General features: G+C 62.0%; 207 protein-coding genes and 5 tRNA genes (1 of these 212 only partly in view). 125 read left to right on the top strand and 87 right to left on the bottom strand.

Annotated features, from left to right (window positions below):
* The 4 genes from ACWGXF_RS02825 to ACWGXF_RS02810 form a co-directional block, all read right to left on the bottom strand.
* A protein-coding gene (locus ACWGXF_RS02825; protein WP_012837022.1) for a bifunctional nicotinamide-nucleotide adenylyltransferase/Nudix hydroxylase crosses the window boundary here: on the bottom strand, positions 1 to 199 show its beginning. The gene continues 962 nt to the left of window position 1, outside the view; the window shows 199 of its 1161 coding nt (coding positions 1–199); the start codon lies at positions 197 to 199; its stop codon lies off the left edge, out of view.
* Positions 200 to 418: 219 nt separating this feature from the next.
* Positions 419 to 2122 (bottom strand): NAD+ synthase, encoded by a 1704-nt coding sequence (locus ACWGXF_RS02820; protein ID WP_229228080.1) that lies wholly within the window; start codon positions 2120 to 2122, stop codon positions 419 to 421.
* A 16-nt stretch (positions 2123 to 2138) separates the two neighbouring features.
* Positions 2139 to 3344, bottom strand: coding sequence for a nicotinate phosphoribosyltransferase (gene pncB, locus ACWGXF_RS02815; protein WP_054074456.1), 1206 nt, complete (start codon positions 3342 to 3344; stop codon positions 2139 to 2141).
* Between the two features lie 68 nt (positions 3345 to 3412).
* Positions 3413 to 4261, bottom strand: coding sequence for a cysteine hydrolase family protein (locus ACWGXF_RS02810; RefSeq protein ID WP_229228081.1), 849 nt, complete (start codon positions 4259 to 4261; stop codon positions 3413 to 3415).
* Between the two features lie 122 nt (positions 4262 to 4383).
* On the opposite strand from ACWGXF_RS02810, the gene ACWGXF_RS02805 reads away from it, so the two are divergent.
* Entirely contained in the window at positions 4384 to 5067 is a 684-nt protein-coding gene (locus ACWGXF_RS02805; RefSeq protein ID WP_039049571.1) for an NUDIX hydrolase, read from the top strand.
* A 72-nt stretch (positions 5068 to 5139) separates the two neighbouring features.
* Here ACWGXF_RS02805 and ACWGXF_RS02800 read toward each other — a convergent pair whose 3' ends face one another.
* Positions 5140 to 5313, bottom strand: coding sequence for a DUF1328 domain-containing protein (locus tag ACWGXF_RS02800; RefSeq protein WP_003058756.1), 174 nt, complete (start codon positions 5311 to 5313; stop codon positions 5140 to 5142).
* 194 nt (positions 5314 to 5507) lie between these two features.
* Positions 5508 to 6695, bottom strand: a complete 1188-nt coding sequence (gene metK, locus ACWGXF_RS02795) for a methionine adenosyltransferase (RefSeq protein ID WP_039049572.1) — start codon at positions 6693 to 6695, stop codon at positions 5508 to 5510.
* Between the two features lie 126 nt (positions 6696 to 6821).
* Here metK and ACWGXF_RS02790 point away from each other — a divergent pair, with 126 nt between their 5' ends.
* Entirely contained in the window at positions 6822 to 7673 is an 852-nt protein-coding gene (locus tag ACWGXF_RS02790; RefSeq protein WP_034361321.1) for a lysophospholipid acyltransferase family protein, read from the top strand.
* A complete protein-coding gene (locus tag ACWGXF_RS02785; RefSeq protein ID WP_012837029.1) occupies positions 7670 to 8551 on the top strand; it encodes a lysophospholipid acyltransferase family protein in 882 nt (293 codons plus the stop codon). Before ACWGXF_RS02790 ends, ACWGXF_RS02785 begins: the two co-directional genes overlap by 4 nt.
* Positions 8552 to 8601: 50 nt before the next feature.
* Here ACWGXF_RS02785 and ACWGXF_RS02780 read toward each other — a convergent pair whose 3' ends face one another.
* Together ACWGXF_RS02780 and yihA are read right to left on the bottom strand one after the other, a co-directional pair.
* Positions 8602 to 9519 carry an alpha/beta fold hydrolase gene (locus ACWGXF_RS02780; protein ID WP_229228086.1) on the bottom strand — a complete coding sequence of 306 codons (918 nt, stop codon included), beginning with the start codon at positions 9517 to 9519 and terminating at the stop codon, positions 8602 to 8604.
* Positions 9520 to 9563: 44 nt separating this feature from the next.
* Positions 9564 to 10334 carry a ribosome biogenesis GTP-binding protein YihA/YsxC gene (gene yihA, locus ACWGXF_RS02775; protein ID WP_229228088.1) on the bottom strand — a complete coding sequence of 257 codons (771 nt, stop codon included), beginning with the start codon at positions 10332 to 10334 and terminating at the stop codon, positions 9564 to 9566.
* A 77-nt stretch (positions 10335 to 10411) separates the two neighbouring features.
* Between yihA and ACWGXF_RS02770 the strand changes: the two genes are divergently transcribed.
* The 5 genes from ACWGXF_RS02770 (at position 10412) to ACWGXF_RS02750 (ending at position 16496) form a co-directional block, all read left to right on the top strand.
* Positions 10412 to 11035, top strand: coding sequence for a c-type cytochrome (locus tag ACWGXF_RS02770; RefSeq protein ID WP_003061979.1), 624 nt, complete (start codon positions 10412 to 10414; stop codon positions 11033 to 11035).
* 130 nt (positions 11036 to 11165) lie between these two features.
* The gene (locus ACWGXF_RS02765; protein ID WP_452101665.1) at positions 11166 to 13346 is read left to right on the top strand and encodes a cytochrome c biogenesis protein ResB; all 2181 of its coding nucleotides are present in this window, start codon (positions 11166 to 11168) and stop codon (positions 13344 to 13346) included.
* Positions 13343 to 14677 carry a c-type cytochrome biogenesis protein CcsB gene (ccsB, locus tag ACWGXF_RS02760; protein ID WP_256629761.1) on the top strand — a complete coding sequence of 445 codons (1335 nt, stop codon included), beginning with the start codon at positions 13343 to 13345 and terminating at the stop codon, positions 14675 to 14677. Before ACWGXF_RS02765 ends, ccsB begins: the two co-directional genes overlap by 4 nt.
* Before the next feature lie 194 nt (positions 14678 to 14871).
* The gene (msrP, locus tag ACWGXF_RS02755; RefSeq protein ID WP_256629762.1) at positions 14872 to 15864 is read left to right on the top strand and encodes a protein-methionine-sulfoxide reductase catalytic subunit MsrP; all 993 of its coding nucleotides are present in this window, start codon (positions 14872 to 14874) and stop codon (positions 15862 to 15864) included.
* Positions 15864 to 16496, top strand: coding sequence for a protein-methionine-sulfoxide reductase heme-binding subunit MsrQ (locus tag ACWGXF_RS02750; protein WP_256629763.1), 633 nt, complete (start codon positions 15864 to 15866; stop codon positions 16494 to 16496). Before msrP ends, ACWGXF_RS02750 begins: the two co-directional genes overlap by 1 nt.
* Here ACWGXF_RS02750 and ACWGXF_RS02745 read toward each other — a convergent pair.
* Both ACWGXF_RS02745 and lptM read right to left on the bottom strand, forming a co-directional pair.
* A complete protein-coding gene (locus ACWGXF_RS02745; RefSeq protein ID WP_087085062.1) occupies positions 16460 to 17287 on the bottom strand; it encodes an oxygen-binding di-iron domain-containing protein in 828 nt (275 codons plus the stop codon). The two genes, ACWGXF_RS02750 and ACWGXF_RS02745, sit on opposite strands and share 37 nt — an antisense overlap.
* A gap of 74 nt (positions 17288 to 17361) precedes the next feature.
* Positions 17362 to 17610, bottom strand: coding sequence for an LPS translocon maturation chaperone LptM (gene lptM, locus ACWGXF_RS02740; RefSeq protein ID WP_256629764.1), 249 nt, complete (start codon positions 17608 to 17610; stop codon positions 17362 to 17364).
* A gap of 12 nt (positions 17611 to 17622) precedes the next feature.
* Here lptM and cyaY point away from each other — a divergent pair, with 12 nt between their 5' ends.
* Positions 17623 to 17964, top strand: a complete 342-nt coding sequence (gene cyaY, locus ACWGXF_RS02735; protein WP_003061987.1) for an iron donor protein CyaY — start codon at positions 17623 to 17625, stop codon at positions 17962 to 17964.
* Positions 17965 to 18031: 67 nt separating this feature from the next.
* Here the strand turns inward: cyaY and ACWGXF_RS02730 are convergent, their stop codons facing one another.
* Positions 18032 to 20362: a penicillin-binding protein 1A gene (locus tag ACWGXF_RS02730; RefSeq protein ID WP_003061989.1), complete on the bottom strand. Its 2331-nt coding sequence runs from the start codon at positions 20360 to 20362 to the stop codon at positions 18032 to 18034.
* Between the two features lie 349 nt (positions 20363 to 20711).
* Between ACWGXF_RS02730 and ACWGXF_RS02725 the strand changes: the two genes are divergently transcribed.
* The 10 genes from ACWGXF_RS02725 to ACWGXF_RS02680 all read left to right on the top strand — a co-directional run bounded on the left by ACWGXF_RS02725 (position 20712) and on the right by ACWGXF_RS02680 (position 30489).
* Positions 20712 to 21794 carry a pilus assembly protein PilM gene (locus ACWGXF_RS02725; RefSeq protein WP_370466518.1) on the top strand — a complete coding sequence of 361 codons (1083 nt, stop codon included), beginning with the start codon at positions 20712 to 20714 and terminating at the stop codon, positions 21792 to 21794.
* Positions 21791 to 22402 carry a PilN domain-containing protein gene (locus ACWGXF_RS02720; protein WP_012837038.1) on the top strand — a complete coding sequence of 204 codons (612 nt, stop codon included), beginning with the start codon at positions 21791 to 21793 and terminating at the stop codon, positions 22400 to 22402. Before ACWGXF_RS02725 ends, ACWGXF_RS02720 begins: the two co-directional genes overlap by 4 nt.
* A complete protein-coding gene (gene pilO / locus ACWGXF_RS02715; RefSeq protein WP_003061994.1) occupies positions 22402 to 23076 on the top strand; it encodes a type IV pilus inner membrane component PilO in 675 nt (224 codons plus the stop codon). The genes ACWGXF_RS02720 and pilO overlap by 1 nt, the downstream gene beginning before the upstream one ends.
* Positions 23073 to 23624, top strand: a complete 552-nt coding sequence (locus ACWGXF_RS02710) for a pilus assembly protein PilP (RefSeq protein ID WP_034357416.1) — start codon at positions 23073 to 23075, stop codon at positions 23622 to 23624. The genes pilO and ACWGXF_RS02710 overlap by 4 nt, the downstream gene beginning before the upstream one ends.
* A complete protein-coding gene (gene pilQ / locus ACWGXF_RS02705; RefSeq protein ID WP_256629766.1) occupies positions 23621 to 25735 on the top strand; it encodes a type IV pilus secretin PilQ in 2115 nt (704 codons plus the stop codon). Before ACWGXF_RS02710 ends, pilQ begins: the two co-directional genes overlap by 4 nt.
* Before the next feature lie 114 nt (positions 25736 to 25849).
* Complete coding sequence (locus tag ACWGXF_RS02700) at positions 25850 to 26395, top strand: shikimate kinase (protein ID WP_039049583.1); 546 nt, start codon at positions 25850 to 25852, stop codon at positions 26393 to 26395.
* A 55-nt stretch (positions 26396 to 26450) separates the two neighbouring features.
* Positions 26451 to 27548, top strand: coding sequence for a 3-dehydroquinate synthase (gene aroB, locus ACWGXF_RS02695; protein ID WP_256629767.1), 1098 nt, complete (start codon positions 26451 to 26453; stop codon positions 27546 to 27548).
* An 84-nt stretch (positions 27549 to 27632) separates the two neighbouring features.
* Positions 27633 to 28811, top strand: a complete 1179-nt coding sequence (locus tag ACWGXF_RS02690; RefSeq protein ID WP_003062008.1) for a deoxyguanosinetriphosphate triphosphohydrolase — start codon at positions 27633 to 27635, stop codon at positions 28809 to 28811.
* A gap of 155 nt (positions 28812 to 28966) precedes the next feature.
* Entirely contained in the window at positions 28967 to 29584 is a 618-nt protein-coding gene (locus ACWGXF_RS02685; protein ID WP_003062011.1) for a DUF1415 domain-containing protein, read from the top strand.
* Positions 29584 to 30489, top strand: a complete 906-nt coding sequence (locus ACWGXF_RS02680) for a class I SAM-dependent methyltransferase (RefSeq protein ID WP_256629768.1) — start codon at positions 29584 to 29586, stop codon at positions 30487 to 30489. The genes ACWGXF_RS02685 and ACWGXF_RS02680 overlap by 1 nt, the downstream gene beginning before the upstream one ends.
* Positions 30490 to 30534: 45 nt before the next feature.
* Here the strand turns inward: ACWGXF_RS02680 and pgi are convergent, their stop codons facing one another.
* Both pgi and tal read right to left on the bottom strand, forming a co-directional pair.
* Positions 30535 to 32139 carry a glucose-6-phosphate isomerase gene (gene pgi, locus ACWGXF_RS02675; RefSeq protein ID WP_256629769.1) on the bottom strand — a complete coding sequence of 535 codons (1605 nt, stop codon included), beginning with the start codon at positions 32137 to 32139 and terminating at the stop codon, positions 30535 to 30537.
* 12 nt (positions 32140 to 32151) lie between these two features.
* The gene (gene tal / locus ACWGXF_RS02670; RefSeq protein ID WP_003062018.1) at positions 32152 to 33117 is read right to left on the bottom strand and encodes a transaldolase; all 966 of its coding nucleotides are present in this window, start codon (positions 33115 to 33117) and stop codon (positions 32152 to 32154) included.
* Between the two features lie 244 nt (positions 33118 to 33361).
* Here tal and ACWGXF_RS02665 point away from each other — a divergent pair, with 244 nt between their 5' ends.
* Complete coding sequence (locus ACWGXF_RS02665) at positions 33362 to 34207, top strand: SIS domain-containing protein (protein ID WP_003058703.1); 846 nt, start codon at positions 33362 to 33364, stop codon at positions 34205 to 34207.
* 255 nt (positions 34208 to 34462) lie between these two features.
* Here the strand turns inward: ACWGXF_RS02665 and ACWGXF_RS02660 are convergent, their stop codons facing one another.
* The 5 genes from ACWGXF_RS02660 to ACWGXF_RS02640 form a co-directional block, all read right to left on the bottom strand.
* Complete coding sequence (locus ACWGXF_RS02660; protein WP_087864868.1) at positions 34463 to 35200, bottom strand: SDR family oxidoreductase; 738 nt, start codon at positions 35198 to 35200, stop codon at positions 34463 to 34465.
* 119 nt (positions 35201 to 35319) lie between these two features.
* Entirely contained in the window at positions 35320 to 36315 is a 996-nt protein-coding gene (locus ACWGXF_RS02655) for a Bug family tripartite tricarboxylate transporter substrate binding protein (protein WP_034381559.1), read from the bottom strand.
* A 165-nt stretch (positions 36316 to 36480) separates the two neighbouring features.
* Positions 36481 to 37692, bottom strand: a complete 1212-nt coding sequence (gene pcaF, locus ACWGXF_RS02650) for a 3-oxoadipyl-CoA thiolase (protein ID WP_256629770.1) — start codon at positions 37690 to 37692, stop codon at positions 36481 to 36483.
* 60 nt (positions 37693 to 37752) lie between these two features.
* On the bottom strand, positions 37753 to 38394 hold the full coding sequence (locus tag ACWGXF_RS02645; RefSeq protein WP_003058693.1) for a 3-oxoacid CoA-transferase subunit B: 642 nt from the start codon (positions 38392 to 38394) through the stop codon (positions 37753 to 37755).
* A 31-nt stretch (positions 38395 to 38425) separates the two neighbouring features.
* A complete protein-coding gene (locus ACWGXF_RS02640; protein ID WP_034357433.1) occupies positions 38426 to 39127 on the bottom strand; it encodes a 3-oxoacid CoA-transferase subunit A in 702 nt (233 codons plus the stop codon).
* Between the two features lie 103 nt (positions 39128 to 39230).
* On the opposite strand from ACWGXF_RS02640, the gene ACWGXF_RS02635 reads away from it, so the two are divergent.
* The 4 genes from ACWGXF_RS02635 to ACWGXF_RS02620 all read left to right on the top strand — a co-directional run bounded on the left by ACWGXF_RS02635 (position 39231) and on the right by ACWGXF_RS02620 (position 47332).
* On the top strand, positions 39231 to 40067 hold the full coding sequence (locus ACWGXF_RS02635) for an IclR family transcriptional regulator (protein WP_039049589.1): 837 nt from the start codon (positions 39231 to 39233) through the stop codon (positions 40065 to 40067).
* Positions 40068 to 40156: 89 nt separating this feature from the next.
* Positions 40157 to 40864: a transposase gene (locus ACWGXF_RS02630; protein ID WP_003062049.1), complete on the top strand. Its 708-nt coding sequence runs from the start codon at positions 40157 to 40159 to the stop codon at positions 40862 to 40864.
* Between the two features lie 182 nt (positions 40865 to 41046).
* Positions 41047 to 45783: a glutamate synthase-related protein gene (locus tag ACWGXF_RS02625; protein WP_039049591.1), complete on the top strand. Its 4737-nt coding sequence runs from the start codon at positions 41047 to 41049 to the stop codon at positions 45781 to 45783.
* Between the two features lie 73 nt (positions 45784 to 45856).
* Positions 45857 to 47332, top strand: coding sequence for a glutamate synthase subunit beta (locus ACWGXF_RS02620; protein ID WP_452101664.1), 1476 nt, complete (start codon positions 45857 to 45859; stop codon positions 47330 to 47332).
* 168 nt (positions 47333 to 47500) lie between these two features.
* On the opposite strand, the gene ACWGXF_RS02615 is transcribed toward ACWGXF_RS02620, so the two are convergent.
* Both ACWGXF_RS02615 and ACWGXF_RS02610 read right to left on the bottom strand, forming a co-directional pair.
* Entirely contained in the window at positions 47501 to 47989 is a 489-nt protein-coding gene (locus ACWGXF_RS02615; protein ID WP_012837054.1) for a DUF3293 domain-containing protein, read from the bottom strand.
* Positions 47944 to 48141 (bottom strand): hypothetical protein, encoded by a 198-nt coding sequence (locus ACWGXF_RS02610; RefSeq protein ID WP_123974900.1) that lies wholly within the window; start codon positions 48139 to 48141, stop codon positions 47944 to 47946. Before ACWGXF_RS02610 ends, ACWGXF_RS02615 begins: the two co-directional genes overlap by 46 nt.
* 321 nt (positions 48142 to 48462) lie before the next feature.
* On the opposite strand from ACWGXF_RS02610, the gene ACWGXF_RS02605 reads away from it, so the two are divergent.
* The 23 genes from ACWGXF_RS02605 (at position 48463) to ACWGXF_RS02495 (ending at position 74252) form a co-directional block, all read left to right on the top strand.
* On the top strand, positions 48463 to 51273 hold the full coding sequence (locus ACWGXF_RS02605; RefSeq protein ID WP_256629772.1) for a bifunctional glycoside hydrolase 114/ polysaccharide deacetylase family protein: 2811 nt from the start codon (positions 48463 to 48465) through the stop codon (positions 51271 to 51273).
* The gene (locus tag ACWGXF_RS02600) at positions 51239 to 55093 is read left to right on the top strand and encodes a tetratricopeptide repeat protein (protein ID WP_452101663.1); all 3855 of its coding nucleotides are present in this window, start codon (positions 51239 to 51241) and stop codon (positions 55091 to 55093) included. The genes ACWGXF_RS02605 and ACWGXF_RS02600 overlap by 35 nt, the downstream gene beginning before the upstream one ends.
* 20 nt (positions 55094 to 55113) lie before the next feature.
* Positions 55114 to 55665 carry a hypothetical protein gene (locus ACWGXF_RS02595; RefSeq protein WP_012837057.1) on the top strand — a complete coding sequence of 184 codons (552 nt, stop codon included), beginning with the start codon at positions 55114 to 55116 and terminating at the stop codon, positions 55663 to 55665.
* 22 nt (positions 55666 to 55687) lie between these two features.
* Positions 55688 to 57055 carry a PelD GGDEF domain-containing protein gene (locus ACWGXF_RS02590; RefSeq protein ID WP_012837058.1) on the top strand — a complete coding sequence of 456 codons (1368 nt, stop codon included), beginning with the start codon at positions 55688 to 55690 and terminating at the stop codon, positions 57053 to 57055.
* Positions 57048 to 58067 carry a tetratricopeptide repeat protein gene (locus tag ACWGXF_RS02585; protein WP_256629774.1) on the top strand — a complete coding sequence of 340 codons (1020 nt, stop codon included), beginning with the start codon at positions 57048 to 57050 and terminating at the stop codon, positions 58065 to 58067. Before ACWGXF_RS02590 ends, ACWGXF_RS02585 begins: the two co-directional genes overlap by 8 nt.
* The gene (pelF, locus tag ACWGXF_RS02580) at positions 58064 to 59611 is read left to right on the top strand and encodes a GT4 family glycosyltransferase PelF (RefSeq protein WP_256629775.1); all 1548 of its coding nucleotides are present in this window, start codon (positions 58064 to 58066) and stop codon (positions 59609 to 59611) included. Before ACWGXF_RS02585 ends, pelF begins: the two co-directional genes overlap by 4 nt.
* Complete coding sequence (gene pelG / locus ACWGXF_RS02575) at positions 59611 to 60984, top strand: exopolysaccharide Pel transporter PelG (RefSeq protein WP_256629776.1); 1374 nt, start codon at positions 59611 to 59613, stop codon at positions 60982 to 60984. The genes pelF and pelG overlap by 1 nt, the downstream gene beginning before the upstream one ends.
* Before the next feature lie 242 nt (positions 60985 to 61226).
* Entirely contained in the window at positions 61227 to 62036 is an 810-nt protein-coding gene (locus tag ACWGXF_RS02570) for an amino acid ABC transporter substrate-binding protein (protein WP_256629777.1), read from the top strand.
* Between the two features lie 143 nt (positions 62037 to 62179).
* Positions 62180 to 62833 carry an amino acid ABC transporter permease gene (locus ACWGXF_RS02565; RefSeq protein ID WP_003058677.1) on the top strand — a complete coding sequence of 218 codons (654 nt, stop codon included), beginning with the start codon at positions 62180 to 62182 and terminating at the stop codon, positions 62831 to 62833.
* The gene (locus ACWGXF_RS02560; protein ID WP_269476157.1) at positions 62814 to 63590 is read left to right on the top strand and encodes an amino acid ABC transporter ATP-binding protein; all 777 of its coding nucleotides are present in this window, start codon (positions 62814 to 62816) and stop codon (positions 63588 to 63590) included. The genes ACWGXF_RS02565 and ACWGXF_RS02560 overlap by 20 nt, the downstream gene beginning before the upstream one ends.
* Positions 63591 to 63811: 221 nt before the next feature.
* Positions 63812 to 64624, top strand: a complete 813-nt coding sequence (locus ACWGXF_RS02555; protein ID WP_012837063.1) for an ABC transporter ATP-binding protein — start codon at positions 63812 to 63814, stop codon at positions 64622 to 64624.
* Positions 64621 to 65397, top strand: coding sequence for a lipid asymmetry maintenance ABC transporter permease subunit MlaE (mlaE, locus tag ACWGXF_RS02550; protein WP_039049592.1), 777 nt, complete (start codon positions 64621 to 64623; stop codon positions 65395 to 65397). Before ACWGXF_RS02555 ends, mlaE begins: the two co-directional genes overlap by 4 nt.
* A gap of 29 nt (positions 65398 to 65426) precedes the next feature.
* Positions 65427 to 65927, top strand: coding sequence for an outer membrane lipid asymmetry maintenance protein MlaD (gene mlaD, locus ACWGXF_RS02545; RefSeq protein WP_003062074.1), 501 nt, complete (start codon positions 65427 to 65429; stop codon positions 65925 to 65927).
* Positions 65924 to 66721: an MlaA family lipoprotein gene (locus ACWGXF_RS02540; protein WP_012837064.1), complete on the top strand. Its 798-nt coding sequence runs from the start codon at positions 65924 to 65926 to the stop codon at positions 66719 to 66721. The genes mlaD and ACWGXF_RS02540 overlap by 4 nt, the downstream gene beginning before the upstream one ends.
* An 80-nt stretch (positions 66722 to 66801) precedes the next feature.
* A complete protein-coding gene (locus tag ACWGXF_RS02535) occupies positions 66802 to 67434 on the top strand; it encodes an MlaC/ttg2D family ABC transporter substrate-binding protein (protein WP_034348276.1) in 633 nt (210 codons plus the stop codon).
* 19 nt (positions 67435 to 67453) lie between these two features.
* On the top strand, positions 67454 to 67780 hold the full coding sequence (locus tag ACWGXF_RS02530; RefSeq protein ID WP_012837066.1) for an STAS domain-containing protein: 327 nt from the start codon (positions 67454 to 67456) through the stop codon (positions 67778 to 67780).
* 74 nt (positions 67781 to 67854) lie between these two features.
* The gene (locus tag ACWGXF_RS02525; protein WP_034348309.1) at positions 67855 to 68790 is read left to right on the top strand and encodes an ABC transporter ATP-binding protein; all 936 of its coding nucleotides are present in this window, start codon (positions 67855 to 67857) and stop codon (positions 68788 to 68790) included.
* Positions 68787 to 69542 carry an ABC transporter permease gene (locus ACWGXF_RS02520; protein ID WP_003058656.1) on the top strand — a complete coding sequence of 252 codons (756 nt, stop codon included), beginning with the start codon at positions 68787 to 68789 and terminating at the stop codon, positions 69540 to 69542. Before ACWGXF_RS02525 ends, ACWGXF_RS02520 begins: the two co-directional genes overlap by 4 nt.
* Before the next feature lie 73 nt (positions 69543 to 69615).
* Entirely contained in the window at positions 69616 to 69858 is a 243-nt protein-coding gene (locus ACWGXF_RS02515) for a BolA family protein (RefSeq protein ID WP_003062090.1), read from the top strand.
* 92 nt (positions 69859 to 69950) lie between these two features.
* Positions 69951 to 71222, top strand: a complete 1272-nt coding sequence (murA, locus tag ACWGXF_RS02510) for a UDP-N-acetylglucosamine 1-carboxyvinyltransferase (protein ID WP_003062092.1) — start codon at positions 69951 to 69953, stop codon at positions 71220 to 71222.
* Entirely contained in the window at positions 71219 to 71881 is a 663-nt protein-coding gene (gene hisG / locus ACWGXF_RS02505) for an ATP phosphoribosyltransferase (protein ID WP_003062096.1), read from the top strand. Before murA ends, hisG begins: the two co-directional genes overlap by 4 nt.
* 21 nt (positions 71882 to 71902) lie before the next feature.
* Positions 71903 to 73219 carry a histidinol dehydrogenase gene (gene hisD, locus ACWGXF_RS02500; RefSeq protein ID WP_256629779.1) on the top strand — a complete coding sequence of 439 codons (1317 nt, stop codon included), beginning with the start codon at positions 71903 to 71905 and terminating at the stop codon, positions 73217 to 73219.
* A 100-nt stretch (positions 73220 to 73319) separates the two neighbouring features.
* Positions 73320 to 74252 (top strand): hypothetical protein, encoded by a 933-nt coding sequence (locus ACWGXF_RS02495; protein ID WP_370466521.1) that lies wholly within the window; start codon positions 73320 to 73322, stop codon positions 74250 to 74252.
* A 36-nt stretch (positions 74253 to 74288) separates the two neighbouring features.
* Here ACWGXF_RS02495 and ACWGXF_RS02490 read toward each other — a convergent pair whose 3' ends face one another.
* Entirely contained in the window at positions 74289 to 75854 is a 1566-nt protein-coding gene (locus tag ACWGXF_RS02490; RefSeq protein WP_256629781.1) for a serine hydrolase, read from the bottom strand.
* A gap of 156 nt (positions 75855 to 76010) precedes the next feature.
* On the opposite strand from ACWGXF_RS02490, the gene ACWGXF_RS02485 reads away from it, so the two are divergent.
* The 7 genes from ACWGXF_RS02485 to ACWGXF_RS02455 all read left to right on the top strand — a co-directional run bounded on the left by ACWGXF_RS02485 (position 76011) and on the right by ACWGXF_RS02455 (position 80939).
* Entirely contained in the window at positions 76011 to 76283 is a 273-nt protein-coding gene (locus ACWGXF_RS02485; protein WP_012837072.1) for a hypothetical protein, read from the top strand.
* The gene (locus ACWGXF_RS02480; protein ID WP_034361336.1) at positions 76280 to 76720 is read left to right on the top strand and encodes a PIN domain-containing protein; all 441 of its coding nucleotides are present in this window, start codon (positions 76280 to 76282) and stop codon (positions 76718 to 76720) included. Before ACWGXF_RS02485 ends, ACWGXF_RS02480 begins: the two co-directional genes overlap by 4 nt.
* 69 nt (positions 76721 to 76789) lie before the next feature.
* Positions 76790 to 77908 carry a histidinol-phosphate transaminase gene (gene hisC / locus ACWGXF_RS02475; protein ID WP_012837074.1) on the top strand — a complete coding sequence of 373 codons (1119 nt, stop codon included), beginning with the start codon at positions 76790 to 76792 and terminating at the stop codon, positions 77906 to 77908.
* Positions 77905 to 78528 carry an imidazoleglycerol-phosphate dehydratase HisB gene (gene hisB / locus ACWGXF_RS02470; protein ID WP_003058637.1) on the top strand — a complete coding sequence of 208 codons (624 nt, stop codon included), beginning with the start codon at positions 77905 to 77907 and terminating at the stop codon, positions 78526 to 78528. Before hisC ends, hisB begins: the two co-directional genes overlap by 4 nt.
* Before the next feature lie 81 nt (positions 78529 to 78609).
* Positions 78610 to 79278 (top strand): imidazole glycerol phosphate synthase subunit HisH, encoded by a 669-nt coding sequence (hisH, locus tag ACWGXF_RS02465; protein ID WP_012837075.1) that lies wholly within the window; start codon positions 78610 to 78612, stop codon positions 79276 to 79278.
* 58 nt (positions 79279 to 79336) lie between these two features.
* Entirely contained in the window at positions 79337 to 80080 is a 744-nt protein-coding gene (hisA, locus tag ACWGXF_RS02460) for a 1-(5-phosphoribosyl)-5-[(5-phosphoribosylamino)methylideneamino]imidazole-4-carboxamide isomerase (RefSeq protein ID WP_003058631.1), read from the top strand.
* Positions 80073 to 80939 (top strand): D-hexose-6-phosphate mutarotase, encoded by an 867-nt coding sequence (locus ACWGXF_RS02455; RefSeq protein WP_256629783.1) that lies wholly within the window; start codon positions 80073 to 80075, stop codon positions 80937 to 80939. Before hisA ends, ACWGXF_RS02455 begins: the two co-directional genes overlap by 8 nt.
* Before the next feature lie 134 nt (positions 80940 to 81073).
* Here ACWGXF_RS02455 and ACWGXF_RS02450 read toward each other — a convergent pair whose 3' ends face one another.
* The 7 genes from ACWGXF_RS02450 to glmM all read right to left on the bottom strand — a co-directional run bounded on the left by ACWGXF_RS02450 (position 81074) and on the right by glmM (position 91728).
* A complete protein-coding gene (locus ACWGXF_RS02450) occupies positions 81074 to 81943 on the bottom strand; it encodes an alpha-amylase family protein (protein ID WP_256629784.1) in 870 nt (289 codons plus the stop codon).
* 47 nt (positions 81944 to 81990) lie between these two features.
* The gene (locus tag ACWGXF_RS02445) at positions 81991 to 83625 is read right to left on the bottom strand and encodes a DUF2334 domain-containing protein (RefSeq protein ID WP_256629785.1); all 1635 of its coding nucleotides are present in this window, start codon (positions 83623 to 83625) and stop codon (positions 81991 to 81993) included.
* Positions 83626 to 83657: 32 nt separating this feature from the next.
* Positions 83658 to 83981: a hypothetical protein gene (locus tag ACWGXF_RS02440; protein ID WP_012837079.1), complete on the bottom strand. Its 324-nt coding sequence runs from the start codon at positions 83979 to 83981 to the stop codon at positions 83658 to 83660.
* Between the two features lie 102 nt (positions 83982 to 84083).
* A complete protein-coding gene (locus ACWGXF_RS02435) occupies positions 84084 to 86834 on the bottom strand; it encodes an NfrA family protein (protein ID WP_256629786.1) in 2751 nt (916 codons plus the stop codon).
* Positions 86835 to 86844: 10 nt separating this feature from the next.
* A complete protein-coding gene (gene nfrB, locus ACWGXF_RS02430; RefSeq protein ID WP_012837081.1) occupies positions 86845 to 89064 on the bottom strand; it encodes a cyclic di-3',5'-guanylate-activated glycosyltransferase NfrB in 2220 nt (739 codons plus the stop codon).
* Positions 89051 to 90091, bottom strand: coding sequence for a non-hydrolyzing UDP-N-acetylglucosamine 2-epimerase (gene wecB, locus ACWGXF_RS02425; RefSeq protein WP_452101684.1), 1041 nt, complete (start codon positions 90089 to 90091; stop codon positions 89051 to 89053). The genes nfrB and wecB overlap by 14 nt, the downstream gene beginning before the upstream one ends.
* Positions 90092 to 90393: 302 nt before the next feature.
* The gene (glmM, locus tag ACWGXF_RS02420; RefSeq protein WP_003062134.1) at positions 90394 to 91728 is read right to left on the bottom strand and encodes a phosphoglucosamine mutase; all 1335 of its coding nucleotides are present in this window, start codon (positions 91726 to 91728) and stop codon (positions 90394 to 90396) included.
* Positions 91729 to 92515: 787 nt separating this feature from the next.
* On the opposite strand from glmM, the gene hisF reads away from it, so the two are divergent.
* From hisF to tatC, 9 genes are all read left to right on the top strand, one after another.
* The gene (gene hisF, locus ACWGXF_RS02415) at positions 92516 to 93316 is read left to right on the top strand and encodes an imidazole glycerol phosphate synthase subunit HisF (protein WP_003058607.1); all 801 of its coding nucleotides are present in this window, start codon (positions 92516 to 92518) and stop codon (positions 93314 to 93316) included.
* Between the two features lie 69 nt (positions 93317 to 93385).
* Complete coding sequence (gene hisI / locus ACWGXF_RS02410; protein ID WP_370466712.1) at positions 93386 to 93814, top strand: phosphoribosyl-AMP cyclohydrolase; 429 nt, start codon at positions 93386 to 93388, stop codon at positions 93812 to 93814.
* A 4-nt stretch (positions 93815 to 93818) separates the two neighbouring features.
* Positions 93819 to 94217: a phosphoribosyl-ATP diphosphatase gene (locus tag ACWGXF_RS02405; protein WP_003062137.1), complete on the top strand. Its 399-nt coding sequence runs from the start codon at positions 93819 to 93821 to the stop codon at positions 94215 to 94217.
* Between the two features lie 11 nt (positions 94218 to 94228).
* Positions 94229 to 94627 carry a DUF4870 family protein gene (locus tag ACWGXF_RS02400; protein ID WP_003062140.1) on the top strand — a complete coding sequence of 133 codons (399 nt, stop codon included), beginning with the start codon at positions 94229 to 94231 and terminating at the stop codon, positions 94625 to 94627.
* Positions 94628 to 94896: 269 nt separating this feature from the next.
* The gene (locus ACWGXF_RS02395) at positions 94897 to 95940 is read left to right on the top strand and encodes a patatin-like phospholipase family protein (protein ID WP_256629787.1); all 1044 of its coding nucleotides are present in this window, start codon (positions 94897 to 94899) and stop codon (positions 95938 to 95940) included.
* 100 nt (positions 95941 to 96040) lie between these two features.
* Complete coding sequence (locus ACWGXF_RS02390; protein ID WP_003062146.1) at positions 96041 to 96409, top strand: histidine triad nucleotide-binding protein; 369 nt, start codon at positions 96041 to 96043, stop codon at positions 96407 to 96409.
* A 121-nt stretch (positions 96410 to 96530) separates the two neighbouring features.
* A complete protein-coding gene (gene tatA / locus ACWGXF_RS02385; RefSeq protein WP_003058595.1) occupies positions 96531 to 96767 on the top strand; it encodes a Sec-independent protein translocase subunit TatA in 237 nt (78 codons plus the stop codon).
* Between the two features lie 22 nt (positions 96768 to 96789).
* Entirely contained in the window at positions 96790 to 97311 is a 522-nt protein-coding gene (tatB, locus tag ACWGXF_RS02380) for a Sec-independent protein translocase protein TatB (RefSeq protein WP_003062149.1), read from the top strand.
* Positions 97312 to 97467: 156 nt separating this feature from the next.
* Complete coding sequence (gene tatC / locus ACWGXF_RS02375; RefSeq protein WP_034361342.1) at positions 97468 to 98280, top strand: twin-arginine translocase subunit TatC; 813 nt, start codon at positions 97468 to 97470, stop codon at positions 98278 to 98280.
* A 196-nt stretch (positions 98281 to 98476) separates the two neighbouring features.
* Here tatC and ACWGXF_RS02370 read toward each other — a convergent pair whose 3' ends face one another.
* A complete protein-coding gene (locus ACWGXF_RS02370) occupies positions 98477 to 99637 on the bottom strand; it encodes a Do family serine endopeptidase (RefSeq protein ID WP_039049604.1) in 1161 nt (386 codons plus the stop codon).
* A gap of 364 nt (positions 99638 to 100001) precedes the next feature.
* Between ACWGXF_RS02370 and ACWGXF_RS02365 the strand changes: the two genes are divergently transcribed.
* The 3 genes from ACWGXF_RS02365 to pdxA all read left to right on the top strand — a co-directional run bounded on the left by ACWGXF_RS02365 (position 100002) and on the right by pdxA (position 103313).
* Entirely contained in the window at positions 100002 to 101327 is a 1326-nt protein-coding gene (locus ACWGXF_RS02365; protein WP_229228143.1) for an MFS transporter, read from the top strand.
* A 103-nt stretch (positions 101328 to 101430) separates the two neighbouring features.
* Positions 101431 to 102183 carry a Nif3-like dinuclear metal center hexameric protein gene (locus ACWGXF_RS02360; RefSeq protein WP_179625540.1) on the top strand — a complete coding sequence of 251 codons (753 nt, stop codon included), beginning with the start codon at positions 101431 to 101433 and terminating at the stop codon, positions 102181 to 102183.
* Positions 102184 to 102254: 71 nt separating this feature from the next.
* The gene (gene pdxA, locus ACWGXF_RS02355; RefSeq protein WP_080771220.1) at positions 102255 to 103313 is read left to right on the top strand and encodes a 4-hydroxythreonine-4-phosphate dehydrogenase PdxA; all 1059 of its coding nucleotides are present in this window, start codon (positions 102255 to 102257) and stop codon (positions 103311 to 103313) included.
* 158 nt (positions 103314 to 103471) lie between these two features.
* Here the strand turns inward: pdxA and mscL are convergent, their stop codons facing one another.
* The gene (gene mscL / locus ACWGXF_RS02350; protein WP_003062168.1) at positions 103472 to 103906 is read right to left on the bottom strand and encodes a large conductance mechanosensitive channel protein MscL; all 435 of its coding nucleotides are present in this window, start codon (positions 103904 to 103906) and stop codon (positions 103472 to 103474) included.
* Between the two features lie 149 nt (positions 103907 to 104055).
* On the opposite strand from mscL, the gene petA reads away from it, so the two are divergent.
* The 6 genes from petA (at position 104056) to ACWGXF_RS02320 (ending at position 108336) form a co-directional block, all read left to right on the top strand.
* Complete coding sequence (gene petA, locus ACWGXF_RS02345) at positions 104056 to 104658, top strand: ubiquinol-cytochrome c reductase iron-sulfur subunit (RefSeq protein WP_003062170.1); 603 nt, start codon at positions 104056 to 104058, stop codon at positions 104656 to 104658.
* A gap of 14 nt (positions 104659 to 104672) precedes the next feature.
* Positions 104673 to 106088, top strand: a complete 1416-nt coding sequence (locus tag ACWGXF_RS02340) for a cytochrome b (protein WP_003062172.1) — start codon at positions 104673 to 104675, stop codon at positions 106086 to 106088.
* A 17-nt stretch (positions 106089 to 106105) separates the two neighbouring features.
* Positions 106106 to 106861, top strand: coding sequence for a cytochrome c1 (locus tag ACWGXF_RS02335; RefSeq protein WP_003062174.1), 756 nt, complete (start codon positions 106106 to 106108; stop codon positions 106859 to 106861).
* Positions 106862 to 106961: 100 nt separating this feature from the next.
* Positions 106962 to 107573: a glutathione S-transferase N-terminal domain-containing protein gene (locus ACWGXF_RS02330; RefSeq protein WP_003058564.1), complete on the top strand. Its 612-nt coding sequence runs from the start codon at positions 106962 to 106964 to the stop codon at positions 107571 to 107573.
* A gap of 99 nt (positions 107574 to 107672) precedes the next feature.
* The gene (locus ACWGXF_RS02325; protein ID WP_256629789.1) at positions 107673 to 108176 is read left to right on the top strand and encodes a ClpXP protease specificity-enhancing factor; all 504 of its coding nucleotides are present in this window, start codon (positions 107673 to 107675) and stop codon (positions 108174 to 108176) included.
* 84 nt (positions 108177 to 108260) lie between these two features.
* A tRNA-Thr gene (locus ACWGXF_RS02320) sits at positions 108261 to 108336 on the top strand.
* A gap of 56 nt (positions 108337 to 108392) precedes the next feature.
* On the opposite strand, the gene ACWGXF_RS02315 is transcribed toward ACWGXF_RS02320, so the two are convergent.
* Complete coding sequence (locus ACWGXF_RS02315; RefSeq protein ID WP_003062178.1) at positions 108393 to 108698, bottom strand: hypothetical protein; 306 nt, start codon at positions 108696 to 108698, stop codon at positions 108393 to 108395.
* A 315-nt stretch (positions 108699 to 109013) separates the two neighbouring features.
* Here ACWGXF_RS02315 and secA point away from each other — a divergent pair, with 315 nt between their 5' ends.
* The 4 genes from secA to ACWGXF_RS02295 all read left to right on the top strand — a co-directional run bounded on the left by secA (position 109014) and on the right by ACWGXF_RS02295 (position 115049).
* On the top strand, positions 109014 to 111773 hold the full coding sequence (secA, locus tag ACWGXF_RS02310; protein ID WP_003062180.1) for a preprotein translocase subunit SecA: 2760 nt from the start codon (positions 109014 to 109016) through the stop codon (positions 111771 to 111773).
* Between the two features lie 347 nt (positions 111774 to 112120).
* Positions 112121 to 113350, top strand: a complete 1230-nt coding sequence (gene argJ, locus ACWGXF_RS02305; RefSeq protein ID WP_256629790.1) for a bifunctional glutamate N-acetyltransferase/amino-acid acetyltransferase ArgJ — start codon at positions 112121 to 112123, stop codon at positions 113348 to 113350.
* Between the two features lie 280 nt (positions 113351 to 113630).
* The gene (locus ACWGXF_RS02300; RefSeq protein WP_256631304.1) at positions 113631 to 114566 is read left to right on the top strand and encodes an ATP-binding protein; all 936 of its coding nucleotides are present in this window, start codon (positions 113631 to 113633) and stop codon (positions 114564 to 114566) included.
* A 12-nt stretch (positions 114567 to 114578) separates the two neighbouring features.
* Complete coding sequence (locus ACWGXF_RS02295; RefSeq protein WP_052052682.1) at positions 114579 to 115049, top strand: NUDIX domain-containing protein; 471 nt, start codon at positions 114579 to 114581, stop codon at positions 115047 to 115049.
* 117 nt (positions 115050 to 115166) lie between these two features.
* Here ACWGXF_RS02295 and ACWGXF_RS02290 read toward each other — a convergent pair whose 3' ends face one another.
* The 8 genes from ACWGXF_RS02290 to ACWGXF_RS02255 all read right to left on the bottom strand — a co-directional run bounded on the left by ACWGXF_RS02290 (position 115167) and on the right by ACWGXF_RS02255 (position 121989).
* Entirely contained in the window at positions 115167 to 115376 is a 210-nt protein-coding gene (locus ACWGXF_RS02290) for a DNA gyrase inhibitor YacG (protein ID WP_039049611.1), read from the bottom strand.
* Positions 115377 to 115479: 103 nt separating this feature from the next.
* Positions 115480 to 116235, bottom strand: coding sequence for a cell division protein ZapD (gene zapD / locus ACWGXF_RS02285; RefSeq protein WP_039049612.1), 756 nt, complete (start codon positions 116233 to 116235; stop codon positions 115480 to 115482).
* An 87-nt stretch (positions 116236 to 116322) separates the two neighbouring features.
* A complete protein-coding gene (gene coaE, locus ACWGXF_RS02280) occupies positions 116323 to 116949 on the bottom strand; it encodes a dephospho-CoA kinase (RefSeq protein WP_229228151.1) in 627 nt (208 codons plus the stop codon).
* A 3-nt stretch (positions 116950 to 116952) separates the two neighbouring features.
* Positions 116953 to 117822 (bottom strand): prepilin peptidase, encoded by an 870-nt coding sequence (locus ACWGXF_RS02275; RefSeq protein WP_003062192.1) that lies wholly within the window; start codon positions 117820 to 117822, stop codon positions 116953 to 116955.
* Positions 117822 to 119039, bottom strand: coding sequence for a type II secretion system F family protein (locus tag ACWGXF_RS02270; protein WP_003062193.1), 1218 nt, complete (start codon positions 119037 to 119039; stop codon positions 117822 to 117824). Before ACWGXF_RS02270 ends, ACWGXF_RS02275 begins: the two co-directional genes overlap by 1 nt.
* Positions 119040 to 119063: 24 nt before the next feature.
* Positions 119064 to 120806, bottom strand: coding sequence for a type IV-A pilus assembly ATPase PilB (gene pilB, locus ACWGXF_RS02265; protein ID WP_039049614.1), 1743 nt, complete (start codon positions 120804 to 120806; stop codon positions 119064 to 119066).
* Positions 120807 to 120943: 137 nt separating this feature from the next.
* Positions 120944 to 121020 (bottom strand) — tRNA-Pro (locus ACWGXF_RS02260).
* 39 nt (positions 121021 to 121059) lie between these two features.
* Positions 121060 to 121989 carry a polyprenyl synthetase family protein gene (locus ACWGXF_RS02255; protein ID WP_003062198.1) on the bottom strand — a complete coding sequence of 310 codons (930 nt, stop codon included), beginning with the start codon at positions 121987 to 121989 and terminating at the stop codon, positions 121060 to 121062.
* A 344-nt stretch (positions 121990 to 122333) separates the two neighbouring features.
* On the opposite strand from ACWGXF_RS02255, the gene rplU reads away from it, so the two are divergent.
* The 4 genes from rplU (at position 122334) to proB (ending at position 125441) form a co-directional block, all read left to right on the top strand.
* Entirely contained in the window at positions 122334 to 122645 is a 312-nt protein-coding gene (rplU, locus tag ACWGXF_RS02250) for a 50S ribosomal protein L21 (protein WP_003058536.1), read from the top strand.
* Positions 122646 to 122661: 16 nt separating this feature from the next.
* On the top strand, positions 122662 to 122919 hold the full coding sequence (rpmA, locus tag ACWGXF_RS02245) for a 50S ribosomal protein L27 (RefSeq protein ID WP_003058534.1): 258 nt from the start codon (positions 122662 to 122664) through the stop codon (positions 122917 to 122919).
* 156 nt (positions 122920 to 123075) lie between these two features.
* Positions 123076 to 124191: an Obg family GTPase CgtA gene (cgtA, locus tag ACWGXF_RS02240; RefSeq protein WP_039049615.1), complete on the top strand. Its 1116-nt coding sequence runs from the start codon at positions 123076 to 123078 to the stop codon at positions 124189 to 124191.
* Between the two features lie 110 nt (positions 124192 to 124301).
* Positions 124302 to 125441, top strand: a complete 1140-nt coding sequence (gene proB, locus ACWGXF_RS02235; RefSeq protein ID WP_012837105.1) for a glutamate 5-kinase — start codon at positions 124302 to 124304, stop codon at positions 125439 to 125441.
* A 52-nt stretch (positions 125442 to 125493) separates the two neighbouring features.
* Here the strand turns inward: proB and ACWGXF_RS02230 are convergent, their stop codons facing one another.
* On the bottom strand, positions 125494 to 126198 hold the full coding sequence (locus tag ACWGXF_RS02230) for an RNA pyrophosphohydrolase (protein WP_034357533.1): 705 nt from the start codon (positions 126196 to 126198) through the stop codon (positions 125494 to 125496).
* Between the two features lie 94 nt (positions 126199 to 126292).
* Here ACWGXF_RS02230 and ACWGXF_RS02225 point away from each other — a divergent pair, with 94 nt between their 5' ends.
* Together ACWGXF_RS02225 and ACWGXF_RS02220 are read left to right on the top strand one after the other, a co-directional pair.
* Positions 126293 to 128035: a proline--tRNA ligase gene (locus ACWGXF_RS02225; protein ID WP_057091559.1), complete on the top strand. Its 1743-nt coding sequence runs from the start codon at positions 126293 to 126295 to the stop codon at positions 128033 to 128035.
* Positions 128036 to 128047: 12 nt separating this feature from the next.
* On the top strand, positions 128048 to 128701 hold the full coding sequence (locus ACWGXF_RS02220; protein ID WP_012837108.1) for a lytic transglycosylase domain-containing protein: 654 nt from the start codon (positions 128048 to 128050) through the stop codon (positions 128699 to 128701).
* 110 nt (positions 128702 to 128811) lie between these two features.
* Here ACWGXF_RS02220 and ACWGXF_RS02215 read toward each other — a convergent pair whose 3' ends face one another.
* The 8 genes from ACWGXF_RS02215 to hemA all read right to left on the bottom strand — a co-directional run bounded on the left by ACWGXF_RS02215 (position 128812) and on the right by hemA (position 137231).
* Positions 128812 to 130194, bottom strand: a complete 1383-nt coding sequence (locus tag ACWGXF_RS02215; RefSeq protein WP_012837109.1) for a hemolysin family protein — start codon at positions 130192 to 130194, stop codon at positions 128812 to 128814.
* A 97-nt stretch (positions 130195 to 130291) separates the two neighbouring features.
* The gene (locus ACWGXF_RS02210; protein ID WP_452101662.1) at positions 130292 to 130750 is read right to left on the bottom strand and encodes a ribonuclease HI family protein; all 459 of its coding nucleotides are present in this window, start codon (positions 130748 to 130750) and stop codon (positions 130292 to 130294) included.
* A 33-nt stretch (positions 130751 to 130783) separates the two neighbouring features.
* The gene (gene grxD / locus ACWGXF_RS02205) at positions 130784 to 131104 is read right to left on the bottom strand and encodes a Grx4 family monothiol glutaredoxin (protein ID WP_003058519.1); all 321 of its coding nucleotides are present in this window, start codon (positions 131102 to 131104) and stop codon (positions 130784 to 130786) included.
* Positions 131105 to 131231: 127 nt separating this feature from the next.
* Positions 131232 to 132107 carry a peptide chain release factor N(5)-glutamine methyltransferase gene (prmC, locus tag ACWGXF_RS02200; protein WP_256629792.1) on the bottom strand — a complete coding sequence of 292 codons (876 nt, stop codon included), beginning with the start codon at positions 132105 to 132107 and terminating at the stop codon, positions 131232 to 131234.
* A 13-nt stretch (positions 132108 to 132120) separates the two neighbouring features.
* The gene (locus ACWGXF_RS02195) at positions 132121 to 132654 is read right to left on the bottom strand and encodes an SUKH-3 domain-containing protein (RefSeq protein ID WP_452101661.1); all 534 of its coding nucleotides are present in this window, start codon (positions 132652 to 132654) and stop codon (positions 132121 to 132123) included.
* Between the two features lie 9 nt (positions 132655 to 132663).
* Positions 132664 to 134640 (bottom strand): PEP/pyruvate-binding domain-containing protein, encoded by a 1977-nt coding sequence (locus ACWGXF_RS02190; protein WP_256629794.1) that lies wholly within the window; start codon positions 134638 to 134640, stop codon positions 132664 to 132666.
* An 80-nt stretch (positions 134641 to 134720) separates the two neighbouring features.
* On the bottom strand, positions 134721 to 135800 hold the full coding sequence (gene prfA, locus ACWGXF_RS02185) for a peptide chain release factor 1 (protein WP_003058512.1): 1080 nt from the start codon (positions 135798 to 135800) through the stop codon (positions 134721 to 134723).
* Positions 135801 to 135926: 126 nt separating this feature from the next.
* Positions 135927 to 137231, bottom strand: coding sequence for a glutamyl-tRNA reductase (hemA, locus tag ACWGXF_RS02180; RefSeq protein WP_039049621.1), 1305 nt, complete (start codon positions 137229 to 137231; stop codon positions 135927 to 135929).
* A gap of 72 nt (positions 137232 to 137303) precedes the next feature.
* Here hemA and ACWGXF_RS02175 point away from each other — a divergent pair, with 72 nt between their 5' ends.
* Entirely contained in the window at positions 137304 to 137579 is a 276-nt protein-coding gene (locus ACWGXF_RS02175) for a hypothetical protein (RefSeq protein WP_003065972.1), read from the top strand.
* A gap of 89 nt (positions 137580 to 137668) precedes the next feature.
* Here the strand turns inward: ACWGXF_RS02175 and ACWGXF_RS02170 are convergent, their stop codons facing one another.
* A complete protein-coding gene (locus ACWGXF_RS02170; protein ID WP_012837116.1) occupies positions 137669 to 138574 on the bottom strand; it encodes a LysR substrate-binding domain-containing protein in 906 nt (301 codons plus the stop codon).
* A gap of 158 nt (positions 138575 to 138732) precedes the next feature.
* On the opposite strand from ACWGXF_RS02170, the gene ACWGXF_RS02165 reads away from it, so the two are divergent.
* The 4 genes from ACWGXF_RS02165 to ACWGXF_RS02150 all read left to right on the top strand — a co-directional run bounded on the left by ACWGXF_RS02165 (position 138733) and on the right by ACWGXF_RS02150 (position 143613).
* Positions 138733 to 139722 (top strand): tripartite tricarboxylate transporter substrate binding protein BugE, encoded by a 990-nt coding sequence (locus ACWGXF_RS02165; protein WP_003058506.1) that lies wholly within the window; start codon positions 138733 to 138735, stop codon positions 139720 to 139722.
* Positions 139723 to 139733: 11 nt separating this feature from the next.
* Positions 139734 to 140627 (top strand): N-formylglutamate amidohydrolase, encoded by an 894-nt coding sequence (locus ACWGXF_RS02160; RefSeq protein WP_452101660.1) that lies wholly within the window; start codon positions 139734 to 139736, stop codon positions 140625 to 140627.
* 190 nt (positions 140628 to 140817) lie between these two features.
* Positions 140818 to 142446, top strand: a complete 1629-nt coding sequence (locus tag ACWGXF_RS02155; RefSeq protein ID WP_452101659.1) for a tetratricopeptide repeat protein — start codon at positions 140818 to 140820, stop codon at positions 142444 to 142446.
* A 183-nt stretch (positions 142447 to 142629) separates the two neighbouring features.
* Positions 142630 to 143613, top strand: a complete 984-nt coding sequence (locus ACWGXF_RS02150; protein WP_232096867.1) for a Bug family tripartite tricarboxylate transporter substrate binding protein — start codon at positions 142630 to 142632, stop codon at positions 143611 to 143613.
* Between the two features lie 201 nt (positions 143614 to 143814).
* Here ACWGXF_RS02150 and ugpQ read toward each other — a convergent pair whose 3' ends face one another.
* From ugpQ to ugpB, 5 genes are all read right to left on the bottom strand, one after another.
* Positions 143815 to 144591 carry a glycerophosphodiester phosphodiesterase gene (ugpQ, locus tag ACWGXF_RS02145; protein ID WP_039049626.1) on the bottom strand — a complete coding sequence of 259 codons (777 nt, stop codon included), beginning with the start codon at positions 144589 to 144591 and terminating at the stop codon, positions 143815 to 143817.
* Between the two features lie 198 nt (positions 144592 to 144789).
* On the bottom strand, positions 144790 to 145797 hold the full coding sequence (locus tag ACWGXF_RS02140) for a sn-glycerol-3-phosphate import ATP-binding protein UgpC (protein ID WP_003065985.1): 1008 nt from the start codon (positions 145795 to 145797) through the stop codon (positions 144790 to 144792).
* Between the two features lie 65 nt (positions 145798 to 145862).
* A complete protein-coding gene (gene ugpE, locus ACWGXF_RS02135) occupies positions 145863 to 146711 on the bottom strand; it encodes a sn-glycerol-3-phosphate ABC transporter permease UgpE (protein WP_003065986.1) in 849 nt (282 codons plus the stop codon).
* Between the two features lie 2 nt (positions 146712 to 146713).
* The gene (gene ugpA, locus ACWGXF_RS02130; RefSeq protein WP_003065988.1) at positions 146714 to 147595 is read right to left on the bottom strand and encodes a sn-glycerol-3-phosphate ABC transporter permease UgpA; all 882 of its coding nucleotides are present in this window, start codon (positions 147593 to 147595) and stop codon (positions 146714 to 146716) included.
* A 122-nt stretch (positions 147596 to 147717) separates the two neighbouring features.
* The gene (gene ugpB, locus ACWGXF_RS02125) at positions 147718 to 149031 is read right to left on the bottom strand and encodes a sn-glycerol-3-phosphate ABC transporter substrate-binding protein UgpB (protein ID WP_003065990.1); all 1314 of its coding nucleotides are present in this window, start codon (positions 149029 to 149031) and stop codon (positions 147718 to 147720) included.
* A gap of 503 nt (positions 149032 to 149534) precedes the next feature.
* Here ugpB and ACWGXF_RS02120 point away from each other — a divergent pair.
* From ACWGXF_RS02120 to ACWGXF_RS02045, 16 genes are all read left to right on the top strand, one after another.
* Positions 149535 to 153452, top strand: a complete 3918-nt coding sequence (locus ACWGXF_RS02120; RefSeq protein WP_034357568.1) for a DUF3683 domain-containing protein — start codon at positions 149535 to 149537, stop codon at positions 153450 to 153452.
* A gap of 111 nt (positions 153453 to 153563) precedes the next feature.
* Positions 153564 to 154001 carry an HIT family protein gene (locus tag ACWGXF_RS02115; protein WP_034389225.1) on the top strand — a complete coding sequence of 146 codons (438 nt, stop codon included), beginning with the start codon at positions 153564 to 153566 and terminating at the stop codon, positions 153999 to 154001.
* A gap of 74 nt (positions 154002 to 154075) precedes the next feature.
* Positions 154076 to 154495, top strand: a complete 420-nt coding sequence (locus ACWGXF_RS02110) for a gamma-butyrobetaine hydroxylase-like domain-containing protein (protein WP_003065996.1) — start codon at positions 154076 to 154078, stop codon at positions 154493 to 154495.
* Positions 154496 to 154738: 243 nt separating this feature from the next.
* Positions 154739 to 155470, top strand: coding sequence for a bifunctional demethylmenaquinone methyltransferase/2-methoxy-6-polyprenyl-1,4-benzoquinol methylase UbiE (gene ubiE / locus ACWGXF_RS02105; protein ID WP_003065997.1), 732 nt, complete (start codon positions 154739 to 154741; stop codon positions 155468 to 155470).
* A 51-nt stretch (positions 155471 to 155521) separates the two neighbouring features.
* Entirely contained in the window at positions 155522 to 156523 is a 1002-nt protein-coding gene (locus tag ACWGXF_RS02100) for a Tim44 domain-containing protein (RefSeq protein WP_452101658.1), read from the top strand.
* Positions 156524 to 156662: 139 nt separating this feature from the next.
* Positions 156663 to 157274 carry a hypothetical protein gene (locus ACWGXF_RS02095; protein WP_003065999.1) on the top strand — a complete coding sequence of 204 codons (612 nt, stop codon included), beginning with the start codon at positions 156663 to 156665 and terminating at the stop codon, positions 157272 to 157274.
* Positions 157271 to 158839 carry a ubiquinone biosynthesis regulatory protein kinase UbiB gene (ubiB, locus tag ACWGXF_RS02090; protein WP_012837124.1) on the top strand — a complete coding sequence of 523 codons (1569 nt, stop codon included), beginning with the start codon at positions 157271 to 157273 and terminating at the stop codon, positions 158837 to 158839. The genes ACWGXF_RS02095 and ubiB overlap by 4 nt, the downstream gene beginning before the upstream one ends.
* A 35-nt stretch (positions 158840 to 158874) precedes the next feature.
* The gene (locus ACWGXF_RS02085) at positions 158875 to 160326 is read left to right on the top strand and encodes a sodium:solute symporter family protein (RefSeq protein WP_039049628.1); all 1452 of its coding nucleotides are present in this window, start codon (positions 158875 to 158877) and stop codon (positions 160324 to 160326) included.
* 101 nt (positions 160327 to 160427) lie between these two features.
* Positions 160428 to 160697, top strand: a complete 270-nt coding sequence (locus ACWGXF_RS02080) for an FmdB family zinc ribbon protein (protein ID WP_039049629.1) — start codon at positions 160428 to 160430, stop codon at positions 160695 to 160697.
* A gap of 14 nt (positions 160698 to 160711) precedes the next feature.
* Positions 160712 to 161356 (top strand): DUF502 domain-containing protein, encoded by a 645-nt coding sequence (locus tag ACWGXF_RS02075; RefSeq protein ID WP_003058473.1) that lies wholly within the window; start codon positions 160712 to 160714, stop codon positions 161354 to 161356.
* 18 nt (positions 161357 to 161374) lie between these two features.
* Positions 161375 to 163180, top strand: a complete 1806-nt coding sequence (gene aspS, locus ACWGXF_RS02070; protein WP_012837127.1) for an aspartate--tRNA ligase — start codon at positions 161375 to 161377, stop codon at positions 163178 to 163180.
* Positions 163181 to 163423: 243 nt separating this feature from the next.
* Positions 163424 to 163927 (top strand): dihydroneopterin triphosphate diphosphatase, encoded by a 504-nt coding sequence (gene nudB / locus ACWGXF_RS02065; RefSeq protein WP_256629799.1) that lies wholly within the window; start codon positions 163424 to 163426, stop codon positions 163925 to 163927.
* Positions 163928 to 163941: 14 nt separating this feature from the next.
* The gene (locus ACWGXF_RS02060; protein WP_003066010.1) at positions 163942 to 164706 is read left to right on the top strand and encodes an endonuclease/exonuclease/phosphatase family protein; all 765 of its coding nucleotides are present in this window, start codon (positions 163942 to 163944) and stop codon (positions 164704 to 164706) included.
* 205 nt (positions 164707 to 164911) lie between these two features.
* On the top strand, positions 164912 to 165634 hold the full coding sequence (gene folE, locus ACWGXF_RS02055; protein WP_003073932.1) for a GTP cyclohydrolase I: 723 nt from the start codon (positions 164912 to 164914) through the stop codon (positions 165632 to 165634).
* A gap of 195 nt (positions 165635 to 165829) precedes the next feature.
* On the top strand, positions 165830 to 166720 hold the full coding sequence (locus ACWGXF_RS02050) for a DMT family transporter (protein WP_256629800.1): 891 nt from the start codon (positions 165830 to 165832) through the stop codon (positions 166718 to 166720).
* 78 nt (positions 166721 to 166798) lie between these two features.
* Complete coding sequence (locus ACWGXF_RS02045; RefSeq protein ID WP_003066017.1) at positions 166799 to 167446, top strand: LysE family translocator; 648 nt, start codon at positions 166799 to 166801, stop codon at positions 167444 to 167446.
* A 192-nt stretch (positions 167447 to 167638) separates the two neighbouring features.
* On the opposite strand, the gene ACWGXF_RS02040 is transcribed toward ACWGXF_RS02045, so the two are convergent.
* The 5 genes from ACWGXF_RS02040 to ACWGXF_RS02020 all read right to left on the bottom strand — a co-directional run bounded on the left by ACWGXF_RS02040 (position 167639) and on the right by ACWGXF_RS02020 (position 173023).
* Positions 167639 to 169126: an ABC transporter substrate-binding protein gene (locus ACWGXF_RS02040; RefSeq protein ID WP_256629801.1), complete on the bottom strand. Its 1488-nt coding sequence runs from the start codon at positions 169124 to 169126 to the stop codon at positions 167639 to 167641.
* Between the two features lie 170 nt (positions 169127 to 169296).
* Positions 169297 to 170127, bottom strand: coding sequence for an ATP-binding cassette domain-containing protein (locus ACWGXF_RS02035; protein ID WP_202787864.1), 831 nt, complete (start codon positions 170125 to 170127; stop codon positions 169297 to 169299).
* Complete coding sequence (locus ACWGXF_RS02030) at positions 170124 to 171152, bottom strand: ABC transporter ATP-binding protein (protein ID WP_202787863.1); 1029 nt, start codon at positions 171150 to 171152, stop codon at positions 170124 to 170126. Before ACWGXF_RS02030 ends, ACWGXF_RS02035 begins: the two co-directional genes overlap by 4 nt.
* Before the next feature lie 6 nt (positions 171153 to 171158).
* Positions 171159 to 172064 (bottom strand): ABC transporter permease, encoded by a 906-nt coding sequence (locus ACWGXF_RS02025; protein ID WP_256629802.1) that lies wholly within the window; start codon positions 172062 to 172064, stop codon positions 171159 to 171161.
* Positions 172061 to 173023: an ABC transporter permease gene (locus tag ACWGXF_RS02020; protein WP_256629803.1), complete on the bottom strand. Its 963-nt coding sequence runs from the start codon at positions 173021 to 173023 to the stop codon at positions 172061 to 172063. Before ACWGXF_RS02020 ends, ACWGXF_RS02025 begins: the two co-directional genes overlap by 4 nt.
* Positions 173024 to 173198: 175 nt before the next feature.
* On the opposite strand from ACWGXF_RS02020, the gene ACWGXF_RS02015 reads away from it, so the two are divergent.
* Complete coding sequence (locus ACWGXF_RS02015) at positions 173199 to 173459, top strand: YfhL family 4Fe-4S dicluster ferredoxin (RefSeq protein WP_003066028.1); 261 nt, start codon at positions 173199 to 173201, stop codon at positions 173457 to 173459.
* Positions 173460 to 173539: 80 nt separating this feature from the next.
* Here the strand turns inward: ACWGXF_RS02015 and pth are convergent, their stop codons facing one another.
* From pth to ACWGXF_RS01980, 7 genes are all read right to left on the bottom strand, one after another.
* The gene (pth, locus tag ACWGXF_RS02010; protein WP_256629804.1) at positions 173540 to 174178 is read right to left on the bottom strand and encodes an aminoacyl-tRNA hydrolase; all 639 of its coding nucleotides are present in this window, start codon (positions 174176 to 174178) and stop codon (positions 173540 to 173542) included.
* Between the two features lie 129 nt (positions 174179 to 174307).
* Positions 174308 to 174931, bottom strand: coding sequence for a 50S ribosomal protein L25/general stress protein Ctc (locus tag ACWGXF_RS02005; protein WP_012837137.1), 624 nt, complete (start codon positions 174929 to 174931; stop codon positions 174308 to 174310).
* Positions 174932 to 175087: 156 nt separating this feature from the next.
* Positions 175088 to 176047 carry a ribose-phosphate pyrophosphokinase gene (locus ACWGXF_RS02000; protein WP_003066035.1) on the bottom strand — a complete coding sequence of 320 codons (960 nt, stop codon included), beginning with the start codon at positions 176045 to 176047 and terminating at the stop codon, positions 175088 to 175090.
* 44 nt (positions 176048 to 176091) lie between these two features.
* Positions 176092 to 176168: transfer RNA gene (locus tag ACWGXF_RS01995), tRNA-Gln, on the bottom strand.
* Positions 176169 to 176198: 30 nt separating this feature from the next.
* Positions 176199 to 177062, bottom strand: coding sequence for a 4-(cytidine 5'-diphospho)-2-C-methyl-D-erythritol kinase (gene ispE, locus ACWGXF_RS01990; protein ID WP_039049637.1), 864 nt, complete (start codon positions 177060 to 177062; stop codon positions 176199 to 176201).
* 59 nt (positions 177063 to 177121) lie between these two features.
* Complete coding sequence (locus ACWGXF_RS01985; RefSeq protein ID WP_003066040.1) at positions 177122 to 177643, bottom strand: lipoprotein insertase outer membrane protein LolB; 522 nt, start codon at positions 177641 to 177643, stop codon at positions 177122 to 177124.
* Positions 177640 to 179427, bottom strand: coding sequence for a tetratricopeptide repeat protein (locus tag ACWGXF_RS01980; protein WP_003066042.1), 1788 nt, complete (start codon positions 179425 to 179427; stop codon positions 177640 to 177642). Before ACWGXF_RS01980 ends, ACWGXF_RS01985 begins: the two co-directional genes overlap by 4 nt.
* 50 nt (positions 179428 to 179477) lie before the next feature.
* Here ACWGXF_RS01980 and mutM point away from each other — a divergent pair, with 50 nt between their 5' ends.
* From mutM to mutY, 3 genes are all read left to right on the top strand, one after another.
* Positions 179478 to 180317: a bifunctional DNA-formamidopyrimidine glycosylase/DNA-(apurinic or apyrimidinic site) lyase gene (gene mutM, locus ACWGXF_RS01975; protein WP_256629806.1), complete on the top strand. Its 840-nt coding sequence runs from the start codon at positions 179478 to 179480 to the stop codon at positions 180315 to 180317.
* A 267-nt stretch (positions 180318 to 180584) separates the two neighbouring features.
* Positions 180585 to 182582, top strand: a complete 1998-nt coding sequence (locus tag ACWGXF_RS01970; protein WP_256629807.1) for a dynamin family protein — start codon at positions 180585 to 180587, stop codon at positions 182580 to 182582.
* Positions 182583 to 182586: 4 nt separating this feature from the next.
* A complete protein-coding gene (gene mutY, locus ACWGXF_RS01965; protein ID WP_003066048.1) occupies positions 182587 to 183654 on the top strand; it encodes an A/G-specific adenine glycosylase in 1068 nt (355 codons plus the stop codon).
* A gap of 63 nt (positions 183655 to 183717) precedes the next feature.
* Here the strand turns inward: mutY and ACWGXF_RS01960 are convergent, their stop codons facing one another.
* The 7 genes from ACWGXF_RS01960 to ACWGXF_RS01930 all read right to left on the bottom strand — a co-directional run bounded on the left by ACWGXF_RS01960 (position 183718) and on the right by ACWGXF_RS01930 (position 191288).
* On the bottom strand, positions 183718 to 183999 hold the full coding sequence (locus ACWGXF_RS01960) for a hypothetical protein (RefSeq protein WP_256629808.1): 282 nt from the start codon (positions 183997 to 183999) through the stop codon (positions 183718 to 183720).
* Entirely contained in the window at positions 183996 to 185420 is a 1425-nt protein-coding gene (creD, locus tag ACWGXF_RS01955) for a cell envelope integrity protein CreD (RefSeq protein ID WP_256629809.1), read from the bottom strand. Before creD ends, ACWGXF_RS01960 begins: the two co-directional genes overlap by 4 nt.
* 107 nt (positions 185421 to 185527) lie before the next feature.
* Positions 185528 to 186982: a two-component system sensor histidine kinase CreC gene (gene creC, locus ACWGXF_RS01950; RefSeq protein ID WP_256629810.1), complete on the bottom strand. Its 1455-nt coding sequence runs from the start codon at positions 186980 to 186982 to the stop codon at positions 185528 to 185530.
* 5 nt (positions 186983 to 186987) lie between these two features.
* On the bottom strand, positions 186988 to 187671 hold the full coding sequence (locus ACWGXF_RS01945) for a winged helix-turn-helix domain-containing protein (protein ID WP_012837146.1): 684 nt from the start codon (positions 187669 to 187671) through the stop codon (positions 186988 to 186990).
* Positions 187672 to 187700: 29 nt separating this feature from the next.
* Positions 187701 to 188624 carry an RNase adapter RapZ gene (gene rapZ, locus ACWGXF_RS01940; protein ID WP_012837147.1) on the bottom strand — a complete coding sequence of 308 codons (924 nt, stop codon included), beginning with the start codon at positions 188622 to 188624 and terminating at the stop codon, positions 187701 to 187703.
* Between the two features lie 4 nt (positions 188625 to 188628).
* Positions 188629 to 190386, bottom strand: a complete 1758-nt coding sequence (recN, locus tag ACWGXF_RS01935; RefSeq protein WP_054073496.1) for a DNA repair protein RecN — start codon at positions 190384 to 190386, stop codon at positions 188629 to 188631.
* Between the two features lie 2 nt (positions 190387 to 190388).
* Complete coding sequence (locus tag ACWGXF_RS01930; protein ID WP_003066061.1) at positions 190389 to 191288, bottom strand: NAD kinase; 900 nt, start codon at positions 191286 to 191288, stop codon at positions 190389 to 190391.
* Between the two features lie 29 nt (positions 191289 to 191317).
* On the opposite strand from ACWGXF_RS01930, the gene hrcA reads away from it, so the two are divergent.
* The 3 genes from hrcA to ACWGXF_RS01915 all read left to right on the top strand — a co-directional run bounded on the left by hrcA (position 191318) and on the right by ACWGXF_RS01915 (position 192647).
* Positions 191318 to 192325: a heat-inducible transcriptional repressor HrcA gene (gene hrcA, locus ACWGXF_RS01925; RefSeq protein WP_003066063.1), complete on the top strand. Its 1008-nt coding sequence runs from the start codon at positions 191318 to 191320 to the stop codon at positions 192323 to 192325.
* Between the two features lie 52 nt (positions 192326 to 192377).
* Positions 192378 to 192454, top strand: a tRNA-Ile gene (locus tag ACWGXF_RS01920).
* 116 nt (positions 192455 to 192570) lie between these two features.
* A tRNA-Arg gene (locus ACWGXF_RS01915) sits at positions 192571 to 192647 on the top strand.
* Positions 192648 to 192700: 53 nt separating this feature from the next.
* Here ACWGXF_RS01915 and ACWGXF_RS01910 read toward each other — a convergent pair.
* The 5 genes from ACWGXF_RS01910 to ACWGXF_RS01890 all read right to left on the bottom strand — a co-directional run bounded on the left by ACWGXF_RS01910 (position 192701) and on the right by ACWGXF_RS01890 (position 199745).
* A complete protein-coding gene (locus ACWGXF_RS01910) occupies positions 192701 to 195046 on the bottom strand; it encodes a CHASE2 and HATPase_c domain-containing protein (protein ID WP_256629811.1) in 2346 nt (781 codons plus the stop codon).
* Between the two features lie 116 nt (positions 195047 to 195162).
* Positions 195163 to 196869 carry a FecR family protein gene (locus ACWGXF_RS01905; protein ID WP_256629812.1) on the bottom strand — a complete coding sequence of 569 codons (1707 nt, stop codon included), beginning with the start codon at positions 196867 to 196869 and terminating at the stop codon, positions 195163 to 195165.
* A gap of 73 nt (positions 196870 to 196942) precedes the next feature.
* A complete protein-coding gene (locus ACWGXF_RS01900) occupies positions 196943 to 197653 on the bottom strand; it encodes a response regulator transcription factor (protein ID WP_087864714.1) in 711 nt (236 codons plus the stop codon).
* Positions 197654 to 197732: 79 nt separating this feature from the next.
* A complete protein-coding gene (locus tag ACWGXF_RS01895) occupies positions 197733 to 199034 on the bottom strand; it encodes a tryptophan--tRNA ligase (RefSeq protein ID WP_256629814.1) in 1302 nt (433 codons plus the stop codon).
* 42 nt (positions 199035 to 199076) lie between these two features.
* A complete protein-coding gene (locus tag ACWGXF_RS01890; RefSeq protein WP_003066089.1) occupies positions 199077 to 199745 on the bottom strand; it encodes a site-2 protease family protein in 669 nt (222 codons plus the stop codon).
* Positions 199746 to 199971: 226 nt separating this feature from the next.
* On the opposite strand from ACWGXF_RS01890, the gene ACWGXF_RS01885 reads away from it, so the two are divergent.
* Entirely contained in the window at positions 199972 to 201228 is a 1257-nt protein-coding gene (locus ACWGXF_RS01885; protein WP_039049647.1) for a methyl-accepting chemotaxis protein, read from the top strand.
* 1 nt (position 201229) lies between these two features.
* On the opposite strand, the gene ACWGXF_RS01880 is transcribed toward ACWGXF_RS01885, so the two are convergent.
* From ACWGXF_RS01880 to ACWGXF_RS01870, 3 genes are read right to left on the bottom strand one after another with little or no spacing between them, the layout of a single operon-like run.
* Complete coding sequence (locus ACWGXF_RS01880; protein WP_012837153.1) at positions 201230 to 201553, bottom strand: hypothetical protein; 324 nt, start codon at positions 201551 to 201553, stop codon at positions 201230 to 201232.
* Positions 201554 to 201563: 10 nt separating this feature from the next.
* Positions 201564 to 202208: an L-threonylcarbamoyladenylate synthase gene (locus tag ACWGXF_RS01875; protein ID WP_012837154.1), complete on the bottom strand. Its 645-nt coding sequence runs from the start codon at positions 202206 to 202208 to the stop codon at positions 201564 to 201566.
* A gap of 18 nt (positions 202209 to 202226) precedes the next feature.
* Positions 202227 to 203090, bottom strand: a complete 864-nt coding sequence (locus ACWGXF_RS01870; protein ID WP_012837155.1) for a 3',5'-nucleoside bisphosphate phosphatase — start codon at positions 203088 to 203090, stop codon at positions 202227 to 202229.
* Positions 203091 to 203279: 189 nt separating this feature from the next.
* Here ACWGXF_RS01870 and ACWGXF_RS01865 point away from each other — a divergent pair, with 189 nt between their 5' ends.
* Together ACWGXF_RS01865 and ACWGXF_RS01860 are read left to right on the top strand one after the other, a co-directional pair.
* Entirely contained in the window at positions 203280 to 205025 is a 1746-nt protein-coding gene (locus ACWGXF_RS01865; protein ID WP_256629815.1) for a methyl-accepting chemotaxis protein, read from the top strand.
* Between the two features lie 311 nt (positions 205026 to 205336).
* Entirely contained in the window at positions 205337 to 207055 is a 1719-nt protein-coding gene (locus tag ACWGXF_RS01860; RefSeq protein WP_054073518.1) for a methyl-accepting chemotaxis protein, read from the top strand.
* A 69-nt stretch (positions 207056 to 207124) separates the two neighbouring features.
* Here ACWGXF_RS01860 and recJ read toward each other — a convergent pair whose 3' ends face one another.
* The 4 genes from recJ to ACWGXF_RS01840 are packed head-to-tail and all read right to left on the bottom strand — an operon-like array spanning position 207125 to position 212257.
* The gene (gene recJ, locus ACWGXF_RS01855) at positions 207125 to 208864 is read right to left on the bottom strand and encodes a single-stranded-DNA-specific exonuclease RecJ (protein WP_054073519.1); all 1740 of its coding nucleotides are present in this window, start codon (positions 208862 to 208864) and stop codon (positions 207125 to 207127) included.
* Entirely contained in the window at positions 208861 to 209832 is a 972-nt protein-coding gene (locus ACWGXF_RS01850; RefSeq protein WP_054073520.1) for a phosphoglycerate mutase, read from the bottom strand. Before ACWGXF_RS01850 ends, recJ begins: the two co-directional genes overlap by 4 nt.
* Before the next feature lie 52 nt (positions 209833 to 209884).
* A complete protein-coding gene (locus ACWGXF_RS01845) occupies positions 209885 to 211210 on the bottom strand; it encodes a sulfatase family protein (RefSeq protein WP_256629817.1) in 1326 nt (441 codons plus the stop codon).
* Between the two features lie 45 nt (positions 211211 to 211255).
* Complete coding sequence (locus ACWGXF_RS01840; protein WP_452101657.1) at positions 211256 to 212257, bottom strand: Bug family tripartite tricarboxylate transporter substrate binding protein; 1002 nt, start codon at positions 212255 to 212257, stop codon at positions 211256 to 211258.
* Positions 212258 to 212417: 160 nt separating this feature from the next.
* On the opposite strand from ACWGXF_RS01840, the gene ACWGXF_RS01835 reads away from it, so the two are divergent.
* The 3 genes from ACWGXF_RS01835 to lolD all read left to right on the top strand — a co-directional run bounded on the left by ACWGXF_RS01835 (position 212418) and on the right by lolD (position 214902).
* Positions 212418 to 212888: a MarR family winged helix-turn-helix transcriptional regulator gene (locus ACWGXF_RS01835; protein WP_039049836.1), complete on the top strand. Its 471-nt coding sequence runs from the start codon at positions 212418 to 212420 to the stop codon at positions 212886 to 212888.
* 78 nt (positions 212889 to 212966) lie between these two features.
* The gene (locus ACWGXF_RS01830; RefSeq protein ID WP_003066109.1) at positions 212967 to 214220 is read left to right on the top strand and encodes a lipoprotein-releasing ABC transporter permease subunit; all 1254 of its coding nucleotides are present in this window, start codon (positions 212967 to 212969) and stop codon (positions 214218 to 214220) included.
* Positions 214213 to 214902, top strand: coding sequence for a lipoprotein-releasing ABC transporter ATP-binding protein LolD (lolD, locus tag ACWGXF_RS01825; RefSeq protein WP_003066112.1), 690 nt, complete (start codon positions 214213 to 214215; stop codon positions 214900 to 214902). Before ACWGXF_RS01830 ends, lolD begins: the two co-directional genes overlap by 8 nt.
* On the opposite strand, the gene ACWGXF_RS01820 is transcribed toward lolD, so the two are convergent.
* A complete protein-coding gene (locus ACWGXF_RS01820; protein WP_452101656.1) occupies positions 214836 to 216425 on the bottom strand; it encodes a methyl-accepting chemotaxis protein in 1590 nt (529 codons plus the stop codon). The genes lolD and ACWGXF_RS01820 overlap by 67 nt on opposite strands.
* A 169-nt stretch (positions 216426 to 216594) precedes the next feature.
* Here ACWGXF_RS01820 and ACWGXF_RS01815 point away from each other — a divergent pair, with 169 nt between their 5' ends.
* From ACWGXF_RS01815 to ACWGXF_RS01775, 9 genes are all read left to right on the top strand, one after another.
* Positions 216595 to 217416 carry a TatD family hydrolase gene (locus ACWGXF_RS01815; protein WP_256629821.1) on the top strand — a complete coding sequence of 274 codons (822 nt, stop codon included), beginning with the start codon at positions 216595 to 216597 and terminating at the stop codon, positions 217414 to 217416.
* Positions 217417 to 217516: 100 nt separating this feature from the next.
* Positions 217517 to 218053: a DNA-deoxyinosine glycosylase gene (locus ACWGXF_RS01810; protein ID WP_012837165.1), complete on the top strand. Its 537-nt coding sequence runs from the start codon at positions 217517 to 217519 to the stop codon at positions 218051 to 218053.
* A gap of 15 nt (positions 218054 to 218068) precedes the next feature.
* Positions 218069 to 218932 carry a spermine/spermidine synthase domain-containing protein gene (locus ACWGXF_RS01805; RefSeq protein WP_012837166.1) on the top strand — a complete coding sequence of 288 codons (864 nt, stop codon included), beginning with the start codon at positions 218069 to 218071 and terminating at the stop codon, positions 218930 to 218932.
* Positions 218933 to 218999: 67 nt separating this feature from the next.
* A complete protein-coding gene (locus ACWGXF_RS01800; protein WP_256629822.1) occupies positions 219000 to 219362 on the top strand; it encodes a FlxA-like family protein in 363 nt (120 codons plus the stop codon).
* Positions 219363 to 219468: 106 nt separating this feature from the next.
* Positions 219469 to 221271, top strand: coding sequence for a GspE/PulE family protein (locus ACWGXF_RS01795; protein WP_256629823.1), 1803 nt, complete (start codon positions 219469 to 219471; stop codon positions 221269 to 221271).
* 191 nt (positions 221272 to 221462) lie between these two features.
* A complete protein-coding gene (locus ACWGXF_RS01790) occupies positions 221463 to 221951 on the top strand; it encodes a tripartite tricarboxylate transporter TctB family protein (RefSeq protein WP_012837169.1) in 489 nt (162 codons plus the stop codon).
* A gap of 15 nt (positions 221952 to 221966) precedes the next feature.
* Positions 221967 to 223478, top strand: a complete 1512-nt coding sequence (locus ACWGXF_RS01785) for a tripartite tricarboxylate transporter permease (protein ID WP_012837170.1) — start codon at positions 221967 to 221969, stop codon at positions 223476 to 223478.
* A 126-nt stretch (positions 223479 to 223604) separates the two neighbouring features.
* Positions 223605 to 224912 (top strand): DUF3422 family protein, encoded by a 1308-nt coding sequence (locus tag ACWGXF_RS01780; protein WP_034356463.1) that lies wholly within the window; start codon positions 223605 to 223607, stop codon positions 224910 to 224912.
* Positions 224913 to 225018: 106 nt separating this feature from the next.
* Positions 225019 to 225816: an SDR family oxidoreductase gene (locus tag ACWGXF_RS01775; RefSeq protein WP_039049839.1), complete on the top strand. Its 798-nt coding sequence runs from the start codon at positions 225019 to 225021 to the stop codon at positions 225814 to 225816.
* 66 nt (positions 225817 to 225882) lie between these two features.
* Here ACWGXF_RS01775 and ACWGXF_RS01770 read toward each other — a convergent pair whose 3' ends face one another.
* Complete coding sequence (locus ACWGXF_RS01770) at positions 225883 to 226782, bottom strand: DMT family transporter (protein ID WP_012837173.1); 900 nt, start codon at positions 226780 to 226782, stop codon at positions 225883 to 225885.
* Positions 226783 to 226785 lie beyond the last annotated feature (3 nt).

Raw genomic sequence — 226785 nt, 5'->3', positions numbered from 1 at the left:
CCTGCCAGGCGCTGCCCAGCACCACCACGACCTGGCGAGCCCGCTCCAGTGCGGCATGCAGCAAGGCCATATGGCCGTTGTGCAGTGGCTGAAAGCGGCCGATCAGCACGGCGGTATGCAGGGGCACGGAGGTGGGCAGGATCTCGGGGGCGGCGGCGATGACACGCTTGCTGGAGGTGTTGGGACTGGCTTGAGGCATGAGAGCGAAACCCGTACAGAAATCGGCGCCCGCAAGGGCAAATATTGGTGAAAACGCGCTAAACACTTACTGGGTAAGCGAGAGTAGCTCACATTTTTAAATGTTTAGCCAGGCCCGGCACGGCCAAAGTCGGCATTCGAGACAGGCTGCCAGGCGCTCGACCACACCCAAGGTGCTGCAAGGCTTTGCCACCATGTCTCAAGCGGGTGCCGGGCATTGCTATTCGTAGTGTGCCGCAATCGGCATCTGCCGGCCCGTGCCAAAGGCCCGTGGGCGTACTCTGAGCATGGGCGGAGCCTGGCGGCGCTTGTATTCGCTGCGGAACACCAGCTTCTGCACGCGGGCAATGGTCTCGGGCCCGCCGGCCTGGGTGCGCAGCTTGGCCACAAAGGCCGCGGCCTGCGCATATTCCTTGTTCGACAGATGCTGGCCCTCGATATGCCATTTGAGAATCTCGTCGAGCACGGCATAGGGCGGCAGGCTGTCCTCGTCCTTCTGGCCGGGAGCCAGTTCGGCCGAGGGCGGCTTGTCGATGATGGCCTGCGGGATCAGCTCGCGGCCCGCATGGCGGTTGATATGGCGTGACAGCTCGAAGACCTCGGTCTTGTACAGATCGCCGAGCAGACCCAGACCGCCGTTGGTGTCGCCATAGAGGGTGCAATAGCCCACCGAGACTTCGGACTTGTTGCCCGTGGTCAGCAGCAGATGACCGAAGGCATTGGAGAACTCCATCAGCGTGGTGCCGCGTGCGCGGGCCTGCAGATTCTCCAGCGCCAGACCCTTGAGCGGTTCGCCAAAGCTGGCCTCGAACTGGCGTGCATAGGTGGTGACCAGCTCCTTGATCGGATGCTCGTAGAGTCTGATGCCCAGATTGCGGCACAGCTGCACGGAGTCGTCGACCGAGCCCGCCGAGGAGTAGCTCGACGGCATGGTGATGCCGACCACGTTGTCCGCCCCCAGGGCATCGACGGCCAGGGCCAGCGTCAATGCCGAATCGATGCCGCCCGAGCTGCCCACCACCACCTGCTGGAAGCCGCAGCGGCGCGCATAGTCGCGCAGGCCCAGCACGATCTGCTGGCGGTAGAACTCCATGGTGGGCAGGCCTTGCGTCGGCACGGCAGGCAAGGCCGTGCCGTCACAGGCCTGAAACCGGCCCTGCGCATTCAGCTCCAGCGTGCAGACATCTTCTTCGAAGCGCCTGGCTTCAAAAACCAGTCCCGCCTCGGGCTCGACGGCAAACGATGCGCCGTCGAACACGATCTGGTCCTGGCCGCCGATCTGGTTGATGTAGAGGATGGCCAGCTTGTGGCGCGCCGCCGCCTGGGTGAAGACCTCATGGCGCTGCTCGCGCTTGCCCAGGTGGCTGGGGCTGGCGTTGATGCTGATGACCAGATCGGGGGCCGCATCGCCCATGCGCACGAACGGGTTGGTGGCGTAGTCGGCGCCCTGGTCGTTCCAGCCGTCCTCGCAGACCAGAAAGCCCACCTGGCAGTTGCCCACGCGCAGCACCTTGGCCGTGTCGGCCCCGGGCTCGAAGTGGCGGCGCTCGTCAAAGATGTTGTAGGTGGGCAGCAGTTGCTTGTCGTACTGCAGGCGGATCTGTCCGTTCTTGAGCACCAGCAGGCTGTTGTGCAGCGGTTTGCCGGGGCCATCGTGGCGAGTGGGCGCTCCCACGACCCAGTGCAGATCGGGGAACTGGCACGTGGCCTGCAGCAACTCCTGCAGACCTGCATCGAGTCTTTGCAGAAAGCTGGGCTCGTCCAGCAGGTCGCCGGGGTAGTAGCCGCACAGCGACAGCTCGGAAAACACCACCAGATCGGCCTGTTCGGCCGCCGCCCTGGTTGCGGCTTCTCTCATGCGGCGGATATTGCCGCTGATGTCGCCCACCATGTAGTTGAGCTGGGCGAGGGTGACTTTCAGCATGGTTTTCTCCAGGGAATCAGGCGGCCTTGGCAGCAGGCTCAGGAATGTTGAAGACCTGGCGCAGATAGGCCAGATAGGTCTCGTCGTTGCACAGCGTCTTGCCGGGCGAGTCCGAAATCTTGGCCACGGGTTGGCCGTTGGCATGGGTCAGCTTCATCACGATATTGATCGTGGTCAGTCCCATGTCATTGGTCAATCGCGTGCCTATGCCGAAGCCGCACTGGATGCGATCGGCAAAGCGGTGGTAGAGCGCCAGTGCCGTGTCCAGATCGAGTCCGTCCGAGAACACCAGGCGCTTGCTCTGCGGCGCAATGCGCAGCTTTTCATAGTGGGCAATGGCCTTCTCGCCCCACTCGAAGGGATCGCCGGAGTCATGGCGCAGGCCGTCGAAGAGCTTGGCAAAGTACATGTCGAAGTCGGCCAGAAAGGCGTCCATGCCCACGGTATCGGTCAGGGCGATACCGAGGTCGCCGCGGTATTCCTGCACCCAGTCCTCGAGGGCGGCCACCTGGAAGTCGCGCAGGCGCACGCCCAGGGCCTGATAGGTCTGCAGATACTCATGGGCCATGGTGCCAATGGGGACCAGGTTCAGATCACGAGCCAGCAGCACGTTGGACGTGCCCTTGAACCACTGCGCGGTCTCCTGGGCAAAAGCCTGCACCACCTCGCGTTGCCAGGCTCCCGAGAAGCGGCGGCGCACGCCGAAGTCGAACAGCTCGAAGGGGTTGCGCAGCCTGGCCTCGACAGCCAGATGCTTGAGCTGGGCCAGCTTGACCTGGAGGCGCTTGCGGCCTTCGACAAGGGCGGCATCGGCATCGAAGCGGCGAAAATACAGCTCGTTGACGATGGCCAGCACATAGATCTCGAAGCCCATCACATGGACTTGCGGGCCCTTGGCCACGATATGGAGCCGGTCGCCTTCGGCCCAGGCGCGGATGAAGGCGCGCTGGAACTGGAAGATGCGCAGAAAGTCGATGAAGTCGCTCTTCATGAAACGCAGGCCGGCCAGGTAGTCCAGCTCGCCCTGGTCAAAGCGCAGGCTGCACAGGGCGTCCAGCTCGCGTTCCACCTCGGGCAGCAGCTCGGCCAGCGGGAAGGCCGTGGGCGTGCGGCAGACAAATTCGTACTCGGCCTCGGTCTGGGGGTGGCGGTGCAGCATGGCCTGCCACATCGTGAATTTGTAGAGGTCGGTGTCCAGCAGGCTGGTGATGATGGGCTTCATGCCGTTCTTCTTTTCAAAAAATATGAGCTGCTAGCGCTTTATCCATGGGAGCTAGAGGCCGATTTGTCTCATAAGCCAAAGCTGGCACTGGTTTCGCAGCGTACACCGGTTGCGCGCATGCGCTGCAGGAAGTCCTGGTGCGCGGCCTCGAATCCGGCGACCGGGCTCATGCAGTCCGTCAGCAGCACGATACGCGAGTAGTCGTTGCTGCCCCAGTGCTCCACGATGTGCTCGGTGGTGGCGCGCACGCAGTGGCTGCTGGCCTCGCCCGCGATCACCAGGGTGCTGCTCTGGCGCAACTGGGCCAGCAAGGCGGTGTTCAAGCCGGTCTCATCATCCTGCGGGTCGGGAACCTCGGCACGAATGGCGCTGTAGTGCTCGGTCCAGGGGTTCATGCCCTTGAAGACATTGCGGGTGGCACGGTGCTGCAGCTCCTGCCACTGGCGGCAGGCCGCGAGCACGCCGGCATGCATGCCATGGCCCCAGCTGCCTATCTCGCAGTGCAGCGGCCAGACCATGAGGGTGTAGCTGCCCTGGGCCTCCAGCTGATCCAGGTATTGCAGAGTGCGTTCGCGCTCGGCAGCGTTGCGCGGCGCATAGTCGCCGGCACGCACCTGCGCTGCCGTGATCGAGGTGAATGGCAGGACGGCATGGCCATCGCGCTGCTGCCAGAAGGCGGGGTGGGCAATGTCATAAGCCTGGTGCGAGTCCAGAGTGATGGTGATCTGGTCCAGCTTGTCTCCCTGGGCTGCCATCCAACTGCTCAGGCGCTGCATATCGGCATGAGCGCCCGCCACCGCAAGGCTGGGTGCTATCAGCTGATGAGTGTCTGGTGAGCGGGGGCACCAGTCGGCAGGCAGGTCGCAGAAGTCGTTTTGCGGGTCAATGATGAGCAGCTGGGCTTGTGGATGACTCATGGTGTTCAGCTTTCATGCGAGATGCAATGTCTGCAGTCTAAAACACTTAAAATATTTTTGCAACTAAGTATTTTTAGATTGCTGTGAAATAATCAGGCAAGAAAAACTAAGTTGGTAAAAAAGTGAATCAAAGCAGTGAGCACAGGGAAGCCGTGCAGGTGAGTGTGGATGTGGTGCTGCTGACCCTGGTGGAGCAGCAGCTGCATGCCGTGCTGCTGCGTCGTCAGGCGGCGCCTTTTGCCGGGGTGTGGGCCTTGCCTGGCGGCTTTATTCATACCGATGAGGATGCGGACGCCAAGGCCAGTGCGGCGCGCGTGCTCAGAACCAAGGTGGGCATAGAAGGTGCATATCTGGAGCAGCTGGCCACTTTCAGCGGCCCGGCACGCGATCCGCGCGGCTGGTCGGTGGCAATCGCCTATTGCGCTCTGCTGCCCGTGCAGAACCTGCCCCCCGATCGCTTCGATATCAGCGTGGTGCCGCTCTCGGCTCTGCCGCAGCTGCCGTTCGATCACCGTGCCATTCTGGACGCAGCCTTGGAGCGCGTGCGCAGCAAAAGCCTGTATTCCTCCTTGCCCGTGCATCTGTGCGGCGAAACCTTCACGCTGCCGCAGCTGCAGCAGGTCTATGAAAACATTCTGGGCGAGCCGCTGAACAAGGTCAGCTTCAGGCGCAAGATGGACGAGATGGACTGGCTGGAAGCCGTGCCAGGGGCCATGCAAGGTGGCGGGGCGCACCGGCCCGCCCAGCTTTACCGGGCCAAGCCCGGCTTCAGCCAGACGCTGGCGCTGACTGCCCGGGGACTTTGAGGCCAGCCTGCATGAAAAATGCCTGCACAAGGCAGGCATTTGGGTTGGTGTTTCGGGGGCCGGCTGCGTCGACTAGCTGACTGCGCCGATGCCCAGCAGGGCAAGAACCACGAAGATCACGGCAACGGCAATGAAAATAAAGAACAGGATCTTGGCTATGCCGGCTGCGCCCGCGGCTACGCCGGTAAAGCCGAAAACACCGGCCACCAGGGAAATGATGGCAAAAATAATGGCCCACTTGAGCATCGGAACTCCTTTGTCTGAAGCGATGTCTCGAGACTAAGTCGCCAGGCGCGGACCCATGGTGCTCATTTGGGGAAAATCCTTGTCGGCTTGATCCGACAACAAAAAAGCCACCGCGATGGTTCGCGATGGCTTATTGACGAGGCTTGAGGGCTCAAGCCCTCATATCCTCAGGCCCGCTTTTGCGGGTGTCCGAATCACTTCAGACCGGCAGCGGCGCGCAGCAAAGCCGCCTTGTCGGTGCGTTCCCAGGTGAACTCGGGCTCTTCGCGACCGAAGTGACCGTAAGCTGCGGTCTTGCTGTAGATGGGGCGCAGCAGATCCAGCATCTGGATGATGCCCTTGGGGCGCAGGTCGAAATGCGCGGCCACCAGCTTGGCGATTTCCGCATCGGGAATCACGCCCGTGCCTTCGGTGTACACGGTGATGTTCATGGGGCGGGCCACGCCGATGGCGTAAGCGACCTGCACCTGGCACTGGCGCGCCAGACCGGCGGCCACCACGTTCTTGGCCACATAGCGGGCGGCGTAGGCGGCCGAGCGGTCCACCTTGGTTGGATCCTTGCCGGAGAAGGCACCGCCGCCATGGGGGCAGGCACCGCCGTAGGTGTCCACGATGATCTTGCGGCCGGTCAGGCCGCAGTCGCCCTGAGGGCCGCCCACGACGAAGCGACCGGTGGGGTTGATCAGGTACTTGGTCTCTTGCAGCCACTCGGAGGGCAGCACGGGCTTGATGATCTCTTCGATGATGGCTTCGGTGAACGATGCCTTCATCTTGGTTGCCGTTTCCGACTGATCGGGGCTGTGCTGGGTGGACAGCACCACGGTGTCGATGCTGTGGGGCTTGCCGTCCACATAACGCAGGGTCACCTGGCTCTTGGCGTCGGGGCGCAGGAAAGGCAGGCGGCCATCCTTGCGCAACTGGGCCTGGCGTTCCATCAGGCGGTGTGCGTAATAGATGGGCGCGGGCATCAGCTCGGGCGTTTCGTCGCAGGCATAGCCGAACATCAGGCCCTGGTCGCCAGCGCCGGTGTTCAGCTCGTCATCGCTGGCCTTGTCCACACCCTGGGCGATGTCCTGGCTTTGCTTGTCGTAGGCGACGAGTACCGAGCAACCCTTGTAGTCGATGCCGTATTCGGTGTTGTCGTAGCCGATGCGCTTGATGGTGTCGCGTGCGACCTGGATGTAGTCCACATTTGCACCGGTGGTGATTTCACCGGCCAATACCACCAGACCGGTGTTGGTCAGTGTCTCGGCAGCCACGCGGCTGTGCGGGTCTTGGGTGAAAATAGCGTCCAGAATCGCGTCAGAGATCTGGTCGGCGACCTTGTCGGGGTGGCCTTCAGAAACCGATTCCGAGGTAAACAGAAAATCGCTGTTCGCCATTGATATAACTCCTTGTAGCTTGGGCAATTGCGTTGCCCGAGCTTCGAAGTCTGGCGAACGCTTTAGCAGTTTTGTTTTTACGTCGCCCTGCAAGTTGCTCTTTAACTCAGCGACCCCGCTATTCTAATGCCTTCCCTGTTTCGACTGTTTGCTGCACTGCCTTTATGGCTATTGCATGGCCTTGGTGCGGCCATGGGGTGGGTGACCTGGGTGCTATCTCCCACCTATCGGCGCCGATTTGCAGCCAATGCGGCGCAGGCTGGCTATGCATTTGCGCAGGTCAGGGCTGCGGTGGGACATGCGGGTCGCATGGTGTTCGAGATGCCGCGCATCTGGCTGGGCCAGTTGCCGGATTGCGATATCGTCAATGGAGCCGTGGCCGAGCAGGCCTATGCGCGTGGCAAGGGCATTGTGTTTCTCACGCCGCATCTGGGTTGCTTCGAGATGTCCGTGCAGGCCGCGGCGCGGCGCTGGTCGGACCGGCATGGCGCAATCACCGTGCTCTACCGCCCCGCACGTCAGGGCTGGCTGGCCGAAATTCTGGAAACCGCGCGCAATCGTCCTGGCGTTCAGGCCGTTCCCACCACTCTCGCGGGTGTGCGCCAGATGATCAAGGCGCTGCGCCAGGGTGCGGCCGTGGGGCTGCTGCCCGATCAGGTGCCGCCCAACGGTCTGGGCATCTGGTCGCCTTTTTTCGGCCGTGATGCGTATACGATGACATTGGCGGCACGCCTGGTGCTGCAAACCGGGGCCACGGTCATCGTGGCGCGGTGCGAGCGCAAGTCCTGGGGGCGGGGCTACACGCTGTATCTAGAGGAATTGCCTGTGCCCGAATCTCAATCGCTGGAAGCCACCGTGGCGCTGATCAATCACGCCATGGAAACCACCATCCGCCAGTCTCCGCAGCAATACCTGTGGGGCTATGGCCGCTACAAGCAGCCGCGTGAAGACAAGCAACTCTCGGGGGAGAAGGCATGAGCGCCAGCAAGATCGCTATCGGCTGCATGCATGTGCTGGCCAAGCTGCCGCTGCCCGTGCTGCGTGGCCTGGGCAAGTGTGTGGGGCGTGTGCTGTTTGTGGTGGCGGGCCAGCGCCGGCGCATCGCACTGCGCAATTTCGAGCTGTGCTTTCCCGATGTGCCTGAGGCGCAGCGCAAAGCCTGGGCGAAAGAGTCTTTTGAGGTCTTTTGCCAGACTTTTCTCGATAGAAGCTGGCTGTGGTTCGGATCGGAGGAGCTGGTGCGCAGCCGTGTCAAGCTGGTCGGAGCCACGCATGAGCTGGAAGGCGATACGCCCACCATCGTCTTCGCGCCGCATTTCTACAGCATGGATGCCGGTGGCCTGGCCCTGCCGCTCAATACCGAGCGCGAGTTCACCTCCATCTTTGCCACCAATCCCGATCCGGACCTGGATGCCTGGTTCATGAATGGCCGTCAGCGCTTCGGCAATGTGAAGATGCTCAATCGTGCCGATGGCGTCAAGCCCATCATCCAGTGCCTGCGCAAGGGCGGGCTGCTGTATCTGCTGCCCGATATGGACTATGGCAAGAACGATTCGGTGTTCGTGCCCTTTTTTGCGGTGGAAAACACGGCCACGATTCCCTCGCTTTCGCGCTTTGCGCGTCTGGGCAAGGCCAAGGTGGTGGCGCTCTACAACCGCATGACGCCTGAAGGCTATGTGGCCGAGTTGACGCCGGCCTGGGAGAACTTCCCGACCGACGACCATGTGGCCGACACCGCCCGCATGAACCGCGAGCTGCAGGCCGCCATCATGACCATGGTTCCGCAGTATTACTGGGTGCACAAGCGCTTCAAGACGCGCCCCGATGGCGAGCCATCGCTGTACTCCGGGAAATAGGCGTCAAATCGTTTCCATGCCTGATGGCATGGGCGCCAGAGGCTTCCTTTTCAGGAGCGAGCTGGCGCTGAAAGAAACTCCGCCAGAGCGCGCTGCACGGCCTCCGGCCTCTCGTGGACCACCCAGTGACTGCAGCCTTGCAGATGCTCTATCGCAAGCTGCGGCACCCATTGCTCCAGCCCATGCAGCAAGGCGGGCTGCAGTGCCAGGTCGCTATCGCCCCAGAGAATGCGCACCGGCACAGGGATGTGCAGCATTTCATCGGGCAGGCTGAGCTCGCGAATGTCCTGCAGCTCATCGGCGCTGCCGCCGGGTCGGGGCGGTACCAGCGGGCTGGCAGCGTAGAACATGCAAGCACCGTGCACGCCCAGATCCCAATGCTCGCGGTATTGCTGCTGACGCTCGGGCGTCAGCCATGCGGGCATGCTGCCGTCGGGGTTCTGAAAGAATCCCAGCATGCGCTGCCAGCCGTTTTCAGCCAGCAGCTCGGGGGCGTCGGGCCGGCGCAGAAAATGCATGTACTGGCTGGCGGACTGCTGCACAGGGTTGGACTGAAGTTCGCGCAAGAAGCTGCCGGGATGCGGGGAGTTGAGTATGAGCAGCCGTTCAAGCTGCTGGGGATAGCGGTTGGCCAGGCCCCAGGCCACGGCACCGCCCCAATCATGGGCAATCACGCAGGCAGCGCGCTTGGCAGGGCTTTCCAGCGCAATCAGGGCGGCAAGATCCTCCACCAGGTATTTGGCACGGTAGTCGCTGATGGATGTGGGTTGGCTGGAGCGGCCATAGCCGCGCAGATTGGGCGCCACGCAGCGGTAGCGGCTGCCGAATTGCTCAAGCAGCGCATCCCAGATGAAAGCGCCTTCGGGGAAACCGTGCAGAAACAGCAACAGGGGCTGACCCGGCTCGCCGCTGGTGCGGCATTCCAGTTCAACCCCTGTGGACAGGGTATGCGTGCAAGTCATGACCATGAAGCTCTCCTTTTTGTAGCTTCTGGCGCTTGCAAGATAAGCGCCTATGGCTGATTTTGCGCAGGTGTCTCGTCTGCGGGCGTCGCTTGGGTGACGGGAGCCGCCTGGGGCATTCCCGCCTGGGGCGTCCCCGCCTGGGGCAACCCCTCGGGGTGGCACCAGTGCCACAGCAACTGGGCCACATCGTCCACGCCCTGCTTTTTGAGGGCGGAGAACAGGCGCACCTCGCCACCGCCCGCATTGAGCTTGGTGATGGACAGGATCTTGGCCTGCTCGGCGCGGGTCAGCTTGTCGGCCTTGGTCAGCACGATGAGGAACTTCAGACCTTGCTCCACGCGCGGACGGATGGCATCCAGCAGGGCTTCGTCGAGTTCGGTCAGACCCAGGCGCGGATCGCACAGCAGCACCACGGCGGAGAGGCTTTCGCGGCTCATCAGATAGTTGAGCATGACGCGCTGCCAGCGCTCCTTGTCGGTGCGCGAGACGGCAGCGTAGCCGTAGCCGGGCAGGTCGGCCAGCACGGCATCGGTCACGCCCTGCTTGCCCAGAGCAAACAGGTTGATGTGCTGGGTGCGGCCAGGCTTCTTGGAGGCGAAAGCCAGCTGCTTTTGCTGGGTCAGCGTATTAATGGCGGTGGACTTGCCGGCGTTGGAGCGACCGACGAAGGCAATCTCGGGAACCTCGACCTTGGGCAGCTGGTTGAGCTGGGCCGCAGTCGTGAAAAAGCGCGCGGTGTGCATCCAGCCCATCGCAAGCTTGCTGTCGATCAAAGAAAGTGTTTTTCCGGCAGTGGTATCCGGGGAAGCATGGGTCATGACGGTAACTATTTCAGGGAGGCCCATTGTAGAATTTGACGGATTCGCGCTCTCAACAATAGACCCAGCCCCTTGATATGAAGTTGCTTGCCTCTTTGCTGACTGCTGCCATTTTCGCAGCACCTGCCTTCCCCGCATTTTCGGCGGGAGAAACACCTGTGAAGGCGGATGCTGCCAAAGGGCAAGCCAGTTATGGGGCGGTTTGCGCCGCCTGTCACGCCGCAGACGGCAATTCCACCATTCCCCTGCAGCCCAAGCTGGCAGGCCAGCACCCCGAGTATCTGGTCAAGCAGCTGCGCGAGTTCAAGGATGGCAAGCGCAACGACCCGGTGATGAAGGGCTTCGCCGCCACGCTCAGCGATGGCGACATGCAGAACATTGCGGCCTGGCTGCATACCCAGGCACCCAAGAACGGCTTCTCCAAGGACAAGGACTCCATCGCCCTGGGTGAACGCATTTATCGCGGCGGCATTCAGGATCGCCAGATTGCCGCCTGCGCGAGCTGCCACAGCCCCAACGGCTCCGGCATTCCGGCCCAGTACCCGCGTCTGTCGGGTCAGCATGCGGAATACACCGTGAAGTCGTTGACGGACTTCCGCGACGGCAAGCGCAGCAATAGCATTCCCATGGCCCAGGTTGCTGCCAAGCTTAATGATCGCGAAATCAAGGCCGTGGCAGACTATATAGCTGGCTTGCGTTAAAAATCCTTTTCACCAGATGCGCGGGTGACTCCGGGAACTTTCAGGCATCTGGCACCCCCCAAGTCAGGCGGGCCCATCGGCTAGTTCAGCAGATGGCCCGCCTTTTTGCGTTCGGCTCTATCTCATCCTCATGTCAGACCTTCCACTTCGCGATCGTGACTCCTCTCGCTCACAGGCAGTGCGCGCGACTCTGGAGTTGCTGGCCTCCATGCGCTTTGCGATTTCACTGCTCACGGTGATCTGCATCGCATCGGTCATCGGCACGGTGCTCAAGCAACATGAACCGCTGGTCAACTATGTCAACCAGTTCGGTCCCTTCTGGGCGCAGCTGTTTCTGGCGCTGAAGCTCAATGCGGTCTACAGCGCCTGGTGGTTTCTGCTGATTCTGGCCTTCCTGGTCATCAGCACTTCGCTGTGCGTGAGCCGTCATGCCCCCAAATATCTGGCCGACATCCGTAACTACAAGGAGAATCTCCGCGAGCAAAGCCTCAAGGCTTTCCATCATCGCGCCGAGGCGGATGTGGCTGGCAGCACCGAAGAGGCGGCCAAGCGCATCGGCCAGCAACTGGTGTCTGGCGGCTGGAAGGTCAAGATGCAGCAGCGCGACACGGCGGCCGGGCCCGGTACCGGCTGGATGCTGTCAGCCAAGGCCGGTGCGGCCAACAAGCTGGGCTATATCGCCGCGCATTGCGCGATCGTGCTGATCTGCATTGGCGGGCTGTTTGACGGCGACCTCATCGTGCGGGCCCAGATGCTGCTGGGCGGCAAAACGCCTTATACCGGCGGCGGCATGATCTCGGACGTGGCGCCAGAGCATCGTCTGTCGATCAAGAACCCGACCTTCCGCGGCAACCTCATGGTGTCCGAAGGCACGCAGTCCGGTACTGCGATCCTGAATCAATCGGATGGCATCTTGCTGCAAGATCTGCCATTTTCGGTGGAACTCAAGAAATTCATCGTGGAGTACTACTCCACCGGCATGCCCAAGCTGTTTGCCAGCGATATAGTGATTCATGACCGCGCCACCGGCGAGAAGCTGGAAAAGCGCGTGGAAGTGAACCATCCGGCCAGCTACAAGGGCATCGAGATCTACCAGAGCAGCTTCGATGACGGCGGCTCCAGCGTCAAGCTGCATGCCGTGCCCATGGATGGCGTCTCCCAGCCCTTCGACGTGGAGGGCGTGATCGGCAACTCCACCGAGTTCGTGCGCAAGCTGGCCGATGGCCAGCAGGACAAGGTGACTCTGGAGTACACGGCGCTGCGCACCATCAATGTGGAGAACTTCGGCGGCCAGGACAAGGGCGGTGCCGGCACCGATGTGCGCAAGGTCGATCTGAAGCAGGCTATCGACGAGCGTCTGGGCGCTGCCCACAAGACCACGGACAAAAAGGATTTGCGCAATATCGGCCCCAGCGTGGGCTACAAGCTGCGCGATGCCTCGGGTCAGGCGCGCGAGTTCCAGAACTATATGCTGCCCGTGGACACGGGCGAGGGCCAGCCCGTCTTCCTGCTTGGCGTGCGTGAGAACCAGGCCGACCAGATGCGCTATCTGCGCGTGCCTGCCGATCCTGAAGGCACGATGAACACCTTCATGCAGCTGCGCCAGGCCATGCAGAGCAAGACCCAGGCCGAAAAGGCGGCGCGTGCCTATGTGCAGCGGGCGGTCGATGTCTCCAAGCCCGAGCTGGCCGAGCCGCTGACGCAGTCCGCTCTCAAGGCGCTGGAGCTGTTTGCCGGTCAGGACGCCAAGCTCAAGGGCCCTGACGGCCGCCAACTGGGGGGTCTGCAGGCGATATCGGACTTCATGGACAGCAATGTGCCCGAGGCCGAGCGCGAGCGCGCCGGCGAGGTGCTGGTGCGGATTCTCAACGGCGTGCTGTTCGAGCTGGCCCAGCAGGTACGCCAGCAGGCAGGGCTCAAGCCTTTCGAGAACGACGAGAAGACCCAGGCCTTCATGACGCAATCGGTGTTCTCGCTCAGCGATGCGCAGTTCTATCCGGCACCCGTGGTCTTCATGCTGCAGGACTTCAAGCAGGTGCAGGCCAGCGTGTTCCAGGTGGCGAGAGCTCCCGGTAAAAACATTGTTTACCTGGGTTGCCTCTTCCTGATCATCGGCGTTTTTGCCATGCTGTACGTGCGTGACCGCCGCATCTGGATCTGGCTGACCCCTGCGAATGGTGGCAGCCATGCGAACATGGCCTTGTCCACCAACCGCAAGACCATGGATGGCGACCGCGAATTCGTCATGCTGGCCGACAAGCTGATCGGGGCCAAGCCCTTACAAAAGAAGACTCCCGGAGGTTCTGTATGAACACCGCAACCACGACATTGACTCTGAATGAAGGCTATTTCGCCCGCCGCAACTGGTTTGACTGGTTGTTCGCGGTCGTGGTGGCCGTGGGCCTGGGCTATGCGCTGCAGCGCTACGCCGCCTATATGGATGTGTATGAGAAGGGCATTTTGCTGGCGACCATCCCGGCCATGATCTGGATGGGCTGGTTCTGGCGCCCGCTGGCGGTGCTGATGCTGACCGTGGCCGGCTTCTCGCTGATGGCCATCGGTCTGTACCAGGGAGGAGATGGCGGCGAACTGGCACGGTCGGAGACTGTCTTCGGCCTGAAGTACTTCCTCTCCAGCCAGTCCGCCATCCTGTGGATGAGCATGGTGTTCTTCATCAGCACGGCGTTCTACTGGATAGGCGTGTTTGCCAAGGGCGAGCGCTCGGTGATGTCGCTGCTGGGCTCGCGCCTGGCCTGGCTGGCCGTGGCCATGGCGCTGATTGGCACCATGGTGCGCTGGTACGAGAGCTATCTGCTGGGTCCCGACATCGGCCATATCCCCGTCAGCAATCTCTACGAAGTGTTCGTCATGTTCTGCTGGATGACGGCCATTTTCTATCTGTACTACGAGCAGCATTACGACACGCGTGCCCTGGGCGGCTTTGTGATGCTGGTGGTCAGCGCGGCCGTGGGCTTTCTGCTCTGGTACACGCTGGTGCGCCAGGCCCATGAGATTCAGCCCCTGGTGCCGGCTCTCAAGAGCTGGTGGATGAAGCTGCATGTGCCCGCCAACTTCATAGGCTACGGCACGTTTGCGCTGTCGGCCATGGTGGCGTTTGCCTATCTGATCAAGCTGCAGGCCACCGAGACCAAGTGGTACAAGCTTGCGCCGCTGTGGCTGCTGGGCGTGGTGCTGTGCTTCGAGCCCATCGTCTTTCGCAAGGGCGCGACCGAGAACGGCGGCAGCTACTGGATGGTGTACTTCGGCATCTCGGCCCTGATCGTGGCCGGCATCCTGCTCTCGCGCAAGCGCATTGCGGCCCGCCTGCCTGCGTTCGAGATTCTGGACGACGTGATGTACAAGGCCATCGCCGTGGGCTTTGCCTTTTTCACCATCGCCACCGTGCTCGGCGCCCTGTGGGCGGCCGAGGCCTGGGGCGGCTACTGGAGCTGGGACCCCAAGGAAACCTGGGCACTGATCGTCTGGCTCAACTATGCAGCCTGGCTGCATATGCGCCTGATGAAGGGCCTGCGCGGCACGGTGTCCGCCTGGTGGGCGCTGGCGGGTCTGGCCGTCACCACCTTTGCCTTCCTGGGCGTGAACATGTTCCTGTCGGGCCTGCACAGCTACGGCGAGCTGTAGGTCGCGTAACAAGCACTCCAAAAAACAGGAGCTGCTTGCGCTGATTGAGTAAGGATTTCAGGTTGAAAACAATCTGAAACCATTGATCATCAAGCGCAAGCAGCTCCTTTTTTATTAAGCACTTCGGGGGAACTTTGCTGACGCAGAGGACTTCCAAATCGCACTACTCTTGATTGTCGTTTGGGAGCATTCCTATGCTGATTCGTCACAGCAACCAAGGCTTCGAGCATCCGCTGGGCAGCGAGATCACGCCTCAGACCCAATACATGCAGCGCCGGGACTTTCTGCAGACCCTGGCCATGGGGGCGGCGGGCGCCACCTTGGCCGGCTGGGCCGGCCGCGATGCGCTGGCTGCGGCCGATCGCGTGCATCTACCCGCCCTGAAGGGCGTGGCCAGCAAGGTGGCCGGCGCCATGACCGTGGAGGCGACCACCAGCTACCAGGACGTGACCAGCTACAACAACTATTACGAGTTCGGGCTCGACAAGGACGAGCCTGCACGCAATGCGCACACGCTCAAGACCCGGCCCTGGACGGTGCGCATAGAAGGTCTGGTGCAGAAGCCGCAGACCCTGGATATCGAAAGCCTGCTCAAGCTTGCGCCCATGGAGGAGCGCATCTACCGCCTGCGCTGCGTGGAGGGCTGGTCCATGGTCATCCCCTGGGTCGGCTACTCGCTGTCCGAACTGCTCAAGAAAGTGCGGCCGCTCTCCGGCGCCAGGTATGTGGAGTTCGTCACCCTGGCCGACAAGGCCCAGATGCCAGGACTCAGAAGCGGCGTGCTGGACTGGCCCTATACCGAAGGCTTGCGGCTGGATGAGGCCATGCACCCGCTGACGCTGCTGGCCTTCGGCATGTACGGCGAGGTACTGCCCAACCAGAATGGTGCGCCTCTGCGCCTGGTCGTGCCCTGGAAGTATGGTTTCAAGAGCGCCAAGTCGCTGGTGGCGATCCGCCTGACCGACAAGGAGCCAGGCACCGCCTGGAACAAGGCGGCACGCAACGAGTACGGCTTTTATTCGAATGTGAATCCCGAGGTCGATCATCCGCGCTGGAGCCAGGCCACCGAGCGGCGCATCGGTGAGGGCGGGTTGTTCGCCAAGCGCCGCAAGACTCTGCTGTTCAACGGCTATGGCGATCAGGTGGCGTCGCTGTATGCGGGCATGGACCTGAAGAAGTTCTACTGATGCAGGCCTGGTTGCTCAAGCCCTGGGCCAAGCCACTGGTCTTCATGCTGTGCCTGCTGCCTTGCGCATGGCTGTTCTATGCGGCGTTCACCGACGGGCTGGGGGCCAATCCGGCCGAAGCCCTGCTGCGCAGCACGGGCGACTGGACCCTGCGCTTTCTCTGCATCGTGCTGGCGGTGACGCCGCTGCGCCAGATCAGCGGCTGGAATCTGCTGGTGCGTTACCGGCGCATGCTGGGCCTGTATGTGTTCTTCTACGCCTGTCTGCACCTGCTTTGCTATGCCTGGTTCGACATGGGGCTGGACTGGGGCGATATCGTGGCCGATATTCCCAAGCGCCCGTTCATCTTGGTGGGTTTCAGCACCTGGCTGCTGCTGCTGGTGCTGACCGTCACCTCGCCAAAGTTCATGCTCAGGGCTCTGGGCGGCAAGCGCTGGCAATGGCTGCACCGTGCCGTCTATGTGGCGGTGCCGCTGGCCTTGCTGCATTTTTTCTGGATGCGCGCCGGCAAGAACAATTTTGGCGAGGTGGCCGTCTATGCGACCATTCTCGGTAGCTTGCTTGGCTGGCGAGTGCTGCGTGCACTCAGAAGCAATCAACCTGCCACGGCGCGCAGCGGCGGACGTACCTGACGCGAGACCGGGTCGATCTCGGCTGAAGGCAGCTGGTAAGCGCGCTGGTCGAACAGGTCGATGCCGCATTGCAGGCCTTCGAGCCAGTTGAACAGGTCGCCAATCGCCTGTTTGCCCATGATGGGCGCGCCATGCTGGGGCACGATCATGTCTATGGGCAACTGCCGTGCCATCTGCACCCATAGCCTCAGAATCTTGTTGGAGACCATATAGCGGCGGTGAAAGCCTTCCATGCGCGAGATATGGGGAGCGAGGTCGGTGACGGGCTTCTGCGCTTCTGCGCCGGTGGTCAGAGAAACGCCGAGGTCGCCCGTGAACAGAATCTTGCTGATGGGGTCGTAGAAGTGAAAGTTCCCCTCGGCATGGAGAAAATGCGCGGGCAGCAGCACCAGCTCGCTATGGCCCAGAGGCAGGCGTCCGCCCGAGTCAGGCACGCCGATGACGCGGTTTTCCGTCTTGCCCACCTTGGTGAAGTGCGGTGCAAAGCGCTCCCAGATGCGCGAGATGACCAGTTGTGCGCGCGTGCTGCTCATCCAGCGATCCAGCGAGGCGATGATGTCCGGGTCGGCATGCGAGGCAATCAGATAGGCGAGCTTTTGCGGCGGGAAATGCCGCGACATGCCCATGAACAGCTCGTTGAAAGCCAGGTTGCCGCCGGGATCAATGATGGCGCCCGTGCCGTTGTCCACGATCAGGAACTGGTTGGCCTGAATGGCCTGACCGTCCTCTTCGATGAGGTCGGTGAACATCAGACAGACGTGGTTTTTGTCGCGATAGAGCTCAATGGACATGGCAGTTTGTCAAAGGACAAGATGCCATCACTCTAGAGAGTAAGTCCGGGCGCCATGTTGATGTGCATCAAGCCTCAGGGCTTGGTATCGGTCTGGGGAATCTCGTTGGCCTCTATCGGCGTGGCTTTCGTTGCAGGTGTTGCTGCGCTGGAAGGCTTGGTGGAAATGCCCAGCGTTTCGGGCAGCGTGGCGCGACCCTGCGCCGCAGGATCTGTAGGCAGATAGAGTGGGCCTTTTTGCCCGCAGGCGGAAAGTGCTGCCAGGGACGCCGCACAAGCCGCAAGGGCAATGCTCCTGACTAAAATTTGGTTGGCTTTCAACATGGGCAAATTGTAATGACTGACCTTGAATATCTGGATCGCGCCGACCAACTTCTGCTGGCTGTGGAGCAATGCTGTGATCGCATCAATGACGAAACCGATGCCGACCTTGATGCCCAGCGTGTGGGCGGCATGGTGACTTTGGTGTTTGCCAATCGCAGCCAGATTGTCATCAACCAGCAAAAACCCCTGCATGAAATCTGGCTGGCGGCCAAGGCAGGTGGCTTTCACTATCGCTTTGACGAGGACAAGAAAGTCTGGCTGGACACCAAGGGTGCTGGCGAGTTCTTTGCCAATCTGACGCAATATGCAAGCGAGCAGTCGGGCATGGCTCTGGAGTTCAAGGCCCTGGCCTGAGTCTTCAGGGCGCTGGAATAAAAAAAGCCTGCCTCGACGAGAGGCAGGCTTTTTGCTTTGCGAGGGCTTAGTTTCTGAACAGGTCCAGAATGCGGCTGCGCTCCTCTGCGGCAGGCGGCTGGGTGGCACCCGGGCCTGCGTTGCCAGGATCGGAGGCGCCTTCCATACCGAGGCTGGAGACGCCGCCGTTGCGGGCGTTTTCTTCGTAATACCAGTCGCCGCCCATATTGACCACGCCGGGCGGGGTCTGCACTTCGGCCACTGGCACACCCTTGAGTGCGTGCTGCATGAAATTGATCCAGATGGGCAGGCTCAGGCCGCCACCGGTTTCGCGCGAGCCCAGGTTGCGCGGGGTGTCGTAGCCAATCCAGGAGACTGCGGCAATGCTGGGCTGGTAGCCGGCAAACCAGGCGTCCACCGAGTCATTGGTGGTGCCGGTCTTGCCATACAGGTCGGGGCGCTTGAGTGTGGCCTGGGCACGTGCAGCCGTGCCCACGCGTGCCACATCATTGAGCAGGGTGCCGGTGAGGAAGGCATTGCGCTCGGGGATGGCCTGGGGCAGTTCCTTCACCGCTGGCGGCGTGAACTCGGAGAGGATGCGACCCTTGTGGTCTGTCACTCGGGCAATCAGCCAGGGGTTGATGCGGTGGCCGCCGTTGGCAAACACCGAATAGGCTCCCGCCATCTGCAGCGGCGTGACGGAACCGGCGCCCAAAGCCATGGTCAGGTAAGCGGGCTGTTTGGCGGCTTCAAAGCCGAAGCGAGTCGCCCATTCCTGTCCGGTCTTGGGGCCGATGGCCTGCAGCAACCGGATGGAGATCATGTTCTTGGACTTGTTCAAGCCCGTGCGCATGGTCATCGGGCCGTCGTAGCGGCCGTCGTAGTTCTTGGGCTCCCAGGGCTGACCACCGGTGGTTGCCGCACTGAAGAAGATCGGTGCGTCATTGATCATGGTGGAGGGCGAGAAACCGTGCTCCAGCGCTGCCGAGTAGATGAAGGGCTTGAAGCTGGAGCCCGGCTGGCGCCAGGCCTGGGTCACGTGGTTGAACTTGTTCTTTTCGAAGTCGAAACCACCGATCAGCGCGCGGATCGCGCCGGTTTGCGTGGACATGGCCACAAAAGCGCCTTCGACTTCGGGCAACTGGGTGATTTCCCAGGCACCCTTGGCGTTCTTGATGGCGCGGATCACGGCACCGGGGCGGATCTTGATATTGGGCGGTGCCTTGGGGCTGAGGCCGGATTCGGCGGGCTTGAGGTTGTCGCCCGTGATCTCGAAATGGGTACCGTCCGCACGGGCCGCGACAATCTTGCGCGGCGAGGCTTCCAGCACCACGGCCGCAACCACATCGCCGTTGTCGGGATGGTTGGCCAGGGCATCGTCAATGGCGTCTTCCAGCTCCTGAGCGTTGGCTGGCAGAGTGATGAACTTCTCGGGGCCGCGGTACTTCTGGCGGCGTTCGTAGTTCATGATGCCTTCGCGCAAAGCCTTGTAGGCAGCCTCTTGTTCACCGGCATTGAGAGTGGTGTAGACGTTCAGGCCGCGGGTATAGGCGTCGCTGCCGTATTGGGCAAAGATCAGTTGACGGGCCATTTCAGCCACGTACTCTGCATGTACACGGGTCGAATTGGCGGCAGTACGCAGCTTGAGCGGCTCTTCGCGGGCCTGCTTGGCCTGATCTGCCGTGATGAAGCCGTTTTCCTCCATGCGCTCGATGATGTAGAGCTGGCGGATGCGGGCGCGCTTGGGGTTGCTGATCGGGTTGTAGGCCGATGGAGCCTTGGGCAGGCCTGCCAGCATGGCGGCTTCGGCCACCGTGATGTCCTTGAGCGGATGGCCGAAATAGGCTTCACAGGCTGCTGCAAAGCCATAGGCACGGTTGCCAAGGAAAATCTGGTTCATGTAGATCTCGAGGATCTGCTCCTTGGTGAGCAAGTGCTCAAGCTTGAAGGTCAGCAGGATTTCGTAGATCTTGCGGGTATAGGTCTTCTCGGAAGAGAGGTAGACATTGCGTGCGACCTGCATGGTGATGGTGGAGGCGCCCTGGCTCTTGACCTTGCCCAGGTTGGCCAGCGCAGCACGCAGCATGCCCTTGTAGTCCACGCCGCCATGCTCGAAGAAGCGGGTGTCTTCGATGGCCAGCACGGCATCCGTCATGACCTTGGGGATCTCGTTGATGGGCGTCAGGGTGCGACGCTCCTCCCCAAATTCGCCCAGCAGAGCGCCTTCGCTGGAGTAGACCCGCAGCGGTAGCTTGGGGCGGTAGTCTGCAAGTTCGGAGACGTCTGGAAGATTGGGGTAAGCCATGGCCAGCGCCACGGCCACGGCCAGCAACACGGCCAGGGCGGCGGCGACGGCAAGTCCGATCAGCCAGAAAATGGAACGCGGCAGCCAGTGCATGCGTTTTTTGGGAGTTTGAGACCCAGGCGCAGGTGCCTGGTGAGCAGAATGTTCTGATGGCGGCATTTCGCAGTATTGGCAAGGGGTAGGGCATTATAGAAATGCCGCCCGGAAAAGCATCGTGGCGGCCGGGTGGGTGCCGCGCTTTGATTGAATCCTAAATCACAGGGTAAGCACCAGTATGCGCAAGGGCTGAGGTTCTTGCGGTTTGACGTTACACAAGTTTGTCTTTTTTTGACCACGAAATACGGTGAAAAGCGCTGCAGCAAAGCATGTGCTGCTATAGCTTGCTGCTAGGATTCCGGGGTATTGCTGGCTTTTGTTTCCATTCTTACAAACCTGGGGGGGCATGTTGATTGCTCTGAGTTCTTTATTCAGCCGTCAGCCTGCACCTTTGCTTGGCATTGATGTCAGCTCCTCCAGCGTGAAGCTGGTCGAGCTGGCCAAAAGCAAATCCGGCGAGTGGCAACTGGAGCGTTGTGCGATTGAGCCTCTTGAAAAGGGCTGGATCACCGATGGCAATATTGAGAAATTTGATGAGGTGGCGGAGGCTGTGCGCCGCCTGGTCAAGAAAAGCGGAACGCGTACAAAGCAAGTGGCCATGGCACTGCCTGCCGCTGCGGTGATTACCAAGAAGATCACCTTGCCAGCCGGCTTGACCGAGCTGGAAATGGAAGTTCAGGTCGAGTCCGAAGCCAATCAATACATTCCGTTCTCGCTCGATGAGGTGAGCCTGGATTTCTGTGTCATAGGTCCGTCGCTGGTGTCGCCTGGCGATGTGGATGTGCTGATCGCTGCATCGCGCAAGGAAAAAGTGCAGGACCGCCAGGGCCTGGCCGAGGCAGCCGGTCTCAAGCCCATGGTGATCGATATCGAGCCCTACGCTGCCCGAATGGCGGCAACGCGTCTGGTGTCGCGTTTGCCCAATGCCGGGCGTGACGCCGTCGTGGCGCTATTCGAGGTGGGGGCCATGACCACCAGCATGCAGGTGCTTCGCAATGACGAGGTGCTGTATGAGCGTGATCAGGCCTTTGGCGGCGCACAGCTTACCCAGTTGATTGCACGCCAGTACGGTTTTTCTCCGGAAGAGGCGGAGGCCAAGAAGCGCAGCGGCGAATTGCCGGACGACTACGCGGCTGGTGTGCTCAAGCCCTTTGTGCAAAGCCTGACCCAGGAAGTGGCGCGAGCGTTGCAGTTCTTCTTCACGAGTACTCCCTATAACCGCGTCGATCATGTTTTGCTGGCAGGTGGATCGTCGTCCCTGCCGGGGCTGGTGGATGCCGTCAGCCAGCAGACGGGATGTGCCTGCAGTCTTGCCAATCCCTTCGAAGGCATGGAAATTGGCAGCGGCGTGCGTCTGAAGAAGATGGCGCGTGAAGCGCCGTCCTATCTGACCTCTTGCGGTTTGGCCATGCGGAGGTTTCGAGAGTGATACTGATTAACCTTTTACCGCACCGCGAGGCGGCCAAGAAACGCCGTAAAGAGGCGTTTCAGGTCAATATGGTGCTGGGCGCACTGGGTGGACTGCTGATTGCAGCACTGATTTACTGGTACTTCCAGATGATGATCGAGGGCCAGCAGAACAAGAACAATCTGCTGCGCTCCGAAATCAAGGTCCTGGAAACACAGATCAAGGAAATCGAGGGGCTCGAGGCCGAAATCACCGCTCTGCGTGCACGGCAGAAGGCGGTGGAGGATCTACAGTCCGACCGCAACCTGCCGGTGTACATGCTCAATGAGCTGGTCAAGCAACTGCCGGACGGTGTCTACATCAGCAGCATCAAGCAAGAAGGCCTGTCGGTGACCATGCAGGGAACTGCACAGTCGAATGAACGTATTTCCGAGATGCTGCGCAATCTTACGGATGGCTCGCCCTGGTTCTCCAAGCCGGAGCTGATGGAAATTGTGGCCAAGACTGTTGATGTGACTGCCAAGGATAAGCGCCGTGCAGCTGCATTCACATTGCGCTTCAATCTGACCAGGGCCAGCGATGCGGAGAAAAATCTGCTTGCTGCAAGCTCTTCTGTGAAGGCGCAGTAATGGCAAAAAAGAAGAAATCTCTGGACATCGATTTCGCTGCGCTGCAAGAGAGGATTCAGCGCCAATTCCGGAATCTGGACCCCAATGACCCTTCGGTCTGGCCAGCCTTGCCCAAGGCACTGCTGTATGTGGCCGTTGCAGTCGCTGTCGCTGCCTTGCTGTGGTTCGTCGTTCTGAAGGATTACGAGGCAGAGCTCGACGCCGAGCGTGCGACCGAGGTGACTCTGCGCGAAGACTACTCCAAGAAAATGGTCAAGGCGGTGAGCCTGGAGGGCTTGAAGAAGCAGCGCGAGCAGGTGCAGCAGTATGTGACGCAGCTGGAAAAGCAACTGCCCAGCAAGGCGGAGATGGCTGCTCTGCTTTCCGATATCAACCAGGCCGGCTTGGGGCGTAGTCTGCAGTTTGAAGTATTCCGCCCTGGCGCCATGGTGACCAAGGAGTACTACGCCGAGCTGCCAATCACCCTGAAGGTGACGGGGCGCTATCACGACATCGGTGCTTTTGCCTCGGATATCGCTTTCCTGTCCCGTATCGTGACCTTGAACAATCTGTCCATCGCCCCGGGCGGCAAGGACACGGATGTGCTGTCCATGGATGCCACGGCACGGACCTTCCGATATCTGGATGCGGACGAAGTCAAGGCGCAGCGTGACGCGGCCAAGGGGAAGAAATGAGCAGAGCATTCTTGAGCCCTGTCTGGCTGGTCCTGATGAGCAGTGCTTTGCTGGCGGGCTGCACCTCCTCCGAGGAGGAGCAACTGCGTGAGTGGATGGCCCAGGAGCGTGCCAATGCCAAGCCTCGCGTGACTCCTCTGGAGGAGCCCAAGCCTTTCAAGCCCCAGGCCTATACAGGGGCTGACGGCATGGATCCCTTCAATCCGCTCAAGCTGATCCAGGTGCTGCGCAAGGAGTCTGCGCAATCCAACATCAGCACGGCGTTGCTCACGCCAGAGCTGAGTCGCCGCAAGGAGCCGCTGGAGGCCGAGCCGCTGGACACCATGACCATGGTGGGCAGTCTCGACAAAAAGAACGTGCCCACAGCCTTGGTCAAGGTCGGCGGCCTGCTCTATCAGGTACGTGTCGGCAACTATCTGGGGCAGAACTACGGAAAGATCACCAAGATTACGGAAAACTCCATCCAGCTAAGAGAAATTGTCCAGGATGGCGGTGGTGACTGGATTGAAAGAACAAGCACTTTGGAGTTGCAGGAGGTCGGCAAATGATGGGTATTAATCGCAGCACTATGGCGAAGGCCCGTTGGGGTCTGACCCTGAGCGGCCTTTTGCTTTCTTCGGCAGCTTGGGCGCAAGCCCGCATTGAGGCTGTTACAGGTGCTTTGCAGTCAGGCTCCGAGGTCGTCCGTGTCGAGCTGTCCGAACCGCTGGCTGCTGACCCGACCGGATTCGTGGTTCAGTCTCCGGCGCGTATCGCTCTGGATTTTCCGGGTGTGAGCAATGGCTCGGGCAAGTCGTTGCTTGAATTCAATCAGGGCAATCTGCGCTCGGCAAATCTGGTGGAAGCATCGGGTCGCTCACGCCTGGTATTGAATCTGAAGACGGCTACGACCTATCGCTTGCAGCGCCAGGGCAAATCTTTGCTGATCTTGCTTGATCCCGCAGGTGCCGCGACAACCGCTGCAGCTGCGGCTCCTGTCATGGCTCCGGTGTTCGAGAACAAGACGGCAGCCTCTGATGCCGCTCCGATTCGCGGTATCGACTTTCGCCGTGGTAGCGATGGCTCCGGCCGGGTTGTAGTCAGCCTTGGCAGCAGCCAGGTGGGGGTGGATCTGCGGCAGGAGGGCAAGGGCCTGACGGTGGACTTCCTGCGTACAGCTCTGCCTGAAAATTTGCGCAAGAAGCTCGATGTGGGGGATTTCGGTACGCCTGTGCAAACGATATCGACCACTCAGCAAGGCGATCGTGTTCGGATGCGCATTGACCCTGTGGGTGACTGGGAGCACAGCGCATACCAGAGCGACAATCAGTTCGTGGTGGAAGTGCGCCAGAAAAAGGTCGACACCAGCAAGTTGACGCAAGGCCCGGGCTACAGTGGCGAAAAGCTGTCGCTCAATTTCCAGAATATTGAAGTGCGCTCTTTGCTGCAGGTCATCGCGGACTTCACCAACTTCAATATCGTCACCTCGGATACGGTGACAGGTGCCTTGACTCTGCGTCTGAAGGATGTGCCTTGGGACCAGGCTCTTCAGATCATCATGGATGCCAAGGGGCTGGGCATGCGCAAGTCCGGCTCCGTGCTCTGGATCGCTCCCAAGGACGAGATTGACGCGCGGACCAAGCGTGACTATGAAGCGGCCATGGAAATCCAGAAGCTGGAGCCTTTGCGCACGCAAGGCTTCCAGCTCAACTATGCGAAGGCGGCAGACATTCTGCAGCAGATCACGACTTCGACAGGCGGCGGCGGTGCAGGCGGTACAGGGTCCAGCACGCGCTTTCTGTCGTCGAGAGGCTCCGCCATTTCCGAGCCACGCACCAATCAGCTGTTTGTGACGGATACGCCGACCAAGCTGGAAGAAATGAAGGCTTTGCTGGCAACGCTGGATGTGCCGGTGCGCCAGGTCATGATCGAAGCCCGCATTGTGGAGGCACGCGATACCTTTGGGCGTTCGCTGGGTGTGAAGTTTGGCGGAGGGGCTGTTGGCAGCAATGCCTCTATGACATCGTCTCAGTTCCTGCCTGATAGCAGCTCGGGATCAAGCTCCAAGTTCCCCAGTGGCAATTTTGTCAATTTGCCCGCCAGTGTTTCGGGAATCAACACTGTGGGTCAGGTCGCATTCTCTGTCTTCAATAGCTCGATGACACGTTTCCTGTCCCTGGAGCTGTCCGCTTTGGAAGCAGAAGGCGACGGCAAGATCATCTCCAACCCCCGTCTGGTGACGGCAGACCAGAACAAGGCCTTGATCGAGCAAGGCACGGAATACCCATACTCCGTGACTGCGCCGAATGGCGCCACGACCATCTCGTTCAAGAAGGCCGTGCTGAAGCTGGAAGTGACTCCGCAAATTACCCCTGAAGGCGACATCATTCTGGATCTGGATGTGAACAAGGACAGCCGCGGTGAGACCACGACTCAGGGCGTCGCCATTGATACCAAGCATGTCAAGACCCAGGTGCTGGTCGAGAATGGCGGCACGGTCGTGATTGGCGGTATCTTTGAATTGGAGGAGACCAACCAGCTCAACAAGGTACCGCTGTTCGGAGATCTGCCTGTGTTGGGGCATTTGTTCCGTAGCAACACCAAGGCTTCGAGCAAGCGTGAAATGCTGGTTTTCATCACTCCCAAGATGCTGAACCAGGCGCGCAGCACCAGCAAATAACTGTTATCAGTTTTTACATAGGGCCCGCACGAGTTGATGCGGGCCTTTTCATTTGTAATATCTGCGGGCTGCGAGAATCATGGGCTGGCCAGATTGGCGGATGACGGTAACGCGATGACTGTTCTAAAGAAATTTCATATTGCCCTTGTGGGTTTGCCAGGCTCCGGCAAATCCACCATCGGACGCTATTTGGCCAAGCGTTGGTCTATGCCTTTTGTGGATGTGGATGTGGCCATCGAAGAGCATATCGGCTGCACGATTCGCGATTTTTTTGCCAAGGAAGGCGAGTCCAGATTCAGGGATGTAGAGCAGGAGGTGCTGGCAGCGCTGCTGGCGCGACCTGAGAAAACGGTGGTTGCCACAGGTGGCGGTGCCGTGCTGAAGGCTGAAAACCGGCAAGAACTGGCCGAGCATGCACAGGTGGTCTATCTGAGTGCATCACCGCATGAAATTGCCAAGCGCCTGCAGCGGGATACTCAGCGTCCCTTGCTGCAAGTGGACAATCCTTTGCAGCGCTTGCTGGATTTGCATGCCATCAGAGATCCGCTCTACAAGGAGGTTGCGGATTTTGTGGTGGCGGGCAGCGGCCTGTCCGCCACGCAGGTGGCCCAGCGAGTGGCCATGCAGATTGAGCTCGGTCAGCATTCCGGATTGCGCTGAAAAGCTTGTTGGTCAATACACTGCGAGTGGTTCCTGCTATGTATTTTGAGAGAGGTTGAACGTGGAAACGGTGCATATTGATCTGGGAGAGCGCAGCTATCCCATCGTGATTGCAGAGGGCTTGCTGGCCCAGAGCTCCACTTGGCAGGCATTGCCCAAGGCGGCGGCGGCTCTGGTCGTGACGAATGATGTCGTGGCCCCGCTTTATCTGTCTGCGCTCAAGCAGGCCTTGAGCGGTCAATACGCCCAGGTTCACGAGGTGGTGTTGCCCGATGGCGAAGCGCATAAAGACTGGCAGACTCTGAACCTGATTTTTGATGCCCTGCTGCAGCATGGTTGCGACCGCAAGACGGTGCTGTTTGCACTGGGCGGCGGTGTTGTGGGGGATATGACGGGCTTTGCTGCCGCCAGCTATATGCGTGGCGTGCCTTTTGTGCAGGTGCCGACCACGCTGCTGTCCCAGGTCGATTCTTCGGTGGGGGGCAAGACTGCCATCAACCACCCGCTGGGCAAGAACATGATTGGGGCCTTCTACCAGCCGCAGCTGGTGCTCTGCGATCTTGCTACGCTGGATACCCTGCCCGAGCGCGAGTTGAGCGCAGGTCTGGGGGAAATCATCAAATACGGCCCTATTGCCGATATGCAGTTTTTCGACTGGCTTGAGCAGAACATGGGTGGCCTGCTGCGCCGCGATCGCGACATGCTCGCCCATGCCGTCAAGCGAAGTGTGGAGATCAAGGCCTGGGTCGTGGGGCAGGACGAGAAGGAAGCGGGTCTGCGCGCGATTCTCAATTTTGGTCATACCTTCGGTCATGCGATCGAGGCCGGCATGGGCTACGGCAACTGGCTGCACGGTGAAGGTGTGGCGGCAGGCATGGTGATGGCGGCGGAGCTGTCCCAACGTCTTGGCCTGGTGGAGGCGAGCTTTGTCTCGCGTCTGCGCAAGCTGATTGAGCGAGCGGGCTTGCCGGTGCGCGCAGCGGTCATCGATGTTCAGGACAATGCTGGTCGCTATCTGGAGCTGATGCGGGTCGACAAGAAATCCGAAGCCGGTGAAATCCGCTTTGTGCTGATCGATGGTCCCGGCAAGGCGGTGATGAGGTCGGCACCCGACGCTCTGGTGCGTGAAGTGATCGACAGTTGCTGCGCTTGATGGATGGCGCTATGTGAGCAGACCCTGGGGGAAGCGAGCCCATAGCTGTTAGAGTCATTGCATCGAGTTGTTGAGGCGATTTGCATGACCGCTCTGGCTTCCTACGCCTGCCATCCCCAGCAAAGCCGCGGGCGTCGCTTTGCTGAGCCCCCGGCTCCCACGCGCAGCGACTTTCAGCGCGATCGGGACCGCATTGTTCACTCCTCGGCATTCAGGCGACTGGTTTACAAGACCCAGGTCTTTGTGAACCATGAGGGCGATCTGTTCCGAACCCGGCTCACGCATTCTCTGGAAGTGGCACAACTGGGGCGCTCCATCGCGCGTTCTTTGCGGCTGGATGAAGACCTGGTTGAAGCCATCTGTCTGGCGCATGATCTGGGGCACACACCTTTTGGACATGCGGGGCAAGACGCGCTCAATGAGTGCATGAAGCCCCATGGCGGTTTTGAGCACAATCTGCAAAGTCTGCGTGTAGTGGACAGGTTGGAGGAGCGTTATCCAGCCTTTGACGGTCTGAACCTGACTTTTGAAACGCGCGAGGGAATTCTCAAGCATTGCTCGCTCAGCAATGCGCAATTGCTGAATGCACGTGAGCCCGGTGGCGTGGCTCAGCGCTTTCTGGATGGCACTCAGCCTTCTCTGGAGGCACAGCTATGCAATCTGGCGGATGCGATTGCCTATAACGCCCACGATGTGGACGACGGCGTTCGATCGGGTCTGATCACCATGGCCCAGTTGCGTGAAGCCGTGCCTTTGTTTGCCCGCTATTACGCCTCGACATTGGCGGATTGGCCCGATCTGGCTCTGCCGGATGCTCAGCGCAAGCTGCTCTATGAGAGCATTCGCCGCATGCTCAGTGACCAGGTCTATGACGTCATCCATCACTCACAGGCCGGTATTGAGCAGGCGGCTGTGCGCTCGGTGCAGGAGGTTCGTCAGCACGGCCGGACGCTGATCGGTTTCAGCGAAGAGATGAAAGCGCAGTCTCTGGTGCTAAAGCAGTTCTTGTTCAGGCAGCTCTATCGGCACCCTCAAGTCATGCAGACCATGAACAGTGCCCAGCAAGTTGTGAAAGAGCTGTTTGCTGCTTATATGGTGGAGCCTGAACGCATGAAGCCGCGCTTTGTTCAGCGTGCCCATATCGTCACTACCCTGCATGAACGTGCGCGAGTGGTGGCAGACTTTATTGCGGGTATGACGGATCGTTATGCGGCGCGAGAGCATGAGCGCATCACCGGGCTCAGGCTGCTGGGCGAGGCCTGAAGGAAGCTCCTCAACGGTCTTGCTGCCAGTGGCGAGCATGGCACAGGCCGGATCGCTAAAATAGCGGTTCTGTGTATCTAGAGCCGGAATATTTCCCGCCCAGTGCGCATTCTTTGGGGGCGATGGCCCCCGTTTGCATTTTGGAGGGCCCTGTCATGACCGAAACTTCAACCATCGCCGATCAGGCTTTCCCGCCGGAGCTTGTGATTGCGGATACCGTGCGCTGGCTGGAAAAGGCCGTGATAGGTCTCAACCTATGCCCTTTCGCCAAAGGCGTGCATGTCAAGGCTCAGATCCACTACGCCGTCAGCGATGCGACCGATGCGGAGGCTGTTGCCGAGGCTCTGCATCGCGAGCTTGAGGCCCTGGCCGAAGCCAACGCAGAAAAACGCGACACCACACTGCTGATACTGCCCCATGCCCTGCAGGATTTTCTGGACTTCAATGACTTTCTTGAAGTGGCGGATGCCATGATCGAGGAGCTGGATCTGGGCGGCATCTTGCAGGTGGCCTCGTTCCATCCTCAATTTCAGTTTGAGGGCACGGATGTGGACGACGTTACCAACTGCACCAATCGTGCTCCCTATCCCATATTGCACTTGCTGCGCGAAGACAGCATCGACAAGGCTGTGGAGGTGTTTCCGGAAGCCGAAACGATATACGAACGCAATATGGAAACGCTGGAAAAGATCGGCATCGAAGGCTGGCTGGACCTGGATGTCGGGGCTCGCTGCCCCGTGACCGGCCATGGTCAGACGAAGGCAGAGAAGTGATGGGCAAGACCGATAAAAAGCAGAGCCTGCAAAAGCCCGCCAAAGCAGGGGCACTTGATATCGCCGAGCAACTGGGGCTCAAGCCCGGCCAGAGCCTTGAGTTGCTCAAGGCCCTGCATATTCTGACGCGCGAGGGCAAGCTCAATCAGGATTCGCGCCGCAAGCTCAAGCAGGTCTATCACCTCTATCAGTTCATCGAGCCTTTGCTTGCCGAGCTGTCCAAGGATGGGCATGCCGTGACATTGGCTGACCATGGTGCGGGCAAGTCCTATCTGGGGTTCATTCTTTACGACCTGTATTTCAAGGCCTTGGCTCAGGGCCGGATTTTCGGTATCGAGACGCGTGCGCCTTTGGTCGAGGCATCCCAGAAGCTGGCGACTGAACTTGGCTTCGAGCGCATGGAGTTTCTCAATATGTCGGTGGCCGAGTCCACGCGAGCAGACTTCATGCCTTCGCAGTTTGACGTGGTCACGGCCTTGCACGCCTGCGATACGGCGACCGATGATGCGATAGCCTTCGGGCTGGAAAAGCAGGCCAAGGCCATGGTGCTGGTGCCTTGCTGCCAGGCCGAGGTGGCTGCATGTCTGCGCCAGACCAAGGCCATGAGCCTGGCGCGCACTCCGCTGGCCGAGTTGTGGCGTCACCCGATCCACACTCGCGAGATGGGCAGTCAGATTACCAATGTGCTGCGCTGTCTGTATCTGGAGGCTTGCGGCTACCAGGTCACGGTCACCGAGCTGGTGGGCTGGGAGCACAGCATGAAAAACGAATTGATTGTGGCCCGTTATACGGGGCAGAAAAAGCGCAGTGCAGCGCAACGCCTGCGTCAGTTGCTCGCCGAGTTTGGACTGGAAGGTCTGGCTGGCGTGCGCTATCCCCATTTGCAGCAAACCAGCGCGGCCTGAGCAGGCTTGAAGCATGAGCTCTGCCGGGCTCGCTGCTTGTGATGCTCAGTGACTCTCCATCAGGCGCTTCATCAGCTCCTGCGTTGACGCGTCCACTCCTTCCCAGTCATTGTGGTTCTGGCGGGCATGAAGCTGCTTTGCCAGCTTCTTGCCCAGTTCCACACCCCACTGGTCGAAGCTGTTGATGTCCCAGATGGCGCCAGAGACAAAAATGCGATGTTCATACAGCGCAATCAAGGCGCCCAGAGAGGCGGGATCCAGTCTTTCAAGCATCAGGAAACTGCTGGGGCGATTGCCGGGGCAGTCTTTTTCCAGACCTTCGCCGCAGCGCCCCACCATCAGCGCCTGGGCCTGGGCAATCGCGTTGACCACCAGGCTTTGATGGTGCTCGCCCAGGTATTTGCCCCCGTCGCGCAGGGCAATGAATTCGACCGGTATGACATCCTGCCCCTGGTGCAGCATCTGGAAAAAAGCATGCTGCCCATTGGTGCCGGGCTCGCCCCAGATCACCGGTGCCGTGGGAGCTGTGAGCCGAACGCCATTCTTGTTGATGCTTTTGCCATTGCTCTCCATCTCCAGTTGCTGCAGATAGGCCGTCAGGCGGCGCAGTCCATGGCTGTATGGGGCAATGCAGCGGCTGGAAAACTGGCAGAAATTGCGATACCAGATGTCCAGCAGTCCCAGGCGCACCGGGAGATTGCTCTCCAGAGGGGCTGTGAAAAAGTGGGCGTCCATCGCGTGCGCGCCGCCCAGCAGAGCCCTGAATTGCGCCGAGCCTATGGCGATGGCGATAGGCAAGCCGATGGCGGACCATAGCGAAAAGCGTCCGCCTACCCAATCCCAGAAGCCCAGAGTGCGCTGTATGCCGAACTCTGCAGCCGCCTGTGTATTGGTGGTGAGGGCTACGAAGTGTCGGTCGATCGAGCATGGGGCCTGCGGATCTTCGCTGCCGCCATGATCGAGAAACCACTGCCTGGCCGAGCGAGCGTTCAGCATGGTCTCGGCCGTGGTGAAGGATTTCGAGGCAATCAGAAACAGCGTGCTTTCCGGTTTGACCCGGCGCAGCACATGTCCCAGCTCGTGGCCGTCCACATTGGAGACAAAGTGAAAGTTCTTGTCCTGGTCTATCCAGTCCTCAAGGGCATTGACCACGACTTCCGGACCCAGGTGCGAGCCGCCGATGCCGATATTGACGATATCGGTGATCTGTTGGCTGTCCCTGATCTGATCGGCCAGGGCGAGCATGCTATCCAGCGTCTCGTGCACCTCATGCAGAGCTGAACGCATGTCCCGGGGCCAGGACCGAAGAACGGGGGACTGGGCGAGCTGCCCGCCGTTTGCAGGAGTGCGCAGCAACCAGTGCATCGCGCTGCGCTGCTCGCTGGTATTGATGGCTGCGCCGGCCAGCATGGCGTCGCGCTTGCTCGAGAGCTGGCTCTCGGTTGCAAGCTGCCTCAGCAAGGCCTCGGTCTCGCCAGTCCAGAGGTTCTTCGACAGATCGGCGAAGACATGCGGCGCCTGCATGCTCAGGGCGTCAAGACGTTGCGGGTCTTGTGCAAAAGCCTGGCGCAAATCCAGATGCTGGATCTGCGACCGGTAATGGGTTTGCAAAGCCTGCCAGGCAGGCAGCTCGTGACAAAGAAGTGTCAAAGGAAATTTCCGTCAATCTGCAGCCGCTTGCTGCATCAATGCTTCCAGCTTCAGGGTGTCCGCGGTGAAAGCGCGAATGCCCTCGGCCAGCTTTTCGGTGGCCATGGCATCTTCGTTCAGCGCAAAGCGAAACGAGGCCTGGTCATACAGAACGCGTTCCTGCGGCTGGGCTCTGGCCTTGTCCGGGTCCAGGGCGCGGGTCAAAGGCATGGCGTCGTCCTGCTGTGCGCGGAGCTGGGCCAGCAGCTCAGGTGCAATGGTAAGCAGATCGCAGCCCGCCAGAGCCAGAATCTGGCCGGTATTACGAAAGCTTGCACCCATGACCTCGGTGGAAACATCGAAGTGCTTGTAATAGTCGTAGATTTTCTGTACGGAGCGCACGCCCGGATCATTGGCGCCGGCCATGGTGGCTTCATCCCACTGCGCGCCGGCCTGCTTTTTGTACCAGTCGTAGATGCGGCCCACAAAGGGCGAGATCAGTTGGACCTTGGCCTGGCCGCAGGCAACGGCCTGGCAGAAGGAGAACAGCAGTGTCAGATTGGTGTGAATGCCGCGCTGCTCGAGAATGCGGGCCGCTTCAATCCCTTCCCAGGTGGCGGCGATCTTGATGAGCACACGCTCGGTGTGGATGCCGGCCGCCTGATACAGCTCGATCAGTCGCTCGGCGCGCGTGACCGTGGCCACGGTGTCGAAAGACAGGCGGGCATCGACTTCGGTGGAAACACGGCCGGGTATGGTGTTCAGAATCTCGCAGCCGAAGCGCACCAGCGTCCGATCCATGATTTCGTCAAGCCCCCGGTCTTTGAATTGCGCCACGGTGGCGCGCATCAGCGGCGCATATTCGGTCTTTTGAACCGCTTTGAGAATCAGGGATGGATTGGTGGTGGCATCTTGCGGTTGAAACTGCGCCAGTTGATGAAAATCACCGGTGTCCGCGACCACGGTCGTGAATTGCTTGAGCGCCTCCAACTGATTCATGTCCATCCTTTGCTGTGTTTCAAACTAACCAGCAAGTGTAGAGCGTGAATCCCTGATTGAGAATGTGCTTGCAGATACTCCGTTTGAGGATGCATCAAGGCAAACCCTGCTGAATATGCGCGCTCGCCTATTTATTTGCGGAAATATTCAAGTTTTGCTGCCATTTTGCGAGGCATGAGGCGCTTCGGTCTTATGCTCGCTTTTTTCTGCACTCATTCATTGCCTCCACCTCATCTGCGCCAATATGCTTGATCGGATTACTGCCTCCCTTCCGTCCCTGGCGCCTGCAGAGCAGCGTGTTGCACGCCTGGTACTGGCCGATCCGCGGGCCTTCGCGCATCTGCCGGTGCGAGAGCTGGCAGTGCGGGCACATGTCAGCAAACCCACGGTGGTGCGCTTTTGCCGCAGCATGGGCTATGACGGCCTGGCGGACTTCAAGCTCAAGCTCGCGGGCAGCGTCAGCGAAGGCGTGCCCTTCATCCATCGCAGTGTGGACAGCGATGACAAGACCAGCGATGTCATGGTCAAGGTGGTGGACAACGCGGTTGCCGCTTTTCTGCAGTACCGCAATGCGGCCAGCACGGCGGCCATAGAGCAGGCTGCGCAGGCGATTGCCGCGACCTGGCAGACCGGCAAGCGCATCGAGTTTTACGGCGCCGGGAACTCGGGCATCGTGGCGCTGGATGCCCAGCACAAGTTTTTCCGCCTCGGTGTGACCAGTCTGGCCACCAGCGATGGTCATATGCAGGTCATGAGCGCGACATTGCTGGGTCCGGGCGACTGCGTGGTCATCATCTCGAACTCCGGCCGTACGCGAGATCTGATGGATGCGGCGGATATCGCTCGCAAGAACGGAGCCACCACCATCGCCATCACGGCCAGCGGCTCGCCTCTTGCCTCCGCTTGCCAGGTGCATCTGGCTGCCGATCACCCCGAAGGCTACGACCGCTACAGTCCCATGGTCTCGCGGCTGCTGCACCTGCTCATCATCGACGTGCTGGCGACCTGTGTGGCTTTGCGCATCGGGCCGGCACTTCAGCCGGCGCTGGAGCAGATGAAGAACAATCTGCGCGCCAAGCGCTATACCTGAGGGCCAGCAAAGGCGCGGCCTGTGCGCGTCGAGATGCCAAGCAAGAGGGCTCTCTTATTGAGAGCTTCTGTCGCCTTTCCATAAATGGTTTCACGCATAAAACACATTGAAATCATTCTGGGGGAGGCGCTTTAAGCTATCAAAATTTAAAAAGCATCCAGATCCCGCAAGCTTGCAGGGTGCGCGCCGGACGAGGGTGATGCATCTGCGGCTCGGGGACTTGGCTTGCCCGGGCAGCAGCTCGTATCGAGCCGCTTACACGGAGGCGACGCCCACGGTCATGCCGCCGCAGACATAGAGCACCTGTCCGGTCACAAAGCCGCTGCGCTCGTCGAGCATGTAAGACACGGCATGGGCCACATCCTCGGGAGTTCCCACCCGCTTGACGGGTACGGAAGCAATGATCTTCTGCGTGCGCGGGGCGTCGGGCGGATTGGCCTTGTCGAACAGCTCGGTGCGTATCGGGCCGGGGCCTATGGCGTTGGCCGTGATGCCCCATTGGCCCAGCTCCAGCGCCCAGACGCGGGTCATGCCGATCAGACCGGCCTTGGTGGCAGCGTAGGCTGTGCGCAAGTCCTTGCCCAGCGCGGCGCGCGAGGACATGTTGACGATGCGCCCGAACCCCGCTTGCTTCATGCCGGGCAGCAGGGCCTGCATGCACTGGAAGGCGCAGCGCAGGTTCAGCGAGACGGCCAGGTCGAACTCGGCCAGGGTCTGCGAGGCGGCGTCGTTGGGTACGACCACGCCCACGTTGTTGATCAGACGCGTGATGGGGCCGGTTTCCAGAGCCTGACGCAGGGCGCGGGCCGTGTCCTCGGCGTTGCTGAGGTCGGCCTGTATGCCGCCGGGAACGTGATCGACCACGCGGTCGACGATGATGGGCTCGTAGCCGTCGGCGCGGCAGCGCTCGGCAGCGGCGGCGCCGATGCCGGCTCCGCCACCGGTGATCAACACGCGAGGGCGGTCAGTAAGGGAGGCGCTCTGGGAAGACATGGCAATAACTTTCAGACGGAAAACGGGGCGGTTGCGACAGGTGCGGGCCTGGGAGGGCAACAGCAGCCACCGGCATGCGCCGGCAGTGCTGGGGCCGGGACAGGCGGCACCTGGGTGGGTCAGACGCTGGCGCCGGAGTCCTTGACGACCTTGCCCCACTTCTTGGCTTCGGCGTCGATGAACTTGGCAAAGCCTTCCTGGGTGTCGATCACGACTTCGCCGCCCTGGTCGTTGATCTTCTTGATCACGGCGGGATCCTTGAGCACCTTGGCAATGGCGGCATGCAGCTTTTGCTGGATGTCGGCCGGTGTCTTGACAGGCACGAAGAGACCGAACCAGGAAGTGGCTTCATAGCCGGGCACGCCGGCTTCGGCCACTGTGGGCACATCGGGCAGCTCGGGCGAGCGCTTGGCCGTGGTCACGGCGATGGGGCGCAGCTTGCCCGATCGCACATGCTGGATGGCCGAGGGCATGTTGTCGAACATGATGGCGATCTGGTTGCCCAGCAGATCGGTGATGGCCGGCGCGCTGCCCTTGTAGGGCACATGCACCATGTCCAGATGGGTCATGGACTTGAACAGCTCGCCAGACAGGTGGATGGAGCTGCCCGAGCCCGAGGAGCCGAAATTCAGCTTGCCGGGATTGGCCTTGGCGTAGGCCATCATTTCCTTGACCGTCTTGAAGGGCTGGCTGGGGTGGGCCACCAGCAGATTGGGCACATTGGCGACGCGGGTCAGCGGAGCGAAGTCCTTGACCGGGTCGAAGGGCATCTTTTTGTACAGGGCTTCGTTGATGGCGTGCGTGCCCACCGTTCCCATGAACAGGGTGTAGCCGTCACCGGCTGCGCGGGCCGCGGCCTGGCCGCCGATATTGCCGCCCGCGCCGGGGCGGTTGTCGATGATGATGCTCTGGCCCAGTTCGGTGCTCAGGGCCTGGCCCACCACGCGCGCCAGGATGTCGGTCGTACCGCCGGCCGAGAAGGGCACGATCATGGTGATGGGCTTGCTGGGATAGGGCGTCTGGGCCATGGAGGGAGCAGCGCCCAGAGCGAACAGGGCGCTTGCTGCCAGGGTCTGCAGGCTGCGGCGGCGAGACAGGGAAAGGGAATTGGACATCTAGGTCTCCGGAAAAAGGCAAGACACCGCCGGCCAAAGGCCGGGGCGCGGGCTGCCGCGGTGGCACACCTGCGAGAGAAGGTGCACGCCAGCGGTCGTTGTTTGGGTGTAAGAGGCAGGGGGCGGCAGCAGGCCGGACTTGGCCGGTCCCTGCCGCAGTCGGGATCAGACGCGTTCGAGCACCACGGCGATGCCCTGGCCCACGCCTATGCACATGGTGCACAGCGCATAGCGGCCGCCGAAGGCATGCAGCTGGTTCACGGCCGTGGCGGCCAGGCGGGCGCCCGATGCGCCCAGGGGATGGCCCAGGGCGATGGCGCCGCCCCACTGGTTGACGCGGCTGTCGTCGTCGGCAATGCCCAGGTCGCGCAGCACGGCCAGGCCTTGTGCGGCAAAGGCTTCGTTGAGCTCGATGACATCCATCTGCTCAAGAGTCAGTCCTGTCTGGGCCAGCACCTTGCGCACGGCGGGAGCGGGGCCGAAGCCCATGATGCGCGGCGCGACGCCGGCCACGGCCATGCCGATCACACGGGCACGCGGCACCAGGCCGTATTGCTTGGCGGCTTCCTCGTTGGCCAGCAGCAGGGCGCAGGCACCGTCGTTGACGCCGCTGGCGTTGCCGGCCGTGACCGAGCCGTCAGGGCGTACCACGCCCTTGAGCCTGGCCAGGGCCTCGATGGTGGTGGCGCGGGGGTGCTCATCCTGGCTCACGACGATGGGATCGCCCTTTTTCTGGGCGATGGAGACGGGCACGATCTCGCGTGCCAGATGGCCGGCAGCAATCGCAGCCGCGGCCTTTTCCTGGCTGGCCAGGGCCATGCGGTCCTGGGCTTCGCGTTCGATTCCGAAATCGTCGGCCACGTTTTCGGCGGTCTCGGGCATGGAGTCCACGCCGTACTGTGCTTTCATCAGCTTGTTGACAAAGCGCCAGCCAATGGTGGTGTCGTAGACGGCATTGTTGCGGCTGAAGGCGGACTCGGCCTTGGGCATGACGAAGGGGGCGCGGCTCATGCTCTCCACGCCGCCGGCGATCATCAGGCGGGCTTCGCCGGACTTGATGGCACGCGCGGCCGTGCCGACAGCGTCCAGACCCGAGCCGCACAGGCGGTTGATGGTGGCTCCGGGCACATCGATGGGCAGGCCGGCCAGCAGCGCCGACATGCGCGCCACGTTGCGGTTGTCCTCGCCGGCCTGGTTGGCACAGCCATAGAGCACATCGGCCACGGCAGTCCAGTCCACATTGGGGTTGCGCTGCATCAGCGCTTTGATGGGCAGGGCGCCCAGATCATCGGTGCGCACGCTGGACAGCGCGCCGCCGTAGCGACCGAAGGGGGTGCGGATGGCGTCGCAGATAAAGGCTTGGTTCTGGTTGCTCATGACATGTCTCCGTTATAAAAATCGAGCTTGGGGTCTAGGCCGGATTGGCCTGAGGGCCGTTCAGGCCGCGATGGGCAGGCCCACGATGCGTTCGAGTTCGGCGTGCTCCAGGCCTTCGACCTTGTCGATCAGGCGCAGCCCCTCGGGTGTGCATGCCAGGGTGCACAGATCGGTGTAGATGCGCTTGACGCAGCCCAGGCCGGTCAGCGGGTAGCTGCACTGGGCCACGACCTTGCTCTCGCCCTTTTTGGTGAGCAGATCCATCATCACCCAGGTCTGCTTGGCGCCAATGGCAAGGTCCATGGCTCCGCCCACGGCGGGAATGGCGCCGGGCTCGCCGGTGCTCCAGTTGGCCAGATCGCCCGTGGCCGAAACCTGGAAGGCTCCGAGTACGCAGATGTCCAGGTGGCCGCCGCGCATCATGGCGAAGCTGTCGGCGTGGTGGAAATAGCTGCCGCCGGGCAGCAGGGTCACGGGCTGCTTGCCGGCATTGGTCAGGTCGTAATCTTCGGAGCCGGCCGCCGGTGCCGGGCCCATGCCCAGAATGCCGTTCTCGCTTTGCAGAACAATTTCGCGTCCTGCGGGGATGTGGTTGGCCACCAGGGTGGGCTGGCCTATGCCCAAATTCACATAGGCACCGTCATGAATGTCCTGGGCCACGCGCAGGGCCAGTTCGTCCTTGCTTCGTTTTTGATAGCTCACGCTTGTATCTCCTTGCTGGACCTTGGCGGGCTCAGGCCGCCTTCTTGAAGCCGCCGGCCTGGGTGGCCACGCGCTCGATCTTCACCACCTGGCTCACATAGATGCCCGGGGTGACCACGGATTCGGGATCAAGCTGGCCGAGTTCCACGATCTCATGCACGGTGGCCACGGTGAACCTGGCGGCCGAAGCCATCACGGGGCCGAAGTTGCGCGCCGACATGCGGTAGGTCAGATTGCCCCAGCGGTCGCCTTTTTCTGCCTTGATCAAGGCCACATCGCCATGGATGGGGTGCTCCAGCACATAGTGCTTGCCGTTGATCTCGCGCGTTTCCTTGCCTTTTGCGAGTTCGGTGCCGTAGGCCGTGGGGCAGAAGAAAGCGCCTATGCCTGCGGCGGCAGCGCGCATGCGCTCGGCCAGATTGCCCTGGGCCACCAGTTCGAGCTCGATCTTGCCGCTGCGGTACAGCTCGTCGAAGACCCAGCTGTCCACCTGGCGCGGGAAGCTGCAGATGATCTTGCGCACCTGGCCGGTCTTGAGCAGGGCGGCCAGGCCGGTGTCGCCATTGCCGGCATTGTTGTTGACCACGGTGAGCTCGCGTGCACCCTGGGCGATCAGGCCGTCGATCAGCTCGCCGGGGATGCCCGAGGTGCCGAAGCCGCCGATGAGCACGGTGGAGCCGTCTTGAATGCCGGACAGGGCCTGAGCGACCGAGTCGGCGATCTTGTTGATCATGGGTGTCTCCAATTTTCTACACAAAGATCTGCGCCATTGGCGCTAAAATGTTCGTATATAGAACATTTGTTCGCTAAAAGAATTGTAGAAAAGGATGATGAAAATGGAGACTGTAAAAACCACATCAGGGAAAACCCAGGTCGAGGGCGAAGCGGTCTCGCTCAAGCCCGGTGACAGCTATGTGCAGTCCTTTGCCAGGGGGCTGGAAGTCATACGTTCGTTCAGCGCCAGGGCGCCCGAGCAGACGCTCAGCGAGGTGGCTGCCGCCACGGGTCTGACGCGTGCCGGTGCCAGGCGCATCCTGCTGACGCTGCAGACGCTGGGCTATGTGCGCAGCGACGGCAAGTACTACGCACTCACTCCGCGCATCCTGGATCTGGGCTTTGCCTATCTGAGCTCCACGCCGCTGTGGAATCTGGCCGAACCTGCGATGGAGGCGCTGGTGGACGAGGTCAAGGAGTCATGCTCGGCCGCCGTGCTCGAAGGTCTGGACGTGGTCTATGTGCTGCGCGTGCACACGCACAAGATCATGAGTACCAATCTGGGCGTGGGCTCGCGACTGCCTGCCTTCTGGACATCCATGGGGCGGGTGCTGCTGGCGGCGCTGCCCCCCGATGAGCTGCGGGCGCTGATGGCCCGGCGCGAGCAGCGCGCCTTCACGCGCCACACGCTGACCGGCGACGATGAACTGTATGCCGAGATCGCCCGCGTGCGCGAGCAGGGCTGGGCCCTGCTCAACCAGGAGCTGGAGGAGGGCCTGATCTCGATTGCCGCCCCCATACGCAACGCGCGCGGCCAGACGGTGGCGGCGCTCAACATCAGCGGCCAGGCCAACCGCACCAGCGAGCAGATGATGCGCGAGCGGTTGCTGCCGCAGTTGCTGGCCGCTACGCGCCACATCAGTCAGTTGCTGAGTGCTTCGGGTCGCATGCATCTGTGATGTCTGGCGCCTGAGGACGCGTCGGCCCTGGCGCGACGCTTCATAATGACCGAAACGCCTTCTCTGTCGCCCCTGCTCAAGTCCGCTCCATGGCCCGTCTTCCCCGTCTCACGCTGGCAAACATGCCGCACCACATCATCCAGCGTGGCAACAACAGCGGCGAGATCTTTGTGGACGCGCAGGATCGCCTGGTCATGCTGGACCTGATGCGCGAGATGGCGCGGCGCTTCGAGGTCGATGTGCATGCCTATGTGCTCATGCCCAATCACTTCCATCTGCTGCTGACGCCCAGGACGGAGCAGGGCGTGCCCCAGTTCATGCAGGCCGTGGGGCGCAGCTATGTGCGCTACTTCAACAACCGCCACGGACGCACCGGTACGCTGTGGGAGGGGCGCTATCGCTGCACCGTGCTGCAGGCCGAGCAATGGCTGATGGCCACCATGGTCTCCATGGATCTCAACCCCGTGCGCGACGGGCTGGTGCAGCGTGCGGTGGACTGGCCCTGGTCCAGCTATGCGCATAACGCAGGCCTGCAAAGCGATGCGCTCATCAGCCCGCATGCGCTTTTCTGGGCTCTGGGCAACACGCCGTTTGCCAGAGATGCCGCTTATGTCAGAGCCGTGGAGGCCGGTCTGGATGCCGATACCCAGGCGCAGATCAGCCATGCCGCACTGCGTGGCTGGGCTTTGGGCGAGCCCGATTTCATTGAAAATTTGCAACAGAAAACCGAGCGGCGCGTGAAGCGGCAGAAGGCCGGCAGGCCTGCAGCACGCACAGCTTCGGTGCACGAAGACTAGGCGGTTCTTCCAACCCCTTGTTTTTATTGGATTGCTTCACTCAATTTTTATATGTCCCTAATTAAATGCAAATAAAAAAAGTTGGGAATTAATTGGAATCTGACCCTAATTAAAACTTATTGCATAACTTCATGTCCTGTCGTAATCTTGCGTTCCCCGCGATTGATATAAGAGGATTCCCCATGACGACTGCTGCCGAGATCAAGTATCTCCAGGACCACGGTCTGTACTCCAAGAGCAACGAACACGATGCCTGCGGTCTGGGCTTTGTGGCCCATATCAAGGGCCAGAAGCGCCATGACATCGTGCTGGGGGCACTGAAGATCCTCGAGAACATCGACCATCGCGGTGCAGTGGGTGCGGACCCTCTGATGGGTGACGGCGCCGGTATCCTGATCCAGATCCCCGATCAGCTCTACCGCGAAGAAATGGCCAAGCAGGGTGTGGCACTGCCCCCCGCCGGCGAATATGGCGTGGGCATGATCTTCCTGCCCAAGGAACATGCCTCGCGCCTGGCTTGCCAGCAGGAGATGGAGCGCGCCATCAAGGCCGAAGGCCAGGTGCTGCTGGGCTGGCGCGATGTGCCGGTGAACCGCGACATGCCCATGTCGCCCACCGTGCAGGAAAAGGAGCCCATCCTGCGCCAGGTCTTCATCGGCCGTGGCGCCGACGTCATCGTGCAGGACGCGCTGGAGCGCAAGCTGTACGTGATTCGCAAGACGGCCTCGGCCGCCATCCAGAACCTGGGCCTCAAGCACAGCAAGGAATACTACGTTCCCAGCATGAGCAGCCGCACCGTGGTCTACAAGGGCCTGCTGCTGGCCGATCAGGTGGGCGTGTACTACCGTGATCTGGCCGACGAGCGCTGCGTCTCGGCCATCGGCCTGGTGCACCAGCGTTTCTCCACCAACACCTTCCCCGAGTGGCCTCTGGCTCACCCCTACCGCTATGTGGCCCACAACGGTGAAATCAACACCGTGCGCGGCAACTACAACTGGATGCTGGCGCGCGAAGGCGTGATGGCCTCTCCCGTGCTGGGCGAAGACCTGCAAAAGCTCTATCCCATCAGCTTTGCCGGCCAGTCCGACACTGCCACCTTCGACAACTGCCTGGAACTGCTGACCATGGCCGGCTACCCCATCAGCCAGGCCGTGATGATGATGATTCCCGAGCCCTGGGAGCAGCACGAAGCCATGGACGAGCGTCGCCGCGCCTTCTATGAATACCACGCTGCGATGATCGAGCCCTGGGACGGCCCCGCCTCCATCGTGTTCACCGATGGCCGCCAGATCGGCGCCACGCTGGACCGCAACGGTCTGCGCCCCTCGCGCTACTGCATCACCGACGACGATATGGTGATCCTGGCTTCCGAAGCCGGCGTGCTGCCCGTGCCCGATAGCAAGATCGTGCGCAAGTGGCGCCTGCAGCCCGGCAAGATGCTGCTGATCGACCTGGAGCAGGGTCGCATGATCGAAGACGAAGAACTCAAGGCCAACGTCGTCAACACCAAGCCCTACAAGCAGTGGATCGAGAACCTGCGCATCAAGCTCGACGAGGTGGAAATCCCCGCCGACTTCAAGGCACCCGCAGCCAAGACCGAGCTGTCCCTGCTGGACCGCCAGCAAGCGTTCGGCTTCACGCAGGAAGACATCAAGTTCCTGCTGACCCCGATGGCCGAAAAGGGCGAGGAAGGCATTGGCTCCATGGGCAACGACAGCCCGCTGGCCGTGCTGTCCGACAAGAACAAGCCGCTGTACAACTACTTCCGTCAGATGTTCGCCCAGGTGACGAACCCCCCCATCGACCCGATCCGCGAAGCGATCGTGATGTCGCTGGTGTCGTTCGTGGGCCCCAAGCCCAACCTGCTGGACATCAACCAGGTCAACCCGCCCATGCGCCTGGAGCTGCAGCAGCCCGTGCTCGACTTCGAAGGCATGGCCAGGCTGCGCGATATCGAGAAGCGCACCAACGGCAAGTTCAAGAGCTCGACCATCGACATCACCTACCCGCTGTCCTGGGGCAAGCAGGGTGTGGAAGCCAAGCTGGCCTCGCTGTGCGCCCACGCCGTGGACGAGATCAAGGGCGGTGCCAACATCCTGATCATCAGCGACCGCAACATGAGCGCCACGCAAGTGGCCATCCCTGCGCTGCTGGCGCTGTCCGCCATCCACCAGCATCTGGTGCGTGAAGGCCTGCGCACCACCGCCGGTCTGGTGGTGGAAACCGGCACGGCCCGCGAAGTGCACCACTTCGCCGTGCTGGCCGGCTACGGTGCGGAAGCCGTGCATCCCTATCTGGCGATGGAGACCCTGGTCGACATCTTCAGCCGCGAAGCTGCGCCCATCACTGCCGACAAGGCCATCTATCACTATGTGAAGGCCATCGGCAAGGGCCTGTCCAAGATCATGTCCAAGATGGGCGTGTCCACCTATATGTCCTACTGCGGCGCCCAGCTGTTCGAAGCCGTGGGTCTGAACAGCGAGACCGTGGACAAGTACTTCACGGGCACGGCCAGCCGTGTGGAAGGCATCGGCGTCTTCGAGATCGCCGAGGAAACCATCCGCAACCACGAAGCTGCCTTCAGCGACGACCCCGTGCTCGAAACCATGCTGGATGCCGGCGGCGAGTACGCCTGGCGCGCCCGTGGCGAAGAGCATATGTGGACGCCTGACGTGATCGCCAAGCTGCAGCACTCCACGCGTGCCAACAACTTCAGCACCTACAAGGAATACGCCCAGCTGATCAACGATCAGACCAAGCGCCACATGACGCTGCGCGGCCTGTTCGAGTTCAAGTTCGATCCCGCCAAGGCGATTCCCGTGGACCAGGTCGAGTCGGCCAAGGAAATCGTGAAGCGCTTTGCCACGGGTGCCATGTCGCTGGGTTCCATCTCCACCGAAGCCCATGCCACGCTGGCCGTGGCCATGAACCGCATCGGCGGCAAGAGCAACACCGGCGAAGGCGGCGAAGATCCCAAGCGCTATCGCAACGAGCTCAAGGGCATCCCCATCAGCAAGGGCGAAACTCTGGCCTCCATCATCGGCAAGGACAAGGTCGAGTCCGATATCGAACTGCAGGCCGGCGACTCGCTGCGCTCCAAGATCAAGCAGGTCGCGTCCGGTCGTTTCGGCGTGACTGCCGAGTATCTGGCCTCTTCGGACCAGATCCAGATCAAGATGGCCCAGGGCGCCAAGCCCGGTGAAGGCGGTCAGCTGCCCGGCGGCAAGGTCTCCGACTACATCGGCGCACTGCGTCACTCGGTGCCCGGTGTGGGCCTGATCTCGCCTCCTCCCCACCACGACATCTACTCGATCGAAGACCTGGCGCAGCTGATCCACGATCTGAAGAACGTGGCTCCGCACGCCAGCATCAGCACCAAGCTGGTGTCCGAAGTCGGTGTGGGCACGATTGCCGCAGGCGTGACCAAGTGCAAGAGCGATCACCTGGTGATCGCAGGGCACGACGGCGGCACCGGCGCCTCACCCTGGTCCTCCATCAAGCATGCGGGCGGCCCCTGGGAAATCGGCCTGGCCGAGACCCAGCAGACCCTGGTGCTGAACCGTCTGCGCGGCCGTGTGCGTGTGCAGGCCGACGGCCAGATGAAGACCGGCCGCGACGTGGTCATCGGTGCTCTGCTGGGTGCCGACGAGTTCGGCTTCGCCACGGCTCCGCTGGTGGTGGAAGGCTGCATCATGATGCGCAAGTGCCACCTCAACACCTGCCCCGTGGGCGTGGCCACGCAAGATCCCGTGCTGCGTGCCAAGTTCACCGGCAAACCCGAGCATGTGGTGAACTATTTCTTCTTCATCGCCGAAGAAGTGCGCCAGATCATGGCCCAGCTGGGTATCGCCAAGTTCGACGACCTGATCGGCCGTTCCGACCTGCTCGACACCCGCAAGGGCATAGCGCACTGGAAGGCTCAGGGCCTGGACTTCAGCCGTCTGTTCGCCCAGCCCGAAGTGCCTGCCGACGTGGCCCGCTATCACGTGGAAAGCCAGGATCACCTGCTGGACAAGGCGCTGGACGTCAAGCTCATCGAGCGCTGCAAGCCCGCCATCGACAACGGCGAGAAGGTGCGCATCATGGAAGTGGCGCGCAACGTCAACCGCTCCGTCGGTGCCATGCTTTCGGGCGCGGTGACCAAGCATCACGCCGAAGGCCTGCCAGACGACACCATCCGCATCCACTTCGAAGGTACGGGCGGCCAGTCCTTCGGTGCCTTCCTGTGCAACGGCATCACGCTGAACCTCAGCGGCGAAGCCAACGACTACACCGGCAAGGGCCTGTCCGGCGGCCGTGTGGTGGTGCATCCCAGCCATGAGTTCCGTGGCTCGACCACCACCAACACCATCGTGGGCAACACCGTGATGTTCGGTGCCACCAGCGGTGAGGCCTTCTTCAGCGGCGTGGCCGGCGAGCGCTTTGCCGTGCGTCTGTCCGGCGCCACGGCCGTGGTCGAAGGCGTGGGTGACCACGGCTGCGAATACATGACCGGCGGTACCGTGGTCGTGCTGGGCAAGACCGGCCGCAACTTCGCGGCCGGCATGAGCGGCGGCGTGGCCTATGTCTACGACGAGGACGGCAAGTTTGCCGAGCGTTGCAACACCGCTTCGGTGAAGCTGGAGAAGGTGCTGCCGCACGACGAGTTTGTCTCGCGTGTCGATCCCGGCATCTGGCACCGCGGCCAGAGCGACGATCAGCAGCTGCGCAATATGGTGGAGGCTCACAGCCGCTGGACGGGTTCCAAGCGTGCCCGTGATCTGCTGGACAACTGGGCCGCAGCGCGTGCCAAGTTTGTCAAGGTGTTCCCGACCGAGTACCAGCGTGCACTCGGCGAGATCTTTGAACGCAAACAGAAGGAAAAGCAAGCTGCGAAAGCGCCAGCAGCTCCTCAGAAAGAAGCAGTAGCCGCCAAGTAAACACGGCTCCAAGCGGTGGCGGCCAGGCGGCCACCGCACTGCAAGCGAACACAGATTTCAAGGATTAAAGATCATGGGAAAGACCACCGGCTTCATGGAATACGAGCGCATCGAAGAGGGCTATGCCCCCGTTGCGGAACGTCTCAAGCACTACAAGGAATTCGTCATCGGCCTGACCTCCGATCAGGCCAAGGTGCAGGCTGCACGCTGCATGGACTGCGGCACGCCGTTCTGCAACAACGGCTGCCCGGTCAACAACATCATTCCGGACTTCAACGACCTCGTGTACCAGGGTGACTGGAAGAACGCCATCACCACGCTGCACAGCACCAACAACTTCCCCGAGTTCACGGGCCGCATCTGCCCCGCACCCTGCGAAGCTGCCTGTGTGGCCAATATCAACGGCGACGCCATCGGCATCAAGTCCATCGAGCACTCCATCATCGACCGTGCCTGGAGCGAAGGCTGGGTCAAGCCCCTGCTGCCCAAGCACAAGACCGGCAAGAAGGTGGCCGTGGTCGGTGCCGGCCCTGCAGGCATGGCAGCGGCCCAGCAACTGGTGCGCGCCGGCCACGACGTGACCCTGTTCGAGAAGAACGACCGCGTGGGCGGCCTGCTGCGCTACGGCATTCCCGACTTCAAGCTGGACAAGGGCTTGATCGACCGCCGTGTCGAGCAGATGGTGGCCGAAGGCCTGAAGATCCGCACCGGCGTGCTGATTGCCGGCAAGGAGGGCCTGGGCAAGGATTCCAAGGTCACGAACTGGGCCAAGGAAACCATCAGCCCCGAGCAGCTCAACGCCGAGTTCGATGCCGTGCTGCTGACTGGCGGCTCCGAGCAGTCGCGTGATCTGCCCGTGCCCGGCCGCGATCTGGAAGGCGTGCACTTCGCGATGGAGTTCCTGCCCCAGCAGAACAAGGTCAGCGCGGGCGACAAGCTCAAGGGCCAGATCCGTGCCGACGGCAAGCATGTCATCGTCATCGGCGGCGGTGACACCGGCTCCGACTGCGTGGGCACCTCCAACCGCCATGGCGCCAAGAGCGTGACCCAGTTCGAAGTCATGCCCATGCCGCCCGAGCAGGAGAACAAGCCCCTGGTCTGGCCTTACTGGCCGATCAAGCTGCGTACCTCGTCCAGTCACGACGAAGGCGTGGTGCGTGAGTTCGCCATCTCCACCAAGGAATTCGGCGGCGAAAAGGGCAAGGTCAAGAGCCTGACCACCGTGCAGGTCGAGTTCAAGGATGGCAAGCTGAGCGAAGTGCCCGGCACGGAAAAGGTCTGGCCCGCCGATCTGGTGCTGCTGGCCATGGGCTTTGTGAACCCTGTCGCCACCGTGCTCGAAGCCTTTGGCGTCGACAAGGATGCACGCGGCAACGCCAAGGCCAGCACCGATTTCATTGGCGGCTATGCCACCAGCGTGCCCAAGGTGTTCGCTGCCGGCGACATCCGCCGCGGCCAGTCGCTGGTCGTGTGGGCGATTCGCGAAGGCCGCCAGGCGGCCCGTGCCGTGGACGAGTTCCTGATGGGCGCCAGCGAACTGCCTCGCTGAGCCAAGGCATATTCAAGATTTTCACAGGCGCCCACCGGGGCGCCTTTTTTATGCCCCCAATCGACTAGTAGCTGAATTGATAGCTGCATGCGATTTATGAATAACGATTTCTGATAGGTTCGTAGCTGATAACTAGGAAGGGCGTGTGCAAGCTGCTATCAAAATGTTTTATCTGAGCCATAGCAGCTGGGGGATGGCATCGGCGCCGCACCAGAGCACGGCGTTCTGCTCCCATTGCTCGCCCCAGGCGCGGGCCGTGGGGGCGTCCATGCCCCATATCAGCACGCTGGCTTCGCCGGGCCACAGGCCTTGCGGATCCAGACCCTGGCCTTCGGAAAATATCCAGGCGCCGACGCGCAGCGTCTGGCGCAACTGCTGCATGCGCCTGGCGTTGTCCGCATCGGACAGCAACTGCCCCCGAGGATTGCAGGCCGTGAGAAAGCTTGCGCAGTCCACCTGGTGTGCGCTGTAGTGCGTGAGCAGCAGGGGCTGGAGTCTGTCGACTTGCAGCCGCCAGTCCAGCCCGCTCTGATCATGCACGCGATATTCGGCGCGATGGTAAGCCTGCTGCAATGAAGAGGGAAGCTGCGTGTCCTGCATGCCCGTCAGATTCAGGGTGTGGCGGCCGAGCTTTGTCGGTGCCAGGTGTCCGCGCACATGCGTTCCACATCAAGCTCCGCCTTCCAGTCCGGCAATTGCCCGGCCGGCGAAAGATCGATCTCGTATTGCGCCGCATCGCTGTGGTTCTGGTTCATGGTCAGTCGTCCGGAGATTCGGCCCAGATGGTGCTGTGCCACAGTGTCACCCACATTGGCTTCATCCGCTGGACAGCAGCCGGGACGCCGATTCGCGCACGGCCCTGGTGCGCGGTGCAGTGATCCGGGGAGCCTTGCTTGCACCCCTTTCTGACCAGTCAAGCCGAGCGAATTTCCTCCGCGCTTCGTTTGGGTCATTGGGGGTCATTGGGTTTGAGTATTTTTCGGGGTTTTTAGTAGGTATTTGGCAGCGTACCTGCACAGAATATTCGTGAGTCAGTCTATATATTTAAAAGTTAATAACAATTCAAAAATGCATATTAATTTATGATAACTATCAATTAACGTGTAAACCAACATCATGAGGCCCTGGTCGTGAATGCTTTTCTGCGGAGTTGCGTGTTCTGCTGCGCCTTGCTGTACGGCTGGTGCAGCCAGGCTGCGGAGCCGTCGGTTGCCATCTACTATGGAGCCAAGGCTTCGCTGAGCGAACTCGGTCTTTACGACATTGCCGTCGTAGAGCCCGACCATGGCTACGACCCGCAGCGTTTGCGCGACCAGGCGCCCGGCAGCGAACTCTATGCCTATGCCTCGGTGGCCGAAGTGCTGCCGGAGCGGGCCTACTTCAAGAAGCTGCCGGCCGCATGGCAGATGGCGCGCAATGGAGCCTGGCGTTCCATCGTGATCGACCAGACCCCGGCGCAGTGGCCGGAGTTCTTTGCTCAGCAAGTGATTGCACCGCTCTGGGAAAAGGGCTACAGAGGTTTTTTCCTGGATACCCTGGACTCCTACCGCCTGGCCGCACACTTCGATGAAGCGGCGCAGCAGGATGGCCTGGTCCGCGTCATCGATACCTTGCACAGCCGCTTTCCCGGCATCAAGCTGATACTGAACCGCGGCTTCGAGATCGTGCCGCGAGTGCGCGACAAGATTCAGATGGTGGCGGCCGAGTCGTTGTATCGCGGCTGGGATGCCAATCTCAAGCGCTATGTGGAAGTTCCTGCCAAGGACCGCGACTGGCTTCTGCAGCAGCTGCAAACCATACGGGAGCGCGACAAGCTGCCGGTGCTGGCCATTGACTATGTGGCGCCGCATGACCGCGACACTACACGGGCCACCGCACAGCGCATTGCGCAGCTGGGCATCATTGCCTGGGTGAGCGATGCCGGTCTGCAGACCCTGGGCATGGGGCGGGTCGAGGCCGTGGCGCGTCGGATACTGGTGCTCTACAACGGAGCCGACGATCCCGCGCTCGATTACGCATCGGCCCATCGCTTCCTCGAGATGCCCATCAACTACATGGGCTATGTGGTCGACTATGCCGATGTGCGCTCGGCACTGCCCACTGACGTGGGACGGGATCGCTACGCAGGTGTGGTGAGCTGGTTCGGCGGGGCCATTCCCGACACGCGCTTCAAGGATGTGCGCAGCTGGATGGTGCGCCAGGTCCAGCAGGGTATGCCGCTGCTGATGATGGAGGCGCCCGGCGTGTCCCTGGATCGTACGCTTGCGAGCACGCTGGGCGTGCGCGCCATGGAGACCGTTCCGGCCTTTCCGCTGAAAAAGGCCGAGCAGGCGGCTGCCATGGGGTTCGAGACCGAGCCCGGGCTGCCGGCCCACGACTACACGGGCTGGCTGCTGACGCCGCAGCTGCAGCAGCAAAGCCGGCAACTGCTGTCCTTTGACGATGCCAAGGGCCGACGCTTCGTCTCTGCCGCCATCACGCCCTGGGGCGGTTTTGTGATGACGCCTTATGTGCTGACGGACGTGCCGGGCACCGAGCAGTCGCGCTGGGTGGTCGATCCTTTCGCGCTGCTCAAGCAGGCATTGCGGCTTGAAGACATTCCAGTCCCCGATGTGACCACCGAGAACGGCCGCCGTCTGCTGCTGGCCCATGTGGATGGAGACGGATTCCCGTCCAAGGCCGAAGCGCCCGGTGCACCCTTTGCCGGAGAGATGCTGCGCCGCGAGATCCTCGAGCGCTACCGCATTCCCCACACGGTGTCCGTGATCGAGGCCGAGGTTTCGCCCAAGGGCCTGTATCCGCAATGGGCAGATCAGCTCGAGGGCATTGCCAAGCGCATCTTTGCCATGCCGCATGTGGAGATCGCCAGCCACTCCTATTCCCACCCCTATCTCTGGGATCGCTCCGTAAGCCATGGACTGTTTGCCGAAAGCAAGGAAGCCAGCCTGAACCTCAGCATTCCCGGCTATGAAATGGATCTGCGCCGGGAGATTGTGGGTTCGGTCGACTATATCAGCCAGCGCTTGGCTCCCGCAGGCAAGCCGGTCAAGGTGTTCCTGTGGACCGGCGATACGGCACCCGGCGCCGATGCGCTGGCCATCTCCGATGCCGCAGGCCTGCTGAACATGAATGGCGGGGATACCTCGATCATGCGCAGCAATCCGTCCATCACCGAGGTCAAGAGCTGGGGTATACACAAGGGCGGGCATCTGCAGATCTATGCACCGGTCACCAACGAGAACATCTACACCAATCTGTGGCATGGCCCGTTCTACGGCTTCGAACGCGTTATCGAGACCTTTGAGATGACTGATGCGCCGCGACGCTTCAAGGCGGTGGACATCTATTACCACTCCTATTCGGCCAGCAAGCAGGCCAGCCTCAAGGCCTTGCACAAGGCCTATCAATGGGCGCTGAGCCGCAAGCTGCATCCGGTCTACGGCTCGGAATACATACGCAAGGTAGAGGATTTCTACCAGTTTGCGATCGGCCGGGACGGCGAGGGCTGGCGCCTGCGCGGCCCCGGGCGATTGCGTACGCTGCGCCTGCCGCCGGGTCTGGGCACTCCTGTGATGGCCGAAAGCACGGGCGTTGCCGGCTATGCGCCGGGTGTGGACGGCAGCTATCTGCACCTGACCGGCGGCGTAGCCCGGATGGTGGTGCGTACAGGGGTCGCACCGACTACCTCAACCCCCTATCTAGTGGATGCCAATGCTCGCCTCAAGGACTGGCAGACCCAGGCCGACGGCAGTCTGCGCTTCACGCTGGAAGGTCATGTGCCGCTGGAGCTGCGCATGTATCTGCCGCCTGGCTGCTCGCTGAGCGCTGCCGCTGCCAGTTCCTCCATCAGCGCGGTTCCCGCTGCGGACCGCTCCTCCATCCGCTCCTTCAGAAGTGCCAGCCACAGTGCCCAACTCCAAGCGCAATGCCGTGCGCTCTGAGCGCCCGACCACGGTTCCTCACTGGCTGATCGCACTGCTGGCAGTGCTGATCGGAGGAGCCTTGTGGATGTTGTTCCCCAAGCAGGCGCTGGAGCGTCGGCTTGCCGATTCGGCGGACGATTCCGAGCTTTCGCTCAACTACCTGAGCAATCTGCTCAAGAGCGACCCGGGAAATGAACGTCTGCAGAGCCTGCTCAAGGTCAAGCAACAGCGGATCGAGGCCATGCGACAGGCCCAGGAAGAGGCGCTCAGGCAGGCTCTGCCCAGCGCCGCGGCCCAGGCCTGGGATCGTTGGCAGACGCTGTACCAGCGCTATCTGGAAACCAAGCAGCGGGGCCATGGATCAGATGGACAGGTCAGGCAGCTGGCACCCGCGGTGATGCAGGCGCTCAAGGCCGTGCCGCGCGACGATCTGAGCCAGGAGCAAAGCCTTTATCTGGCATCCTCGGCGCTGGTGCTGAACGATGAGTCACAGGCCCTGGAAATTTATGAGGAGCTGGCCCGTAAACAGGTGTCTCCTGAGCGCAAGGCGCGCGTGTACGAGGCCGCTGCACGTCAGACGCTGGGGTTGTCCATGTACGAGCAGTCCTCCCTGCTGTGGCGCGAGGCCAGCGCGGCGGCGCCGGAGGTGCAGCAGTCGCGCGAGTACATGTGGCAGGCCTTGCAGGTGCTGCAGGCCGGCAATCGTGCCCAGCAAGCACTGGTGCTGGCACGCGAGCAGGAGGAGCTGCTGGGCAGCGATCCCGAGACGCTGCGCCGGCTGATAGGCCTGGCGCGTGCGGCCGGCGCTTCGGCCGAGGCCGAGCGCTATGCCAAGCAACTGCTCAAGTTGTCGCTGCTGCAGCAATGGCTGGACATGCGGGCCGTGGCTGATAGGGGCGGCGGGGCCGATGATGGTGCCTGGGCGCTGCATCCCGTGCTCTGGAAGGCTCCGGGCTGGACGCTGCGGCACACTGCCGCACCGGCTAGGAAAGAGGCTCCGGGACTTCCGTTCGACGACAAAACCTATGAGCTGGGCTACCAGGTATTCCTCGAGAACCGCAATCTCGAGGATGCCTGGCGTGTGGCCGCGGCTGCCGTGCACCAGGCTCCGGGGAATATGGTTTGGCGCGAGCGTCTGGCCCAGGTGGCGGAGTGGAGCGGCCGCCAGCAGGTCGCCCTGGACAACTGGCTGGCCATTGCCCAGGCCACGCAGCGTGAGGTTGCCTGGCAGTCTGTGATGCGACTGGCGCCGGGCTTGTTCGACGATCGCGCGCTGGTGGAAGGCATCAAGCACGAACTGGGCCGACGTCCCGGCGATGCGGCACTGCAGCAGGCGCTGGTGCAGGCCTATGAGCGCCAGGCCGAGCCGCAGCCGGCGATCGACTATCTGCAAGCCCATGGGAACACGCCGCAGGCGCAGATTCTGCTGGCCCAGTTGGCCGAGCGTGCCGGCCAACCCGTGGTGGCGCTCAATGCCTGGAAACGCCTGCTCCGCGATCCGGCGCAGCGCGTTCCGGCCCATGTGATGCCGGCCGCGGTGCTGGCATTTCTGCAAGGTGAGCGCGCGCTTGGCCTGAGTTGGCTGGATGATGCCCAGGCACGGGTGCCGGCCGATATGGGAGCTGAAGCCGAGGCCGAATACTGGCGACTGCTGGGCGAGGTGGCGCAGAAACAGCAGCAGGAGGCCCTGGCACTGGGCGCTTTCAGGCGTTTGCTGGAAATGCAGGATGCCAAGGTGCGCGATTTCGACGAGGTCATCAATCTGCTGATTCGCAGCGATCGCGGTGAGGCGGCTCGGGTGTCGCTGCGCGCATGGCATCAGTTCCACGATCCGCGCCATTTGTCCCAGGCGCTCTATATGCTGGAAGATCTGAACGAGTGGAGCCATGCGGGTCAGCAGATCGATCGCGCCTTGGCCGACACCAAGACGGCCGGTTTGCTGCTTCAGCAGCCGGCTTTTCTGCACGCCGCAGCGCTTTACTACCAGCATGTGGGACAGGCAAGAAAAGCCCTGGAGCTGCTGCAAAAGGGCCTGGCCCTGGATGGGGGCTCGACCCTGATGCGCCAGTCGCTGCTGTGGCTGCTGATAGATACGCAGAATGCCGCGCTGCTCGCGCCGATGCTGGCCCAGGCCGAGCCGGCCTGGGCCCAGGATCCGGAGATGCACGATGCGCTGGCGGCTGCCTATATGGCTCTTTCCCGCCCGGCCGTGGCCCTGCAGCGCTATCTGCGGCCCCATCTGCAGGAGAACGGCGACGACTTCCTCTGGATGATGAACTACGCCGATGCGCTCGAGCAAAACCAGCAGGTGGATCTGGCCTGGCGGCTGCGGCGCGAGCTGTGGGTCAGGCAGGCACTCCAGACGCGGGATGTCGGGTTGGCCGATACTTCGGCAGGCCGAGCCTCGGGTGGCAAGCTGCGTCGCTGGCTGAACCCCGAAGACCTGGACAAGGTGCAGAGTCAGGCCCGCAACCGGTTGATGCTCTCACAAGTGCACGGCGATGACGAGCTGGTCCTGCTGCGTGAGCTCATGCGCATGGACCGCGATACGGGCCGGGAGCTTTCCCCGGCGGCCGTGGAGCTGGCCATTGCCTGGCTGCAGGACAAGGGAGAATATTCGACCGAGCGGGGCTATCTGTGGCAGCAGTACGCCTTCAGCCGCAGCAAGCGGGCGAACCGGCCACTTTGGGCCGAGATCACCGTGGCACTGGCCGAAAAGGATCATGCCCAGGTCGGCCAGTTGTTGGAGCAATACGATGCCAGTCTGTCGCGCTACGACCGCATCAATGCGGCGACCCTGACGGGCGACGGCAGGCTGGCGCAGTCTGCCGCCTTCGAGACCCAGCACGACCAGCCCGACGACGACAGCCTGCATCTGGCTCTTACCGAGCAACTGCTGGCCTTCAGCGACCATGCAGGCCTGCAGTTGCATAGCCGGCGGCTGGATGGCATAGACGAGCGGGCACGGCGCCTGAGTTGGCATCTGGCGTTAAGTCCGCGCTGGGCGCTGGACATCGATGCCGATCACACGCGCCGCAGCGTGAACGGCCGCGGCTTTGTACAGGCGCCTTCGTCCGAACATGGCCTGGGCCTGCGTCTGACGCGCAAAACTCAGGGTTCCAGCAGCGAGTTCATGCTGGGCCAGCGCCAGGGAATGAACAGCTATGTGCCCATGCAGTTTTCGCACACCCAGATACTGGACAGCCGCCTGAGCCTTCAGGCTGCGCTGGGCCGCGACCTGCCGACGCAGGAAACGCTGCCCATGCGCATGGGGGGCATGAAGGATCGCGTGGCCGTGGGTGCAATTTACAGGCTGTCGCGGCTGGATCAACTCAGCCTGGAGTATGCCCATGAGCGTTTCCATGTGCAGACCGGTGCGCGCGTGGGCCTGGGCAACCAGACCACGCTGCAATACACCCATAGCTATCGCGGCGAGGCACCCCTGGTCCAGTTCGACGCCTTCACCTCCTGGCATCGCTACAGCCGCAACAGCCCCGGGGGACTGAGCGGCCGGGATGCGGCGGTGCTGCGCTATCTGCCGTCGGGAAGCGAGGCTGGCATCGACTATCTGCTGCCCGGCAATTTCCGTTTTTCGGGGCTGCGGATCTCGGCCAATATGCCTTATGCACAGGAGTACTCGCGCGCACTGCGGCCGTTTGCCAGCCTGGCCCTGACTCGCCACAGCATCAACGGCACGGGCTACGACCTGAGCTTCGGTCTGGCCACCAGCGTGCTGGGGGCGGATCACCTGATGCTGGGACTGAATTTCTCCAAGTCGGGTGTGAACACCACGGGCACCACCCGCGAGCTGCAGCTCGCCTACCGCCTCCATTTCTGAAGATTTCAAGGAGCTCTCCCATGACTCACCGTACTGTTCTCTCCTCCCGCATCCGCATGCTCACGGGCGCAGCCCTGCTGGGGCTGCTCGGTGCTTGTTCCACGCTGGACCAGGGCAAGTCCCCGGCCCTGGAGAGGAACGCCAACTGGGCGGTGCTGCCGTTCGAGAACCATACGGAAACGCCCATGGCAGGCAGCCGGGCCGAAAGCATTGCCACGGCTTTGTTGAGCAGCCGCGGCATAGGTGCCGTCAAGCGCTATACAGGCGAGGCGCAGCAGGAGACGCTGTTCGATGGCCGCGATGCCAAGCGGCGCGAAGATGCGCTGGCCTGGGCACGCAGTGAGGGTGTGCGTTATGCCTTGCTGGGGGCGGTTGACGAGTGGCGCTACAAGGTCGGCGTGGACGGTGAGCCAGCCGTCGGCGTGGCCCTGGAGATCGTCGATGTGGACAGCGGTGCCACGGTCTGGAGCGGTGCTGGCGGTCAAAGCGGATGGAGCCGCGAGGCTTTGTCGGCTGTCGGGCAGAAGCTGATCCGCAAACTGCTGGGAACGGGCCTGGCCGGCGCCCGGTAAGCATTGAGCAGGATTTCCAGTCATGCAAGATCACGCCACGACACCTGCTGCCACGCCGGATTCCGCGCGCCGCGTGGGCATTGCTGCGGAATTCAGAAGCTCGCCACTGGGGTTGCTGGTGCAAACCAGCGAGCGCCCCGGAGTGGTGGCGGCCGAGACCTTACTGCTGCCACTGCTGGCATTGCTGATAGGTTATGTTTTTAGCCGCAACGACCCGCTCTGGGTGCGTGCCGAGTTTCCCTGGTCCTGGCTTGCGCCCATGATCGTGGCCTTGCGCTATGGGCCCATCGGGGGATTGTCGGCGGCCGGTGTGCTGTTGCTGGGCTGGCTGGGTTTCAACCGTGAGGATCTGAGCCGCTTTCCCGAGCAGTACTTTCTGGGTGGCTTGATGGTGGTGATGATCGTGGGCGAGATTTCGAGTCTCTGGCGTGCCCGCATACGGCGCGAGCGTACCGCGCAGCACTATATGGATCAGCGCACCGAACAGCTCATACGTCAGCACTATCTGCTGCGTCTGTCACATGACCAGCTGGAGCAGGAGCTGATCGGCCGCCCGGTGTCGATGCGCGATGCACTCAGCGGGCTCAGTGCGCTCGGCGGCGCTCCTGGCGATGCGCAAAGCCTGCTCAATCAGCTGGCACAGTTCTGCCAGATCAGTGCGGCCTGCCTGGTGGCTGTGCGCGACGACAGGATCGAGCCCCAGCCGATTGCCCAGCTGGGCGGTGCCCATGAGGTCCGGCCCGAGGATCCGCTGCTGCGCCAGGCGCTGGAAGCCCGCATGCTGACCCATGTCTCCCAGGGCCTGAGGGATGCGCAACAGACCCGCTATCTGGTCGTGGCTCCGATGCTGGATCTGGGGGGGGAGATCTATGGTCTGCTGCTGGTGGAAGAAATGCCCTTTTTTGCTCTGCAGGAGGAGACGCTGCAGACCATCAATCTGCTGCTCGGCTATTACACGGACAGCGTGGCAGCCAATCGTCTGGCCCAGCCGCTGCTGCAGGCCTATCCCCTGTGCCCGCGGCCGTTCGCGTCCGAGCTGCAGCGCATGGAGCATGTGAACCGCAGCGCCGGCCTGTGCAGCGTGGTCGTGGCGCTAGAGCTTTCACCGCAGGCGGTGCAAAGCCAGATGGCTCAGCAGCTGATGCGCCTGGAGCGCATGCTGGATCGCTCCTGGCTGATCGAAGGTCGGAACAGGCAGTGGCTGGCCATCCTCATGCCGCTTGGTACCGGGGCCACGGCTGAGGGCTATCTGAATCGTATCGAAGGCTGGCTGGGTCAGCGCGGCATGGACTCCCTGGGAGCGGCCGGCATTTTTCCCCGCACTGTCTTGCTGGATCGCTGCTCGGCCCTGAGCGTGCTGGAGCAGATTGACAGGATGGCCCATGATTAATGTCAAGCTGGCACTGTCCGCTGTGCTGGCGGAGGTTGCCTCCTGGAGCAGCCTGTGGCTGCTGCACAACCACTCCGATGCTGCATTGCTCAGCTATCTGGCAGCGCATGCGCTGGCCAGCGTGCTGCTGGCGCTGTGCCTGTCTCCGTTCCTGATGCTGGCGGCAGGTTCCCGGCGCCAGCGCCTGCCGCTGGTCGCGCTGATGGCCTTGCTCTCCTATGCCGTGCCGGTGGTGGGCTTTGTCGGTTCGGTGATTGCGACTGTGGCGTTACTCCGACGGCGCGGCTTGACGGCGCGCAGGGAATTTTCATCGCTGCCGCTGCCTGAGTTCGACCCGCACCAGCAGGCGAGCGGAAGCCGGAGGCAGGCGGGCTTGCAGTCTTTTCTGGCCAATCAGGCGGTTCCCGTGCCCTTGCGCATGCGTTCCCTGGCTGCCCTGGGTCATGTCTCGGGGCGTATTGCCTCGCCCATGCTGCGCATGGCGCTAAGCGACTCCAGCGATGATCTGCGTTTGCTGGCCTACAGCATGCTGGATGCCCAGGAGCGCCAGTTGAGCCAGTCCATACACCAGGAGCTGCAGGCCCTGGAGCGCGCGCGTACGGTCGAAGGAGAGACAATCGGCCCCCGCGGTCTGAGAGCAGCCTGGGCGCTTTCTGATCTGTACTGGGAGCTGATTTACCAGGGCTCGGCGCAGGGTGATGTACGTGACCATGCCATCAAGCAGTCGTTGCATTATTGCAACCGGGTGCTGTCTCAGCACCCGGATACCGCCCTGCTGCAGCTGCGCAAGGGGCGCTTGCTGCATCTGCTGGCCGACGACGAAGGTGCCCAATCCTGCTATCAGAGGGCACTGGAGCTGGGTCTGCCGGCGCCCCGCGTCATTCCCTACCAGGCCGAGCTGCTGTTCAAGCAGCGTCAGTTCGCCAAGGTGCAGGAGCTGATGCGCAGACTTGAGGATCAGCAGGTCATGCCTCGTCTGCGCCCCTGCATCCAGTACTGGAGTGCCTCATGAGTTCTCTTCCCAAGGCTGCGCGGGCCGATATCGCCCTGCTGCTCGAGGGCACTTTCCCCTATGTCAGCGGCGGCGTGTCGAGCTGGGTTCACCAGATCCTTCAAGCCTACCCGCAGCATAGCTTTGCCATCGTCTTTATCGGAAGCCGGCGCGAGGACTATGGCGATTTTCGCTATGAGCTGCCGCCCAATGTGGTGCATTTCGAGGAGCATTTCCTCTATGGTCATGCGTCGGGCAAACTGCGGCCCACACCGCGCCGGGGCGACCCCGAGGTCATGTCCAAGCTGCAGCAATTGCTGCAGGCACTCGAGCGACGGGATGAGAGCCCGGCAGGCAGGGCGGAGGTGCTGGCCGCCATGCGCGCCGTTGCCATGGAGCTGCTGCCGGGCGGCAGCTTGCCGCAGGAAGATTTTCTGCACAGCGAATATATGTGGGAGCTGATACAGGACAGCTACCGGCGCCATTGCACCGATCCGTCCTTTGTCGACTTCTTCTGGACGGTACGCATCATGCTGCAGCCGCTGTGGCTGCTGGCGCGCATCGCCCGGGAGCTGATTCCGGTACGTGTGCTGCATACGGTCTCCACAGGTTATGCGGGCTTCCTGGGCGGCATGCTGCACCATCTGCGAGGGCTGCCGCTGGTGCTGTCCGAACATGGCATCTATACCAAGGAGCGGCAGATCGACCTGCTCCAGAGCCAGTGGATACGCGATAACCGCAATGTCTTCCAGCGCGACCCCATGGAAGTCTCCTTTTTCCGTCAGATGTGGATCCAGTTCTTCGAGTGGATGGGGCGTTTTTGCTATGAGGCAGCCGATCCCATCATCGCGTTGTTCGAGGCCAACCGTCTGCGTCAGGTGGCCGACGGCGCCGTGCCAGCGCGCACCAGCAACATTCCCAATGGCATTAGCGTGAAACGCTTTGCGCCGCTGCGTGCCCTGCGTCCGGCCGTGACACCACCCATGCTGTGCCTCATAGGCCGCGTGGTGCCGATCAAGGACATCAAGACCTTCATCCGCGCCATGCGCCGCGTGGTCAATCACCTGCCCGAGGCTCAGGCTCTGATCGCCGGCCCCATGTCCGAGGACCCGGCCTATGTAGAGGAATGCCGCAATCTTGTGGACAGTCTGGGCCTGCAGGCGCAGGTGCACTTTCTGGGCATGCAGAAGATCGACGAGTTGTTGCCGCGTGTCGGGCTGGTGGTGCTCTCGTCCATCAGCGAGGCCTTGCCTCTGGTGCTGCTGGAGGCGCAGGCGGCAGGCGTTCCCGTGGTCAGCACCGACGTGGGCTCCTGCCGTCAGCTCATAGAAGGGCTGGAGCCCGAGGACCGTGCATTGGGCGCTTGTGGTCGCGTGGTCGGTATCGCCAACCCTGCGGATCTGGCCGATGCGGCGCTGGAGTTGCTGAAATCGCCCGAGGCCTGGCAGGAAGCCAGTGCTGCCGGGATTGCACGCGTTGAGCGCTACTACTCCGATCAGTTGCTGTTCGACCGCTACCGGCAGGTCTATGACCGGGCCATGCAACATTCCAAGGAAGATCACTGATGGCCGGCATTGGCTTTGAACTGCGCCACCTGCTGCGCAAAAACACGCTGACCAGCCTGCTCCAAGCCTATGCCTATGCGGGCGTGATCGGCTCGGGTCCCTGGGTGTTCTCCATCATCGGCATTTTGCTGGTAGGGGTGTTCAGCCTCAGCGTCGTGGCGCCGCCGCTGCTGGTGACCCAGTTTCAGACCTCGGTGACCTATCTGGTGGCCTGCAGCCTGATACTGACCGGTGCGGCGCAACTGATGTTCACGCGCTTTATTTCGGATCGGCTGTTTCTCAAGCAGGATGAAACCGTATTGCCCAATCTGCACGGCTTGCTGTTGCTGATCATGGCAGCCGCCAGCGGCCTGGGGACGCTGGCCCTTTTCGTGGTGCTGCCAGGCCAGAGCCTGCTGTACCGGATGCTGATGCTGGCCGGTTTCACGCTGATGTGCGTGGTCTGGATGTTGACCGTTTTGCTGTCCGGCCTCAAGCATTACAAGGCCATCTCCGCGCTGTTCGGGGTCAGCTATGCGCTTATTGTCTTGCTGTCGCTGCCTCTGCGTCGCTGGGGACTGGAAGGGCTGCTGAGCAGCTTCGTGTTCGGCAATATCGTGCTGGTGGCTGGCATGTGGGCCATCGTGCTACGCGCTTTCCCGATCAAAAGACGCTGGATCGCCTTCGATTTCATGCAGCGCTCGCTGATCTTTCCGGTACTGATTGCGGTCGGCCTGCTCTACAACCTGGGTATCTGGGCCGACAAGTTCATGTTCTGGTATTTCCCGCCAACCTCGCAGCAGATCATTGGCGGGCTCAGGGCCTCGCTGATCTACGACCTGCCAGTTTTCCTGTCCTATCTGTCCATCATTCCTGGCATGGCAGTGTTCCTGGTGCGCATAGAAACCGATTTCGTCGAGTACTACGACAAGTTCTTCGATGCGGTGCGCGGCGGCGGCTCCCTGAACTACATACAGTCCATGCGCAACGAGATGGTGTATGCGATACAGACGGGCCTGGGCGAGATCGCCAAAGTGCAGACGCTGGCGGTTCTCGTGACCTTTGTCGCCGGTCCGGCCGTGCTGCATCTGCTGGGCATATCGCAGTTATACCTGCCGCTGCTGCATGTGCAGGTGGTCGGTACCGGTCTTCAGGTGGGGGTGATGGCTGTGCTCAATGTGTTTTTCTATCTCGACGAGCGGCGCATCGTGCTTTTGCTCTGTGCACTGATGGTGGTGCTGAACATCGTCTTTACCGGCATCTCGCTGGCGCTGGGGGCGGCTTTCTACGGCTATGGTTTCTGCCTGGCAATGCTGGCAACCCTGTGTACAGGCCTGTTTCTGTTGACGCGCGAATTGGATCGGCTGGAATACAAGACTTTTATGCTGCAGTAACCGGGCCGGCTGCAGGTCTCGGCAGCTGCAGCCCCGAGTTCGCCCGGGTGCAATGGCTGAAAGGCACGATCCATGTTCCGAACAAGTTCATGGTTTTGCGACCGGCGAGTGACGTTCTGTCCCGTCTGCGCGACAATAGCGGATTCGGCGCTGGCGGCAGCCCGGCTTCGGGGCGGCTGCGGTGGCCCCGGACGGGAGACAAAGCCCCTGCCTCCGCTTTTTCCACTTCAAATTTTGACGCCATGAAAAAACGTACCCTGCTGGCCTCGGTGGCCCTGACTGCAATTTTGGCTGCCTGCGGCAAGAACGAGCCCGCAAGCAACACCGCTGCAGCTCCTGCGCCCGCTCCTGCGGCAGCTGCCGCCAAGCTGGTGGTGGGCCTGGACGACAACTTCCCGCCCATGGGTTTCCGTGACGAAAAGAACGAGCTGGTCGGTTTCGACATCGACATGGCCCGTGAAGTCGCCAAGCGCGCCAATATCGAAGTGGAGTTCAAGCCCATCGACTGGAATGCCAAGGAAGCCGAGCTGCTGGGCAAGCGCGTGGACGCTCTGTGGAACGGCCTGACCATTCTGGAAGAGCGCAAGGAAAAGATCCTGTTCTCCGACCCCTATATGGTGAACAAGCAGATCATCATCGTGAAGGCCGGCTCTCCCATCAAGGGCAAGGCTGACATGGTCGGCAAGATCGTGGGTGCCCAGGAAGGCTCCAGCGCCGTGACCGCCCTGACCAAGGACAAGGAACTGTCGGACAAGTTCAAGGAAACCAAGCTCTTCGGCGACAACATCGCTGCCATGATGGACCTGGAAGCCGGCCGTCTGGACGTGGTGGTGGTGGATGAGGTGGTGGGTCGCTACTACGTCAACAAGAAGCCCGACAACTACGTGGTGCTGGCCGAGGACTTCGGCACCGAAGACTACGGTGTGGGTTTCCGCAAGGACGACGAAGCCACTCGCAACAAGGTCAACAATGTGCTGACCGAAATGAAGAAGGACGGCAAGGCTGCTGAAATCGCCCAGAAGTGGTTCGGCGCCGACGTCATCAAGCACTAATCCCTTTTTGACGTACTGCACCGGCAATGCCTGGCATTGCCGGTTTTTTTTGCGACGACAATGCGTGCAAACACTTCCTCCTGCGCACGCTCGTGCCTGTGGCGGGCTTTCGATAGCTGCAGCGCCACACTGAAGGCCATTTGATGGACTATGTAATCTCGCTCCTGGGGCCCATGTCGGCTGGTGCCCTTGTCACACTCAAGCTGTTTTTCATCACGCTGGCGCTGTCCATTCCCATGGGTCTGGCGCTGGCGCTGATGCGCATCTCCAGCATCAAGCCGCTGAGCAGCGCCGTGGGCGCCTATATCTGGCTGATGCGTGGCACGCCGCTGATGCTGCAGCTGCTGTTCGTGTACTTCGCGCTGCCCTTTGTGCCCTACATCGGTGTGCGCCTGCCCGACTTTCCTGCCGCCGTGGTGGCGTTTGCGCTGAACTATGCGGCCTACTTTGCGGAGATCTTCCGCGCCGGCATCAAGTCCGTGGACCGAGGCCAGTACGAGGGCGCCAAGGTGCTGGGCATGACCTATGCCCAGACCATGCGCCGCATCGTGCTGCCCCAGATGTGGGCCCGCATCCTGCCGCCCGTCAGCAACGAGACCATCACCCTGGTCAAGGACACCTCGCTGATCTATGTGCTGGCACTCAACGATCTGCTGCGCGTGGCGCGCGGCGTGGTGCAGCGCGACTTCAGCTTCACGCCCTTCATCGTGGCTGCGGCCTTCTATCTCATCATGACCCTGGTGCTGACCTGGGGCTTCCAATATCTTGAGAAAAAATATGCCAAGTACGACGCCTGACGTGATGATTTCCGCCCAGGGCATCCACAAGGCCTTTGGCAACAACGAAGTGCTGCGCGGCGTCTCTCTGGAGCTGCTGCGCGGCGAGGTGGTGGCCGTGATCGGCCCGTCCGGCTCGGGCAAGAGCACCTTTTTGCGCTGCCTCAACCACCTGGAGACGATTGACCGGGGCACCATCAGCATTGAAGGCGAGGTGTTGGCGCGCTCCGAGGGCGAGGCCAGGGCTCAGTATGTGAGCGATGCCGAAATCCGCAAGATCGGCCGCAAGATGGGCATGGTGTTTCAGTCCTTCAATCTGTTTCCCCACCTCACGGTGCTGGAAAACATCATCGAGGCGCCCGTCATCGTCAAGGGTATGAAGCGCGAAGACATCATTCCCAAGGCCGAGGCCCTGCTCGCCAAGGTGGGGCTGGCCGCCAAGCGCGATGCCTATCCCAACCATCTCTCCGGCGGTCAGAAGCAGCGCGTGGCGATTGCCCGTGCGCTGGCCATGGAGCCGGACATTCTGTTGTTCGACGAGCCCACCTCGGCGCTGGATCCCGAGCTGACCGGCGAGGTGCTGCGCACCATGCGCGAACTGGCCGAGGAGCACATGACCATGCTGGTCGTGACCCACGAGATGGGTTTTGCGCGAGAGGTGGCCAACCGCGTCATCTTCATGGACGGTGGCTACATCGTCGAGCAAGGCCCGTCCGAAGCATTCTTTGTTGCGCCTCAGCACGAGCGTACCAAGGCGTTTCTGCAGAATATGTTGTAAATAAGTCGCAGCTGCTGATGCGGTTTCATATCGCAAAAACAGCAGTTTGCGAATGCGCAACAAGCACTTAATGCTCCTGAAACAGGAGTGATTGCTCTGCAATTCAAGCCAGACCTTGAAGAAACATTCGCGAATGTATGTTTACTTGGGGCTAACCCGAGCTTTTTGCCGAGCTTGTCGGCACAATACCAGTTTGCTTTCTCTTGAGCGGCTATTCACGCATGTCACCCAACGCACCCTTTGTGGAACTGCGCAATGTCACCTTTGGCTATGGTGACCGCGTCATCCTGCGCGATCTGTCCCTGCAAGTGCCGCGCGGCAAGGTCACGGCGCTGATGGGCGCATCGGGCGGTGGCAAGACCACGGTGCTGCGTCTGATCGGCGGGCAGAACCACGCCCAGCAGGGCCAGGTGCTGTTTGACGGCCAGGACGTGACCACCATGGATGCGCAGCAGCTCTACGCCGCGCGTCGCCGCATGGGCATGCTGTTTCAGTTCGGTGCGCTGTTTACCGACATGAGCGTGTTCGACAATGTGGCCTTTCCGCTGCGCGAGCACACCGATCTGCCCGAAGAGCTGATTCGCGACATCGTGCTCATGAAGCTGCATGCCGTGGGCCTGCGCGGCGCGCGCGATCTGATGCCTTCCCAGGTCTCGGGCGGGATGGCCCGCCGCGTGGCACTGGCCCGCGCGATTGCGCTGGACCCCGAGCTCATCATGTACGACGAGCCTTTTGCGGGCCTGGACCCTATTTCGCTGGGTACCTCGGCACAGCTGATCCGCCAGCTCAACGATGCCATGGGCCTGACCTCGATTCTGGTCTCCCACGATCTGGAAGAAACTTTCCGCGTGGCCGACCATGTGGTGATTCTGGGAGCCGGCAGCGTTGCCGCCCAGGGCACACCCGAAGAGGTGCGCGCCAGCACCGACCCGCTGGTGCAGCAATTCATCCATGCCAGACCCACGGGGCCTGTGCCGTTTCACTATCCGGGCGTCAGCGCCGACGAGGACTTTGGCAGCAGGAGGCGTGCATGAACTTTTTCGCACGCATTGGCCTGGCAGTGCGCTGCCAGCTGGTCAACATGGGGATTGGCGCACGCCTGCTGTGGCGCCTGCTGGGTTTGATGGGGCCGGCGCTCAGGCGCCCGCGCCTGATCGGCGACCAGATTCACTTTCTGGGCAATTATTCGCTGGCCATCATCGGCGTCTCCGGTCTGTTCGTGGGCTTTGTGCTGGGTCTGCAGGGCTATTACATCCTGCAGCGCTATGGCTCGGCCGAGGCGCTGGGCATGATGGTGGCCCTGAGCCTGCTGCGCGAGCTGGGGCCCGTGGTCACGGCCCTGCTGTTCGCGGGTCGTGCCGGCACGGCCCTGACGGCCGAAATCGGCCTGATGAAGGCCGGCGAACAGCTGTCTGCAATGGAGATGATGGCGGTGGACCCCGTCAAACGCATTCTGGCGCCGCGCTTCTGGGCCGGGCTGATCACCATGCCTTTGCTGGCTGCAGTCTTCAGCGCCGTGGGTGTGCTGGGCGGCTGGCTGGTGGGCGTGGTGATGATCGGCGTCGACAGCGGTGCTTTCTGGGGCCAGATGCAGCAGGGCGTGGACTGGTGGAGCGATCTGGGCAATGGCGTGCTCAAGAGCTTTGTCTTCGGCCTGGCCGTGACCTTTGTGGCCCTGCTCGAAGGCTATGCGGCCAAGCCCACGCCTGAAGGAGTTTCCCGTGCCACCACCCGCACCGTGGTCGTGGCTTCGCTAGCGGTTCTGGGCCTGGACTTCCTGCTCACCGCAACCATGTTCAGCATTTGAGGCTGCTCAGCAGATAGAGGTAAAAAATCATGCAGCAAAAGAAAAGTGATGTCTGGGTCGGCCTGTTTGTGCTGATCGGTGCTCTGGCCCTGGTGTTCCTGGCCTTGCAGTCGGCCAATCTGCTGAGTCTGAATTTCCAGAAGACCTATGCGATCACGGCGCGTTTTGACAATATCGGCGGACTCAAGCCCAAGGCGGCGGTCAAGAGCGCCGGCGTGGTCGTGGGCCGCATCGAATCCATTGCCTTCAACGACCAGACCTTCCAGGCCGACGTGGCCATGAGCATGGAAACCCGTTACGCCTTCCCCAAGGACAGCTCGCTGAAAATTCTGACAAGCGGCCTGCTGGGTGATCAGTACATTGGTATTGAAGCGGGCGCCAGCGAAGAGAACCTCAAGGCAGGCGACCGTGTGACGGCCACCCAGTCTGCCGTGGTGCTCGAGAATCTGATCGGTCAGTTTCTCTACAGCAAGGCGGAGCAGGGTGGTGATTCCGGTGGTGCCGCAGCCAACGGGGGAGCGAAAGAATGATGACTACAACAAGCCCACAGACGAAATTGACGTCAGACGAGAACCAGGCGCTCAGGCGCGTTGCGCTGGCAGCCAGCGTTTCCGTGGCCGCATTGCTGTCCGGCTGCGCCACAACCACAGGCCCTGCCAACCCAGCCGACCCGCTGGAGTCCATGAACCGCAGCATCTATTCCTTCAACGAAGGCGTGGACGAGGCGATCTTCAAGCCCGTGGCCACGGCCTATCAGAACGTGACGCCGCGCGTGGCGCGCCAGGGCGTGACCAACTTCTTCGACAACCTCGGCGATGCTTGGTCCTTCGTCAACAATGTGCTGCAGGGTCAGGGCCAGGGTGCCTACAACTCCATGGTGCGCTTCAGCGTGAATACGGTGCTGGGCATAGGCGGTCTGTTCGACATCGCCAGCGAGGCCGGCATCGAGCGCCAGAAGCAGGACTTTGGCCAGACTCTGGGTCGCTGGGGCATGCCCACGGGTCCGTATCTGGTGCTGCCTTTCTGGGGGCCGTCCACGGTGCGGGATTCGGCCGGCCTGGTGGTCGATGCCTTCGGCTATCCTGCCAACACCATGGATGACGTGCGCTGGCGCAACAGCCTGTTCGGTCTGCGCATGGTCAACAACCGTGCCAATCTGCTCAAGGCCGGCGATGTGCTGGACTCTGTTGCGCTCGACAAATACAGCCTGGTGCGTGATGTCTATCTGCGCTCACGCATTGGCGGCGCGGCGTCCGGCGGCGATGGTCGCCTCGAAAACTATGATGACGACAACGCCGGCAAGCTGCCCCCGGAAGGCCAGTGAGCCGGTAGAGCTTGGTTACAAACATGATGCACAGGTTGCGCGAGTGCGGTGACACTTGCGGGCCTAGGAGAAAAAACGCAATGAAGATTACTCGTCGCATGTGGGGCATGGCAGCAGGTGCCGTGCTCGCTCTGAATCTGGGTCTGCCCGCAGCCCAGGCTGCTGAGGAAGCGCCCGATGCACTGGTCAAGCGCGTCTCTGCCGATGTGCTGGAGACCATCAAGAAGGATGCCTCGCTGCGCAACGGCGATTCCAGCAAGATCAATGCACTGGTCAACGAGAAGGTCATGCCCTATGTGGACTTTCGCCGCATGACATCGGCCGCTGTCGGTCCGGCCTGGCGTCAGGCCACGCCCGAGCAGCGCCAGAAGCTGCAGGATGAGTTCAAGGCCCTGCTGATTCGCACCTATGCGGGGGCCCTGTCCCAGGTCGGCGATCAGACCATTACCGTCAAGCCTGTGCGCATGGCAGCCGGCGACACCGACGTGCTGGTGCGTACCCAGGTCAATGGCCGTGGCGACCCCGTGCAACTGGATTTCCGTCTGGAAAAGCAGGCCACGGGCTGGAAGCTCTACAACTTCAATGTGCTCGGTGTGTGGCTGGTGGAAACCTATCGCAACCAGTTTGCGCAGGAAATCAATGCCAACGGCATTGACGGCCTGATCAAGACCCTGGCCTCGCGCAGCTCCATGCCGGCCACGGCGACTAAGTAAGCAAAGCGCTTCAGACGTCATGGCCCGCTCAGCTAGCAACCCTCTGCAACTGCCCAAGGAACTGACCTATCGTCAGGGGCGCGACTGTCTGCTGCGTCTGCGTCCGCTGGTCACGGGCCATGCGGATGCCCGGGTGGTGCTGGATGCCAGCGCCGTCAAGGTTTTTGACTCGGCGGCTCTGGCCGTGCTGCTGGCCTGCCGGCGCGCAGCCCAGGAGGTGGGCAAGCAGCTCATTGTCGAAGGTCTGCCCAAGGGGCTGCAGTCCATGGCCGCGCTGTATGGCGTGGACGGCTTGCTGATGCCCGCTCCCGTGCCCGATGCGGCCGCCACCGCTCAGCAGGGCTAGGCTGACGAATCACTGTGTCCGGCTAAGCCCCGCCAAGGCAGAGGCTGTGGGCAAGCCCTAGAATCATGGGCTCCATGTCCGCAGTCTCATTCCAATCCGTCTCCAAGACCTACCGCACCCCCAAGGGGGATTTTCAGGCCCTCAAATCGGTGAGCCTGGATATCGAGGAAGGTGAATTCTTCGGTCTGCTCGGCCCCAACGGCGCCGGCAAGACCACGATGATCAGCATCCTCGCCGGACTGGCTCAAGCCACGGGCGGGCGCGTGCTGGTGCAGGGCAGCGATGTGCAGGCGAACTACGCCGATGCACGCCGCAAGCTGGGCATCGTGCCGCAGGAGCTGGTGTTCGACCCCTTCTTCAATGTGCGCGAGGCCTTGAAGTTCCAGTCCGGATATTTCGGCGTCAAGAACAACGACGACTGGATCGACGAGCTGCTCGACAGCCTGGGCCTGACGGACAAGGCCCACAACAATATGCGCCAGCTCTCGGGCGGCATGAAGCGCCGCGTGCTGGTGGCCCAGGCCCTGGTGCACAAGCCGCCCATCATCGTGCTGGACGAGCCCACGGCCGGCGTCGACGTGGAGCTGCGCCAGACGCTGTGGCATTTCATTGCCAAACTCAACAAGCAGGGCCATACGGTGCTGCTGACCACTCACTATCTCGAAGAGGCCGAGGCCCTTTGCAGCCGCGTGGCCATGCTCAAGCGCGGCGAGATCATCAAGCTCTCGCCCATGAGCGAGCTGCTCAAGTCGGCTTCCAGCAATGTGTTGCAGTTCAAGACCGATAGCGCCCTGCCCAAGGCCGTGGCCGACAGAGCGCGTGTCACCGGTCGAATCGTGCAGATTCCCGCAGCCCATGCAGTCGATGTGGAGCAACTGCTGGCCGCTTTGCGCGAGGCGGGTGTGACCCCCGAGGATGTGGAAATCCGCCGCGCGGATCTGGAGGATGTGTTCATCCACATCATGAATGAAGGCTCCAGGACACAGGCTCCTGCAGGAGGTGTCCAATGAACGGCTGGCAGACCCTGCTCAAGAAGGAAGTGCTGCGCTTCTGGAAGGTGAGCTTTCAGACCGTGGCCGCACCGGTGCTCACGGCCGTGCTGTATCTGCTGGTTTTCGGCCATGTGCTCGAAGGCCGGGTCATGGTCTACGACCGCATCCCCTACACCGCGTTTCTGATTCCCGGCCTGGTGATGATGAGCATGCTGCAAAACGCGTTTGCCAACAGCTCGTCCAGCCTGGTGCAGAGCAAGATCATGGGCTCGCTGGTGTTCGTGCTGCTCACGCCGCTGTCGCACTGGGCCTGGTTCAGCGCCTATGTGGGAGCGGCCATTCTGCGCGGCCTGCTGGTGGGTCTGGGCGTGTTTGTGGTCACCTTGTTCTTTGCCGTGCCCGATTTTGCCGCGCCGCTGTGGATTCTGGTGTTCGGCTTTCTGGGCTGCGCCCTGATGGGTACGCTGGGTCTGATCGCCGGCCTCTGGGCCGAGAAGTTCGACCAGATGGCGGCCTTCCAGAACTTTTTGATCATGCCCCTGACCTTTCTGTCCGGCGTGTTCTATTCCGTGCACTCGCTGCCCGGCTTCTGGCAGGCGGTCAGCCATGTCAACCCGTTCTTCTACATGATCGACGGCTTCCGCTACGGCTTCTTCGGCCAGAGCGATGTCTCGCCCTGGCTCAGCTTCGCCATCGTGGGCGCTGCCTGGCTGGCCGTGAGCGCGCTGGCCGTGCACCTGCTGCGTATCGGCTACAAGATTCGTAACTGATTTTTAGAATTGACGCAGGGCTGCTTGCGAGACAATGACCGGTTTCGCCAGCTTTTGCGCATAAAGGTTCCCCATGACTGCAGACCAACTCAAAGACCTGATCGCCGCCGGCCTGCCCTGCGAGCATATTGCGCTGGAAGGCGATGGCCGACATTGGTTTGCCACCATTGTGTCTGCACAGTTTGAAGGCCAGCGTCTGCTGGGCCGCCAGCGCCTGGTCTATGCCACGCTGGGCAACCGCATGGCCACCGATGAAGTCCATGCCCTGTCCATGAAGACCTACACCCCGGCAGAATGGGCTGCTGCCCAGGCTTGATGCGAGTCGAGACGCAAGATTGATAGCTGTCAGCACTTGCTACATAAGCGCTGAGTGCATTTTTTACCTATAAACATTCAAGGCTTGAAGCCATGGACAAACTCAAGATCCACGGTGGTCGTCCCCTCAAGGGCGAAGTAATCATTTCCGGTGCCAAAAACGCCGCTCTGCCTGAAATGTGTGCCGCACTGCTCACGGCCGAGCCCGTGCATCTGCACAATGTGCCGCGTCTGCACGATGTGGCCACCATGCGCAAGCTGCTGGCCAATATGGGTGTGCAGACCGAAACCCATGGCGAACGCGGCGGCATGAGCTTTGTGGCACCCGACAGCCTGGTGCCCGAAGCGCCTTACGAGCTGGTCAAGACCATGCGCGCCTCGGTGCTGGCCCTGGGTCCGCTGCTGGCCCGCTTCGGCCACGCCAAGGTGTCGCTGCCCGGTGGCTGCGCGATCGGCTCGCGCCCCGTGGATCAGCACATCAAGGGCCTGCAGGCCATGGGCGCCATCATCACCGTGGAAAACGGCTATATGCATGCCAGCCTGCCCGAAGGCTGGAAGCGTCTGAAGGGCGCACGCATCACCACCGACATGGTGACCGTGACCGGCACCGAGAACTTCCTGATGGCCGCGGCGCTGGCCGAAGGCGAGACGGTGCTGGAAAACGCCGCCATGGAACCCGAAATCACCGATCTGGCCGAGATGCTGATCAAGATGGGGGCCAGGATCACGGGTCACGGCACCAGCCATATCGTGATTCAGGGCGTGGACAAGCTGCATGGCTGCGAGCATCAGGTGGTGGCCGACCGTATCGAGGCCGGCACCTTCCTCTGCGCCGTGGCGGCCACCAGCGGTGAAGCCTTGCTGCACCACGCGCGTGCCGACCATCTGGGCGCCGTGATTGACAAGCTCAAGGATGCGGGCGTGAGCGTGGACTGCGTGGATGGCGGTCTGAAGGTGGCCTCCTCCGGCAAGCTCAAGGCCCAGGGCTTTCGCACCACCGAATATCCGGGCTTTCCCACCGATATGCAGGCCCAGTTCATGGCGCTGAACCTGGTGGCCGAAGGCACCAGCATGGTGACCGAGACCATCTTCGAGAACCGCTTCATGCATGTCAACGAGATGGTTCGCCTGGGCGCGCGCATCACCACCGACGGCCGCGTGGCGACCATCGAAGGCGGCAAGCGCCTGTCCGGAGCCACCGTGATGGCGACCGACTTGCGCGCTTCGGCCAGTCTGGTGATTGCCGGTCTGGTGGCCGAGGGCGAGACCATCGTCGATCGCATCTACCACCTGGATCGTGGCTACGACCGCATGGAAGACAAGCTGCGCGCCCTGGGCGCCGATATCGAGAGAATTTCCGCATGAGCACCGCAACGCCTGTGACCATAGCCCTGTCCAAGGGCCGCATTTTTGAAGAAACCGTGCCCCTGCTGGCCGCCGCCGGCATAGCGGTGACCGAGGATGTGGAAAAGTCGCGCAAGCTGATTTTCGACACCAACCGTCCCGATGTGCGCGTGGTGCTGGTGCGTGCTTCGGACGTGCCCGTGTACGTGCAATATGGCGGCGCGGACCTGGGCGTCTCGGGCCTGGACTCGCTGATCGAGCATGGCGGCCAGGGCCTGTACCAGCCGCTGGACCTGCAGATTGCCAAGTGCCGCGTCAGCGTGGCCGTGCGCAACGGCTTCGACTATCAGCTGGCCGTCAAGCAGGGCGCGCGTCTGCGCATTGCCACCAAGTACCCCGAGATTGCCCGCAACTTCTTTGCCAAGAAGGGCGTGCACGTGGACATGGTCAAGCTCTACGGCTCCATGGAGCTGGCGCCGCTGACCGGCATGGCCGATGCCATCGTCGATCTGGTGTCCACCGGCAACACGCTCAAGGCCAACGATCTGGTCGAGGTCGAGCCCATCATGGACATCAGCTCGCGTCTGGTCGTCAACCAGGCTTCGCTCAAGCTCAAGCAGGCTCCGTTGCGCCACATCATCGATGCGTTTGCGCAGGCTGTTGCCGCCAAGAACAACTGATTTTTCCTACTGGTGAATACTATGGAATTCGTAGCTGCCCCCGCCCGTCTATCAACCGCTGATGCCCAGTTTGAGCATGATTTTGCGCAGCGTCTGCATTGGTCGGCGGACACGGATGCAGCCATCGAGCAGCGGGTGGCCGACATCCTGGCCGATGTACAGCAGCGCGGCGACGCCGCCGTGCTGGAGTACACGGCACGCTTTGACGGCCTGCAGGCCGATTCCATGGCGGCGCTGGAGCTGACCAAGCAGGAGCTGAAAGACGCCTTCGACAGCCTCCCAGCCGCCGAGCGCGAAGCGCTGGAGTCGGCGGCACGCCGTGTGCGCAGCTATCACGAGGCGCAGAAAAAGGCCAATGGCGAGAGCTGGAGCTACCGCGACGAAGACGGCACGCTGCTGGGCCAGAAGGTCACGCCGCTGGACCGCGTGGGCATCTACGTGCCGGGCGGCAAGGCCGCCTATCCGTCCAGCGTGCTGATGAACGCCATTCCCGCCCATGTAGCCGGTGTGCAGGACATCATCATGGTCGTGCCCACGCCCCAGGGTCAGAAGAACCCGCTGGTGTTGGCTGCGGCCTATGTGGCTGGCGTGCACCGCGCCTTCACCATCGGTGGCGCCCAGGCCGTGGCTGCCCTGGCCTACGGAACGGCCACCGTGCCCAAGGTGGACAAGATCACCGGCCCCGGCAATGCCTATGTGGCCAGCGCCAAGAAGCGCGTGTTCGGCATCGTGGGCATCGACATGATTGCCGGTCCTTCTGAAATCCTGGTGCTGGCCGACGGAACGACCCCGCCCGACTGGGTGGCCATGGATCTGTTCAGCCAGGCCGAACACGACGAGCTGGCCCAGTCCATCCTGCTGTGCCCCGATGCGGCCTATCTCGATGCCGTCCAGGCCGCGATCGACCGCCTGCTGCCCGAGATGCCGCGCAAGGCCATCATCGCCAAGAGCCTGAGCGACCGCGGTGCACTGATTCTGACCAAGGACATGGAAGAGGCTTGCGCGATCAGCAATCGCATCGCGCCCGAGCACCTGGAAGTCTCCAGCCGCGACCCGCACCGCTGGGAGCCTCTGCTCAGGCACGCCGGTGCCATCTTCCTGGGCGCCTATACCTCCGAGAGCCTGGGCGACTACTGCGCCGGCCCGAATCACGTGCTGCCGACCAGCGGCACGGCGCGCTTTTCCTCGCCGCTGGGGGTGTACGACTTCCAGAAGCGCAGCTCCATCATCGAAGTCAGCGAGGCCGGTGCCCAGATCCTGGGCAAGACCGCAGCCGTGCTGGCCTATGGCGAAGGCCTGCAGGGCCATGCCAGGGCTGCCGAAATGCGTCTGAAGTAAATCGGCGAGCGCTTGTCCCTTGAAGCCGTGGCCAGCCCACGGCTTTTTTCATTTTCGGGCAGGTCCACATGCCCTCCGTCCCGAGGCAATTGATCTCCAGATGTTTCCTGGTGCAGGAAAGCGCGGATTTGCGGTGACACTCGGCGGGCTGCGTGGCAGCGCAGCATTCCATAGCCAATCACAACAAGGGAGCGTGAAGATGAATCAGGTCATGAGTTCCTGGCCGCAACGCGGCTGGCGGCTGCTGGGCGGACTGTTGCTGGCCGCGGGGCTGGCCGCCTGCGGTGCACCGCCTTCGGCGCAGGACGCCTTGCAGGTCGCAGAGAGCGCGGCGGCAGCGCCGCCCACGCCCAGGGTTGAGTCCACGCTGGGCACGCAATGGGGCGAAGGGAGGGAATCGGTCACACGCACCGTGGAAGCTGCGCGCCTGGACCCCGAGCGCCCGCGCACCGTGGCGCAGCTGCGCTACTCCGATGAGGCCAGCATCCGCCGCGCCCTGGGGCGCAGCATCGATCAGCAGCTCAGCGTGCAGCTGGCCGACGGCGATGTGGAGTGGGTGGTGCAGGACGGGCAAGGCCGGCCGCTGCCCATCTACACCATGCGCGGAGCTCGGGACTATCAGTTGGCCGGCCGTCATGGCGAGCGTTACGAGCTGGTCTACAGCAACCGCAGCCAGCGTCACTATGAGGTCGTTGCCACGGTGGACGGCCTGGATGTGCTCACCGGCCAGGCCGGCAGCGTGCACAGCGCCGGCTATCTGCTGCGTCCCGGCGAGACCCTGCGCATCGAGGGTTTTCGCAAGAGTCAGCGTGAAGTGGCGGCCTTTCGTTTTGCTGGCAAGGAGCGCGCCTATGCCGGCAATACCCCGGCTGGCGACGCGCGCAACGTGGGCGTGATCGGGGCGGCACTGTTCGAAGTCCGACTGCAGGGGCGCGATGCCGCTCAGCCTGCGCCAGAGCGCCGCGGCGCGGCCGAGCCTGCGGCTTTTCCCGCCGACGGCAGATATGCCCCGCCGCCGCAGTATCGGCGCTGAGGGCTGTGGCGCTGCCGCCTGCGGCCGCAGCGCCTGTCAGATGCGCCTGCTGAACTGGCCCAGTCCGTCGTCGTCATAGAACTCCAGCCAGAGGCTTTGGGCCGGCGCTGCGTCTCCTGCCTCGAAGACCGCCAGCGAAATGCTGTGCGGAGCCGCGCTTTCGTTGCCAGGAATGAAGCAGAACTGGCTGCCGCTCCAGTGCTGCAGCACATAGGTCTGGGCTTGCGGGCCTATGCTCAGCTGCAGCCGGTTGTCGACGAGGCTGACCTGTACCGGGCCATGGTAGGCGTTGTCATAGCTTCCCGCATAGCGCTGCAGCGCGCCCGGAGGCTGAGGCGCAGACGGGGGCTGCTGGCCCAGCAGGGATCCCGTGGGCGCCATCAGCGGAGCGATCTTTTCACTGTACAGCGACCACCAGTCCTGCGTGAGGCGGCCGGTTTCCATCAGGTCCACGAACTGGCGGCACAGGGTTTCGGGAACGCCGATGGGAATGCCGTTGGTGAGCACGATGACGGCAGCGTCCAGCGAGGGAATGAGCATGAAGCAGGTGGCCGCGCCCAGCATGAAGGCGCCCGAATGGCTGAGGAACTTCAGCCCGCCATCGGTTGCTGCGACATTGAAGCCGAAGCCGTAGTGTCCTCCCGGCGCCTGGGCCTGCCAGGCGGCTTGCAGGGCTGCAGGGGCGACCAGCTGCTGTCCCTGCCAGCGCCCCTGCGCCAGCAGCAGAGACAGCCAGCGCGCCATGTCGTTGACGCTGGAGCTGGCGCCGCCGGCCGGGGACTGGGGGTCGGCATTGCGCGGCGTGCCGCGCTGCCAGCTGCCGTCATCGGCGCGTACATGGGGGCTGGCACGGTTGGCCTGCTGCATGAATTCGGCATAGACCGATGTGGTTCGCGTCATGCCCAGAGGCGCATACAGGGTCTGGCGTGACAGACTCGCCCAGTCGGTATTGGCAGCGCCTGCAACGCCCACTGCGGCGGCGGTCAACCCGGCATTGGTGTAGGCGTATTCGCTGCGCAGCGGCTTGACGGGCAGCAGGCGCAGCCGCTCCAGCACCACCTGCTGGCCGTTGCCCAGCTCCTCAAGCTTGTCGCCCGCATGGTCGGGCAGGCCGCTGCGGTGGGCAAACAGATCGCCCACGGTCAGCACCGCGCTGCTGCCCGGATTGCGCAGCGCAAACCAGGGCAGCAAGTCCTTCATGCGGCTGTCCCAGGAGACCCGTCCCTGGCCGACCTGGCGCGCCACCACGGTGGCAGCCAGGGATTTGGAGACCGAGGCCAGCTGGAACACGGTGTCGGCATTCACGGCCGCACTGCCGCCGGTCTCGCAAAGCCCCAGGCCTTGGGCGGCAAGCGTTTGCGCGCCTTGGACCACGGCCCAGGCCATGCCCGGAACACCGCTGACGCGGCGCAGCGTTGCGGCCAGCTCGGGCAGCCGCCGGGCCGCCTCCGCGGCGCTCAGGCCTTTTGCTGGTGCATCGTCTCCGCCGCAGCCCGCCAGAGCCAGCCCGGAGCCGGCCGCGATGCCCAGGCCGGCTCCGGCGCGGACGGTGCGATCGAGCATCTGGCGTCTGGTCCATGCAGTCTTGGATGGCTGGCTCATGATTTCTCCTCCCGGTTGGTGGGTCTGCGCTTGCAGAGGGGCAAGGTTCTGGCGAACTGTTTTTTGCTCCGCAGTATGGATTCCTGCAGGTCATTCTGGCAATTTGAAATTTGACACGAATTTCGTGTTGCACGAAATTCGTGTACTATGCAGGCCATGAAGAACGTCACCATCACCGTCGAAGACAGCGTGCTTGACTGGGCGCGCATTGAAGCGGCCAGGCGCGGCAGCAGCGTCTCGCGCATGCTGGGTGACTTCATGGCCGAGCTGATGCAGCGCGAGGATGCCTACGAGCGTGCCTATCTGGCCTGGCGCACCGATGAGCGCACCTGGCAAGCTGCCGGCCAGTCTGCCAAATCCCTGGCGCGCAGTGCCAGCAGCAAGCGTGCTGCTGCGCACAGCAATGCCGAAACCGAGGTGGCCAGGTGAACCCCGTATTTGTCGATACCTCGGTGCTGATTGCTGCGGAAGATGCGGCTGGCGGTGCGCTGTATGCGGCCACGCTGGAATGGCTGGATCTGCTGTGGCGCAGCCGTAGCGGCCGCACCAGCAACCAGGCGCTGGTGGAGTTCTATGACCAGGCCACCACCGCAGTCCTGCCCCTGCCTCAGGGCGATGCCCGCGCAGCCATCCGCCGCTACCAGACCTGGACGCCCTGGAAGACCGACGCCGCCACGCTGGAGACGGCCTGGGCGGTGCAGGCCCGCCATGCGCTGGACTTTGGCGACTGCCTGGCCGTGGCCTGCGCCCAGCACAGCGGCTGCAACCAGATGCTGAGCCTGCATCTGCCCCATGGGGCAGAGTTTGGCGGCGTAACCGTGGTGCACCCGCTGGAGCAAGCCGCCACGCAGAATCTTGAGGCTTGAGCGCCACAATCGCAGCGATCGGTATCGACTGCATTGGCCAACGCAAGCCTTGTGTGAAGGAGTGAACCCATGACTGCTCAAGACATCCAGACCAAAGCCCTGCAACGCATTCGCGCCGATGTACGCGCCATGCAGGGCTACCATGTGCAGCCCGCGCAAGGCCTGCTCAAGATGGACACGATGGAGAACCCCTACCGTCTGCCGCCCGAGCTGCAGAAAAAGTTGGGCGAGCATCTGGGCGGTCTGGAAATCAACCGCTACCCCGGCGAGCGCCAGGAAGTGCTCAAGCAGATGCTGGCCGACTACGCCGGTGCTCCGGCCGGCACATCGGTGCTGCTGGGCAATGGCTCGGACGAGATCATCACCCTGCTGGCGCTGGCCACGGCCCAGCCCTGCAACAATGCCCGCGCCAAGATGCTGGCGCCCATGCCGGGCTTTGTGATGTATCCGCTGTCTGCCAAGCTGCAGGGCCTGGATTTCGTGGGCGTGAATCTGACGAGCGACTTCGACCTCGATGTGCCGGCCATGCAGGCCGCCATCGCCGAGCACCAGCCTGCCATCACCTATATCGCCTATCCCAACAATCCCACCGCCACGCTGTGGGCCGAGGACAAGGTTCAGGCCGTGATCGACGCCGTGGCCGAGGTTGGCGGTCTGGTCGTGATGGACGAGGCCTACCAGCCCTTCGCCAGCCGCAGCTGGATCACCCGCATGAAGGCAGACCCCGCGCGCAACGCCCATGTGCTGCTGATGCGCACGCTGTCCAAGTTCGGTCTGGCCGGTGCGCGACTGGGCTATCTGATCGGCCCTTCGGCCATCGTCAACGAGATAGACAAGGTGCGCCCGCCCTACAACATCAGCGTGCTCAACTGCGAGACGGCGATTTTTGCGTTGCAGCACGAGTCCCTGTATGCCGAGCAGGCCGCCGCCATCCGCGCCGAACGCCAGCCGCTGATCGATGCCCTGGCCCAGCTGGACGGCGTGCAAAAAGTCTGGCCCTCCGAAGCCAATATGGTGCTGTTGCGCGTGCGCGACGCCGGCAAGGCCCAGATCGAGATGAAGCAGCGCGGCGTGCTGGTCAAGAACGTATCGGCCATGCACCCCTTGCTGCACAACTGCCTGCGCCTGACCGTGGGTACCCGCGAAGAAAACGCCCAGATGCTGGCGGCACTGAAAGAAAGCCTATGAGCAATATCGTCCCCTCCATCGCCCAGAACCTGCCGCGCATTGCCGAAGTGCAGCGCAACACGGCCGAGACCCGCGTCGCCGTGCGCGTCAACCTCGACGGCACTGGCAAGGCCAGCCTGAACTCCGGTATCGGCTTTCTCGACCACATGCTGGACCAGATCGCGCGCCACGGCCTGATCGACATGGACATCGAATGCGCGGGCGATCTGCACATCGACGGCCACCACACGGTCGAAGACATCGGCATCACCCTGGGCCAGGCCTTTGCCAAGGCCATCGGCGACAAGAAAGGCATTCGCCGCTACGGTCATGCCTATGTGCCGCTGGACGAAGCCCTGAGCCGCGTCGTCATCGACTTCTCGGGCCGTCCCGGTCTGCACATGGATGTGAAGTTCACGGCCGGCAGCATCGGCCAGCTCGACACGCAGCTGGTCTTCGAATTCTTCCAGGGCTTTGTCAACCACGCCGGCGTGACCCTGCACATCGACAACCTGAAGGGCTTCAACGCCCACCACCAGTGCGAAACCATCTTCAAGGCCTTTGCTCGTGCCATGCGCTTTGCGCTGGAGCATGATGAGCGCATGGCGGGCGTGATTCCCTCGACCAAGGGTGCTCTGTAATCAGGAGCAACTTGCGCCTGTTTACACTGCACTTCAAAGCTGTTTGTCTTTAAAAACCAATCTCCATAAGCGGTAGCTGCTATGAGTTTGAAGAACAACACCGTGGCCGTGGTCGATTACGGCATGGGCAATCTGCGTTCGGTCTCGCAGGCGGTGCGCACGGCCGCAGCCGATACCGGCTGGGACGTGGTCGTCACGGCCGATCCCGATGTGGTCCATGCCGCCAACCGCGTGGTCCTGCCCGGTCAGGGGGCCATGCCCGACTGCATGCGCGAGCTGCGCGAATCGGGCCTGCAGCAGGCCGTGCTCGATGCGGCTGCCAACAAGCCGCTGTTCGGCGTCTGCGTGGGCATGCAGATGCTGCTCGACCACAGCGACGAAGGCGATGTGCCGGGCCTGGGACTGATTCCCGGCAATGTGCGCAAGTTCGATCTCGAAGGCCGAATGCAGGCCGATGGCAGCCGTTTCAAGGTGCCGCAAATGGGCTGGAACCAGGTGCAGCAGACGCAGCAGGGCGGAAAGCCCCATGCGCTGTGGGCCGGCATTCCAGACGGCAGCTTCTACTACTTTGTGCACAGCTTTTATGCGCAGGTGCAACACAGCGCGCATTGCGCGGCCGAGACCGACTATGGCGGCCTCTTTGCATGTGCCGTCGCACGCGATAATATTTTCGCAACCCAGTTCCACCCCGAGAAAAGCTCGGACCAGGGGCTGGCGCTGTTCCGCAACTTCCTGGGCTGGAAGCCCTGAAGTTTTTCTTTGTGCACTGGCCATTTCTGACGGCCAAACTTGCTAGCAGATCACCATCATGTTGCTCATCCCCGCTATCGACCTCAAGGACGGCCACTGCGTTCGCCTGATTCAGGGTGATATGGACCAGTCCACCACTTTCGGTGAAGACCCCGCAGCCATGGCCGCCAAATGGCTGGATGCGGGCGCCCGTCGCCTGCACCTGGTGGACCTGAACGGCGCCTTTGCGGGCCAGCCCAAGAACCTGTCGGCCATCAAGAGCATCCTCAAGGAAGTCGATGGCGAGATTCCCGTGCAGCTGGGCGGCGGCATCCGTGATCTGGACACCATCGAGCGCTACATCGATCTGGGCATCGAGTACCTGATCATCGGCACCGCTGCCGTGAAGAACCCCGGTTTCCTGCAGGATGCCTGCAGCGCCTTTCCCGGACACATCATCGTGGGCCTGGACGCCAAGGACGGCAAGGTGGCGATCGACGGCTGGAGCAAGCTCACCGGCCAGGATGTGATCGAAACCGCCAAACGCTTCGAGGACTGGGGCGTGGAATCCATCATCTACACCGACATCGGTCGTGACGGCATGCTCAGCGGCATCAACATCGACGCCACCGTCAAGCTGGCCCAGTCGCTGAAGATTCCGGTCATCGCCTCGGGCGGTCTGGCCGGCATGGCCGACATCGAAGCGCTGTGCAAGGTGCAGGACGAGGGCGTGGAAGGCGTTATCTGCGGCCGCGCCATCTATACCGGCGATCTGGACTTCGCCGCCGGCCAGGAGCGTGCGGACGAGCTCACGGGTGAGTGATTTGACCTTTCAGGCCCAGGTCGTTGACTGGAAAGGGCTTTCTGCCATTGCCTTGAGGCTGGGTCAGGGGGATTCGGTGCTGATCTGCCTGCAGGGCGCCCAGGTACTGTCCTGGGTCGGCCTGGGGCAGGAGCGCCTGTTCCTCAGTCCCAGGGCAGCCCATGACGGCCAGAGCGCCATTCGCGGCGGCATTCCGGTCTGCTTTCCCCAGTTCAATCAGCGTGGTCCCTTGGTCAAGCATGGCTTTGCGCGCCTCAGTCACTGGCAGGCCGATGCTGCGAGCCCATCGGGCGAGGATGGTGCGCAGATCTCCTTGCGCCTGACGGACAGCGAAGCATCGCGCGCCGTCTGGCCGCACGCCTTTGAAGCCGTGCTCACGGTCGAGCTCAGGCCCGGCGCATTGCGTGTGGAACTGGCCGTGCATAACCGCGGCCGGCAGGACCTGTCTTTTACCGCGGCTTTGCACGGCTATCTTCGCGTTGCGCAGGCCGAGCAGGCCAGCTTGCACGGTCTCGAAGGTTTGAGCTACTGGGATGCTGCTGCGGCTCAACCGGATACCCATGTAACGCAGCAAGGCTGCGTCAGCTTCGGTGCGGAGACCGATCGCGTCTATCCACGTGCGGCTGCAGCCCTGCAGCTGCAAAGCTCGGGCCGGCCCTGGCTGCAGCTTGCCCAGGATACATCCTGGAGCGAAACCGTGGTCTGGAATCCAGGCCCTGCTCTGTGCGCCACACTCAAGGACATGGAGGCCGACAACTGGCAGCAGATGCTGTGCGTGGAGGCTGCGGCCATTGATGCACCTGTGGTTCTTGGACCCGACCAGCGCTGGAAGGCGGCGCAAACCTTCGAATGCTTTTGAGGCTTTGAACGGAGCGGGGTGATGCCACCCCGAGCCTGGGCCTGTCCTTGTGCGCAGACCTGTTGGCCTTCAGCCTGCCCAGCCCTGTTGACGGCTCCATGGGCCGCAGCTGTAGAGGCAGGGCGGACGGCGACTCATCGGGATTTGCTGCCCAGGGCATCCGCCAATGCATCGACCAGAGGCGGGTTCAGATAATGCGGGCCGTCGAAGGCAAAGACCGTCCAGCCTTGGTAGGCCGCCAACTGCGGCAGGAATTCTTCTGCCATGGCGCTGCGAAATCCGCCGCCCGGCGCAGGCCGGAAGGCCTCGGCAATCACGCGAACACGCGCCTGGCCCAGATGGGCGGTCAGCATCTGCAGGTATTCGCGTGCCACGCTGGGAGTGCGCGCGTGTACGCCGACTCCATCCTGGAAAAACACGCCCACATCTTCGGGTATCCAGCGCATGATCCAGTCAACCAGCGCCTGGGGACCCATATTGGCATTGTCATAGGCGCTGATCCACAGCGGACGCGGCAGCTTGTTGAGAACCTCGGTGAGAAGACTGGGCGCAGCCCAGGTCGGATCGACTTCGACCGGGAAGTACCAGCCGGCAACCCGCAGTGGCAGTGCCGTGATCGCGGCTTTCAAGGCATAGGACTGCATGGCCAGATCAGCGAGACCGGCGCGGGCCTTGGCCTCGTCATGCATGCCGGCCAGGCCGAGAATCAGCTCCTGCGCCCAGGGCTCGGCCGCGATGCGCTCCCAGTCCGGGAGGTTGCGGCTCATGGAGGGCAGGTAAGTACCGGGCACCAGACTCAGATTGTCCACAGCCGTCCATTGCACCAGCAGGCGGCGGATGCCCAGACGCTGCCATGATCCATGGGGCCGTAGAGTGTCGGCACTGGGCTGCCAGACCATGCCGGGCAGACGCAGGCTGGGCTTGGCCTGTGCCTCGGGAAGGCTGCAGCTCAGCGCCCAGGCCAGGCCCAGCGCCTCGCGTCTGGTGCATTGTTCCATCGTCATATCTATGGATCGAGCCGCTTTCTCCTTTCGGAGAAAGCGCTTTTCTTTCATGGCAGCTGACTCGGAACCGTCCAGGTGAAGCCCAGATTGGAGATGCCGCTGACAAGGCTCTTGAAGTCCGCCAGGCCAGGGGTTCCAACCTGTGGCTCCAGCCAGAACGGGTGGAAGAAGAACGAGGCATAGCCGTCACGCACCGTCTTCACATACTGGGCATTGGTGAGAATGTCCTGCCATGTGTAGTTGAAGGAGGAGGTCGGGTCGATCAGGTGGATGTCGTACTCGATGTTCCCCAGGCTTTCCGGCAACACTTTCTGCCCGTAGTAGTCGGTCTGGATGGGGTAGGGGAAGATCTGGCCCACGGCAAAATCCTTCTCCACCGATGCAGTGAAGTTGGGGTTGTCTGCGGTGTAGTACACCACGCGCTGATAAGTCTTGGGGAAGACCTGCGTACTGGCCTTGGATGCCAGCGCCGAGCCCTGGTAGTGCGGGGTTTCCCATGCTGTAGCGCGATATCCGTTCAGAGAAAGCTCCAACAGACCGGCCCGGTAGCGCCCCAATGCCCAGGTGGTCGAGTCTTCCGGCAGGGGCTTGTTGTTGACGATGTCCCAGAATTCGTAGTCATCGCCACTCACGGCCGTATAGCGGTTGCGCACATTGCTGTACTGGTGCGTGTAGCCATGCATCACGATTTCCCCGCCACGTACCAGCGCATAGTTGAGAGCTCTCTTCAGATTGGTGGCCAGCGACATCGGCACCTGCATTGGCACCCCCGAGTTGTACACGCCAAGAGGATCTTTGTAGTACGGAATGGTCGCAATCGAAAACGGTATCCGCTGCTGGTAGAGGTAGTCCGTCAGCGATTTCATCGCTGCCACGCTGACATTGGCACTCACATCTTCAAGACGGACCATGGCCTTGTGGCTCTCGGCATGGTTCACCCCCAGCATGTCATGCAGCATGTCTGCCAGCACGAGATAGCGATCGCGTGGTCCGATATAGCTGAACGGCAGATCCGCCACATACCAGAAGTTGCCCGACCTCACCACATAGGGCGCCTGCTCGCCGGTCTTGGGATTGGACATGGAGACCAGATTCTGGGCCTTGGTGGTGTCGGTGATGGCCGTCACCCCGACATCGGGATCCGCATTCACGGCTCCGGTGGTGCTGTCGTATGCGTAGTATTTGACAAAGGGCAGGTTTTTGTAGGTGATGGTGTCAAAGAACCCCGGCGTGGTGTTGCTTGATGTCGGAGCGGCATTGAGTCCTCGCAGCGCCGTCAGGTTGAAGCCATAGCGGGACTGGAAGCCGTAGGTCGGGTCCCAGGCAAACTGCCAGATGTTGTACTTGAACCAGACAATGGTCTTGCTCGAGCTGGCGGCATCGGTCATGAAGGCGGCGGGAACCGGGTTGTCGTAATACGCGCCCAGATAGAACGTGGCGTCGTAGCCGCTGAGCTGGCCTGCCGTGTAGTTCTGCACCGGGACCATATCGACCTTGCTGTCGAAATGTCCGAGCAGATTGCGCAGCATGATGGCATAGCCCATCCCGAGCTTGGTGTAGGCCGTATTGGGCGGCGCGTCATAAAGAATCAGCGTGCGCGGACCTGTTTGCGCAAAAGCGCCAGGGCTCGCAAAGAGCATGGCGAGCAGCCATGCCCCAAGAATGCGTCCTAGGGTTTTCATGAGACTCTCCTGAAATCAGTACACGGTGAGGTCTATTGCTGCTGACCGCGGAATGGGCCACCCGGATTGGGCTTGTCCTTCGGGGGATTGCCGGGGGAGGGGTTGCCGGGTTTGATAGGCGGCTCATCCAGCGTGTCATCCCGTGTGAAATCCTTCTTGAAATGTCCTTTGTGGTGATGCGCACGTTCGTTGCGCTTGCGCTCTACGGGGGAAGCGCCGACATCCATGCGGATCTGGGAGGTCCCAGGCGGCAATGGCGGCGGCATGACGTTCGAGGCCAGGGTCCAGTTGGCCCAGGTCAGCAGTGCCAGCGCGAGCAGCGCGCGCGTGGCCTGCCTTTGATCATGGGAGTGCATGAGAGTCTCCTTTCTGGAGTGCAGAAAGAAAAAGTGTCGAACAACACCATCCCCACAAACTCTAAAAATGGCGATGGGTTCGGGCCTTAAAGGCGTGCCATCTCAAAACACCAAGGCGGCACGTAGAAACACGCCTTTCCCTCGGTCGTCCCCGGCCAGCCGGGCGCGATACTGCAGGGAGAGGTCGAGGTAGGAGCGAGGTGCATGGTCACGGTCCTCGCGGAACCAGAAACGCATGCTCACACCAACGCCAGCGCCCACCGAGCTTTGCTTGCCAGAGGCTGTGCGTTCAGAGTTGTAATCAGCGCCCAGGACTGCATGCGGAAACAGCACCAGTCTTGAGTCGCTCCCCCCCATTCGGAAACTGCGCCCTGCTTGGGCTTCGAAAGTCGCGTAGTTCTGCTTGCGATGAATGAAGCGACCTACTTCGGCATACATATTGAACGTGTTCCAGCTGGGCACATCCACGCGCAGGTCGGTGCCCATGCCGCCCGAATATCCCATGCGCAGCAACCAGTCGTTGCTGGACAGCGAGCCGATGCGCACGCGCCGCTCGGCCGCGAGTATGAGGTTGTGATCGCTCAGCGGCTTGGCACGAATACCGACGGCACCCTGGGTGGTCTCTCCGCCCGTGGGCACATCGTGGCGGCTGTAGACCGTTTGAGCAGCGCCGCCGTACAGCTCCCAGAAGCGGCCGTCGCCGAACTTCTGCGGGCGCCAGTACACCTCGCTGACGAGCTGGGCCACGTCGCCATAGAGGCCGGGCTGGGCGCCCGCCGCGCCCAGGGAAATGCCTCGATAGCCCAGCAAGGTGTTGATGCCCCAGGAGCGGTCCCGGTCGGCAACTTCACGTCGTGTCTCATATTGCTGCTGCGGCGTCATGGCGAGCCGGCCTTCATGTGCAGCGGCAATGGCCTGCTTGAAGTAGTCGATGGACTGATCGTTCTCGGCCAGCCTGCTGGCAGCGTAGGCGCCATCGCGCAGCGCCGTGTCCGGCAGACGGCTCTGGTCCCGTGCGCGGTTGAAGATGGACAAGGCACTGCGATCATCCCCCACGCGAATGGCCAGATAGGCCAGATTGGGGTCGGCACTTTGCTGCAGCTCAGGCTCCGAAACGGCCTGTGCAAAGCGTGCAGCAGCCTCGTCTCGCCGCCCCAGCTGAAGCAGCAGATCCACCTCGCTGGACAGCGACAGGCCGCCCATTTGCAATGCCGTCCGTGCGTCGGCGTTGGCGGCCTCGGTCATGCCCTGCTCGTGGCGCAGACGACTGCGCAAGGCCAGCACTTCGGCTGCATCGGGCTGTAGCTGCAGTGTTTGATCGACCTCCTCAAGCGCCTGCGCCTTCTGGCCTGCAGCCAGCAATGCCTGCAGGCGAAGCTGACGGTAGGGGAGATGACCGGGGTTGAGCTGCACGGCAGCTCCGGCCTTTTCTGCCGCCAAAGCATATTGCCCATCGCTGTAGGCTTGATAGGCCTCATGGGCGACTTTGTATGCCGGGTCTGGCGCTTCCTGCCCGGGCCAGATTTCGCAGCCGGGGACATCGCCGGCGCTGAAGCAGTTGACCAGGGGAAGTGGCAGCTCGTAGCTGCGTGACATGGTTGAGGAGCGCAGCATCTTGAGCTGTTGCCGGCGGCTGCTGATGTCGGCATTGCTGTCCGTCTCCAGCGCCTGCACAAGCCGCTGGGCTCGTTCTGTCTGGCCGGCTGCCAGCGCTGCATCCAGGGCTATCACGCCGTAATTCTGCCGCTCCGACCGCGACAGATGGGGGGCGGCAAGCGCTGCGTCGAAAGCCTGTTCGGAGGCCATGCCGCGACCTTGGACATGCAGGGCCACGCCCTGCAGTACCTGCAGTGAAGGATCATGCTGCAGCGCCAGCCCTTGCTCTGCCACACGCTGCGCCTGGGCCGCCTGCCCATCCTGAAGCAGCAAGCCCAGCCACTGAAGCCGGGGAGCCAGTGCATCCGGTGCTGTCCGGACGCTGGTCTCGGCATACCTGAGGGCCTTGGCCATGTCGCCTTGCTCGCGTGCCTGCAAGGCCTGCTCGAAGGGACGCAGTGCGCGGCGCTGACGTATGGATGTGCGCAGCATCTGCCAATCGGAGTCCGACTGCAGCTGCTTGACCTTGTCCAGCCTTGTTGCCCGGGCTTCGGCCTCGTCGAAGTGCCCGTTCTCGACGAGCAGGTAGACCAGCAGGCGCTGATAGTCCAGACGCCCGGGGGCCGCAGCTACGGCCTGCCTTGCCAGAGGCAAGGCCGTGGCGAAGTCGCGCCGCTCGGTTGCGGCATAGGCCTGGCTGGCCTTGGCGTAACCCGCAGGCATGGCCTGTGTTGCCGGGCTCTTGCGCGGGCGCGGCGTGGTGTCCGTTGTCGAGGTGGCTGCCTTTGTCGGCTCCGGTGCTGTCGCTGCTGAAGGCGTGGCTGTGCCTGGCGTCTTCGGTGGCTCCTTGGCCGCAGGAGCGGGCAGGGCTTGAGACTCGGGCTGTCTGGCCGGAACGGCTCCCTGATGCATATCGCGCAGAGCCTGGGCCAGACGCGCATCGCCAGGGTGGCGCTGAAGCTGAGCCTTCAGCACAGCTTCAGCCTGTGCGGGTTGACCAAAGCGGCGATGGGCTGCCGCCAATTGCAGGGCGATCTCGGTGTTGTCCGGTGCCAGACGCTGAGCCTGCTGCAGCTCGGAGATGGCACGCTGACCATCTCCGCGCGCCATGGCCTCATACGCCTTGTCGATCCGGGGATAGACCTGAAAGCGCTGTCTGGGAGTGATATCCGGACCTAGATCCACCGTCTGCGCCAGACCATCGTATGGGGTGGCGCATGCCAGGGAAAGAACCAGAATAGGACGAGAAAGCTTCATATATTGGCACCTAAGCAACGGACACGATCGGGGCGGCATCAAGGCGGCGCAAAAGTTGCGCCATGGTGACCTGCAGCTGTTGCTGCAGTCGCAGTGCTTCATCCAGCGTTGCCTGCGTCAACGCCCCCTGGTTCACCAGGAACAGGCCCAGGCTGTCATCGCTTTGCTCATGTCTGAGCAGCAAGGCATTCAGCACGGCCGTGTCGATGCGGCCCAGGGCCTGAAGCACTTCGCCCAGCATCAGCTGCCGCGACACATAGAATTTCCACAGCTCTTTCGCCTGTTCGGCGGATACGCGTTTGCGCTCCACGGCCCAGGCCAGCAGTTCGCGAGCCGGCTCCCCATGCTGTCTTGCATACAGACGCCGCAGCTCGACCGTGACCTCTCCCTTGGGGGCAATGAGGTAGCGCACGGGCCTCTCCAGCTTGCGCTCCAGGGCTGCATGCGAGACCGGGTCTATGACCGACTCGCTGGCCAGGATCAGTGCTTCTCCCTCCTCGCGCAGCGGCACCACGCTGTAATGCAGTGCCAGATGTGCAGGCACCAGTGCCGCGATCTCGTCGGGGATCAGGCGCTCTCCCAGAAACTCCCAAGAAACGCCTGCCTGCTGGGCCACTGCAGCGGCCAGCTGTGCAGTGCTGATCAGGTCCTTGTGCACCAGCGCACTGCCCAGGCGCAAGCCGGGAGTGGGGCGCAGCAGCGCTTCCTGCAACTGGCTCTCTGTCAGGGCACCTTGTGCGATCAGTATCTGTCCCAGGGGCTGGCGCAGTCGGGGTCCCTCTCCCAGCATGGGGAAGTCATGGTCGGTCTTGGCCCAGGCCATGCGCCGGATATCCTTGGCCTGCAGCGCCTGGGCGATGGCCCGCCAGTTGGCCAGAAAGTTCACCAAATTGCCCCATAGCAGGCGCGGAAGCGACATCAATCCCTGGACGATGCCGTAGTAGCTGGTGACGAAGAACATGCGCTGGACAATGCGGTTGAGCATCAGCACGAAGTTCGCGGCCAGCAGCGCATACAGCCACCAGTCGCCCTGGAAGATGGAGAGAAACCGGTAGCTGTCCGGTACCAGGCGCTGGTAGAGCCAGATGGCAATCAGCTGCATCGCCAGCAGCATGGCCAGAAAGCTGGCGAAATTGGTGAGGGCCCCTTTGCGGTCGCGCCAGAGAAAATAGTTCAGCACACCGCTTTGGGTCCAGCGCAGGGTCTTGAAACCCTGGATCACGATGCCCGTGATCCAGCGGGACTTCTGTCGCACCGCCGCATTCAGCGTATCGGGGAAGAACTCCCGCACGCAGATGACGCTGGCTTCACGCGCGCTGCGCCCGTGTCGGCGTGGCTGGTCGGGATCGGTAGGCTGGTCCGCGTCATGCACGGGAAAGCGCACGAAGATCTCGCGCATGCCCAGCTGCTTGAGCCGGAAACCGATGTCGTAGTCCTCGGTCAGGCTCTGGGTATCGAAGGCTACGCCATCGCCCATCTCCAGCAGCGCCGTGATGGCGCGGCGGCTGAAGCAGGTGCCGACCCCGGCGCTGGGCACCTGACCCACCAGGGCCTCGCGCACCACGATGTCCTTGGCATGCAGCTCGGCAAACTCGTCCAGATAATGCCCGCCGGTGAATTCGCGCAGTGGCCGCTCCAGGGGGTAGACCGGCAGCTGGATCAGATCCTTGCGATCCACGAGAAAGTTGAACAGTCTCAGCTCCAACCTGGACAGCACGTCTTCCGAGTCATGCAGGATGAAGCCTGCAAACTCTATGCCCGAGCGCTGCTCGAACTGGAAGATGGCATCGAGCACATTGTTGAGACAGTCGGCCTTGCTGGTCGGCCCGGGGCGTGCGCAGACCACGCTGTGCACATTCGGGAAATGGGCTCTTACCTGCTCCACATCGGCGTGGGTCTGGGGGTCGTTGGGGTAGGTGCCGATGAAGATGTGGTAGTTCTCATAGTCCAGCGTGGTTGCCGCCAGCTGCGCCATCTTGCCGATCACGCCATGCTCCTGCCAGGCGGGCACCATGATGGCCAGCGGCTTCTCGTCCACGCCGAGCAAGGCCTTGTGATTCATCTGCTCGTGGCGCGAATACACGGTCAGTGCACGCCAGGTGCGCCGCCCCCAGTAAAAGAGGTCGATGAACAGATCGTCCAGTCCGCTGATGAAGATCACCACCGCAATGACGATGGCGATGCTCTTGAGCACATAGAGGTATCCGGTGAACAGGTCAAGCCAGGACATGGCGCGTCCTTTCAGCGGCTTTCTGTGCCAGGCCTGCGTGATCAGGCCTCAGCATCTGGTGCAGTCTTTTCTCGGTGCGCTGTGCTGCAGTCCCGTCACCAAAGGGGTTGCTGCTGGCCTGCATGCTCCGGTAGGCAGCATCGTCATGCATCAGGTGGCGCACGGACTGAACGATCCTGCTTCTGTCGGCTCCAACCAAGGCGGCGCAGCCTGCTTCCAGCACCTCGGGACGCTCGGTCTCGTCGCGCAAGACCAGCACCGGTACCTTGAAGGTTGGCGCCTCTTCCTGCAGTCCGCCGGAATCGGTCAGCACCAGCCAGGCATCGGCCAGGGCCTGCTGCATGGCCAGATAGTCCAGAGGCTCCGTCAGCTTGACATTGGGAAGTCCGCCCAGCAGCCGGTGTACCGGCTCCTTGACCACCGGATTGAGGTGAACCGGGAACAGCACCGGCATCTGGGGAAACTCGCGCGCGATCTCGGCAATCGCTTCGCATACATGGTCCACATCGGGGCCCCAGTTCTCTCGCCTGTGCATGGTCACCAGAATATGGCCTTGGCCCTGCATGCGGCGGTGGATGTGGTGATGCTGGCTGGCCCAGAGCTGGGCATCGACGACGGTGTTGCCGGTGAGTTCGATCTTTTCCTTGGCCACGTTTTCGCGCTCCAGCGCCTGCTGGGCCCTCGGGGTGGGGGCCAGATGCAGGCTGGCGATGCGCCCTATCATTTGCCGCAGGCCTTCCTCCGGAAAAGGTCGGTGCAGGTTGTAGGTGCGCAGGCCGGCCTCGACATGGACGACGGGCACCTTGAGATAGAAGCCGGCCAAGGCACCCTGAAACGCGCTCTCTGTGTCGCCCTGAACGATCACTGCCTCACAGCTCGTATCCGTCAGCACGGACTCCAGCTGAGTCCGGCAGCCTGTGGCGAATTCCAGCAGTGAACTTCCTTGCCTTTGCAGCACATGATCGGGCTGGATATGAAAGCAATCCAGCATTTGCGCGGCCATGTCGCCATGCTGGCCGGTGTGCAGCCAGATGGGGCGGGCCCAGTGCGTCTGCTGCAGTGCGTGATAGACGGGGCCAGCTTGATGATTTCGGGCCTGGTCCCGGACACGATGAGCAACTGCGCGATGTCTGGCTTGCCGTGAAGAGCCTCGGAGTCCTGATTCATTGCGTTCTCCCTTTGAGTCAATTGGTATCAGACGTTCTTCATTCGCACCTGCTCAAAATCATCTTTCACGCTCTGCTTGGGGTATGTCAGCCAGCTCCTCGTGCAGGCCACAATTGGTGCCGGCTTTATCTGCTGCATGAGCGGCGCAGCCGCATCGGCGGGCTAACCGTCTCTGGCAGCCGTGACCAGTCGCTCGGCACAGCGGCTGGCCTGATCGCCATCCTGTGCCTCCACCATCACATGCAGCAGCGGCTCCGTGCCGCTGTGACGCACCAGCACACGCCCGGTGGAACCCAGTTCGGCCTCGACCTGCGCCTGCACTCGTGCCAGCAAGGCATTGCTGCGCCAATCCCGGTCTGGCGACCAGTGCACATTGAGCAATGCCTGAGGGTAGAGCTGCACTGGCAGCAGCCATTGCGATAGCGTGCGGCCGGTGCGCACGCAGGCCTGCAATATCTGCAGTGCATTCACCAGACCGTCGCCCGTGCTGTGCCGGTCCAGTATCAGCAGATGGCCCGACCCCTCGCCGCCGAAGGTCCAGCCCCTGCGGCTGAGCTCCTCAAGCACGTAACGGTCGCCGACCTTGGTGCGCATGAAGTCCACATCCAGCACCCCGAATGCCCGCTCCACCGCCATATTCGTCATCAGCGTGCCGACGGCGCCCGCAATGCTCTCGTCATGCTCCAGGCGGTCGGCGACGATCAGGTACAGCAACTCGTCTCCGTTATAGAGCCGGCCGGCGGCATCGACGACCAGCAGGCGATCCGCATCGCCATCCAGGGCGATGCCGAAATCCGCACCGCAACCGGAAACAGTCGTGGCCAGGAGCTCGGGATGTGCGGCTCCGGCCCCCTGGTTGATGTTCATGCCATCGGGAGCGCAGCCTATGGCCACCACTTCGGCACCGAGTTCATGCAAGACCATGGGCGCTATCTGATAGGCCGCACCATGGCCGGCATCGACCACGATCTTCAGCCCTCGCAAGGTGAACGCATGGTCGCAAGTGCTCTTGCAAAACTCTATATAGCGGCCGGCGGCGTCATCCAGGAGCTGGGTTTTTCCGAGTGCGATTGCCGGGACCCAATGCGGCTCATCCAGCAGCATTTGCTCGACTGCTACCTCCCAGACATAGGGCAGTTTGGTGCCTTTGGCACTGAAGAATTTGATGCCGTTGTCCTCGAAGGTGTTGTGGCTGGCGCTGATGACCACTCCCAGACTGGCACGCAGGGCCCGCGTGAGATAGGCCACTCCCGGTGTTGGCAGCGTCCCAAGCAGCACCACATCCACTCCAGACGAATTGAAGCCCGACACCAAGGCGCTTTCGAGCATGTGACCCGAGATACGCGTGTCCTTGCCAATCAGCACCGTCGGGCGCTCTTCGTTGCGATGAAGCATTCGTCCGACGACATGGGCGAGATGCAGAGCGAAGTCCGGCGTGATGGGGAAATACCCAGCCCGCCCGCGGATTCCGTCGGTACCGAAATATTGGCGTCTCATATCCATGATGATCACCTGTGCCTGAATACATTCATCGAACGGGATGGGTTTCCGGGTCCGGTCAATTATTTATGGGGACAACACTGTCGAAATATTAAAAACTATTGATTTATTTTTTTCATAGTTTCACTAGCAAAAACAATCCGAACAAGAATGCAGCGTAAAAAGAAACATCTTTTTACGCCATCAATATCTGGATGCTGAATTGGGGTTTTATACACAATATTTAAGGTATTTCGCTTCCCGGTCGAGACTGCTTTGCATTGCTGTCAACCCTAGCGTCAGGCGGCTTGCCGAAGCCCAGCCCGCAATAGCTTTGCTTGTCACGCAGTCATATGCCGCTCTCGGCAGTGCGGCTTCTCGCAGGCGTGAAGGCTTCTCATTGAGAATATCGGTGCCTTTGTTTTCGGATCGCTTGTGGCATGCCTGGTAAGGAGTGGGCGATGGTCCTATCTGCGCCAGTTAATCGCAGCCGGAATATCGATGCAGGAAAGAGATTGCGGCTGAAAACAATAAATCGTGAGGCCGGCTCTGTGTTTACTGTTATTCAATTGGGAGCACAGGGATTTTGTGCCGCTTTATGGATTGGGGCTGCTGCTGAGTTGAATCGTTTCAAATCGAGCAGGTTTGACTCGCGATGCGATGGCTGTGGCCGGGCGGCGTGCCGCCGGAGCCAGCTGGCAATGCCATGGCCGCGGCAGGGGGGCGCCGTCGGCAGATGCCCTAGGCAGCGGCGAGGCCGTGGTATCTTTGGCCTCCTTGTTCGTAGATATTCCGAGACTGGTCCATGCTTGCCAAACGCATCATTCCCTGCCTTGACGTGACCGGAGGCCGCGTGGTCAAGGGCGTCAATTTTCTGGAGCTGCGCGATGCAGGCGACCCGGTGGAAATTGCCGCACGCTACAACGCCCAGGGTGCAGACGAGCTGACTTTTCTGGACATCACGGCCACCAGCGATGGCCGTGACCTGATTCTGCCCATCATCGAGGCCGTGGCTTCGCAGGTATTCATTCCGCTGACCGTGGGCGGTGGCGTGCGCAGCGTGGAAGATGTGCGCCGCCTGCTCAATGCCGGAGCCGACAAGACCAGCTTCAACTCCGCCGCCATTGCCAACCCGGACACCATCAATGCCTGCAGCGACAAGTACGGCGCGCAATGCATCGTGGTGGCCATCGACGCCAAGCGCCGCACGCCCGAGGACGAGCAGCGCATCGGCCCCGGCGGCACGCCCATGGGGCCGGGCTGGGATGTGTACAGCCATGGCGGGCGCAAGAACGTGGGGCTGGATGTGGTGCGCTGGGCCGAAGAGATGGCCAGGCGCGGTGCCGGCGAGATCCTGCTGACCAGCATGGACAAGGACGGCACCAAGAGCGGCTTCGATCTGAAGCTCACGCGTGCCGTGGCCGATGCCGTGGCCGTGCCCGTGATCGCCTCGGGCGGTGTCGGCAATCTCGAAGATCTGGCCGATGGCGTGACCATTGGCGGCGCCGATGCCGTGCTGGCCGCCAGCATCTTCCACTATGGCGAGTACACCGTGCAGCAGGCCAAGGAATGCATGCGCGCGCGCGGCATTCCCGTGCGTCTCTAAAGTTGTTTTGAGAGCGGCTTGCGCAGGCTACAAGCGGCTTTCCATATGTTTTATGGTTGATGTTGGCTGCTGGCCTGCGCTGACAGCTATACAAAGCAAAGGTCTGCAATGAGCTGGCTCGATCAAGTCAAATGGGATGCGCAGGGTCTGGTGCCCGTGATTGCGCAGGAGCAAAGCAGCGGCGACGTGGTCATGTTTGCCTGGATGAACCGTGAGGCACTGGAAAAGACCGCCGAGCTGGGGCGTGCCGTCTACTTCAGCCGCTCGCGCAACAAGCTGTGGTTCAAGGGCGAGGAGTCCGGCCATGTACAGACCGTGCACGAGATGCGCATCGACTGCGACAACGACGTGGTTTTGCTCAAGATCACGCAAGAGGGGCATGATCCCGGTATTGCCTGCCATACCGGCCGCCACTCCTGCTTCTACAGCGTTTTCAAGGACGGACAGTGGCTTGCTGTCGATCCGGTCTTGAAAGATCCTGCTTCCATCTACAAATAAAGTCATGTCTGAACAAAACACCGCGTCGGTCGAGGGCGCACTGGCCCGTCTGGCCGCCGTGATCGAAAGCCGCAAGGTCGCCAATGGTGGCGACCCTGAAAAAAGCTATGTCGCGCGCCTGCTGCACAAGGGGCCTGACGCCTTTCTGAAGAAGATCGGCGAAGAGGCCACCGAAGTCGTCATGGCCGCCAAGGATGTCGATCATGGCGCGGACAAGGGCAAGATCCTCTATGAAGTGGCAGATCTGTGGTTTCACTCCATGATTGCGCTGTCGCACTACGGACTGACACCCGCAGAGGTGGTGGCCGAGCTGGAGCGCCGCGAGGGCACCAGCGGTCTGGAGGAAAAAGCCCTGCGCAAGGCCCAGGAACGCGCTGCTCAGGAAGGGGCGGCCAAGCAATAAGGAGGAAGCGCATGAATGACGATCGCGACATCATCGATGTAAATAGCAGCAGCTCTACCGAGGTCGAGGGCCTGAAGGCCTGGGGCTGGGTCAGCTATCTGCTGCACCTGGTCGTGGCCGTGGCCGCCGTGCTTCCGGGCGCGCAGGTCAGTGTGCTGCTGTTGCTGATTGCAGTCGTCATCGATCTGGTCAAGCGCGATGATGCGCGCGGCACCTGGCAGGAGAGCCATTTTTCCTGGCGGCTGCGCAGCGTGCTCTGGGCCATCGTGCTCTATGCGGTGACTTTCCCGTTCTTCCTGCTGGGCCTCTTGATCTTCAATCCTGCCTGGGTGCTGATCTCCATCTGGTTCCTCTACCGCATCGTCAGCGGCATGATCGCCATGAACAAGAATCGCGCGATCCAGCCCTGAACAGCACTTGCCAGACACCCAAGCCCCGGCTTTACGGCCGGGGCTTTTTTGTTTTTGCAAGCGGTTGTGCTGCGCTGCAACAGATTCGGGGTGGCAGGCTGACACGAGTGAGGGCCTGTGCAATGCTCGCTGTGCTGGATAAGCTCCAGGACTTGCGCAGATTCGGATCGGGCATGGTGTTTTGTCCATGGATATGCCCGCTGTGCATTCTTTGCTTGCGTGAGTCCCAAGCCCCTTGCTTGGTTCATCAACCCTCACAGGATCGTGCCATGGCTGCAGAGACTTCCCACACCCTCAACCTGGCCCTGCAGGGCGGGGGATCGCATGGTGCGCTGACCTGGGGCGTGCTGGATGCATTGCTGGATGACGACGGACTGATCTTCGAAGGCATCAGCGGCACCAGCGCCGGTGCCATGAACGCCGTGGCGCTGGCCCATGGCTTCGCGCAGGCGGCCGTGCAGGAAAAGAAAGTGGACGATGCCCGTTACCTGGGACGGCAGCTGGCGCGCCAGTCTCTGCGCGAGCTGTGGGAGGGCGTGGGCACCATGGGCAGCGTGGGCAAGATGTTCTGGGCCGCACCGTTGCCGGGCAGCAAGCAGTTCATGGGCGTGCTCAACCAGTTTCTGTCGCCCTATCAGACCAATCCGCTCAATATCAACCCGCTGCGACAGCTGCTCACCCGGGTGGTGGACTTCGAGACGCTGGCGCATCCCGAACACCCCAGCGTGGTGCCCAAGCTCTTCATCTGCGCCACCAATGTGCGCACGGGTGCCGGCAAGATCTTCAAGGGCGAGCAGGTGACGGCAGACGCCATCATGGCATCGGCCTGCCTGCCGCAGCTGTTCAAGGCGGTGGAGATTGACGGGGAGTGCTACTGGGACGGCGGGTTCTCGGGCAATCCGGCCCTGTATCCGCTGATCTACGAGACCAGGAGCAGGGATATCCTGCTGGTGCAGATCAATCCCAAGGAGTCCGATGTCTCGCCCGATACGGCCCGCGAGATCATGGATCGCATGAATGAAATCACCTTCAACGCCAGCTTGCTGGCCGAGTTGAGGGCTATCGAGTTCGTGGTCAAGCTGCTGGAGCAAAAGCGCCTGGACCCCGAGCGCTACAAGCATGTGCTGATGCACCGCATCGACGGGGGCTCCGTGCTCAAGCCTTTTGGCGCCTCGAGCAAGGTGCGCGCAGACATGGGCATGGTGCGCAAGCTGTTCGAGCTGGGCCGGGAGCGCGGCCAGCAATGGCTACAGCTCAACCGCGAGCACCTTGGCGTCAAGCAGACGCTGCGATTCAACGAGAATATAGGATAGTCCCCGGAGGCCTCCTCAGGGGATGACGCCCTTGTCTGCTTCATGGGCCATGGGCAAGGCAGGGCGCCTGGAATACTGAACTGTCGAGATACAAGAGACCATGCACGACCACGATTACGACCCTCATTGCATTTTCTGCCGCATCGCCAAAGGGGAGATTCCTTCGCGCAAGGTGTATGAAGACGAGGAGCTGTTCGCCTTCCATGACATTCACCCTGGTGCGCCCGTGCACTTCCTGGTGATTCCCAAGAAACACATCCCCTCCATGGCCCAGGTCGGCGCCGAGGATGTGCCCCTGCTGGGTCGCATGATGGCGCTGGCTCCCAAGCTGGCGATGGAGCAGGGCTGCAACCCTTATCCCGATGGCGGTTTCCGCATCGTGGTCAACACCGGCAGCGAAGGCGGGCAGGAAGTGCACCATCTGCACCTGCACGTCATGGGCGGCCCGCGCCCCTGGCTCAAGGGCTGATCCGGCGGCGCAGCGGGCCTGCACGCGGCGATAGAGCTGTGCGCTGCAGGCTTTTTGGGTGATTGATTCGTATCTGTCACAAGCCCCGTCTAAAATGGTTTGCAATTTCTAGGAGATTCTCATGGGCTCGTTTTCTATCTGGCACTGGGCGATCGTGCTGCTCATCGTGGTTCTGGTGTTCGGCACCAAGAAGCTCAAGAACATTGGCTCCGACCTGGGCGGCGCCGTCAAGGGCTTCAAGGACGGCATGAAGGACGGCGCGACTGACGCCGACGCCAACGCTGCGACCGGCCAAGTGGCCAACCAGCAGGCTGCCGAAAAGGCCACCATCGACGTGGAAGCCAAGCAAAAGAGCTGATCGCGGCAGGACTGACATTTAGATGTTTGATATTGGCCTGTCCAAAATGGCGCTGATCGGTGCCGTGGCCCTGGTGGTCATCGGTCCCGAGAAACTGCCGCGCGTGGCCCGCATGGTGGGCACCTTGCTTGGCAGGGCACAGCGCTATGTGTCCGACGTCAAGGCCGAGGTCAACCGCTCCATGGAGCTCGATGAGCTGCGCAAGATGAAGGACACGGTCGAGACTGCCGCGCGGGACGTGGAGTCCAGCATGCGCAATCAGGCCTCCGATCTTGAAAAGGACTGGAGCGATGCGACCAAGGACCTGCGCGACGACTCGAACATGACTTCGGCTTCGTCCTTCGGGTCCTATGACGCAGAAGGTGGCTACACCGGTCTGGATACGCACAGCAGCGTGGTGCCCAGCTATCGCCATCCGCGCAAGAACTGGCGCGTCAAGCGCGGTGCCGTGCCCCAGTGGTACAAGGCCCGTGCCGGGGTACGCAGCAAGGTCCAGTCGGGTGCGGCACGCGTGGCGCGCTTTCGCCCCAAGAAGTTCCATTGAACATGCAGCTCAGCAGCCTGCCGGCCGCAAGGTCGGCCAAGGCCGGCCCCAGTGGGCCGGCCTGGCTGCCCGCATGTCGCTCTTTGCCCGTGATCCGCGGGCGTTGTTGTTTCTCAAGCGTGTGGAGCCGATCGGGCTCCGACGCGGTTTTGCACCATGTCCGAACCCTCTAAAGAAGACGAACTCGCCGGTACGGAGCAGCCGTTTGTCCAGCACCTGATGGAGCTGCGTGACCGCCTGCTCTACAGCCTGTATGGCGTTTTGATCGGCGTCGGGCTGCTGATGTTCTGGCCGGGCCCCGATGGCCTGATTGACTTCATCGCCCTGCCCATCAAGGAGCATATGCCGCCCGGCGCCAAGCTGATTGCGGTGGGCGTTTTCTCGCCCTTCTTTGTGCCGCTCAAGGTGCTGATGATGGTGGCCGTGCTGCTGGCGCTGCCCTGGATCATGTACCAGATCTGGGCCTTTGTGGCACCGGGCCTGTACAGCCACGAGAAGAAGTTCGCCCTGCCGCTGATCCTGTTCGGCAGCTTGCTGGCCTATGCCGGCATTGCCTTCGTACAGTTCTTTGTGCTGGGCAATATGTTCAAGTTCATCCAGCACTTCACGCCGGCCAGCGTGGCGGCAACACCCGACATCGCCTCGTATGTGGAAGCGATTCTGTCGCTTTACATCGCTTTTGCGGCGGCTTTCCAGGTGCCCATCGTGGTGATGCTGCTGGTGCGCTTTGGCCTGGTGGAGATTGAAAAGCTCAAGGCCTTTCGCGGCTATTTCGTGGTGCTGGCCTTTGTGATTGCGGCCGTCATCACGCCGCCCGATGTGATTTCCCAGCTGGCCCTGGCCTTGCCCATGTGCCTGCTCTACGAGATCGGCATTCTGGGGGCCGGCTGGTTCAGCCGGGTATCGCGTGCGCCCGATGCCGAGGAAGGCACGGGCACGGAAGTGGAAAAATCCACTGACGGCCACTGATCTTCGTTCCCGACCTCCTGCAAAGCCCTTGAAGCGATTCAAGGGCTTTTGTTTTGATAGCTGTCAGAGCTTTACCTGCAAGCGTTAGAGCCGTATTTTCTAATGGTATGTGATGGCCCGCTGCAGCCTGCAACAGGCCGCACCATGAAAAAAGCCAGCGACCGGCGCTGGCTGGTGGACTTGTTGGCAGTACCCGTCAACGACGGGGACGGCTCTGCTGCTGCAAGGTGCTGGCTGCTGGGCGGGCTCCCGGAGTGATGTCCAGCATGACTTCGCTGTCGCCGCGGCGCACATCGAACTTGGCGGCTTCGCCGGGCTTGAGCGAGGCCACGGCCGTCAGCAGCTCGGAGACATTGCGGGTCGCGGTCTCGCCCACCTTGACGATCACGTCGCCGGGGCGCATGCCGGCCTGGGCGGCGGGGCCGGCCTGCAGCACGCCGGTGATGATGACGCCGGCATCGGCCTTGACGCCAAAGGTCTCGGCCAGCTCGGGTGAGAGTTCGTTGGGCTCCACGCCGATCCAGCCGCGCGTGACCTTGCCGTCCTTGACGATGCCGTCCAGCACCATCTTGGCTGTGGAGACGGGAATCGCGAACCCGATGCCCATGCTGCCGCCAGAGCGCGAGTAGATGGCCGTGTTGATGCCCAGCAGATTGCCGTTGGCATCCACCAGCGCACCGCCGGAGTTGCCGGGGTTGATGGCAGCGTCGGTCTGGATGAAGTTCTCGAAGGTGTTGATGCCCAGCTGGCTGCGGCCCAGAGCGCTGATGATGCCGCTGGTCACTGTCTGGCCCACGCCGAAGGGGTTGCCGATGGCCAGCACGCGGTCGCCCACAGCGACCTGATCGGAGTTGCCCAGCACGATGACGGGCAGCTTGTCGAGCTCGATCTTGAGAATGGCCAGATCGGTCTCGGGGTCTGTTCCAATGATCTTGGCCTTGGCCTGACGGCTATCGGTCAGCGTGACCTCGATATCGTCGGCGCCTTCCACCACATGGTTGTTGGTGAGGATGTAGCCATCTTGACTGATGATGACGCCGCTACCCAAACCAGATTGCTCTTGCGGACCCTGATCGCCAAAGAAGAACTGGAACCAGGGGTCGTTGGCGCGCGGGTGGCGAACCGCCTTGCTGGTGTTGATGCTGACCACGGCGGGCGAGGCCTTGCGCGCGGCAGGCGCAAAGCTGCCGGGAGCGACTTCACCCGCTGGAGTGGATGGAGCCTGCAGCAGCGAAACACCGGCACTGCTACGGATATTTCCGCGCTGAAGCCAAGTGGGCTGTAGGGTAGCCACTACAAAATAGATAGCCACCAGCACGGTGACGACCTGCGAAAACAGCAACCAGGTGCGTTTCATGTAATGCGTATAGGTAGTGAGGGGAACAAGCCCACATTGTGAAGCATGGCTGCGCCAGGCGTCGAAGCGAACATTTGCTTGCAAGCAAATGCATAACGCAAAGCATTGCAGAATGCAGGGCCCATGGCTATAGGACTGCAAGCACCTAAAGTTTTATGTGTCCAGGATATATGAGTGGAAACCCTAGAATGTTTTTTCGACTGCGCTTACGCCGCCGTTACTGAAGTGACTGCCCACAAGGTGCTCATATTCAGTCTGGTGTGGCTTTGCATCTGAAGCCCGCCGCAATCGGTCTGCCACTGCACGTTGACCCGTGATCAGCGGCCTTATCCGCGCTGTCCTGTTGTTCGATCTAGGAAACACCATGACTACGCTTGACCACGCTGCATCGGCTGACGCGCCGGCTGCAGCGCCGAATCGTCTCCTGAACCGGGAGGACTACAAGACCCTGGGCTTATCGGCCCTGGGCGGAACGCTGGAGTTTTACGACTTCGTGGTGTTCGTCTTTTTTGCCAATGTGATCGGCAGCCTGTTCTTTCCAGCCTCGCTGCCGGAGTGGATGCGCCAGCTGCAGACGCTGGGCATTTTCGCGGCCGGTTATCTGGCGCGCCCCATCGGCGGCATCTTGATTGCCCACTTCGGCGACATCCTGGGCCGCAAGAAGATGTTCACGCTGTCGGTGTTCCTGATGGCCGTGCCCACACTGGTCATCGGCCTGCTGCCGACCTATGAAACCATAGGCTTGGCCGCTCCCATCCTGCTGCTGCTGATGCGCGTGATGCAAGGTGCTGCCATCGGCGGTGAAATGCCCGGTGCCTGGGTGTTCGTGGCCGAGCATGCTCCCCAGAAGCGTTACGGCTTTGCGATCGGCGCACTGACCTCCGGCATTACCGGCGGCATTTTCCTGGGCTCCATCATCGGGGTGTGGCTCAACAGCACCTACAGCCAGGGCGAGATCCACGACTGGGCCTGGCGCCTGCCCTTCATCCTGGGCGGTGTCTTCGGTCTGGTGTCGGTGTATCTGCGCAAGTTCCTGCACGAGACTCCCATCTTCCAGGAGCTGCAGGCCCGCAAGGCCGCCGACCGCGAACTGCCGATCAAGACCATCCTGCGCGACCACCGCGAAGCCTGTGTCGTCGTGGCACTGATGACCTGGGTGCTGTCCACGGCGATCGTGGTGGTGATTCTGTTCACACCAGCCTATCTGCAAAAGGTGTTCCACATCGAACCTGCCATGGCCCTGAAGGCCAATGCAGTGGCGACCGTGACGCTGACCATAGGCTGCGTGTTCTGGGGCTGGCTGTCCGACAAGATCGGCACCAAGCTGACCATGCTCATCGGCTGGGGCGGCATGACGGCCACGGCCTATCTGTTCTACCTGAACCTGCCTGGCAACGAGGCATCGCTGATCTGCAACTATGCGACCGTGGGCTTCTTCGTGGGCTCCATCTCGCTGCTGCCCGTGGTGGGCGTGCGGGCCTTCCCGCCCGAGGTGCGCTTCACCGGTCTGTCCTTCTCCTACAACATGGCCTATGCCGTGTTCGGCGGTCTGACACCGATGCTGGTGTCCGTATGGCAGCAGGTGGATGTGATGGCTCCCGCCCACTATGTGGCGGCCATGGGCGTGCTGGGCATGGCCATGGGCTTCTGGCCCCTGGCCTGCAAGGGCTGGCAAGCCAAGAAGGCTTGAAGTCACTTGTTCTGATAAAAAAGGGCAGCTCTGAGCTGCCCTTTTTGCGTCTGTCAAAGCCTTGCTGGCCGGGTCTGCGTGCGGGCTTGGGCACAATCGAGCCATGAGCATTGAGCGAAACACCCTGTTATCCGTTTTCAACGGGCTGCTGCAGCCCGAACGTTTCAAGGACTACGGACCCAACGGCCTGCAGGTCGAAGGCAAGAGTGAGATTCGTCGCATCGTCAGCGGTGTGACGGCCAGTCGCGCCTTGATCGAGGCGGCGATCGAGGCCGGGGCCGATGCCGTCTTCGTGCACCACGGTCTGTTCTGGCGCGGCATGGATGGTCGCATCACGGGCTGGCTCAAGGAGCGCATCCGTCTGCTGCTGGCGCATGACATCAATCTGTTTGCCTATCACCTGCCGCTGGATGCCCATGCCGAACTGGGCAATAACGCGCAACTGGGTGCCAGGCTCGGCGTGCGGGGCCAGGCGGCCTTTGGCGAGCAGAACCTGGGCTGGCTGGCCGATGTGGACTTTGCCGATGCCGCCGCCCTGGCAGGGCATGTGCAAAGCGTGCTGGGGCGCAAGGTGACGCTGGCCGGTGCGCAAGAGCACAAGCCGATCCGCAGGCTGGCCTGGTGCACCGGAGGGGCGCAGGGCTTTTTCGAGTCCGCGATTGCCGCCGGCGCCGATGCCTATATCACCGGCGAGATCTCCGAGCCCCAGATGCATCTGGCACGCGAGATGGGCGTGAGCTTTATCGCTGCCGGCCATCATGCAACCGAGCGCTACGGCGCGCCGGCCGTGGCGGCCCATGTAGCCCGGGAGTGCGGGCTGGAGCACCGCTTCATCGATATCGACAACCCGGCCTGATCCGCCTCAGCCTTTCACTTTGATGACTGCAAGCACTTTGGAACAGGGGGCTTGCGGCAACTCTGATGCCTATGTCCGTCATTGCTTCAACCCAAACCATCGCCATCACCCAGGGCGACTGCGCAGGCATAGGGCCTGAAATCATCGCCAAGGCCTTCCGGGCTGCGCCGCAGGCCATGCGTGGCTGTTTTGTGGTGGGTGAGTTGCAGACTCTGCGCCGTGCCACAGCGCTGGCCGCCCGGGCCGCTGACGGCGATCAGGCCATCGCCCAGCCCGTGGTGGTGATCGATGAGCCGGGCGAAGCCTGGTCTGTTCCGGAGGGTGCTGTTGCACTGCTGAACCTGCCGGGGCTGGCGGGGCCTCAGCCCTATGGTCGGATTTGCGCGGCTGCCGGGCAGGCCGCGGCGCAATGCGTGGTCTGGGCCGCGCAGGCGGCTTTGCGTGGCGAGATTGCCGCCATGGTTACGGCTCCCTTGCATAAAGAGGCACTGCATCTGGCCGGCGTGACTTTTCCTGGGCATACGGAGCTGCTGCAGGCCGAGGCGGCCGTCCATGCGGGCGTTTCGCTGGAGCAGATGCCGGTGCGCATGATGCTGGCCAATGACGAGTTGCGCACCGTGCTGGTCAGCATCCATGTGTCGCTGCGCGAGGCCATCGAGGCCGTGACCGGGCCGCAGATTCTGCAGACCTTGCGCATCACGCATCAGGCGCTGGGCAGGAACCTGGGGCGCGCGCCTCGCATTGCTGTGGCTGGGCTCAATCCGCATGCGGGCGAGGGCGGTATCTTTGGACGTGAGGAAATCGAAATCATTGCCCCGGCGATCGCGGCAGCGCAGGCCGAAGGCATGAATGTGCAGGGACCGTTTGCGCCGGACACGGTCTTCATGCGGGCGCGAAATACGCCGGCCCACCCGGGTGAATTCGATGTGGTGTTGGCGATGTACCACGACCAAGGGTTGATCCCAGTCAAATATTTGGGTGTGGAAAAAGGCGTCAATGTGACCCTGGGTTTGCCGTTGGTACGCACCAGTCCCGACCATGGCACGGCTTTTGATATTGCCGGTCAGGGCGTGGCCGATGAGGCCAGCCTGCTTGAAGCCGTGCATATGGCCCGCAGCCTGGCGAGTTGATGGGACTTCAACTGCGGGTTCACCAGTCGTCAATGCTTCAGGCATCCAGGCACTTGCAGGAAGGATTCATGCATTGTGCTGGGTCGCGCCGAATGCTCGATGCCATGAAAAAAGCCTGCTGGAGGTCAGCAGGCTTTTTCTCACTGGGCTGAACGCTCTCAGGCCTTGCGATTGAGGCTGTCGCGGATCTCGCGCAGCAGCTGAATGTCTTCGGGCGTAGCGGGCGCTTGCTCCGGTGCAGGCGGAGCCTCGCGTTTGAGGCGGTTTATCTGTTTGACCATCATGAAAATGATGAAGGCCAGAATCACGAAGTTCACCGCAACCGTGATGAAGTTGCCATAGGCAAATACGGGAATGCCGGCTTTTTTCAGTGCATCCAGAGTGCGTGGAACTCCTTCGGGCATGGTGCCCAGAACGACGAATAGGTTGGAAAAATCCAGCTTGCCAAAGAACAGGCCCACCAGAGGCATGATGAGGTCGTTGACCACGGAATCAACGATTTTCCCGAACGCGCCGCCGATGATCACGCCCACGGCAAGATCCATGACGTTTCCCTTGATTGCGAACTCGCGGAATTCTTGCATCATGCCCATAAGCAGTTCCAGTCACTAAGAGTTTGAGATAGCGCAGTATTGCGTGACTTTGGCGGTTGTCAACGTCGGACTGGGGCTGGAATAACCATAACCCCACCGCTAGAATTTGCAGTTGACCCCAAATCAAGCGATGTACTTCGAGGAAATCCATGAGTGACTCTCCAGTCGACTCCAGCAAGCGCACGTGGATCATCACGTCAGCATGTGCTGGTGCCGTGGGCGGTGTGGCAACGGCCGTCCCTTTCGTGAGCTCCTTCCAGCCTTCTGAAAAAGCCAAAGCAGCAGGCGCTGCGGTAGAGGTGGATATCTCCAATCTCAAGGATGGTGAGAAGCTCACCGTCGAGTGGCGTGGCAAGCCGGTGTGGATCATCAAGCGCACACCCGAGCAGCTCAAGGACTTGCCCGGCCTCGATGGCGAACTGGCAGACCCGACCTCGGCGCGTCATCCCGAAGAGTTCACTCCTCCCTATGCGCGCAATGAAGCGCGCTCCATCAAGCCTGAAATCCTGGTGGTCGTGGGCATCTGCACGCATCTGGGCTGCTCTCCCACCGACAAGTTCGTCGCCGGGCCTCAGCCTTCGCTGCCTGCAGACTGGAAGGGCGGTTTCCTGTGCCCATGCCATGGCTCCACCTTTGACATGGCCGGCCGGGTGTTCAAGAACAAGCCAGCGCCGGACAACCTGCAAGTGCCGCCACATATGTATCTGTCCGACACCAAGCTGCTGATTGGTGAAGACACCAAGGCAGCCTGAGGGAGACAAGAACAATGGCTCACGAATTCAAGCAAATCGACCCGAACTCCACAACCGGAGCGAAGGCCATGAACTGGCTGGAGAACCGGTTTCCGACGGCATTCGATGCGTACCGCGTCCATATGTCGGAGTACTACGCTCCCAAGAACTTCAACTTCTGGTACATCTTCGGCTCGCTGGCGCTGCTGGTGCTGGTGATCCAGATCGTCACCGGCATCTTCCTGGTGATGCACTACAAGCCCGATGCCGAAAAGGCATTTGCTTCGGTGGAATACATCATGCGTGATGTGCCCTGGGGCTGGCTGATCCGCTACATGCACTCCACAGGCGCCTCGGCGTTCTTTGTGGTGGTCTATCTGCATATGTTCCGCGGTCTTCTGTACGGTTCTTACCGCAAACCGCGTGAGCTGGTCTGGATCTTCGGCTGCGCCATCTTCCTGGTGCTGATGGCCGAAGCCTTCATGGGCTATCTGCTGCCCTGGGGCCAGATGTCGTACTGGGGCGCCCAGGTGATCGTGAACCTGTTCTCCGCCATCCCCTTTGTCGGTCCCGATCTGGCTCTGCTGATCCGTGGCGACTATGTGGTGGGCGATGCGACTCTGAACCGCTTCTTCAGCTTCCACGTGATCGCCGTGCCTCTGGTGCTGCTGGGTCTGGTGGTTGCGCATTTGCTGGCGCTGCACGATGTGGGCTCCAACAATCCCGACGGTATCGAGATCAAGGGCCCGAATGCGCCCAAGGATGAAAAGGGCCGCCCTCTGGATGGCGTGCCCTTTCATCCTTACTACACGGTGCATGACATCTTTGGCGTGACGGTGTTCCTGTTCCTGTTCTCGGCCGTGGTGTTCTTTGCGCCCGAGTTCGGCGGCTACTTCCTGGAGTACAACAACTTCATCCCTGCCGACCCGCTCAAGACGCCCAATCACATTGCCCCTGTCTGGTATTTCACGCCCTTCTATTCGATGTTGCGTGCCATCACCAGCGAGATGATGTATGTGCTGATCGCCTGCGTGGTGCTGGGTGCCGGCTACGGCATTCTCAAGTCGCGTCTGCCCGGTTTTGCCAAGGGTGCTGTCGCCATCGTGGCCCTGGGTGCCATCGCCATGATGCTGTCCATCGATGCCAAGTTCTGGGGCGTGGTCGTCATGGGTGGTGCGGTCATCATCCTGTTTGCCCTGCCCTGGCTCGATTGCAGCCCGGTCAAGTCGATCCGCTATCGCCCCAGCTGGCACAAATATGTGTATGCAGTGTTTGTGGTGAACTTCGTCGTCCTGGCCTATCTGGGGGTGCAGCCTCCGTCGCCGGTGGGCGAGAAGGTGTCGCAGGTCGGCACGCTGTTCTACTTCGGCTTCTTCCTGCTCATGCCCTGGTGGAGCCGCTTGGGTGAAACCAAGCCCGTGCCCGAGCGTGTCACCTTCAAGCCTCACTGAAGCAGGAGAGAACAAGAATGAAGAAACTGATTCTGACCCTGGTTGCAGCCCTGGGTATTGCCGGTGCAGCGCAAGCTTCTGAAGGCGGCATCCACTGGGACAAGGCGCCAGTCAACACCAGCGACACGGCATCCCTGCAAAATGGTGCCAAGATCTTTGTCAACTACTGCCTGAGCTGCCACTCCGCTGCCTTCATGCGTTTCAATCGCTTGAAGGACATCGGTCTGACCGATCAGGACATCAAGGACAATCTGTTGTTCACCACCGACAAGGTGGGTGAGACCATGAAGGCAGCCATCAATCCAAAGGAAGCCAAGGAGTGGTTCGGTGCCAACCCTCCCGACCTGACCGTGATCGCGCGCTCGCGTGCCGGCTCGGGCGGCTCGGGCGCTGATTACCTGTATACCTTCTTGCGTACTTTCTACAGGGATGACACCAAGGCCACGGGCTGGAATAATCTTGCCTTTCCCAGCGTAGGCATGCCGCATGCGCTGTGGGAGCTGCAGGGTGAGCGTCGCGCCATCTTCGAAGAGCATGACGACCATGGAACTAAGACCCAGGTCTTCAAGGGTTGGGAGCAGGTGTCTCCTGGCAAGATGAGCGCAGTGCAGTACGATCAGGCAGTTGGCGATCTGGTGAATTACCTGCAATGGATGGGGGAGCCGGCTCAGAACACCCGAACCCGTATCGGGGTGGGCGTGTTGATTTTCCTGGCCTTCTTCATCTTTATCGCTTGGCGCCTGAATGCCGCGTTCTGGAAAGACGTGAAATAGGCTTTGCCGCCGTGCAGAAGTTGTCTGCAGCCAAACCGTGTTAGTGCAGAGTGGGGTGCCGTGGGCAACCCACTCTTTTTGATTTTTAGGAGTCTCCACCATGATGGTGCTTTATTCGGGAACGACTTGCCCCTTCTCACACCGCTGCCGCTTTGTGCTGTTTGAAAAAGGCATGGATTTCGAGATCCGCGATGTGGACTTGTTCAGCAAGCCCGAAGAAATCGCCGTGATGAACCCCTATGGTCAAGTGCCAATCCTGGTCGAGCGCGACCTGATTCTGTACGAGTCCAACATCATCAACGAGTACATCGATGAGCGCTTTCCCCATCCCCAGCTGATGCCTGGCGACCCTGTGGACCGTGCCCGTGTGCGCCTGTTCCTGCTGAACTTCGAAAAGGAACTGTTCGTGCACGTGAGCGCTCTGGAAGAGCGCAACGTCAAGGGCAATGAAAAGGCTCTGGAGAAGGCTCGTGCCCATATCCGTGACCGCCTGACCCAGATGGCGCCCATCTTCCTGAAGAACAAGTACATCATGGGCGAGAACTTCTCCATGCTGGATGTGGCCATTGCTCCCCTGCTGTGGCGCCTGGACTATTACGGCATCGAGCTGTCCAAGAATGCTGCCCCTCTGCTCAAGTATGCCGAGCGCATTTTCTCGCGCCCCGCTTACATTGAAGCACTGACTCCCTCTGAAAAGGTCATGCGCAAGTAATTGCACATGAGCTCAGAGCGGGCATGTTGAAGGGCTTTCCTTCATCTGCCCGCTTTTTTGTCTTTGCAATCTTCTGGATTTGATTCGTCAGGAAATGAGATGACAGCCCCTGAAACGACTTCAACCCGTCCGTATCTGCTGCGGGCATTGTTTGAATGGTGTACCGACAATGGTTTGACGCCGCATATTGCCGTGCGCGTGGACCGCAGCACCCAGGTGCCCATGGAGTTTGTGCGTGATGGTCAAATCGTGCTCAACATCAGCTATGACGCGACCAGCGGCCTGCTGATCGGCAATGAGTATGTTGAATTCAAGGCACGCTTTGGTGGCCAGCCACGGGAAATCATGGTGCCTGTGGCGAACGTCATGGCCATCTATGCCCGCGAGACCGGCCAGGGCATGGCCTTCCCGCCCGAGGAGGACGACGATGCGCCATCGATGGAGGATGCCGAGCCCGACATGGAGTCGGATGAGGAGTCCTCGGCCGAGCGTGTGGTGCAACTGGTTCCCGTCAAGGCGGAAACAGAAGCTTCCGGCGAAGATGATGCTCCTCGTACGCCGCCACCCGCAGGTGGTCGTCCGGCGCTCAAGCGTGTGAAGTAGTCCGGCCAGTGTTTTTGCCGGCAGATCGGGAAATTTCAGGATTCTTCTTTTGGGGCTGAATTTCTACGTTAGAATTCAGTCTTCGCCGGTTTAGCTCAGTTGGTAGAGCACCCGCCTTGTAAGCGGTAGGTCGTCAGTTCGAATCCGACAACCGGCACCAAACAAATAGGTCTCTTCGGAGGCCTTTTTTGTTTTTCTGCCTCTAAAAAGGTCTTGTCAGGCCTGAACCTTGATGCGGATGCTGTTGACAGCCCAGCCTTTGGTGCGCAGATGAGCCGCCATGGCCGGCAGCAATTGGCGCACTTTGGCAGCAGCAGCGTTGTTTTTAACAATCAGGCACCAGCCGTCTTCATCAATGGGGCCGGCCTGCAAGCTGGCGCGCAGCATGGGCGGAACCAGGGGTAAAACGGCTTTGAGCCGGTTGCTGGAGTCCTGAGTCAGTGCTGCCAGGCGCGCCAATGTGGGAGAAGACTCCATGGCATTGATGGCAGTTACGGCGTGATGGCGGCGAACAATGGTCATGCGAGCGGCAAACAGTTGGGCAAGGGCAAGCCCGAGCTTAGCTCAGCCGGGAATGAATGCCGCAGTGCCGGCTATTTGCGCGTGCGGTGCAATCCCATACGTGCTCTGGAGTGGCGAAAAGCCAAGGCAGGCTTGCGCGGTTAGAATCATTTTTTGGTCCTGTCCCTGTTTGGGGTGCGTCAGGAGGTTTTTTCACCCATTTCGGGTGTGGCTCTTGACTGCCGCAGGGACGGCCCCATCTGAAGACCAACAATCAAGGGATTCTGGACACATTGCTTTGCGCAACAGGCAAAAAAGCAATGTGCCTTCGCACGCATGGCCACCAATTTCCTCACCAAACTGTTCGGCAGCCGCAATGACCGGTTGCTCAAGCAATACCGTAAAACAGTCGCTCGCATCAATGCGATGGAGCCTGAGTACGAAAAGCTCAGCGATGAGGCATTGCGCGCCAAGACGCAGGAGTTCAAGGACCGCGTTGCCAAGGGCGAGGCGCTGGACGAGTTGTTGCCCGAAGCCTTTGCCGTAGTGCGTGAAGGCTCCAAGCGCGTCATGAAGATGCGTCACTTCGACGTGCAGATGCTGGGCGCCATGGCGCTGCATTACGGCAAGATTGCCGAAATGCGCACCGGAGAAGGCAAGACGCTGACCGCGACGCTGCCCGTGTACCTCAATGCCCTGTCGGGCGAGGGCGTGCATGTCGTGACCGTCAACGATTACCTGGCCAATCGCGATGCCACGACCATGGCTCGCCTCTACAACTTCCTCGGTCTGTCGGTGGGCATCAACCTGCCCAATCTGTCGCGCGAACAAAAGCAGCAGGCATACAACTCCGACATCACCTACGGCACGAACAACGAATACGGCTTCGACTACCTGCGTGACAACATGGTGTACGAGCCCGGCGACCGCGTGCAGCGCGTGCTGAACTACGCCATCGTCGACGAGGTGGACTCCATCCTGATCGACGAGGCGCGTACTCCGCTGATCATCTCCGGTCCGGCCGAAGATCACACGGCCATGTACGTGGCCATGAACCAGATCGTGCCGAACCTGGTGCGTCAGGAGGGCGAAGCCGATCCCCGTACGGGTGAAGGCGTGACCAAGCCCGGCGATTTCACGGTCGATGAGAAATCCCATCAGGTCTACCTGACCGATCAAGGCTATGAAGCGGCCGAGCGCCTGCTGGCCCATGCCGGCCTGATCGCCGAAGGCTCGTCCCTGTACGACCCCTCCAACATCTCTCTGGTGCATCATCTGTACGCCGCGCTGCGTGCCAACCAGCTGTATTTCCGCGACCAGCACTATGTGGTGCAGAACGACGAAATCGTGATCGTGGACGAGTTCACCGGCCGTCTGATGGCCGGTCGTCGCTGGAGCGATGGCCTGCACCAGGCCGTGGAAGCCAAGGAAGGTGTGGCCATCCAGGCCGAGAACCAGACCATGGCCTCGATCACCTTCCAGAACTACTTCCGTCTGTACAAGAAGCTGTCGGGCATGACCGGTACGGCCGACACCGAGGCCTACGAATTCCAGGAAATCTATGGCCTGGAAACCGTGGTGGTGCCGCCCAACAAGCCCAGCAAGCGCCAGGACCAGCTCGATCGCGTCTACAAGACCACCAAGGAAAAGTACGACGCGGCGATCAAGGACATCCGCGAGTGCTACGAGCGCGGCCAGCCCGTGCTGGTCGGCACGACCTCGATCGAGAACTCCGAAATCATCGACCAGCTGCTGACGCGCGAAAAGCTGCCCCATCAGGTGCTCAACGCCAAGCAGCATGAGCGCGAGGCCGACATCATTGCCCAGGCGGGCAGCGAAGGCATGATCACCATCGCCACCAATATGGCCGGTCGTGGTACCGACATCGTGCTGGGCGGCAATATCGACAAGCAGCTCAAGGCCATCGAGAGCAACGAGGCGCTCAGCGAGACCGAGCGCCAGCAGCAGATCGAGCAGCTGCGTGCCGACTGGCAGGTGGCCCACGACAAGATCGTGGCACTGGGCGGTCTGCGCATCATCGCCACCGAGCGTCATGAGTCGCGCCGTATCGACAACCAGCTGCGCGGCCGCTCGGGCCGCCAGGGCGACCCCGGCTCTTCGCGTTTCTATCTGAGCCTGGACGACCAGCTGATGCGCATCTTCGCGGGCGACCGAGTCAAGGCCATCATGGACCGCCTGAAGATGCCCGAAGGCGAAGCCATCGAGGCCGGCATCGTGACCCGCTCCATCGAGTCGGCGCAGCGCAAGGTCGAAGCACGCAACTTCGACATGCGCAAGCAACTGCTCGAATATGACGACGTGGCCAACGACCAGCGCAAGGTGATCTACCAGCAGCGCAACGACATTCTGGATTCCACAGACCTGAATGGCATGCTGGCCGCGATGCGCGAGGACGTGATCACCGACCTGGTGCGTCAGTACGTGCCGGCCGAGTCCATGGAAGAGCAGTGGGATGTGCCCGGCCTGGAGAAGGCGCTGGCCAGCGAATGGCAGATCGATCTTTCCTTGCAGCAGGACGTGGCGGGTTCCGAATCCATCACCGACGAAGACATTCTGGAGAAGGTCGTCAAGGCGGCCCACGATCTGTTCGACGCCAAGGTGGCCATGATCGGCCAGGAGAACTTCACGCAATTCCAGCGTGCCGTGCTGCTGCAGAGCTTCGACACCAACTGGCGCGACCACCTGGCCGCGCTGGACTATCTGCGCCAGGGCATTCACCTGCGCGGCTATGCCCAGAAGCAGCCCAAGCAGGAATACAAGCGCGAGGCTTTCGAGCTGTTCCGCCAGCTGATCGATCAGGTCAAGACCGAAGTCACCCGCGTGCTGATGACGGTCCAGGTCCGCTCGCGCGAAGAGATGGACGAAGCCGCCGTCGCCATGAACGAGCGCGGTGCGCAGAGCCTGGAGCACATGAGTTATGCCTCGCCCTCGGAAACCGAAGGCATGAGCATCGAGGACGACGTGATGCTGGCCGAGCCTCTGGCCATGCCCGAGGGCGTGCACGTGGGCCGCAACGACCCTTGCCCCTGCGGCAGCGGCAAGAAGTTCAAGCTTTGCCACGGCAAGCTGTCCTGACCCCCTGAGGCGCTTCGCGCATTGCTCCAAGGGGAACTCACGGCCCAGCCGTGAGGATGGCTCTGGCTTGGGTAGTGCGTCTCAAGCTGCATTTACAACACGGGCATTGGCCCGTGTTTGCATTTGTGCGTTGGCTTTTTACTCGGGCAATGCCAGTAAAGCCTGAGGTCGGCTTGATTGTTCCGATAATGGGGAACGTTTTAACTTTCGACCCCTAGGCTGCTGCACGGGGCGCGCTCTTGGCCGGAGACATCGAGCAAGAGCCGCCTCGCGGCGAAGATGTCGTCCCCCTCAGGGGGAAGCCGCGCAGCGGCTCAGGGGGAGGCTTTCCTCAGGAACATACAGAAATGTCCGTGAATCTTTCCGCTCCCGTCGCCGCTGATCTGCTGGCGATCAATGGCGTTCGCATTGGCGTTACCGAAGCCGGCGTGCGCAAGGCCAATCGCAAGGACCTGACGGTGTTCCTGCTCGACGAAGGCGCCTCGGTGGCCGGCGTGTTCACCCAGAACCGTTTCTGCGCCGCTCCCGTGCAGATCTGCCGCGAGCATCTGGCGGCCGGCACCGGCATCCGCGCCATGGTCATCAACACCGGCAATGCCAATGCAGGCACCGGCGCCGCCGGTCTGGCCAATGCCCGCGCCACCTGCGCGGCTCTGGCCAAGGAGCTGGACCTGAACGCGGGCCAGATCCTGCCTTTTTCCACCGGCGTGATCATGGAAGAGCTGCCCGTGGACCGCATCGTGGCGGGCATGCCCAAGGCCATTGCTGCTGCCAAGGCGGATAACTGGGCCACGGCTGCCGAAGGCATCATGACCACCGACACCTTGCCCAAGGCTTTCAGCCGCAGCGTCAGCATTGGCGGCAAGACGGTTGCCATCACCGGCATCAGCAAGGGCGCGGGCATGATCCGCCCCAATATGGCGACCATGCTGGGCTTTCTGGCTACCGATGTGGCGATCGCACCCGAGCTGCTGCAGCCCCTGGTCAAGGAGTTGGCCGACGGCTCCTTCAACCGCGTGACCATCGATGGCGACACCTCCACCAATGACTCGTTCGTGCTGATCGCCACCCACAAGGCAGGCAATGCCCAGATCAAGGAGCTCTCCAGCGCCGAAGGCGAGCAGCTCAAGGCAGCATTGCTGGAAGTGGCACAAAAGCTCGCCCAAGCGATTGTTCGCGATGGCGAGGGCGCCACCAAGTTCATCAGCGTCAAGGTCGAGGGCGGCAAGAATGAGGAAGAGTGCCGTTTGGTTGCTTACTCCATTGCCCACTCGCCCCTGGTCAAGACGGCCTTTTTTGCTTCCGACCCCAACCTGGGCCGCATCCTGGCCGCTGTGGGCTATGCCGGCATTGCCGACCTGGACCAGACCAAGATCGATCTGTACCTGGACGATGTGCATGTGGTGGTCGACGGCGGCCGCAATCCTTCTTACAAGGAAGAAGACGGTCAGCGCGTGATGAAGCAGCAGGAGATCGTGGTGCGCGTGGTGCTGGGTCGTGGCGATGCCGCGCAAACGGTATGGACCTGCGATCTGAGTCACGAATATGTGACCATCAATGCTGATTACCGGTCGTAAATGATCACCCCCTGAGCGGCGGCGCCTGGGCGGCTCCGCCGCTTCCCCCTCTCTCTACGCGCTGCGCGCTATGGGAGGGGGACGACAGCCTCGCTGCGCGGCGGCGCTTGCTCGCTGTCTCTGGTTTGGGGTGCGCCAGTTTTAAAGTGATAGGGCTATAAATTAAGCAGCTGCTATCGCTTGTATTTAGTTGATTTCAGTTATTTTTCTCATTGAAATCAAGCAGTATCAAGCGCTAACAGCTATAAAAACAGATGGAGATTCGATCGTGCAAGATGTGATGAACCCTTTGGAGCGCCTGGTCGAGCGTGCCGAGCAATTGATGCAGCGCATCGAGTCCGTGCTGCCCCAGCCCCTGCAGGCACCCGCCGACTGGGATGCGGCGATTGCCTGGCGCTACCGCAAGCGCGCCAACGGCTGCGGCGTGCTGGAGCCGGTGCGCCATGTGGGCGCCATGCAGCTGTCCGATCTGCAGAACATCGACGTGCAAAAGGAAAAGATTGCGCGCAATACCGAGCAGTTCGTCAGCGGTCGCACGGCCAACAACGTGTTGCTGACGGGTGCGCGCGGCACGGGCAAGTCCTCGCTGATCCGTGCCTGCCTGCACAGCTTTGCGCCCCAGGGCCTGCGTCTGATCGAGGTGGACAAGGCCGATCTGACCGATCTGCCCGACATCGTCGACGTGGTCGCCGGCCGCAGCGAGAAATTCATCATCTATTGCGACGATCTGAGCTTTGAAGAGGGCGAGCCCGGCTACAAGGCCATGAAGTCCATGCTGGATGGCTCGGTTTCCGCGGCCACGCCGAATGTGCTGGTCTATGCCACCAGCAATCGCCGCCATCTGCTGCCCGAGTACATGACGGACAACCTGGCGCAGCAAAAAGGCGAGAACGGCGAGATCCATCCCGGCGAGGTGGTGGAGGAAAAGATTTCCCTGTCCGAGCGCTTCGGTCTCTGGGTGAGCTTCTACCCCTTCAGCCAGGACGAGTATCTGCGCGTGGTGGCGCAGTGGCTGTCTGCGCTGGGCGTGGACCAGGCCACCATCGAGGCGGCCAGACCCGAAGCCCTGGTCTGGGCGCTGGAGCGCGGCTCGCGCAGCGGCCGTGTGGCCCACCAGTTCGCGCGCGACTACGCGGGCCGCAACGAGCGCCCCGTGACGGTCAAGAAGCGCATTGAAGATGTGGATGGTCTGGCTGAAGAAGCAGACCTGGAATGAAGAAAGAGTGTTGTGGAAGTGACTGCTGAAACACAGGCGCAGCGCAAGCACACGGAAGTTGCCGTGGGCGTGCTGTTGCGCGAATCCGATGGGGCGCTGCTGATTTCAAGCCGCCCTGCAGGCAAGCCTTATGCGGGCTATTGGGAGTTTCCTGGCGGCAAGCTGGAGGCCGGCGAGAGCGTGGAGCAGGCTTTGCGCCGCGAGCTGATCGAAGAGCTGGGCGTGACCATTGGCCAGGCCCATGCCTGGAAGGTGACCGAGCATGACTACCCGCATGCGCTGGTGCGTCTGCACTGGTGCAAGGTGACGGAATGGACGGGCGAGTTCGAGATGCGCGAAGGCCAGCAGATGGCCTGGCAGCAGTTGCCGCTTGATGTGCACCCCGTCCTGCCGGGCGCCTACCCCGTGCTGCAATGGCTGAGCGAGGAGCGCGGCCTGGTCTTTGATCAAAGCCATTACGAGGCGCAGCAGCCTCTGGCCTGAAACGGTATGCTCTTAAATAAAGAGCGCCTTGCGCTGGTTGAATCTCGATTTACTTGGTCAATCAAGCTGAAATCAAGACATGCCAGGTGCAAGGCGCTCTTGTTTTTGCAGCCTCGCTTAGTTTTCCGTGCGTGGATCACCAAATGGCGCATCTTCGGGAGGCGTCTGAGCCGGAACGCGGAATTCTTCATTGCCCCAGGCGCCCAGGTCGATATTGCGGCAACGCTCGCTACAGAAGGGGCGGAATTTGTTGCTGGGCAAAAAAACGCTGGGGCCGCCGCAGGTCGGGCATGTCACCATGGTGGGGGATTGCTTGTCAGTGCTCATGGCGTAGATGTATCACAGCTGGAAAACACGGGTGGCCGACCCTGAAAGCCATTGAGCCGCAATGTGCGGCTCAATCGGGACGAGAAGACTGCCGAGGACTTACTTATGCGCAGAGCGTGAGCTCGAAAGTGGCGTCGTCATTGCAGGGCTGGGGCTTGCTGCCATGGGCCAGCTTGAGCAGGCGCACCGACACCAGCAGGCGGTTGCCGCTGATCTCCGGCACCAGATTCAGATGTGGGTCTATGCGCAGGCGCAGCAGCTGGAAGCTGCGGCCGGCCGGCATGGCCTGCTGGAACACGCCTTGCTCGGCCACCACGCGCTGGGGAATGCCGGTTTCGCGCAGCAGCTGCAGGATCAGCTCAAGCGCCTGACCCAGCGGGGTCAGCTCGCCGGCCCAGTCTTCGAGGTCGCGCTGGCGGTAGCGCGGATCGAGGTTCTGCCAGGCGTGATAGGCCGGCAGGTCAAAGCTGCAGGTGCCGCCGGGTATGCCCACACGGCTGCGTATGGACATCAGCCATTCGTTCTCGGTCAGCGCCTGGCCGGTCTTGCCGGTCTGTGCATTGATGGTGGCAAAGCAGCTCTCCACCTGGCGCGCCACCTGGTGCAGCATGTGCTGGGAAATATCGGGGTTGTCGCGCAACACGTCCAGCAGGTGCTTCTGGCGCTCCAGGTCCTTGATGATGTCGGCCCGCAGATCGCTGCGCGAGGCCACATCCATGATCTCGAAGATGGTGATCAGGGCGAAATGATGATCGACCGAATGCGCGCGGGTCAGCAGCTCGCGCAAACGGCGATACAACTGCTCAAGACGCAGATAAGTTCTCAGACGCTCGTTAAAAGGATATTCGTACAGGATCACGTTTGCTGGGCTCCTCGGGGTGCACAGGAATCAGCGGTCAACGTGCACATGCGGCGATCACACGCACAGGCCAAGCCATGGTCTGCATCATAGCCCGAACCATGCAGCGATTTGATCGGTATATGCGTGGAGAGTTCCGATTGTGACCCCGTCATCGTTATAGATGACCCAGTCGGCCGTGGCCAGACGCTGGGCACGCGTGGCCTGGGTGTCGATGATGGCCTGCACGGCCTCGCGTGTGAGAGCGCTGCGCGCCATGACGCGCTCTGTCTGCGTGCTCTCGCGGCAGTCCACGACCAGCACGCCATCCAGGCGTGTTCGCCAGTGGCCGGACTCGACCAGCAGCGGAATGTCGTGCACGATGAGCTTGCTGCCCGCAGCCACGGCCGCTTCATGCTGCTGCCGGGTCTGCTCGGCGATCAGGGGGTGGAGAATGGCTTCCAGGCGCTGGCGCGCGGACGGATCGGCGAAGACCAGCTCGCGCATGCGGGCGCGGTTGAGGGCGCCCTGTGCGTCGATCAGATCGGCACCAAAAGCCTGAGCGATGAGGGGCAGGGCCATGCCGCCGCTTGCCGTCAGGCTGCGCGAGATATGGTCGGCATCGATCAGCGTTGCGCCGCATGCCTGCAGCCTGGCTGCTACCGTGCTTTTGCCGCTGCCGATGCCGCCCGTCAGCCCCAGTCTGAATGGTGAGCGCTCGGGTGCGACTTTCATGGCTTACAGGCCTGCAAAGCTGAGCACCGCCTGCGGGCCCCAGATCAGGCTGACGAAACCGCCGCCGGCAAGAAAAGGGCCGAAGGGCACATAGCCGCCTTCGCGCAGCTTGCTGTTGATCTTGAGCGCAATGCCGATGACGGCGCCCACGACCGATGCCATGAGAATGATGGGCACCAGTGCCTGCCAGCCAAACCAGGCACCGAGTGCGGCAAACAGCTTGAAGTCGCCGTAGCCCATGCCTTCCTTGCCTGTTGCCAGCTTGAAGGCCCAGAAGATCAGCCATAGCGACATATAGCCTGCGACGGCGCCCCACAGCGATTGTTGCAGAGGCACGCTGGTCCACTGCAGTGCGGAGGCGATCAGGCCGGCCCAGAGCAGGGGCAGAGTGATGGAGTCCGGCAAGAACGTGGTGTCCCAGTCTATCAGTGCAAGCGCCAGCAGCGCCGCGCTGAAGCCGCACCAGGCAAAGCCGGTGGCGGTCAGGCCGTCGCGGCCCAGGCAGAAGGCAAACAGCGCGGCGCAGACCAGTTCAACCACAGGGTAGCGCAGGCTGATGGGGGTTTTGCACTCGGCGCAGCGTCCGCGCAGAAACAGATAGCTGAGCACGGGAATGTTCTCGTACCAGGCGATCTGATGGCCGCAATGCGGGCAGCGCGAACGAGGCTGGCTCAGCGTGATGGCAGGCTTGGCCGGCGGCAGCTCGATTCTGGCGCCCTTGTCCTTTTGTTCCTCGGCCCATTGCGCACCTTCGGCATGCCATTCCTGCTCCATCATCAGAGGCAGGCGGTGGATCACCACATTCAGAAAGCTGCCGATCAGCAAGCCCAGCACGCCGCCGGCAGCGGCATTCAACACCAGTTCGGAAATCATCAGACCACTTGACCCAGCTTGAAGATAGGCAGATACATGGACACCACGATGCCGCCGATCAAGGTGCCCAGGAAGACGATGATGATGGGCTCCATCAGGCTGGAGAGGCCCGCCACCATTTCGTCGACTTCGCTTTCATAGAAATCGGCTGCCTTGCCCAGCATATGGTCGATGGCGCCCGATTCCTCGCCGATGGCACACATCTGCAGCACCATGGAAGGGAAGATATTGGCATTGGCCATGGCCACGGTCAGGCTGGTGCCCGTGGAGACTTCCGACTGAATCCTGTCGGTGGCGTTTTTGTAGAGGTAGTTGCCCGAGGCGCCTCCCACGGAGTCCAGCGCCTCGACCAGCGGCACGCCGGCGGCAAACATGGTGGACAGCGTACGTGTCCAGCGGGCCACGCAGGACTTCTCGATCAGCACGCCGAAGATGGGCAGCTTGAGTATGGTGCGGTCCATGAACTGCTGTACGCGCTCGTTGCGCTTCCAGGCCTGCATGAAGAAATAGATGCCGCCGCCCAGCACGCCGAAGATCAGCCACCAGTACTGGACAAAGTAATCGCTGATGCCCATCACCAGCAGCGTGGGCGCGGGCAGGTCGGCGCCAAAGGAGGTGAAGACCTCCTTGAAGGCCGGGATCACGAAGATCATGATCACGGTCACCACGACGAAGGCCACGATCATGACCGACGTGGGGTACATCAGCGCCGACTTGATCTTGGACTTGATGGCTTCCGTCTTTTCCATATAGGTGGCAAGACGGTCCAGCAGCGACTCCAGAATACCTGCGGCCTCGCCGGCCTCCACCAGGTTGCAGTAGAGGCTGTTGAAGTAGAGCGGAAACTTGCGAAAGGCGGCGCTCAGCGAAGTGCCGGTTTCCACATCGGAGCGGATGTCGTTGAGCAGCTTGGTGACGTTGGGGTTGGTGTTGCCCCGGCCCACGATGTCGAAAGACTGCAGCAGCGGCACGCCGGCCTTCATCATGGTGGCCAGCTGGCGCGTGAACAGCGCAATGTCCTTGGGCTTGATCTTCTTGCCGCCGCGGGTCCTGCGCTTCTTGATCTTGGACGGAGTCACGCCCTGGCGGCGCAGCATGGCCTGGATCTGGTTTTCTCCGCCGGCACGAGTCTCGCCGCGAACGATCTTGCCGTTGCGGTCCTTGCCTTCCCACTCGAAGAGAAATTCCTTGATTCCCTTGGACGCTGCGCTTGCCATGGCGTTCCCTCACTGATACTGGTTTTATTCGTTGGTGACCGCCAGCACTTCTTCGAGTGAGGTCAGACCCAGCTTGACTTTATGCAGGCCCGAGCCGCGCAGAGAGCGTACTCCTTCGGCCTTGGCCTGTGCGGCAATCTCCAGGGCGCTGCCGTCACGCAGGATGATGCGCTGAATCTCTTCGCTGATGGGCATCACCTGATAAATACCGACACGTCCCTTGTAGCCGTTGTTGCAGGCAGGGCAGCCGACAGGCTTGTAGCTGACCCAGCTGCCGTCGAGTTCGGCTTCGTCGTAGCCGGCATCGATCAGGGCGTCGTGCGGTATGTCGGCGGGTTCCTTGCACTGCGCGCACAGGCGTCGCGCCAGACGCTGGGCGGTGATCAGAATCACGCTGGAGGCAATATTGAAAGGGGCGATGCCCATATTGCGCATGCGCGTCAGCGTGGTCGGAGCGTCATTGGTGTGCAGCGTGGACAGCACCAGGTGCCCGGTCTGGGCAGCCTTGATCGAGATGTCGGCGGTTTCCAGGTCGCGGATTTCGCCGACCATGATGATGTCCGGATCCTGGCGCAGAAAGGACTTGAGCGCAGCAGCAAAGGTCAGGCCGGCCTTTTCGTTCACATTTACCTGGTTGACGCCGGGCATGTTGATTTCGGAAGGGTCTTCGGCGGTGGCAATGTTCACGCCCGGCTGGTTGAGCAGGTTCAGGCAGGTGTACAGCGACACGGTCTTGCCCGAGCCCGTGGGGCCGGTGACCAGAATCATGCCGTAGGGGCGGTTGATGGCCTTGAGCAGGCGCTCTTTCTCCTCGGGCTCGTAGCCGAGGGCATCGATGCCCATCTTGGCCGAGCTCGGGTCCAGAATACGGATCACGATCTTTTCGCCAAACAGCGTGGGCAAGGTGCTGACACGAAAGTCGATGACGCGATCGGGGCCGACCTTGAGCTTCATGCGGCCGTCTTGCGGAACGCGTTTCTCCGAGATGTCCAGGCGCGAGATCACCTTGATGCGCGAAGCCAGCTTGTCCTTGATCGCGATAGGAGGAGAGGCAATCTCGCGCAGTTCGCCGTCGATGCGAAAGCGCACGCGGTAATTGTGTTCGTAGGGCTCGAAGTGCAAGTCGGACGCGCGCATATTGAAGGCGTCCAGCAGCATCTTGTGCAGAAACTTGACGACCGGCGCATCCTCGACCTCGGCGCCGACGGCATTGTCTTTTTCCTCGGGGGCATCCTCGATCTTGACGTCGTCAAAGTCGAAGTCCCCTGAGCTGGAATAGGAGTCCAGGGATTCGCTGACGCTCTTGCCGGTCTGCTCGACGAGCTTTTGCAGCTTGTCGGCCTCGACAACCACCCAGTCCACCAGTAACTGAGTCGTGAACTTGATCTGCTCGGCTGCTTCCTGCTGAGTAGGGTCTGCCGTGGCGATGGTGAGCCGATTGCCGCGCTTGCTGAGTGCCAGCACGCGATAGGCGTTGCTGATTTTCGGGTCCAGCAGCTCGCGCGGAAGTTGCTGGGCGTCGATGGCGTTGAGGTCCAGCAGCGGAGTGCTGAACATCATGGAAATGGTTTCGGCAATTTCCAGTGCGCTGATTTCACCAGACTGGCTGAGCTCGGTGATGAACGGGGTCTTGCCTGTGGCGGCTTTCTTGGCTGCGTTCTCGGCGGCTTGCTGCGAAACCTTTCCTGCAGAAATCAGGGCCCTGCCTAAACCTGGGATGGCAATGGGCGCAGGAGTGTTCTTTTGCAGAGTGTCGGCAGCAGCCATGTATCCAGGTCTGGGAGGGGAGTAGAGGATCTATCCTACCATTCTTGTTGTGGCAAACGGCAGGTCGCCAGGCGCGCATGCATGCGTCAATGCCGCGTCATTGAACATGGCGCAAGAAACTGCGACAAAAATGAGATTGGTCGGGGTGAGAGGATTCGAACCTCCGGCCTCTACGTCCCGAACGTAGCGCTCTACCAGGCTAAGCTACACCCCGCAGGCTTTGTTTGTCGAACACCGTGGTGCACCTGGCGATTCAGGTGCGGCGCTCCAAAAGCTGAGAGGCCAATTGTAGCAAACTTGCGGTGTATGCATTGCTTGGCAGCGAGGCCAGTGCATCAATGGCGCGCTGGGCTTCCGCGTGCGCGGCGGCTCGGGCGACGTCCAGGGCACCGGTGCTGCGCACGATTTCCACCACGGCATCCAGTTGATCCGTAGAGCCTTGTTCGATGGCGTTGCGCACGATGGCGGCCTGCTCGGCGCTGCCGCGCTGCATGGCGGCGATCAGTGGCAGGGTGCATTTGCCTTCGCGCAGGTCATCGCCCAGGTTCTTGCCCATTTCCTGAGTGTTGCCGGTGTAGTCCAGCACATCGTCAATGATCTGGAATGCCGTTCCAAGTGCCTGGCCATAGGCGGCACAGGCCTGCTCCACTTCAGGCGTGGCACCGGCCAGTACGGCTGCCAGCTGTGCGCTGGCCTCGAAGAGCTGGGCGGTCTTGGAGCGGATGACGTGCAGATAGCCGGCTTCATTCAGCGAAGCATCATGGGTGTTGATGAGCTGCTGGACTTCGCCTTCTGCGATCACGTTGGTGGCGTCGGACAGGATTTGCAGCACGCGCATGCTGCCCACTTCCACCATCATCTGGAAGGAGCGGGTGTGCAGAAAGTCTCCGACCAGAACACTGGCAGGGTTGCCAAAGGTCTCGTTGGCCGTGGCCCTGCCACGACGCAGCGTGGATTCGTCCACCACATCGTCGTGCAGCAAGGTCGCGGTGTGAATCAGCTCCACCACGGCGGCCAGAATGTATTTGTTCTTGCCCTGATGTCCAAGGGCGCCGGCGATCAGCAGCAGCAGGGCCGGGCGCAGGCGCTTGCCGCCCGCGGCAATGATGTATTGGGAGATCTGTGCGATAAGGGGGACGCTGGTTGTCAGTCGCTGAGCAATGACGATATCCACTTCGCGCATGTCATCTGCGATCAAGGCAAGCGGATTGGATGTGGAAATTTCTGTAGTCAAGGTGATGAACCGCCAAGTGGACTCACGATTATAGGAAGATGCAACAGGGTTTTGCGTGGTGTCCTCAGAGCCCGTTCAAGTGAACAGAGGCTTTGCGGGCAGTCTGTGGCATTGCGGTCGCTTGCAAGGAGCAAGCCTTGCCGCGCACCTGCGCCTGGCATCCCATTCCGCGCGGCCACCGGAGATCCTGAATCGCTTCCTAGGGGTATGCCAGCAGAAAAAATGCATGCGTGCTAGAATTGCCGGCTCCGTGGAAATCATTTCATGGAACTCTCAGACTTTAGAGGTTTTCAATGTACGCAGTCATAAAAACCGGCGGCAAGCAGTATCGCGTTGCAGCTGGCGAAAAGATCAAGGTAGAACAGATTGCTGCGGACGTAGGCCAGGAAATCGTGATCGACCAAGTTTTGGCCGTCGGCAACGGCGCTGAAATCAAGGTTGGTGCCCCCCTGGTGTCCGGTGCATCTGTAAAGGCAACTGTGGTTGCTCACGGCAAGCACGACAAGGTGCACATCTTCAAGATGCGCCGTCGTAAGCACTATCAAAAGCGCCAAGGCCATCGTCAGCAGTTCACCGAACTGCAAATCGTGGCAATCGCTGCTTAATTTTAGGAGCTAAGTCATGGCACAGAAAAAAGGCGGCGGCTCTACGCGTAACGGACGTGATTCCAAGCCAAAAATGCTGGGCGTGAAGGCCTTTGGTGGCGAGCTGGTGACAGCTGGTTCCATCATCGTGCGTCAGCGCGGCACCAAGTTCCACCCCGGTGAGAACGTTGGCGTGGGCAAGGATCACACCCTGTTTGCACTGGTTGACGGCCACGTGTCGTTTGGTGTGAAGGGCGCTCTGTCCAAGCAAACAGTCAACATCACGGCTGCATAAGTCGTCTGTGACTCCAACAAAGCCCCGACTTGTCGGGGCTTTGTTGTTTGAAAAGGCTCCAGGCAGCAGATTTCTGGCAGATGGGGCATGGTAATAGAGCACTCAAGTGTGGCCCGGAGCTTCTGGTGCACACTGATTTTGTAGACTGGATGCCTCATGAAGTTCGTTGACGAAGCTTTTATCGACATTGCAGCTGGTGACGGCGGCAATGGCTGCGTGTCTTTTCGGCACGAGAAATACAAGGAATTTGGCGGCCCCGACGGTGGCGACGGCGGCCGTGGCGGTCATGTGTATGCCGTGGCCGATGTGAACCTGAACACGCTGGTGGATTACCGCTATTCGCGCCGCCACGAGGCCAAGCGCGGCCAGCACGGCATGGGCTCCGACATGTTTGGTGCAGCCGGTGACGACATCACGCTGAACATGCCTGTGGGCACCATCATCAGCGATGCGGATACCGGCGAAGTGCTGTTCGAGCTGCTGGAGCCCGGCCAGGTCATCACCATCGCCAAGGGCGGTGACGGCGGTTTCGGCAATCTGCGCTTCAAGAGCGCCATCAACCGAGCGCCGCGCCAGAAGACTCCCGGCTATCCCGGCGAGCGCCGCAACCTCAAGCTGGAGCTCAAGGTGCTGGCCGATGTGGGCCTGCTGGGCATGCCCAATGCGGGCAAGTCCACTTTCATCACGGCCGTCTCCAACGCCCGTCCCAAGATTGCAGACTATCCCTTCACCACCTTGCATCCCAATCTGGGCGTGGTGCGCGTGGCCGCCGAGCAGAGCTTTGTTGTGGCCGACATCCCCGGTCTGATCGAAGGAGCTTCCGAAGGTGCGGGCCTGGGCCACCAGTTCCTGCGCCATCTGCAGCGCACGCGTCTGTTGCTGCATATCGTGGACATTGCACCGTTCGACGAGGGCGTGGACCCGGTCGAGCAGGCCAGGGCCATCGTGGCCGAGCTCAAGAAGTACGACGCCGAGCTCTACGACAAGCCGCGCTGGCTGGTGCTCAACAAGCTGGACATGGTTCCCGAGGAAGAGCGTGCTGCCAAGGTCAAGGACTTCGTCAAGCGCTTCAAGTGGAAGGGCCCGGTCTTCGAGATCTCGGCGCTGACCCGTGAAGGCTGCGAGCCGCTGATCCGCAAGATCTTCGAGCATGTGCATAACCAGCAACTCGCCGAGCAGGCACCCAAGGAGATCGATCCTCGCTTTGCGGGAGGTGAGGATTCTGGTCTGGATATGACCGATCCGCGTTTTGCTTCTTACGATCCGGAATAAGCTAGAGGGTATAACCCAGCAGCGCACTTGGTGCGCTGTTTTGCTTTGAATTTAATAGCTTATTGCGCTTTATCCATAAGCGCCAGAGGCTTAAAACACTGTAAATTCTCATGTCTTCCAACGTGCTGCGTGATGCCCGTCGCATCGTCGTCAAAGTCGGCTCCAGCCTGGTCACGAATGAAGGTCGTGGTCTGGATGAGGCCGCCATTGAAGAGTGGAGCCGCCAGCTGGCGGCATTGGTGAATGGTGAAGACGGCGTCAAGCGCGAAGTCATCATGGTCTCCAGCGGTGCCATTGCCGAAGGCATGAAGCGCCTGGGCTGGGCCACGCGTCCGACCGAGGTGCATGAGTTGCAGGCCGCTGCTGCCGTCGGCCAGATGGGCCTGGCCCAGATGTACGAGACCAAGCTGCGCGGCGAAGGTGTGCCCAGCGCCCAGGTGCTGCTGACCCATGCGGATCTGGCCGATCGCGAGCGCTATCTGAACGCCCGGACCACGCTGCTGACGCTGCTGCAACTGGGCGTGGTGCCCGTCATCAACGAGAACGACACGGTGGTGATCGACGAGATCCGCTTCGGCGACAACGACACCCTGGGCGCGCTGGTGGCCAACTTGGTCGAGGCCGATGCACTGGTCATCCTGACCGACCAGCGCGGTCTCTACAGCGCCGATCCGCGCAAGAACCCCGATGCCAGGTTCATCGACGTGGCCGAAGCCGGCAACCCCGAGCTCGAAGCCATGGCCGGCGGAGCAGGCCTGTCCATCGGTACGGGTGGCATGATCACCAAGATCCTGGCGGCCAAGCGTGCGGCGGGCTCCGGTGCTTCCACCGTGATCGCCTGGGGACGTGAGAAAGACGTGCTGCTGCGTCTGACGCGTGGCGAGTCCATAGGCACGCTGCTGGTTGCCAACACGCACAAGATGCAGGCGCGCAAGCAGTGGATTGCCGACCATCTGCAGCTGCGTGGTTCGGTGACCGTGGATGCGGGTGCCGTCTCCAAGCTGCGTGATGAAGGCAAGAGCCTGCTGCCCATAGGCATGATCACCGTGGAGGGTGATTTCTCGCGCGGCGAAGTGATTGCCGTCCGTGATGAGAACGGTGTCGAGATCGCTCGTGGTCTGGCCAGCTATGCCAGCGCCGAGGCGCGGCTGCTGTGCCGCAAGAGCTCCTCGGAGATTGAGTCGCTGCTGGGCTACTCGGCTGGTCCCGAAATAATGCACCGCGACAATATGGTGGTGGCAGGACACTGAGCCCAGGCCGCCGACAAAAAAGCCGTAATGCTGTGAGGCATTACGGCTTTGTTCATTGCAGAGGCTTGTGATCTGGCGGATTGTCTATGCCGGTCTGCGGGTCCGGGTCAAAACTGGCACCGGGCGGCAGCTCTATGCCGGGGTTGATGCGAAAGCTCCCTGTGCGGGCAGGGTACATGACCTGATGGTGCTGCCCAGGATGGGGAGTGCCGCCAGTGGTCTGGCCTGCTTCCTGATCGCGTGGCCGCATGCCGCTGCGCAGATAGCGATTGCGCTGCTGCTCGCCGCGCGGCAGAAAGCGCGCCAGCTCGGTCAGCGCCATTTCATAGACGCCGCGTTTGAATTCGACCACCACATCCAGAGGAACCCAGTAGTCATTCCAGCGCCAGGCATCGAACTCAGGGTGGTCGGTGGCACGCAGGTTCAAGTCCCAGTCATGCCCGACCAGTTGAAGCAAAAACCATATCTGCTTCTGGCCTTTGTAATGCCCGCGCGCGTCGCGGCGGATGTACCTGTCTGGCACCTCGTAGCGCAACCAGTCCCTGGTGCGGGCAACCACGCGAACGTGATTGGGCTTCAGCCCCACTTCCTCGTGCAGCTCGCGGAACATGGCTTGCTCGGGTGTCTCACCCCGATCAATGCCACCTTGCGGAAACTGCCAGCTGTGGGTGCGAATGCGTTTTCCCCAGAACACCTGGTTTCTTTGGTTGAGCAGGATGATGCCGACGTTCGGGCGAAATCCGTCCCGGTCAAGCATAATCAAACCCCAAATTTTTGAATTGTGTTCATTATGCATGGCCCCTTGTGATCGACAAGCGGGCCATGCCTATTTCCACTGAATTGCCAGTTCCATGAAAGCCTCCCAATTTCTCATCTCCACCCTGAAAGAAGCTCCGGCCGACGCCGAAGTGGTCAGCCACAAGCTCATGATGCGGGCTGGCATGATCAAAAAGCTGGGTGCTGGCATTTACAACTACATGCCCATGGGCCTGCGCGTGATCCGCAAGGTCGAGGCCATCGTGCGCGAGGAAATGAACCGCGCCGGCGCCATCGAAACCACCATGCCCGTGGTCCAGCCTGCCGAGCTGTGGCAGGAAACCGGCCGTTTCGAGAAGATGGGCCCCGAGCTGCTGCGCATCCAGGATCGTCATGGTCGTGATTTCGTGATCCAGCCCACGTCCGAAGAGGTGGTCACCGATATCGCGCGCCAGGAGTTCAAGAGCTACAAGCAACTGCCCAAGAACCTCTACCAGATCCAGACCAAGTTCCGCGACGAGCGCCGTCCGCGCTTCGGCCTGATGCGCGGTCGCGAGTTCATCATGAAGGACGCCTATTCCTTCGACAAGGATCGCGATGCGGCCCAGATCAGCTACCAGACCATGCGCGAAGCCTATAAGCGCATCTTCGACCGCTTCGGCCTGCAGTACCGCGCCGTGCGTGCCGACTCGGGCGCCATCGGTGGCGATCTGAGCGAGGAGTTCCAGGTCATCGCTTCCACGGGTGAGGACGCCATCGTCTACTGCCCGAACAGCGACTACGCGGCCAATATCGAGAAGGCCGAGAGCCTGGCGCCCACCCAGGCCCGTCCTGCCGCCGCCCAGGCCATGCAAAAGGTCGCCACGCCCGGCAACAGCACCTGCGAAGCCGTAGCCGAGCAGCTGGGTCTGCCTCTGGCGCAGACCGTGAAGTCGCTGGTGCTGGCCACGGACGAGCTCGACGACAAGGGTCTGATCGTCAAGTCGCAAGTGTGGCTGCTGCTGCTGCGCGGCGATCACGAGATGAACGAGATCAAGGTCGGCAAGGTCGAGGGCCTGGCGGGCTTCCGTTTCGCGACCGTGGGCGAGATCGAGGAGCACTTCGGTGCCAAGCCCGGCTATCTGGGCCCCATCGGTCTCAAGAAGCCCGTGAACATCGTGGTGGACCGCGATGTGGCCGTGATGGCCGACTGGGTCTGCGGTGCCAACGAGGAAGACTTCCACATCACCGGCGTGAACTTCGGCCGCGACCTGCCCGAGCCCGCCGTGGTGGCGGATCTGCGCAATGTGGTGGCTGGCGACCGTTCGCCCGACGGCGCGGGCGAGCTGGCGATCGAGCGCGGCATCGAGATCGGTCATGTGTTCTATCTGGGCACCAAGTACTCCAAGGCCATGGAAGCCACTTTCCTCGGCGACAACGGCAAGCCCCAGCACTTCGAGATGGGCTGCTACGGCATTGGCGTGACCCGCCTGCCCGCCGCTGCCGTGGAGCAGAACCACGACGAGCGCGGCATGATCTGGCCCGATGCGATTGCACCGTTCACCGTGGTGATCTGCCCCATCGGCATGGGTCGCAGCGAGGCCGTGAAGACCGAGGCCGAGAAGCTCTACGGCGAGCTGCTGGCACTGGGCGTGGACGTGATATTGGACGACCGCGACGAGCGCCCCGGTGCCATGCTGGCCGACTGGGAGCTGATTGGCGTGCCCCACCGCGTGGTGCTGGGCGACCGAGGCCTGAAGGAAGGCGTGGTCGAGTACCAGCAGCGCCGTGACACGGAAGCCACAAAGCTGGCGACGAATGAGGTGCTGGCTCACCTCAAGAGCCGCCTGGGCCTGTAAGCTGCTGTTTCCATGCCCGAAACCCTGCTGAGCCGACGCCACTGCCTGAGGACTGCCGCTGCGTTGGCCGCTCCGGCAGCCGGCTGGCTGTGGCCGCAGGCGGCCTGGGCCGGCGGGCAGCTCGAAGAGCCGCTGGCCGACTCCGTGCGTACGGCGCTCAGCGCGGCCGTGGCGGGCTCGGGCGCGCCGCCCGAGCTGGAGTTCGCCTCCACAGCGGCGCGCATGAGCTATCTGCGCTGGCTGGTGGCCAGCAGCGACAAGCTGGCCAAGCGCAAGCCCGACCTGCAGGCGCGGCGCGAATTCCTGCAGACCGTCTGGTACGAGTCCAAGCGCGCGGGCCTCGATGTGTCCATGGTCATGGGCCTGATACAGGTGGAGAGCGGCTATCGCAAATACGCCATCTCCAGCGTGGGCGCGCGTGGCTATATGCAGATCATGCCGTTCTGGATGCGGCTGATCGGTGACGGCGATATCGGCAAGCTGTTCCACATGCAGACCAATCTGCGCTTTGGCTGCGTGATCCTGCGCCACTACATGGACCGCGAAAAAGGCGATGCCTACATGGCACTGGGCCGCTACAACGGCAGCCGGGGCCAGCCCCAGTATCCGAATGCCGTGTTCGGCGCCCAGCGGCGCTGGCTGGTGGAAGAGCCGCAGCCGGTCTGATGCCGTGACGATATACAGAAAAAAAGAGAGCGCCTGGCGCTCTCTTTTTATTGGTTTCAGCAAGAAAAGAACCTGAAGTCCTTTCAGGATAAACGCAAGAAGCTACTGATTCAGGAGTGGCTGCTCTTGCCAGCCTGGGACTGGGCAGCGCTGCCCTGCACCTTGGCCGCTGCGGCCGCCGAAGGTGCGGCAGATTCGGCCGCGGGCTCGGGCAGATGGGTCACCATGACCTGGTCGATGCGATAGCTGTCCACGTCCAGCACCTCGAACTTGAAGCCGCCCCAGGTGACGGTATCGGTGCGGCGCGGCACGCGGCGCAGCATGACCATGAGAAAGCCGGCCAGCGTTTCGTACTCGTCGTCATGCGGCATATCGTCCAGATGCAGCACGCGCATCACGTCCTCGATGGGCGTGATGCCGTCGATCAGCCAGGAATGCTCGTCGCGGCGGATGATCTGCTCCTCGTCGGCCGGGCCGACCAGATCGCCCATCACCGTGCTCATCACGTCGTTGAGCGTCACCACACCCACGACCAGGCTGTATTCGTTGACGATAACGGCAAAGTCCTCGTGCACCATGCGGAACTGCTCCAGCACCTCGGCCAGCGTCAGGCGGTCGGGCACGATGAGCACCTTGCGGATCAGGCTGTCGTCGCTGAGCGACAGCGGCTGGTTGTTGAGCGCGCGCTGGAACAGGTCCTTGGCGTCCACATAGCCGATCACATGGTCGATATCGCCGTCGCAGACCGGGTAGGTGGAAAAGGGCTCCTCGGCAATGCGGGCGCGGATGATGGCGTCGCTGTCGTCGCGGTAGAAGAAGGCCACGCTGTCGCGCTGGGTCATGGCAGAGGCCACGGTGCGCGAGTCCAGCTCGAAGACATTGGCAATCACCTGTTGCTCGCGGGCGGCCAGCACGCCGGCCTTGGTGCCTGCTTCGGTCATGGCCAGGATGTCGTCGCTGGTGATGCGCTCGTCGCGCGTCGCGGGCAGGCCCAGCAGGCGAAACAAGGTGTCGGTCGCTAGGTTGTAGAACCAGATGATGGGCTTGAAGATCACCACAAACCAGCGCATGGGGGCGAGCACGCGCACCACATAGCGCTCGGGCTCGTTCATGCTGATGCGGCGCGGCAGCAGGTCGGCCAGCAGGATGAAGGCCGAGGTGACTATGAAAAACGAGAGCAGGAAGCCGAGCGTCGCCGAGAGGCTGGGCGAGAACCAGATAGAGAAGAACTCGGTCAGTGCGGGGCTGAAGGCCCCCTCGCCGACGATGCCGCCAAGGATGGCGACGGCATTCTGTCCCACTTGCACCACGGTGAAATATTCGCCCGGCTGCTCCTGTACGCGCAGCGCATGCTCGGCTCCCTCGTTGCCGTCGTCGGCCATCTGGCGCAGGCGCAGGCGGCGCGAGGCGGCCAGAGAAATCTCCGCCACAGAGAAAAAGGCGCTGAGCAGAATCAGCAGAACAATCACCGCAAGGCTTTGGGACACACTCATAGGCAGGGCTGCTGCGGCACCTGGCAGTGCCTGCGGCCGGTTATCAAGGAGTCTCTATTCGACCACATAAAGCCTGTGGCAGGCAGCTGTACTGGCTTCAGGGCTGAAGCGCGGCAGGCGAACGGGCCATGCGTGCCAGCGCATCGGCCTCGGTATTGCGGTGTCTGGGCACCCATTGCAGCACCAGCTCGTCAAAGTCCTGCATCTGTGCGCGGGCGGCCTCGAACAGATGGTTGAGCCGGGCGATGGGCCGCGCCGGCTTGGCCGTGGGCGGGCCGAGCTGCTCCAGCAACACCTGGGAGTCGGTGCGCACGGTCAGGCTGAGCGTGCCGAGATCGCGTGCCAGCTTCAGGGCGGCCATCAGCGCGCGCAGCTCGGCTTCGTTGTTGCAGCCGCTGCGGTGCAGATCCTGCGATAGCGTATGGCGGCTGCCATCGGGCAGCTGCAGCAACACGCCCAGGCTCATGGGGCCGGGGTTGGGCAGGGCACTGCCATCGATATGGATGCAGCAGTGGTGAGGGGGAACAGGTTTGGGGGGCGGCATGAAAAAAGCCACCGGGGTGCCGGTGGCTTGCAGACGGGGTTGGGCTTACTTGGCGGCCAGCACTTGCTGCAGCTCGCCCGATTCGTACATCTCCATCATGATGTCCGAGCCACCGATGAATTCGCCCTTGATGTAGAGCTGGGGGATCGTGGGCCACTGGCTGTAGTCCTTGATGCCCTGGCGGATTTCCTGGTCTTCCAGCACGTTCACGGTGGCGATGGACTTGGCATCCACGCCGCAGGCCTTGAGGATCTGGATGGCACGGCCGGAGAAGCCGCACTGGGGGAAGCTGGCGTTGCCCTTCATGAACAGCAGGATGTCGTTGTTCTTGACCAGGTCGTCGATGCGTTGTTGAGTGTTGCTCATAGTGGGCTCCGGATTTTGGAAATGGCGGTACCAGCCGCGATGTCTGCAATTATTTCACCGACCGCAAGGAATGCGATGCTGTGAGGAAATCTTGCTGACAGGATATTTTGGGGTGAAGGTCTGGAAATCAAGCCTTGCCGCTCCGGCAACCGCCCGTGCAGCGTGCAATGCCGGCCAGGTCGTGGCGGTGCTGGACCTGCTCGAAGCCGGCCGCCTGCATGAGCTGCGCCACGTCTTCGGCCTGATCCCAGCCATGCTCGAAAAGCAGCCAGCCACCAGCCTTCAGGTGTGCCGGGGCCTGGTCGATGATGCTGCGTATGTCCTCCAGCCCGTCCGCGCCGCTGGCCAGGGCTGACAGCGGTTCGTGGGTCAGCGCCGCCAGGTGTGGGTCGTCGGCGCGGATATAGGGCGGATTGCTGACGATCAGATCGACGGGTTCCAGCCCGTCCAGAGGCTCCAGCCAGCTGCCATGGGCGAACTGCACGGGCAGTTGGAGTCGGGCGGCATTGCTGCTTGCCACAGCCAGGGCATCGGCGCTGGCGTCCACGGCGATGACCCGGGTTGAGGGGCGCTGGCTTTGCAGAGCCAGGGCAATGGCGCCGCTGCCGGTGCCCAGATCCACGACGCGGTGGGCGGCGCCTTCGGGCAGCAGTTCCAGCGCCCAGTCCACCAGGGTCTCGGTATCGGGGCGCGGGTCCAGCACCCTGCTGTCCACGGCCAGATCCAGGCCGTAGAACTCCTTGCTGCCGGTCAGATAGGCCACGGGCGCGCCCTGCTGGCGCAGGGCGCACAGCTGGTCCCAGCGTTGCTGCTGCTCCTGACTGAGGGCATCGCAGTCATGCGTGATGAGCCAGGCGCGGGCATGCGCTGGCTGCTGCATCAAGTGCAGCAGCAGCATCTGTGCATCGACACGCGCCAGGCCTTGGCGGGCGGCTTGCTGCAGGGCTTGAGCGACGGAGAAAGTGGGGGGCGAGGGTTCGGTCATGGATTGGCCGGCGGCCATCTTCTTCTGAAATTCAGCAAGGGTATATCTCGGGGTCGCCCGCCTTGTAGAGCGTGCCGTACAGCTGGGTCGACGACCGGCCGGGCTCCAGCATGGGGCGCGAACGTATTCCCAGCAACAGATGCTCCAGCGCCTGCTGAATATTCTCGCCCTCGAAGCTCATGCCTACAAAGGACCAGGAAAAGCAGCGTCCATCGCCCGCCATCAGCAACTGGCCGTGGGAGTGGTGAACTTCGGCAACTGCCATCAGCCTGGTGTTCAGGCGCTGTTCCCAGGAGAGCAGGGCGTCGTCTGCATCTTCCCCGGTGAAATACGCTTCGAGCCAGTCAAACTCTATATCGCTGCTGGCGCATTCCCGTCCCTTGCCCACCTGGCCTATGTGCAAGCCCGCAAGGTTCTGCAGCGCAGCCACGGCGGGGTGGCAGGCCAGAGCGGGCTGTTGGTCCAGAGCGCTCCGGATAAGCGCGGGTATGGCGACTTCTCGCTGCGGGGTCCAGCCCCGGGCTTGCAGCAGCTCGATGACGACAGGTGACTCGAAATTCAGCATGGCGGATTCTTAACGTCCGGGCGCCGAGATGAAGGGACGCGACTGCAGGATGATGAGTTGATCGCCCTGCACGGCCCACTCGATGTCCTGGTCCTTGCCGCCAAAGCGTTGCTTGATGCTGGCTCCTGCGCGGGCCAGTCGCTGCACCAGTGCGTCGCTGAGCACGGCGCGGCCGGCAGTCACGGCCACTTCGCGCACGCCGCCCCTGGTGTCCAGCTGCAGCGCCACATCGTCCTGGGAACGGTTGAGCACCTGCACGGCCTTGCTGCGGCTGGAGTAGAGGATTTGCTCCGCGACCCGCTTGCCCTCGACCACGCGGATGCCTATGCCGCGCTTGGCGGCGATATAGCTCATGTGGCGGTGCGAGGCATCGAAGGGGTCGCGGGTGATCATCACGCCAGAGGCGGAGGAGTCCACGGCTTTTTGCACAAACACCGACATCATCAGCTGCGCATCGTCGATGCCCGCTGCCTGTCTGGCTTCCCAGGCCTCGAAGTTGTAGATCGAGGCCCAGACCTTGCGCACGGCGGCGACCAGGTCCGTCTCGCTGCGCACATTGGGCACGGTGGTGTAGAGGCCTGCTCCGCTGAAGTTGGGCAGGTCCTCGGAGCTGGAAGAGCTGCGTACGAACACGCCCTGGCTGCCCAACTGGCCGGACCAGCGCTGTGCCCAGCCATCGGCCGCGGCCGGGCTGACGGGCCATTGCTCGATTTCGGCCTGCAGCGCGGACAGGGCCTGCCTTCGGATACCGGCATCCGTCGCGAAGCCGGGCTGTTGGCTCATGCGGGCAATGCGCTCGGCCAGGCCGTTGGAGCGCATGAAGTCGGCATAGGCGGCAAACGGAATGCAAAAGCCATCGGGCACGCTGACGTCCGCGAGGCGGGCGGACTGGATCTCGCCCAGATTGGCGGCCTTGGCACCGCAGCGGCGGCGGTCCGCGCTGCGCAGAGCGGCCAGAGGCACCAGTTCGCTGCGACGCAGATCGGGCTGCAGCAAGACCTTGCGGCCCTTGGCCGGCGGTTGCTGGGCCTGCTTTTCGGCGCTCTGTTGTTCGGCAGCCGTGGCGGCGCGCAGCGCAAAGCCGGCGGGCTGCACGTCGATATGCACCCAGCGGCCGTTGAAGTCCGCGTATTGCTCGGCGGCTTTTTGCACATAGGCATTGGGTATGCCCCAGCCGCGCGCCAGCAGATTGACATGGGACAGCACCGTGGAGGGGCGCTCCGTCACCACGCCGGCCACGGGCGGCAGGCTGATGGGTACTTCACGCAACAGCACGATGTCCCTGGGCTGGAGGTCATTCACGGCTTCGGCCTGATTCAGGATGCGCAGCCGGCCCACGGCCTGGCCCTGGTTCAGCGGCAGATAGGTCTGGGCTCCCAGCAACTGGGCCTGGGTGACCGCTGCAACACCGGCCTGCTGGGCCACGGCTTCCTGCTGCGTGGAGTTGGCCTTGAAGCGCACAGGGGCGAAGAAGCCGGTTTTCAGCGCGGCCGCCGTGGTCTGCAGCAGCTCGGGCGTGAGCTGGTCGCCTTCCCAGAACTCGTAGCTGTAGTCCTTGAGCACGGGCTGCCAGCTCAGCGTGCCGAGAATGAAGCGACGGCCCGGCTCGCGGTAATTGCGGTTGAGCTCTGGCTTGCCGCCCTGTAGCAGGCTTTTGGCGCGCAGAAAATCTTCGTGAAACGCGTAACGCGGCGTGTTGATGAAATGCAGCGGTGCGCTCTTGCTGTGACGGTCGATCACAAACAGCACATGGGGCATGGCGCTGGCCGGGTCGAAGATGCGGGCCACGCGATCGAAATCGGCGCGGCTGGTCAGGGCCGGCAGGCTGGCAGGAGCGTTGCGGTTGCCGCTGGCGTCGACCGGGCGCCCCGCACCCGAGTCATAGGCCGATGGCTTGCGCAAGGCCTGAGCCTGGGCGGCGGTCGATGTGAACAACAGGCCGGATAGCAGAGCAGAAACCAGAACCGGCAAAAAGCGCTGTGTCATCTTGAAATTGTTCCCATTTCTGGCGAAGCGTTCGAACGGACCCGGCTCGAGCCGGCTGCAGCCTGCCGGTGCCTGCAGACTCAGGAAGCTGCCAGCTCCGCCAGCAACTCGGCCTCGCGTGCATGTTGCAGGGCCTGGATCACATCGCCCAGATCGCCTTCCATCACGGCCAGCAGCTTGTACAGCGTGAGGTTGATGCGGTGGTCGGTGAGGCGGCCCTGGGGAAAGTTGTAGGTGCGGATGCGGTCGCTGCGGTCGCCCGAGCCGATCAGGCCCTTGCGCATGGCCGCTTCCTTGGCGGCCCGCTCGCTGCGTTCCTTTTCCTGGATGCGGGCCTGCAGCACCTGCAGGGCCTTGGCCTTGTTGCTGTGCTGGCTGCGGCCGTCCTGGCATTCGGCCACGATGCCCGTGGGCAGGTGGACCACGCGCACGGCGGAGTCGGTCTTGTTGATGTGCTGGCCGCCGGCACCGCTGGCGCGAAAGGTGTCGATGCGCAGATCGGCGGGATTGAGCGTGATGGCCTCGGCCTCGTCGGGCTCGGGCATCACGGCCACGGTGCAGGCGCTGGTGTGGATGCGTCCCTGGGTTTCGGTGGCGGGCACACGCTGCACGCGGTGGCCGCCCGACTCGAAGCGCAGCGCGCCGTACACATTGTCGCCCTCGATGCGCAGCACCACTTCCTTGTAGCCGCCGATTTCGTTTTCGCTGGCGCTCATCACCTCCACCTTCCAGCCCACATTGGCGGCGTAGCGGGTGTACATGCGGGTCAGGTCGCCGGCAAACAGGGCCGATTCGTCGCCGCCCGTGCCGGCGCGGATTTCGACAAAGGCGGGGCGGGCATCGTCGGGGTCCTTGGGCAGCAGCAGGCGCTGCAGTTCGTCCTCGAGCTTGATCAGCTCGGCCTCGCCGCTGCCGATCTCTTCCTGAGCCATTTCGGCCATGTCGGGGTCGTCCAGCATTTCACGCGCGGCGGCGATGTCGGCTTCGGTCTGCAGGTAGCGCGTGTAGCGGCTGGCAATCGCCGTCACATCGGCATGTTCGCGCGAGATGGTGCGGTACTGCTTCATGTCGCCCATGATGTCTTCGCGCGAGAGCAGAAAATCCAGCTCCTGCAGGCGTTGGGCATAGCGTTCGAGCTGGTTGCGCAAAAAGTCTTGCATAGGGGGTACCGAGGGCTTGGGAAAGGTGAAGGGGCTCACCTTTGTGGAGTCAGGGAAGAGGGCGGGCAGGCCACGGTCGGGCCTTGCGCTGCGCGAGGACGGCAGCGACCAAGCGGGCGAGCGTCGCTAAAGCTTGCTGGGGTTGCGGCTGGCGCGCAGGAACAGGCGGGAGACGGTGTCCGCCGTCTGGGCGCGCTCTGCGGCGTCGCCCTTGTGCAGCTCGGCCATGGTGCCGTGCAGCATTTTCTGTGTGAGGCCGCGCGAGAGCGCTTCCAGCACGGTATCGATGTCTTCGCCCTTGGCCAGCAGCTTTTTGGCACGGGCAATTTCCAGCGCACGCCATTCGTCGGCCTGGGCATTGACCTGCTGGATCAGCGAGACCGCGCCACCCACGGGATTGCGCTGGTCCATCCACTGCATAAAGCTCTGCACGCCGGTGTCGATGATGACTTCGGCCTGTTGCACGGCGGCCTGGCGCTGGGCCTGACCGGTACGCACGACGGTTGCCAGATCGTCCACGGTATAGAGGTAGACGTCGTTGAGGTCTTTGACCTCGGATTCGATATCGCGCGGCACGGCCAGATCGACCATGAAGATGGGGCGGCGCTTGCGCTTCTTGAGGGCCGACTCCACGGCACCCAGGCCGATGATGGGCAGGGTGGATGCCGTGCAGCTGATGATGGCGTCGTACTCGTGCAGATGCTCGGGCAGGTCGGCCAGACGCATGGTGCCGGCGCCGAACTGGGCGGCGAGCTTTTCGCCGCGCTCCATGGTGCGGTTGGCGATGGTGATCTGCCTGGGGTTGCGGGCAGCGAAGTGGGTGGAGACCAGCTCGATCATCTCGCCCGCGCCCACGAAGAGCACGCGAATCTTGCTGAGGTCTTCGAACAGCTGGCCGGCCAGGCGTACGGCAGCGGCAGCCATGGAGATGCTGTGCGCACCGATCTCGGTGGAGCTGCGCACTTCCTTGGCCACGGCAAAGCTGCGCTGGAACAACTGGTTGAGCGTGGTGCCCAGGGCACCCGCAGTCTCGGCCGCGCGCACGGCGTTCTTCATCTGGCCGAGGATCTGCGCCTCGCCCAGCACCATGGAGTCCAGCCCCGAGGCCACGCGGAAGGCGTGGCGGGCGACCGAGCCATCCTGCAGCAGATACGAGTGCTGGCGCAGCAATTCAGGCGCCACGCCGCCGCTGTTGGCCAGCCAGTGCATGGTGTGATCCATGGCGGGGGCGTCGGCAGCGCAGTAGATCTCGGTGCGGTTGCAGGTGGAGAGGATGGCGGTTTCCACGGCGCTGTGAGCCCGGCCAGCGTGGGACAGAGATGCGCGCAGGCCTTGCAGCGTCGGCGCGATCTGATCGAGCGCGAACGCAAAACGGCCCCGCATATCGAGCGGAGCCGTGTGGTGATTGATACCTAAAGCCCAGACTGCCATAACAGGGGATTATAAAATTTAGTACCGAATTGGGCACCCCCCGGGCTCAAAGCCTTGGAATCGATTGTTGCCATGGATTTTGTTGCGAGCGTTAATCATTTACTCAACTTCCTCGCCCCTGCGTTTTTTCTCGCTCTGGGCCTGGCAATCTGTGCTCGCTTTTTAAAGCAAAACAAGGCTGGAGCCCAATCCTTTATTGCACAGGTAGCTATTAATTTCATATTGGGTGTAGCGGTTTTGCTGCTCAGTCTCTGGCTGTTTTCACGCGACGGCAAGATGCTCGCTTATGCCGCACTGGTCTGCACAAGTGCCTGCTGCCAGTGGGTGCTTTCCAGAGCCTGGCGCTGATTGGCGTACCGGCCGGAAAGCTGTTTTGCGTGAAATCTTGATCTGACTCAAGAGAGCCTGTTGTATTCGCGCCAGTGTCCGGCCAGGCCTCAGTCGCTGACGGCCCTGGGCTCGGCCTGCTCCAGTATCCAGCTGCGAAACTGCTTCAAGGCCTCCGTGGGGGGGCGGTTGCCTTGCTGGCACAGAAAGTAGCCGCGCTCGATATGCACCGGCGCATTCAGTGCCAGAGCCACGCGTCCCGAGGCCAGATCTTCTTCCACCAGGCAGCGCTGTACCATGGCCACCCCCATGCCCGCGGCCACGGCCTGCACCAGCAGGGCCACGGTCTCGAAGTCCGCAACCGGGGCGGGGCAGGACTGGCTCATGCCCCGGGCCTGCATCCAGCTGGCCCAGTTGCCAGGGTAGTTGGTGTGAAACAGCAGCGGGCGGTTCAGCAGATCCTGCTCGCTGCGGATGGGGTTCGGTCCCTGCAGCTCGCGCGGGTGGCAGATGGGAATGAGGTCGCGGCCGATCACATACTCGGCCTCCACGCCTGCCGGCCAGTGCTGGCTGCCGACGCGAATCCAGGCATCGATCTCCGGCGCATTGAGCGGATCGTCGCGCCGGTAGGGCGCGAAGGAAAGCATGATTTGCGGATAACGGCGGTTGAAGTCGGGCAGGCGCGGAATCAGCCAGTGGCTGAACAGCGTGGGAATGACCGACAGGCGCAACTGCGGCCCGTGGCGGCGCCTGCGGGCGGCGGCCGACGCGGCCTCTATCGCCATCACGGCGGGCTCTATCGCCTGCAGATAGTCCTGTCCAGCCGCAGTGAGCGCGTTGCGTCTGCCCAGGCGCTCGAACAGGGCAAAGCCCAGATGTTCCTCAAGCCTGGCAATGGCCCGGCTGATGCCGCCCTGCGTCACATACAGCTCCTGCGCAGCGAGCGAGTAACTGCCCAGGCGGGCGGCCGCGGCAAAGGCGTGAAGTTCGGAGAGGGATGGAGAGTGCATGCGCATGAGGGTTTGGATTATGACGGCTGGTAATACTTGCGTGCCGTCTTGTCGCTTTTCGCCATGCGGCCTGGGGCACAGAATGAAACAAAGGTCGGAGCGTCCGGTGAAATGCTCTGAACCGGCCCATAACCAGTCTTTCAAGAGATCCAAGGAGAAGCCGCATGGCCATTCGTCGTACCGTTCTGTCGTCCATTGCCGCCTGCGCAGCGGCAGCCGCGCTGTCCCCTGCGTTCGCTGCCAATGCCGCAGCGGACTACCCCAATCGCCCCATCCGCCTGATCGTGCCCTTTGGAGCCGGTGGCTCCACCGACATGGTGGCGCGCTTGCTGGCCGACAAGATGGGCCAGATACTGGGCAAGGCCGTGGTGGTGGATAACCGCGGCGGAGCCGGCGGCTCCATCGGCGCTTCGGAAATCGCCAAGGCCGCTCCCGACGGCTACACCATCGGCATGGCCACGGTGTCCACCCATGGCTCCAACCCGGCCATCTTCCGCAAGCTTCCCTATGACGCGATCAAGGACTTTGCTCCCATCACCAATGTGATGAGCGTGCCCAGCGTCTTCGTCGTGAACGCCAGCGTGCCTGCCAAGACCATGAAGGAATTCATCGCGCTGGCCAAGGCCAACCCCGACAAGTACACCTTTGCCTCGCCGGGCACGGGTTCCCTGGGTCATGCCAATATCGAGAACTTCATGAATCTGGCGGGCATTCAGTTGCTGCACATTCCCTACAAGGGGGCGGGCCAGGCGATTACCGATGCGCTGGGCGGGCAGGTCAATGCCATGACGGACAACCTGCCCTCGACCCTGCCGCATATCAAGGCCGGCCAGCTGCGTCCCCTGGCCGTCCTGGCCCTCAAGCGCAGCGATGTGCTGCCCGATGTGCCCACCTATACCGAGCTGGGCTACCCCCAGATGGGCGACGGCGGCTGGTTTGGCCTGGTGGCGCCTGCGGGCACACCCAAGCCGATCATCGACAAGCTCAATGCTGCGGCGCACAAGGTCATGGCTTCGCCCGACTATCTGGAAAAGCAGAAGTCCATCTCCGGCGAGTCCATGGGCAACACGCCCGAGCAGTTTGCCAAGCAGATCAAGACTGCGATCGAGCGTTACACGGCCGTGGCCAAGCGCGCCAATATCAAGCTGGACTGATGAAGGCTTCAATGTCTGTGCCTGATTTTCTGCAAGCCAGACCGGCCGAGCCGGTGCTGGTGCACCCGGCCCGGGGCGAGGTTCTGCCCATAGTCTGCGACTCGCCGCACAGCGGCACGGCCTACCCCGAGGACTTCGGCACCGTCGTGCTCATGAGTCTGCTGCGTCGCGGCGAGGACACGCATGTGGCCGCGCTCTGGGACCGCTGGCCCGAGTTCGGAGCTACATTGCTGGAAGCGACTTTTCCGCGCACCTATGTCGACCCCAATCGCAACGAGTCCGACCTGGACCCTGCGCAGATCGAGGGCGAGTGGCCGGTGCCGCTGTCGCCCAGCATCAAGACTCAGCAGGGGCTGGGCCTGATCTGGCAGCGCATCAGCAAGGCCGGCGTGGCCACTTCTTTGTATGAGCGCAAGCGCACCGTGGCCGAAGTGCAGCACCGTATCGAGCGCTACTGGCGCCCCTATCACGCGGCGCTGGCGCAGGCCATCGACGACAGCGTGGCGCGCTTCGGGGCCGTGTGGCACCTGAATCTGCACTCCATGCCCAACGATGTGTACCAGCGACTGGGGCGCAGCGATGCGCCGCCGCTGGCCGACTTCGTGCTGGGCGACCGCGACGGCACGACCTGTGCGCCCGAGTTCATCCATCTGGTGGGCGATACGCTCAAGGGCTTTGGCTACAGCGTGGCCTATAACGAGCCCTACAAGGGCGTGGAGTTGATCGGGCGCATAGGCCAGCCGCAGCTCAATCGCCACTCCATGCAGATCGAGATCCGTCGCCCCGTCTATATGGATGAGGACACGCGCGAACCGAATGCCGGCTTCGAGCCGCTGCGCACGCATTTTGCCGAGCTCATGCAGGTGCTGGCGAACTATGTGCGCCAGCAGATGACCAGAGGCTGAAACCTGTTCATCGCTCCAGGCCCGGCGTTGCCGGGCTTTTTCATGTCACGGTCAAATGTCAAAAAAACTGTGGCGAGGATGCCGCGATTGAGGGATTCCTTATCGAAGCTGCTATCAGAATCAGTTACGCTCGCAGGTTGGTGTCATCGTATGTCTGATGTAACAACAAGCGTCTAGGAATCGTACCGGAATGAAGTTCACTCCCATCGCAGCGCTGGTCATGTCGAGTCTGGCGGCCTTTGCCCAGAGCGCATCCGCGCAAACCGGTGCGGAAGGTCGCATGAATTTTTTGCGCGATTCCAGAGCCGCCACATCGGGCCCCCAGTTTGAATTCAGCCGTCTGCAATACGGCCCGCTGCCGATTGCCGGCACACGCGTGGCCTCCACGGCCGGTCCGCTGCAGGCTGCCGAGCGCGGCGATGCCAAGGCGCAGAACCAGCTGGGCGAAATGTATGTGCACGGCCAGGGCGTGCCCCAGAATGCCGCCACGGCTGCGCAATGGTTCCGCAAGGCCGCAGCTCAGGGACATGCGGGTGCCCAGAACAGCCTGGGGGCGCTGTATGCCAACGGCCAGGGCCTGCCGCAGAACTATCGCGAGGCTGCCCAGTGGTATGGCCGCGCGGCGCAGCAGAGCAATGCCGTGGCCCAGTACAACCTGTCCCACCTCTATCAGGAAGGTCTGGGCGTGCCCCAGAGCTTCAGCACCGCAGCCCAGTGGCTGGAAAAATCTGCCGCTCAAGGCCATGTGACGGCCCAGTTCGAGCTGGGCCAGCGCTACCTCAAGGGCAATGGCGTGGCCGTGAACTACATGACGGCTGCCGACTGGTTCAAGAAAGCGGCCGATCAAGGCCATGCGGAAGCGCAGAACCAGCTGGGCTCCATGCTGTCCGACGGCGTGGGCGTGAAGCTGGACCCCGTGCAGGCCGCTCAGTGGCTGCAGCGCGCTGCCGAGCAGGGCGATGCCAGGGCCCAGAACAGCCTGGGCCGCATGTATATGGATGGCGTGGGTGTCCCGCGCGACTACAAGCTGGCGGCTTCCTGGTTCCAGAAGAGCGCCGAGCAATGGAATGCCGACGGCCAGAACCATCTGGGTCGTCTGTATCTCTACGGTCTGGGTGTGGAGCAAAGCCCTGCCTATGCGGCGCAATGGTTCCAGCGCGCGGCTGACCAAAATCATGCCGATGCCCAGTACAACCTGGGCACCATCTATGCCGAAGGCCTGGGCACGCCCCAGAACTACGGCACGGCTCTGCAGTGGTATCAGAAGGCGGCCGAGCAAGGCCATGCTGCCGCCATCAACAACGTGGGTACGCTGTACGCCGAAGGCCGTGGCGTTGCGCAGAACTATGCGACGGCCATGCAGTGGTTCCGCCGCGCGGCCGACAAGGGCGATGCCTTGGCCCAGTTCAACCTGGCGCGTCTGTATGCCGATGGCCAGGGCAGTGCCGCCAGCCCCGCTCAGGCGATGAAGTGGTATGCCGCGGCAGCCGAGCAAGGCCATTCCGGTGCGCAGAACCGCCTGGGCGTGATGTACGCCGAAGGCCAGGGCGCTGCGCGCGACTACGGCAAGGCCGTGCAGTGGTATCAGCGTGCGGCCGAGCAGGGCGATGCCGCTGCCCAGTACAACCTGGGCATGGTCTATGCACAGGGTCAGGGCGTGCCGCGTGACAATGCCAGGGCCTACTTCTGGTACAACCTGGCGGCCATGGAGCTGGGCGGCGATGCCGCCAAGCGCCGCGATGAAGCGGCCAACAAGCTCAGCATTGCCCAGGTAGCCGAGCAGCAGAACAAGGCGCTGGCCTGGCAACCCAAGCGCTGATTGCCGCTTTGCACTCAGGCACCCAAGCGCTTCCCTCGAGAAGCGCTTTTTTATGCCGGCCGGCTCTCGCCATGGTTCAAATCATGGCTCGAATGCAGCGATCCAGCACAGGCTGGCTGCCAGATCAGCCTGCCCGGACAGCGCTTTGTGCGGCCGGTGATTTCTAAAACCAAGGAGACAACAATGAACAAGACTTCAATGAACATACTGGCCGGCCTGATGGCTGGTGCAGGCCTGCTTTTGTCCGCGGGCGCACAGGCTCAGGACGCCTTTCCCACCAAGCCGATTCGCATCGTGCTGGGCTTTCCCGCCGGCGGCCCGCTGGACCAGCATGCCCGTCTGCTGACCGACAAGCTGCAAGGCGTGCTCGGTCAGCCGCTGGTGGTGGATTACAAGCCCGGAGCGGGCGGCTCGGTGGGGGCGCAGGACGTGATGCGCTCGCCCGCCGACGGCTACACGCTGATGCTGGCCAATACCGGCGTGATGGTCATCAACCCTGCGCTCTACAGCAAGCTGCCCTACAACACGCTCAAGGATTTCACGCCGATTGCCCGCACCGCCATGCAGCCGCTGGCGCTGCTGGTCAACAACAAGGTGCCGGCCAAGACGCTGACCGAGTTCACGAGCTATGCCAAGGCCAACCCCGGCAAGATCAACTTCGGCTCGGCCGGCAACGGCGGCATCAGCCATCTGGTGCCCGAGATGTTCAAGAGCGCCGCAGGCGTGGATCTGGTGCACATTCCCTACAAGGGCAGTGCGCCTGCGTTCACCGATCTGATCGGCGGCCAGGTGCAGTTCATGGCCGAGAGCATTCCTCAGGCTGCGGCCTATCACAAGCAGGGCAAGGTGCGCGCTCTGGCCGTGACCAGCAAGGAGCGCAACCCCGCGCTGCCCGAGGTGCCGACCGCCATCGAGTCCGGCCTCAAGGGCTTCGAGGTGGTGGGCTTCTATGGCTTCCTCGCGCCTGCCGGTCTGCCCAAGGAGGTGACGGCCAAGCTGAGCAATGCCTTCCAGCAGGTGATGAACATGCCCGACGTGAAGAGCCGCATGGTGGAGCAGGGCGCCGATCCGGCCTTCCTCGGCTCTGAAGCCTTCGGCAAGTTCCTGGCCGGCGAGACGCCGCGCTGGGCGGCAGCCGTCAAGGCCTCGGGCACGAAACTGGATTGACACCCCCTGAGGCGCTTGCGCGGCTGCCCTGATTTGTCAGTGCCAGTATTGGAGGTGGTGAACGCAAAAAAGCCCGGTCACTTTGGGTGGCCGGGCTTTTGTTTTGCTATGGGTATCGAAGCTGTTTGCGCTTGATTTGAAAGGAATCCAGCATTGATTGATGCTGAAATTCAAGGTAGATCTGCGTAAGCAGCTACTGATTTACAGCTGATCGCCTGTCTGCGCGGGGCTGAACATATCCACGCGGTCGGTGATGATGCCGTCCGTGCCCAGGTCGATCAGGCGTTGTGCGGCCCATTGGTCGTTGACGGTGTAGCTGCTGCAGTAGAGGCCTGCGCCATGCACCTTGGTCACCAGCTCGGGTGTCCACAGCGCATGGTTGAGCACCATGGCGCTGCAGTCCAGCTCCAGGGCCAGCTTCAGGTCGGCGTCGCCGCTGGCGTCGGCCAGCTTGTCCACCAGCAGGCCGCGCGGAATATGGGCTGCGGTCTCGCGGGCGCCCTTGAGCGATTCGGACTTGAACGAGGTGAACAGCGGCTGTACCTCGGTTTGCGGCCAGATGCGCTGCATCAGCTCGCCGCAGGCGCGGCCGGTTTCCAGTTCCTGGCCCGGGGTCGGCTTGATTTCCACATTCAGGTGCAGATGGTTGGCCAGGCACCAGCGTGCCAGGGCCTCCAGCGTGGGCAGGGCTTCGCCCGCATAGGCGCGCGAGTGCCAGCTGCCGGCGTCGAGCTGGGCGATCTCTCCCATGCTCAGTGCGCCGCCAATGCCGTGGCCGTTGGTGGTGCGTTCCAGCGTGGCGTCATGCATCAGAAACAGCACGCCGTCCTGGCTGAGCTTGGCATCGCATTCAAAAAAGCGGTAGCCATGTTGCGCGCCCAGACGGAAGGCGCTCATGGTGTTCTCAGGTGCCAGCTTGCCGGCGCCGCGGTGGGCCACCCAGCGGGGATAGGGCCAGGGTTTCAAAGCAGTAGTCATGATCAATCCAACAAAGGTTTGCGGCTCAACACTTTTCTGCGAGTTTGGCGCTGCGCCTGGAGCAGGCAGCATTCAAACAGGAGATACCGAGGAAGGGCCTGGGCCGGCCGCGCCGCCCCGCACCGAGGGTGTCGTCCCCCTCCGGCGTTCGCGCCAGAGAGGGGGAAGCGGCGAAGCCGCTCAGGGGGGTATTTCGATTTATACGCGTTTGCCGGTTTCGGCGTTGAACCAGTGCAGGCGGTCTTCGCGTGCCGAGATGCGGGCCGTTTCACCGGGCTTGGGATAGGGCTTGCCTTCTTCCACGCGCACGGTGACGTCTTCGTCGCCCACCTTGCCGTAGAGCAGGCGTTCGGCGCCCAGCAGTTCCACGGTCTGGACCTTGAACTCCACGCCGCCGGCTTCCACCAGGTCGATATGCTCGGGACGGATGCCCAGGATCATGCCGGGCTTGCCGTTGGGCGAGTGCTTGAGCAGGTTCATGGGAGGAGAGCCGATGAAACCAGCCACAAAGGTGGAGGCGGGCGTGTGATAGACCTCTTCGGGCGTGCCGAACTGCTCCACATTGCCGCCGTTCATCACCACCATGCGCTGGGCCAGGGTCATGGCCTCGACCTGGTCATGGGTCACGAACAGGCTGGTGATGCCCAGCTCGGCGTGCAGCTTCTGGATTTCCAGGCGGGTCTGGCCGCGCAGCTTGGCGTCCAGATTGGACAGGGGTTCGTCGAACAGAAAGACCTGGGGCTGGCGCACGATGGCGCGGCCCATGGCCACGCGCTGGCGCTGGCCGCCGGAGAGCTGGCGCGGCTTGCGGTCCAGCAGATGGCTCAGCTCCAGAATCTTGGCAGCCTTGTCCACGCGGCGCTTGATCTCGTCCTCGGGCACCTTGGCGAGCTTCAGGCCGTAGGCCATGTTCTCGTAGTTGCTCATATGGGGGTAGAGCGCGTAGTTCTGGAACACCATGGCGATATTGCGCTTGGCGGGCTCCAGGTCGTTGACCTTGTTGCTGCCGATCAGCAGGTCGCCGTCGGTGATTTCTTCGAGGCCGGCGATCATGCGCAGCAGGGTGGACTTGCCGCAGCCCGAGGGGCCGACCAGCACGATGAATTCGCCGTCGTTGATTTCGACGTTGATGCCGTGAATGACGGGCACGGCGGACTTGCCGGAGCCGTAGCGCTTGACGATGTTCTTCAGGGAGATGGATGCCATGAGAGGTATTCCAGGTATTCGTTCAATGGGTCAAAAGAAGGTGGTGGAGGCAGTGGGGGCGAGCTTTATTTCTCGGTATCCACCAGGCCTTTGACAAACCACTTTTGCATCAGCATCACCACGGCTGTCGGGGGCAGCATGGCCAGAATGGCGGTCGCCATCACAATGTTCCAGTCCACGGCGGCTTCACCGCCGGCCAGCATGCGCTTGATGCCGATCACCACGGGGTACATGTCTTCCGAGGTGGTCATCAGCAGCGGCCACAGGTACTGGTTCCAGCCGTAGATGAACTGGATCACGAACAGCGCGGCAATCGAGGTCTTGGACAAGGGCACCAGGATGTCCTTGAAAAAGCGCATGGCGCCGGCGCCGTCGATGCGCGCGGCCTCCACCAGCTCGTCCGGCACGGTCAGGAAGAACTGACGAAACAGGAAGGTGGCGGTTGCCGAGGCAATCAGGGGAAGGGTCAGGCCGGCGTAGCTGTTGAGCATGCCCAGCTCGGCCACGACCTTGTAGGTGGGCAGGATACGCACTTCCACGGGCAGCATCAGCGTCAGGAAAATCGCCCAGAAGCAGACCATCTTGAACGGGAAGCGGAAGTAGACGATGGCAAAGGCCGACAGCAGCGAGATGGCGATCTTGCCCACGGTGATGACCATGGCCACGACAAAGCTCACCCACATCATCTGCACGACATTGGTGTTGGAGCCGAGCTTGCCCGAACCGAGCAGGGCTTCGCGGTAGTTTTCCCACATATGCGAGCCGGGCAGCAGCGGCATGGGGGACTGCACGATGGCGTCCGCCGTATGGGTGGATGCGACCAGCGCCAGATACAGCGGAAAGGCCACGATGGCCACACCCAGCAGCAGCACGGCGTGGGAGATGAAGGCAAGCCAGGGATTACGATCGACCATGATCAGTACTGCACTTTCTTTTCAACATAGCGGAACTGGATCACAGTCAGCACGACAACAATCAGCATCAGGATCACGGACTGGGCTGCGGAGCCGCCCAGGTCCAGCGCCTTGAAGCCGTCCTGGTAGACCTTGTAGACCAGAATCGATGTGGACTGGCCGGGGCCGCCCTGCGTGGCTGCATCAATGATGCCGAAGGTGTCGAAGAAGGCGTAGACGACGTTGATCACCAGCAGGAAGAAGGTGGTGGGCGAGAGCAGCGGCAGCTGGATGTTCCAGAAGCGGCGCCATGGGCCGGCACCGTCGATGGATGCGGCTTCGATCAGTGCCTTGGGGATGGACTGCAGCCCGGCGAGGAAGAACAGGAAGTTGTAGGAAATCTGTTTCCACACCGAGGTGATGACGATCAGGGCCATGGCCTGGTTTTCGTTCATCAGATGGTTCCATTCATAGCCCAGCTTGCCCATGTAATGGGTCACCACACCGATGGAGGGCGAGAACATGAAGACCCACAGCACGCCTGCGATCACGGGAGCCACTGCGTAGGGGATGATCAGCAAGGTCTTGTAGACCATGGCAAAGCGGATGATGCGATCCGCAAAGATGGCCAGAGCCAGCGAAACGGCAATGCCGACGCCGGCCACCAGCACGGAGAACAGTGCTGTGCGCTTGAAGGAATTCAGATAGGTGGGGTCGGCGAACAACTGGCGGAAGTTGTCCAGGCCAACCCATTCGGTACTCATGCCGAACGCGTCTTCCATCTGGAATGACTGGAGCACAGCCTGACCGGCGGGCCAGAAGAAGAAGATGCCGATGATCAGTAGCTGGGGGGCGATCAGCACCCAGGGAAGCCACTTGGATCGGAAAAGAACGCGTTTTTCCATGAGGAGTTACAAATAAAAAAACCGCCGGAGCCTGGGTGCAGTCAACGGGGTATTTGGGGGTGCAGAGCCTTGTTTGAAGGCCCCGCAGGCCTTGGCGGCACCCTTGCGGGTGCCTGGAGGGTTTACTGTTTGTAGGAGCGCTCGAAGCGAGCCAGCAGTTCGTTGCCGCGGCTCACGATGGAGTCCAGCGCCTGCTTGCCGGTCTTCTTGCCAGCCCACACCTGTTCGAGTTCTTCGTCCTCGATGGTACGGATCTGCACGTAGTTGCCCAGACGGATGCCGCGCGAGTTGTCGGTCACCTTGCGGATCATCTGCGTCACGGCGGTGTCGGTGCCGGGGTGCTTGGCGTAGAAACCGGACTTTTCGGTCAGGTCATAGGCCGCCATGGTCACGGGCAGGTAGCCGGTGCGCTGGTGCGAAGCGGCCTGCACCTTGGTCTGCGACAGGAACTCGAAGAACTTGGCCACGCCCTTGTACTCTTCGGCCTTCTTGCCTGCCATGACCCACAGCGAAGCGCCGCCGATCACGGTGTTCTGGGGAGCGCCCTTGACATCGGGATAGTAGGGCAGGGGAGCCAGGGCGTAGTTGAACTTGGCGTTCTTGGCCACATCGCCGTAGAAGCCGGACGAAGTCTGGATCATGGCGCATTCACCGGCGGTGAACGAAGCCTGGGAAGTGGAGGCGCGGCCCTTGTAGACAAACTCGCCGGCCTTGGCTGCTGCGGCCAGGTTGTCGATGTGCTTGACGTGCAGAGGCGAGTTGATCTTCATGCGCGCCTTGTAGCCGTTGGCGCTCAGACCGTTGTGCTCGGTGGCGAATTCCACGTTGTGCCAGGTGGAGAAGGACTCCAGCTGGGTCCAGCCTTGCCATGCCAGGGTCATGGGGCAGCTGTGGCCGCTTTCCTTGAGCTTCTTGGCGGCAGCAAAGACTTCGGGCCAGGTCTTGGGGGCGACGTCGGGGTTCAGGCCGGCCTTCTTGAAGGCGTCCTTGTTGTAGTAGAAGATGGTTGTCGAGCTGTTGAAGGGGAAGCTCAGCATCTGGCCGTTGGGGGCCGTGTAGTAACCGGCCACGGCGGGGATATAGGCCTTGGGATCGAAAGCGACGCCGGCGTCATGCATCACCTTGCCCACGGGCACGGTCGCACCCTTGGAAGCCATCATGGTGGCGGTACCCACTTCAAACACCTGCAGGATGTGAGGGGCGTTGCCCGAGCGGAAGGCTGCAATCGCGGCCGTCATGGATTCGTCGTACACGCCCTTGAACGTGGGCACGACCTTGTAATCCTTCTGGCTTTCGTTGAACTGCTTGGCCAGGTCATTGACCCACTCGTTATTCACGGCAGTCATCGAGTGCCACCATTGGATTTCGGTGACGGCTTGTGCCGAGAAAGTAGTAGCGGCGACGGCGGCGGCCATGGCCAGTTGCTTGAATTGCATGAAGGCTCCTCTAACGATCGTTGACGAAATATGCGGTGATGCACACTAAGTCATCCGTATGACATATGGATGTCATTGTTTGCATGGGCAACGCGCCGCACCATGGGCAGAACCCGCAGTCACAAGCCTTTGTATGACGATCCGGTGACATTTGATGGTGCGCGAAGCTGCGCCATTCTAGGTCAACGGCATTTCGTTTGTTGTTGGTAGTCTTTCGTATTGAGTTGTTTTTGATTCGGAAATGTATGATTTTTGTCTAAATAGCCTATGAAAGATTCATCTACCCTTTGGCTGCGTGCAGCGGTGAACGGGTTCGCAGCGCCTTTGTGCACTGTCATTCAGCGAATCGCCGGGGAAATGCCGGTGGGGCTTGCTGCTTTGGCGATAGCAGGGCTGGCCACTCAGAACCCATAGCAAAGCATGGCTGAGCCGCCGTCGCTTAAAATCGTCATCCCACTGGCTTAGGGGCGCCACACAGAGGGCGCCCGACACGGTCTACCCCCATGAATGTACCGATTGCGTTGGCTGCCGCCCTCCAGGCCCAGGCTGCCGAACCCGCACGACTGCGCGAGATTCCCTATAACTACACATCGTTCTCTGACCGTGAGATTGTGATTCGTCTGTTGGGCTCATCCATGTGGGATGTGCTCAATCAGCTGCGTCAGGAACGCCGTACCGGCCGATCCGCCCGCATGCTCTACGAAGTGCTGGGGGATATCTGGGTTGTGCAGCGCAATCCCTATCTTCAGGACGACCTGATCCACAACCCCGACCGCCGCAAGTCGCTGGTCGAGGCGCTGGAGCATCGCCTGGCCGAGATCGACAAGCGCCGCGAGCCCAACGAGGATGCGCTGCGCGATCAGCTGGTGGGTCAGCTGGTGGAAGCGGCCCACCGCGCCGTGCATGAATTCAACGCCACTTTTGTCGAGGCCGAGCAACTGCGCCGCCGCGCGCAGAAGACGCTGCGTCGCTATACCGCCAAGGACAACATCAAGTTCGACGGTCTGTCGCGCGTGGCCCATGTGACCGATGCGACCGACTGGCGCGTCGAATACCCGTTTGTCGTGCTGACGCCCGATACCGAAGCCGAGATGGCCGGTCTGGTCAAGGGCTGCATCGAACTCGGTCTGACCATCATTCCGCGAGGAGGCGGTACCGGATACACGGGTGGTGCCATACCTTTGACCTGGCGCTCGGTGGTCATCAACACCGAGAAGCTGGAAGCGCTGACCGAAGTCGAGATGCGCATGATTCCCGGCGTGGATCACGAAGTTCCCACCATCTACTCCGAAGCCGGTGTGGTGACCCAGCGTGTGGCCGATGCGGCCGAGCGCGGCGGCTTTGTGTTCGCCGTGGACCCGACCTCCATCGAGGCCTCCTGCATAGGCGGCAATATCGCCATGAACGCGGGCGGCAAAAAGGCTGTGCTCTGGGGTACTGCCCTGGACAATCTGGTGTCCTGGCGCATGGTCACACCCGATGCGCAGTGGCTGGAGGTCACACGCCTGGATCACAACCTCGGCAAGATCCATGATGCCGAGATGGCCTGTTTCGAGCTGAAGTACTTCGAGGCGGACGGCAAGACCCATGTGCGCACCGAGCGCCTGGACATCCCCGGTCACACCTTCCGCAAGGAAGGCCTGGGCAAGGACGTGACCGACAAATTCCTCTCGGGCCTGCCCGGCATCCAGAAGGAAGGCACGGACGGCCTGATCACCAGCGCGCGCTGGGTTGTGCACCGCATGCCGGCGCATACGCGTACCGTTTGCATGGAATTCTTCGGCAATGCCAAGGATGCCGTGCCCTCCATCGTCGAGATCAAGGACTATATGTTCGCCGAGCAAAAGCGCTCGGGCGTGCTGCTGGCCGGCCTTGAACACCTGGACGACCGCTACCTCAAGGCCGTGGGCTACGCGACCAAGAGCAAGAAGGGCAACGGCCGTCTGCCCAAGATGGTGCTGCTGGGCGATATCGCCGGTGACGATGCCGACGAAGTGGCCCGCGTGGCTGCCGAGGTGGTGCGCATCGCCAATTCTCGCAACGGCGAGGGCTTTACCGCCGTCAGCGCCGAGGCGCGCAAGAAATTCTGGCTGGACCGCAAGCGCACGGCAGCGATCTCGCGCCACACCAACGCCTTCAAGATCAACGAAGACGTGGTGATTCCTCTGCCGCGCATGGCCGAGTACACCGATGGCATCGAGCGCATCAATATCGAGCTGTCGCTGCGCAACAAGCTCAAGCTCTGCGACGAGCTGAGCGGCTTCTTCAAGCACTCCGATCTGCCCCTGGGTAAGAGCGACGATGCCGGCGACATCCCCAGTGCCGAACTGCTGGAAGACCGCGTGCAGCAGGCCCTGGCGCTGGTGGCCGAGGTGCGCGAGCTCTGGCAGGGCTGGCTGGACGGCGTGGCCACGCTGTTCCCCGAGCTGCAGGATCACCGCCTGCGTGCGAGCTGGAAGACCCAGCTCAAGGAGCCGCTGTCCAAGATTTTCGCGGGCGCTGCCTTCCAGCCGCTGCGCGAGTCCGTCAACGAGATTCACCAGACGGTGCTCAAGGGCCGTGTCTGGGTGGCCCTGCACATGCACGCCGGCGACGGCAATGTGCACACCAACATCCCCGTCAACTCCGATGACTATGAAATGCTGCAGACCGCGCACGAAGCCGTGGCCCGCATCATGGAGCTGGCGCGCAGTCTGGACGGCGTGATCTCGGGCGAGCACGGCATCGGCATCACCAAGCTGGAATTCCTCTCGGATGCCGAGCTGGCTCCGTTTGCCGATTACAAGAAGCGTGTGGACCCCGAAGGCCGCTTCAACAAGGGCAAGCTGATCCGCAACGAAGAGTGGGATGCCCTGGCGCACCAGAGTCACGACGGTCGCTCGCCGCGCGAGTCGCTGATGTTTGCCGATCTGACCAATGCCTACACGCCCAGTTTCGGCCTGATGGGTTATGAATCCATCATCATGCAGCAGTCGGACATCGGCGCCATCGCCAACTCCGTCAAGGACTGTCTGCGCTGCGGCAAGTGCAAGCCCGTGTGCGCCACCCATGTGCCGCGCGCCAATCTGCTGTACTCGCCGCGCAACAAGATCCTGGCTACCTCGCTGCTGGTGGAGGCCTTCCTCTACGAAGAGCAGACACGCCGTGGCGTCTCCATCAAGCACTGGCAGGAATTCGAAGACGTGGCCGACCACTGCACGGTCTGTCACAAGTGCTTCAACCCCTGCCCGGTCAAGATCGACTTTGGCGACGTGACCATGAATATGCGCAATCTGCTGCGCAAGATGGACAAAAAGAGCTTCCGTCCCGGCAACAAGCTGGCCATGGCCATGCTCAATGCCACCAACCCCGACACCATCAAGTTCATGCGCACGGCCATGGTGGGCGTGGGCTTCAAGGCCCAGCGCCTGGCGGCCGACGTGCTGGGGGCTGTCGCCAAGAAGCAGACCGCACATCCGCCCGCATCCGTGGGCACGGCTCCCATCAAGGAGCAGGTGATTCACTTCATCAACAAGAAGCTGCCCGGCGGTCTGCCGACCAAGACGGCGCGCGCCTTGCTGGATATCGAAGACAAGGATTACGTGCCCATCATCCGCGACCCGCAGGCCACCAAGTCGGATACCGAGGCAGTGTTCTACTTCCCCGGCTGCGGCTCGGAGCGCCTGTTCAGTCAGGTGGGTCTGGCCACGCAGGCCATGCTCTGGCATGCCGGCGTGCAGACCGTGCTGCCGCCCGGTTATCTGTGCTGCGGCTATCCCCAGCGCGGTTCGGGTCAGTTCGACAAGGCCGAGAAGATGATCACGGACAACCGTGTGCTCTTCCACCGTGTGGCGACCACGCTCAACTATCTGGACATCAAGACCGTGGTGGTGAGCTGCGGTACCTGCTATGACCAGTTGCAAGGCTACCAGTTCGACAAGATCTTCCCCGGCTGCCGCATCATCGACATCCACGAATATCTGCTCGAAAAGGGCATCACGCTGCAGAACAAGGGTGCTTACCTGTACCACGACCCCTGCCATACGCCCATGAAGCAGCAGGACCCGATGAAGACCGTCAAGGCCTTGATGGGCGACAACGTGCTCAAGAGCGAGCGCTGCTGCGGCGAATCCGGCACGCTGGGGGTGACGCGTCCCGATATCTCCACGCAGATCCGTTTCCGCAAGACCGAGGAGATCCGCAAGGGCGAGGCCGCGCTGCGCGACAACGGTCAGCTCGGCGCCCAGGACAACGTCAAGATCCTGACCAGCTGCCCCAGCTGCCTGCAAGGCCTGAGCCGCTATGGCAACGATCTGAACAATGGTCTGCTCGAAGCCGACTACATCGTGGTCGAGATGGCGCGCGACATTCTGGGCGAGAACTGGATGGCCGAGTATGTCAATCGCGCCAACCAGGGCGGTATCGAGCGTGTGCTGGTGTGATGCCCCCTGAGTCGCTCCGCGCCTTCCCCAAGGGAGGCCGGGGCGGTCCTGCCTCGGTGTCTCCGGCCTTTGCTGGGGTCACATCGAGAAGCATTGCAATGGAGATTTCAGATGCTGGTTGAAAATTGTCCTCTGTGTGCAACCGATGGCGGCGCATTGATCTGGAGCGGTGAGAAGCTGCGCGTGATCCGCGCAGCGGAAGCTGGCTTTCCGGCCTTCTATCGCGTGGTCTGGAATGAGCATGCGGCCGAGTTCTCGGATTTGAGCGCGGCGGATCGCATTGTCTGCATGGATGCCGTGGCCCTGGTGGAGCGTGTGCTGCGCGAGCAACTGGCTCCGACCAAGATCAACCTGGCGGCTCTCGGTAATATGGTGGCGCATCTGCACTGGCATGTGATTGCGCGCTATGACTGGGACAGCCACTTTCCCGCTTCCGTCTGGGCTGCGGCCCAGCGCGAGCGCAATGAAGAGCGCGAAGCCGAGATCGCACGCCAGCTGCCTCAGGTGGATGAAGTGCTGCAAAAGGCGTTGGCCCTCTGGGCCGCGTGATGTTTTTCATCTCCGTCGGGAGATTCAAAGGGCAGCTTGAGGCTGCCCTTTTATGCATTGATTAGGAGAGAACCATGGCAGGACTGCAAGCCAATACTCCCACCCCCCAGTCATTGACCGTGCATGGCGCATCGCGCGTGCTGGAGGTTTCTTATTCGGACGGCAAGACTTTCCGCATCCCGTTCGAGTTGCTGCGCGTGTACTCGCCCTCGGCCGAGGTGCAAGGCCATGGCCCGGGCCAGGAAGTGCTGCAGACCGGCAAGCGCGATGTGGGCATCAACACCATAGAGCCGGTCGGCAACTACGCCATCAAGCCCTTCTTCAGCGATGGGCACGAAAGCGGTCTGTACACCTGGGAATACCTCTACCAGCTGGGCAGCCAGCAGGATGCTCTGTGGCAGCAATATCTGCAGCGCCTTGAAGAGGCCGGGATGGAGCGCGACACGCCCATGCCCGAGAAGGGCGCCGGCGGTCATGGCTGCAGCGTGCATTGAGCTTTGACTCCCAGGGGCTTGCATGTCGGCTCAAAAGCCGGCAGCAACGTCCCGTACACGCCACATAGCCCATGCGTACGGTACAGGGTTATTGAGGCTGGTGCTATATTTCCAATAGCTGGCAGCGCATGTGAAATAAGCGCTCAAGGCGAATTCTTTCAAAAAACCATAGTGCTTCAAAGCCTGTAGCCATACGGGGTTGTCGCTGTACGCGCAAGCACTGCCTGCTTAGCATTCTTTGTTATGAGCTCCACACACTTCGGATTCCAGACTGTTGATGAAAGCGAGAAGGCATCGCGCGTACGCGGTGTGTTCGACTCCGTGGCTTCCAAGTACGACGTCATGAACGACGTGATGTCGGGCGGTCTGCACCGCGCCTGGAAGGCTTACACGCTGATGGTGGCCAACCTCAAGGAAGGCGACAAGGCGCTGGATATCGCAGGCGGCACAGGAGATCTGTCCCTGGCTTTTTCCAAGAAGGTGGGCGCCAGCGGTCAGGTGGTGCACACCGACATCAACGAAGCCATGCTGCGCGTGGGGCGTGACCGTTTGACCGACAAGGGCGTGATCCTGCCCACGCTGGTCTGCGATGCGGAAAAGCTGCCTTTCCCCGACAACTATTTCGATCTGGTCAGCGTGGCCTTCGGCTTGCGCAATATGACGCACAAGGATGCAGCGCTCAAGGAAATGAACCGCGTGCTGCGCCCAGGCGGCAAGCTACTGGTGCTGGAGTTTTCCAAGGTGGCCAAGCCGCTGGAGAAAGTCTATGACTGGTACTCGTTCAAGATTTTGCCGACCATGGGCAAGATGATTGCCGGCGACGCCGAAAGCTATCGCTATCTGGCGGAGTCCATCCGCATGCACCCAGGCCAGAAGGAGCTCAAGGCCCTGATGCAGCAATGCGGCTTTGGCCATGTGGACTATCACAACATGACAGGAGGCGTCTGTGCCTTGCATGTGGGAATCAAATGTTAAGTGCGCCCTGTGCGCAGATTTGTAGCGACTTTCTATAAGAAGGGAGATGAGATGAAGAAACTTTGGTCAATTGCCTTGGTGGCAATGCTGGTGGTGGCACATGGTCAGGCCGATGCAAAACGCATGGGCGGTGGCTCATCGTTCGGCAAGCAGTCGGGCAACGTCACTCAACGCGAAGCGTCTCGTGCTCCCGCTCAGAATACCCAGCAGGCTCCGCAGCAGAGTGCGGCGCAGCAAAGCCGTGCTGCTCCGCCTGCAGCGGCTCCGGCCGCTGCACCCAAGAAGCCATGGGGCGCCATGCTGGGCGGCCTGGCCGCAGGCCTGGGCCTGGCCTGGCTGGCCAACTCGCTGGGCATGGGCGAAGCCTTTGCCAATATGCTGATGTTCGGTCTGCTGGCCATGGTGATCATGGTGGTGGTCGGCATGATCATGCGCCGTCGCAAGGCAGCACCTGCCGTGCAGAGCACCAGCAGTCCATTCGCCTTTCAGGGCGCAGGCAATCTGGGCGGTGATGTGAATGCACCTCAGGCACGCCAGTACAACCCCGAAAAAGTGGGCAATGACGCGTCGGCTCGTCCTTGGGAACAGAACCATATTCCCGAAGCCGCAGCTGCAGCTGGCGGCTCCATGATCGGCTCTGCCCTGTCGGGTTCGCAGAACTGGGGCGTGCCTGCAGACTTCGATGCCGAAGGCTTTCTCACGGCAGCCAAGCGCAACTTCGTGACGCTGCAGTCGGCCTGGGACAGGTCCGACATCACCACTCTGCGCTCCATGATGACCGACGAGATGCTCGCGGAAATCCGCAGCCAGCTGTCCGAGCGCGAGAGCCAGCGTGCCGGTGAACCCAACCACACCGACGTATTGATGATCGATGCCCAACTGCTGGGCATCGAAGATCTGGGCAATGGCTATATGGCCAGCGTCGAGTTCTCCGGCATGATCCGCGAAGAGGCATCGGCAGGCCCCAGCCCCTTCCGTGAAGTCTGGAACATGACCAAGCCCAAGAGTGGCACCAGCGGCTGGCTGGTGGCAGGCGTGCAGGCGTTGCAATAAGCGCTGCAGGAGGAGATTGCTCGCGGCCCATGCAAGGGGCACCGAGCAAGGGCCGCCCCGCAGCGATGGTGCCGTCCCCCTTGGGGGGAAGGCGCAAAGCGCCACAGGGGGGAATCAATTTCATGAATAATCGGGGACTATGGCAACACAGTCCCCTTTTTCTTTTCTGGGCGGTCTCGTCGAACGCGTGATGGCCGGTCCCCAAGCTCCCGAATGGCTGGTGAGTGAAATGCACCAGCGTCTGGTGCTTTTCCTCAATCACGTGCTGATGCAGGAAAAAGAGGCCATGGACCGCCTCGTGCGCCAGAAGGGGCGTATTGCGCGCGTGCAATGGCGCCAGTATTCGGTCGCCTTGCTGGTCACTCCTGCTGGCCTGTTCGACGTGGCTCCTGCGGAGGCTGCGCCCGATCTGATGCTGGAAGTCACCGAGACCTCTCCTCTGTCGCTGGCCCAGACGGCCTTGCGTGGCGACAAGCCCAGCATTCGCATCGAAGGCGATGTGCAGTTTGCCGCCGAGATCAATTGGCTGGTGGATAACGTCAAGTGGGATGTGGAGGAAGATCTGGCTCGCCTGATTGGCGATGTGCCGGCCCACACCATTGGCAAGGTGGCACGCACGGCCGCACAGGGGCTGCGTCAGTTCGTCGGCGCACGCATGGGCAGCAAGTCTGCCTCTGCTGCCGATGTCGCCAATCCTGCCGGCACGGCACCCGTGGCAGCCATGCCCGGGGCCGATTACACACAGCCATGAGCCGCTTTCTGCGGGGCTGGGCCATCCTCTGGGTGGTGTTTCGTTATGGACTCGATGAGCTGGTGCTCTCCGGGATTCCCCATCCGCGCCTGCGCAGCCTGCGCGGCGTGCTGACCTTTGGCCGCAAGCTGGACAAGCCACGTGGCGTGCGCCTGCGCGAAGCGCTGGAAGAGCTGGGACCCATCTTCGTGAAGTTCGGTCAGGTGCTGTCTACGCGCAGCGACCTGATGCCGCCCGATGTGGCCGAGGAACTGGCCAAGCTGCAGGACCGCGTGCCGCCGTTCGATTCCCAGATCGCGGTGGACACCATCGAGCGTTCCTTTCGCAAGCCGCTGGAGCAGATCTTCATCAGCTTCGAGCGTGAGCCCGTGGCCAGCGCGTCCATCGCCCAGGTGCACTTTGCCAGGGTTCGCGACAAGTCCGGCGTCGAGCACGATGTCGCCGTCAAGGTGCTGCGCCCGGGCATGAAGTCCGTGATCGACAAGGATCTGGCACTGATGCACATGATGGCGAGCTGGCTGGAAAAGCTCTCCCATGATGGCAAGCGGCTCAAGCCCAAGGAAGTGGTTGCCGAGTTCGACAACTATCTGCATGACGAGCTGGACCTGATCCGCGAAGCCTCCAATGCCGCGCAATTGCGCCGCAATATGGAAGGGCTGGATCTGGTGCTGATCCCCGAGATCCACTGGGATTACTGCCACACCGATGTGATGGTGATGGAGCGCATGAAGGGCGTGCCCATCAGCCAGGTCGAGCGCCTGCGCGAAGCCGGCGTGGACATCCCCAAGCTGGCGCGCGATGGCGTGACCATCTTCTTTACCCAGGTGTTCCGCGACGGCTTCTTTCATGCCGATATGCACCCGGGCAACATCATGGTCAGCCTGGAGCCCGATACCTTCGGGCGCTATATCTCGCTGGACTTCGGCATCGTCGGCACGCTGACCGAGTTCGACAAGGAATATCTGGCGCAGAACTTCCTGGCCTTCTTCCGCCGCGACTACAAGCGTGTTGCCGCCTTGCATGTGGAAAGCGGCTGGGTGCCGGCCACGACGCGCGTCGAGGAGCTGGAGGCGGCCATCCGCGCCGTCTGCGAGCCTTATTTCGACCGGCCGCTGGCTGAAATCTCGCTGGGCATGGTGCTGATGCGCCTGTTCCAGACCTCGCGCCGTTTCCAGGTCGAGATCCAGCCCCAGCTGGTGCTGCTGCAAAAGACCCTGCTCAATATCGAAGGCCTTGGCCGTCAGCTCGACCCCAACCTCGACCTCTGGAGCACGGCCAAGCCCTTCCTCGAGAAATGGATGCTGGACCAGATGGGGCCGCAGCGCCTATGGCATGAGCTGCAGGCGCAGGCGCCGCGTTACGCCAAGATCCTGCCCGACATTCCGCGCGTGCTGCACCAGTATCTGTCCAGGCATGGCGCCGGCAACGACAGCGAGACCCTGCTCAAGGAGCTGCTGCAGCAGCAGAAAACGACCAACCGTCTGCTGCAGGCCATCCTCTGCGGCGGCATCGGTTTCGTCATCGGGCTGGTGGTGCTGCAGGTTCTGCTGCGCATCCGCTTCTGAGCTTTCCCTTTCTTTAGAGTTCGAGGAGTGCCAGCGTGCTGCTCTCATTGGTGATCGTCTACCTGTTAGTGACCATCGGCATTGGTCTGTGGGCCGCCAGACGCGTGAAGAACACGGCGGATTTCGCCATTGCCGGCCGTCATCTGCCGCTCTACATGATCATCACCACCACCTTTGCGACCTGGTTCGGGTCCGAGCTGGTGCTGGGCGTGCCTGCCAAGTTCATCGAAGGCGGACTGCATGCGCTGGTGGAAGATCCATTTGGCGCGGGCATGTGCCTGATTCTGGTGGGTGTGTTCTTTGCGGCCAAGCTCTACCGCATGAATCTGCTGACCATCAGCGACTACTACCGCTCGCGCTATGGCCGAGCTATCGAGGTGGTCTGCTCGCTGATCATCATGCTCAGCTATCTGGGCTGGGTTTCGGCCCAGGTCACGGCGCTGGGCCTGGTGTTCAACCTGCTCTCGGGCGGTGTCGTCAGCATTCCCATGGGCATGACGATAGGCGTGCTCTCCGTGCTGGTCTACACGCTGTTCGGCGGCATGTGGTCCGTGGCAGTGACGGATTTCGTGCAGATGATCATTCTGGTCGCCGGCCTGCTGATACTGGCCTTCTTTGCCGGTGACATGGCGGGCGGCGCGGGCAAGGTGGTCGATCTGGCCACCAGCCGGGATCTGTTCAAGTTTCTGCCCGAGCCCTCGCTGCATGAAATCGTCTTCTTCATCGGGGCTGCCGTGACCATGATGCTGGGCTCGATTCCGCAGCAGGACATCTTCCAGCGCGTGATGTCGGCAGACACCGAGAAATCGGCCGTGCGCGGCACCATCATCGGTGGCGCCTGCTATGTGATCTTTGCCTTCGTGCCCATGTTCCTGGTGGCCAGTGCGCTCATCATCATGCCCGCTGAAGCCACGGCCCTGCTGGCCGATGATCCGCAGAAGGTGCTGCCCACCCTGGTGATGGACAAGATGCCGTTTGCCATGCAGGTGCTGTTCTTCGGCGCGCTGCTCTCGGCCATCAAGTCCTGCGCGTCGGCCACCTTGCTGGCTCCCAGCGTGACTTTTACCGAGAACATCTGGCGCCAGTTCCGTCCCTACACCACGGACAAGGACAATCTCAGGACCATGCGCATCAGCGTGCTGGTGTTCGCGGCCTGTGTGCTGGCCTATTCGATAGCCATGGAAGGCACGCCCATCTATGAGCTGGTCGCCAGCGCCTATCAGGTGCCGCTGGTGGGGGCCTTCGTGCCACTGGTGTTCGGCCTGTACTGGAAGCGAGCCACCACCCAGGGCGCCATCAGTGCCGTGGCGCTGGGCATCGGTGTGTGGCTGGTCTTCATGGTCACGCCCGCGCTCAACCAGGCTTTTCCACAGCAGCTGGCTGGTCTTTTGGCTGCGGTTGCCGGCATGCTGGCGGGCTCGCTGCTGCCCCAGTGGGTCAGCAACCATCACCGTGAAATCGAGTCCCTGGCCGAGATCAAGGCTTGAGAGATCAAGCCGGCTGCACCGGGGCTTGCTTGCGCAGCGCAGCAAAACCAGGGGCGGCGCCTATAATTGAGGGTTTTTGCACTTTCCCCGTTTTTAGCGCTATGCCTATCTATGCATACAAGTGTGGCTCCTGCGGTCACGCCAAGGATGTGCTGCAGAAAATCTCGGACGCGCCGCTGACCGTGTGCCCAGCTTGCGGGGCCGAGGCCTTTTCCAAGCAGCTCACCGCTCCGGGCTTTCAGCTCAAGGGTTCTGGCTGGTATGCCACGGACTTCAAGAACAGCGGCAGCAAGCCGGCTGCAAGCACCTCTTCATCCAGTGACAGTGCCGCTGCACCTGCAGCAGCTGCCCCTGCGCCCGCCAATTCCTGAGGCTTACCCACACTATGTCTGCATTGCGCAAGTGGCTGATTGCCGGTTTGCTGGTCATCGTTCCCCTGGTGATCACGCTGGGCGTGCTCAACTGGATCATCGGAACGCTGGATCAGACGCTGGCCATTCTTCCCGAAGCCTGGCAGCCCGACAGATTGCTGGGCATGCATATTCCGGGCTTTGGCGTTATTCTGACCTTGCTGATTCTGCTGCTCGTGGGCGGCATTGCCAGCAATTTCATCGGCCGCAAGCTGGTGGGCTGGGGTGATGCGCTGGTGCGTCGCATTCCCGTGGTGCGCTCCATCTATTCCAGCGTCAAGCAGGTCTCGGACACCGTGTTCTCCGACAGCGGCAACGCTTTTCGCACGGCGGTGCTGGTGCAGTGGCCGCGCGAGGGCGTATGGACCGTGGCTTTCGTCACAGGCCAGCCCAGCGGTGAAGTGGCGGCTTTGCTGCGCGATGAATATGTGAGCGTCTTCGTGCCCACCACACCCAACCCCACCGGGGGTTACTTCGTGCTGGTGCGCAAGAGCGAATGCATCGAGCTGGAAATGAGTGTGGATGCGGCGCTCAAATACATTGTTTCGATGGGCGTGGTGGCTCCGCCAGACCTCGCCTTGATCGAAGAATCCAAACAAACAACCTTGTCGCACCCCTAAGGTGCAGGAAGAATTTTCATGGCAATGCGTTCTCAATACTGCGGTCTGGTGACCGAAGCCCAAATGGGCGAAACCGTGACCCTGTGCGGCTGGGTGAACCGCCGCCGTGACCATGGTGGCGTGATCTTCATCGACCTGCGCGACCGTGAAGGCTATGTGCAGGTGGTCTGCGACCCCGACCGCGCCGAGATGTTCAAGGTGGCCGAAGACGTGCGCAACGAGTTCTGCGTGCAGGTCAAGGGTGTGGTGCGTGCGCGTCCCGCCGGCACCACCAACGACAAGCTCAAGAGCGGTCAGATCGAAGTGCTGTGCCATGAACTGAACGTGCTCAACGCTTCCGTCACGCCTCCTTTCCAGCTGGACGACGACAATCTGTCGGAAACCGTGCGCCTCACGAATCGCGTGATGGATCTGCGCCGTCCCGTGATGCAGCGCAATATGATGCTGCGTTACAAGACCGCCATCCAGGTGCGCAACTTCCTCGACAAGGAAGGCTTCATCGACATCGAGACTCCCATGCTGGGCAAGTCCACGCCTGAAGGCGCCCGTGACTACCTGGTGCCCTCGCGTGTGCATGACGGCGAATTCTTCGCGCTGCCCCAGTCGCCCCAGCTGTACAAGCAGATGCTGATGGTCTCGGGCTTCGACCGCTACTACCAGATCACCAAGTGCTTCCGCGACGAAGACCTGCGCGCTGATCGCCAGCCTGAATTCACGCAGATCGACTGCGAAACCTCTTTCCTGAACGAAGAGGAAATCCGCGCCATCTTCCAGCGCATGATCAAGGAAGTGTTCCAGACCCAGTTGAACGTGGATCTGGGCGAGTTCCCCATCATGACCTACCAGGATGCGGCCTTCCGCTTCGGTTCGGACAAGCCCGACCTGCGCGTCAAGCTGGAGTTCACCGAGCTGACCGACATCATGGGCGATGTGGACTTCAAGGTCTTCTCCACCCCCGCCACCACCAAGGGCGGCCGTGTCGTGGCCCTGCGCGTGCCCGGCGGCGCTGCCATCTCGCGTGGCGAGATCGACGGCTACACCGAGTTCGTCAAGATCTACGGTGCCAAGGGTCTGGCCTGGATCAAGGTCAACGAAGTGGCCAAGGGCCGTGAAGGCCTGCAGTCGCCCATCGTCAAGAACCTGCACGATGCAGCGATTGCCGAAATCCTCAAGCGCACCGGCGCCCAGGATGGCGACCTCATCTTCTTCGGCGCCGACAAGGAAAAGATCGTCAACGACTCCATCGGCGCCCTGCGCCTGAAGGTCGGCCACAGCGAATTCGGCAAGAAGAGCGGCCTGTTCGAAGACAAGTGGGCGCCGCTGTGGGTGGTGGACTTCCCCATGTTCGAGCATGACGAGGAGTCCGGTCGCTGGGTGGCCGTGCACCACCCCTTCACCTCGCCCAAGGACGGTCACGAAGACCTGATGGACACCGATCCCGGCAAGTGCATTGCCAAGGCCTACGACATGGTTCTGAACGGCTGGGAACTGGGCGGCGGCTCGGTGCGTATCCACCGCGCCGACGTGCAGGCCAAGGTGTTTGAAGCCCTGAACATCACGCCCGAGCAGCAACGTGCCAAGTTCGGCTATCTGCTGGACGCGCTGCAGTACGGTGCGCCTCCCCATGGCGGCCTGGCCTTCGGCCTGGATCGTCTGATCACGCTGATGACCGGCTCCGACTCCATCCGCGACGTGATTGCCTTCCCCAAGACACAGCGCGCCCAGGATCTGCTGACCCAGGCTCCCTCGCCTGTGGACGAGAAGCAGCTGCGCGAGCTGCACATCAAGCTGCGCAACCCCATGGTGGTCACCACCGAGGCTTGATTGCCAAGCTCCCCGTGAACAGCGCCGGTCGCTGTTCACCGCTGGGCGCCAGTTCGCGAAAGCGGCTGGCGCTTTTTTGTTGCTTTGAAATCGGGAGCTGCTTGCGCCTGTCAATCTTGAAATTCAGATGGTTATCAGTCTGAATTCAATGAATGGAGAGCGGTTGAAGCTATGAATATTGATGGCTATCAAGCAGCAGGGCGACTCAGCCTGCTGTCATGCTGGCCGCGCTAATATGCTGCGATGGAAGTCAGGCCCTACAAGATTCCGCAGTCCGTGCTGGTCGTGATCTACCGTGAAGACGGGCAGGTGTTGCTGCTGCGTCGAAGCATTGCCGCGCTCGAGGGAGAGCCTTTCTGGCAATCCGTCACGGGCAGCAAGGACAGCCTGGACGAGGACTGGCATGAAACCGCCGTGCGCGAGGTGCTTGAGGAAACCGGCATCAATGCGCTGGCGCCGGACTGTTGCCTGACCGACTGGGAACTCGAGAACGTCTACGCCATCTATCCTCAATGGCTGCATCGTTACGCGCCGGGCGTCAGCCATAACCAGGAGCGTGTCTTCGGCCTCCGTGTGCCGCATCACATGACCGTGCACTTGAATCCCAGGGAGCACACCGCACATGATTGGCATGATTGGCGTGAGGCAGCCCAGCGCTGCTTTTCTTCTTCCAACGCAGAAGCTATTTTGCTGTTGCCGCGCTTCGAGCCGGCGCTGGTCGAGCGCCGCTGCAGGCCGCAGCCTTGAAACCAACAGTGCCTATGTCTGAAGTTCAGTTGTTTACGCCGCCAGAGCCGCAGATCCTGCGCGTGGCCACCTACAACATTCACAAGGGTGTGCAGGGCCTGGGCCCTGCCAGGAGGCTGGAGATTCACAATCTGGGACTCGCGGTGGAGCAGCTCGATGCGGACATCGTCTGCCTTCAGGAGGTTCGCAAGATGAACCGCAAGGAGGAGCAGTATTTCGACCGCTGGCCCAATGTGCCGCAGGCCGAGTATCTGGCTCCCGAAGGCTATGAGTCCGTCTATCTGACCAATGCCTACACCCGGGATGGCGAGCACGGCAATGCGCTGCTCAGCCGCTGGCCCGTGATCGGCTACCAGCATGAGGACATCTCTGACCACCGCTTCGAGCAGCGCGGCCTGCTGCATGTGGAGCTGGACATCCACGGCAAGCGCGTGCACTCCATCGTCGTGCACCTGGGTCTGATTCCGGGCAGCCGCATTCGCCAGATTGCGTTGCTGCAGCGTTTCATCGAACGCGAGGTGCCGCCCAATGCACCGCTGGTGGTGGCGGGCGACTTCAATGACTGGGGCAACCAGATCAAGCGCATGCTGGCGGGTTTCGGCCTGTTCGAGTACGAGGAAACGCAGGGCATTCTGACCTACCCTTCGCGGCTGCCGATTGCTCAGCTCGACCATATCTATGTGCGCGGCCTGACCCCGCTGGGGCTGCAGGTGCCCAAGGGGCGCATCTGGTGGCGCATGTCGGATCATCTGCCGCTGATCGCAGAGTTCAAGCTGTAGCAGCCCTGATCCCGGCCCCGCGCCTGCTGCTTGGGCGGGCGCGACAGCCTCGCCGCGCGGCGGCGCTTGCTCGCTGTCTCCGGTCGGGTGCATGCTTATTTTGAGATTGCTCCTGAAACCATAGCTTCCAACGCCTTGTAAACATGCATCTGGACGGCAAATCCTTTGTAGCTTCGGGAAGTTGATTCACTGGTACCATTCTTGAATGTTCAGAGATCTCGCCGACATGAAAAAAGACAACTCAGCCGAAGGAACACCCGTTTCGGTCAAGATCCGCGAGCGGCTGCAGGCAGCTAAGAAACGTTTCCACGCCAACGACAACATTGCCGAATTCATTGAGCCCGGCGAGCTGGAGAAGCTGCTGGACGAGGTGCAGGAGAAGATGCAGGGCGTGCTCGACTCCATGGTCATCGACACCGTGCATGACCACAACACGCGCGCCACGGCCCGCCGTGTGGCCAAGATGTATGTGAATGAGGTGTTCCGCGGCCGTTATGTGCATCAGCCGGCCATCACTGAATTCCCCAACGCCGAACACTTGAACGAGCTGATGATCGTCGGCCCGATCACCGTGCGCAGCGCCTGCAGTCACCACCTGTGTCCCGTGATCGGCAAGATCTGGATCGGCGTGCTGCCCAACAAGAACACCAATGTGATCGGTCTGTCCAAGTACGCGCGTCTGGTGGACTGGATCATGGGTCGCCCACAGATCCAGGAAGAGGCCATCATTCAGCTGGCCGACCTGATCATGGACAAGACCCGACCCGACGGGCTGGCCGTGGTCATGGAGGCCTCGCATTTCTGCATGTCCTGGCGCGGCGTGCGCGAGATGGATTCCAAGATGCTGAACTCCGTCATGCGCGGCGCTTTCCTCACCAACTCCGAACTGCGCCGCGAATTCCTGTCGCTCATAGCAGCCCGCAAGTAAATGATCCCCCTGTGGCGCTTCGCGCCTTCCCCCGAGGGGGGACGACGCCTTCGCTGCGGGGCGGCCCTTGCTTGGCGTCTCTCACATGTGCTGCGCCAGTTTCATCACGGACTGGCCATGTTCGGCCAGATGAAGCACTGAATTTTTCCTTTCAAAAGGCTGCGCATCGCGCGGCCTTTTGCATTTCCGGCTCTCATGTCCCTGCAAGCGTTCACTCTCATCATTCTGGCCGGCCTGATCCATTCGGGCTGGAATATCGTGGCCAAGAAGGCGGGTGGAGATGCCCGTTTTTCGCTCTACACCGCCATCTGCAATGCCGTCATCTGGCTGCCGCTGGGCTGGTGGCTGGGCAAGGATGTGGTGCCGGCCTGGGGCTGGATGGAGTGGGCCTTCGTCACCGCCAGCGCCGTGCTGCATGTGGCTTATTTCGTGGTGCTGCTGCGCGGCTACCGCGTGGCCGATCTCACCGTGGTCTATCCGCTGGCGCGCGGCAGCGGGCCACTGATCTCATCGCTGGTGGCGGTGATGTTTTTGGGGGAACAGATTTCAACGCTGGGGGCTGCCGGCATTGCGGGCGTGGTGCTGGGTGTGTTCCTGATCGCGGGCGGTCCGCGCATGATCGTGGCCATTCGCGACGGACAGGACCTGGAGGCGCGTCAGCGTGTGCTCGCGGGCCTCTACTATGGCCTGCTGACGGGCTTGTTCATTGCCAGTTACACCGTGGTGGACAGCTATGCCGTCAAGATGCTGCTGATGTCGCCGATTCTGGTGGACTATATGGGCAACCTGATCCGCCTGGTGATTCTGGCGCCGCTGGCCGCCCGGGACTGGCCCGAGACCAAGCGCCTGTGGCGTCTGCAGTGGCGTTACGCGGCAGTGGTGGCTTTCTTCAGCCCCATTGCCTATGTGCTGGTGCTCTATGCGGTGCAAAGCGCGCCCATCTCTCACGTCGCTCCGGCGCGCGAGGTGTCCATGTTGTTCGCAGCGCTGATCGGCGGCAGGTTGCTGGGCGAGGGCGACCGCGCCTTGCGCATTGCCGGGGCCGTGATGATTGCCCTGGGCGTGACGGCACTGGGGCTGGGTTGAAGTGAGTCGTTTGTCGAAAAGGCCTGTAGCCCTTGTCGATGAATCGCAAATAGCTATTGTTTTTGAAGAGAGCTGAAAATGCCGACCTGGGAAGTCCTGATCACATTCTTTGGCGTGGCCTTGCTGCTGGGCCTGAGCCCCGGCCCCGACAACCTGTTTGTGCTGGTGCAATCGGCACAGCGCGGCTGGCGCGTAGGGCTGTGCGTGGTGCTGGGCCTGTGTCTGGGCATTGTCGGACATACGGCCGCCGTGGCGCTGGGACTGGCGGCCGTGGTGGCCACATCGCCCATGCTGTTCACGGTGCTCAAGCTCTGCGGCGCCGCCTATCTGGCCTATCTGGCCTGGGGTGCATGGCATGCGCCGGTCAGCGTCGAAGAAAGTGCCAGGGCGCAGGAGCAGCGCGATGTGCTGACTCTGCGCTCCGCCATGGGCTGGGTGGGCAGAGGCGTGGTCATGAACCTGACCAACCCCAAGGTGCTGATCTTCTTTCTGGCCTTTTTGCCCCAGTTCGCCGACCCCGCTCGCGGCAGCGTGCCAGTGCAGATCATGGTGCTGGGCAGCGTCTTCATGGCAGCAGCTTGGCTGGTCTTTGGCTCTATCGCCTGTTTCTCGGGGCTCTTTGGCCAGATCCTGCAGCGCTCCGTGCGTGCCCAGCGCTGGCTGAACCGCATCGCTGCGACCGTTTTCGGTGCGCTCGCACTTCGTCTTGTGATGGTGCAACGCTAGAGGCAAACACTCTTAAAACTGGCGCGCCCCAGCAAAGGGGCAGCGAGCAAGGGCCTGTGCCGGCCGCGCCGCAGCGAGGCTTTCGTCCCTCTCTGTCCCTCTCTGTCCCCTCCCATAGTGTTCGAAGCACGTAGAGAGAGGGGCGCCCGGCAGGGGGAAGGCGCGTAGCGCCTCAGGGGGAGCTTGTCGTTCTTATCCCCAGGATAGCGCAGACAAGTCATTGACAAACACCGGCATGTCCTTCCACAGCCCGCGCAGCTTCTTGTTCGCCACGGTCACCCACTGCGGGGTGTAGAGAAAGCCGTGCACCGAATCATGCGCCAGCAGGCGCTGGGCGTCGCCAAGCAGGCGTGCGCGGTCGGCGGGGCGCGGTGTGTGCTTGATCTTGTCGAAAAGTTCGTTGAATTCCTGGGACTGGTAGCCCCAGTAGTAATCGGGCTTGGCAAAGTTGCCCAGATCAAACGGCTCCACATGCGAAATGATGGTCAGGTCGTAGTTCTTGTTGGTGTAGGTGCCCGACAGCCACTGTGCCCATTCCACATTCTGCAGCTTGAGCTGGATGCCGATCTTGGCCAGTTGGGCTGCAATCAGCTCGCCGCCTTGGCGCGCATAGGGCGCGGGCGGCAGCGTCATGGTCAGGGTCAGCGGGGTCTTGACGCCAGCTTCAGCCATCAGAGCCTTGGCTTTTTCCAGGTCAAAGGGGTTGACACCTGTGGTGTCCACATAGCCAAAGGCCGTGGGCACATAGTAGCTGCCGATGGGCACGCCATAGCCATCGGCGGCACCGGCAATCACGGCCTTGCGATCGATGGCGGCGGCAATGGCACGGCGCACGCGGATATCGCTGAGCGGCTTTCGCGCATTGTTGATGGCCAGAATGGTCTTGGCGCGCGAGTTGCTCACCACCACCTGAAAGCGGGCGTTGGCTTTGAACTGGGGCACGCTGCGCGGCGAGACCCGCGGGAAGGCATCGACATCGCCGGCCAGCAGGGCTGCAACCTGTGCTGCGGGATCGGGGATGAAGCGGAACACGGCGCGCTTGATGCGAATGCTCTGTGCCGAGCGATAGCCGGGCCAGGCGGTCAGCGTGACCGATGCACCCTTGGCCCAGGCCGCCAGCTTGTAGGGGCCGGTGCCCACGGGCTTGCTGGTGTTGGTGGTGGCGCTCTTGGGTTCGACAACGATGGAGGTTGCCTGACCCATCATGAACAGAAAGTCGGGATCGATCTCCTGGTTGGTCAGCACCACCGTATGCTCGTCGGCGACCTTGGTGCTCAGATTGGCAAAGGTGCGCTTGTCCTTGTTGGTGCTTTTGTCGGCGGCCGCGCGGTCGAACGAGAACTTGACGGCGGCAGCGTTGAAGGGCTCTCCGTTCTGGAACTTCACATCCTTGCGCAGGCGAAAGGTATAGGTCTTGAGATCGGACGAGACTTCCCAGCTTTCGGCCAGCAGAGGCGAGACGCTGCCGTCGGAGTTGATCTTGGTCAGCGTCTCAAACACGTTGTAGAGCACGACTTCGGCAATCGAGGAGGCAGCCCCGGCCGTGGGGTCCAGTCCTGGCGGCTCCAGCGTCATGGCCAGCGTGACACTGTCTTTCTTGGCCTGGGCCATGGCAGGCCAGGCGGCGAACAAGGGCAAGCTGGCAGCCGAGCTGGCCAGCAAGGAGCGGCGATTGAGCATCAACAAAGTCTCCGATGGGGGGCTGGCCGCATGGGGCCATCAAAAGCGCTGCAAGTCATCGCGGGGAGCGGACTTGTTTCATATGCGTTTTTACACCAGTCGGAGCAGTCTTTGCAGTGGTCGCAGGCATATCGCTGCTGCGAGTGTGAACAACTGTTTGCCGGCCCGGTTCAGATGACTCGCGGTGCGGCCTTGACCAAGGCCTGGGTATAGGGGTGCTCGGGGGCGGAGAACAGCTTGCGCGGTGTGCCGCGCTCCACCACTTCACCCTGATGGAGCACTATGACCTGATCGCAGACATGCTGGACCACGGCCAGGTCATGGCTGATGAACAGATAGGACAGGCCCAGCTCGCGCTGCAGGTCCTGCATGAGATTGAGCACCTGGGCCTGTACCGAGACATCGAGCGCGCTGACCGGCTCGTCGGCCACGATCAGGCGGGGGCGGGTTATCAGAGCGCGGGCAATGGCGATGCGCTGGCGTTGGCCGCCGGAGAACTCGTGCGGATATTTGTCGGCGTCCTGCGCGCGCAGACCGACCTGGTCAAGCACGCTCAGCACCTGCTGGCGCCTGGCAGGTCGACTGAGCTTCTCATGAGTCGTTCCCAAAGGCTCGCTGACGATGGCTTCCACTGTCATGCGCGGGTCCAGCGACCCATAGGGGTCCTGAAACACCATCTGGAAGTCGCGCCGCGCGGCGCGCAGTTCCTGTTCGGACAGCAGGTGCAGATTGCGGCCCAGCAGTTCCACCCTGCCTTCGCTGGGGCGGTCCAGAGCCATGACCAGACGTGCCAGCGTGGACTTGCCGGAGCCGGATTCGCCGACCACGCCCAGGCTTTGTCCGCCCTGCAGCTCGAAACTCACGCCGCGCAGCGCCTGCAGCGGCTCGGGCTTGTGCCACAGCGATGTACGGGAGCGTGAATATGCGCGTTTCAGGCCGCTAACCCTGAGCAAGATTGCGCTGCTGGTTCCAGCTTCAGAGGTTTCGGCTGGCTCGTTCATGTCCTTGCTCCTGCCGTCAGCACCTGTTCATACAGGCAGCGTGCCACATGGGGCTGGCGCCAGGAAGCGAGAGAGGCAGGTGCCGCCATGCTGGGCTGGTGCAGCGTGCGAGGCTGGGGGCGCTCCACATAGCACTCGTTCTGAGTATGGGCGCAGCGGCCCGCAAACGGGCAGCCTGCGGGCAGGTCCACGAGCTCCGGCACGGCTCCGGCAATGGTGGGCAGATGGACTGTACCTTCTGTGGCGTGGAGTTGCGGGCGTGCAGCGAACAGGCCGCGCGTATAGGGGTGGGCGCGCCTGGCGAACACCGCTTCCGTCATGCCGGATTCGACCACGGTGCCGCCATACATGACCAGCAGCTGCTCCGCATTCTGGGCAATCACACCCAGATCATGGCTGATGAGCACCAGCGCCATGGAATGCTCGGCCACCAGCTCCTGCAGCAGATCCAGAATGCGCTGCTGAACCGTCACATCCAGGGCTGTGGTGGGCTCGTCGGCCACCAGCAGATCGGGACCGCAGGCCAGAGCCATGGCAATCATGATGCGCTGGCGCTGGCCGCCGGAGAACTGGTGCGGATATTCATCGAGCCGCTGCGCAGCCTGTGCAATGCCCACTCTCTCCAGCAGCTCGGTGGCGCGGGCGCGGGCCTGGGCGCGGCTCATTCCCAGATGAAGCCGCAGCGGCTCTGCCACTTGGCGGCCGATGCTGTGCACGGGGTTGAGGGCACTCATGGGTTCCTGAAACACCATGGCCATGCGGTTGCCGCGCAGGGCGCAGAGCTGGCGCTCGCTCAGGCCCAGCAGTTCCTGGCCGTCCAGCTGGATGCTGCCTTCCACCTGTGCGTGTTCGGGCAGCAGGCCCATCAGCGCCAATGCCGTCAGCGATTTACCGCAGCCCGATTCGCCGATCAGGCCCAGTGTGGCACCGCGCTCCAGCGTAAAGCTCACATCGCGCACGGCCTGGGCCCGGCCGCGATGGGTCTGTAAATTGATGGTGAGGTTGGAGACTTCAAGCAAAGCCATGGTGATTCAACGCTCGCGTGTCAGTCGGGGGTCCAGCAGGTCGCGCAGACCGTCGCCCAGCAGGTTCAGACCCAGCACCGACAAGGCGATTGCCAGGCCGGGCCAGACGGCCAGCAGCGGCGCCTGGAACATCAGGGTCTGGGCTTCGCTGAGCATGCGTCCCCAGGATGGCTGGGGCGGCTGCGTGCCCAGCCCCAGATAGGATAGGGCGGCCTCGGCCAGAATGGCCAGCGCAAACTGAATGGTGGCCTGCACGACCAACACGGCCGCAATATTGGGCAGCACATGCTGCAAAGTGATGGCACTGCGGCTTTTGCCGCAGGCGCGCGCGGCCAGCACGTAGTCGCGCGCCCAGATGGCATTGGCCGAGGCGCGGGTGATGCGCGCAAAGGTGGGGATGTTGAAGATGCCGATGGCAATGATGGCATTGACCATGCCGGCTCCAAACACGGCTGTGAGCATGATGGCCGAGAGCAGGGCTGGAAAGGCAAAGGTGAAGTCCGCCAGCCGCATGATGATTTCCTCCACCCAGCCACGGCGTGCAGCGGCGACCAGGCCCAGCACCACACCCAGCGTCAGACCTATGCCCACGGCGATCAGGCCCACGGCAATCGACGCACGTGCGCCGACCAGAATCTGCGAGGCAATATCGCGCCCGAAGGCATCGGTGCCCAGCCAGTGCCGGCTGCTGCTGGCCTGCAGGGCTGCGTCCATATCCACTTCATAGGCCGAGCCGGGCGTCCAGGCAAAAGACAGCAGCGCGGCGGCAATCAGCAAGGTCGTGAGCAGGGCGCCGAGCACAAAGCTGCGGTGCTGCAAGGCGCGCCGGCCAAAGCCTTGGGGCTGTGTGCGCGTGAAGGCGCGTGTCGGGTAGTCGCTCACACTGGCGCGGGTATCGGTCGGCCTGCTCATATATCGCCGGCCTTGATGCGGGGGTCGATGGCGGCATAAAGCACGTCGACGACAAAATTCACCACCACCACCATGGCGGCCAGCAGCAGCACGCAGTTGCGCACCACGATCACATCTCGGTTGGAAATGGATTGAAAGATCAGCCGGCCCAGGCCCGGCAGATAGAACACGTTCTCCACCACGATGGTGCCTGCCAGAAGATTGGCGAACTGCAGTCCCATGACGGTGACGACGGGAATCATGGCGTTGCGCAGCACATGACGCCAGAGCGCCTCGCCGCGTGACAGTCCCTTGGCGCGGGCCGTGCGCACAAAGTCCTCGCGCAGCACCTCCAGCACCGCAGAGCGGGTGATGCGCGCCAGGATGGCTGCCTGCACCACGGCCAGCGCAACGGCAGGCAGCAGCAGTGCCTGCAGTGCAGGCCAGAAGCCGCCGCCGGCCTCTTCGCTCCAACCCGGAAAGCCGCCGGCCGAGAACCATTGCAGCTTCACCGAGAACAGCAGGATCAGAAGAATCGCAAACCAGAAGTTGGGGATGGCAATGCCGATCTGGGCCAGGCCCATGAGGCCCACATCGCCCCAGCGTTTATGGTTGGCGGCTGCAAACACTCCCGCAGCAATGGCCAGCACGGCGGTGATGCACATGGCCATGACGGCCAGCGGCACGGTGACCGCAAGGCGTTCCCAGACCAGTTCGGCCACGGGCGAGCCATAGACGTAGCTGTCGCCCATGTCGCCGTGCAGCAAGCCGGTTATCCACTGCCAGTAGCGCGTCAGCGCGGGCTGGTCCAGGCCCAGTTGCTGAACCATGGCCGTCACGGCCTCGGGCTCGGCATCGGGGCCCATGAGCATCTGGGCTGCATCGCCGGGCAGGACTTCCAGCACGGCGAAAACCACGATGGAGGCACCGATCAATGTGGCGACCAGCGTAAGCAGGCGTTTGAGCAAGAAGATGCTCATGGCGTGGGGTGTTGTTTCATCGTGAAGTGGGCTCAGACGCGGTGTTTGCGTGCTGCGCAGCATAGCGGCAATTGTGCCGCGTCCGAGAGGGGGCAGCTTTGTCCTGGATGCTGCCATGTCTTGGGGAGCTTGGGATAATGTGGGCCGATACCGAGAACTGCACAGGAGCTTGCACATGGCATTGATGATTACCGATGAATGCATCAACTGCGATGTGTGCGAGCCCGAGTGCCCCAACGATGCCATCTATATGGGTGAGGAGTTCTACGAAATCGATCCGCACAAGTGCACCGAGTGCGTGGGCCACTTTGACGAGCCCCAGTGCGTGCAGATCTGCCCCGTGGCCTGCATACCGGTGAATCCGGAGTACATCGAAAGCCGTGAGGTTCTGTTCAAAAAATATGAGCTGCTTACGCAGGCCAAGAAAGAAAGTTAAGGCTTTTTAAGTCTGAATTCCTTGTATATCAAGCGCAAATAGCTCCTTATTCAGGAGCTATTTTTCATTCTGCCTCGGGTTCAGGCCTCGCCAGCTGCGGGCTGAGCGGCATCGGGCGCAGGCTTTCGGGGCGGCTTGGGGCGTGGTGCCTTGGTGGTGTGAATCGCGAGAGTCGCCTTGTCCATCTGGCCGGCCACCATATCGGGCCAGGCCTTGAGCGAATGTGTGATGGCGTCCTCGATCAGCTTGAGCTGGTCGGGGGCCGGCTTTTTGAGTACCCAGCTGGCGACCTCGCCCTTGTGGCCGGGGTGGCCTATGCCCACGCGCAGACGCCAGTAATTGGGCGAACCCAGCTGGGCGTGGATATCGCGCAAGCCGTTGTGGCCGCCATGGCTGCCGCCGAGCTTGAGTTTGACCACGCCGGGCTCGAAGTCCAGCTCGTCATGCACGACCAGGATTTCCTCGGGCTGAATCTTGAAGAAGCGGGCCAGTGTGCCGACCGACTTGCCCGAGAGATTCATGAAGGTCTGCGGCTCCAGCAGCCAGATGCTCTGGCCGTGGATGCTGGTGCGGGCCATCAGTCCCCAGTAGCTGCGTTCTGGAACCAGGTTGACTTTGAGTTCGCGCGCCAGCGCATCAATCCACCAGAAGCCGGCATTGTGCCGGGTGTCTTCATATTCAGGGCCAGGATTGCCGAGGCCGACAAACAGTTTGATCATTGCTCGATTATCTTCTTGCCAGCAAAGCTGGGCGGGCGAGGGCTGTTGTGCATGGACCAAAGAAAAAGCCCACCGAGGTGGGCTTTTTCTTGAAGTACAGCGGCAGGCGCCGTACCGAAGACACAAGAATTACTTCTTGCCCTTCTTGGCGGGAGCAGCTGCGGGAGCAGGTGCGGCGCCTTCGGCAGGAGCCACTTCGGGCAGCTTGATGGAGATCAGCGAAGGGTTCTTGTTGGCGCCACGCACCACAGCCTTCACGCCGTTGGGCAGCTTCAGAGCTTGCAGGCCCAGCACGGACTTGGAAGTCAGGGCGCTCAGGTCCACCTTGATGAACTCGGGCAGGTTTGCGGGTTCGCAGATCACTTGCAGCTCGTGCATCAGAGGAGTCACGGTGCAGTTCTCGACCTTCACGGCGGGGGATTCAGCAGTGCCTTCGAAGTGCAGGGGCACGTTCATGTGCAGCTTGGTGTTGCCGTCCACGCGCTGGAAGTCGATGTGTTGCACCAGCTTCTTGTAGGGGTGGAACTGCACGTCGCGCAGCACGACCTTGGTCACTTGACCGTTGATTTCCATGTCCAGGATGCTGGAGTGGAAAGCTTCCTTGTGCACAGCGTGCCACAGGGCGTTGTGATCGATTTCGATCAGTTGGGCTTCACCAGCACCGTAGACGATACCGGGGGTCTTGCCCGACAGACGCAGACGGCGGCTCGCACCCGTACCTTGCTTGGCGCGCTCAGTAGCGACGAATTGCATAACTAACTCCTAGATGGGCGGACCGCGACCAGTCTCGCCCGATTGATAAAAGAATCTGCACCTTGCAGCAAGGCCGTGGATTCTTGCGGTGGCCTCGAAACGCTCAAACCTCCCGAAGGAGGTTTGCTTGGGCTCAAGGCCGAAAAACCAGAGATTTTAAGCGGTAAACAGACTGCTCACCGAATCACCTGTGGAAATGCGGTGAATTGTCTCGGCAAACAGGCCGGCCACGGACAGCTGGCGAATCTTGCCGCACTGCTGTGCTGCGGGGCTCAGAGGAATGGTGTTGGTTACAACCACTTCGTCCAGAGCGCTGCCGTTGCCGATGCGCTCCAGGGCCGGGCCCGAGAAGATGGGGTGCGAGCAGTAGGCGTACACGTTCTTGGCGCCGCGCTGCTTGAGCACTTCGGCTGCCTTCACCAGCGTGCCGGCAGTGTCGATCATGTCGTCCATGATCACGCAGTTGCGGCCGTCGATATCGCCGATCACGTGCATGACTTCGGACACGTTCGCCTTGGGGCGACGCTTGTCGATGATGGCCAGATCGCAACCCAGTTCCTTGGCCAGGGCGCGAGCACGCACCACACCGCCAACGTCGGGGGAGACGACGATCAGGTCTTCGTAGTTCTTCTGACGCAGGTCACCCAGCAGCACGGGGGTGGCGTAGATGTTGTCCACGGGGATGTCGAAGAAGCCCTGAATCTGGTCGGCGTGCAGGTCCATGGTCAGCACGCGCTCGACACCTACGGCCTGCAGCATGTTGGCCACCACCTTGGCGGTGATGGGCACGCGGCTGGAGCGGGGGCGGCGATCCTGGCGGGCATAGCCGAAATAGGGGATCACGGCGCAGATGCGCTCGGCCGATGCACGCTTGAGGGCATCGACCATGACCAGCAACTCCATCAGGTTGTCGTTGGTCGGAGCGCAGGTGGACTGAACCACGAAAACGTCGCGGGCGCGAACGTTCTGCTTGATCTCGACCGCGACTTCTCCATCGGAGAAGCGGCCAACGTCAGCAGCACCAAGAGAGGTGCCGAGGTGCTTAACAATCTCTTCGGCCATGCCAGCATTGGCATTGCCTGTGAAGACCATGAAATCAGAGTGATGTGAATGCATTGTGCGTCCCAGTGCTGTGGGTTGCTATGACGCAAGAAGATGTTTGGCAGGGGAAGAAGGATTCGAACCTTCGCATGCCGGAATCAAAATCCGGTGCCTTAACCAACTTGGCGACTCCCCTACACAGGCCTTTTGTCGAAAACAAAAAGCCTTATAACTTGTTCTCTGGAATCCAGCTATTAAGTGGGTGTTTTTCCAGATTTCTGCAAATCTTGATCTGCCATGTGCCAGGAGCACAGCTCAAATCAATGCTTTGCGTTATCGGTGCAAATACCGCACTTCCAGAGCCCGTCATTGTAGCATGCAATTTGAGTGATTCGAGCCAGCTTCTGACTTTCATTACCTCGGGCTGCAAGCCTTCAGCGACCGGCTGCAGGTCGTTTCGGCCAAAGCCGAAGTGATTCGCAGCGAAGTCCGCAACTATAGCAGGCTTTGTGTCGCGTTTCAGGAGCTCGCTGGAAAAAATCTTGCCCGTTTCCAGGCCCTGTTCGGGCTTGACCACCAGGAACTGCTGCTCCGGCAAGGCATTGCGGCCTGTCAGCGGGGTGATGATTTCGCCGATGCCGCTGACCCAGGCCGAGTGACCGCAGAGGAAAAAGGGGACATCGGCGCCGAGCTTCAAGCCTATGTTTTGCAGTTCCTGGCGTGAGAGCTTCAGATTCCAGAGGCGGTTCAATGCCATCAGCGTGCTGGCCGCATCGGATGAGCCGCCCCCCATGCCGGCTTGGGCGGGCAGGTGCTTTTCAATTCCTATGCGCACGCCTTGCGTGCAGCCTGTGGCTTGCTGCAGGGCTCGGGCCGCGCGTGTGATCAGATCATCGGCAGGCAGGGCAACGCCGTTGAGGTCTTCACGGCTGATCTGGCTGCTGACCGTGCGCTCGAGATGCAGCACATCATGCCAGTCGATGAGCATGAAGACGGATTCCAGCAGGTGATAGCCGTCAGGCCTGCGGCCGGTAATATGCAAAAAAAGGTTGAGCTTGGCCGGGGCCGGCACGTCATAGAGCGAGTGCATGGCGTGTATGTGTCAGTAAGAGAAAAACGGTGCAACGATAGCACCGGGTTGCCGGCCAGTCAGCGAGCGTCCTGATCGAGAACGATGCGCAAGGAAGCCTCGGGTGGGGGGCTGATGCGGTCGGCACGCAGGCGGCCATCGTTGATGCGCGAAAGATCTGTCTGCCAGCCGGTCACAGCCGTGTTCTTGCCTTGCAGCCAGTCGAACAGCGCGGTGACGGGAATCTCGCTGCCTGTCATGCGGGTGATGAGCTCAGGCAGGGAGTCTGACTGGGTGATCTGATCGCCCTGCTGCAAGGTGGCTCCGGCACGCGTCCATTGCAGGCGGGCCATGATGGATCCCAGCGGGTTGAAGACCAGCAGTGTTCCGCTCTCGGGCTGGCCTTGCAGCTCAAAACCGGCGCTGAAGGATTGCTGCCGGGCATCCTGGACCTGCAGCGCCATGCGGCCGGACCAGTGGTGACTGGCCGTCACATCGGGTTGCAGCTGCCGTGCCGGTTGGGCGCAGCCGCCGAGCATGGCCACTCCCAGAGCCAGCCCTAGGGCTGGCAGAATTTTCAAGAAAGTCGGCCTGCGCTTCATGGCGTCACTTTGTGGCGTTTGAGGGTTTCCAGCAGAGTGTCATTGCTGCTGTCTGCCTTCATGCCCTGGCGCCAGATGAGTTGGGCGCGGTCTTGCTTGCCTTGGGCCCAGAGAACTTCCCCCAGGTGGGCGGCAATTTCCGCATCCTGGCGCGTGGCATAGGCCTGCTCCAGCAGTTTTTCGGCTTCGTCCAGATTGCCGCGGCGGAAATGCACCCAGGCCAGGCTGTCGGTGATGAATGGATCGCCGGGCTGCATGTCTAGAGCGGTCTGGATCAAGGTCTGCGCTTCTTCCAGCTTGATGCCGCGATCAGCGTAGGAGTACCCCAGTGCGTTGTACGCATGCTTGAAATCGGGTTTGCGCTTGATGATGTCGCGCAGCAGGCGCTCCATCTCGCTGAAGTTTCCGGCTCTTTCCGCGAGCAAGGCGGTGTCGTAGGCCAGCTCCACATCATCGGGTGCCTGGCTCAGCAGCTGAGCTTGCAGCGCATAGGCTTCCTTGTTCAGGCCTGCATCGCGCAGTAGCTGCACCTCGGCAATCTGCTTGAGGCGCTTCTGGTTGGGACCGTTTGCAGGAATGGCCTGGATCAGGGCGCGAGCTTCCTTCACCTTGCCCTGGCGAGCCAGCAGATCGGCGCGCCGAGCCTGCACGCTGAGCAGGTTGGCGGCATCGGGAATGCGCTGCAGATAGATGTCGGCTTCGTCGTAGCGCTGACGCTTTTCGGCCAGATCGGCCCTGAGCAGATAGAGCTGGGATTCGCCAGCAGCGCGACCCACACCCTCAGGCAGCTTGGGCAGCAGAGCGCTGAACTGTGTCAGGGAAACGTCGGCAGCATCCAGCTCGCCATCCTGCAATTGCAAATTGGCGAGCATGACCCAGGCTTCCGGAAATTCGGGCGCCTCGCGCGTTATGAGCTGCAACTGGGTCTTGGCATCGGCGTTGCGTTTTTGTCCCAGCAGCACGCGGGCATAGGTCAGGCGCAGTTGTGGCGAATGATTCTTTTCAAGATAGCGCTTGACCAGCGGCTCCACTTCGGCGGAACCCGATTCCAGCAGTTCCATGGCCAGCAAGGCGACGGCACCCGATTCAGGACCCAGCTTGGCGCCGTTCTGCAGCGCCTGCAGGGCGGCAGGCTTTTGACCGGCGATCAGGCGCATATGGCCTATGGCGGCCCAGGCCATGGGGCCGTTCTTCGGGTCCTTTAAATCGATTTCCAGCGCTTGCTCGACCACATCGGCGGCCAGAGGCTTGTCCGAGGCATTGTTGTAGAGCTGGGTGATGGCCAGAAAAGTGGTGCTGCGATTGGCTTGAGGGGTCAGCTCGACCTCTCGACGCAGATAGCTGGCCGAGTCTGCAATGCGGTTCATCACCACCAGAATGCGCAGCACTGCGCGGTTGGCATCGCGTGATTCGGGGTAGGCCTCCAGCCAGGCGCGGGCATTGCGCAGTGCGCGGTCGCCCGAGCGGGACTGAATGGCAAGTTCGGTGGCGCGGCGATAGAGCTTTTCGTTGTTGCTGCTGCGCGCAGCCTCCATCATCAGGGCCTGGGCGTCCGTCAGGGCGCCTTCCTGAGCGGCCATCTCTCCCACCAGGATTTCGTAGAACAGCTCGGCAGAGAGGGCTGCTTGCTCATTCTCACGCTCCGCGGCCTGTTCGAGATCGGTGCTTTGCTCGATCTTGTCCTGCTGGGATGGCGGGTCAGCGGTCTGGGCGGATGCGATTGCCGATCCCATGGCCAGAACGGCGGCCACGGCGAGTCCCTGAAAACGTAGAGGATGAACCATCGGCTCATAATAATCCAAGCTTGTTGAACACTTGGCGAAGATGAGATTGCATGCCTGAGTTGCCCGAAGTCGAGGTTACGCGCCGCTCTTTTGCTGACCGCATTGCGGGTGCGCAGATTGAGAAAGCCACCTTGGGAAAGCCCCTGCGCTGGCCTCTGGGGCTGTTGCCGCAGGCACTGGTCGGCAGAGTCGTGCTGGGCGTGCGCAGACGCGGCAAGTATCTGCTGCTGGACCTGAGCGAGGGTCTGCTGCTCATGCACCTTGGCATGTCTGGCAGTCTGCGCTTTGCGGGCCGCGACGAGGAGCCGCTGGGTACTGGCGGAGCGCATGATCACTTCGACCTGCAGACATCGCGCGGCTTGCTGCGTCTGCATGATCCGCGCCGCTTCGGAGCCGTGATCTATGTTCCGGATGAAGGCGATGTCCTGGCGCGCAAGCTGCTTGACCATCTGGGTATGGAGCCGCTGAGCGACGGATTCACGCTGGACGCCTTTCAGGCCGGGCTGGCTGCCAGTCGCTCGCCCATCAAGCAGCTGCTGCTCAGCGGCAGCGTGGTCGTCGGTGTCGGCAATATCTATGCTTCCGAGGTGTTGTTTCTCTCGCGGATTCACCCGACAACACCGGCGCGCGATGTGGGCAGGCGCAAGGTCAAGGTTTTGTATGAGGCCATTCGCTCCGTGCTGGCCTTGGCGGTGGAGAAAGGCGGCACGACCTTGCGCGATTTTTCCGCGGCCAACGGCATGGAAGGGCACTTTCAGCTGGAGGCCCAGGTTTATGGCCGCGATGGCCTGCCTTGCTCGCATTGCGGCGCCGCCATCCAGCTCATGCGCCAGGGGCAGCGCAGCACCTATTACTGCGCCCGCTGCCAGAAGGCCGCGAGAACTCTCTGAATTTGATAGCTAATACCGCAGCTTGAGTATGCGTTCAGGCATGTTTTGACGTCACAATTTCATTTTGATGCTTGATATGCCTCAGAGGCGTCGCCAGTGCCCAGGCATTGGCGCTGTTCTGCGCCGTTGCGCGCAGATACTTGGCGGCTGGAGATATCAGGCCAGCCTCTGGAAGAGCCGTAGATGCTGTCAAGGGGCAATGCTATATATTGATCAGGCGGTCAGCCTTGGCTGACCCGGCGACTCAGACAAACAAGAGGGGTAGATGTGTCAGCTTCATTCAACGAGCAGTTTGGTCAGTATGGCGCATGGCGACGGGGTTTTGCCACCCAACTGCAGGAGCTGCGTGAATGGTTGATTGCCCAGGATCTGCTGGACGCCTCGGTGCAGGAGCGCTTGCAGAGACTGGAAGAGCAGATGCGCACCGACAAGGTCATGGTTGCCTTCGTGGCCGAGTTCTCGCGCGGCAAATCCGAGCTGATCAACGCTGTCTTCTTTGCCCATTACGGCCGCCGGCTGATGCCGGCCAGTGCAGGCCGCACCACCATGTGTCCGGCGGAGCTGGGCTGGGAGCCGGAGCTGCCACCTTGTCTGCGTCTGCTGCCCATTGATACCAGAGAGTCACCGGAGAGCCTCGGCCAGTGGCGCATGCGTCCCGACGCCTGGGTGCAGCAGCCGCTGGATATCGCCGATGCGCAGCAGATATCCGACACGCTGGCCAAGGTGGCGGAGGTGCGCAAGGTCTCCATCGATCAGGCCAGGGCCTGGGGCTTTTGGCATGACGACGAGGCTGCCGACAACCCCATGGTCGATGCCGACGGCTGGGTCGAGGTGCCGATGTGGCGCCATGCCTTGATCAATATGCCCCATCCTCTGCTCAAGCAGGGACTGGTGATTCTCGATACGCCTGGTCTGAATGCCGTGGGGGCCGAGCCGGAGCTGACCGTCAATCTGATACCCCAGGCACATGCCGTGGTCTTTGTGCTGGGCGCCGATACCGGCGTGACCAAGTCCGACCTTGCCATCTGGCGTGACCATGTGCTGCCGGCAGGAGCCGGCAAGGCGGGGGGCGATGACGCCCTGGCTGCATCGCGTCTGGTGGTGCTCAACAAGGTGGATACGCTGTGGGACAGCCTGAGTTCCGGCGCGCAGGTGCAGGCCCAGTTGCGCCGTCAGCAGCAGGACTCGGCCCAGTTGCTGGGGGTGGCGCTGGAGCGCGTGCTGCCCATCTCCGCCCAGAAGGGGCTGGTCGCCAAGGTGGGGCGTAACGACAGCCTGCTTCAGGCCAGCGGCCTGCCCGCTTTTGAAGACCTTCTGGCCAATGGCATCATGGGGCAGCGCCAGAAAGTGCTGCAGGCCGCTGTGCGTACCAATGTGCAACAACTGCAGTCGCAGGTGGAGCGCGTCATCAATATGCGCCGCGGCGATCTCGACGACCAGTTGGCCGAGCTCTGCGGCCTGCGCGGCAAGAATGCGGCGGTGATTGCCGGCATGCGTGCCCGTATCGAGGCCGAGCACAAGGAATTCGACCAGAGTGCCAGCCGCATCCAGGCCATGCGCAACATCCATATGCGCATGCTCAAGGAGCTTTTCCTGCTTCTGAGCTCGAGCACTTTGAAGGCCGAACTGGCCGAGCTGAAAGAAGCGCTGGATCAGCGTGGGCTCAAACTTGGCCTGCGCAAGGTCTATGAGCAGACTTTCGAGCGCCTGCATGCCGTGGCTGCAAAGGCGCAGGACCAGGCCGATGAGATCCAGGCAATGATGAGTTCCTCGTTCAAGGAGCTCAATGCGGAGTTTGGCTTCTCCCTGCAGACACCGCCGCAGCTGGTGCTGTCCGAGCTCAAGGATGACTTGCGCAGCATCGAAGGCAGTTACACCCAGTATCTGGGGCTTGGCAGTGTCATCAGGCTCGGCAGTGCCGACTTTTCGCAGCGCCTGATCAAAGCTCTGGCGCTGCGTCTGCGCACGGTGTTTGAAGCGGCATCGAACGACGTGGATATGTGGAGCAAATCACTGACTGCACCAGTCGATGCACAATTGCGCGAACGTAAACGCAGTTACACGCGCCGCCTGGAGGCCGTGGACCGGATCAGCGGTGCAGCCACTGAGCTGGAGGAGCGCATTGCAGACATGGAAAATGCACAAGCCCGCCTGGGCATGCTGCAGACGCAGCTGATCAGCGCATCGGCACAATTGCTGGATCCGATTGCGGCCGAGCGGCCGCAGGCTGCGTCCATGCCGTTGGACATCAACCTGGTAGCTTGAAATCTTGACTCTCCCTTCGATTGCCGCAGCCGTGGTGCAGTGGCAGGCCAGCCATGGCCGCAATCATCTGCCCTGGCAGCAAACCCGTGACCCTTACCGCGTCTGGCTGTCTGAAATCATGCTGCAGCAGACTCAGGTCAGCACCGTGCTGGGCTACTACCAGCGTTTCCTGGACGCTTTTCCGGATGTGGCCAGCCTGGCGGCTGCACCGCAGGATGCCGTGCTGGCGCTGTGGAGCGGCCTGGGCTACTACAGCCGCGCGCGCAATCTGCATAAATGCGCGCAGACCGTGATGGAGCAGTGGGGCGGGGCTTTTCCGCAAACGGCCGAAGAATTGGCGACCTTGCCAGGCATTGGCCGTTCCACGGCCGGCGCCATTTCATCGTTCTGCTTTTCCGAGCGGGTGCCGATTCTGGATGCCAATGTGCGACGTGTTCTCACAAGGGTGCTGGCGTTCGATGCGGATCTGGCTCAGTCCAGAAATGAAAAGCAGCTGTGGGAACACGCCCAGCAACTGTGCCCCACCGAGAATCTGCACGAAGCCATGCCGCGCTACACCCAGGGCATGATGGATCTGGGCGCCAGCGTCTGCACATCGCGCAAGCCCACCTGCCTGGTGTGCCCTCTGCACTCCGAATGCCGGGCGGCCCGCGCCGGCAACCCGGAGAACTATCCCGTGCGCACGCGCAAGATCAAGCGCAGCGCCGAGTCCTGGTGGCTGCTGCTGGCGGTGGACGTGCAGCGCCGCGTATGGCTGCAAAAGCGTCCGCAAGCCGGTATCTGGGCCGGGCTTTACAGCCCGCCGGTCTTTGAAGACTATGCGGCACTGCAAAGCCATGCGCAGGCCGCATGGCCTCAGGACGGGACCCGGAGCTGGCAGGACCTTCCCGGCTTTCTGCATGTACTGACCCACAAGGATCTGCACCTGCATCCGGTTCTGGTGCCCGTCGATCAGGCGCACGCCGCCCTGGTCTCAGAGGCCGATGAATCCTGCTGGGCGGATGCCGCGGCCTGGGCGGAGCTGGGTCTGCCGGCCCCGATCCGCAAGCTGCTCGATGCCGAGCTGGCTTGAACGCCTGCAGCATGAATGAAAAAAGGTGACGGCAGGCGTCACCTTTTTTGATGGCTGAAGATTTCAGAAGCGCAATCTGGGCATCAGCATGGAGCAGCGCAGCCCCATCAAGGCCAGCCACAGGGCCCTGGCCTGCGGGTTGCCACGCTGTGTCTGCAATTGCCGGCCCGCGGCCACCACCTGCTGGCGCAGGACTTGCTGCGCCTTGCGGTCGCCTTGGCTTTGTGCGTTCAGCCAGAGTTGCTGGTACTGCTGCACGCTGAGCTGGCAAGGCTCGCCAAGCAGATGGCGCGACGAAGTGTTCAGCAAGGCCTGAGCCTGCGGAGTGTGTCGTGACTGGTTCATGCGGCCTCCTCTTGTTTCGAAGACTTGTTTGGCGCTTCGCTCTCGCTGCGCCCAAAGGCGTACCAGTCCACATGACGGGTACAGATCATGACCAGGGCCAGCACGCCGAACAGGGCGATGGAGCCGACGACCAGAGCGGTCTGCTCCAGCTGCAGCAGTACATACAGCAGGCCGTACAGGGCAGAGATGGCAATCGCGAACGGCAGGCCACGTCTGATGCTGCCCAGAATGTGGCTGGCATAAAAGGCCAGCAGAGCCACGCAGGAGCTGGCCGCAATCGCATAGGCCGTGGCAAAGCCCAGATGCTCGGACAGGCTGATCAGCAACAGGAAGAAGCTGCACAAGGCCGAGCCGACCAGCAGGTACTGCACGGGGTGAACGCGCAGCTTTTTCATGACTTCGAACAGGCCGACCGCGACAAAGGTCAGGATCACAAAAAGAATGCCGTATTTGGTGGCGCGCTCGCTCAGCGAATAGACATTGACGGGATTGACGAACTCCGTGTCCATGGTTTCGAGGCAGGGGCCGCTGTCGTCATGGCTGCGGGCTGCGGAGGCGGCATAGGTTTCCGAGCTGCCCCAGTAGCCAGGGCTGCAAAGACGTTGCTGGCGGGTGAAGGCCGTGCTGGCAGAGGTGGCCAGCGAGGACAGCTCCCAGCTGGCGGTAAAGCCGCTGTCCGTCACTTCGCGTCGGCTGGGTAGAAAGCTGCCGCCAAACGAGGGATGAGGCCAGTCGGCCGTCAGCGTGACCTTGCTTTCCGTGGCGATGGGGCTGAAGGTGAGCTGCTCCGTGCCCAGCAACTGCAGCTTGAGGTCCAGATTCAGGGCTTGGCCTTTTTTCAGCAGGCTGGCGTCAATCTCCGCCTGGATGCCCTTGCCGTAGCGCTCCAGCGGAGTGCCGGATTCGACCGCAAGGTCCTGGCCGTTGGCCTGCAGCGTCGCGCTGCGGATGCCGCGGGGGTCGCTGAGCGCGAATGCTGCAAAGACTTTCTTGCAGCGCACCACGGCGTTGGGCTCGCTGGGTTTGGGCAGCTCCGCATACTGCGCGGCATTGGCAAAACCGGCCGATATCTGGTCGTGCAGCACATAGGTGTTGATGTGGTGCAGGCCGCGTGAGCGCTCTTCCATTTTGGCGTTGGCATCGTGGTTGAGCGTGTCGGGCAGCAGCATGCGCTGGAATTCGCGGGTGCTGTACTCGATTTTCTTGCCATTGGTCGTGCTGGTGGTTTCGGTGCAGTTCTGCACCAGGGCCGGGCCGATCAGCGTCTGCGTGCCGGCCAGGCTGGAGACCACGCTTTGCACGGCGTAGTCGCGGTTGCGTATGCGGTCTTTCACCACATCCTGAATCATGGACAGGCCGGCCATGAGCAAGGCCAGAACGATCAGCAGTGAGACTGTCTTGAACAGCAGTCGGTTTTTCATGCGTGCTCCTGAATGAGGGGTTTCAGGACGCAGTGTCGGCAGCGACTGTGTGGGCGCAATGAAGTCTGTGAAGCGGGCGTGAAGTCCTGCTCGAAAGCCTTGGCTGCTCAGCTTTGGGGAGCGAAATCCAGTGTCACGGCAAGGCCGGGGTGACGATTGCGGACATGCATGCTGCCGCCATGAAGATGCATGATGCGGGTGACGATGGACAGGCCCAGCCCGGTGCCGCTGCGCTCTCCGTTGGGTCTGGGGGTCGTGAAGAAGCGCTCGCCCAGGCGGGCCAGCAAGGGCTCGGCCACGCCCGGGCCCTGATCGCTGATGGTGATGCGGTGCGGGGCCAGCTCAAGCTCGATCACGCTGTTCTCTGCAGAGAAATCCAGGGCGTTCTGCAGCAGATTGCTGATCGCCAGAGTGACCAGGCCGGCCTCCCAGGGGCCGCTGCTGTCCACACCGCTCAGGCGCATGGCCATGCCGCGTTGCTCTGCATGGCTTTGCAGGGAGTCCATGGCTTGCCGGGCACATTCCATCAGGCTGCAGCCATGGCTGGTGTCCAGTTGCTGGCGCTGCTCGAGGCGGCTGAGCTGGAGCAGCTGGTCGATCAGGTTTTGCAGACGCAGGCTCTGGTCCACCACCTGTCCGGCAAACATGGCCCGGTCCTGGGGCGGCAGCTCTTCCTGCAGCAACTCGCCCGCGCCGCGTATGGCGGCCACCGGGCTTTTGAGTTCGTGGGTCAGGGCGCGTACATAGCCCTCGATATAGTCGCGCCCTTCCAGGCGCTTGCGCATATTGTCCATGGCCTGGGCCAGCTCGCCCAGCTCGCCGGGCATGTCGGGTATGGCCGCAGGAGCCGAGGCCTGTGCGGGGTGGGCAGACTCGTTGAGCGTGGGGGCCTGCACCTGTTGTGCATAGTTGCGCAGCCGGCGCACGTGAAGCACAAACCACCAGGTGACCGCACAGCCCACGGCGGCGGACAGCAGCACAAACAGCAGGCCGCCGCGCAGAATCTTCTGCTCCGCGCCGTCGACGATTTTCTGTACCGAGCTGGAGGGCTTGGAGGTGGTCAGCACCCCGGCAATCTGGCCGTCCACCATGATGGGCGCGGAGACATACATGACGCTGCTGGATTCGTCCTCCTTGACGGCTCGCGTGGTGCGTGCGCCATATTCACCGCGCAGCGTCAGATAGACATCGCGCCAGCGCGAGTAGTCGGCTCCCTGGTCCCTGCCCTGGGAGTCGAACAGCACCATGCCCCGGGCGTCGGTGACGGTGATGCGCAGATCCAGCGTGGTCTTGCGAGTGTCCCAGATCCAGGCCTGTATCGGCTTTTGCGTGTAGCCCTGCAGCTGAGCGGCAAACGTGCTGTCCGCACCGGCTTGCAGCCGGCCTTTTTCCATGTCGGCACTGGCCAGCGTGGCAAGCGCATAGGCGGTCTCCACCAGCGTGTCCTCGGTCACCTTGCGCACGCTGGGTTTGATCTCCACCATGAAGACGCGCAGTACGAAAAAGGCGGCCAGGCCGTTGATCAGGAAGAAGGCGAAGAAGAGACGCAGGCCCAGACGCATACCGGCTATCCGGGCTGGTTCAGGCTATAGCCCAGACCGCGGTGGGTGACGATGAGCTCCTGATCGGGCAAACGCTCGCGCAGTTTGGCGCGCAGGGTCTTGATATGGGTATCCACCGTGCGGTCCGTGCTCTCGCTGTCCAGCCCCCAGATTTGCTCCAGCAAGGCGTCGCGGCTCAGGATGCGGCCTGCCGCGTTGACCAGACTCTGCAGCAGCTGATATTCGCGCCTTGTCAGATCCAGCGCCTTGCTGTGGATCAGGGCACGCTGCCCTTGCTCATCTATTTGAAGTGCTCTCGCAAGCTGGGCGGGTGCTGCAGGCTGAAATTGCCTGGAGCGGCGCAGCAGGGCGCGGGTGCGCGCCAGCAGTTCGCGCGGGCTGAAGGGCTTGGTCAGATAGTCGTCTGCGCCCAGCTCCAGGCCCAGAACCTTGTCCATCTCCTCGCCTCTGGCGCTGAGCACCAGCACCGGAACAATGGAGCCGGCAGAGCGCAGCTCGCGGCACCAGTCCAGGCCGTTGCCATCGGGCAGGCCTATGTCCATGAGCAGCACATCAAACGCTGTCCTGCTCCATTGCTGACGCGCATCGGCGATCAGCAGGCTGTGGGTGACGGCAATGCCCTCGCGCTCCAGAGCGTAGCAAATCGTTCTTGCAATGGCCGGGTCGTCTTCGAGCAGCAGCACCTGCATGGCTGACGTCTGAGGGCTGAGCATGCGGGTCAGCTGATCGGGTGGATGGCGTCCGGGGCCAGAAACTGCTGAGAGACCTGGATGAATTTGTCGCGAAAATCCAGTGAGCGGTGGCGGCGGACGGTGGGCCACTGCTTCTCGAAGTGCCTGGCGAGAGCTTCGACGAGAAAGACCGAGCGGTGCTGCCCGCCCGTGCAGCCTATGCCCACGGTGACATAGCTGCGGTGGTCTCTGGCCAGCAGCGGCAGCCAGCGTTCGAGGAACTGCTGTATATCCAGCTGCATCTGCTGCACCTCGGGCAAGGCGCCCAGATAGTCGGCAACCGGCTTGTCCAGGCCCGTCAAGGCACGCAGCTCCTTGTCATAGAAAGGGTTGGGCAGCATGCGCACATCAAACACATAGTCCGAGTCGATGGGCATGCTGTGCTTGAATCCAAAGGACTGGAACATCAGCGTCATCTGTCCTGCCGGTGCTTCGATGATCTGCTTGATATAGCTTTGCAGCTGCGCCGACTTGAGGTCGCCGGTGTCGATGACGATGGAGCGGTCGCGCAGCAGGCCCAGCAGCTCGCGCTCTTTTTCGATATCGAGCTCCAGTGCCTGGCGCTCGCTGGTCAGGGTGCCGGGGGACAGAGGATGGCGTCTGCGGGTTTCCGAAAAGCGCCTGATCAGAGTGCCGCTGTCGGCATCGAGAAAAATCATGCGTGGCATCAGCCCCTGCTTTTTCAGGCGATGCAGCTGATCGGGCAGCTGGGGCAGGCCCTTGGCGCTGCGCGCATCCATGGCAATCGCCACTTTCTCGTCCTGATGGTTGAGCTTGAGCTCCACAAAGGACTGCAGCAATTCCGGGGGCAGGTTGTCGACGCAGTAGTAGCCAGCATCCTCCAGCGCATGCAGCGCAACGGATTTGCCCGATCCGGACATGCCGCTGATCAGAACAATCTCCATGGACATGATTTCAAACTCCTCTGACTTTGCCGCTTTTGCGTGCTGTAGTGCTGGCCTTGGCACTTCGGGCCTGGGTGCCCGATGGACGCTGGGCGCTGTTTGCGGCCTGCTTTGCAGGCAATCTTGCCATGGCCAGCATTTCTCTGGCATGGGCCATGGTTGCTTCGGACAGGTGCTCGCCGCCCAGCATGCGGGCCATTTCCATCTCGCGCTCCTCGCCAGTCAGCGGATCCACGCTGCTGATGGTGGTGTTGGACTTGGGGCGCTTGGTCACCCGGTAGTGCTGGTCTGCATAGGCAGCGACCTGGGGCAGGTGAGTGACGGCCAGCACCTGGCGTGAATCGCCGAGCGAGTGCATGAGGCGGCCCACGGTTTCGGCCACGGCTCCGCCCACGCCGGAGTCCACTTCGTCAAAAATCAGGGTCCCGGCCTGGCCCAGTTCGCTGGTGGTCACGGCAATGGCCAGCGAGATGCGCGACAACTCGCCGCCCGATGCCACCTTGGCAACGGGCTTGGGCGTGGCGCCGGTATGGCCTGCAACCAGAAAAGTGATGCTGTCCGTGCCCGCAGGACTGGCGGCATCGGCATGCTCGAGCTGCACTTCGAAACGGCCGCCCTTCATGCCCAGGCTTTGCATGGACTGGGTGATGGCGCGTGACAGGCGTGGTGCAGCCAGGGTGCGCTGCTGCGAGATTTTGCGCGCCTCGGCCTGATACCTGAGGTGGGCGGCTTGCTCTTTGGCGCGCAGCCCCTCCACATCGACGGCAGCATCCAGCTGGTGCAGCTCCTGTTTCCAGCCTTCGAGCAGGGCGGGCAAGTCCTCGGGTGTGCGCTTGTAGCGGCGCGCCAGCTGCATCCACAGCGACAGGCGTTCATCGAGATCGGCCAGCAGCTCGGGATCCAGATCGGCGCGGCGCAGATAGGCCTGCAGCGAGTGACGGGCATCGTGCAACTGGGCCACACAGGAGCCCAGTACGTCGGCAATGCTCTGAAACTCAGGCTCAAGATGCTCCTGGTCCTGCAGCAGGTGGTGGGCCCTGCCCAATGGGGTGGCCGCTCCCGCATCGTCATCCTCCAGCAGTTGCAGGCAGGACTGGGCCGAGTCCATCAAGGTCTGCGCGTGTGACAGACGTGTGTGCTGGGCATTGAGCTCATCCCACTCTTCGGCGCGCGGCGACAGCTTGTCCAGCTCGGAAATCTGCCATTGCAGACGCTCCCGTTCGCGTTGCAGATTGTCCTGGGCCGATAGCGCCTGCTCCAGTGCCTGATGGTTCTGGCGCCAGTCCAGCCAAAGCGATTTGAGCTGGGCCGTTTCAATGCCACCGTAGGTATCCAGCATGGCGCGTGCTGCATCCGGGCGGGTCAGGCTTTGCCAGGCATGCTGGCCGTGAATGTCGATCAGCTGATCGCCCAGATGGCGCAACTGCGTGGCTGTGGCGGGAGAGCCGTTGATCCAGGCGCGGCTGCGGCCCAGACTGTCGATGACGCGGCGCAGCAGCAAATCCTGCTCCTGCGCAAAACCCGACTCTTCCAGCCATTCATGAAGATGGGGCGGGCAATCGAACTCTGCGCAAATATCGGCCTGAGGGCAGCCTTCGCGCACCACCTGTGCATCGGCTCGTGCGCCCAGCACCAGTTGCAGAGCGTCGAGCATGATGGATTTGCCGGCCCCGGTTTCGCCGGTAAGCACCGTGAAGCCGGTCTGCCAGTCCAGATCGAGTGACTGGACAATCACAAAGTCCCGCAGGACGATGCGCTTCAAGGCCATGGTCAGACGCCTCCCTCGTTCCAGCCCAGTTTTTTGCGCAGGGTGTCGAAGTAATTCCAGCCCTTGGGGTGCAGAAAGTGCACGCTGTGATCGGCGCGCGTCACCAGAATGCGGTCGCCATGCTGCAGCGATTTCAGTGACTGCATGTCGAAGTTCGCGCTGGCGTCGCCTCGGCCGCCCACCACCTCGATAGTCACTTCCTGAGCGTCGGAGAGCACGATGGGGCGGTTGGAGAGGTTGTGCGGCGCGATGGGCACCATCACCCAGGCCGGAATCGAAGGGTGCAGCATGGGGCCGCCGGCCGAGAGCGCATAGGCAGTGGAGCCCGTGGGGGTGGCCACGATCAAGCCGTCCGCGCGCTGGTTGGAGACAAAGCTGCCGCCGACCTCGATGCGCAGCTCCACCATGCCCGAGGTCGAGCCACGGTTGACCACCACATCATTCATGGCCTGGGCTTCAAACACGCACTGGCCGTCGCGCATGACGCGAGCATTCATCAGGGTGCGTTCGTCTTCCTCGTACTCGCCCTGCAGTATGGGCGTGATGGAGGCTTCGAATTCATCCAGGGCGATATCGGTGACAAACCCCAGGCGGCCCTGGTTGATGCCGACCAGCGGCGTGCCATAGCGCGCCAGATGGCGGCACACGCCCAGCATGGTGCCGTCGCCGCCCACCACCAGGCCGAGGTCGCAATGCCTGCCCAGACCGTCAACGTCCATGCTCGGGTAATCGGGCAGGCCCGCATAGATGGCGGACTGGGTATCCAGAATCACCTCACAACCCAGGCTGCGCACGTAACCGGCAATCCGTTGCAGCGCTTCGCTGGCTGCATCGGACGGAACGCCTGCTGCGGGTGTGTGGTACTTGCCGATCAGGGCAATATGGTGGAACGTGGATGTCATCTGGGAAATTACATCATTAAAATGAAATCATGCTCGACGAACGTGCCAAGTTATTGCTCAAAGCGCTGATCGAGCGTTACATCGCTGACGGTCAACCAGTCGGCTCGCGCACTCTTTCACGTGCATCCGGGCTTGAATTGTCGCCTGCCACCATACGCAATGTGATGGCCGACCTGGAAGAGATGGGTCTGATCATCAGCCCTCACACATCGGCAGGCCGCGTGCCGACAGCCAGGGGATACCGCCTGTTTGTCGACACCATGCTGACTGTGGACCGCTGCGATCTTGTAACGCCCGGCCTGATGCCTGAACAGCCGCAGAAGGTCATTGCCAATGCGGCCAATCTGCTGTCCAACCTCTCCCAGTTCGTGGGTGTGGTCATGGTGCCGCGTCGCAGCTCCGTCTTCAAGCATATCGAGTTCGTGCGCCTGTCGGAGCGGCGCTTTCTGGTCATCATCGTCTCGCCCGAAGGCGATGTGCAAAACCGCGTGATCTTCACGGATGTGGATTACGAGTCCTCGCAACTGATAGAAGCCTCGAATTTCCTCAATCACCATTACGCCGGTTTGACAATGGAGGAGGTGCGCACGCGGCTGCAGACCGAGGTGGAGCAATTGCGGGGCCAGGTTGCCAGCCTCATGCAGGCAGCGGTGAATGTAGGCACTGAGGTCATGAGCAACCATGATCGCGAGGATGTGGTGATCGCCGGCGAGCGCAATCTGCTGTCCGTGAGCGATTTTTCCAGCGATATGGGCAATCTGCGCCGCGCTTTCGACCTGTTCGAGCAGAAAACGCAAATCCTTAGGTTGCTGGATTTCTCCAATCAGGCTGATGGCGTACGCATTTACATCGGCGGCGAGAGCCAGACCGTGCCGTTTGAAGATTTGTCTGTAGTGAGTGCTCCCTATGAGCTCGACGGCAAGGTGGTTGGCACCTTGGGGGTGATCGGCCCCACGCGCATGCACTACGACAAGATGATCCAGATTGTCGATATCACATCCAAACTGGTGAGCAATGCTCTGAGTCACAAGCGTTAGGCCCTACAATGGCGAAGTTTTTCTGGTGGCAGCCACGGCTGTTGTCAGTGTTGGGGCGTTAGCTCAGTTGGTTAGAGCAGAGGACTCATAATCCTTTGGTCGTCGGTTCAAGTCCGCCACGCCCTACCAAGCTGCATGAAAGCCTGCCGTCTTCATCGATGGCAGGCTTTTTCTTTGCATGAACGCGAAAAAGTTGTCGATTTGGTCCGAGAGCCGTTTTTGCACTGCTAGAATACAACCCTGTTGCGGCTGTAGCTCAGCTGGATAGAGTACTTGGCTACGAACCAAGGGGTCGTGGGTTCGATTCCTGCCAGCCGCACCACAAAACGTCAAGCCTCAGAACTGAAAAGTTCTGAGGCTTTTTCGTTTCTGGGCTCAGGCTTTGGGTATCAGCAGGGTGAAGCTGCTGCCTTGGCCCAGCTGGCTGCTTATCTGCAGGCTGCCGCCATGACGCTGTGCCACGGTGCGCGTGAAGGCCAGGCCCAGGCCCACGCCATCCATGCGCTGGTGTTGCTGGAGGCGCTCGAACGGCTGGCTGAGTCTGGCCAGCGATGCCTCGTCCATGCCGGAGCCATGATCGCGCACGGCGATGCCCCATTGGCTGTCTTGCTCGACAACGGTGACTTCCACTTGGGCGCCGCCATCCCCAGTCTGTGGCTTGCCGTATTTGATGGCATTGCTCAGCAGGTTGATGACGGCGCGGTGCAGCAGGCCGGGGTCGCCATGCACGCAGGCTTCGGCATCCGGCAGCTTGAACATCAGTCGCATGTTCTGCTGCTGGGCAAGGGTCCAGCAATCCGAGACGGCCTGATCCGCCAGCAGACCCAGATCCACGACTTCGCTGCGGTATTGCTGCTGCTGGGCTCTGGCCAGATGCACAAAATCGTCTGCCAGCTGAAGAGACGACTGGGCATAGCCCTCAATGCGGTCAAACAGTGCATCTTGCGACTCGATGCGTTTGCCTGTGCGCTGCATCTCCAGCAAGGTGATGATGGAGCCTATCGGTGCACGGATATCGTGGGAGATGAACTGCATGGCCTGGTCGCGCTGGGCCTGTGCACTGCGCAGGTCGCTGATATCGACCAGGGTGATGAGCCAGCCTGAGGTGGGCGGTGCCTCGAAGCTCTGGCTCAGCAGCATCAGATGGCGGCCCTGGGTGTCGCGCCCTTCGCTCTGGCGTGACAGAGTGGCTTGCTGCAATGCACTGTGCGTGAGCAGTGGCGTGCTGCTGGCAGCGCGACCGCCGTCGCTGCTGGCGCTGTTCAGGCCGTGGAGCAGGGCGACCAGATCGTCACCTTGCTGGAGTTTGTGCTCCAGGCTTTCGATATAGCGGTGCGCGGCCGTGTTGGCAAGCAGCAGCAGCCCTTCGCGGTCGCAGACAAAAGTGGCCGAGGGCAGTTGGCGCAGGCTTTCGCTGACGAAGTGATGCAATGCGCGCAGCTGGCGCGAGGCTTGCTCCACAGCGTCGATCCGCTGATCGAGGGCATCGCTCTTGAGCGAGGGCGCGGGCAGGCCCTGGCCCTGCAGATCGCGCAGCTCCAGCGCCAGAAAGCGTGTGGCGGCGCGCAGGCGCAGCCAGCTCCAGAGCGGGTAGGCAAGCGACAGGCTCAGCAGTGCCGCAGCGGGGGCTGTCTGTACATGACCCCAACGCGGCGCCAAACCGGCTATCGACAGACTGAGCAAGGCCAGCAGGATGCTGGAAATCAGCCCGCCAGAAGGGCCGAGCCAGGCCAGAGCCAGCAGGCCCAGCAGTACGGGAAGCACATTGAGGCTGCGGTTGAGCGTGGCAGTGGCTGGCTCCAGATGTGTGCCCTCAAGGATGCCGTTGAGCACATGGCCCAGCATCTCCACATTCGAGATCAGGCGCGCATCAAAGCCGATGGGGGCTGTGAATTTTTCGCCAAGACCTGCGGCCGTGGCTCCAATCAGCACGTATTTGCCGCGAAAAGCGACCGCTGGGATATTGCCGCGCAGGATGTCGATATAGGAGTAGGTGGTGAACGGCGAGCCCGGGCTGTTCTGGCGGTCCCGCGAAGCCCGGGCAAAAGCGATGAACTGGGGCTGCAGCTTTTGCCAGGAGTTGGCTGCAACCGAGTCTGCTGGAGGTGGGGCAGATGGTTGGCAGGGTTGGGTGGTCTGGCCCACGCAGTGCAGGCTCAGCGCCATATGCCACCAGAGCTGACCGGCCTTGCCTTCCTGCGCATAAAAGCGTCGCACCACACCGTCGGCATCCACAGGCATCTGGGTGTGCCCCAGAGCCGCAGCCTCGCTGGCAAGGCTCTGTAAAGGGGTGGTGGCGGCGCTTTGCGCGGCGCGCGTGACGGGCAGCACTACGTTGCCGCTTTTTTGCAGTGCTCGTTGCAGCAGCAGATCGTCGCCGGGGTAGTCCCAGTCTTCCTCGCTGAAGACCACATCCATGCCGATGGCGCGGGGCTGCCCTTGAGTGATGCGCTCCAGCACGGCGGCGTGCAGTGCACGCCGCCAGGGCCAGCGGCCTATGCTGTCGATACTGTCATCGTCGATGGCCACGATGACAACATCGGGCGAGGCTGGACGCTGATGAAGCCAGGCCGAGGTGTCCTGAATAATGCCGTTGAAACGTGCCAGCTGCCCCGGGCCGCTGAGCCACCAGGTCATGCCGAGCAGGAAAGCGCTGAGCAGCAGCCAGCTCAGGCGCAGGTCCTGCAAGCGGTTTTTACGCAGGTTGGGCGCTTCAACCATGGGGGTGACTCGGTGAGAAGCTCATAAAACAATAGCTTCCAGCGCTTGTCATATAAGCGATCAAGATATGAATCCTATGAAGCTTCATGGAATTCAAGCGCTGGCAGCTATGGTTTTTACTGGCGCATCAGGCGTGAACCGTCGCCGGAAGTCAGCGCCTGCCCCTCGGACGAGGTCACCCAGTTGCCGGTCTGGAATTGGCGCGCGACAGAGAGATTGCTGCGCAGGCCGTTGGCATCCTCGACCTGCATCTGCAGATAGTAGGTGCCAGGAGGCAGATCCTGCGTGCTCCACTGAGGCTGGGTTATCCAGGTGTCGATCAGGGGCGCAGTGAAACCGGCGTCGCTGGCCACCACGATACGGTAGCGTTGACCCTCTTCACCTGCCCAGTGAATATGGCTGCTGCCTTCGCCGGGCGCGCCGCCGATCTGCAGCTCGGGCGATTTGGGTGCCAGGGCCAGTTTCATCTTTTGCGGGGCGGCGAAAGGACCCGCATCCGGCTGGCCGTTGCCGAGCTTACGGATGCTGCCTACGCGCCACATATATTCGCCGACAGGCAGCTTGGCCAGCGTGCTGGCAGGCAGGGCGCAGTCCTTGAGGTCGTTGGCGTCGATCAGCGGCTGGGCAAAGCTGCCGTCGGCTGTGGCTACCTGGATGCGGTAGGCCGAGGCTTCCGCCACCTGGGTGCATTGCAGGCCGTGCTGGCCCTGTCCGATGGTGGCTTCAGGTGCTGGAGACTCATAGAGCGGCGGCACCGGATGGGCTTTGACGCGCAACACTTGCAGGCTGCGTTTGCCAGGAATGCCGTTGGCGTCAATGGCGCGAATGGCCGCAATGTAGCTGCCGTCTTCGACACCCGTCAGGCGTGCAGGCGACCTTGTGAACATGCCGCCGCGCACGATCTGGGTCAGCTCCTTGTCCTGAGCGAGCAGCACTTGGTAGCGCACTGCACCAGCCATGGCTGGCAGGGGCAGGCTGACCCAGTTGGCGTCTTCGACAAGAGCGGGCCAGGCCGCAATATCGGGAGCCCCCAGCATGGCTGTGGGCTTGCCGATCTGGCCGTTTGCGGAGACGGACAGACCTTGACCTGGCCTGAGCAAGGCTGAGGGCTGGCCCGTCTGCACGGCGACCGAGCCTTCGTCGACGGCAGCAGCCGTGCGGCCCTCGTCATCACTCATCACCAGAAACTGGGTGCCGCGCACGCTGGTCGAGGCCGCCGGGGTGCGCACCTCGAAGCGGCGCTCGCCATTGGCTTGCCTGGACACTTTTGCTTCAATTGCGCCCTCGCGCAGATCGATGACGGACTGCAGACTGCCGGCTCGGCCTTTGCGGCGCATCTGGCGCAGCTCGACATCGGATTCGGACTGCACGCGCACCAGTGAGCCATCTGCCAGGCGCACGGAGACAAAGGCGTTGGCCGGAACCTGGAGCGAATCGCCTTCCTGCAGCAGCTGGCCTTTTTGCACGGGCTGAGGCGGCGCGTTGACGGAGTCTGCGAGATGGCTCGCAGAGCGTGTGCTTTGCACATCGCCATGCACAAACACCACCGAAGCCATCGCGGTGCGCAACAGGCGTGTGGGAATTTCCAGCACCGAGCCGGGGCGCAGACGAAAGGGGTCTTCCACCTTGTTATGGCTTTGCAGCGCTGTCCAGCGCTTGTGGTCGCCCAGATAGCGTGCTGCCAGCATCTCCAGCGTGTCTCCTGTCACCACGCGGTGGGCAATGACATCGTTGCCGCGGGGAGTGATCTGGGCATGGGCCAGACCTGTTGCCGTCATCCCTCCAAACGCCACCCACAGCATGCCTGCACTCAGAATGGGCATCGGGGAGTGGACGGAAAAGAGGTTTTGACGTAAATCAGGCATTTTTAAAGCTAGGTTATGGGGGCTGCCGAACTCAGGCTGCCGGAGCTGCGGGCTGCGCAGCTTCGGGGGCATCCAGGCGGTAACCATAGCCATAAACGGCTGAAATGGCATAGGGCTGACCAGCGCGCAGGTTCAGCAGATTGCGCAGGCGCGAGACATGGGTGTCCAGCGAGCGCGACTGCACCTCGGCGTTATGGCCCCAGACGACTTCGCGCAGATGATCGCGCGAGAGCAAACGGCCCTGGTTCTGGAACAGCGTCAGCGCCAGTGTGTATTCACGGTGCGTAACCTCCACGGGCTTGCCTTCCATCTCTATGCCGTTGGTGGCGGTGAGAAAGCGGTAGGGGCCGAAGTCCAGCACGCTTTGTGCCGTCAGCGGATAGGCGCGGCGCAGCAGGGCGGAGATGCGAGCACGCAGCTCGCCCGCGCGGATGGGCTTGATCATGAAGTCATCGGCGCCGCTGGCCAGGCCTTCGACAATGTCGGCCTCTTCGCTGCGGTGGGTCACGAAGATGACCGGCACTTCCTTGCTGATCTGCTCGCGCACCCAGCGCACGATATCCGGCCCGCTGCTATCGGGCAGCTCCCAGTCAATCAGCAGCAAATCGAAGCTTTCGCGGCGCAGGGCTTGCTGCAGGGCGGCCCCCTTGAGGTAAGAGTGACAGCTATGTCCGGCTTCCGTCGCGACTTGTTGCAACAGTTCCAGTTGTAGCGGATCGTCATCCAGAGCAGCAATACGCATCGGTAGTTCCTTTAGTGCGAAGGATTACATCCACGCTGTCCTTTGAATGCGGAGGCAGCGTCCATCGGGCAGCGAGGAGCTATTGCTCGGCCGCCTCACGCAGTTGTTCCAGAGCCTGGATCACCAGGTCATCGCTGACACCGTCCAGTGTCTGCAGGCACGGCTTGATGGCGGCCAGAGCCGTCGCGCCTTCGCGCTGCAACCGGGCGATGTTCTGCCCCGCTTCCTTGGGGGCGGCAAAGCCCAGGCTTTGCAGCAGCAACTGCCCGTCGGCGGCCAGCAGCTTGAAGTAGAACTGGCCATCGGATTCGCGATACTGCTTGAACTGGGGCAGTGCAGTCTTGGCAGCCTTGGTCTTGGCCTTGCTGGCTTGCGCCAGGTTGCGGATGCCGACGGCGCCGCGCAGTTGCTGCAGCAAAGGAGTCGCCAGCTTGCGTGCCTTGATGGCACCGGCCTGAAGAATCTCTTCCAGCTCTGCGGGGTGGGCAATCAGATACTCGTAGCGCTCGCGCATGGGGGCGATTTCACGGTCGATGCGCTCGAACAGGATCTGCTTGGCATCGCCCCAGGCAATGCCTTCGGCATATTGCTGGCGCAGGGCGGCGCTTTCCTCTTCGCTGGCAAAGCCCTGATAGATCTGGAACAGGGCCGAGCCTTCGACTTCCTTGGCCTCGCCGGGGGCGCGCGAGTCGGTGGTGATGCTGTTGATGAGCTTCCTGAGTTGTTCACGTGGCGCAAACAGCGGAATCGTGTTGTTGTAGCTCTTGCTCATCTTGCGGCCGTCAAGGCCGGGCAGGGTGGCGACGGACTCTTCCACCACGGCCTCAGGCAGCGTGAAGTACTCGCCGCCGTAGATGTGGTTGAAGCTCGACGCCATGTCGCGCGCCATCTCCAGGTGTTGCACCTGATCGCGGCCCACGGGAACCTTGTTGGCGTTGAAGATCAGAATGTCGGCACCCATGAGCACGGGATACATGAAGAGACCGGCGGTCACGCCGTCGTCAGGTTCGGTGCCGGATGCATTGTTCTTGTCCACCGCCGCCTTGTAGGCGTGGGCGCGGTTGAGCAGGCCCTTGCCGGTCACGCAGGTCAGGAACCAGGTCAGCTCCGGAATCTCGGGGATGTCCGACTGGCGGTAGAAGGTCACATGCTCGGGGTCGAGACCAGCGGCCAGCCAACTGGCGGCGATTTCGATGGTCGAGCGCTGCACGCGCTCGGGGTCCTGGCACTTGATGAGCGCGTGGTAGTCGGCCAGAAAGTAGAAGTTCTCCACATTCTTGTCGCGACTGGCTTCGATGGCGGGGCGCATCATGCCTGCGTAGTTGCCCAGGTGTGGGGTACCGCTGGGGGTGATGCCGGTCAGAAAACGGGTGGTGCTCATAGGGATCAACAACAGATATCAGTAGCAGACCAGGCGCTGGGTTCAGCGCAGCAAGGCCATGAAGGGGTAGAGGATCAGATCGATGGCCGAGTAGCCCAGGCTCATCAACGGGCGCAGCCAGTAGCTGCCGACCACGCCGGCAATCACCAGTGCCATGACGATGAAAAAGCCATAGGGCTCGACACGCGCCACCAGTTGCGCCTGTTTCCAGGGCAGCAGACCGACCAGAATGCGGCCGCCGTCCAGAGGCGGCAGCGGAAAGAGATTGAAAGCCCACATCACCAGGTTGACCAGAATGCCGGCGCGGCACATCTCCAGGAAAAAGCGCTCGTGCAGGCCTGTGCCTACCAAGACGATCAGCAGCAGGCCCCAGAACACGGCCTGCACGAAATTGGAGGCAGGACCGGCCAGCGCTACCCAGATCATGTCGCGCTTGGGGTGGCGCAGATGGTCAAAGCGCACGGGCACGGGCTTGGCATAGCCGAAAAGAAACGCGCCCGAGGTAGCGAAATACAGCAGCAGCGGCATCAAGATGGTGCCGATGGGGTCGATATGCTTGATGGGGTTGAGCGTGATGCGACCCATCATGGCTGCGGTGTTGTCGCCAAAGTGACGCGCAGCATAGCCGTGCGCCGCCTCATGAATGGTGATGGCGAACAGCACGGGCAGTGCGTAAATCAGTACGGTTTGTATGAGTTCGGTGAGTTCCACGCACTGATTGTCTCAGACGCCGCGCCAAGCTGCTGTCTTGTACCGGGACAAGCCGTTTGCTGTTGCAGAAATACGGGTTGCACATAGTTGTGTGGTAAACCAGATGTTGCAAAATGCAACTCGTGCAAATCCGTGGCTGCTGCCTGCACGGCGGAACAGGTTTTGTGCGGGTTGACGAAATCAATACATAACACGGCGTTCGGCAGGACAGGGCAAGGGGATCAATATGACGGTAAGCAAGCGACTGGTGATTGCATTTGTCAGCATCAGTGTTTTTGTCCTGGCTTTGATGGGAATTGCCTGGTCAGCGATGTCCGATGTGCTGGAGGTGCTCAAGGCGGGATCGCTCACGGCGCAGCAGTCGCAGAGCTTGATGGCGGAAGTCGAGCGTTCGCGCTGGTGGCTGCTGGCACTGGGCGCCTGGGTCTGCATTTCCTGCGCCTGGTCCTGGATCAGTCTGCGCCGCCGCATTGTGGCACCCTTGCAGGAAGCCATCCTGATTGCCGAGACCGTGGCGGCAGGTGATTTGAGCAAGGAGTTCTCTTCGAATGCCGAAGGCGAGTTCGGTCGTCTTCTGACTGCGCTGAGCACCATGGAAGACACGCTGACCGAGTTGGTGGGGCGCATCAAGCAGTCCACCGATTCACTGGCCGTTTCGGCCTATGAAATCGACGCGGGCAACATCAACCTCTCCAGCCGCACTGAGCAGCAGGTCAGCGCGCTGACCGAAACCGCAGCCAGCATGGAGCAGCTCACCGTCACCGTGCGTCAGAACGCAGAGCGCGCTCATTCGGCCAGCTCTCTGGCAGTCACTGCATCGGCCACGGCCGGACGTGGCGGTGATGTGGTGGACCAGGTCGTTCACACCATGGATGCCATCAGCGGCAGCTCGCGCAAGATTGTGGACATCATTCAGGTCATTGAAGGCATCGCCTTCCAGACCAATATCCTGGCCCTCAATGCGGCCGTGGAAGCGGCCCGCGCCGGAGAGCAGGGGCGTGGCTTTGCCGTGGTGGCCAGCGAGGTGCGCTCGCTGGCGCAGCGCAGTGCCGAAGCGGCCAAACAGATCAAGGAGCTGATCACGGCCAGCGTGACTCAGGTGGAAAGCGGCTCTGGCCTGGTGGGCCAGGCCGGCAGCACCATGAAGGAAATCATGCAGTCCGTAGGTCAGGTCACAGGTCTGCTGAGCGAAATCTCCGGTGCGCTGCAGCAGCAAAGCGAGGGCATTGCCCATGTGAATACGGCCGTGGCTCACATGGACAGCACCAATCAGGAAAACGCCGCCCTGGTCATGCAGGCCACGCAAGCCGCTGCTGCGCTCAATGCGCGTACGCAGGATCTGCAGCAGGCGGTGGGGGCCTTCAAACTCGATGACGATGAGTCACCTTGTCTGGCTCCTTCTGCCATGCCGGCTCCGCGTGGAGCCGGGGCCGCGCAGGCGCGTCCAGCTCGTGCCCGCGAGCTGGCCTATGAAGAGCTTTGATTCAGCGAGCTTCGTGCAGATAGCCGTAAATGGCCACGACGGTAAAGCCGAAATGGAGGCAGATAGCAGTTCCCAGCAGGACTCTGCGGCGCAGTATGGAGTCATCGGCCTGTGCCGACAGCCCTGGCGAGACATGGAATGACTTACCTCCGGCATAAGCCCGAATCGTCCATGCCGTCCAGACGGTCGCGAGGGCATAGACCGTCCATAGCTGGGATGTCTGCCGAAACACCAGCGCCACGACCAAAGAGTAAGCGCACAAAGAGACGATGAGCCAGGGCCAGTGGCGCTGAACAAAGTCTTGCGGCAGCTGCTTTTCCTGCATGAGGCCGCGCCTATTCGGGCTGAAGGCCTATGTCTTTCAGGCCGCCCATGCCCTGGCGCACCACGACGGGGGGATTGTTCAAGGCCATGGGCGTGAGGTCCAGCACCGTGGTGGGTTGCTGCGGACAGGCGCCTGAGTCGACCACGGCGTCCAGCTCATGGGGGAAGCGCTCCAGAATCGACTCGGCATCATTGAGCGGCTCGGTCTCGCCGGGCGCGATCAAGGTGGTGGCCAGCAAGGGCTCGCCCAGTTCTTCCAGCAGCAGTTGCAGACCTTTGCGATCCGGCACGCGCAGGCCGATGGTCTTGCGCGAAGGGTGGCTCAGGCGCTTGGGCACTTCCTTGCTGGCTTCAAGAATAAAGGTGTAGGGGCCTGGCGTTGCCAGCTTGAGCAAGCGGTACTGGCGGTTGTCCACGCGGGCATAGTTGGCCAGCTCGGACAGGTCGCGGCACAGCAGCGTGAGGTGGTGCTTGTCGTTGATCTGCCGGATGCGGCGCATACGGTCCACGGCGTTCTTGTCGTCCAGGTGGCAGACCAGGGCATAGCTGGAATCGGTGGGTACGGCAAGAATGGCACCCTTGCGCAGCATGTCCGCAGCCTGCTTGATGATGCGGGGCTGCGGGTTCTCTGGATAGACTTCAAAAACGATGGTCATGCAATCTCTCTCTATGATTTATGCACGCTGTATGCGGTCCTGCAGCAGCTCCCAGACGGGAGTGAGCTGGCTGGGCAGATAGGGCAGCTGCCCCAGGTCTATCTGCGATTCATCGGGGCTGTGAAAGTCGCTGCCGCGCGATGCGGTCAGGCCGAATTCCAGGGCCAGATCGGCATAGATCGCATATTCGTGCGGACGGTGGCTGCCGGTCACGACCTCCACGCCCTGGCCGCCGAGTTCCTTGAACTTGGAAAACAGCGCATATTCCTCGTTATGGCTCAAGTCGTAACGTGCCGGGTGGGCAATCACGGCCACGCCGCCGGCATCCACGATCCAGCGCACGGCGTCCTCCAGATTCGCCCAGACATGGGCGACATAACCGGGCTTGCCTTCTGTCAGATAGCGTTTGAAGACTTCATAGGTGTCGCTGCAGACTCCGCTCTCCACGAGAAAGCGCGCGAAGTGGGTGCGCGAGATCAGCTCGGGGTTGCCTGCATGGCGCAGTGCTCCTTCATAGGCGCCGGGAATGCCGGCCAGTTCCAGCTGCCTGGCCATTTCGCGGGCGCGTGGGCCGCGGCCGTTGCGAGTGTCGTACAGGCCTTGGGTCAGAGCTGCGTTATCGGCGTCAAAGCCCAGGCCCACGATATGTACGCCGCTGCCCGAGAAGCTGACGGAAATTTCAGTGCCTGTCAGGTAGTCCAGCCCTGCTGACCTGGCTGCGGCTGCTGCCCGGTGCTGGCCGCCGACCTCGTCGTGATCGGTCAGCGCCCATAGCTCCACCCCTCGCTCGGCGGCACGCAGAGCCAGTTGCTCGGGCGTCAAAGTGCCGTCGGAGACGACGGAGTGGCAGTGCAGATCGGCGTTCAGATAGGTTTTGGGCACGGCTTGATTGTAGGCGGCTGTACGCAATCATGATTTGTGTCATAGCACGAGCGCTATTGCGGTCGAAGCTTGTAACAAAGCTCAAATCTCCCGCCAGTATGCCGATTAAGGATTGGCTACAGCGCTTGTGAGTTTCTGAATTCGTTAAGGCTGCCACGGTGTTGCTTGATCTATTGAGATGGATAAAAAATGAAATTGAATCAGTTCTCTGTGTCACAAAAGCTGTGGGCTTTGGTGATTGGCTTGCTGGCGGGCTTGCTGCTGGTGTCTGCAGGCAGCCTGATCTATCTGGATCGCGTGTACGTGAGTATCTCCAAGGAGGCCACGCGTACCCGAATGGCAGCCAACATTGCCAGCGAGTGGCGTCATCTGACCGAGCAAAGTGTGGATCGCTCCATCGTCGCGGCCATTTCCTCCGAGGAAAACCTGGTGGAGCAGCAGCGCAAGCTGATGAGTGACGGGATTGCGCATATCACCGAGCTGCAGAAAAAGCTCAACGAACTGGTCACTGACGATGAATCGCGCAAGGTGCTGGACGAGGTCGCCGAGCGCAGGCGCGCGACGCTGGAGAGCAATGCAGCCGTGCAGGCCGCGCGCAAGGACAATGATTTTGCGGCGGCCTTCGATCTGGTTGAGAAAAAGCTGCGTCCCAACGCCAAGGTCTACGTGGATGCGCAGCGCAAGTTTGTGCAGTTGCAGGAGCAACGCAGCCAACGTGCGGTTGCCGATGGCGAAGCAAGCCAGTCTCAGGCCTATGTGGCTATCGGTCTGGTCTGCGGCCTGATCGTTCTGCTGGGGCTGGCGATGGCGGCTCTGATCCTGCGCTCGATCATCGCTCCGTTGAATGAGGCGGTAACTCTGGCCGACTCCATCGCTGCCGGCGACTTGACGGCAACGGTACGCAATGACCGTCATGACGAACTGGGCCGTCTGCTCAAGTCCCTGAACGCCATGGCCGAGCGCCTGCGCTCCGTCGTCGGCCAGGTGCGCTCGGGCGTGGAATCCGTCTCTTCGGCCTCGGGCCAGATTGCCACGGGCAACCAGGACCTGTCGGCCCGCACCGAGCAGACGGCGGCCAATCTCGAGGAAACCGCGGCCAGCATGGAAGAGCTGACGGCCACCGTCACCCAGTCTGCCGACACGGCGCGTCAGGCCAATCAGCTGGCATCGACAGCCGCCCAGGCGGCCGAGCAAGGCGGTCGCGTGGTGCAGCAGGTGGTGCAGAGCATGGGCCAGATCACCGATAGCAGCCGCAAGATTGCCGACATCATCGGCGTGATCGACTCCATTGCCTTCCAGACCAATATCCTGGCCCTGAATGCAGCCGTCGAGGCGGCACGCGCCGGTGAGCAGGGCCGTGGCTTTGCCGTGGTGGCGGGCGAGGTGCGCAGCCTGGCGCAGCGCAGCGCCGAGGCGGCCAAGGAGATCAAGCAGCTCATCACCACCAGCGTGGACAATGTGCAGTCGGGCTCGCAGCAGGTGGAGCTGGCGGGCCAGAGCATGAGCGAGATCGTGGCCAGTGTGCGCCGTGTCAGCGATCTGATCGGCGAGATCACGGCCTCGTCCACCGAGCAGCGCGACGGCATCAACCAGGTCAATCAGGCGGTGAGCAATCTGGATCAGATGACGCAGCAGAACGCGGCGCTGGTGGAGGAGTCCAGTGCGGCGGCGCTGTCCATGCAGGAGCAGGCGCGTCGTCTGGCGGAAGTGGTCTCAGTCTTCAAGCTCGGCCATGAAACCGGCTATGCCAAGGTTGCCGCACCTCAGCGCTCGGCCAGCCGCGCCATGCCGGCCATGGCGCCAGTGAAGCAGGCTGCTGCTGCAGCCAGACCCGCGATCAAGAAAGCTCCTGCTGGCCCGGCACCCACGGCACTGAGTGCCAGCAAGGCCAAGCCTGCTGCGGACTCCGACGATGGGGACTGGGAAACGTTCTAAACCGCAGGCTGACACTCGCTTGCAGGCCCGCCGCTTCTGACAGGAGGCTGCGGGCTTTTCCATTCTGGATTGCCAACTCCAGCCGTGTCGAAAAGCGGGAAAGTACTGAGAACATCAGTCGTGTGCAATGCGCAAAGCAGTTGTAACAATTATTAATATATTGATGCAACCTCGGGAGAGCATCCCGAAGAGGTGGAGGGAGGACGTCAGGGGCCAGGAATTGACCGCCAGAGTCATGCACAAGCCAGCCCGTAGTTCACGATGCGGACGTGCCTGTGTGTGTGGGTTCTTTTGTCTGGATTGGTTGGTTCATGAAGTTGTTTCAATTCACCGTGGCCCGGAAGCTGTGGGCATTGGTGATCGGTCTTTTGGCGGGGATGTTGTTGTTGGTGGCAGGCAGCCTGGCTTATTCCAAACGTGTCAACGAGGGCGTTCTTACGGCGGTGGTGGAGGCGCAGACTGCTGCTGCGCAGGCCAAGGAGTGGCGCATCCTGACCCAGATGAGCATGGATCGCTTCACGGCAGCTGCCATGTCCACGGAAGAGAATCTGGTCGAGCACCAGTACAAGGCCATGGCCGGCCTGATCGCCAGCATCAACGAGTTGCGCGACAAGGTGCTGGCACAGGTTCATACCCAAGAGGCCAAGGGCCTGATGGCCGATGTGAACACGCATAGAGATGCCTTGTTTGCGGTGAACAAGGAGGTGGATCAGGCTCGTCAATCCAAGGATTTCGAGCGTTCGCAAAAGCTGATCGAAGAGCGGCTCAATCCCATGGCGCAAAAGTACTACGCGGCCCTGGATGCCTATGTGCAACTGCAGGACCGCTACCGGGTTCAGGCGCTGGAGCTGGGTGAGTCCAGCCGCTCCAAAGCCTATGTGGCGATAGCCGTCGCTTGCGGCGTCATCATGTTTTTGGGATTGGTGACTGGCCTGCTCATCATGCGCTCCATCACCCGGCCTCTTGTCAAGGCTGTGGAGCTGGCAGATGCGATCGCCGAGGGCGATCTGAGTTTCAGAAGCGGGCATGGCAGCGAAGACGAACTGGGGCATCTGCACCAGTCCCTGAACGCCATGGCCGAGCGCCTGCGCTCCGTCGTCGGCCAGGTGCGCTCGGGCGTGGAATCCGTCTCTTCGGCTTCGGGCCAGATTGCCACGGGCAACCAGGACCTGTCGGCCCGCACCGAGCAGACGGCGGCCAATCTCGAGGAAACCGCGGCCAGCATGGAAGAGCTGACGGCCACCGTCACCCAGTCTGCCGACACGGCGCGTCAGGCCAATCAGCTGGCATCGACAGCCGCCCAGGCGGCCGAGCAAGGCGGTCGCGTGGTGCAGCAGGTGGTGCAGAGCATGGGCCAGATCACCGATAGCAGCCGCAAGATTGCCGACATCATCGGCGTGATCGACTCCATTGCCTTCCAGACCAATATCCTGGCCCTGAATGCAGCCGTCGAGGCGGCACGCGCCGGTGAGCAGGGCCGTGGCTTTGCCGTGGTGGCGGGCGAGGTGCGCAGCCTGGCGCAGCGCAGCGCCGAGGCGGCCAAGGAGATCAAGCAGCTCATCACCACCAGCGTGGACAATGTGCAGTCGGGCTCGCAGCAGGTGGAGCTGGCGGGCCAGAGCATGAGCGAGATCGTGGCCAGTGTGCGCCGTGTCAGCGATCTGATCGGCGAGATCACGGCCTCGTCCACCGAGCAGCGCGACGGCATCAACCAGGTCAATCAGGCGGTGAGCAATCTGGATCAGATGACGCAGCAGAACGCGGCGCTGGTGGAGGAGTCCAGTGCGGCGGCGCTGTCCATGCAGGAGCAGGCGCGTCGTCTGGCGGAAGTGGTCTCAGTCTTCAAGCTGGGACGCAATGCAGAGGCTTTCACGACCGTGTCCGCAGTGCTCCCAAAGCCGCTAGCGACGATCAAGGCGTTCAACCCGACCGCTCAGCCTGCCGTTGCAGTTCCCAGGCCGGTAGCGTCCAGGTCCAAGGAGCAGTCCCTTGCAAGCACTGCGGAGGACGATAGCTGGGAGCAGTTCTAAGTGTCGGGCACAGCGTGAAATGGGCAGCCGCCACGTTCGCGGTGGCGGCTGCCCAGGCTGGGGCGAGGATCAGAAGCCCATGTTGCCGGCACCGCCCTCGAAGTCCTGTGCGGCTTCCACGAGAAACTGCACCTTGCGTTCGCCGCGCCATTCGTTGATGTCCAGGCGATAGGCCAGGGTGGTGCGCGAGGGCAGCGGGTCGGTGTGGTTGAACCAGATGCCGTCGATCTTGGAGCCATGGTGCAGCAGCTCCAGCTTCAGGTGCTTTTCACCGACCAGGCGCTGCGAGGTGATTTCCAGCTCTTCGCTGAAAGTCGGCGCGGCAAAGCCCTGGCCCCAGACGGCCAGCTGCATTTGTTCGATCAGGCCGGTGTCCAGCCATTGGGGCGACAGCGGGCCATCGGTCTCCAGCCTGCGCGTCAGCGTTGCGGCATCCAGCCATTCCCTGGCGACCTGGGCAAAAGCCTTTTCGAACTCGTCAAAGTGCGCTTCTGCGATGGTGCAGCCTGCCGCCATGGCGTGGCCGCCAAAACGCAGTATCAGACCGGGGTGGCGCTTGCTGACCAGATCCAGCGCATCGCGCAGGTGAAAGCCTGGAATGGAGCGGCCCGAGCCCTTGAGCTCGTGTTCCTTGCCCGGGGCGCCGCTGGCTGCAAACACAAACGTGGGCCGGTGCAGCTTGTCCTTGATGCGCGAGGCCACCACACCGACCACGCCCTCGTGAAAGTCGGGGTCGAACACGCTGATGGCAGGCGGCGGCGTCATGCCGTCCTCGCAAAGGCCTTCGGCCATGAGCAGGGCATGCTCGCGCATGCTGACTTCGATCTCGCGGCGCTCGCGGTTGATGCTGTCCAGCATGCGTGCCAGATTGTCGGCGCGGCTGACATCTTCCGTGCTCAGGCACTCGATGCCTATGGTCATGTCTGCCAGACGACCGGCGGCATTGATGCGCGGGCCCAGGGCAAAGCCGAAGTCGATGGTGGTGGCCATGTCGAAGCGGCGGCCCGATGCCTCGAACAGCGCGCGTATGCCGGGCTGCATGACGCCTTTGCGAATCTGCTTGAGACCCAGTGCCACCAGGCGGCGGTTGTTGGCATCGAGCTTGACCACGTCGGCCACCGTGCCCAGTGCTACCAGGGGCAGCAATTGCTCGAGACGGGGCTGGTTGTGGCGGTCAAAGCGGCCGCGATTGCGCAGCTCGGTGCGCAGGGCCAGCAGCACATAGAACATGACTCCCACGCCGGCCATGGATTTGCTAGCGAACTCGCAGCCGGGCTGGTTGGGGTTGACGATGGCATCGGCCAGCGGCAGGTGGTCGCCGGGCAGATGGTGGTCGGTCACCACGACCGACATGCCCAGCTCCTTGGCCACGGCCACGCCTTCGACGCTGGCAATGCCGTTGTCCACGGTGATCAGCATGTCGGCACCGGTCTCCTTGACTCGGCGCGAGATGGGGGCCGTCAGGCCATAGCCGTCGACCACGCGGTCGGGCACCAGATAGTCGGCATGGGCCGCGCCCAGCATGCGCAGGCCGCGCAGGCCCACGGCGCAGGCCGTGGCGCCATCGCAGTCATAGTCGGCGACGATGCACAGGCGCTTTTGCGCGGTGATGGCATCGGCCAGGAGCTGCACGGCAGCATCGATGCCGCGCAGGCCCGAGGGCGGCAGCAGGCGCGCCGGGGCATCGTCCAATTCGTCGGCCGAGCAGACGCCTCGCGCTGCATAGAGCTGGGCCAGCAAGGGATGAATCTTGGCCTGCAGCAGTGCAGAGACACTGTCGTTGGGGATGGACCTGGGAATTATCTTCATAGCATTTCCCGTAGATCAGGCAGGCGTTTCGTGCCAAAAACACTTCTGATCTTGTCCATCAGGCCGCGTGGCTGGCTTTGCCATTGAACGGCATTGCGCTCGCCGCAGAGCGTGAGCTTGACCGGTTCTCCGCGGGCAGCCCGCTGCTGCAGCTCGGCGATCAGGCCGCTGTCCAGCGCCTGCCAGGCCTTTTGCCAGCCTTGCACATTGCCTTGCAGCGCGCTGTGGCGCAGATCATTCACGCACACGGTCCGGGAGTTCGCCGCGGGCAGGCTGGATAGGTCTCCAGTGCCATGCACCCAGAAAGAGTTGATGGGGGGCAGGCCACGTTCGGCACGCCGGTCGTTGAAGACATGGGTGTAGAGCAGCATCTGCAACTCGGTCTGCAGACGCTGAATGATGGCTCCCTGAATCGGGTCGGGCATCCACGGACGCACGTCGCGGCCCAGCGCGCGGTCCATCGATGCGGTGGCCAGGCCCTTGAAGGCCTCACCGCGCGCCAGCCAGAGGTCGGCGCGCAGATATTCCAGCGTGATGCCGTCGTCACTGAACCAGGGCGCGATCAGCGCCAGCAGCTGGCGGGATTCGTCTTCGTCCAGTGGCGCGCTGGCCGGGTCGGTCTGGTGGACCTGGTCCGGCGTGATATGCCAGTGGCAGGGAGTGATGAAGGCACAGGCCTGGCTGCTGTCTCCGGCCGCCAGCGCAGCCCAGGGAATCAGCCCGGGTGTATCGGGCAGCTGCATGCTGCGGGCCAGGGCGCGTTCATGCGGGGGGGAGAAGTCCATCTCGTCGCCCTGCACCAGCGTGGTCGGTGCCAGCGTTGCCAGCAAGGCCTGCAGGTGAGGGAGTTGCAAACCGTCCCATGCCTGGGGAATGTCGGCAGGGCCGCTGGCATAGGCAACAATGATTTCAGAGGCGCCTGTGCCCAGGGCTTGGGCGGCAGGCAGCAAAGGCGCGGTCAAAGACATGGGCGCTATTGTCGGGCATGGCCGCCGCCCGGGCATGGTGCGGGGTGCTTTGTCACCTCGCCGGCATATTTTTCAGGGTGTAGACCAGGCTGTAACTCGCATCATCGGCAATGGCGGGCATGCTGGCATTCCAGTCGTCCCAGCGCTGTCGCATGGCCTGCAGGCGCTCGGGGTGCTGGCCGGCCAGATTGGCACGCTCGCGTTCGTCCTGCGCCAGATTGAACAGGTATTCGTTGTCTTCCACGCGCAGGTATTTCCATTCGCCTTCGCGCAGCGCGCGCTGGTTGCGGTAGAGCATGCGCCAGTACAGCGGCCGGGCAAACTCCGCACCGTCGGTGCGCAGCACGGGCAGGATGGAGACGCCGTCCAGCGGGTAGTCCGGATCGGCGCTCACACCGGCTGCATCCAGCACCGTGGCCGACCAGTCCATGCTCATGCATTGTTGGGCGCTGCTGCGATGGGCCGCGATCACGGCAGGCCAGTGGACGATCCAGGGCACGCGGATGCCGCCTTCGGTCAGGTCCATCTTGCCGCCCACGAGAGGCCAGCTGTCCGAGAAGCGCTCGCCGCCGTTATCGCTGGTGAAGACGATCAGTGTGTTGTCCAGTTGGCCGTTCTTGCGCAGTGCTTCGACGATCCAGCCTATGCCTTCATCCATGTGATGAATCATGCGGCGGTACTGGTGAATATTGCCGCCCGCCAGATGCGTGATACCGGCGCCCAACTGCTCGGCAGTCTCACGGTCATCACGGGTTTCCCAGGGCCAGTGCGGCGCCGTGTAGTGCAGGCTCAGGAAGAAGGGGGCGTTGCCCTCGCTCATGCGGTTGACGAAGTCCACGCTGCGCTGGGACAGCAGGTCGGTCAGATAGCCTTCGTCGTGATGCTCCTCTTCGCCTACCCACAGATCGTGCTGGCCCGAGCTGCTCAGATGGGTGAAGTAATCCACGCCGCCCGACATGGGACCGAAGTATTCCTCGTAGCCAGAGCGCAGCGGACCGAAGTGGGGAGGGTAGCCCAGATGCCATTTGCCTATCAGTGCCGTGCGATAGCCCGCGCCCTTGAGCAGCGAGGCAACGGTGGGGATTTCGGGCGGCAGGCCCAGCTTGGCGCCCAGCGGCGTGCCGCGCGTCTTGCTGTTGATGGGCTCCTCGGCCGCGCCGCGCAAGCGGTATTGATAGCGGGCCGTGGCCAGGGCAAAACGCGTGGGCGAGCACACGGGTGAATTGGCATAGCCCTGGGTGAGCCTGAGGCCGTTGGCCGCCAGGCGGTCGAGCACCGGGGATACCGGGCCGAACTCGGCATCGCGGCCGCCGTAGCAGCCCAGATCGGCATAGCCGAGATCGTCGGCGACGATAAAGATGATGTTGGGGCGAGTCATGAAATGCGGGTCGTTGTCATGGGGGCTGATGGCTGGCGCAAGCGCTCATTCCATCTTCATGCCGGTGGCCTGGGCCAGAACCCGGTAACGCTCGGCCAGGGCCTGAATGCGCTTGACGGCCGCATCGCCTGTCAGCCCTTCGTAGACCATGTCGTTGACACGCATGCGTTCACGCAAAGTGCCGTCCTTCATGGCCTTCTCGAACTGGACCTGGATTTTCTGCACCAGCGGCTCAGGTGTGCTGCTGGGTACCCAGGCAGCGAAAAGCACTTCCTGCTGCAGCTCTTTATGTCCGAGCTCGCCCACGGATGGAACTTCCGGCAGCAAGGGGTTGCGCTGGGCCGTGGTCACGGCCAGCGCCGTGATCTTTCCAGTGGTCACATGGGGCAGCATGGCGGTGGAGCTGATGACGCCGCCGTCGACTTCGCCAGAGAGCATGGCCAGCGTGGCAGGTGCATTGCCTTTGTAGGGCACATGGTTGACCTTGGCTCTGGTGGCGTAAGTCAGGATGCTGGAGGCCAGATGGCCGGGGGTTCCATAGCCGGCGGACCCAGGGGTCAGGCCCTTGTCCTTGCCGCGGGCGATGAACTGCTCCAGTGTCTTGATATTTGTCTTGGGACTGACGGCCATCAGCATGCCTTGCGAGGCGAACACCATGACAGGACGCAGGTCGCCATTTTTGAACGGCATGCTTTTGTAGATCAGCGGGTTGACCGTGAAGCTCGTGTCCAGGCCGATCAGCATGGTGTAGCCGTCGGCGGCAGCCTTGGCGACGTAATCGGCTCCTATATTGCCGCCAGCGCCGGTGCGGTTTTCAACAACGAATGGCTGCTTGGTCTCACGTTGAAGCACTTCTCCGACGCCGCGCGCCAGTATGTCCACAGCCCCACCGGGAGCGAAGGCTGCTATCAGCCGAACTGGCTTGTGAGGCCAGGCGGCGACGGCTGCGCCATCGGCAGGCTGGGCCTGGGAGGCGAAGGCGCAGCAGCCCAGCAGCAGAGCCAGGCTGGTTTGAAGAAGGCGGCGGGGTGCAGTCAGGCGAGCCATGGAATCACTCTCTTGTCTGAGGGAAGAGCCGGCATTTGCGAAAATCCCCTGCACTTCCCTTTGTCTCTGTATTGGGAATGCACACTGTAGAAGTGACATCCACAATTGATCTAATCAACTCATCCCCGTGAATACCCGACAACCCACCTCCATTCAGCAAATGCTGCTGTTTCGCATCAGCCGCTTCTTTGGCGTGGCGGGCGGCATGGCCATGCGCATGTGCGAGGCCCGCTTCGGTCTGACGCGCCGCGAATGGGGTGTGATGGCGACGCTGGCGACGGAGGAGGGTTTGCTGTCCTCCAAGCTGGCGCAGAAGGTGCAGCTGGACAGGGCGCGCACTTCGCGGGCGCTCAGCGGCCTGGAGGAAAAAGGCTGGGTGCTGCGCAAGCCTCTGGATGGAGACCGTCGGCGCGTGGCCATTTATCTGACCGAGGAGGGGCGGCGCATGTACGGCCTGATCCTGCCCGAGATGGTCAAGATTCATGCCGACATCGTGTCCGTCCTCAGCGATGAAGAGCTGGCCTTGTTTGACGGCCTGCTGGCCAAGCTTCAGGCCCATGCGGTGACGCTGGAGCAGCAGGAGCAATACGCGGATCTGCCGCGCATAGGGCGCAGCAGGCCGCCCCGATAGAGGGTCGGTGGGCAGTCAAATTGCATAAGGCTGGCGCCGCCGGCAGGGCATTGCCGGCAATGCCACAATGCTGGCAACATGCAATTTCCCTACGAACTGGCCGTGGGCTGGCGCTATACCCGTGCAGGGCGCGCCACACGCCGCAATGGCTTCATCTCCTTTATCTCGGGTGTCTCCATGCTTGGCATTGCGCTGGGCGTGGCGGCGCTGATCATTGTGCTGAGCGTGATGAACGGCTTCCAGAAGGAAGTGCGGGATCGCATGCTCAGCGTCGTCTCCCATGTGGAAATCTACGCCCCGCAGGGCGCGCCTCTGCCTGATGTGGAGCGCACCATGCGCGAGGCCAGAGCCAACCCCGATGTGGTGGGGGCTGCGCCTTTTGTGGCGGCTCAGGCCTTGTTGGCGCGCGGCGAGGATATGAAAGGCGCCTTGGTGCGCGGTATCGATCCGGCGCGTGAGGGCGAGGTGACCGATCTGGCGGCCACCAGCGGCGAGGTGCTCAAGCGTCTGGTGCCCGGCGAGTTCAAGGTGGTGCTTGGCATCGAGCTGGCGCGCAATCTCGGTGTGAGCGAAGGCGATGTGATCACGTTGATCGCTCCCAGCGGACAGGTCACTCCGGCCGGCGTGCTGCCGCGCATGAAGCAGATGACGGTGGCCGGCACCTTCGATTCCGGTCACTACGAATATGACTCGGCGCTGGTGATGATGCATTACGAGGATGCACAGCGCATCTTCCGCCTGGAAGGGCCGACCGGCATTCGCCTCAAGCTCAAGGATTTGCACGAGGCCCCGCGCGTGGCGCATGAACTCGCTGACACCTTGACGGACCGCTTGTTCATCCGTGACTGGACGCAGCAGAACAAGACCTGGTTTGCCGCCGTGCAGCTCGAAAAACGCATGATGTTCATCATCCTGACCCTGATCGTGGCCGTGGCGGCTTTCAATCTGGTGTCCACCCTGGTGATGAGCGTGCAGGACAAGCGTGCCGATATTGCCATCCTGCGTACCCTGGGGGCCTCGCCCTCGTCCATCATGGGCATCTTCATGGTGCAGGGAGCCATGGTCGGTGTCATCGGTACCTTGGCCGGTCTGGCGCTGGGGCTGGCGATTGCCTTCAATATCGACGTCATCGTGCCGGCCATAGAGCAGGCGCTGCATGCCAACTTCCTGCCCAAGGACATCTACCTGATCAGCAAGATGCCCAGCGAGCCGCAGTCCACGGACATCGTGCCGATCGCCGTGATTTCCCTGATTCTTTCTTTTGTGGCCACGATTTACCCCAGCTGGCGTGCCAGCCGCGTGAACCCTGCGGAGGCACTGCGTTATGAATGATGTTGTGATGGGCCAGAGCGTGCTGGAGGCACGCGGCCTGACCAAGCGCTTTGCCGAAGGCAAGCTGGATGTGACCGTGCTGCAGGGAGTGGATCTGCAGGTTCAGGCGGGCGAGACACTGGCGATTGTCGGCGCCTCGGGTTCGGGCAAGTCCACCTTGCTGCACTTGCTGGGTGGGCTGGATGCTCCCTCCACCGGCAGTGTCAGCCTCATGGGCCAGCCCTTGCACCAGCTCAGCCCGCAAAAGCAGGGCGCGTTGCGCAACCAGCATCTGGGCTTTATCTACCAGTTCCATCATCTGCTGGCCGAGTTCTCGGCCCAGGAGAATGTGGCCATGCCGCTGCGCATTCGCCGCGATGCCAAGGAGGACTGCATGGATCGCGCGGCCGAGATGCTGCGCGCCGTGGGCCTGGGCCAGCGCATGGCGCATCGCCCGGCCGAGCTGTCGGGCGGCGAGCGTCAGCGTGTGGCCATTGCACGTGCCCTGGTCACGCGTCCGGCCTGCGTGCTGGCCGACGAGCCCACGGGCAATCTGGATCGCGGCACGGCCGATACGGTGTTTGCGCTGATGCTGGAGCTGGCGCGCAGCCATGGCACGGCGTTTGTGATGGTCACTCATGACGAAGGACTGGCCGCGCGTTGCGATCGCATGGTCAGGCTGGGGCAGGGGCAGCTGGCCTGACCTCCTGCCTGCCGACGGGCAAAGGCCCGGTCGCTGTCTTTGCAGCGCCGGGCCTTTTTCATGAAGTGCCTGGGGCGCTTTTCCTTTTTCAATAAGCGCCGACCGCCGCGTTCCGGATGGCGATCGTGGCCTGCTCGCGGGCCGAGGCCTGCAGCGGCACGGCAGGGCGCGGCAGGGCGCGGCTTGACCGAGCCTGGATGGGCTGAAACATCCTGCGCCGTCAGATCGTCGGTGACCTCGCGCAGCCTGGCGGACTGGGCCAGCGAGGTCTGCACCACCTCGCCCATGATCTGCGTGACCTGGCGCGAGGAGTTCACGATCTCGGCCATGGTGGTGCCGGCCTCGCGCACCTGGTTCACCCCCTGGGTGACCTGGGTGACGGAGGTCTGGATCAGCTGCTTGATCTCCTTGGCGGCTTCGGCGCTGTGCTGGGCCAGCTGGCGCACCTCATTGGCCACCACGGCAAAGCCGCGCCCCTGGTCGCCGGCGCGGGCCGCTTCCACGGCGGCGTTGAGCGCCAGCAGATTGGTCTGGAAGGCGATGGAGTCCATCATGCCGATGATGTCGCTGATCTTGCGCGAGCTGGCGCTGATGGATTCCATGGTGGTCACCACATCCTGCACGGTGCGGCCGCCGGCCTCGGCCACGCTGCAGGCGTCCTGGGCCAGCTCGTTGGCCTGGCGCGCATGGTTGGCGCTTTCGGTCAGACCTTCCACCGTGGCACGCAGGGTTTGGGCTGCGGTCACGCGGCGTGTGATGTTGGTGGCGAACTTGACGACTTTGAAGGGGCGCCCTTCTGCGTCGAGTATGGGGTTGTAGCTGGCTTCGATCCAGACCTGGCGGCCGGCCTTGCCTATGCGCAGGTACTGGCCGGCATCATGATGGCCCAGTGCCAGCTTGTGCCAGAAATGCTGATAGGCCGGGGACTGGCGCTCGTGCGGCTGGACGAACATGCTGTGGTGCCTGCCCACGACTTCGGCGAGAGAGTAGCCCATGGTCTGCAGGAACAGATCGTTGGCCGTGAGGATGTTGCCGTTCAGATCGAATTCGATGATGGCCTGCACCTTGGCAATGGCCTGGAGTTGGCCGCGGGCATCGTCTTCGTGCTGCTGCTGCTCGGTGATGTCGGTGGCGTACTTGATGACTTTGCGCGGCTGGCCCTGACTGTCGAAGATCGGGTTGTAGCTGGCCTGCAGCCACACATCCTCGCCCTGGCTGTTGATGCGGCGGTAGCGTCCGCTGTCGTGCAGACCCGCTGCCAGGCGCTGCCAGAACTGGGCGTACTCGACAGAGCCGCGGGTTTCCTCATCGACGAACATGCGGTGATGCTGGCCGATGATCTGTTCGGCGCTATAGCCCATGGTGCGCAGAAAGTTGTCATTGGCCGTCAGCACATGACCTTGCAGATCGAATTCGATCACGGCCTGCACCTGATCCAGCGCGGCCAGCTTGCCCTGCATGTCGGCGCGTTGATGACTTTGGCTCAGGCGTTGCCAGAGCGTGCTTTGCAGAAGTCCCGTCATAACTTGCTCCTTTGGCCGGTCGCGCAGGGCAGGGGGTGAAGTTGCTTAATGTTTTATTTGTTTCAATGTGTGAATCGTAGGACAAGACTGGAAACTGTCTGTAGTCACTTGACGTGTCATCGGCCGAGGTCGCCCTGCGCAAGCAGCCCAGCCGATGCATGATGTGTGGATGCCAACCTGGATAGATACCCATTGCCATCTGGATGCGCCCGAGTTCGCACCTGACAGAGATGCCGTGCGCGCCGCTGCGCAGGCCGCAGGCGTCACGCATCTGGTCATTCCTGCCGTGCAGCGCAGCCACTGGCAGGACGTGATTGCGCTTGCCCATCGCCATGGCGACAGCTATGCGCTGGGCATTCATCCGCTCTACACGCCCGACGCGCAGGAGTCCGATATCGCGGTGCTGCGTGAGTTGCTGAATCAGCAGCGCGGCGACCCGCAACTGGTGGCGGTGGGTGAAATCGGTCTCGACTTTTTTGTCCCCGGGCTGGACGAGCAGTGCCAGATCTGGTTCTACGAGCAGCAGATCCGGCTGGCACGCGAGTTCGAGTTGCCCGTGATCCTGCATGTGCGCAAGAGCAGCGATCGTCTGCTCAAGACCTTGCGTCAGCACAGGGTTGTGGGTGGCATTGCCCATGCGTTCAACGGCAGCGCCCAGCAGGCGCAGGCCTTCATTGATATGGGCTTCAAGCTGGGCTTTGGCGGTGCCATCACCTATGAGCGCGCGCTCAAGCTGCGTGAGCTGGCGGCCAGCCTGCCGCTGGAGGCGCTGGTTCTGGAAACCGACGCTCCCGATATTCCGCCGCACTGGCTCTACACCACGGCCGAACAGCGTGCGGTCGGTCAGCCTCAGGGGCGCAACAGCTCCGCCGAGCTGCCGCGCATTGCGGCGGAGATCGCGCGGCTGCGCGGCATGGGCATTGAGCAGCTGGCGCAGGCCTGCACGGCCAATGCACGTAAGGCGCTCAAAGGGCTGCCGGCACTCCCCTAGATGGGGCAGTAGCTATCCTTTGCAGGCAAAGAGGCTCATGCTCATCTTTTTGAATGTCAGCCCAAGATCCAGGATGATGATGGCTGGGCGACAATAGGGCATGACCGAGGATTCTTCTGCCACCGTGACAGAGACAGGCCCGCGCTGGCAGGGGCTGGCCGCGGTGGCCGATGGCCGCACGCGGGCCCTGGTGCTGGGCAGCTTTCCGGGCCTGAAGTCGCTGCAGCTGGCGCAGTACTACGCCCATCCGCAAAACCAGTTCTGGCCGCTGCTGCAGGCCTTGTGGCCCCAGCATCTGCAGCCGCCACGTAGTGATTACGCGGGCCGCTGCGAATGGCTGCTGGCACGCGGGCTGGGTCTGTGGGATGTGTATGCGAGCTGCGAGCGCGAGGGTAGTCTGGATAGCGCCATTCGCGCGGCCCAGGTCAACGACTTTGCCGGACTGCGTCAGCGCTGTCCTGATCTGCAACTGGCGTTGCACAACGGCGGCGAGAGCTATAAGCATGCCCGTCAGACCGAGGCACTGGGGCTGATCGCCCTCAAGCTGCCATCCACCAGCCCGGCCAATGCCGGCTGGTCGTTCGATAGAAAACTGCAGGCTTGGCGCCATGCGCTGGCGGCCCATGGCCTGCTTTGAAGATTGGTGTGAAACGTGATCCGTAAAACCCGTGGCGGTGCCAAATCCGCGCAAGACAAGAATGTGGCCAGCGTCCAGGAGCTGCCCGAAGTCAGCGTCTCCGACGACGGCGATATCCGCTATCTGCATCTGGGCACGCCCTGGGTCCAGGGCTCCATGCGTATTCGCGATCCTTTTGATATCGATCTGGAGTATGTGCAGCGCATGATGGGCTGGCTGCTGTTTGCCGAGCCTGCTGAAGTGCCCCGGATGCACGCCATGCAACTGGGTCTGGGAGCGGCCGCCATCACCAAGTTCTGTCACAAGAAACTGCGCATGAAGACCACGGCGGTCGAGCTGAACCCTCAGGTCCTGGCCGTGTGCCGCAGCTGGTTCAAGCTGCCGCCCGACAGCAGCACGCTGCAGGTGGTGCTGGCCGATGCGGCTCAGGAAATCAAAAAGCCCGAATGGCAGGGTACGGTCGATGCGCTGGCCGTCGATCTGTACGATCACGAAGCGGCGGCTCCCGTGCTCGATAGCGCCGAGTTCTATGCCGATTGCCGCAATCTGCTGACCGAGGACGGCATCATGACCGTCAACCTCTTTGGCCGCTCCTCAAGCTTTGACAAAAGCCTGGATCAGATGGCCCAGGCTTTTGGCGAGGATGCGCTCTGGGCCTTCCGCCCCACACGCGAAGGCAATACCGTGGTGCTGGCGCAGCGCACACCGCGTGTTCTGCAGGGCGCCGAGCTGGATCTGGCCTGCGATCAGGTGCAGGCCCGTTGGGACCTGAACACCACCCGCTGGGCCAAGGTGTTTGTGCCTGCACGCGATGCAGAGGCAGGCAGCAAGACGGCCAAAGCCAAAGTCAGCCGCATCGGCCGGGGTGCTACCGTGTAATTGCAAAGCCTGAGTAAAGTGATTGTGTCGGCCTTGATGGTGGCGGTTTTCTGCCGATGATATGGACATGACGATCAGTGCCATCTCCTCCAGTTCTGCCGGTTCGGCCCCTTCGGGGGCTGGCGTGGCATCGCGTATCCAGCAGCTGCAAAAGCAGATCAAGGATGCCACCAACGAACTCAAGGAAGTTGCCAACAGCGACGCTGATGCCAAAACCAAGGAGCAGCAGGCGCAGCTGCTGCAGGCGAAGATTCAGATGTTGCAGGCCCAGATAGAGGCCTTGCAGAACCAGCAGGCACAGCAAGCCCAGCAGGCTGCCCAGCGTGGGACCGAGGCAGTCCAGCAAAAGCGGGATGAGCAGGTGCAGAGCAGAAGTCGCGGCAATCCGGGCCAGGGCGGCCTGGGCGGACTGCTGGACGAATACGCCTGAGCTGCATCAGAGATGAGTGCCATCGTCCACCTGCTTTGTATCGTCCTAGTCAGGAGCGTGGGCCGATGGCGGTACAGTCAAGGCAGTTTTGTTGCCACTGCCGCCCATGTCATTGACTGAATCCCTTCTGTCCCAGTCCATCAAGCCTGCTCAATACCAGGGACCGCTGGACTGGCGCAAGCTGGTGCAATGGTTGCAGGAAGACGCTGTGATCACGGCGCAGGAGGCCGAGCGCACGGTTGCGCGCTGCTCGGCCGCGGAGAGCGCGCAGCTGCCGCTGGTGCGGCTCGCCAATGTCGGTGTTGTCAGCGCCCAGACGCGTCTGCCGCTGGACCTGGAGACCCTGACCCAGTATCTGGCACAGCGCAGCGGTCTGGCCTATCTGCGCATCGATCCGCTGCGCGTGGATGTGGGCCGCGTGGGTGAGGTCATGAGCGCCAGCTACGCCGAGCGCCACAAGGTGCTGCCCGTGCAGGTGACGGCCAAGGAGGTGGTGATTGCCACGGCCGAGCCCTTCATCAGCGACTGGGTGAGCGAGGTGGAGCGGCAGGCACGCCGCAGCGTGCGCTGCGTGGTGGCCAATCCGCAGGATATCAAGCGCTATACGGCAGAGTTCTTCGCCCTGGCCAAGTCCGTGCGTGCGGCGGAGAAAGCCGGTGGCGCGACCGGCGGCGCCAGTTTTGAACAGCTGGTGGAGCTGGGCAAAAGCAACAAGCAGCTCGATGCCAACGACCAGGGCGTGGTACGCGTGGTGGACTGGCTGTGGCAGTATGCCTTTGACCAGCGGGCCAGCGATATTCATCTGGAGCCCAGACGCGAGCAGGGCGTGATCCGCTTTCGCATCGACGGCGTGCTGCATCCGGTCTATCAGATGCCCATGGGCGTGCTGAATGCCATGGTGGCGCGCGTCAAGCTGCTGGGGCGCATGGATGTGGTGGAAAAGCGCCGCCCGCTGGATGGCCGCATCAAGACGCGCAACCCGCGCGGCGAGGAAGTGGAAATGCGCTTGTCTACCTTGCCCACGGCCTTTGGCGAGAAGATGGTGATGCGCATCTTCGACCCGGAGAACACGGTCAAGAACCTGGATGCGCTGGGCTTCAGTGCCCATGACGCGCAGCGCTGGGAAGATCTGGTCAAGCGCCCGCACGGCATCATTCTGGTCACCGGCCCCACGGGATCGGGCAAGACCACCACGCTGTACTCCACGCTCAAGCGTGTGGCGACCGAGGAGGTCAATGTCAGCACGGTGGAAGACCCCATCGAAATGATCGAGCCCAGCTTCAATCAGACCCAGGTTCAGCCCCAGCTCGACTTCGGCTTCACCGAAGGCCTGCGTGCGCTGATGCGTCAGGACCCGGACATCATCATGGTGGGCGAGATTCGCGATCTGGCCACTGCCGAGATGGCGGTGCAGGCCGCACTGACCGGCCACCTGGTCTTCTCCACGCTGCACACCAACGATGCACCCAGCGCCGTCAGCCGCCTGATGGAGCTGGGCGTGCCCTCCTATCTGATCAACGCGACCTTGCTGGGCGTGCTGGCCCAGCGTCTGGTGCGCACGCTGTGCTCCAGCTGCAAGGTGCGCGATGAAGACGCCAAGCCCGAGGATCTGGCCGAATCGGTCAAGCCCTGGAAACTGACCGGCAGTTACCAGCCCTACAAGCCCGTGGGCTGTGAGGACTGCCGCATGACAGGCTACCGCGGCCGCATGGGTCTGTACGAGTTGCTGATGGTGACCGAGGCCCTCAAGAAGCAGATTCACGATGCTCCGTCGATGGACGTTCTGCGCCGTCAGGCCGTGCAGGACGGCATGCGCCCTCTGCGCCTGGCCGGGGCTTTGCGCGTTGCCGAGGGCGTGACCACCTTGCCCGAGGTGCTGGCCTGCACGCCGCTGATGAGCGAAATCTGAAAGGCTGTGTGTTGGTGCTTGCTTCTGGTTTGGTGCAGTAAGAGAAAGTCGGTATTGGCCTGGGTTGAATGCGGTAAATGTGTACAAAGCGTCGGCATTAGGGTATGCCCTCTGTAGGTGGAATCCACATCAATTTGGCATTTCTATGAAACGAGAATCGCCAAGTCGTGATTTCCGTAAGGAGACGTTTTGTGAAAATCAAGAGCCAAAAAGACTTTTTCTCCGGTCTGATGTTCTTGGTCGTCGGTCTCGCATTTGCGATCGGCGCATCCAACTACACCATTGGCACCGGTGCCCGCATGGGTCCAGGTTACTTCCCTCTGATTCTGGGTGTGCTCATGGCCATCCTGGGTGCAGCCATCTGCATCGGCGGCCTGACCAAGGGCCCCGAAGGTGGTGACAAGATCGGCAAGTGGGCCTGGAAGCCAGTGTTCTTCATCCTGGCTGCCAACTTTGCCTTCGGCATCTTGTTGGTGGGCGTGCCTGCTGTGGGTATCCCTCAGTTCGGTCTGATCATCGCCATTTACGCGCTGGTCTTCATCGCCAGCCTGGCAGGTCAGACTTTCAACCTCAAGGAAACAGCAGTCCTGGCCACCATCCTGGCCGTGGGCAGCTATTTCGCTTTCGTGTGGGCGCTGAATCTGCAGTTCCCCGTGTGGCCTAGCTTCATCGCTGGCTAATCAGGAGCATCGTCCATGGATCTGATTCAGAACTTGTCGACGGGTTTTGGCGTGGCTTTCACGTTCCAGAACCTGATCTACTGCTTTGTGGGCTGTCTGCTCGGTACGCTGATCGGTGTGCTGCCAGGTATTGGCCCAGTGGCGACCATCGCCATGCTGCTGCCCGCCACTTACGCCCTGCCCCCTGTGGCGGCGCTGATCATGCTGGCTGGTATTTACTACGGTGCCCAGTACGGTGGCTCCACCACCGCCATTTTGGTGAACCTGCCAGGTGAATCCTCGTCGGTGGTGACCGTGATCGACGGCTACCAGATGGCGCGAAAAGGTCGAGCAGGCCCTGCGTTGGCAGCGGCCGGTATCGGCTCCTTCTTCGCTGGCTGCGTGGGCACCGTCATCCTGGCTGCCTTTGCTCCTCCGCTGACCGAAGTCGCTTTCAAGTTCGGCCCCGCCGAGTACTTCTCGCTGATGACCCTGGGTCTGATTGGTGCCGTGGTGCTGGCCTCCGGCTCGCTGCTCAAGGCGATCGCCATGATTGTGCTGGGTCTGCTGCTGGGCATGGTCGGTACCGACGTGAACTCCGGCGTGGCTCGTTACAGCTTCGACATTCCTGAGCTGACCGACGGCATTGACTTCGTCGTGATTGCCATGGGTGTGTTCGGTTACGGCGAAATCATTGCCAACCTGTCCAAGCCCGACGACGAGCGCGAAGTGTTCGCCGCCAAGGTGACCGGTCTGATGCCCACAGGCGAAGACTTCAAGCGCATGATTCCTGCCATGCTGCGCGGCACGGCCCTGGGTTCGGCCCTGGGTATCCTGCCCGGTGGCGGTGCCATGCTGTCGGCCTTTGCTGCCTACACCATCGAAAAGAAGACCAAGCTGAAGCCCGGCGAAGTTCCTTTCGGTCAAGGCAATATCCGTGGCGTGTGCGCTCCCGAGTCGGCCAACAACGCCGGTTCGCAGACATCGTTCATTCCTCTGCTGACCCTGGGTATCCCTCCCAACGCCGTGATGGCGCTGATGGTAGGTGCCATGACGATTCACAACATCCAGCCCGGTCCTCAGGTGATGACCAGCAACCCAGAACTGTTCTGGGGTCTGATCGCCTCCATGTGGATTGGCAACCTGATGCTGATCATCTTGAACCTGCCGCTGATCGGTGTCTGGATCAAGCTGCTGACCGTGCCTTACCGCTGGCTGTTCCCGTCCATCGTGTTGTTCTGTGCTATCGGCGTGTACGGTACCAACAACAACGCATGGGACGTGTGGATGGTGGGTATCTTCGGCTTCATCGGCTATGTGTTCCACAAGCTGGGTACCGAACCTGCTCCTCTGCTGCTGGGCTTCATCCTGGGCCCGATGATGGAAGAAAACCTGCGCCGTGCCCTGCTGCTGTCGCGTGGTGACTGGTCCGTGTTCGTGACGCGTCCCATCTCCGCCTGCCTGCTGGCTGCCGCCGTGGTGCTGCTGGTGATCGTGCTGATGCCCGCAGTGAAGAACAAGCGTGAGGAAGCTTTCGTGGAAGACTGATCGTCAACCTGATCGCTGATCATCGTTAAAGCGGCCCTTCCGGGGCCGCTTTTTTTATATGAGGACCTTTGTTTCTGGGACTATGGATTAGGGCGGCAAAATAGCTGCAGTTATTCGAAAGATTGCATGGCCTTGTCTTTATTGCCCGCGCAGCACCCTCAGCGGGTCTTGCTGCACAACGAAATTCATGCCCGTCCTGCGGAAATCATGCAGGCCCCTCTGGCCATCACGCATATCGTGATGCTCACCGATGCGGCCCAGCGTGAAGCCAGTCGCGAACATGTGGCGGCCCTGCTGCGCAACCACCATCGCCCTCTGCCCGATGCGGCAACCACCCACGTGCTGATCGACCTGGGGGCGTTTCGCCTGCGTTGGGAGCAGCACACCGAGTTCGTGGCCTGGACCTTCACCACGCCCATGGCCCAAGCCGGCGTGGCCGATGTGCGCGAGCCCGAGACAGCCATCGACGCCGTTCCGCGCGACTGGCTGGCAACCCTGCCAGGGCAGTGCCTGAGCAGTCTGCATCTGTGGGCGCTGAACGAGCAGGATGTGGACCCGCAATATCTGATGCGCCACATGCTGCAAGCCGATACTTTGGTCGGCTCGCGCGTCTCCGGCGGTGCGGGGGCCATCTTTACCGACTTTGCGATTCACCCTGACGGCTTCTCGCGCATGCTGCTGCTCGCCGGTGCCGATCTGTCCCCGCGCCGCCTGGGCCGTCTGGTGCAGCGCGTGCTGGAGATCGAGACCTATCGCATGGCGGCGCTGCTGGGCCTGCCCGCCGCACGCAAGGCTGCAGCCGTGCTGGCCACGGCCGAGCGTGAACTGGCCGAGCTGGCCAATGCCATTCGCGCTGCCGACCGCGACACCGAACCGGCGCTGCTGGACCGCCTGACGCGGCTGGCGGGCCAGGTGGAGAGCGAATATGCGGCCACGCATTCGCGCTTTTCGGCCAGTTCCGCCTATTTCGAGCTGGTAGACAGGCGTATTCAGGAAATTCAGGAGACGCGGGTGGATGGCATCCAGACCATCCGTGAATTCATGGACCGGCGACTTACACCTGCGCGTGCCACCTGCGAATGGGCGACACGCCGTCAGAATGCGCTGTCCGAGCGAGTCTCCCGTGTCAGCAGTCTGTTGCGCACGCGCGTCGAGATCGAGCAGCAGCAAAGCAGCCAGCAGCTGCTGGGCACGATGAACGACCGCCAGGGCACCCAGCTCAAGCTGCAGTCCACGGTGGAAGGCCTGTCGGTCGCGGCCATCACCTACTACATCACCGGCCTGATCAGCTATCTGGCCAAGGGCGGGCAGAAGCTGGGCTGGCCCTGGTCGCCCGAGTCGACGGCGGCCGTGGCCATTCCGGTTGTGGCACTGGGCGTCTGGTGGTCGCTGCGCAGGCTGCACCACAAGCTGTTTCATGGTCGCAGTCATTGAGCATGAAATTGGATGCCAGCGCTTTCTGATAAAGCTCTAGCAGTTATTGATTTTGATAGCGTCGGGCAGTTTGTCCGGCTTGGAAACTGTGTGAAAGGACACTGACATGGACTTTGGTATCGCCGGGCGCTGGGCTCTGGTCTGCGGCGCCAGCAAGGGTTTGGGTTTTGGCTGTGCCAAGGCTCTGGCCGAAGAGGGAGTGAATCTGGTCATCAACGCCAGAAACGCCGAGGCATTGCAGCTGGCCGTGCAGAAGCTGCAAGCCATTGCTCCTCAGATCAAGGTCATCGGTGTCGCCGCAGACATCACCACGCCAGAAGGCCGCACCGCAGTGTTCGAAGCCGCCGGCGGCCCGGGCAAGGACTACGACATCGTCGTGACCAACGCCGGTGGCCCGCCTCCTGGCGACTTCCGCACCTGGGATCGTGAGGCCTGGATCAAGGCGGTGGACGCCAATATGCTGACCCCCATCGAGCTGATCAAGGCTACGGTGGATGGCATGGCTGCGCGTGGCTTCGGTCGCATCGTCAACATCACCTCGAGCGCGGTCAAGGCGCCCATCGACATCCTGGGCCTGTCCAACGGTGCGCGTAGCGGTCTGACGGGCTTTGTGGCCGGCCTGGCGCGTTCGGGCATCGCCGCCAAGGGCGTCACCATCAACAGCATACTGCCCGGCAAGTTCGACACCGACCGTCTGGTGGCAACCCATCAGGCTGCGGCCAACAAGAGCGGCCAGGACCTGGATGCCGTGCGCCAGGCCCAGGCTGCCCAGATCCCTGCCAAGCGCTTTGGCACGGCCGAAGAGTTCGGCGCCATCTGTGCCTTCCTGTGCAGCCGCCAGGCCGGCTATATGACGGGCCAGAACATCCTGCCCGACGGCGGTCTGTATCCCGGCACTTACTGATCCGTGATCGAGTGCTGAAACGACAAAGCCCCGCAATGCGGGGCTTTTGTCTGGGTGGGAAGCCGCTTATTTGCGGGATGATACGACGATGCCGGTCACGATCAGCGCAAACGCAAGCGCGTGGTAGAGGTGCGGGGTTTCGCCGAGCACGGGAATCGACAGCAGGGCCGTGAACAGCGGAATCAGATTGCCGAAGAAGCCCGCAATGGCGGGCGTGGCGCGCTGCACGCCCATGCCCCAGAAGCGATAGGCCAGAATGGCCGGGCCCACGGCGATGAACAGCAGGCTGCCCAGCAGCGGCCAGCCCGGCACCAGGCGGAACTCGCCCAGCAAGGCTTCGCCGCCCGTGAAAAGGCCGGACCAGAGCAGGCCGAAAACGATCTGTGCGAGCAGAAAGCTGGCCCAGTGCGATTTCACTTCCTGGGGGCCGGTGCTGCGCGACAGCAGCCAGGTGTAGAAGGCCCAGGCAATCGTCGCCAGCACCATGAACAGGTCGCCGGGCACAAAGCGCAGAGCAAGCAGCGTCTGCCAGTCGCCGCGCGACATCACCACCGCCACGCCCAGCACCGACAGCAAAGCCCCGCCCATCTGCCGGCGGCTGATGCGAATGCCCCAGCACAGCCGGCCTATGGCCAGCATCCAGACCGGCATGCTCGAGCTCACCAGCGTCACGTTCAGCGGGGTCGAGGTCTTGAGCGCCAAGTACAGCAAGGCGTTGTAGCAGCCTATGCCAAGCAGTCCCAGCAGCATGTACTGCCGCCACAGTGGCCAGATCGGACTGTCTTTGCGCAGCACCCGCCATGCCAGCGGCAACAGCAGCACAAAGGCGATGCACCAGCGCAGGAAGTTGAGTGCAAAGGGCGAGATCAGATCGTGAGCGAGGCGGCCCACGATGGCATTGCCGGCCCAAAGTGCCGGAGCCAGGCTGAGCATGGCGACCGTGGCGGGTTTCAGGGGGGAATTCATGGG

This window comes from Comamonas sp. HJ-2 (genome assembly GCF_053615495.1).
The sequence above is the reverse complement of the archived record's forward strand: the minus strand, read 5'-3'. Positions and strand labels throughout refer to the sequence as shown.

Coding starts and splice junctions, on each gene's coding strand:
- ACWGXF_RS02820 (WP_229228080.1), bottom strand. CDS start 2,122: ATGCTGAAAGTCACCCTCGCCCAGCTCAACTACATGGTGGGCGACATC.
- pncB (WP_054074456.1), bottom strand. CDS start 3,344: ATGAAGCCCATCATCACCAGCCTGCTGGACACCGACCTCTACAAATTC.
- ACWGXF_RS02810 (WP_229228081.1), bottom strand. CDS start 4,261: ATGAGTCATCCACAAGCCCAGCTGCTCATCATTGACCCGCAAAACGAC.
- ACWGXF_RS02800 (WP_003058756.1), bottom strand. CDS start 5,313: ATGCTCAAGTGGGCCATTATTTTTGCCATCATTTCCCTGGTGGCCGGT.
- metK (WP_039049572.1), bottom strand. CDS start 6,695: ATGGCGAACAGCGATTTTCTGTTTACCTCGGAATCGGTTTCTGAAGGC.
- ACWGXF_RS02790 (WP_034361321.1), top strand. CDS start 6,822: ATGCCTTCCCTGTTTCGACTGTTTGCTGCACTGCCTTTATGGCTATTG.
- ACWGXF_RS02785 (WP_012837029.1), top strand. CDS start 7,670: ATGAGCGCCAGCAAGATCGCTATCGGCTGCATGCATGTGCTGGCCAAG.
- ACWGXF_RS02780 (WP_229228086.1), bottom strand. CDS start 9,519: ATGGTCATGACTTGCACGCATACCCTGTCCACAGGGGTTGAACTGGAA.
- yihA (WP_229228088.1), bottom strand. CDS start 10,334: ATGACCCATGCTTCCCCGGATACCACTGCCGGAAAAACACTTTCTTTG.
- ACWGXF_RS02770 (WP_003061979.1), top strand. CDS start 10,412: ATGAAGTTGCTTGCCTCTTTGCTGACTGCTGCCATTTTCGCAGCACCT.
- ACWGXF_RS02765 (WP_452101665.1), top strand. CDS start 11,166: ATGTCAGACCTTCCACTTCGCGATCGTGACTCCTCTCGCTCACAGGCA.
- ccsB (WP_256629761.1), top strand. CDS start 13,343: ATGAACACCGCAACCACGACATTGACTCTGAATGAAGGCTATTTCGCC.
- msrP (WP_256629762.1), top strand. CDS start 14,872: ATGCTGATTCGTCACAGCAACCAAGGCTTCGAGCATCCGCTGGGCAGC.
- ACWGXF_RS02750 (WP_256629763.1), top strand. CDS start 15,864: ATGCAGGCCTGGTTGCTCAAGCCCTGGGCCAAGCCACTGGTCTTCATG.
- ACWGXF_RS02745 (WP_087085062.1), bottom strand. CDS start 17,287: ATGTCCATTGAGCTCTATCGCGACAAAAACCACGTCTGTCTGATGTTC.
- lptM (WP_256629764.1), bottom strand. CDS start 17,610: ATGTTGAAAGCCAACCAAATTTTAGTCAGGAGCATTGCCCTTGCGGCT.
- cyaY (WP_003061987.1), top strand. CDS start 17,623: ATGACTGACCTTGAATATCTGGATCGCGCCGACCAACTTCTGCTGGCT.
- ACWGXF_RS02730 (WP_003061989.1), bottom strand. CDS start 20,362: ATGCACTGGCTGCCGCGTTCCATTTTCTGGCTGATCGGACTTGCCGTC.
- ACWGXF_RS02725 (WP_370466518.1), top strand. CDS start 20,712: ATGTTGATTGCTCTGAGTTCTTTATTCAGCCGTCAGCCTGCACCTTTG.
- pilO (WP_003061994.1), top strand. CDS start 22,402: ATGGCAAAAAAGAAGAAATCTCTGGACATCGATTTCGCTGCGCTGCAA.
- ACWGXF_RS02710 (WP_034357416.1), top strand. CDS start 23,073: ATGAGCAGAGCATTCTTGAGCCCTGTCTGGCTGGTCCTGATGAGCAGT.
- pilQ (WP_256629766.1), top strand. CDS start 23,621: ATGATGGGTATTAATCGCAGCACTATGGCGAAGGCCCGTTGGGGTCTG.
- ACWGXF_RS02700 (WP_039049583.1), top strand. CDS start 25,850: ATGACTGTTCTAAAGAAATTTCATATTGCCCTTGTGGGTTTGCCAGGC.
- ACWGXF_RS02690 (WP_003062008.1), top strand. CDS start 27,633: ATGACCGCTCTGGCTTCCTACGCCTGCCATCCCCAGCAAAGCCGCGGG.
- ACWGXF_RS02685 (WP_003062011.1), top strand. CDS start 28,967: ATGACCGAAACTTCAACCATCGCCGATCAGGCTTTCCCGCCGGAGCTT.
- ACWGXF_RS02680 (WP_256629768.1), top strand. CDS start 29,584: ATGGGCAAGACCGATAAAAAGCAGAGCCTGCAAAAGCCCGCCAAAGCA.
- tal (WP_003062018.1), bottom strand. CDS start 33,117: ATGAATCAGTTGGAGGCGCTCAAGCAATTCACGACCGTGGTCGCGGAC.
- ACWGXF_RS02665 (WP_003058703.1), top strand. CDS start 33,362: ATGCTTGATCGGATTACTGCCTCCCTTCCGTCCCTGGCGCCTGCAGAG.
- ACWGXF_RS02660 (WP_087864868.1), bottom strand. CDS start 35,200: ATGTCTTCCCAGAGCGCCTCCCTTACTGACCGCCCTCGCGTGTTGATC.
- ACWGXF_RS02655 (WP_034381559.1), bottom strand. CDS start 36,315: ATGTCCAATTCCCTTTCCCTGTCTCGCCGCCGCAGCCTGCAGACCCTG.
- pcaF (WP_256629770.1), bottom strand. CDS start 37,692: ATGAGCAACCAGAACCAAGCCTTTATCTGCGACGCCATCCGCACCCCC.
- ACWGXF_RS02640 (WP_034357433.1), bottom strand. CDS start 39,127: ATGATCAACAAGATCGCCGACTCGGTCGCTCAGGCCCTGTCCGGCATT.
- ACWGXF_RS02635 (WP_039049589.1), top strand. CDS start 39,231: ATGGAGACTGTAAAAACCACATCAGGGAAAACCCAGGTCGAGGGCGAA.
- ACWGXF_RS02630 (WP_003062049.1), top strand. CDS start 40,157: ATGGCCCGTCTTCCCCGTCTCACGCTGGCAAACATGCCGCACCACATC.
- ACWGXF_RS02625 (WP_039049591.1), top strand. CDS start 41,047: ATGACGACTGCTGCCGAGATCAAGTATCTCCAGGACCACGGTCTGTAC.
- ACWGXF_RS02620 (WP_452101664.1), top strand. CDS start 45,857: ATGGGAAAGACCACCGGCTTCATGGAATACGAGCGCATCGAAGAGGGC.
- ACWGXF_RS02595 (WP_012837057.1), top strand. CDS start 55,114: ATGACTCACCGTACTGTTCTCTCCTCCCGCATCCGCATGCTCACGGGC.
- ACWGXF_RS02590 (WP_012837058.1), top strand. CDS start 55,688: ATGCAAGATCACGCCACGACACCTGCTGCCACGCCGGATTCCGCGCGC.
- ACWGXF_RS02585 (WP_256629774.1), top strand. CDS start 57,048: ATGATTAATGTCAAGCTGGCACTGTCCGCTGTGCTGGCGGAGGTTGCC.
- pelF (WP_256629775.1), top strand. CDS start 58,064: ATGAGTTCTCTTCCCAAGGCTGCGCGGGCCGATATCGCCCTGCTGCTC.
- pelG (WP_256629776.1), top strand. CDS start 59,611: ATGGCCGGCATTGGCTTTGAACTGCGCCACCTGCTGCGCAAAAACACG.
- ACWGXF_RS02570 (WP_256629777.1), top strand. CDS start 61,227: ATGAAAAAACGTACCCTGCTGGCCTCGGTGGCCCTGACTGCAATTTTG.
- ACWGXF_RS02565 (WP_003058677.1), top strand. CDS start 62,180: ATGGACTATGTAATCTCGCTCCTGGGGCCCATGTCGGCTGGTGCCCTT.
- ACWGXF_RS02560 (WP_269476157.1), top strand. CDS start 62,814: ATGCCAAGTACGACGCCTGACGTGATGATTTCCGCCCAGGGCATCCAC.
- ACWGXF_RS02555 (WP_012837063.1), top strand. CDS start 63,812: ATGTCACCCAACGCACCCTTTGTGGAACTGCGCAATGTCACCTTTGGC.
- mlaE (WP_039049592.1), top strand. CDS start 64,621: ATGAACTTTTTCGCACGCATTGGCCTGGCAGTGCGCTGCCAGCTGGTC.
- mlaD (WP_003062074.1), top strand. CDS start 65,427: ATGCAGCAAAAGAAAAGTGATGTCTGGGTCGGCCTGTTTGTGCTGATC.
- ACWGXF_RS02540 (WP_012837064.1), top strand. CDS start 65,924: ATGATGACTACAACAAGCCCACAGACGAAATTGACGTCAGACGAGAAC.
- ACWGXF_RS02535 (WP_034348276.1), top strand. CDS start 66,802: ATGAAGATTACTCGTCGCATGTGGGGCATGGCAGCAGGTGCCGTGCTC.
- ACWGXF_RS02530 (WP_012837066.1), top strand. CDS start 67,454: ATGGCCCGCTCAGCTAGCAACCCTCTGCAACTGCCCAAGGAACTGACC.
- ACWGXF_RS02525 (WP_034348309.1), top strand. CDS start 67,855: ATGTCCGCAGTCTCATTCCAATCCGTCTCCAAGACCTACCGCACCCCC.
- ACWGXF_RS02520 (WP_003058656.1), top strand. CDS start 68,787: ATGAACGGCTGGCAGACCCTGCTCAAGAAGGAAGTGCTGCGCTTCTGG.
- ACWGXF_RS02515 (WP_003062090.1), top strand. CDS start 69,616: ATGACTGCAGACCAACTCAAAGACCTGATCGCCGCCGGCCTGCCCTGC.
- murA (WP_003062092.1), top strand. CDS start 69,951: ATGGACAAACTCAAGATCCACGGTGGTCGTCCCCTCAAGGGCGAAGTA.
- hisG (WP_003062096.1), top strand. CDS start 71,219: ATGAGCACCGCAACGCCTGTGACCATAGCCCTGTCCAAGGGCCGCATT.
- hisD (WP_256629779.1), top strand. CDS start 71,903: ATGGAATTCGTAGCTGCCCCCGCCCGTCTATCAACCGCTGATGCCCAG.
- ACWGXF_RS02495 (WP_370466521.1), top strand. CDS start 73,320: ATGTTTCCTGGTGCAGGAAAGCGCGGATTTGCGGTGACACTCGGCGGG.
- ACWGXF_RS02490 (WP_256629781.1), bottom strand. CDS start 75,854: ATGAGCCAGCCATCCAAGACTGCATGGACCAGACGCCAGATGCTCGAT.
- ACWGXF_RS02485 (WP_012837072.1), top strand. CDS start 76,011: ATGAAGAACGTCACCATCACCGTCGAAGACAGCGTGCTTGACTGGGCG.
- hisC (WP_012837074.1), top strand. CDS start 76,790: ATGACTGCTCAAGACATCCAGACCAAAGCCCTGCAACGCATTCGCGCC.
- hisB (WP_003058637.1), top strand. CDS start 77,905: ATGAGCAATATCGTCCCCTCCATCGCCCAGAACCTGCCGCGCATTGCC.
- hisH (WP_012837075.1), top strand. CDS start 78,610: ATGAGTTTGAAGAACAACACCGTGGCCGTGGTCGATTACGGCATGGGC.
- hisA (WP_003058631.1), top strand. CDS start 79,337: ATGTTGCTCATCCCCGCTATCGACCTCAAGGACGGCCACTGCGTTCGC.
- ACWGXF_RS02450 (WP_256629784.1), bottom strand. CDS start 81,943: ATGACGATGGAACAATGCACCAGACGCGAGGCGCTGGGCCTGGCCTGG.
- ACWGXF_RS02445 (WP_256629785.1), bottom strand. CDS start 83,625: ATGAAAACCCTAGGACGCATTCTTGGGGCATGGCTGCTCGCCATGCTC.
- ACWGXF_RS02440 (WP_012837079.1), bottom strand. CDS start 83,981: ATGCACTCCCATGATCAAAGGCAGGCCACGCGCGCGCTGCTCGCGCTG.
- ACWGXF_RS02435 (WP_256629786.1), bottom strand. CDS start 86,834: ATGAAGCTTTCTCGTCCTATTCTGGTTCTTTCCCTGGCATGCGCCACC.
- nfrB (WP_012837081.1), bottom strand. CDS start 89,064: ATGTCCTGGCTTGACCTGTTCACCGGATACCTCTATGTGCTCAAGAGC.
- glmM (WP_003062134.1), bottom strand. CDS start 91,728: ATGAGACGCCAATATTTCGGTACCGACGGAATCCGCGGGCGGGCTGGG.
- hisF (WP_003058607.1), top strand. CDS start 92,516: ATGCTTGCCAAACGCATCATTCCCTGCCTTGACGTGACCGGAGGCCGC.
- ACWGXF_RS02405 (WP_003062137.1), top strand. CDS start 93,819: ATGTCTGAACAAAACACCGCGTCGGTCGAGGGCGCACTGGCCCGTCTG.
- ACWGXF_RS02400 (WP_003062140.1), top strand. CDS start 94,229: ATGAATGACGATCGCGACATCATCGATGTAAATAGCAGCAGCTCTACC.
- ACWGXF_RS02395 (WP_256629787.1), top strand. CDS start 94,897: ATGGCTGCAGAGACTTCCCACACCCTCAACCTGGCCCTGCAGGGCGGG.
- ACWGXF_RS02390 (WP_003062146.1), top strand. CDS start 96,041: ATGCACGACCACGATTACGACCCTCATTGCATTTTCTGCCGCATCGCC.
- tatA (WP_003058595.1), top strand. CDS start 96,531: ATGGGCTCGTTTTCTATCTGGCACTGGGCGATCGTGCTGCTCATCGTG.
- tatB (WP_003062149.1), top strand. CDS start 96,790: ATGTTTGATATTGGCCTGTCCAAAATGGCGCTGATCGGTGCCGTGGCC.
- tatC (WP_034361342.1), top strand. CDS start 97,468: ATGTCCGAACCCTCTAAAGAAGACGAACTCGCCGGTACGGAGCAGCCG.
- ACWGXF_RS02370 (WP_039049604.1), bottom strand. CDS start 99,637: ATGAAACGCACCTGGTTGCTGTTTTCGCAGGTCGTCACCGTGCTGGTG.
- ACWGXF_RS02365 (WP_229228143.1), top strand. CDS start 100,002: ATGACTACGCTTGACCACGCTGCATCGGCTGACGCGCCGGCTGCAGCG.
- ACWGXF_RS02360 (WP_179625540.1), top strand. CDS start 101,431: ATGAGCATTGAGCGAAACACCCTGTTATCCGTTTTCAACGGGCTGCTG.
- pdxA (WP_080771220.1), top strand. CDS start 102,255: ATGTCCGTCATTGCTTCAACCCAAACCATCGCCATCACCCAGGGCGAC.
- mscL (WP_003062168.1), bottom strand. CDS start 103,906: ATGGGCATGATGCAAGAATTCCGCGAGTTCGCAATCAAGGGAAACGTC.
- petA (WP_003062170.1), top strand. CDS start 104,056: ATGAGTGACTCTCCAGTCGACTCCAGCAAGCGCACGTGGATCATCACG.
- ACWGXF_RS02340 (WP_003062172.1), top strand. CDS start 104,673: ATGGCTCACGAATTCAAGCAAATCGACCCGAACTCCACAACCGGAGCG.
- ACWGXF_RS02335 (WP_003062174.1), top strand. CDS start 106,106: ATGAAGAAACTGATTCTGACCCTGGTTGCAGCCCTGGGTATTGCCGGT.
- ACWGXF_RS02330 (WP_003058564.1), top strand. CDS start 106,962: ATGATGGTGCTTTATTCGGGAACGACTTGCCCCTTCTCACACCGCTGC.
- ACWGXF_RS02325 (WP_256629789.1), top strand. CDS start 107,673: ATGACAGCCCCTGAAACGACTTCAACCCGTCCGTATCTGCTGCGGGCA.
- ACWGXF_RS02315 (WP_003062178.1), bottom strand. CDS start 108,698: ATGACCATTGTTCGCCGCCATCACGCCGTAACTGCCATCAATGCCATG.
- secA (WP_003062180.1), top strand. CDS start 109,014: ATGGCCACCAATTTCCTCACCAAACTGTTCGGCAGCCGCAATGACCGG.
- argJ (WP_256629790.1), top strand. CDS start 112,121: ATGTCCGTGAATCTTTCCGCTCCCGTCGCCGCTGATCTGCTGGCGATC.
- ACWGXF_RS02300 (WP_256631304.1), top strand. CDS start 113,631: ATGAACCCTTTGGAGCGCCTGGTCGAGCGTGCCGAGCAATTGATGCAG.
- ACWGXF_RS02290 (WP_039049611.1), bottom strand. CDS start 115,376: ATGAGCACTGACAAGCAATCCCCCACCATGGTGACATGCCCGACCTGC.
- coaE (WP_229228151.1), bottom strand. CDS start 116,949: ATGAAAGTCGCACCCGAGCGCTCACCATTCAGACTGGGGCTGACGGGC.
- ACWGXF_RS02275 (WP_003062192.1), bottom strand. CDS start 117,822: ATGATTTCCGAACTGGTGTTGAATGCCGCTGCCGGCGGCGTGCTGGGC.
- ACWGXF_RS02270 (WP_003062193.1), bottom strand. CDS start 119,039: ATGGCAAGCGCAGCGTCCAAGGGAATCAAGGAATTTCTCTTCGAGTGG.
- pilB (WP_039049614.1), bottom strand. CDS start 120,806: ATGGCTGCTGCCGACACTCTGCAAAAGAACACTCCTGCGCCCATTGCC.
- ACWGXF_RS02255 (WP_003062198.1), bottom strand. CDS start 121,989: ATGCGCGAAGTGGATATCGTCATTGCTCAGCGACTGACAACCAGCGTC.
- rplU (WP_003058536.1), top strand. CDS start 122,334: ATGTACGCAGTCATAAAAACCGGCGGCAAGCAGTATCGCGTTGCAGCT.
- rpmA (WP_003058534.1), top strand. CDS start 122,662: ATGGCACAGAAAAAAGGCGGCGGCTCTACGCGTAACGGACGTGATTCC.
- cgtA (WP_039049615.1), top strand. CDS start 123,076: ATGAAGTTCGTTGACGAAGCTTTTATCGACATTGCAGCTGGTGACGGC.
- proB (WP_012837105.1), top strand. CDS start 124,302: ATGTCTTCCAACGTGCTGCGTGATGCCCGTCGCATCGTCGTCAAAGTC.
- ACWGXF_RS02230 (WP_034357533.1), bottom strand. CDS start 126,198: ATGCTTGACCGGGACGGATTTCGCCCGAACGTCGGCATCATCCTGCTC.
- ACWGXF_RS02225 (WP_057091559.1), top strand. CDS start 126,293: ATGAAAGCCTCCCAATTTCTCATCTCCACCCTGAAAGAAGCTCCGGCC.
- ACWGXF_RS02220 (WP_012837108.1), top strand. CDS start 128,048: ATGCCCGAAACCCTGCTGAGCCGACGCCACTGCCTGAGGACTGCCGCT.
- ACWGXF_RS02215 (WP_012837109.1), bottom strand. CDS start 130,194: ATGAGTGTGTCCCAAAGCCTTGCGGTGATTGTTCTGCTGATTCTGCTC.
- grxD (WP_003058519.1), bottom strand. CDS start 131,104: ATGAGCAACACTCAACAACGCATCGACGACCTGGTCAAGAACAACGAC.
- prmC (WP_256629792.1), bottom strand. CDS start 132,107: ATGGCCGCCGGCCAATCCATGACCGAACCCTCGCCCCCCACTTTCTCC.
- ACWGXF_RS02195 (WP_452101661.1), bottom strand. CDS start 132,654: ATGCTGAATTTCGAGTCACCTGTCGTCATCGAGCTGCTGCAAGCCCGG.
- ACWGXF_RS02190 (WP_256629794.1), bottom strand. CDS start 134,640: ATGACACAGCGCTTTTTGCCGGTTCTGGTTTCTGCTCTGCTATCCGGC.
- prfA (WP_003058512.1), bottom strand. CDS start 135,800: ATGCAAGACTTTTTGCGCAACCAGCTCGAACGCTATGCCCAACGCCTG.
- hemA (WP_039049621.1), bottom strand. CDS start 137,231: ATGGCAGTCTGGGCTTTAGGTATCAATCACCACACGGCTCCGCTCGAT.
- ACWGXF_RS02175 (WP_003065972.1), top strand. CDS start 137,304: ATGGATTTTGTTGCGAGCGTTAATCATTTACTCAACTTCCTCGCCCCT.
- ACWGXF_RS02170 (WP_012837116.1), bottom strand. CDS start 138,574: ATGCGCATGCACTCTCCATCCCTCTCCGAACTTCACGCCTTTGCCGCG.
- ACWGXF_RS02165 (WP_003058506.1), top strand. CDS start 138,733: ATGGCCATTCGTCGTACCGTTCTGTCGTCCATTGCCGCCTGCGCAGCG.
- ACWGXF_RS02160 (WP_452101660.1), top strand. CDS start 139,734: ATGTCTGTGCCTGATTTTCTGCAAGCCAGACCGGCCGAGCCGGTGCTG.
- ACWGXF_RS02155 (WP_452101659.1), top strand. CDS start 140,818: ATGAAGTTCACTCCCATCGCAGCGCTGGTCATGTCGAGTCTGGCGGCC.
- ACWGXF_RS02150 (WP_232096867.1), top strand. CDS start 142,630: ATGAACAAGACTTCAATGAACATACTGGCCGGCCTGATGGCTGGTGCA.
- ugpQ (WP_039049626.1), bottom strand. CDS start 144,591: ATGACTACTGCTTTGAAACCCTGGCCCTATCCCCGCTGGGTGGCCCAC.
- ACWGXF_RS02140 (WP_003065985.1), bottom strand. CDS start 145,797: ATGGCATCCATCTCCCTGAAGAACATCGTCAAGCGCTACGGCTCCGGC.
- ugpE (WP_003065986.1), bottom strand. CDS start 146,711: ATGGTCGATCGTAATCCCTGGCTTGCCTTCATCTCCCACGCCGTGCTG.
- ugpA (WP_003065988.1), bottom strand. CDS start 147,595: ATGGAAAAACGCGTTCTTTTCCGATCCAAGTGGCTTCCCTGGGTGCTG.
- ugpB (WP_003065990.1), bottom strand. CDS start 149,031: ATGCAATTCAAGCAACTGGCCATGGCCGCCGCCGTCGCCGCTACTACT.
- ACWGXF_RS02120 (WP_034357568.1), top strand. CDS start 149,535: ATGAATGTACCGATTGCGTTGGCTGCCGCCCTCCAGGCCCAGGCTGCC.
- ACWGXF_RS02115 (WP_034389225.1), top strand. CDS start 153,564: ATGCTGGTTGAAAATTGTCCTCTGTGTGCAACCGATGGCGGCGCATTG.
- ACWGXF_RS02110 (WP_003065996.1), top strand. CDS start 154,076: ATGGCAGGACTGCAAGCCAATACTCCCACCCCCCAGTCATTGACCGTG.
- ubiE (WP_003065997.1), top strand. CDS start 154,739: ATGAGCTCCACACACTTCGGATTCCAGACTGTTGATGAAAGCGAGAAG.
- ACWGXF_RS02100 (WP_452101658.1), top strand. CDS start 155,522: ATGAAGAAACTTTGGTCAATTGCCTTGGTGGCAATGCTGGTGGTGGCA.
- ACWGXF_RS02095 (WP_003065999.1), top strand. CDS start 156,663: ATGGCAACACAGTCCCCTTTTTCTTTTCTGGGCGGTCTCGTCGAACGC.
- ubiB (WP_012837124.1), top strand. CDS start 157,271: ATGAGCCGCTTTCTGCGGGGCTGGGCCATCCTCTGGGTGGTGTTTCGT.
- ACWGXF_RS02080 (WP_039049629.1), top strand. CDS start 160,428: ATGCCTATCTATGCATACAAGTGTGGCTCCTGCGGTCACGCCAAGGAT.
- ACWGXF_RS02075 (WP_003058473.1), top strand. CDS start 160,712: ATGTCTGCATTGCGCAAGTGGCTGATTGCCGGTTTGCTGGTCATCGTT.
- aspS (WP_012837127.1), top strand. CDS start 161,375: ATGGCAATGCGTTCTCAATACTGCGGTCTGGTGACCGAAGCCCAAATG.
- nudB (WP_256629799.1), top strand. CDS start 163,424: ATGGAAGTCAGGCCCTACAAGATTCCGCAGTCCGTGCTGGTCGTGATC.
- ACWGXF_RS02060 (WP_003066010.1), top strand. CDS start 163,942: ATGTCTGAAGTTCAGTTGTTTACGCCGCCAGAGCCGCAGATCCTGCGC.
- folE (WP_003073932.1), top strand. CDS start 164,912: ATGTTCAGAGATCTCGCCGACATGAAAAAAGACAACTCAGCCGAAGGA.
- ACWGXF_RS02050 (WP_256629800.1), top strand. CDS start 165,830: ATGTCCCTGCAAGCGTTCACTCTCATCATTCTGGCCGGCCTGATCCAT.
- ACWGXF_RS02045 (WP_003066017.1), top strand. CDS start 166,799: ATGCCGACCTGGGAAGTCCTGATCACATTCTTTGGCGTGGCCTTGCTG.
- ACWGXF_RS02040 (WP_256629801.1), bottom strand. CDS start 169,126: ATGCTCAATCGCCGCTCCTTGCTGGCCAGCTCGGCTGCCAGCTTGCCC.
- ACWGXF_RS02035 (WP_202787864.1), bottom strand. CDS start 170,127: ATGAACGAGCCAGCCGAAACCTCTGAAGCTGGAACCAGCAGCGCAATC.
- ACWGXF_RS02030 (WP_202787863.1), bottom strand. CDS start 171,152: ATGGCTTTGCTTGAAGTCTCCAACCTCACCATCAATTTACAGACCCAT.
- ACWGXF_RS02025 (WP_256629802.1), bottom strand. CDS start 172,064: ATGAGCAGGCCGACCGATACCCGCGCCAGTGTGAGCGACTACCCGACA.
- ACWGXF_RS02020 (WP_256629803.1), bottom strand. CDS start 173,023: ATGAGCATCTTCTTGCTCAAACGCCTGCTTACGCTGGTCGCCACATTG.
- ACWGXF_RS02015 (WP_003066028.1), top strand. CDS start 173,199: ATGGCATTGATGATTACCGATGAATGCATCAACTGCGATGTGTGCGAG.
- pth (WP_256629804.1), bottom strand. CDS start 174,178: ATGATCAAACTGTTTGTCGGCCTCGGCAATCCTGGCCCTGAATATGAA.
- ACWGXF_RS02005 (WP_012837137.1), bottom strand. CDS start 174,931: ATGCAATTCGTCGCTACTGAGCGCGCCAAGCAAGGTACGGGTGCGAGC.
- ACWGXF_RS02000 (WP_003066035.1), bottom strand. CDS start 176,047: ATGCATTCACATCACTCTGATTTCATGGTCTTCACAGGCAATGCCAAT.
- ispE (WP_039049637.1), bottom strand. CDS start 177,062: ATGCACTCGCTCTATGACGTGCCGGCCCCGGCCAAGCTCAACCTTTTT.
- ACWGXF_RS01985 (WP_003066040.1), bottom strand. CDS start 177,643: ATGAAGCGCAGGCCGACTTTCTTGAAAATTCTGCCAGCCCTAGGGCTG.
- ACWGXF_RS01980 (WP_003066042.1), bottom strand. CDS start 179,427: ATGGTTCATCCTCTACGTTTTCAGGGACTCGCCGTGGCCGCCGTTCTG.
- mutM (WP_256629806.1), top strand. CDS start 179,478: ATGCCTGAGTTGCCCGAAGTCGAGGTTACGCGCCGCTCTTTTGCTGAC.
- ACWGXF_RS01960 (WP_256629808.1), bottom strand. CDS start 183,999: ATGAACCAGTCACGACACACTCCGCAGGCTCAGGCCTTGCTGAACACT.
- creD (WP_256629809.1), bottom strand. CDS start 185,420: ATGAAAAACCGACTGCTGTTCAAGACAGTCTCACTGCTGATCGTTCTG.
- creC (WP_256629810.1), bottom strand. CDS start 186,982: ATGCGTCTGGGCCTGCGTCTCTTCTTCGCCTTCTTCCTGATCAACGGC.
- ACWGXF_RS01945 (WP_012837146.1), bottom strand. CDS start 187,671: ATGCAGGTGCTGCTGCTCGAAGACGACCCGGCCATTGCAAGAACGATT.
- rapZ (WP_012837147.1), bottom strand. CDS start 188,624: ATGTCCATGGAGATTGTTCTGATCAGCGGCATGTCCGGATCGGGCAAA.
- recN (WP_054073496.1), bottom strand. CDS start 190,386: ATGGCCTTGAAGCGCATCGTCCTGCGGGACTTTGTGATTGTCCAGTCA.
- ACWGXF_RS01930 (WP_003066061.1), bottom strand. CDS start 191,288: ATGACATCCACGTTCCACCATATTGCCCTGATCGGCAAGTACCACACA.
- hrcA (WP_003066063.1), top strand. CDS start 191,318: ATGCTCGACGAACGTGCCAAGTTATTGCTCAAAGCGCTGATCGAGCGT.
- ACWGXF_RS01910 (WP_256629811.1), bottom strand. CDS start 195,046: ATGGTTGAAGCGCCCAACCTGCGTAAAAACCGCTTGCAGGACCTGCGC.
- ACWGXF_RS01905 (WP_256629812.1), bottom strand. CDS start 196,869: ATGCCCATTCTGAGTGCAGGCATGCTGTGGGTGGCGTTTGGAGGGATG.
- ACWGXF_RS01900 (WP_087864714.1), bottom strand. CDS start 197,653: ATGCGTATTGCTGCTCTGGATGACGATCCGCTACAACTGGAACTGTTG.
- ACWGXF_RS01895 (WP_256629814.1), bottom strand. CDS start 199,034: ATGAGCACCACCCGTTTTCTGACCGGCATCACCCCCAGCGGTACCCCA.
- ACWGXF_RS01885 (WP_039049647.1), top strand. CDS start 199,972: ATGACGGTAAGCAAGCGACTGGTGATTGCATTTGTCAGCATCAGTGTT.
- ACWGXF_RS01880 (WP_012837153.1), bottom strand. CDS start 201,553: ATGCAGGAAAAGCAGCTGCCGCAAGACTTTGTTCAGCGCCACTGGCCC.
- ACWGXF_RS01875 (WP_012837154.1), bottom strand. CDS start 202,208: ATGACCATCGTTTTTGAAGTCTATCCAGAGAACCCGCAGCCCCGCATC.
- ACWGXF_RS01865 (WP_256629815.1), top strand. CDS start 203,280: ATGAAATTGAATCAGTTCTCTGTGTCACAAAAGCTGTGGGCTTTGGTG.
- ACWGXF_RS01860 (WP_054073518.1), top strand. CDS start 205,337: ATGAAGTTGTTTCAATTCACCGTGGCCCGGAAGCTGTGGGCATTGGTG.
- recJ (WP_054073519.1), bottom strand. CDS start 208,864: ATGAAGATAATTCCCAGGTCCATCCCCAACGACAGTGTCTCTGCACTG.
- ACWGXF_RS01850 (WP_054073520.1), bottom strand. CDS start 209,832: ATGTCTTTGACCGCGCCTTTGCTGCCTGCCGCCCAAGCCCTGGGCACA.
- ACWGXF_RS01845 (WP_256629817.1), bottom strand. CDS start 211,210: ATGACTCGCCCCAACATCATCTTTATCGTCGCCGACGATCTCGGCTAT.
- ACWGXF_RS01840 (WP_452101657.1), bottom strand. CDS start 212,257: ATGGCTCGCCTGACTGCACCCCGCCGCCTTCTTCAAACCAGCCTGGCT.
- ACWGXF_RS01835 (WP_039049836.1), top strand. CDS start 212,418: ATGCTGCTGTTTCGCATCAGCCGCTTCTTTGGCGTGGCGGGCGGCATG.
- ACWGXF_RS01830 (WP_003066109.1), top strand. CDS start 212,967: ATGCAATTTCCCTACGAACTGGCCGTGGGCTGGCGCTATACCCGTGCA.
- lolD (WP_003066112.1), top strand. CDS start 214,213: ATGAATGATGTTGTGATGGGCCAGAGCGTGCTGGAGGCACGCGGCCTG.
- ACWGXF_RS01820 (WP_452101656.1), bottom strand. CDS start 216,425: ATGACGGGACTTCTGCAAAGCACGCTCTGGCAACGCCTGAGCCAAAGT.
- ACWGXF_RS01815 (WP_256629821.1), top strand. CDS start 216,595: ATGCCAACCTGGATAGATACCCATTGCCATCTGGATGCGCCCGAGTTC.
- ACWGXF_RS01810 (WP_012837165.1), top strand. CDS start 217,517: ATGACCGAGGATTCTTCTGCCACCGTGACAGAGACAGGCCCGCGCTGG.
- ACWGXF_RS01800 (WP_256629822.1), top strand. CDS start 219,000: ATGACGATCAGTGCCATCTCCTCCAGTTCTGCCGGTTCGGCCCCTTCG.
- ACWGXF_RS01795 (WP_256629823.1), top strand. CDS start 219,469: ATGTCATTGACTGAATCCCTTCTGTCCCAGTCCATCAAGCCTGCTCAA.
- ACWGXF_RS01785 (WP_012837170.1), top strand. CDS start 221,967: ATGGATCTGATTCAGAACTTGTCGACGGGTTTTGGCGTGGCTTTCACG.
- ACWGXF_RS01780 (WP_034356463.1), top strand. CDS start 223,605: ATGGCCTTGTCTTTATTGCCCGCGCAGCACCCTCAGCGGGTCTTGCTG.
- ACWGXF_RS01775 (WP_039049839.1), top strand. CDS start 225,019: ATGGACTTTGGTATCGCCGGGCGCTGGGCTCTGGTCTGCGGCGCCAGC.
- ACWGXF_RS01770 (WP_012837173.1), bottom strand. CDS start 226,782: ATGAATTCCCCCCTGAAACCCGCCACGGTCGCCATGCTCAGCCTGGCT.